The sequence below is a fragment of the Shouchella phoenicis genome (assembly GCF_047238345.1).
Lineage (GTDB): Bacteria > Bacillota > Bacilli > Bacillales > Bacillaceae_D > Shouchella.
Window position 1 is genome coordinate 3561971 of the sequence record NZ_JBDFMQ010000001.1, and the last position, 230686, is coordinate 3792656.

The 230686-nt window shown below is 39.8% G+C and carries 222 protein-coding genes and 3 pseudogenes (2 of these 225 cut by a window edge); 67 read left to right on the plus strand and 158 right to left on the minus strand.

The genetic code is table 11. The features are described from left to right. The 7 genes from pyrG to ABC361_RS19045 form a co-directional block, all read right to left on the minus strand. Positions 1 to 666 carry the beginning of a CTP synthase gene (gene pyrG / locus ABC361_RS19015; protein WP_413075405.1) on the minus strand. The gene continues 942 nt to the left of window position 1, outside the view, so only the first 666 of its 1608 coding nucleotides appear in the window; it begins with the start codon at positions 664 to 666; the stop codon falls past the left edge of the window. A 188-nt stretch (positions 667 to 854) separates the two neighbouring features. Continuing rightward, entirely contained in the window at positions 855 to 1379 is a 525-nt protein-coding gene (rpoE, locus tag ABC361_RS19020; protein ID WP_413075406.1) for a DNA-directed RNA polymerase subunit delta, read from the minus strand. A gap of 137 nt (positions 1380 to 1516) precedes the next feature. Further along, positions 1517 to 2152 (minus strand): TetR/AcrR family transcriptional regulator, encoded by a 636-nt coding sequence (locus tag ABC361_RS19025; RefSeq protein ID WP_413075407.1) that lies wholly within the window; start codon positions 2150 to 2152, stop codon positions 1517 to 1519. A 63-nt stretch (positions 2153 to 2215) separates the two neighbouring features. Further along, positions 2216 to 3358, minus strand: coding sequence for an acyl-CoA dehydrogenase (locus tag ABC361_RS19030; RefSeq protein ID WP_413075408.1), 1143 nt, complete (start codon positions 3356 to 3358; stop codon positions 2216 to 2218). Next, positions 3351 to 4184: a 3-hydroxybutyryl-CoA dehydrogenase gene (locus tag ABC361_RS19035; RefSeq protein ID WP_413075807.1), complete on the minus strand. Its 834-nt coding sequence runs from the start codon at positions 4182 to 4184 to the stop codon at positions 3351 to 3353. The genes ABC361_RS19030 and ABC361_RS19035 overlap by 8 nt, the downstream gene beginning before the upstream one ends. Positions 4185 to 4192: 8 nt before the next feature. Beyond that, positions 4193 to 5383 (minus strand): acetyl-CoA C-acetyltransferase, encoded by a 1191-nt coding sequence (locus tag ABC361_RS19040; RefSeq protein ID WP_413075409.1) that lies wholly within the window; start codon positions 5381 to 5383, stop codon positions 4193 to 4195. 76 nt (positions 5384 to 5459) lie between these two features. Next, entirely contained in the window at positions 5460 to 7550 is a 2091-nt protein-coding gene (locus ABC361_RS19045; protein WP_413075410.1) for a (Fe-S)-binding protein, read from the minus strand. A 142-nt stretch (positions 7551 to 7692) separates the two neighbouring features. Here ABC361_RS19045 and cls point away from each other — a divergent pair, with 142 nt between their 5' ends. Beyond that, the gene (cls, locus tag ABC361_RS19050; RefSeq protein ID WP_413075411.1) at positions 7693 to 8883 is read left to right on the plus strand and encodes a cardiolipin synthase; all 1191 of its coding nucleotides are present in this window, start codon (positions 7693 to 7695) and stop codon (positions 8881 to 8883) included. A gap of 74 nt (positions 8884 to 8957) precedes the next feature. On the opposite strand, the gene ABC361_RS19055 is transcribed toward cls, so the two are convergent. The 5 genes from ABC361_RS19055 to speE form a co-directional block, all read right to left on the minus strand. Then, entirely contained in the window at positions 8958 to 9440 is a 483-nt protein-coding gene (locus ABC361_RS19055) for a DUF456 domain-containing protein (protein WP_413075412.1), read from the minus strand. 2 nt (positions 9441 to 9442) lie between these two features. Further along, entirely contained in the window at positions 9443 to 11113 is a 1671-nt protein-coding gene (gene argS, locus ABC361_RS19060) for an arginine--tRNA ligase (protein WP_413075413.1), read from the minus strand. Positions 11114 to 11197: 84 nt separating this feature from the next. Continuing rightward, on the minus strand, positions 11198 to 11635 hold the full coding sequence (locus ABC361_RS19065) for a YwiB family protein (protein ID WP_413075414.1): 438 nt from the start codon (positions 11633 to 11635) through the stop codon (positions 11198 to 11200). 127 nt (positions 11636 to 11762) lie between these two features. Further along, positions 11763 to 12641 (minus strand): agmatinase, encoded by an 879-nt coding sequence (gene speB, locus ABC361_RS19070; protein WP_413075415.1) that lies wholly within the window; start codon positions 12639 to 12641, stop codon positions 11763 to 11765. A 12-nt stretch (positions 12642 to 12653) separates the two neighbouring features. Further along, positions 12654 to 13481 carry a spermidine synthase gene (gene speE, locus ABC361_RS19075; protein ID WP_099304563.1) on the minus strand — a complete coding sequence of 276 codons (828 nt, stop codon included), beginning with the start codon at positions 13479 to 13481 and terminating at the stop codon, positions 12654 to 12656. A gap of 150 nt (positions 13482 to 13631) precedes the next feature. On the opposite strand from speE, the gene ABC361_RS19080 reads away from it, so the two are divergent. Then, on the plus strand, positions 13632 to 15731 hold the full coding sequence (locus ABC361_RS19080; RefSeq protein WP_413075416.1) for a transglycosylase domain-containing protein: 2100 nt from the start codon (positions 13632 to 13634) through the stop codon (positions 15729 to 15731). A gap of 41 nt (positions 15732 to 15772) precedes the next feature. Here the strand turns inward: ABC361_RS19080 and ABC361_RS19085 are convergent, their stop codons facing one another. The 3 genes from ABC361_RS19085 to ABC361_RS19095 form a co-directional block, all read right to left on the minus strand. Then, positions 15773 to 16597, minus strand: coding sequence for a GNAT family N-acetyltransferase (locus ABC361_RS19085; protein ID WP_413075417.1), 825 nt, complete (start codon positions 16595 to 16597; stop codon positions 15773 to 15775). Positions 16598 to 16875: 278 nt separating this feature from the next. Beyond that, entirely contained in the window at positions 16876 to 17589 is a 714-nt protein-coding gene (locus ABC361_RS19090) for an ABC transporter permease (RefSeq protein WP_413075418.1), read from the minus strand. Continuing rightward, on the minus strand, positions 17586 to 18434 hold the full coding sequence (locus ABC361_RS19095; RefSeq protein ID WP_413075419.1) for an ABC transporter ATP-binding protein: 849 nt from the start codon (positions 18432 to 18434) through the stop codon (positions 17586 to 17588). Before ABC361_RS19095 ends, ABC361_RS19090 begins: the two co-directional genes overlap by 4 nt. 684 nt (positions 18435 to 19118) lie before the next feature. Here ABC361_RS19095 and pepF point away from each other — a divergent pair. Continuing rightward, positions 19119 to 20906 carry an oligoendopeptidase F gene (gene pepF / locus ABC361_RS19100; protein WP_413075420.1) on the plus strand — a complete coding sequence of 596 codons (1788 nt, stop codon included), beginning with the start codon at positions 19119 to 19121 and terminating at the stop codon, positions 20904 to 20906. Between the two features lie 113 nt (positions 20907 to 21019). On the opposite strand, the gene ABC361_RS19105 is transcribed toward pepF, so the two are convergent. Further along, positions 21020 to 21565, minus strand: a complete 546-nt coding sequence (locus ABC361_RS19105) for a YwhD family protein (protein WP_413075421.1) — start codon at positions 21563 to 21565, stop codon at positions 21020 to 21022. 242 nt (positions 21566 to 21807) lie between these two features. Here ABC361_RS19105 and ABC361_RS19110 point away from each other — a divergent pair, with 242 nt between their 5' ends. The 3 genes from ABC361_RS19110 to thmT are packed head-to-tail and all read left to right on the plus strand — an operon-like array spanning position 21808 to position 23827. Continuing rightward, positions 21808 to 22911, plus strand: coding sequence for a processed acidic surface protein (locus tag ABC361_RS19110; RefSeq protein ID WP_413075422.1), 1104 nt, complete (start codon positions 21808 to 21810; stop codon positions 22909 to 22911). 3 nt (positions 22912 to 22914) lie between these two features. Beyond that, positions 22915 to 23586: a class D sortase gene (locus ABC361_RS19115; RefSeq protein WP_413075808.1), complete on the plus strand. Its 672-nt coding sequence runs from the start codon at positions 22915 to 22917 to the stop codon at positions 23584 to 23586. A 55-nt stretch (positions 23587 to 23641) separates the two neighbouring features. Further along, positions 23642 to 23827 carry a 2-hydroxymuconate tautomerase gene (gene thmT / locus ABC361_RS19120; RefSeq protein ID WP_413075423.1) on the plus strand — a complete coding sequence of 62 codons (186 nt, stop codon included), beginning with the start codon at positions 23642 to 23644 and terminating at the stop codon, positions 23825 to 23827. A 311-nt stretch (positions 23828 to 24138) separates the two neighbouring features. Here thmT and ABC361_RS19125 read toward each other — a convergent pair whose 3' ends face one another. The 3 genes from ABC361_RS19125 to ABC361_RS19135 all read right to left on the minus strand — a co-directional run bounded on the left by ABC361_RS19125 (position 24139) and on the right by ABC361_RS19135 (position 27323). Continuing rightward, positions 24139 to 24642 (minus strand): YwgA family protein, encoded by a 504-nt coding sequence (locus ABC361_RS19125; RefSeq protein WP_413075424.1) that lies wholly within the window; start codon positions 24640 to 24642, stop codon positions 24139 to 24141. A gap of 11 nt (positions 24643 to 24653) precedes the next feature. Then, on the minus strand, positions 24654 to 25934 hold the full coding sequence (locus ABC361_RS19130) for an HD domain-containing protein (RefSeq protein ID WP_413075425.1): 1281 nt from the start codon (positions 25932 to 25934) through the stop codon (positions 24654 to 24656). Between the two features lie 147 nt (positions 25935 to 26081). Further along, positions 26082 to 27323: a dicarboxylate/amino acid:cation symporter gene (locus tag ABC361_RS19135; RefSeq protein ID WP_413075426.1), complete on the minus strand. Its 1242-nt coding sequence runs from the start codon at positions 27321 to 27323 to the stop codon at positions 26082 to 26084. Positions 27324 to 27524: 201 nt separating this feature from the next. Here ABC361_RS19135 and ABC361_RS19140 point away from each other — a divergent pair, with 201 nt between their 5' ends. Continuing rightward, positions 27525 to 28349: a lipoate--protein ligase family protein gene (locus tag ABC361_RS19140; protein ID WP_413075809.1), complete on the plus strand. Its 825-nt coding sequence runs from the start codon at positions 27525 to 27527 to the stop codon at positions 28347 to 28349. A 35-nt stretch (positions 28350 to 28384) separates the two neighbouring features. Here ABC361_RS19140 and pta read toward each other — a convergent pair whose 3' ends face one another. After that, on the minus strand, positions 28385 to 29380 hold the full coding sequence (gene pta / locus ABC361_RS19145; protein WP_099304583.1) for a phosphate acetyltransferase: 996 nt from the start codon (positions 29378 to 29380) through the stop codon (positions 28385 to 28387). Positions 29381 to 29567: 187 nt separating this feature from the next. On the opposite strand from pta, the gene ABC361_RS19150 reads away from it, so the two are divergent. Further along, positions 29568 to 30317, plus strand: a complete 750-nt coding sequence (locus ABC361_RS19150) for an enoyl-CoA hydratase/isomerase family protein (RefSeq protein ID WP_413075427.1) — start codon at positions 29568 to 29570, stop codon at positions 30315 to 30317. A gap of 72 nt (positions 30318 to 30389) precedes the next feature. After that, positions 30390 to 31139 (plus strand): hydrogen peroxide-dependent heme synthase, encoded by a 750-nt coding sequence (gene hemQ / locus ABC361_RS19155; protein WP_413075428.1) that lies wholly within the window; start codon positions 30390 to 30392, stop codon positions 31137 to 31139. Between the two features lie 38 nt (positions 31140 to 31177). Here the strand turns inward: hemQ and yidC are convergent, their stop codons facing one another. The 4 genes from yidC to ABC361_RS19175 form a co-directional block, all read right to left on the minus strand. Continuing rightward, a complete protein-coding gene (gene yidC, locus ABC361_RS19160; RefSeq protein ID WP_413075429.1) occupies positions 31178 to 31972 on the minus strand; it encodes a membrane protein insertase YidC in 795 nt (264 codons plus the stop codon). A gap of 42 nt (positions 31973 to 32014) precedes the next feature. Continuing rightward, a complete protein-coding gene (locus ABC361_RS19165; RefSeq protein ID WP_413075430.1) occupies positions 32015 to 32275 on the minus strand; it encodes a hypothetical protein in 261 nt (86 codons plus the stop codon). A gap of 84 nt (positions 32276 to 32359) precedes the next feature. After that, positions 32360 to 33610 carry an ABC transporter permease gene (locus ABC361_RS19170; RefSeq protein WP_413075431.1) on the minus strand — a complete coding sequence of 417 codons (1251 nt, stop codon included), beginning with the start codon at positions 33608 to 33610 and terminating at the stop codon, positions 32360 to 32362. After that, positions 33603 to 34505, minus strand: a complete 903-nt coding sequence (locus tag ABC361_RS19175) for an ABC transporter ATP-binding protein (protein WP_413075432.1) — start codon at positions 34503 to 34505, stop codon at positions 33603 to 33605. Before ABC361_RS19175 ends, ABC361_RS19170 begins: the two co-directional genes overlap by 8 nt. Positions 34506 to 34847: 342 nt before the next feature. Here ABC361_RS19175 and ABC361_RS19180 point away from each other — a divergent pair, with 342 nt between their 5' ends. Next, the gene (locus ABC361_RS19180) at positions 34848 to 35279 is read left to right on the plus strand and encodes a cell wall hydrolase (RefSeq protein ID WP_413075433.1); all 432 of its coding nucleotides are present in this window, start codon (positions 34848 to 34850) and stop codon (positions 35277 to 35279) included. Between the two features lie 21 nt (positions 35280 to 35300). Then, on the plus strand, positions 35301 to 35807 hold the full coding sequence (gene gerQ, locus ABC361_RS19185) for a spore coat protein GerQ (protein ID WP_413075434.1): 507 nt from the start codon (positions 35301 to 35303) through the stop codon (positions 35805 to 35807). A 96-nt stretch (positions 35808 to 35903) separates the two neighbouring features. On the opposite strand, the gene ABC361_RS19190 is transcribed toward gerQ, so the two are convergent. Further along, complete coding sequence (locus ABC361_RS19190) at positions 35904 to 36278, minus strand: DUF423 domain-containing protein (RefSeq protein ID WP_413075435.1); 375 nt, start codon at positions 36276 to 36278, stop codon at positions 35904 to 35906. 112 nt (positions 36279 to 36390) lie between these two features. Between ABC361_RS19190 and ABC361_RS19195 the strand changes: the two genes are divergently transcribed. Next, a complete protein-coding gene (locus ABC361_RS19195) occupies positions 36391 to 36993 on the plus strand; it encodes a GNAT family N-acetyltransferase (RefSeq protein WP_413075436.1) in 603 nt (200 codons plus the stop codon). A gap of 27 nt (positions 36994 to 37020) precedes the next feature. On the opposite strand, the gene ABC361_RS19200 is transcribed toward ABC361_RS19195, so the two are convergent. The 4 genes from ABC361_RS19200 to ABC361_RS19215 all read right to left on the minus strand — a co-directional run bounded on the left by ABC361_RS19200 (position 37021) and on the right by ABC361_RS19215 (position 40307). After that, on the minus strand, positions 37021 to 37350 hold the full coding sequence (locus tag ABC361_RS19200; RefSeq protein WP_413075437.1) for a DUF5327 family protein: 330 nt from the start codon (positions 37348 to 37350) through the stop codon (positions 37021 to 37023). A gap of 64 nt (positions 37351 to 37414) precedes the next feature. Beyond that, a complete protein-coding gene (locus tag ABC361_RS19205; protein ID WP_413075438.1) occupies positions 37415 to 38128 on the minus strand; it encodes an exonuclease domain-containing protein in 714 nt (237 codons plus the stop codon). After that, the gene (locus ABC361_RS19210) at positions 38125 to 39033 is read right to left on the minus strand and encodes a DUF294 nucleotidyltransferase-like domain-containing protein (RefSeq protein WP_413075439.1); all 909 of its coding nucleotides are present in this window, start codon (positions 39031 to 39033) and stop codon (positions 38125 to 38127) included. Before ABC361_RS19210 ends, ABC361_RS19205 begins: the two co-directional genes overlap by 4 nt. Beyond that, positions 39033 to 40307, minus strand: coding sequence for an ammonium transporter (locus tag ABC361_RS19215; protein ID WP_413075440.1), 1275 nt, complete (start codon positions 40305 to 40307; stop codon positions 39033 to 39035). Before ABC361_RS19215 ends, ABC361_RS19210 begins: the two co-directional genes overlap by 1 nt. 185 nt (positions 40308 to 40492) lie before the next feature. Between ABC361_RS19215 and ABC361_RS19220 the strand changes: the two genes are divergently transcribed. Next, entirely contained in the window at positions 40493 to 41131 is a 639-nt protein-coding gene (locus tag ABC361_RS19220) for a spore coat protein (RefSeq protein ID WP_413075441.1), read from the plus strand. A gap of 70 nt (positions 41132 to 41201) precedes the next feature. Here ABC361_RS19220 and ABC361_RS19225 read toward each other — a convergent pair whose 3' ends face one another. The 4 genes from ABC361_RS19225 to ABC361_RS19240 form a co-directional block, all read right to left on the minus strand. Further along, positions 41202 to 42239, minus strand: a complete 1038-nt coding sequence (locus tag ABC361_RS19225; protein ID WP_413075442.1) for an AbrB family transcriptional regulator — start codon at positions 42237 to 42239, stop codon at positions 41202 to 41204. After that, positions 42229 to 42930 (minus strand): uracil-DNA glycosylase, encoded by a 702-nt coding sequence (locus ABC361_RS19230; protein WP_413075443.1) that lies wholly within the window; start codon positions 42928 to 42930, stop codon positions 42229 to 42231. The genes ABC361_RS19225 and ABC361_RS19230 overlap by 11 nt, the downstream gene beginning before the upstream one ends. 101 nt (positions 42931 to 43031) lie before the next feature. Continuing rightward, positions 43032 to 44384: a YjiH family protein gene (locus tag ABC361_RS19235; protein WP_413075444.1), complete on the minus strand. Its 1353-nt coding sequence runs from the start codon at positions 44382 to 44384 to the stop codon at positions 43032 to 43034. A 60-nt stretch (positions 44385 to 44444) separates the two neighbouring features. Beyond that, a complete protein-coding gene (locus ABC361_RS19240) occupies positions 44445 to 45824 on the minus strand; it encodes a methyl-accepting chemotaxis protein (protein WP_413075445.1) in 1380 nt (459 codons plus the stop codon). A gap of 137 nt (positions 45825 to 45961) precedes the next feature. On the opposite strand from ABC361_RS19240, the gene pdxK reads away from it, so the two are divergent. Beyond that, positions 45962 to 46771 carry a pyridoxine/pyridoxal/pyridoxamine kinase gene (pdxK, locus tag ABC361_RS19245; RefSeq protein WP_413075446.1) on the plus strand — a complete coding sequence of 270 codons (810 nt, stop codon included), beginning with the start codon at positions 45962 to 45964 and terminating at the stop codon, positions 46769 to 46771. 37 nt (positions 46772 to 46808) lie between these two features. Here pdxK and hutH read toward each other — a convergent pair whose 3' ends face one another. Further along, positions 46809 to 48305, minus strand: coding sequence for a histidine ammonia-lyase (hutH, locus tag ABC361_RS19250; protein WP_413075447.1), 1497 nt, complete (start codon positions 48303 to 48305; stop codon positions 46809 to 46811). 214 nt (positions 48306 to 48519) lie between these two features. On the opposite strand from hutH, the gene ABC361_RS19255 reads away from it, so the two are divergent. Then, on the plus strand, positions 48520 to 49347 hold the full coding sequence (locus ABC361_RS19255) for a hypothetical protein (RefSeq protein ID WP_413075448.1): 828 nt from the start codon (positions 48520 to 48522) through the stop codon (positions 49345 to 49347). A 14-nt stretch (positions 49348 to 49361) separates the two neighbouring features. Here ABC361_RS19255 and ABC361_RS19260 read toward each other — a convergent pair whose 3' ends face one another. The 7 genes from ABC361_RS19260 to ABC361_RS19290 all read right to left on the minus strand — a co-directional run bounded on the left by ABC361_RS19260 (position 49362) and on the right by ABC361_RS19290 (position 55704). Further along, positions 49362 to 49673 (minus strand): hypothetical protein, encoded by a 312-nt coding sequence (locus ABC361_RS19260; RefSeq protein ID WP_413075449.1) that lies wholly within the window; start codon positions 49671 to 49673, stop codon positions 49362 to 49364. Positions 49674 to 49800: 127 nt separating this feature from the next. After that, the gene (glnA, locus tag ABC361_RS19265) at positions 49801 to 51159 is read right to left on the minus strand and encodes a type I glutamate--ammonia ligase (RefSeq protein ID WP_413075450.1); all 1359 of its coding nucleotides are present in this window, start codon (positions 51157 to 51159) and stop codon (positions 49801 to 49803) included. A gap of 190 nt (positions 51160 to 51349) precedes the next feature. After that, entirely contained in the window at positions 51350 to 51814 is a 465-nt protein-coding gene (locus ABC361_RS19270; protein WP_413075451.1) for a DUF4064 domain-containing protein, read from the minus strand. Between the two features lie 128 nt (positions 51815 to 51942). Beyond that, on the minus strand, positions 51943 to 53433 hold the full coding sequence (cshA, locus tag ABC361_RS19275) for a degradosome RNA helicase CshA (RefSeq protein WP_413075452.1): 1491 nt from the start codon (positions 53431 to 53433) through the stop codon (positions 51943 to 51945). 179 nt (positions 53434 to 53612) lie between these two features. Further along, the gene (locus ABC361_RS19280; RefSeq protein WP_413075453.1) at positions 53613 to 54473 is read right to left on the minus strand and encodes a DNA adenine methylase; all 861 of its coding nucleotides are present in this window, start codon (positions 54471 to 54473) and stop codon (positions 53613 to 53615) included. Positions 54474 to 54802: 329 nt separating this feature from the next. Then, the gene (locus ABC361_RS19285; protein WP_413075454.1) at positions 54803 to 55279 is read right to left on the minus strand and encodes a thioredoxin family protein; all 477 of its coding nucleotides are present in this window, start codon (positions 55277 to 55279) and stop codon (positions 54803 to 54805) included. After that, on the minus strand, positions 55276 to 55704 hold the full coding sequence (locus ABC361_RS19290; RefSeq protein WP_413075455.1) for a disulfide oxidoreductase: 429 nt from the start codon (positions 55702 to 55704) through the stop codon (positions 55276 to 55278). The genes ABC361_RS19285 and ABC361_RS19290 overlap by 4 nt, the downstream gene beginning before the upstream one ends. A gap of 183 nt (positions 55705 to 55887) precedes the next feature. On the opposite strand from ABC361_RS19290, the gene ABC361_RS19295 reads away from it, so the two are divergent. Continuing rightward, positions 55888 to 57405 (plus strand): FAD-dependent oxidoreductase, encoded by a 1518-nt coding sequence (locus ABC361_RS19295; RefSeq protein WP_413075456.1) that lies wholly within the window; start codon positions 55888 to 55890, stop codon positions 57403 to 57405. Positions 57406 to 57616: 211 nt separating this feature from the next. Continuing rightward, complete coding sequence (locus tag ABC361_RS19300) at positions 57617 to 57778, plus strand: hypothetical protein (RefSeq protein ID WP_255224235.1); 162 nt, start codon at positions 57617 to 57619, stop codon at positions 57776 to 57778. 622 nt (positions 57779 to 58400) lie between these two features. Here ABC361_RS19300 and ABC361_RS19305 read toward each other — a convergent pair. Continuing rightward, positions 58401 to 59501 carry a response regulator aspartate phosphatase gene (locus ABC361_RS19305; RefSeq protein ID WP_413075457.1) on the minus strand — a complete coding sequence of 367 codons (1101 nt, stop codon included), beginning with the start codon at positions 59499 to 59501 and terminating at the stop codon, positions 58401 to 58403. Positions 59502 to 59654: 153 nt separating this feature from the next. After that, positions 59655 to 60755, minus strand: a complete 1101-nt coding sequence (locus ABC361_RS19310; protein WP_413075458.1) for a response regulator aspartate phosphatase — start codon at positions 60753 to 60755, stop codon at positions 59655 to 59657. Between the two features lie 191 nt (positions 60756 to 60946). Between ABC361_RS19310 and ABC361_RS19315 the strand changes: the two genes are divergently transcribed. Beyond that, a complete protein-coding gene (locus ABC361_RS19315) occupies positions 60947 to 61471 on the plus strand; it encodes an NfeD family membrane protein (RefSeq protein WP_413075459.1) in 525 nt (174 codons plus the stop codon). 13 nt (positions 61472 to 61484) lie between these two features. Then, positions 61485 to 62939: a flotillin lipid rafts scaffold protein FloT gene (gene floT, locus ABC361_RS19320; RefSeq protein WP_303708977.1), complete on the plus strand. Its 1455-nt coding sequence runs from the start codon at positions 61485 to 61487 to the stop codon at positions 62937 to 62939. 50 nt (positions 62940 to 62989) lie between these two features. Here floT and ABC361_RS19325 read toward each other — a convergent pair whose 3' ends face one another. From ABC361_RS19325 to ABC361_RS19335, 3 genes are all read right to left on the minus strand, one after another. Further along, positions 62990 to 64327, minus strand: coding sequence for an alkaline phosphatase (locus tag ABC361_RS19325; RefSeq protein WP_413075460.1), 1338 nt, complete (start codon positions 64325 to 64327; stop codon positions 62990 to 62992). Positions 64328 to 64602: 275 nt separating this feature from the next. Next, a complete protein-coding gene (locus ABC361_RS19330) occupies positions 64603 to 66783 on the minus strand; it encodes a DNA topoisomerase III (RefSeq protein WP_413075461.1) in 2181 nt (726 codons plus the stop codon). Between the two features lie 4 nt (positions 66784 to 66787). Continuing rightward, on the minus strand, positions 66788 to 67984 hold the full coding sequence (locus ABC361_RS19335) for a class I SAM-dependent rRNA methyltransferase (protein WP_413075462.1): 1197 nt from the start codon (positions 67982 to 67984) through the stop codon (positions 66788 to 66790). Between the two features lie 140 nt (positions 67985 to 68124). Between ABC361_RS19335 and ABC361_RS19340 the strand changes: the two genes are divergently transcribed. The 4 genes from ABC361_RS19340 to ABC361_RS19355 all read left to right on the plus strand — a co-directional run bounded on the left by ABC361_RS19340 (position 68125) and on the right by ABC361_RS19355 (position 69942). Further along, positions 68125 to 68295, plus strand: a complete 171-nt coding sequence (locus tag ABC361_RS19340; RefSeq protein ID WP_413075463.1) for a hypothetical protein — start codon at positions 68125 to 68127, stop codon at positions 68293 to 68295. Between the two features lie 84 nt (positions 68296 to 68379). After that, positions 68380 to 68667: a DUF3817 domain-containing protein gene (locus ABC361_RS19345; RefSeq protein ID WP_413075464.1), complete on the plus strand. Its 288-nt coding sequence runs from the start codon at positions 68380 to 68382 to the stop codon at positions 68665 to 68667. Positions 68668 to 68964: 297 nt separating this feature from the next. Next, a complete protein-coding gene (locus tag ABC361_RS19350) occupies positions 68965 to 69309 on the plus strand; it encodes a YflT domain-containing protein (RefSeq protein WP_413075465.1) in 345 nt (114 codons plus the stop codon). A gap of 87 nt (positions 69310 to 69396) precedes the next feature. After that, complete coding sequence (locus ABC361_RS19355; protein ID WP_413075466.1) at positions 69397 to 69942, plus strand: YpiB family protein; 546 nt, start codon at positions 69397 to 69399, stop codon at positions 69940 to 69942. Positions 69943 to 69958: 16 nt separating this feature from the next. On the opposite strand, the gene ABC361_RS19360 is transcribed toward ABC361_RS19355, so the two are convergent. The 6 genes from ABC361_RS19360 to ABC361_RS19385 form a co-directional block, all read right to left on the minus strand. Beyond that, positions 69959 to 70846: a metal ABC transporter permease gene (locus ABC361_RS19360; protein ID WP_413075810.1), complete on the minus strand. Its 888-nt coding sequence runs from the start codon at positions 70844 to 70846 to the stop codon at positions 69959 to 69961. Continuing rightward, positions 70846 to 71769, minus strand: a complete 924-nt coding sequence (locus ABC361_RS19365; protein ID WP_413075467.1) for a metal ABC transporter permease — start codon at positions 71767 to 71769, stop codon at positions 70846 to 70848. Before ABC361_RS19365 ends, ABC361_RS19360 begins: the two co-directional genes overlap by 1 nt. After that, complete coding sequence (locus tag ABC361_RS19370; RefSeq protein WP_413075468.1) at positions 71747 to 72505, minus strand: metal ABC transporter ATP-binding protein; 759 nt, start codon at positions 72503 to 72505, stop codon at positions 71747 to 71749. Before ABC361_RS19370 ends, ABC361_RS19365 begins: the two co-directional genes overlap by 23 nt. A 41-nt stretch (positions 72506 to 72546) precedes the next feature. Continuing rightward, entirely contained in the window at positions 72547 to 73491 is a 945-nt protein-coding gene (locus tag ABC361_RS19375; protein WP_413075469.1) for a metal ABC transporter solute-binding protein, Zn/Mn family, read from the minus strand. A gap of 257 nt (positions 73492 to 73748) precedes the next feature. Further along, positions 73749 to 74543 (minus strand): Cof-type HAD-IIB family hydrolase, encoded by a 795-nt coding sequence (locus ABC361_RS19380; RefSeq protein ID WP_413075470.1) that lies wholly within the window; start codon positions 74541 to 74543, stop codon positions 73749 to 73751. Between the two features lie 160 nt (positions 74544 to 74703). Then, positions 74704 to 76080, minus strand: a complete 1377-nt coding sequence (locus ABC361_RS19385; protein ID WP_413075811.1) for a dipeptidase — start codon at positions 76078 to 76080, stop codon at positions 74704 to 74706. A 98-nt stretch (positions 76081 to 76178) separates the two neighbouring features. On the opposite strand from ABC361_RS19385, the gene ABC361_RS19390 reads away from it, so the two are divergent. Continuing rightward, on the plus strand, positions 76179 to 77333 hold the full coding sequence (locus ABC361_RS19390) for a GNAT family N-acetyltransferase (protein WP_413075471.1): 1155 nt from the start codon (positions 76179 to 76181) through the stop codon (positions 77331 to 77333). A gap of 67 nt (positions 77334 to 77400) precedes the next feature. Here the strand turns inward: ABC361_RS19390 and ABC361_RS19395 are convergent, their stop codons facing one another. After that, a complete protein-coding gene (locus tag ABC361_RS19395) occupies positions 77401 to 77685 on the minus strand; it encodes a hypothetical protein (RefSeq protein WP_413075472.1) in 285 nt (94 codons plus the stop codon). An 88-nt stretch (positions 77686 to 77773) separates the two neighbouring features. Further along, complete coding sequence (locus tag ABC361_RS19400; RefSeq protein ID WP_413075473.1) at positions 77774 to 79774, minus strand: methyl-accepting chemotaxis protein; 2001 nt, start codon at positions 79772 to 79774, stop codon at positions 77774 to 77776. A 135-nt stretch (positions 79775 to 79909) separates the two neighbouring features. On the opposite strand from ABC361_RS19400, the gene ABC361_RS19405 reads away from it, so the two are divergent. Next, positions 79910 to 81673 carry a S9 family peptidase gene (locus tag ABC361_RS19405; protein ID WP_413075474.1) on the plus strand — a complete coding sequence of 588 codons (1764 nt, stop codon included), beginning with the start codon at positions 79910 to 79912 and terminating at the stop codon, positions 81671 to 81673. A gap of 63 nt (positions 81674 to 81736) precedes the next feature. Here ABC361_RS19405 and ABC361_RS19410 read toward each other — a convergent pair whose 3' ends face one another. Both ABC361_RS19410 and ABC361_RS19415 read right to left on the minus strand, forming a co-directional pair. Beyond that, entirely contained in the window at positions 81737 to 83404 is a 1668-nt protein-coding gene (locus tag ABC361_RS19410; protein WP_413075475.1) for a nicotinate phosphoribosyltransferase, read from the minus strand. A 192-nt stretch (positions 83405 to 83596) separates the two neighbouring features. Further along, positions 83597 to 84802, minus strand: a complete 1206-nt coding sequence (locus ABC361_RS19415; RefSeq protein ID WP_413075476.1) for an ornithine--oxo-acid transaminase — start codon at positions 84800 to 84802, stop codon at positions 83597 to 83599. Positions 84803 to 84923: 121 nt separating this feature from the next. On the opposite strand from ABC361_RS19415, the gene ABC361_RS19420 reads away from it, so the two are divergent. After that, the gene (locus ABC361_RS19420) at positions 84924 to 86144 is read left to right on the plus strand and encodes an MFS transporter (RefSeq protein WP_413075477.1); all 1221 of its coding nucleotides are present in this window, start codon (positions 84924 to 84926) and stop codon (positions 86142 to 86144) included. A gap of 20 nt (positions 86145 to 86164) precedes the next feature. Here ABC361_RS19420 and ABC361_RS19425 read toward each other — a convergent pair whose 3' ends face one another. Further along, positions 86165 to 86329, minus strand: a complete 165-nt coding sequence (locus ABC361_RS19425; RefSeq protein WP_413075478.1) for a hypothetical protein — start codon at positions 86327 to 86329, stop codon at positions 86165 to 86167. 50 nt (positions 86330 to 86379) lie between these two features. Here ABC361_RS19425 and ABC361_RS19430 point away from each other — a divergent pair, with 50 nt between their 5' ends. The 3 genes from ABC361_RS19430 (at position 86380) to ABC361_RS19440 (ending at position 89095) form a co-directional block, all read left to right on the plus strand. Then, positions 86380 to 87240 (plus strand): SHOCT domain-containing protein, encoded by an 861-nt coding sequence (locus ABC361_RS19430; protein WP_413075479.1) that lies wholly within the window; start codon positions 86380 to 86382, stop codon positions 87238 to 87240. Positions 87241 to 87375: 135 nt separating this feature from the next. Next, entirely contained in the window at positions 87376 to 88227 is an 852-nt protein-coding gene (locus ABC361_RS19435; protein ID WP_413075480.1) for an SHOCT domain-containing protein, read from the plus strand. 25 nt (positions 88228 to 88252) lie between these two features. After that, on the plus strand, positions 88253 to 89095 hold the full coding sequence (locus tag ABC361_RS19440) for an SHOCT domain-containing protein (RefSeq protein WP_413075481.1): 843 nt from the start codon (positions 88253 to 88255) through the stop codon (positions 89093 to 89095). 42 nt (positions 89096 to 89137) lie between these two features. Here the strand turns inward: ABC361_RS19440 and ABC361_RS19445 are convergent, their stop codons facing one another. The 7 genes from ABC361_RS19445 to ABC361_RS19475 all read right to left on the minus strand — a co-directional run bounded on the left by ABC361_RS19445 (position 89138) and on the right by ABC361_RS19475 (position 96714). Next, complete coding sequence (locus ABC361_RS19445; RefSeq protein ID WP_255224248.1) at positions 89138 to 89530, minus strand: ArpU family phage packaging/lysis transcriptional regulator; 393 nt, start codon at positions 89528 to 89530, stop codon at positions 89138 to 89140. A gap of 77 nt (positions 89531 to 89607) precedes the next feature. Next, positions 89608 to 90378: an N-acetylmuramoyl-L-alanine amidase gene (locus ABC361_RS19450; protein ID WP_413075482.1), complete on the minus strand. Its 771-nt coding sequence runs from the start codon at positions 90376 to 90378 to the stop codon at positions 89608 to 89610. 203 nt (positions 90379 to 90581) lie between these two features. Beyond that, on the minus strand, positions 90582 to 92204 hold the full coding sequence (locus tag ABC361_RS19455; RefSeq protein WP_413075483.1) for a catalase: 1623 nt from the start codon (positions 92202 to 92204) through the stop codon (positions 90582 to 90584). A 108-nt stretch (positions 92205 to 92312) separates the two neighbouring features. Then, on the minus strand, positions 92313 to 94028 hold the full coding sequence (locus ABC361_RS19460; RefSeq protein ID WP_413075484.1) for an ABC transporter ATP-binding protein: 1716 nt from the start codon (positions 94026 to 94028) through the stop codon (positions 92313 to 92315). 75 nt (positions 94029 to 94103) lie between these two features. After that, positions 94104 to 94919, minus strand: coding sequence for an endonuclease VIII (gene nei, locus ABC361_RS19465; protein WP_413075485.1), 816 nt, complete (start codon positions 94917 to 94919; stop codon positions 94104 to 94106). Positions 94920 to 94951: 32 nt separating this feature from the next. Next, positions 94952 to 95887 carry a UDP-N-acetylmuramate dehydrogenase gene (gene murB, locus ABC361_RS19470; RefSeq protein ID WP_413075486.1) on the minus strand — a complete coding sequence of 312 codons (936 nt, stop codon included), beginning with the start codon at positions 95885 to 95887 and terminating at the stop codon, positions 94952 to 94954. Between the two features lie 206 nt (positions 95888 to 96093). Further along, positions 96094 to 96714, minus strand: a complete 621-nt coding sequence (locus tag ABC361_RS19475) for a flavin reductase family protein (RefSeq protein ID WP_413075812.1) — start codon at positions 96712 to 96714, stop codon at positions 96094 to 96096. 71 nt (positions 96715 to 96785) lie between these two features. Here ABC361_RS19475 and ABC361_RS19480 point away from each other — a divergent pair, with 71 nt between their 5' ends. Then, entirely contained in the window at positions 96786 to 97430 is a 645-nt protein-coding gene (locus tag ABC361_RS19480; protein WP_413075487.1) for a DUF421 domain-containing protein, read from the plus strand. Positions 97431 to 97478: 48 nt separating this feature from the next. Next, positions 97479 to 98378, plus strand: a complete 900-nt coding sequence (locus ABC361_RS19485; protein ID WP_413075488.1) for a diacylglycerol/lipid kinase family protein — start codon at positions 97479 to 97481, stop codon at positions 98376 to 98378. 168 nt (positions 98379 to 98546) lie between these two features. On the opposite strand, the gene ABC361_RS19490 is transcribed toward ABC361_RS19485, so the two are convergent. Continuing rightward, positions 98547 to 99230: a DsbA family oxidoreductase gene (locus tag ABC361_RS19490; RefSeq protein ID WP_413075489.1), complete on the minus strand. Its 684-nt coding sequence runs from the start codon at positions 99228 to 99230 to the stop codon at positions 98547 to 98549. 974 nt (positions 99231 to 100204) lie between these two features. Here ABC361_RS19490 and ABC361_RS19495 point away from each other — a divergent pair. Continuing rightward, positions 100205 to 101074 carry an oxidoreductase gene (locus tag ABC361_RS19495; protein ID WP_413075490.1) on the plus strand — a complete coding sequence of 290 codons (870 nt, stop codon included), beginning with the start codon at positions 100205 to 100207 and terminating at the stop codon, positions 101072 to 101074. 9 nt (positions 101075 to 101083) lie between these two features. After that, positions 101084 to 102196, plus strand: a complete 1113-nt coding sequence (gene ribD / locus ABC361_RS19500; RefSeq protein WP_413075491.1) for a bifunctional diaminohydroxyphosphoribosylaminopyrimidine deaminase/5-amino-6-(5-phosphoribosylamino)uracil reductase RibD — start codon at positions 101084 to 101086, stop codon at positions 102194 to 102196. Here the strand turns inward: ribD and ABC361_RS19505 are convergent. Next, complete coding sequence (locus tag ABC361_RS19505) at positions 102193 to 104370, minus strand: ABC transporter permease family protein (protein ID WP_413075492.1); 2178 nt, start codon at positions 104368 to 104370, stop codon at positions 102193 to 102195. The genes ribD and ABC361_RS19505 overlap by 4 nt on opposite strands. 13 nt (positions 104371 to 104383) lie before the next feature. Further along, positions 104384 to 105037 (minus strand): ATP-binding cassette domain-containing protein, encoded by a 654-nt coding sequence (locus tag ABC361_RS19510; RefSeq protein WP_413075493.1) that lies wholly within the window; start codon positions 105035 to 105037, stop codon positions 104384 to 104386. 67 nt (positions 105038 to 105104) lie between these two features. Between ABC361_RS19510 and ABC361_RS19515 the strand changes: the two genes are divergently transcribed. After that, entirely contained in the window at positions 105105 to 105740 is a 636-nt protein-coding gene (locus ABC361_RS19515) for an NUDIX hydrolase (RefSeq protein ID WP_413075494.1), read from the plus strand. Positions 105741 to 105774: 34 nt separating this feature from the next. On the opposite strand, the gene ABC361_RS19520 is transcribed toward ABC361_RS19515, so the two are convergent. The 4 genes from ABC361_RS19520 to brnQ all read right to left on the minus strand — a co-directional run bounded on the left by ABC361_RS19520 (position 105775) and on the right by brnQ (position 109058). Continuing rightward, a complete protein-coding gene (locus ABC361_RS19520; protein ID WP_413075495.1) occupies positions 105775 to 106317 on the minus strand; it encodes a GNAT family N-acetyltransferase in 543 nt (180 codons plus the stop codon). Between the two features lie 103 nt (positions 106318 to 106420). After that, on the minus strand, positions 106421 to 107353 hold the full coding sequence (locus ABC361_RS19525) for a nucleoside hydrolase (protein WP_413075813.1): 933 nt from the start codon (positions 107351 to 107353) through the stop codon (positions 106421 to 106423). 35 nt (positions 107354 to 107388) lie between these two features. After that, on the minus strand, positions 107389 to 107724 hold the full coding sequence (locus ABC361_RS19530; RefSeq protein ID WP_413075496.1) for a CHY zinc finger protein: 336 nt from the start codon (positions 107722 to 107724) through the stop codon (positions 107389 to 107391). Then, positions 107721 to 109058 carry a branched-chain amino acid transport system II carrier protein gene (brnQ, locus tag ABC361_RS19535; RefSeq protein WP_413075497.1) on the minus strand — a complete coding sequence of 446 codons (1338 nt, stop codon included), beginning with the start codon at positions 109056 to 109058 and terminating at the stop codon, positions 107721 to 107723. Before brnQ ends, ABC361_RS19530 begins: the two co-directional genes overlap by 4 nt. Positions 109059 to 109241: 183 nt before the next feature. On the opposite strand from brnQ, the gene ABC361_RS19540 reads away from it, so the two are divergent. Beyond that, entirely contained in the window at positions 109242 to 109514 is a 273-nt protein-coding gene (locus tag ABC361_RS19540) for a 4a-hydroxytetrahydrobiopterin dehydratase (protein ID WP_413075498.1), read from the plus strand. Between the two features lie 54 nt (positions 109515 to 109568). Here the strand turns inward: ABC361_RS19540 and ABC361_RS19545 are convergent, their stop codons facing one another. The 6 genes from ABC361_RS19545 to ABC361_RS19570 form a co-directional block, all read right to left on the minus strand. Next, complete coding sequence (locus ABC361_RS19545) at positions 109569 to 109958, minus strand: hypothetical protein (protein ID WP_413075499.1); 390 nt, start codon at positions 109956 to 109958, stop codon at positions 109569 to 109571. A 71-nt stretch (positions 109959 to 110029) separates the two neighbouring features. Beyond that, positions 110030 to 110419, minus strand: coding sequence for a hypothetical protein (locus ABC361_RS19550; RefSeq protein WP_413075500.1), 390 nt, complete (start codon positions 110417 to 110419; stop codon positions 110030 to 110032). Positions 110420 to 110435: 16 nt separating this feature from the next. Next, positions 110436 to 111827 (minus strand): sensor histidine kinase, encoded by a 1392-nt coding sequence (locus ABC361_RS19555; protein WP_413075501.1) that lies wholly within the window; start codon positions 111825 to 111827, stop codon positions 110436 to 110438. Further along, on the minus strand, positions 111824 to 112507 hold the full coding sequence (locus ABC361_RS19560; RefSeq protein ID WP_413075502.1) for a response regulator transcription factor: 684 nt from the start codon (positions 112505 to 112507) through the stop codon (positions 111824 to 111826). The genes ABC361_RS19555 and ABC361_RS19560 overlap by 4 nt, the downstream gene beginning before the upstream one ends. Continuing rightward, positions 112504 to 113475: a YncE family protein gene (locus tag ABC361_RS19565; RefSeq protein ID WP_413075503.1), complete on the minus strand. Its 972-nt coding sequence runs from the start codon at positions 113473 to 113475 to the stop codon at positions 112504 to 112506. The genes ABC361_RS19560 and ABC361_RS19565 overlap by 4 nt, the downstream gene beginning before the upstream one ends. An 81-nt stretch (positions 113476 to 113556) precedes the next feature. After that, a complete protein-coding gene (locus ABC361_RS19570; protein ID WP_413075504.1) occupies positions 113557 to 114720 on the minus strand; it encodes an MFS transporter in 1164 nt (387 codons plus the stop codon). A 289-nt stretch (positions 114721 to 115009) separates the two neighbouring features. On the opposite strand from ABC361_RS19570, the gene ABC361_RS19575 reads away from it, so the two are divergent. After that, positions 115010 to 116437, plus strand: a complete 1428-nt coding sequence (locus ABC361_RS19575; protein WP_413075505.1) for an aldehyde dehydrogenase family protein — start codon at positions 115010 to 115012, stop codon at positions 116435 to 116437. 43 nt (positions 116438 to 116480) lie between these two features. Here the strand turns inward: ABC361_RS19575 and ABC361_RS19580 are convergent, their stop codons facing one another. From ABC361_RS19580 to ABC361_RS19610, 7 genes are all read right to left on the minus strand, one after another. Then, on the minus strand, positions 116481 to 117029 hold the full coding sequence (locus ABC361_RS19580) for a glycerol-3-phosphate responsive antiterminator (protein WP_413075506.1): 549 nt from the start codon (positions 117027 to 117029) through the stop codon (positions 116481 to 116483). Further along, positions 117029 to 118681, minus strand: a complete 1653-nt coding sequence (locus tag ABC361_RS19585) for a glycerol-3-phosphate dehydrogenase/oxidase (protein WP_413075507.1) — start codon at positions 118679 to 118681, stop codon at positions 117029 to 117031. Before ABC361_RS19585 ends, ABC361_RS19580 begins: the two co-directional genes overlap by 1 nt. A 156-nt stretch (positions 118682 to 118837) precedes the next feature. Beyond that, positions 118838 to 120334: a glycerol kinase GlpK gene (glpK, locus tag ABC361_RS19590; RefSeq protein ID WP_413075508.1), complete on the minus strand. Its 1497-nt coding sequence runs from the start codon at positions 120332 to 120334 to the stop codon at positions 118838 to 118840. A gap of 23 nt (positions 120335 to 120357) precedes the next feature. Next, on the minus strand, positions 120358 to 121062 hold the full coding sequence (locus ABC361_RS19595; protein WP_099304701.1) for an MIP/aquaporin family protein: 705 nt from the start codon (positions 121060 to 121062) through the stop codon (positions 120358 to 120360). A 638-nt stretch (positions 121063 to 121700) separates the two neighbouring features. After that, complete coding sequence (locus ABC361_RS19600; protein ID WP_413075509.1) at positions 121701 to 123365, minus strand: SLC13 family permease; 1665 nt, start codon at positions 123363 to 123365, stop codon at positions 121701 to 121703. A gap of 72 nt (positions 123366 to 123437) precedes the next feature. Further along, a complete protein-coding gene (locus ABC361_RS19605; RefSeq protein ID WP_413075510.1) occupies positions 123438 to 124154 on the minus strand; it encodes a response regulator in 717 nt (238 codons plus the stop codon). After that, positions 124151 to 125758 carry an ATP-binding protein gene (locus ABC361_RS19610; RefSeq protein WP_413075511.1) on the minus strand — a complete coding sequence of 536 codons (1608 nt, stop codon included), beginning with the start codon at positions 125756 to 125758 and terminating at the stop codon, positions 124151 to 124153. Before ABC361_RS19610 ends, ABC361_RS19605 begins: the two co-directional genes overlap by 4 nt. Before the next feature lie 231 nt (positions 125759 to 125989). Between ABC361_RS19610 and ABC361_RS19615 the strand changes: the two genes are divergently transcribed. Genes ABC361_RS19615 through ABC361_RS19625 form a run of 3 tightly spaced genes read left to right on the plus strand, consistent with a single transcriptional unit; the run spans position 125990 to position 128073 of the window. Further along, positions 125990 to 126883, plus strand: coding sequence for a DMT family transporter (locus ABC361_RS19615; RefSeq protein ID WP_413075512.1), 894 nt, complete (start codon positions 125990 to 125992; stop codon positions 126881 to 126883). A gap of 15 nt (positions 126884 to 126898) precedes the next feature. Next, complete coding sequence (locus tag ABC361_RS19620) at positions 126899 to 127453, plus strand: cysteine dioxygenase (protein ID WP_413075513.1); 555 nt, start codon at positions 126899 to 126901, stop codon at positions 127451 to 127453. A gap of 11 nt (positions 127454 to 127464) precedes the next feature. Beyond that, positions 127465 to 128073 (plus strand): YdcF family protein, encoded by a 609-nt coding sequence (locus tag ABC361_RS19625; RefSeq protein ID WP_413075514.1) that lies wholly within the window; start codon positions 127465 to 127467, stop codon positions 128071 to 128073. A 68-nt stretch (positions 128074 to 128141) separates the two neighbouring features. Here ABC361_RS19625 and ABC361_RS19630 read toward each other — a convergent pair whose 3' ends face one another. Beyond that, entirely contained in the window at positions 128142 to 128987 is an 846-nt protein-coding gene (locus tag ABC361_RS19630) for a DegV family protein (protein ID WP_413075515.1), read from the minus strand. A 349-nt stretch (positions 128988 to 129336) separates the two neighbouring features. Here ABC361_RS19630 and ABC361_RS19635 point away from each other — a divergent pair, with 349 nt between their 5' ends. From ABC361_RS19635 to ABC361_RS19645, 3 genes are read left to right on the plus strand one after another with little or no spacing between them, the layout of a single operon-like run. Continuing rightward, positions 129337 to 130773: an oligosaccharide flippase family protein gene (locus ABC361_RS19635; RefSeq protein WP_413075516.1), complete on the plus strand. Its 1437-nt coding sequence runs from the start codon at positions 129337 to 129339 to the stop codon at positions 130771 to 130773. 15 nt (positions 130774 to 130788) lie between these two features. Then, positions 130789 to 131586, plus strand: a complete 798-nt coding sequence (locus ABC361_RS19640) for a glycosyltransferase family 2 protein (protein ID WP_413075517.1) — start codon at positions 130789 to 130791, stop codon at positions 131584 to 131586. Further along, complete coding sequence (locus ABC361_RS19645; protein ID WP_413075518.1) at positions 131587 to 132675, plus strand: glycosyltransferase; 1089 nt, start codon at positions 131587 to 131589, stop codon at positions 132673 to 132675. It begins immediately after the preceding gene. 36 nt (positions 132676 to 132711) lie between these two features. On the opposite strand, the gene ABC361_RS19650 is transcribed toward ABC361_RS19645, so the two are convergent. Further along, on the minus strand, positions 132712 to 133056 hold the full coding sequence (locus tag ABC361_RS19650) for a hypothetical protein (RefSeq protein WP_413075519.1): 345 nt from the start codon (positions 133054 to 133056) through the stop codon (positions 132712 to 132714). A 258-nt stretch (positions 133057 to 133314) separates the two neighbouring features. Between ABC361_RS19650 and ABC361_RS19655 the strand changes: the two genes are divergently transcribed. From ABC361_RS19655 to ABC361_RS19675, 5 genes are read left to right on the plus strand one after another with little or no spacing between them, the layout of a single operon-like run. Beyond that, positions 133315 to 134700 (plus strand): O-antigen ligase family protein, encoded by a 1386-nt coding sequence (locus tag ABC361_RS19655; protein ID WP_413075520.1) that lies wholly within the window; start codon positions 133315 to 133317, stop codon positions 134698 to 134700. After that, entirely contained in the window at positions 134697 to 136061 is a 1365-nt protein-coding gene (locus ABC361_RS19660; RefSeq protein WP_413075521.1) for a UDP-glucose dehydrogenase family protein, read from the plus strand. The genes ABC361_RS19655 and ABC361_RS19660 overlap by 4 nt, the downstream gene beginning before the upstream one ends. A 12-nt stretch (positions 136062 to 136073) precedes the next feature. Then, the gene (locus ABC361_RS19665) at positions 136074 to 136454 is read left to right on the plus strand and encodes a hypothetical protein (protein WP_413075522.1); all 381 of its coding nucleotides are present in this window, start codon (positions 136074 to 136076) and stop codon (positions 136452 to 136454) included. Beyond that, the gene (locus tag ABC361_RS19670; protein WP_413075523.1) at positions 136454 to 137203 is read left to right on the plus strand and encodes a glycosyltransferase family 2 protein; all 750 of its coding nucleotides are present in this window, start codon (positions 136454 to 136456) and stop codon (positions 137201 to 137203) included. The genes ABC361_RS19665 and ABC361_RS19670 overlap by 1 nt, the downstream gene beginning before the upstream one ends. 42 nt (positions 137204 to 137245) lie before the next feature. Beyond that, the gene (locus ABC361_RS19675; protein WP_413075524.1) at positions 137246 to 138346 is read left to right on the plus strand and encodes a glycosyltransferase family 4 protein; all 1101 of its coding nucleotides are present in this window, start codon (positions 137246 to 137248) and stop codon (positions 138344 to 138346) included. A gap of 71 nt (positions 138347 to 138417) precedes the next feature. On the opposite strand, the gene ABC361_RS19680 is transcribed toward ABC361_RS19675, so the two are convergent. The 5 genes from ABC361_RS19680 to ABC361_RS19700 all read right to left on the minus strand — a co-directional run bounded on the left by ABC361_RS19680 (position 138418) and on the right by ABC361_RS19700 (position 144206). After that, positions 138418 to 139272: a mechanosensitive ion channel family protein gene (locus tag ABC361_RS19680; protein WP_413075525.1), complete on the minus strand. Its 855-nt coding sequence runs from the start codon at positions 139270 to 139272 to the stop codon at positions 138418 to 138420. A gap of 27 nt (positions 139273 to 139299) precedes the next feature. Beyond that, positions 139300 to 140163 carry an STAS domain-containing protein gene (locus ABC361_RS19685; protein WP_413075526.1) on the minus strand — a complete coding sequence of 288 codons (864 nt, stop codon included), beginning with the start codon at positions 140161 to 140163 and terminating at the stop codon, positions 139300 to 139302. 165 nt (positions 140164 to 140328) lie between these two features. Further along, positions 140329 to 141042 carry a purine-nucleoside phosphorylase gene (gene deoD / locus ABC361_RS19690; RefSeq protein ID WP_413075527.1) on the minus strand — a complete coding sequence of 238 codons (714 nt, stop codon included), beginning with the start codon at positions 141040 to 141042 and terminating at the stop codon, positions 140329 to 140331. Between the two features lie 179 nt (positions 141043 to 141221). After that, the gene (locus tag ABC361_RS19695; protein WP_413075528.1) at positions 141222 to 142205 is read right to left on the minus strand and encodes a ring-cleaving dioxygenase; all 984 of its coding nucleotides are present in this window, start codon (positions 142203 to 142205) and stop codon (positions 141222 to 141224) included. 150 nt (positions 142206 to 142355) lie between these two features. Further along, on the minus strand, positions 142356 to 144206 hold the full coding sequence (locus ABC361_RS19700; protein ID WP_413075529.1) for a UbiD family decarboxylase: 1851 nt from the start codon (positions 144204 to 144206) through the stop codon (positions 142356 to 142358). A 190-nt stretch (positions 144207 to 144396) separates the two neighbouring features. On the opposite strand from ABC361_RS19700, the gene ABC361_RS19705 reads away from it, so the two are divergent. After that, positions 144397 to 144798 (plus strand): hypothetical protein, encoded by a 402-nt coding sequence (locus ABC361_RS19705; protein WP_413075530.1) that lies wholly within the window; start codon positions 144397 to 144399, stop codon positions 144796 to 144798. A 40-nt stretch (positions 144799 to 144838) separates the two neighbouring features. Here ABC361_RS19705 and ABC361_RS19710 read toward each other — a convergent pair whose 3' ends face one another. The 6 genes from ABC361_RS19710 to ABC361_RS19735 form a co-directional block, all read right to left on the minus strand. After that, entirely contained in the window at positions 144839 to 146767 is a 1929-nt protein-coding gene (locus ABC361_RS19710; protein WP_413075531.1) for an FtsX-like permease family protein, read from the minus strand. After that, on the minus strand, positions 146760 to 147518 hold the full coding sequence (locus ABC361_RS19715; protein ID WP_413075532.1) for an ABC transporter ATP-binding protein: 759 nt from the start codon (positions 147516 to 147518) through the stop codon (positions 146760 to 146762). The genes ABC361_RS19710 and ABC361_RS19715 overlap by 8 nt, the downstream gene beginning before the upstream one ends. Before the next feature lie 109 nt (positions 147519 to 147627). Next, the gene (locus tag ABC361_RS19720) at positions 147628 to 148632 is read right to left on the minus strand and encodes a sensor histidine kinase (protein WP_413075533.1); all 1005 of its coding nucleotides are present in this window, start codon (positions 148630 to 148632) and stop codon (positions 147628 to 147630) included. Further along, positions 148632 to 149321: a response regulator transcription factor gene (locus ABC361_RS19725; protein ID WP_413075534.1), complete on the minus strand. Its 690-nt coding sequence runs from the start codon at positions 149319 to 149321 to the stop codon at positions 148632 to 148634. Before ABC361_RS19725 ends, ABC361_RS19720 begins: the two co-directional genes overlap by 1 nt. A 156-nt stretch (positions 149322 to 149477) precedes the next feature. After that, positions 149478 to 150119 (minus strand): 3-oxoacid CoA-transferase subunit B, encoded by a 642-nt coding sequence (locus ABC361_RS19730; RefSeq protein ID WP_413075535.1) that lies wholly within the window; start codon positions 150117 to 150119, stop codon positions 149478 to 149480. Position 150120: 1 nt separating this feature from the next. Continuing rightward, entirely contained in the window at positions 150121 to 150825 is a 705-nt protein-coding gene (locus ABC361_RS19735) for a CoA transferase subunit A (RefSeq protein ID WP_375079636.1), read from the minus strand. A 184-nt stretch (positions 150826 to 151009) separates the two neighbouring features. Between ABC361_RS19735 and ABC361_RS19740 the strand changes: the two genes are divergently transcribed. Continuing rightward, a complete protein-coding gene (locus ABC361_RS19740) occupies positions 151010 to 151597 on the plus strand; it encodes a DUF6944 family repetitive protein (RefSeq protein WP_413075536.1) in 588 nt (195 codons plus the stop codon). Here ABC361_RS19740 and ABC361_RS19745 read toward each other — a convergent pair. After that, positions 151594 to 152562 (minus strand): sodium:calcium antiporter, encoded by a 969-nt coding sequence (locus ABC361_RS19745; RefSeq protein ID WP_375079638.1) that lies wholly within the window; start codon positions 152560 to 152562, stop codon positions 151594 to 151596. The genes ABC361_RS19740 and ABC361_RS19745 overlap by 4 nt on opposite strands. Before the next feature lie 120 nt (positions 152563 to 152682). On the opposite strand from ABC361_RS19745, the gene ABC361_RS19750 reads away from it, so the two are divergent. Further along, entirely contained in the window at positions 152683 to 154491 is a 1809-nt protein-coding gene (locus ABC361_RS19750) for a prenyltransferase/squalene oxidase repeat-containing protein (RefSeq protein WP_413075537.1), read from the plus strand. A gap of 83 nt (positions 154492 to 154574) precedes the next feature. Continuing rightward, positions 154575 to 154862, plus strand: coding sequence for a hypothetical protein (locus ABC361_RS19755; protein WP_413075538.1), 288 nt, complete (start codon positions 154575 to 154577; stop codon positions 154860 to 154862). Between the two features lie 50 nt (positions 154863 to 154912). On the opposite strand, the gene modB is transcribed toward ABC361_RS19755, so the two are convergent. The 8 genes from modB to ABC361_RS19795 all read right to left on the minus strand — a co-directional run bounded on the left by modB (position 154913) and on the right by ABC361_RS19795 (position 162349). After that, a complete protein-coding gene (modB, locus tag ABC361_RS19760; RefSeq protein ID WP_413075539.1) occupies positions 154913 to 155572 on the minus strand; it encodes a molybdate ABC transporter permease subunit in 660 nt (219 codons plus the stop codon). After that, positions 155573 to 156322, minus strand: coding sequence for a molybdate ABC transporter substrate-binding protein (gene modA, locus ABC361_RS19765; protein WP_413075540.1), 750 nt, complete (start codon positions 156320 to 156322; stop codon positions 155573 to 155575). A gap of 326 nt (positions 156323 to 156648) precedes the next feature. After that, a complete protein-coding gene (locus tag ABC361_RS19770; protein ID WP_413075541.1) occupies positions 156649 to 156813 on the minus strand; it encodes a hypothetical protein in 165 nt (54 codons plus the stop codon). Positions 156814 to 156930: 117 nt separating this feature from the next. Beyond that, positions 156931 to 157965, minus strand: a complete 1035-nt coding sequence (locus ABC361_RS19775; protein ID WP_413075542.1) for an aldose epimerase family protein — start codon at positions 157963 to 157965, stop codon at positions 156931 to 156933. 211 nt (positions 157966 to 158176) lie between these two features. Next, positions 158177 to 158815: a lysoplasmalogenase gene (locus ABC361_RS19780; RefSeq protein WP_413075543.1), complete on the minus strand. Its 639-nt coding sequence runs from the start codon at positions 158813 to 158815 to the stop codon at positions 158177 to 158179. Positions 158816 to 158845: 30 nt separating this feature from the next. Next, positions 158846 to 159010, minus strand: a complete 165-nt coding sequence (locus ABC361_RS19785; protein ID WP_413075544.1) for a hypothetical protein — start codon at positions 159008 to 159010, stop codon at positions 158846 to 158848. Between the two features lie 66 nt (positions 159011 to 159076). After that, positions 159077 to 159751, minus strand: coding sequence for an ABC transporter ATP-binding protein (locus ABC361_RS19790; protein ID WP_413075545.1), 675 nt, complete (start codon positions 159749 to 159751; stop codon positions 159077 to 159079). Between the two features lie 39 nt (positions 159752 to 159790). Then, positions 159791 to 162349 carry a hypothetical protein gene (locus ABC361_RS19795; protein ID WP_413075546.1) on the minus strand — a complete coding sequence of 853 codons (2559 nt, stop codon included), beginning with the start codon at positions 162347 to 162349 and terminating at the stop codon, positions 159791 to 159793. A 178-nt stretch (positions 162350 to 162527) separates the two neighbouring features. Here ABC361_RS19795 and ABC361_RS19800 point away from each other — a divergent pair, with 178 nt between their 5' ends. Both ABC361_RS19800 and ABC361_RS19805 read left to right on the plus strand, forming a co-directional pair. Further along, positions 162528 to 162833: an ArsR/SmtB family transcription factor gene (locus ABC361_RS19800; RefSeq protein WP_413075547.1), complete on the plus strand. Its 306-nt coding sequence runs from the start codon at positions 162528 to 162530 to the stop codon at positions 162831 to 162833. 70 nt (positions 162834 to 162903) lie between these two features. Then, the gene (locus ABC361_RS19805; RefSeq protein ID WP_413075548.1) at positions 162904 to 163791 is read left to right on the plus strand and encodes a cation diffusion facilitator family transporter; all 888 of its coding nucleotides are present in this window, start codon (positions 162904 to 162906) and stop codon (positions 163789 to 163791) included. 12 nt (positions 163792 to 163803) lie between these two features. On the opposite strand, the gene ABC361_RS19810 is transcribed toward ABC361_RS19805, so the two are convergent. The 10 genes from ABC361_RS19810 to ABC361_RS19855 form a co-directional block, all read right to left on the minus strand. After that, positions 163804 to 164409, minus strand: a complete 606-nt coding sequence (locus ABC361_RS19810; RefSeq protein WP_413075549.1) for a hypothetical protein — start codon at positions 164407 to 164409, stop codon at positions 163804 to 163806. 167 nt (positions 164410 to 164576) lie between these two features. Then, on the minus strand, positions 164577 to 166544 hold the full coding sequence (locus tag ABC361_RS19815) for an MMPL family transporter (RefSeq protein ID WP_413075550.1): 1968 nt from the start codon (positions 166542 to 166544) through the stop codon (positions 164577 to 164579). 5 nt (positions 166545 to 166549) lie between these two features. Then, on the minus strand, positions 166550 to 167860 hold the full coding sequence (locus tag ABC361_RS19820) for an MMPL family transporter (protein WP_413075551.1): 1311 nt from the start codon (positions 167858 to 167860) through the stop codon (positions 166550 to 166552). A gap of 151 nt (positions 167861 to 168011) precedes the next feature. Next, positions 168012 to 168962, minus strand: coding sequence for an ABC transporter substrate-binding protein (locus ABC361_RS19825; protein WP_413075552.1), 951 nt, complete (start codon positions 168960 to 168962; stop codon positions 168012 to 168014). Between the two features lie 300 nt (positions 168963 to 169262). Continuing rightward, entirely contained in the window at positions 169263 to 169751 is a 489-nt protein-coding gene (locus ABC361_RS19830) for a tetratricopeptide repeat protein (RefSeq protein ID WP_413075553.1), read from the minus strand. A 21-nt stretch (positions 169752 to 169772) separates the two neighbouring features. Further along, a complete protein-coding gene (locus ABC361_RS19835; protein WP_413075554.1) occupies positions 169773 to 170780 on the minus strand; it encodes a DUF2804 domain-containing protein in 1008 nt (335 codons plus the stop codon). Between the two features lie 135 nt (positions 170781 to 170915). Beyond that, positions 170916 to 173555 (minus strand): glycosyl hydrolase, encoded by a 2640-nt coding sequence (locus ABC361_RS19840; RefSeq protein ID WP_413075555.1) that lies wholly within the window; start codon positions 173553 to 173555, stop codon positions 170916 to 170918. A 380-nt stretch (positions 173556 to 173935) separates the two neighbouring features. Continuing rightward, on the minus strand, positions 173936 to 174286 hold the full coding sequence (locus tag ABC361_RS19845; protein ID WP_413075556.1) for a c-type cytochrome: 351 nt from the start codon (positions 174284 to 174286) through the stop codon (positions 173936 to 173938). A gap of 118 nt (positions 174287 to 174404) precedes the next feature. Next, the gene (fbpA, locus tag ABC361_RS19850; RefSeq protein WP_413075557.1) at positions 174405 to 174566 is read right to left on the minus strand and encodes a Fur-regulated basic protein FbpA; all 162 of its coding nucleotides are present in this window, start codon (positions 174564 to 174566) and stop codon (positions 174405 to 174407) included. A gap of 194 nt (positions 174567 to 174760) precedes the next feature. Then, entirely contained in the window at positions 174761 to 175336 is a 576-nt protein-coding gene (locus ABC361_RS19855; RefSeq protein WP_413075558.1) for a TetR/AcrR family transcriptional regulator, read from the minus strand. Between the two features lie 127 nt (positions 175337 to 175463). Between ABC361_RS19855 and ABC361_RS19860 the strand changes: the two genes are divergently transcribed. Both ABC361_RS19860 and ABC361_RS19865 read left to right on the plus strand, forming a co-directional pair. After that, on the plus strand, positions 175464 to 177560 hold the full coding sequence (locus ABC361_RS19860) for an efflux RND transporter permease subunit (RefSeq protein ID WP_413075559.1): 2097 nt from the start codon (positions 175464 to 175466) through the stop codon (positions 177558 to 177560). Next, a complete protein-coding gene (locus tag ABC361_RS19865) occupies positions 177557 to 179353 on the plus strand; it encodes a YhgE/Pip domain-containing protein (RefSeq protein ID WP_413075560.1) in 1797 nt (598 codons plus the stop codon). The genes ABC361_RS19860 and ABC361_RS19865 overlap by 4 nt, the downstream gene beginning before the upstream one ends. Positions 179354 to 179409: 56 nt before the next feature. Here the strand turns inward: ABC361_RS19865 and mqo are convergent, their stop codons facing one another. Next, a complete protein-coding gene (gene mqo / locus ABC361_RS19870; protein ID WP_413075561.1) occupies positions 179410 to 180927 on the minus strand; it encodes a malate dehydrogenase (quinone) in 1518 nt (505 codons plus the stop codon). A gap of 592 nt (positions 180928 to 181519) precedes the next feature. Here mqo and ABC361_RS19875 point away from each other — a divergent pair. Next, on the plus strand, positions 181520 to 182095 hold the full coding sequence (locus tag ABC361_RS19875; RefSeq protein WP_413075562.1) for a methyltransferase family protein: 576 nt from the start codon (positions 181520 to 181522) through the stop codon (positions 182093 to 182095). Positions 182096 to 182121: 26 nt separating this feature from the next. Beyond that, complete coding sequence (locus ABC361_RS19880; RefSeq protein WP_413075563.1) at positions 182122 to 183633, plus strand: phytoene desaturase family protein; 1512 nt, start codon at positions 182122 to 182124, stop codon at positions 183631 to 183633. Positions 183634 to 183774: 141 nt separating this feature from the next. Here the strand turns inward: ABC361_RS19880 and ABC361_RS19885 are convergent, their stop codons facing one another. The 3 genes from ABC361_RS19885 to ABC361_RS19895 all read right to left on the minus strand — a co-directional run bounded on the left by ABC361_RS19885 (position 183775) and on the right by ABC361_RS19895 (position 186338). Beyond that, positions 183775 to 185592 (minus strand): M3 family metallopeptidase, encoded by a 1818-nt coding sequence (locus ABC361_RS19885; protein WP_413075814.1) that lies wholly within the window; start codon positions 185590 to 185592, stop codon positions 183775 to 183777. Positions 185593 to 185707: 115 nt separating this feature from the next. Next, positions 185708 to 186010, minus strand: coding sequence for a pyrophosphatase (locus ABC361_RS19890; protein ID WP_413075564.1), 303 nt, complete (start codon positions 186008 to 186010; stop codon positions 185708 to 185710). A 22-nt stretch (positions 186011 to 186032) separates the two neighbouring features. After that, a complete protein-coding gene (locus ABC361_RS19895) occupies positions 186033 to 186338 on the minus strand; it encodes a DNA-binding protein (RefSeq protein ID WP_413075565.1) in 306 nt (101 codons plus the stop codon). Between the two features lie 186 nt (positions 186339 to 186524). Here ABC361_RS19895 and ABC361_RS19900 point away from each other — a divergent pair, with 186 nt between their 5' ends. From ABC361_RS19900 to ABC361_RS19915, 4 genes are all read left to right on the plus strand, one after another. After that, complete coding sequence (locus ABC361_RS19900) at positions 186525 to 187121, plus strand: hypothetical protein (protein WP_413075566.1); 597 nt, start codon at positions 186525 to 186527, stop codon at positions 187119 to 187121. 19 nt (positions 187122 to 187140) lie between these two features. Beyond that, entirely contained in the window at positions 187141 to 188850 is a 1710-nt protein-coding gene (locus tag ABC361_RS19905; RefSeq protein ID WP_413075567.1) for a sigma-54 interaction domain-containing protein, read from the plus strand. A gap of 159 nt (positions 188851 to 189009) precedes the next feature. Continuing rightward, positions 189010 to 190194 carry an iron-containing alcohol dehydrogenase gene (locus ABC361_RS19910; protein ID WP_413075568.1) on the plus strand — a complete coding sequence of 395 codons (1185 nt, stop codon included), beginning with the start codon at positions 189010 to 189012 and terminating at the stop codon, positions 190192 to 190194. Positions 190195 to 190209: 15 nt separating this feature from the next. Next, positions 190210 to 191538, plus strand: coding sequence for a GntP family permease (locus ABC361_RS19915; protein WP_413075569.1), 1329 nt, complete (start codon positions 190210 to 190212; stop codon positions 191536 to 191538). Between the two features lie 72 nt (positions 191539 to 191610). On the opposite strand, the gene ABC361_RS19920 is transcribed toward ABC361_RS19915, so the two are convergent. Beyond that, a complete protein-coding gene (locus tag ABC361_RS19920) occupies positions 191611 to 192210 on the minus strand; it encodes a CHRD domain-containing protein (protein ID WP_413075570.1) in 600 nt (199 codons plus the stop codon). Positions 192211 to 192841: 631 nt separating this feature from the next. Between ABC361_RS19920 and ABC361_RS19925 the strand changes: the two genes are divergently transcribed. Further along, entirely contained in the window at positions 192842 to 194155 is a 1314-nt protein-coding gene (locus ABC361_RS19925; protein ID WP_413075571.1) for an MFS transporter, read from the plus strand. A gap of 244 nt (positions 194156 to 194399) precedes the next feature. On the opposite strand, the gene ABC361_RS19930 is transcribed toward ABC361_RS19925, so the two are convergent. From ABC361_RS19930 to ABC361_RS20010, 16 genes and pseudogenes are all read right to left on the minus strand, one after another. Next, positions 194400 to 194561 carry a PD-(D/E)XK nuclease domain-containing protein gene (locus ABC361_RS19930; RefSeq protein ID WP_413075815.1) on the minus strand — a complete coding sequence of 54 codons (162 nt, stop codon included), beginning with the start codon at positions 194559 to 194561 and terminating at the stop codon, positions 194400 to 194402. After that, on the minus strand, positions 194515 to 194637 hold the full coding sequence (locus ABC361_RS19935; protein WP_413075816.1) for a PD-(D/E)XK nuclease domain-containing protein: 123 nt from the start codon (positions 194635 to 194637) through the stop codon (positions 194515 to 194517). Before ABC361_RS19935 ends, ABC361_RS19930 begins: the two co-directional genes overlap by 47 nt. A gap of 34 nt (positions 194638 to 194671) precedes the next feature. After that, complete coding sequence (locus ABC361_RS19940; RefSeq protein WP_413075572.1) at positions 194672 to 194989, minus strand: nucleotidyltransferase domain-containing protein; 318 nt, start codon at positions 194987 to 194989, stop codon at positions 194672 to 194674. Further along, positions 194955 to 196106, minus strand: a complete 1152-nt coding sequence (locus tag ABC361_RS19945) for an HNH endonuclease signature motif containing protein (protein WP_413075573.1) — start codon at positions 196104 to 196106, stop codon at positions 194955 to 194957. The genes ABC361_RS19940 and ABC361_RS19945 overlap by 35 nt, the downstream gene beginning before the upstream one ends. Positions 196107 to 196419: 313 nt before the next feature. Further along, positions 196420 to 197382 carry a hypothetical protein gene (locus ABC361_RS19950; protein ID WP_413075574.1) on the minus strand — a complete coding sequence of 321 codons (963 nt, stop codon included), beginning with the start codon at positions 197380 to 197382 and terminating at the stop codon, positions 196420 to 196422. Further along, the gene (locus ABC361_RS19955) at positions 197382 to 198371 is read right to left on the minus strand and encodes a DGQHR domain-containing protein (RefSeq protein ID WP_413075575.1); all 990 of its coding nucleotides are present in this window, start codon (positions 198369 to 198371) and stop codon (positions 197382 to 197384) included. The genes ABC361_RS19950 and ABC361_RS19955 overlap by 1 nt, the downstream gene beginning before the upstream one ends. A gap of 445 nt (positions 198372 to 198816) precedes the next feature. After that, complete coding sequence (locus ABC361_RS19960) at positions 198817 to 199113, minus strand: hypothetical protein (RefSeq protein WP_413075576.1); 297 nt, start codon at positions 199111 to 199113, stop codon at positions 198817 to 198819. A 425-nt stretch (positions 199114 to 199538) separates the two neighbouring features. Then, the gene (locus ABC361_RS19965; protein WP_413075577.1) at positions 199539 to 200723 is read right to left on the minus strand and encodes a spr1629 family repressor/antitoxin; all 1185 of its coding nucleotides are present in this window, start codon (positions 200721 to 200723) and stop codon (positions 199539 to 199541) included. 13 nt (positions 200724 to 200736) lie between these two features. Next, a complete protein-coding gene (locus ABC361_RS19970) occupies positions 200737 to 201453 on the minus strand; it encodes a spr1630 family ClpXP-sensitive toxin (protein WP_413075578.1) in 717 nt (238 codons plus the stop codon). Between the two features lie 130 nt (positions 201454 to 201583). After that, positions 201584 to 202288, minus strand: a pseudogene (locus tag ABC361_RS19975) (hypothetical protein). 431 nt (positions 202289 to 202719) lie between these two features. Next, positions 202720 to 203592, minus strand: coding sequence for a hypothetical protein (locus ABC361_RS19985; RefSeq protein WP_413075581.1), 873 nt, complete (start codon positions 203590 to 203592; stop codon positions 202720 to 202722). 75 nt (positions 203593 to 203667) lie between these two features. Beyond that, positions 203668 to 204315, minus strand: coding sequence for a helix-turn-helix transcriptional regulator (locus ABC361_RS19990; RefSeq protein WP_413075582.1), 648 nt, complete (start codon positions 204313 to 204315; stop codon positions 203668 to 203670). Positions 204316 to 204770: 455 nt separating this feature from the next. Next, positions 204771 to 204959, minus strand: a pseudogene (locus ABC361_RS19995) (flagellin); the annotation flags it as partial. 135 nt (positions 204960 to 205094) lie between these two features. Then, positions 205095 to 205910, minus strand: a complete 816-nt coding sequence (locus ABC361_RS20000; RefSeq protein ID WP_413075583.1) for a hypothetical protein — start codon at positions 205908 to 205910, stop codon at positions 205095 to 205097. A gap of 447 nt (positions 205911 to 206357) precedes the next feature. After that, positions 206358 to 207113: a hypothetical protein gene (locus tag ABC361_RS20005; RefSeq protein ID WP_413075584.1), complete on the minus strand. Its 756-nt coding sequence runs from the start codon at positions 207111 to 207113 to the stop codon at positions 206358 to 206360. 75 nt (positions 207114 to 207188) lie between these two features. After that, positions 207189 to 207515, minus strand: a complete 327-nt coding sequence (locus ABC361_RS20010) for a hypothetical protein (RefSeq protein WP_328239301.1) — start codon at positions 207513 to 207515, stop codon at positions 207189 to 207191. A 191-nt stretch (positions 207516 to 207706) separates the two neighbouring features. Between ABC361_RS20010 and ABC361_RS20015 the strand changes: the two genes are divergently transcribed. Beyond that, the gene (locus ABC361_RS20015; RefSeq protein ID WP_413075585.1) at positions 207707 to 208060 is read left to right on the plus strand and encodes a helix-turn-helix domain-containing protein; all 354 of its coding nucleotides are present in this window, start codon (positions 207707 to 207709) and stop codon (positions 208058 to 208060) included. A 217-nt stretch (positions 208061 to 208277) separates the two neighbouring features. On the opposite strand, the gene ABC361_RS20020 is transcribed toward ABC361_RS20015, so the two are convergent. From ABC361_RS20020 to ABC361_RS20035, 4 genes are all read right to left on the minus strand, one after another. After that, a complete protein-coding gene (locus ABC361_RS20020) occupies positions 208278 to 209954 on the minus strand; it encodes a recombinase family protein (RefSeq protein WP_413075586.1) in 1677 nt (558 codons plus the stop codon). 212 nt (positions 209955 to 210166) lie between these two features. Then, positions 210167 to 211057, minus strand: a complete 891-nt coding sequence (locus ABC361_RS20025) for a tyrosine-type recombinase/integrase (RefSeq protein ID WP_413075587.1) — start codon at positions 211055 to 211057, stop codon at positions 210167 to 210169. Continuing rightward, positions 211050 to 212810, minus strand: coding sequence for a DUF927 domain-containing protein (locus tag ABC361_RS20030; protein WP_413075588.1), 1761 nt, complete (start codon positions 212808 to 212810; stop codon positions 211050 to 211052). Before ABC361_RS20030 ends, ABC361_RS20025 begins: the two co-directional genes overlap by 8 nt. A 39-nt stretch (positions 212811 to 212849) precedes the next feature. Further along, positions 212850 to 213311: a hypothetical protein gene (locus ABC361_RS20035; protein WP_035393508.1), complete on the minus strand. Its 462-nt coding sequence runs from the start codon at positions 213309 to 213311 to the stop codon at positions 212850 to 212852. Positions 213312 to 213585: 274 nt separating this feature from the next. Between ABC361_RS20035 and ABC361_RS20040 the strand changes: the two genes are divergently transcribed. Then, entirely contained in the window at positions 213586 to 214080 is a 495-nt protein-coding gene (locus ABC361_RS20040) for a hypothetical protein (RefSeq protein WP_413075589.1), read from the plus strand. Between the two features lie 69 nt (positions 214081 to 214149). Here ABC361_RS20040 and ABC361_RS20045 read toward each other — a convergent pair whose 3' ends face one another. From ABC361_RS20045 to ABC361_RS20100, 12 genes are all read right to left on the minus strand, one after another. Then, positions 214150 to 214443 carry a hypothetical protein gene (locus tag ABC361_RS20045; RefSeq protein WP_413075590.1) on the minus strand — a complete coding sequence of 98 codons (294 nt, stop codon included), beginning with the start codon at positions 214441 to 214443 and terminating at the stop codon, positions 214150 to 214152. A gap of 6 nt (positions 214444 to 214449) precedes the next feature. After that, entirely contained in the window at positions 214450 to 214938 is a 489-nt protein-coding gene (locus ABC361_RS20050) for a JAB domain-containing protein (RefSeq protein WP_413075591.1), read from the minus strand. 608 nt (positions 214939 to 215546) lie between these two features. Next, positions 215547 to 216275 (minus strand): ABC transporter ATP-binding protein, encoded by a 729-nt coding sequence (locus ABC361_RS20055; protein ID WP_413075592.1) that lies wholly within the window; start codon positions 216273 to 216275, stop codon positions 215547 to 215549. Further along, positions 216276 to 217091, minus strand: a complete 816-nt coding sequence (locus ABC361_RS20060; RefSeq protein ID WP_413075593.1) for an ABC transporter permease — start codon at positions 217089 to 217091, stop codon at positions 216276 to 216278. Continuing rightward, positions 217092 to 217544, minus strand: coding sequence for a nitrous oxide reductase accessory protein NosL (locus ABC361_RS20065; protein ID WP_413075594.1), 453 nt, complete (start codon positions 217542 to 217544; stop codon positions 217092 to 217094). 8 nt (positions 217545 to 217552) lie between these two features. After that, complete coding sequence (locus ABC361_RS20070; protein ID WP_413075595.1) at positions 217553 to 218911, minus strand: right-handed parallel beta-helix repeat-containing protein; 1359 nt, start codon at positions 218909 to 218911, stop codon at positions 217553 to 217555. Then, a complete protein-coding gene (locus ABC361_RS20075; RefSeq protein ID WP_413075596.1) occupies positions 218889 to 219566 on the minus strand; it encodes a nitrous oxide reductase accessory protein NosL in 678 nt (225 codons plus the stop codon). Before ABC361_RS20075 ends, ABC361_RS20070 begins: the two co-directional genes overlap by 23 nt. Positions 219567 to 219597: 31 nt before the next feature. Further along, the gene (locus tag ABC361_RS20080; protein ID WP_413075597.1) at positions 219598 to 220077 is read right to left on the minus strand and encodes a FixH family protein; all 480 of its coding nucleotides are present in this window, start codon (positions 220075 to 220077) and stop codon (positions 219598 to 219600) included. Between the two features lie 28 nt (positions 220078 to 220105). Next, positions 220106 to 221083 (minus strand): YncE family protein, encoded by a 978-nt coding sequence (locus ABC361_RS20085; protein ID WP_413075598.1) that lies wholly within the window; start codon positions 221081 to 221083, stop codon positions 220106 to 220108. A 4-nt stretch (positions 221084 to 221087) separates the two neighbouring features. Continuing rightward, positions 221088 to 221429, minus strand: a complete 342-nt coding sequence (locus ABC361_RS20090; protein ID WP_413075599.1) for a c-type cytochrome — start codon at positions 221427 to 221429, stop codon at positions 221088 to 221090. 240 nt (positions 221430 to 221669) lie between these two features. Beyond that, entirely contained in the window at positions 221670 to 223346 is a 1677-nt protein-coding gene (locus ABC361_RS20095) for an SNIPE associated domain-containing protein (RefSeq protein WP_413075600.1), read from the minus strand. A gap of 18 nt (positions 223347 to 223364) precedes the next feature. Next, on the minus strand, positions 223365 to 224603 hold the full coding sequence (locus ABC361_RS20100; protein ID WP_413075601.1) for a hypothetical protein: 1239 nt from the start codon (positions 224601 to 224603) through the stop codon (positions 223365 to 223367). 600 nt (positions 224604 to 225203) lie between these two features. Between ABC361_RS20100 and ABC361_RS20105 the strand changes: the two genes are divergently transcribed. Beyond that, positions 225204 to 225677: a TSUP family transporter gene (locus ABC361_RS20105; protein ID WP_413075602.1), complete on the plus strand. Its 474-nt coding sequence runs from the start codon at positions 225204 to 225206 to the stop codon at positions 225675 to 225677. Between the two features lie 672 nt (positions 225678 to 226349). Here the strand turns inward: ABC361_RS20105 and ABC361_RS20110 are convergent. From ABC361_RS20110 to ABC361_RS20120, 3 genes are all read right to left on the minus strand, one after another. After that, complete coding sequence (locus ABC361_RS20110) at positions 226350 to 226571, minus strand: hypothetical protein (protein ID WP_413075603.1); 222 nt, start codon at positions 226569 to 226571, stop codon at positions 226350 to 226352. Positions 226572 to 226712: 141 nt separating this feature from the next. After that, positions 226713 to 227165: a hypothetical protein gene (locus ABC361_RS20115; RefSeq protein ID WP_413075604.1), complete on the minus strand. Its 453-nt coding sequence runs from the start codon at positions 227163 to 227165 to the stop codon at positions 226713 to 226715. Between the two features lie 97 nt (positions 227166 to 227262). Continuing rightward, positions 227263 to 228222: an arsenic resistance protein gene (locus tag ABC361_RS20120; protein ID WP_413075605.1), complete on the minus strand. Its 960-nt coding sequence runs from the start codon at positions 228220 to 228222 to the stop codon at positions 227263 to 227265. A 149-nt stretch (positions 228223 to 228371) separates the two neighbouring features. On the opposite strand from ABC361_RS20120, the pseudogene ABC361_RS20125 reads away from it, so the two are divergent. Beyond that, positions 228372 to 228536 (plus strand): annotated as a pseudogene (locus tag ABC361_RS20125) (Ada metal-binding domain-containing protein); the annotation flags it as partial. A 60-nt stretch (positions 228537 to 228596) separates the two neighbouring features. Continuing rightward, positions 228597 to 228899, plus strand: a complete 303-nt coding sequence (locus tag ABC361_RS20130) for a helix-turn-helix transcriptional regulator (protein ID WP_413075606.1) — start codon at positions 228597 to 228599, stop codon at positions 228897 to 228899. A gap of 1384 nt (positions 228900 to 230283) precedes the next feature. On the opposite strand, the gene qoxD is transcribed toward ABC361_RS20130, so the two are convergent. Both qoxD and qoxC read right to left on the minus strand, forming a co-directional pair. Then, complete coding sequence (gene qoxD / locus ABC361_RS20135) at positions 230284 to 230601, minus strand: cytochrome aa3 quinol oxidase subunit IV (protein WP_413075607.1); 318 nt, start codon at positions 230599 to 230601, stop codon at positions 230284 to 230286. After that, positions 230602 to 230686, minus strand: the 3' end of a protein-coding gene (qoxC, locus tag ABC361_RS20140; RefSeq protein WP_413075608.1) for a cytochrome aa3 quinol oxidase subunit III. Its footprint extends 518 nt past the window's final position; 85 of the gene's 603 nt are visible here — the last part of the coding sequence; its start codon lies beyond the right edge, outside the window — the gene reads right to left on this strand; the stop codon is at positions 230602 to 230604.

Below are 230686 nucleotides of genomic sequence, written 5' to 3' on the forward strand. Positions count from 1 at the left end.
CATATCTTGTGGAACCGGACGCTCTGTACGGACAACGATGACATTCGGTTGAATGCCTAAAGAACGTAACTCTTTTACAGAGTGCTGGGTTGGTTTTGATTTCATTTCCCCAGCCGCTTTCAAGTAAGGAATTAATGTACAGTGTAAATACAGGACATTTTCCATACCAATGTCGCTCTTTATTTGGCGAATTGCCTCTAAGAAAGGTAGGCTTTCGATATCACCTACTGTACCGCCAATCTCAGTAATAACGACGTCTGCTCCTGTTTCACGGCCAGCACGCAAAACCCGCTCTTTGATTTCGTTCGTCACATGCGGAATAACTTGAACCGTACCGCCAAGATAATCCCCGCGACGTTCTTTCTTTAATACAGTCGAATACACACGACCTGTCGTTACATTTGAATTTTGACTTAAGTTAATATCAATAAAACGTTCATAATGTCCTAAATCCAAGTCCGTTTCAGCGCCGTCATCCGTTACGAATACCTCACCGTGCTGATATGGACTCATTGTCCCTGGATCGACGTTAATATACGGATCAAATTTCTGAATCGTCACTTTCAATCCACGATTTTTAAGTAAACGACCTAATGAAGCAGCTGTAATCCCTTTACCTAGTGAAGAAACTACGCCACCTGTAACAAATATATATTTTGCTGCCATCCTACTTCCTCCTTTAGCTTTTAAGGGGATCTTGCTTCACACATGCATCTATCAAAAAAAAACAAAAGTGACACGTCGCCATAGGCATACTATGGGGCGCACTTTTGTTTATTATCTCCATTATATAAGCTCATGATAAGCCCAAAAATGATTTTACCTAGTTATTGAAGAGAAGTCAAGCAGACTTTTTAATCTTCCTCTTCCTCATTTGACCCTTCTTCTTCCTCATCAAATTCACCTAGGTCTTCGTCTTCCTCTTCCTTATCGGAGTAATCATCGTCTTCTCCGTCTTCTTCTTCATCATGATCTTCTTCGTCTGCAAGTTCATCTAGTTCATCCTCTAGATCTTCAAACTCGTCTTCTTCAAGCTCGTCAATCGCATCGAAGTCATCTTCATCATCATCTTTTTTACGACGTTTTGGTTTCACAGAATGAGTGATTTCCTCTTCTGACTGCTCATGAGGGTACCAAGCTTTCAATCCCCACTGGTTATCCCCAAGCGTTAGAAAGCGTCCATCAATATTTAAGTCTGTATATAAGAAAGAAATTCTTGATTCAGCCTCTGACTTAGAAAGACCTTTTAACTTTGCAACTTCCTCTAGTAAATCATAAAAATTAAACGCCTGTCTTTTATTCACCATAATTGCATATGCTGCTTCAACTAGGGACATCTCATCAAGTTCTTCTTGTTTCAAAGATTGCAAATCAACCATAATCGGGCACACCCTCCATTATCTTCATGAATCGAATCATCTATTAGTGTAAGCCATTTACTGCTAAAATCATACGTTCCATTATAAACAAGATTTATGTTTATTTCCAGCCATAATAAAAAACTCACAGTATTCGGTTACTGCGAGTCTGACAAAGCGTACGAAGCAAGCAACTGTTTGATTTGTAATTGACTATATTCATCAATAGTAAGTTCTTTTTGCATAGACCAACGACGAAACGTCCACATTTGACCGAGAACAAGAATATTATGCGCCAAGAGGTGCTGCTCTTTATCTGAGAGCTGGAGATCTCCATTTTCAACACAGGCGACAATAAACGACTCCATCAACGTCACCATCTCTAATTCTTTTTTCAGAACGTAAGGCAGTGTTTCTTTTGGCAATGATTTTGTTTCTTGATACATGACAAGCACTTCATCTTGCTTTTCGTCTACGACCTTTAAGTAAGAACGAATCGCGATCTTCAAACGATCAAGTGGTGTGCCGGTTTCATCAAGCAAGCGCCTAACACTCTCCATTACCTCATCATAAATCGAATCACATACAAGATAAAGAACATCTTCTTTTGTACCGATGTATTCATAAAGCGTACCGATACTAAATCCTGATTGCTTAGCAATCTCTCGCGTTGTTGTACGGTGGAACCCTTTTTCAATAAAAAGGCTAACGGCCCCTTTGATCATCTGTTCACGACGCTTCTTTATTAGTTTCTCATCTTTCACCATAGATGGGATTACTTTTTTCCCGGCCATTACACCCACTCCTGTCATCACGATTCTATCATTCTAACACGGAGGGAAAAAGCGTATCTCTTTTTAAGAGGAAAGCTGTCTTGAAATCACCATTTGCTGGATCTCACTCGTCCCTTCGTAAATCTCACATACTTTCGCGTCTCGGAAATACCGTTCGACTGGATATTCTTTCATATACCCATATCCACCATATACTTGGATGGCTTTCGTTGACACATCCATTGCAGTTCGTGACGCAAACAATTTCGCCATACTTGCTTCTTTTGCACAAGGTAAGTCTTTTTCTTTTAAGAATGCGGCGGCATACGTTAGTTGCTTCGCTGCTTCCGTATCTGTTGCCATATCTGCGAGTTTAAATGCCAACCCTTGATGCTGGCTTAGTTTCTTACCAAATTGCTTTCGTTCATTGGCATAATTTGTAGCAGCTTCTAGCGCAGCTTCTGCAATACCAAGTGATTGTGCAGCGATGCCAATCCGGCCCGAGTTCAGGTTGGCAAGAGCAATTTTCAAGCCTTCTCCTTCGTTTCCTAACAACTGATCTTTTGAAATGCGGCACTGATCAAAAATAATTTCTGTTGTGGAAGAACCATACAGTCCGAGTTTCTTTTCTTTCTTACCGACGATTAAGCCTTCCGTACCGTCTTCAACGATAAAGCAAGAAATTCCTTTTGAACCAGCATCAGGGTCCGTTACCGCAAAAACTAAATACGTCCCCGCTTCGCCACCGTTTGTAATAAACACTTTAGAGCCATTAAGAATGTACGTATCTCCGTCTTTCACTGCTCTTGTCTGCAAGGACTTCGCATCACTTCCGGCGTTCGGCTCCGTTAAACAAAAGGCTCCGATTATGTCTCCTGCTGCCAACCTCGGCACATACTTTTGCTTTTGTGCTTCCGTTCCATACAGCACAATTGGAATTGTTCCTACTGATGTATGCACGCTCATAATTAAGCCGAGGCTGGCGCTCACTTTTGATATTTCATGAACGGCTATAATGTACGAGACAAAATCCATCCCTGCACCACCATATTTTTCTGGAACCGGGACGCCCATTAAACCAAGTTCCCCCATTTGAGTCAAAATGCTTCGTGGAAACCAATCTTCTTCTTCCATTTTTTCAATATGCGGCGCAATTTGTTCACGTGCAAACTCCTGCACCATTTTCTTCATCATTATTTGTTCTTCATTGAAAAATACACTACTCATAGTGGAAGAACCCCCTGCCTGATTTTTTTCCAAGCCAGCCCGCCTGTACATATTTCTTTAATAATGGACATGGGCGGTACTTATCATCACCAAATCCATCGTGAAGAACATTCATAATCGATAAGCACGTATCAAGACCAATAAAGTCAGCAAGTGTTAGCGGACCCATCGGATGGTTCATGCCAAGTTTCATGACTGTATCAATATCTTCAGCAGATGCTACTCCTTCGTAAAGTGTGAATATGGCTTCATTTATCATTGGCATTAAGATTCGGTTCGAGACGAATCCTGGAAAATCTTCCGAACATACCGGTACCTTATCAAGCTGTTGAGTGAGAGTTTCAATTTCCTGAAAGACCTCATCTCTTGTTGCTAGACCTCGAATAATCTCAACAAGCCTCATCCGTGGGACAGGGTTCATAAAGTGCATGCCTATAACTTGTTCAGGTCGTGTTGTAACGCTCGCTAAGTCTGTAATCGGCAAGGAAGATGTATTGGTAGCTAGAATCGCATCTTTTTTCGCGAATTGATCTAACTCTTTAAAAATCGCTTTCTTTATTGCTACATTTTCCGTTGCAGCTTCAATCACAACGTCTGCTTCACTAACCCGTTTGATATCCGCTGTTGGGGTTAAGAAAGAAAGAGTTGAGGCAACCTCCTCTTGCTCTTTGTAGCCTTTTTCTACCAACCGCTGTAGACGTTTTTCAATCCCGTCTACACCCGCTTGCGCAAACGCCTCTTTTTGGTCATGCAGGAGAACGGGATGTTGTTTAGCAGCAAACACTTCTGCAATTCCCGCTCCCATTTGTCCAGCACCAATTACCATGATTGTTTTCAAGAAGCATCCTCCTCTACGTATAGAAGGACAGCGTCACCTTGACCTCCACCACTACAAATCGATGCGATTCCATATCCGCCGCCAATTCTCTTTAGCTCATAAGCGAGAGCAAGCACAATTCGCGCGCCACTCGCACCTATTGGGTGACCAAATGCAACTGCACCACCATTCACATTGACTTTGGTTTCATCTAGATCTGCTAACTGGTTGCTTGCTAACGCAACTGCAGCAAACGCCTCATTGATCTCAAAACGTTTTATATCGCTAAGGGACACAGACGTTTTTTCTAGTAATTGATTGATTACAAGACCTGGCGTTTTAGGAAAATGATTCGGCTCGACTGCAATGCGCTCATGAGCAACAATAGTCGCTAGCGGTTTCATTCCTTCTTGCTTTGCACGGTCTTCACTCATCACAAGCATGGCACATGCACCATCATTCACTCCTGGTGCGTTTCCAGCTGTAATCGTCCCACCCTTGCCAAAAACAGGTTTTAATTTTGCTAACGCCTCAGCCGTTGTTCCTTTTCTAGGCGCTTCATCTCGATCAACGACCGTTGTGTCTCCTTTACGTCCCTTTACTTCAACCGGAACAATCTCTTCATTCATGATACCGCTTTCAATTGCAGTAACTGCTCGTTCTTGACTACGTGCAGCCCAACGATCTTGATCGTCTCTTGAAAGCTGTAAGTCTTCTGCTGTTTCATTTCCATAGACGCCCATATGAACATTTGTAAATGAACACGTTAAGCCGTCATAAACCATGCCATCTACAAGCGTCGCATCTCCCATTCTAGCGCCAAATCGCGCTTTCGGCATATAGTAGGGTGCATTAGACATTGACTCCATCCCTCCTGCAAGGATGACCTCTGCTTCACCAGCACGAATGGCGACATCTGCCATAGTAATCGCACGCATGCCTGACGCGCATACTTTATTAATCGTTTCTGTCTTTACTTCCCACGGTATGCCAGCTGCATGCATCGCTTGTCGTGAAGGCAGCTGACCAACACCAGCTTGCAGGACATTCCCCATAATGACTTCATCTACTGCATCAGGCTGCAGCTTGCTACGTTTTAACGTTTCTTTTAACACAAGTCCACCTAGTTCAGGTGCTTTAAAATTCGATAAGACCCCACCCATTTTGCCAATCGGTGTACGGGCGCCATCAATAATAACGGATTTCATTTACGTGCTCTCCTTTTCGAGCGAACGCTCGGTCAATTTGGTACAAAGAGAAAGATTCGCATAAAGCGAATCTTTCTTAAGCAGGTTCTTCCAATGATCGTTCTAGAATTTCTGCGACATCCAATGTCTGTACGTCATCTTCTTTTTCCAAAGCTTTTGTGCCGTCACTCAACATGGTTAAACAATATGGACAAGCACTTCCAATGACAGAAGGTGCAACAGCTAGTGCCTGTTCCGCTCGGGCTACATTTACACGCTGTCCTTTGTCTTCTTCCATCCACATCATGCCACCACCAGCTCCACAGCACATGCCATTTTCACGATTACGTTCCATTTCAACGACATTTACACCTGGAATATGCTTTAGAATTTCCCTCGGTGGATCATACACATCGTTATAGCGACCTAAGTAACACGAATCGTGGAACACAATGGTTTCGTTTACTTCTTTCGTCGGCGATAGCTTTCCTTCCTGCAATAATTTTGCAAGAAGTTCCGTATGATGATAAACTTCGACATTTTCCAAGCCAAATTCAGGATACTCATTTTTAAATGTGTTATAAGCATGGGGATCGATCGTCACAATTTTCTTTACATCATGCTTTTGGAACAACTCAATGTTAGCGGTTGCAAGTTCTTGGAATAAAAATTCGTTTCCTAAACGGCGAGGTGTATCACCAGAATTCTTTTCTTTATTCCCAATTATCGCAAAAGATACGCCTGCAATATTTAGCAATTTCGCAAATGATTGAGCGACTTTTTGGCTACGGTTATCATATGCACCCATGGAACCTGCAAAGAACAGATATTCAAATTCTTCGTCTTTCTTGCTTAGTTCTTTTACCGTTGGTACATCAATATCGTCACGTCCATCGCGCCAGTTTTCGCGTTCTTTTCTACTAATCCCCCACGGATTCCCTTGACGTTCAATGTTTTGCATCGCACGCTGTGCATCCGGGTCCATTTTTCCTTCTGTTAAAACAAGGTAACGACGTAAATCAATAATTTTATCAACATGCTCATTCATTACTGGACATTGATCTTCACAGTTTCGGCACGTCGTACACGCCCAAATCTCGTCTTCAGTGATGACATCTCCAATTAAACTCACATCGTAACTAGCTGCCGCTTCTTCATGTCCTTTTGCAGCTAACGTATTTGCTGTCGTTCCTGAGAATGCATAGGCCGGCATCCACGGAGAACGGGAAGTAACCGCTGCTCCTTTTTCAGTTAAATGATCCCGCATTCTTAAAAGTAAATCCATAGGCGACAACATTTTTCCTGTTCCTGTTGCTGGACACATGTTTGTACAACGTCCACATTCCACACACGCATACAAATCAAGTAATTGCTTTTGATTGAAATCTTCAATTTTTCCGACACCAAAACTTTCAGCTTCTTCGTCTTCAAAATTAACCTTTGCCAGTCTTCCTACTTCATGCGTACGACCTAAAAATACGTTGGCTGGTCCTGCAAGTAAGTGTGCGTGCTTTGATTGCGGCACATAGACAAGAAAACTTAGTAAGAACAACAGATGCATCCACCAAAATACGAAGAATAATCCGCCTGCAACTGAAACTGGCACCCAGCTTGTCAAAAATGCAACCGATGAAGCAAGTGGTTCGAACCCAGTAAGCTCTTTTCCAAGCCAAATCATTTCCATTCCTTTAGCGAGGGTTTTGGAAACCATTAATCCACCGATAAAGATAAGAACAAGACCAGCTTTCCAGTTTCGCTTCAGTCGCACTAGTTTCTCAACATATCTTCGGTAGAAAGCCCATACAACGGCAATCAGAATCATGGCCACAACAAGCTCTTGGAATAAAACAAAGTATGGATAAACAGGTCCGAGCGGTAAGTGGCTTCCAGGATTTAAGCCTTTCCATATTAAATCAATTGCCCCTAGCTGAACCATTAGAAACCCGTAGAAAAACATAATATGAATGATTCCGCTCTTTTTGTCTTTCATTAATTTTTTATGGCCAAAGACGTTTTTCCAAATCGCTTGCATACGCTCTTGCATCGTATTATCGAATTCAGCTTTCTTGCCTAATTTTATAAACCGAACTCTCGTCCACACAAGGTTAGCAAAGAGATAAACCGCGTAACCGGTTACAAGAAGAAATAAAACCCAATTCACCGTGAGTAGAGCAGAACTTACTTCCATTTTATACCTCCTCAAGTATCGTTAAGCGTAGTATATCACAACTTTAATGAATGAGCATTCAGTCAACGAAAATTCTTTTATTTAATTTGGATGGGCATTCCCTTCTTCGGTAACGATAAAAAAGCAGAAAGGAGCATGTTACATGCTGTGGATATTTATAGTCGTTATGATTGTTCTACTTCTTTTATGGGCACGGTTTGATTATAGATTCGGTTTAAAACGACTGCGTGAACAAGAAAAAAGTGATTTGACGTCCTCTATGCCAAGCTCGGCGACTCTTATTTCTGATGGAGAAGAATTATTCACAACTTTATTTAAAGATCTCGCGAAAGCAAAACATCACATCCATATTCAATTTTATATTTTTCGTAGTGATGGCATTGGTGAACAGATGATTCAAGCGTTATGCGAAAAAGCATCGAACGGTGTGACAACAAGACTTTTAATTGATCGATTCGGCTGCAAACTTTCAAGATCGGATAAAAAGAAATTAAAACAAGCGGGTGTGGTTTATAGAAAGGCTTCACCTATTAAATGGCCCTATGTCTTCTTCTCCCTCAACCGCCGAAACCACCGAAAACTATCTTGCATTGATGGAAAAGTAGGCTACATCGGTGGATTTAACGTTGGTGATGAATACCTTGGTCGTAACCCTTTCTTTGGTTATTGGCGCGACTACCACGTTCGATTAACAGGAGAAGGTGTCGTAGCGATACAAACTCAGTTTATGCGTGACTTTGAAAAAGTAGACGAGTTGCCGAGCGATCCGTCGTTTTTTCCTCCGTTAGAAAAAGGCGACCAACATGTACAGTTTTTAAGCACACAGGGAGTCGGACTTGAACAAAAATACTTGTCCTTGATTCATTCTGCTACTGAATCGTTATTAGTAGGCACCCCTTATTTTATTCCAACCAAAGCGATTCAAAAAGCATTACTTGAGGCATGTGAACGAGGCGTGCAGATAACAATTCTCATTCCAGAAAAAGCGGATCACCCGTTTGTGAAGCACGGAGCGACTCCTTTTCTACTTGAGGTCATTCGTGCAGGAGCGATGGTTCATCATTATTACCGTGGTTTTTATCACGTGAAAGCATTTATTGTGGATCACTCTACATGTTTAATTGGAACTGCTAATTTTGACCGTAGAAGCTTACATTTGAATGATGAGATGAGCTGTATCACAAGCGATTTAACGTTTATATCTGAAGCGCAAAGCCTTTTTCACCACGACCTTGCGCGGTCAATCAACGTGACGGAAGAATCATTAAAACAAAGACCAATGCTTGATCGCCTCAAAGAAAACGTTACAAAACCACTCGTTAACCTTTTGTAAGTGGTTAGATATGCAGCGAGGTTTCACGCAGAAAAAGGCGAAACTCTTTTTAGGGCTTCGCCTTTACCACTTATTTATGCGATCCATACTTCAATAAAGAACCAAATAATCATCACCGTTTGCACAACGGCTTTTGCAAAAGATCCACTTAAAAAAGCGAGAAATGAGGCAAACGCAATTTTTATTGCTTCAGAAAACGTCTTTTGTTGAAGCAACTCTACGGCCAGTACAAGCACAAACGGTACAAGGATTAACCCAAAAGGAGGGTACACAAATGCACCAATAATGACACCGATTAGCGCCATCCGCTCTCCCCATTTTGAGCCACCTGTTCGCTTTACAAAGATCACATTCGCTAAAAAATCAACAATTAACAGAAAAATCGTCAAGACAGCCATGCCAATCCAAAACCACATGCTTAAGCTACCGGATAAGCCGAAAATATAGACAAGAAAGCCACCCCATAACACTAATACAGACGGAACAATCGGTACGATTAAGCCTACATAGCTCGCTATAAAGAAAACCGCAATGAGTACCCACCAAATAACTTCCATTCTTACATCTTCTCAGGTGCATGAACTCCAAGAAGAGCCAATGCATTCTTTATTGTTAATTGCGTTGCTTTCATTAGAGCTAAACGAGCATACGATAGTCCTTGCTTTTCACCATCAACCACTCGATTTGCATTATAAAAACTGTGCAACGTTTGCGCTAAATCATACGTATAGTTAGCGATACGCTGTGGATTTTGTTTTTTAGCTGCATCCGCTACAGCCGTTGGGAAGTCCCCAATTGCTTTTAATAGTTCATACTCTTTTTCACTTTCAAGGAATGATAAATCAGCTTGATCATAATCTTTCATCCCTACTTCTTCACCTTGACGTAAAATCGAAGAAATTCGAGCATGAGCATATTGAATATAATAAACCGGGTTTTCATTTGATTTTGAAACAGCTAAATCCATATCAAAATCTAAATGCGTATCTGCACTTCTCATCGCGAAGAAATAACGCGTCGCATCGATACCAACTTCTTCCATTAGGTCGCGGAGCGTCACGGCTTTTCCTGTCCGTTTACTCATCTTTACTTTTTCCCCACCTTGATAGAGACTTACCATTTGGATGATCTCAACATCAAAACGTGTCGCATTATAGCCTAATGCTTGAATCGCCGCTTTCATTCTTGGAATGTACCCGTGGTGATCCGCTCCGAGAATATCAATCAAACGGTCATGGCCACGATCATATTTATCTAAGTGGTACGAGATATCAGGGGTCAAATACGTGTAGCTGCCGTCATTTTTCACAAGGACACGGTCTTTATCGTCTCCGTATTCAGTGGAACGTAACCATGTCGCACCGTCTTGTTCGTACGTCTTTCCTTTTTCTTTAAGAACTTCAAGCCCTCTCTCCACCTGACCTGAATCATAAAGAGATGTTTCAGAAAACCAATGGTCAAACGCAACTCGGTACACACTAAGGTCTTTTTTAATTTTCTCTAGCTCTTTATTAAGTCCATAGTTACGTAGAATCTCTAGTCGTTCACGCTCTTCTAAATTTGCATATTCGTCGCCAACTTCAGCTTTTAATTGTGCGGCAATATCAATGATATCCGCACCTTGGTAGCCGTCTTCTGGCATAGGGAAATCATGGCCAAGTGCTTGCATATAGCGTGCTTGTAGCGATAACGCAAGGTTGTCAATTTGATTTCCTGCATCATTAATATAATATTCTCTTGAAACATCATATCCAGCTTTAGCCATAATATTAGAAAGTGAATCGCCTACAGCTGCGCCTCTGGCATGCCCCAAATGTAAATCACCAGTTGGATTGGCTGACACAAACTCAATTAACACTTTCTCTTGTTTGCCTGCATCACTTTCTCCGTATCGTTCGCCAGCAGCAAGAACCGTTGGCACGATGTCTCTTAAATAGCTGTTATCTAAGAAAAAGTTCACGAAGCCAGGACCAGCGATCTCCACTTTCTCAATCCCTGCTTTTTCTTTGTCCAAGTGCTCTGTAAAACTTTCAGCAATTTGTCGAGGTGCTTTTTTCGCTACACGAGCAAGCTGCATCGCCACATTTGTCGCATAGTCACCATGTGTTTTTTCTTTCGGCGTTTCTAGAAAAATCTCTGGTATTTCTTCTTCATTGGCAAGATTTGCTTTTAGAATTGCTTGTTTAATCTCCTCTTGCAACGTTTGTTTCATTTGATCCATTGTATTCATTCCGTACTTCCTTTCCGTCTACGTGTAGCGTTTTCTAATCAAAGAAAAGGCAAGGGAACGAACCCTCGTCTCCTCGCCTCGCGTTTATTCTTCTTTTCGCTCAATGCCAATGCGAATCTCATGCTCACCTGTTGATTGTCCCTGTAAAAAGAAATGGTAGCGCACATAGATTTTTCCCTTAGACTTGTTCGCTTTAGGAAGTTGAACAAACAGTGTTTCCGTTATCGCTTTTGTTTCCCACGAAGCCTCAGGCGTTACATAGCGACCGAGCGTTTCTTGCTTAGAAGCGAAACTTTGACGCATAATTATGGCGCCTTGACGGATGAGCATCAATTCCTCACCATCCCATTTCATTGTCGAATAGACATCTTGTCCATGGGTATGCGCTTCTTTAAAGCGTAAATAAGAGGCGTTGTTTTTTATATAAAAATCGCCTTCTGTTACAAAAGAGAAGGAGTCAGGTTGCTGACCTTCTAAATATGTCATGGTTTGAAAAGAGATCTGAACTTTCCTCTTCATCATTTGTTCATTCCATTCTATTATTCATACAATCATTACTTCCTTCTCCATTTTACTGCGTTTATATACGTCTTGCAATCGAATCGCGTTTCCAATTCATGAAAAAACAGATGTCCTGTACGTAGAAACTCTAGCGTTTATTTACCCAGCCTAATAGCATTTCACGAACAAATTTACTAGCAGCAATCGTCGTCTGCTCAGTTGGATCGTATGCTGGGGCTACTTCAACTAGGTCGGCACCAACAATGTTCAGGTCAGCGTTCGCTAAATGGATTTGGGCTTCTAGCAATTCTTTTGACGTAATGCCCCCTGCTTCAGCCGTTCCAGTTCCAGGAGCAAACGCAGGATCAAGCACATCAATATCAATTGTTACATATACATTTCGCCCTTTTAGCTTAGGCAACACACGCTTTAGGGGCTCGACCACATCAAACTTAAATAAGTTCATGCCTGATTCTTTCGCATATGCAAACTCTTCACGCATACCAGAACGAATGCCAAATGAATACACGTTTTCTGGACCAATAAGCCCACATGCTTTACGAATTGGGGTTGAATGAGACAACACTTCCCCCTCATACTCTTCACGCAAATCAGCATGAGCATCAATGTGAATAATCGCCAAGTCTGGATACTTCCGATACATCGCTTTAAAAATGGGCCATGACAACAAATGCTCGCCACCTAGACCAAGAGGGAATTTGCCATCGTTTAACAAACCTTCTACATAGTCTTCAACCATATCCAAGCTCTTCGCTGCATTCCCAAATGGAAGCGGCATATCCCCTGCATCAAAATACGACACTTCTTCTAAATGTTTGTCTGCATAGGGGCTATACTCTTCTAAACCAAGGGAAGATTCACGAATACGCGAAGGACCAAAGCGAGATCCTGGACGAAACGATACGGTCCAGTCCATCGGCATGCCATAAATCACTGCATCCGCTTCCTCATAGGTTGCACGACTCATAATAAACACTTTTCCAGAGTAAGACTCGTCAAAACGCATGTTGTTCTCTCCTTACTTTAATAAATCTTGAACGAATTTTGGTAGTACGAATGCAGCATTATGAATGTCTTTTGTATAATACTTTGTATCAAGTTCGTGAAAACGAGACGCTTCCACATTTAATGGATCATGTTTCTTTGATCCGATTGTAAACGTCCACATGCCACTTGGATAAGTTGGAATGTTACATGTATACAGTCGCGTAATTGGAAAGATTTCTTTTACGTCTTTATAAACATTGGTAATTAACTCTTGATGGAACCAAGGGTTATCCGTTTGCGCTACAAAAATCCCGTCTTCTTTTAACGCTTTTGAGATCCCTTCGTAAAAGCCACGTTCAAATAACTTTGCTGCTGGACCAACAGGTTCCGTAGAATCAACCATGATCACATCGTATTCATTTTCTGATTTCGCAATATGCATAAAGCCATCATCTACTTGAACATCAACACGCTCATCCTCTAATGCAGATGCAATCGTCGGCAAATATTTCTTCGAGTACTCAATCACTTTCCCATCAATATCAACAAGAGTTGCCTTCTCGACTGATGGATGCTTAATGACTTCACGAATCGCACCGCCATCTCCTCCACCTACAACAAGGACATGCTTAGGGTTAGGATGCGTAAATAAAGGCACATGCGTCACCATTTCATGATAAACGAACTCGTCTTTTTCAGTCGTCATAACCATGCCATCAAGTAAAAGCATGTTCCCGAACTCTTCTGTTTCTACCATATCAAGCTGCTGAAAAGGCGTTTTTTCCGTGTGCAGCGTACGCTTTATTTTCATTGTAATGCCAAAACGTTCTGTTTGTTTTTCTGTAAACCAAAATTCCACAATCGTCACCTCTTTAAATTAAACCATTCATACATAGTTTTATATGCTAAGAGCAAGTATAGCGGATAGGGACGGAATTGCAACTCTTGTTTAAAAATCTGCTTTTTTTTCCAAACTAGAAAAGAGATAAAAAACGAAAGGGTGAGCAACGTGATTCCAGCAACAAGAGGACGAAAAAAGCGCGTAAAGCAATTAAAATGGCTAGTAAAATTCACGTTTCTAGCTTCCATGTGCGTAATTATTAGCATCATTGCTCTCTTATCCTATACAAGAATGCAAGGTCCTCCACCAATGGAGCTCGCTTTCCCTACTCAGTACCTCGCAAACGATGGTTCCATGATTGACAGCGAGGAAGCAGGTCAGAACCGAACATCTGTCTCATTAGAGGAGATGTCTCCCTATCTTGTAGATGCCACAATCGCCATTGAAGACCGAAAATTCTTCTCTCATTATGGCTTTGACATAAAGCGAATCGGAGGAGCTGTCTTAGCGAACGTCCAATCTGGTTCAAAAGAACAAGGGGCTAGCACCATTACACAACAGTATGCGCGTAACCTCTATCTCTCTCATGAAAAAACGTATTTACGTAAATGGAATGAACTTCTTTATGCACTTCGTCTCGAGATGAACTTTTCAAAAGAAGAGATTTTAGAAGGCTATTTAAATACCATCTATTATGGACACGGAAATTATGGAATTGAAGCCGCTTCAATGCACTTTTTCGGAAAGCCTGCAAAGAATCTTTCCTTGGCAGAAGCTGCAATGGTTGCAGGTGTACCAAAAGGACCAAGCTACTATTCACCCCTTAACGACCTTGATCGAGCTACCTCTCGCCAGCACACCATTTTAACAAGCATGGTAGAGTCAGGTTCGATCACAGAACAAGAAGCCGACCAAGCAAAGCAAGAAAAACTACTTTTCGTTGACCAGCAAGCACCAGAAGCGCAAGAAGTAGCCCCTTATTTTCAAGACCATGTAAAAGCTTTAATGAAGAAACAAACATCCTTAACGGAAGAACAGATAAAGGCAGGCGGATTAAGCGTGCAAACGACGCTCGATCCGAAGCTTCAGCAACAAGCAGAAGAATTAATTGAACAACACATGCCAGAAAACGATTTACAAGTAGCTCTCGTTGCCATCGATCCTCGAACAAGTGAAGTAAAGGCACTTGTTGGTGGAAAAGACTACGAAGACAGTGCATACAATCGCGCAACCCAGTCGAAACGACATCCTGGTTCAACGATGAAGCCGTTTCTTTATTACGCCGCACTGGAAAATGGCTTTACACCTATGACCACTTTTTTAAGCGAACCGACTTCTTTTACATTTGATGAGGGTCGAGAAAAATATGAGCCAAGCAACTACAACGACATCTACGCAAATGATTTTATTACGATGCTTGAAGCGATTTCGTATTCAGATAATATTTTCGCCGTCAAAACGCATCTTTCCATTGGCGAAGAGCAACTCGTTCAAGTTGCAGAATCAGTCGGGTTAGGAAAATTAAAGCAACTGCCATCTCTTGCACTTGGCGCTCAACCTGTATCCATTCTAGATATGGCAAATGCCTATACTGCTCTAGCTAATGGTGGAAAGATTAAAGATCCAGTATTTATTAAAAACGTGGCGGACGGGGAAGGCACGCATGTCTTTGAACAAACCGAAGAACAGAAACAAGTCCTTCGTGCGGATACCACTTACATTTTGACGGATATGATGCGAGGGGTGTTTCAGCCTGAATTGAATAGCTATACATCCGTTACAGGAGGAAGTGTTTCGAAAAAGTTAACCCATCCAACCGCTGGTAAATCCGGCTCGACTCCGAGAGACAGCTGGATGATTGGCTACACCCCTCAACTTGTCACAGTTGTGTGGACAGGATACGATGAAAAAACAGACATCAACCAATTTACAGAGGGACAAGTGGCAAAACGTATTTGGGCAGATTTTATGCAGCAGGCGATGGATGACGAACTAACCCTTCCATTCACTCGCCCTTCAGGTGTTGTGATGAAAACGGTAGATCCTCATACTGGTTTGCTTTCAAACGAGGCTTGTCCGGGTGGAAGACTAACTGCCTTCTTAATGGGAACTGAACCACTAGAATCTTGCAGCGAACCTGAAGAAACAGAGCCAAATGAAAAGGAAACAGAGCCAGATGACGGCCTTTTTCGCCGCTTCTTCCGCTGGATTGGCGGAAATGAAGGAGAAAGTGAGCATTGGCAACCTCGCGAGACCGAGGAGCGGTAAAAAAGAAAAGAGTATGGAACCGATTGAGTCCATACTCTTTTTTATGCTTCATATTTATAGTAGGCTTGTGCACCTTCAACCGTGAAGCCACATTTTTTATATAAGGAGAGAGCCTGCTCGTTTTCCGTTACAACGTCGAGCCATACAATTTTTCCGTTGCTTACCTCTCGATGGACGACATCCGTTAATACTGCTCGTCCAAACCCTTTACCCCGTTCTTCTTTCTGTAGAACAAACCCATAGATCCAGCTTTCTTGATTTCGCTGTTCCAGTCGCAGCTTCCCAACGCTCTGTCCATTTACTTCAATCATGTACATACCGTTTGCAACCTCTGTTCTAGCAGGAAGATCTTCAGCTGTAAGCGTTAAACCAAACCCCTCTTTGTCTAAGTAAAAAATGGTTTCAAGATCCTTTGATACAGCAGGACGAATACGAACGCCTTCTTTCGTATAAGGCATAGGAATCTCTCGGCAGACCATTTGATGTTCGGTAAATTGATGTGTGGCGCCGATTGCCTGACAGAACCCTTTACCGCTAGTAGATTGATCCGGGCAGTTGATAAGAAAAGGCGTCGCCTGCTGGTGCCAATCGCTATACGCTTGATTAAGCAAATTCTTTGCGATCCCTCTAAGCCGAGATTCTGGCTCTACTAAACAAATGCTTTCAACTTTTTTTCCAAACCGATAGATCGCTAAATAACCGAGTAAATCACCTTTTTCATTATAATAAAAATAGTCCTCTGTTACCGCTTCTGAGCGATCTTTTTGCGCTAGCATCTCCCAATTCATCTTCAGCTTCACCTGTTCTTCTTGCTCAATGATTTGCTGCAACGTATGGATTGCTTTTCGTTGTTCTGGGACGAGCATCCTTTTCACCACCTTTTTCAACAGTATAGCATACAAAACAATATTTATTTTTGAAAAATTTTTAAAACTTAACTAGATGGATGAAATTTCATAAGCCCTTCATTGTCTCTTAAAAACGAACAATCATGTTATTTGGCGAACGCTTTTTCCACAGCACAAGCGAGACAGCCATTTGCGCTCATGGTGCCTTCTTTGCCCCGGGCACGGTCTCAGCCATTTCCGCGTAAAATCTCGCACAAAGGTTTTCAAACACAATGCTGACATTGATTCACACTCTATTAATCATACGCATTTTTTCGATACGCGATATACGTAATCACAAGAGTGGCAAGTAGCCAGATAAACAGGACAAGCCAATTCATGACGCTCGTTGCTGACCAACCTTCGTTCATCATGGAAATCATCAATTCAGAATAGACAACAGGCGCTATTCCCTGGGAAATGGTTTCAATAAAAGCAAAATCTAAACCAGCTGTTAAAAGTGGAAACATGCTTAATAAGAGAATAATTGGCAACCCGAGCCCTGAGGCAGATGAAACATTTTTACTAACTAAACCAACAAATGTTCCTAGAAGTAGAAAAATAATAAACATCGGAATAGACAGTACAATCACTTGCAACATATCTGACGGAGAAATCTCAAAGATAAGCAACGCAATAACCGTTGCAACAAACGTAAAGAGTGTGGCTACTCCAGCCTTTCCAATTAACACCTCATACGGTTTAGCTGGGGTAAGCATCAGCATTCGTAGCGTTTTTTTCTCCTTCTCTTCTGCAATCATCATTGATTGTGTCACACCTGCACTCATTCCAAAGACGATTAATAGGAGAGCTGGTGTAAAAAAAGCGAGGCTTTCTGCATCCATAATTGTTCGATAAAATACAGCAAGACCTAAAGGGATTATCGGCATGAGCCAAACATTTAAGTTGCGCATCCCATCTTTCGTATCTTTTAAGAAAATACCTGTCATTCGTTTTAACGCTAAACTCATGCGAGTCGACCTCCTGTAAGCTTAATAAAAATTTCGCCAAGCGTCGGTTCCTGCGAATGAATCGTATCGATCGATTGCTCCCGCATTAAGGATGCGAGAAACTCAGCGTCGGCTTCATTTTGACTAAGTGTGTGAACATCTCCACCTGCATGAACGAGGATCTTCTTCTCACTATGCGCTAATCGTAAATTTCTCGGGGTATCGATTGTTGCAATCTCTCCCTCATGCAAAAACGCCACCCGGTCACACAACGTTTCTGCTTCTTCCATATTGTGCGTTGTAATAAAAATAGTCGTTCCATTTTCGTTTAATTGCTTCAACGCTTTATGAACATGAGCCGTTGTTGCCGGATCAAGTGCTGAAGTTGGCTCATCTAAAAACAAGACTTCCGGCTCATGAAGCAAAGCTCGCGCCAGCATTACCCGTTGCTTCATTCCTTTAGATAGATTTTTCGCGATGGTTTTTTTCTCATTTTCTAACTGAACCGCTTGAAGCACGTTGTCAATCCGCTCCTCCTTCTTATCAATTGAAAAGAGGGAAGCAAATAAATTTAAATTATCGTAAACAGTTAAGCGTTCGTACAGTGCACTATTGTCGGTCATAATTCCAATGACAGACATCCAGTCACTTGATTCCACATTTACTTTTGCTCCGTAAGCATGAACCGTTCCTGCAGACGGTTTAATTTGTCCAGTTAACAATTTAAGCATGGTTGTTTTCCCTGATCCACTTGGGCCCAGCAGTCCAAAGATTTCTCCTTTTTGGATGGGCAGATCTACCTCATTTAACGCTTTTTTATCTCCATATACTTTTGACACATTCGTTAATTCTAGAATGGATGTCATCCAACCACCTACTCTCATTTTCTTACGTAAAGTGTACATAAACTGGTACGCTCTCGCAGTATTCTTTTGACGAAAAGCATCTTTTTGCCGTTATCTGGCGTTATAGTTCGCTGAATGGCACTTAAATTCCACTACGAACCGCTTTTTTTCGAAACGGCTGAAGAAAAAAGACATAGTGAGCCTCAGCCATGCTTAGTTATGTAATTCAATTAATTGAATTAATTTCATCATTTCGTTTTAAAGAGATGTAACGAACGATCGTTGATAAAGTCATAGTAAAAGTTCTTGATAATCACTTTTGATATTGGCGACGACTCCCACGGGAACAGCACGCGTTTGAAGACATTGGAGCGAGATTTTACGCGAAAATGGCTGAGACCGTGCCCGGGGAAAGCGTTCGCCAAATAAGGTGAATGTTCATTTTTATGACACAATGTAGGTGGTACGAAATTGATCAAATAATAGAAAAATATAAATATTCTTTTTATAATTGTTACTCGTACACACAACAGTCGTTTTACATGTCCATTCCTCTAGTCATTCAGCCCCGTCACCTCCTATCTTCATTAGTTTATCAGAACCACCCTAAAAAAAGGTTAACGAAAAAGCAAATTGAAACATAATTCTCTTTTCGCGTGCTACACTAGAACGAATACGCATTACTCCATTAGAAAGGGTGTAACCATGACAACCTACTCATCTCGTAAAGAAGTCCCTGATCACGAAAAATGGGATTTAACCGATTTATTTCAGAGCGAACAAGAATGGCAAACAAAGCTAAAAGAATGCGAATCCATTTGCGATGAGTTACAAACGTATAACGGTGCAATCAATAATGGTTCTGACCTATTAGCATACTTAAAAAAGCAAGAGGAGCTTTCACTTCATCTTAGAAAAGTGTTTGCGTACACGATGTTTTTAACCGATATTGACACACGTGATTCCCACGCTCAAAAATTAAGTGATCGTACGACAAAATTAGGCGTAAAAGTAAGCGAGTCAACGGCTTTCTTCATGCCATTTCTCTTAAGTTTAGATGAAGATACGCTTCAATCCTACTTAAAAGAAGAAAAGGAACTTGAATACTTTGAAGATGAATTATGGAAGTCATTCCGCTTTAAAGATCACGTTCTTTCCAAAGAAAAAGAAGAGCTTTTATCTCAATTAAGCGAATCGTTTCAAGCACCTGGAGCAACATTCAACATGCTAAATAATGCGGATATTCAGTTTGGCGAAGTGACAAACGAAGACGGCGAAAAGGTGCAGTTAACAAGAGGAATGTATGCGAAGCTGATTGAAGATGAAGATCGTGAAAAACGAAAAGAAGCGTATAAAGCATATTACAAACCTTATGTAGAGCTAAATAATACGATTGCGACAACACTTGGTGCGGAAATTAAAACAAATGCGTCGATGGCTAAAGTGCGTAACTATGAATCCGCTCTGCAAAAAGCCCTGTTTGCTGATGACATTGATCCAACCGTCTATGACCAATTAATTGAAGCTGCGCGAACTCATATTAAGCCACTCCATGAATACAGTCGATTACGAAAGGAAAAGCTTGGCGTTGATGAGCTTCGTCAATACGATTTAAATGCTTCAATCGTTCCTGGCGTAAAAGCTGAAATCCCTTATGAAGAGGCGTATGCTACAATGATTGATGCGCTCCAACCATTAGGTGACGATTACATCGAACGACTCAAAGAATTTAAAGATAAACGATATATCGATGTGCGCGAAACCCCAGCGAAACGCTCTGGTGCCTATAATATGGGCGTTTATGGCGTTCATCCATTTGTGCTTTTAAATCACCATGACGACCTGAATAGCTTATTTACCCTTGTCCATGAAATGGGGCACGCACTCCATAGTCATTATTCAAGCAAACACCAACCACAAATTACAGCGAGCTATCGGATTTTTGTGGCTGAAGTAGCTTCAACTGTTAATGAAGTGTTGTTGATTAATCACTTACTTAAGGAAACATCTGATGAAAAAATGCGTGCATATTTGCTCAATCATTTCATTGAACAATTCCGTGGGACATTTTTCACACAAGTGATGTTCGCTGACTTTGAAAAACAAACACATGAAAAAGCAGAAAAAGGCGAAGCCCTAAATGCAGAGAGTTTAAACGAGTTATATGAAGAATTATTTCGCCTTTATAATGGCCCAGACATCGTCTTTGATGACGAAGTAAAATATGGATGGTCCCGCATTCCCCATTTCTATCGTGCCTTTTATGTGTATCAATACGCAACTGGATTTGCATCTGCCATTCAGATTGCGACAAACATCTTAGACGGTGATCAAGAGGTCTTAGATTCGTATCTTGAATTCTTAAAGAGCGGTAGTTCTGCGGAACCACTTGACTTACTTAAAGCAACAGGCGTTGATTTAACAACACCAGAGCCAATTGAAGCGGCGATGAAAAAATTCGCCGAACTTGTTGACGAACTGAAAAAACTATAAAAAAACAGCCGAGGGGTATCGTACACCCTCGGCTGCTTTTTTGTCCTAGCCATCTTAGCGTAAAACAATCTGTTAAAAAGAACAATAGCTCAAATCTTAATGTCACAATTTGTTCAAACTTTTAACGCTTCATGAAGCGTTGTTGATTCATTCCAAATATCCTCACTATGCGCCTTCAAAAAATCAGCCAATACTTTACGTGATGGCTCATCCATCTTTTCCACAGATACTTTTCCTTTTAACGCTTTATCCATCTGATTTACATGCTCAGGCATACTCTTATACCCGCGCTTCGCACCTTTATTAACCGTCATATAGCAAGCGCCAATCCCACTATAATAAGGTTTTTTATCTTTTGTATCGATCGTTATCCAAATCAACCAGTAACGCTTCATTCCTTCTGTTGGAACATCTTCCAACGTTGGGATAAACTTCACACGCTTTTCCACAGCAGCACGTGCATGTAGCGCGCCCATATCAACAAACGCTTCCTGTTCGTCAATATTAATAAATAACGGAGTCATATGATCTAAATTTATCAAGCCAGCGCCGTAACCCCCGTGGCCGTCAGTAGAATCAGATTCGTTGCTAAGAATCGTAAAGTTCGAAGACTTTTTCGCCTTCTTTAAATTATTGTTATTGAGCAAATCCACAATCATCCGCCCTCTCTAAGATTCAACTTTGATCTTTTCATTGTATCACAAGTTGTTTTTAAGATCAGCTTTCGAAACCACCTCTACCAAATAAGAGGATTTCAAAGCATTTTGTCGTATTTTAGCGTATACAGAACCTAATTCTAAAGTTTTTCTAAAATCTTCGCTTTTTTGCAGACAAATGAACAGATTTAACTATATACTAAATCTTGCAAGAAAAAAATTACAATTGAATACAGGGGGAACACATGAAACGATTACTGTCCTTATCACTTATTTTCACTTTGATTTTTGCGCTTGTTGCACCAAATCTTAGTTTTGCCCATTCGTTAGATCAGGACGAGCTTAATGAATACTTAGAGTACATAGGGGTTTCTGAAGATTGGCTTGAGGACTACCTTTCACAATTTGAATTAGAATTATCTGAGTTTTACTCTATCGATGAGCTAGAGGACTTCTTAGGAGACCCTTTGACTGATGAAGGTTATTACGAGCTATTGGAATATTACGAGATTACTGAAGAAGAGTTTCTCGCTTTGTTAGATGAAACAGGTTACACAATGGAAGACTTTGTCTTTTATTATGATTTAGATGTATTCCTTTGGGAGTATTTTGGTGACGATTGGTATGAGGAATACCCAGATCTTTCAGGATTTTTAACTCAATTTAGCTTAAGTGAAGAAGAATTGTTCAATTTAATGTTCCATTATATGGATGTAAGAGATGCAAACCCACATTTATCTGAAGAACTAACCGCATTAAAAGATCGTGGATTTGCTTTCCGTGATGGTGCATTTGAGTCCATTACTGAATTAAATGCGCAAGAAATTGCCGAGCTTTTCGCAATCGGGGAAAAAGCAATTGATTTACTTAATTTACATCCACAATACTTTGTTGATAAAGCTGGACAAGATAAACAACCTGTTGATTTAGCCGTTCTAGCAAAATCAGGCATTGAGAAAGAATACAAATTGCTTGTTGAGTTATACAACGAGTCTGGGGATTTCTTAGCCGATTTCTACATCACGCCTGAAATGTTTAATTCTCATTTTATTAAGAACATCCTCGATGATGTCAATGAAATCGGGAAAGTTGTTGAAGAAACAGTAAACGAAACACCAGTAACAGTTGAACAGCCTTCAAAAGAAGCTCCTACATCTGATGGATCTGGTTCAAACGCGCCTACGTCTGGTACAACTAACACTTCAACTGAAAAATTAACAAAAACCGTTGATGGTGCAAAAATGCCTAAGACATCAAGCTACTACCCGCTTTATGCACTACTTGGTTTAGGGTTAATGGCTTCTGGCTTGTTTGTTTTCCGTCGTTTAATGAAAAAAGAGGCAGTATAAATGATGGCTCGCGCAAAAAAGCGAAACGTGAAAAAGATCGTGTTATCGGTCTTTGCTGTTGCGCTCATCGCTTTTGGTGCTTACCTTACCACGACTACAGGGTTTAAGATTTTACATGGCTATGCGCTCTATAAAATGATGCCAGAGGAAGAGAAATTGGTCGCTTACAACCTTTCAGGAAAAGGGGAAAACGATCAAATCCTTGCCTCAACCGTTAACCCTGAAGTGAGTGAGTGGCAGCCAGCTATAGGTGAGGTAATGGGCAAGTTAACGATTCCAGTCATGGATTCGAGTTGGCCCATTATCCACGGTACTGGTGACGATGAGCTCGACCGAGGTGTTGGCCATTTTGATGGGAGCGTCCTTCCCGGAGAAAATGACAATAGTGTCTTATCAGGTCACAACAATACGGTGTTTCACCATCTTGGTGATGTTGGTGAAGGAGACGAGATTATCGTTGAAACCAAGAGCGGTGTGTTCACATACAAAGTGCATACGGTTCGCATTGTCGATGAGGATGATCGCACAGTCATTGTCTCTACAGATGACGCGCAATTAACGGTAACGACTTGTTACCCATTCCATGTCGTTGGCTTTGCGCCTGAGCGTTATGTACTCGTTGCTGACTTAGTGGACTCACAGTTTAACCAATCTTTGGCTCTTTTTACTGACTAAAACAAAACTCCTTTCTGGTATACTGAAGGTATGCTACTTGAAAGGAGTTTTTCTTATGCCAATTGTTACTGTTCAAATGCTTGAAGGTCGTAGCGATGACCAAAAGCGAGCACTTGTTGAAAAAGTAACCGCAGCCGTTTCAGAAACAATCGATGCACCAAAAGAACGTATTTCTGTGGTTATTGATGAAATGAAACCAACAAACTTTGGAGTTGCTGGAATTAGACAAAGTGATAAATAAAAGCAAAAGGAGCGTTCTTTTTTTAAGAACACTCCTTTTTTTGATGCCCACCTTTATGGTGCTTACGGATATATTGTGCTATAAAAAACCAATTGAGCAGGATAGTGGCAACAACAACTACCCCCATCATCGGTGATGCTAAGAATAAGATTAGAATTAACGGTATGCCAACAGCGAACATAAGAAGCATTAATGTAAAGCTGAGCAAAATTGGCGCCACCTTTCTTCTCTTGTCGTGATGTTCTAATGCTCATAGTGTATACAATAAGGCGCGCCATAACTACAAAACTGCTGTAAAATAAAATGTAAGACTATGAACCTTCATAGGATACTTGTCGTTCCCGTAGCATCATTAAATGAGTTTCTGCATGGAGCCATTCTTGATTCGAGTAACGTGAATTAAGCTGAGGATCACGTACTCCCTCGCTCTCCATTTGTTTTTGAAAATAGAGTAGCGCCGCCATTTGTTCAAGTATCGATAAAGGTTGGCTATTCAAATCCTTGTAAACGTCTGTAAACTCGTCAAGCTCTTCTCTTACTAAAAGCTTATGTAGAAACGTTTCCCCTTGATTCGTTAGCATATAAACAATGTCTCGCTCATCCCGCTCTTCTTTTAAAAACTGGAGATTGCATAATTCTTCAAGACGCACAAATAAGTCTTCAGAATACGGCCCTAAGCGATGATATCGGTATTTCTCCGCAAATGGCGCCCCAAATGATTTTGCTATATAAATGATTTTTTGTAGCTTTTTATGTTCAATCGTTTTCTCGCATAATGAAAAAAGTTTTAGCACCTGCACATGATTGGAAAGCAAGCTACCCCTCCTTACATTTGTTTAAGAATAGATTCAATTTCCTGCCTCGGCTTTTCATCTAATGACGCGATGAGGTCTGCTGGATAATAAAGCTTGTGATCCGTTCGCTTTTTCCCAGAAATCGACTCAACTACGTCGGACTGACTGGATAACTCTTTTAATTGACCATCTTTTACTAACAATTGAATCGGCACTCGCTGTTCTTCGCCAGGCCTGTACACATCATAAGGTAAATCGGAAGAGGAATCCATCTCCAAATAATAGTCCGCTTCAATGCCTGCTTCCCAGAACAACTCTTGCAAGGCCATAATATCCGTTAAGCGCTCATTCGGATGGCATTCGACATAAGCAAACAAGCGACGATTTAAGAAACGTTGACATAAATCTTTCAAGATTGAGTCGTCTTCATCCTGCCAACACTGAAAATAAAACTGCATCACGGATTCATCTAATTTTAAATAATCTTGGATTGTCGTTGTTCCCGAGAAGATTGCTTTAAAATGATGAGGTGGCTGTTTAAACGCATAGCCGTTCTCATGCAATACTTTTACACGCTTTAAAATCTTGCTTAAGATGACTTCAGAACTTCGCGTCACTGGGTGGAAATACACTTGCCAATACATTTGATAGCGACTCATAATATAATCCTCTACCGCGTGCATCCCGCTGGCTTTGACAACCACTTGATCCTCCATCGGCCTCATCACTCGTAAAATTCGCTCCAAGTCAAACTGTCCGTAGCTCACGCCAGTGTAATACGCATCTCTTAGTAAGTAATCCATACGATCTGCGTCAATTTGACTTGATATCATGCTTGTTACGAGTTTATTGGCGGACGTTTTTTCAATGACTGCCGCTACTTCTTTCGGAAAACCGGGATCATACTGACGTAAGACAGCGTTCACTTCGGTATCACCAAGAATAATAAACCTTGTCCATTCTTCATGATCTGTATCAAAGACTTTTTCAAACGAGTGGGAGAATGGACCATGTCCAATATCGTGTAGCAATGCCGCACTGAGCGCGAGAAGACGATCCTCATTGTTCCACATTGGCTTATCAGTAAAATTCGTTATAAGCCTCCTCATGATCTCATACACACCTAATGAATGATTAAAGCGCGAATGCTCTGCACCGTGAAATGTTAACGACGTTGTACCTAACTGGCGCACCCGTCGTAATCGCTGAAATTCCGTTGTGCCAATTAAATCCCAAATTAATTGATCCTGTACGTGAATATAGCGATGAACAGGATCTTTAAACACCTTTTCTTCTTGCAACTTCCCAGACATGTTCTCCCCCCTTTTCTATCATTCATATTATACGACCTCTCTTCTCTGAAGAAAAGAGGCTCGGTCTAACGAACGAAAAAAGAACCTTCATAAGTGAACGTCCACTTATAAAGGTTCTAATCATTTTAAACCTTGCTTTCCTGTTGTTTAGGAATTAGCTGGAATGTCGCCACGCTTTTTCTCATTTCGATCAACAATAACCGCTAAGGCAGCGTCACCTGTAATATTAACTGCGGTTCTCATCATATCAAGAAGACGATCAATACCGATAATTAAACCGATTGCGTCTGGTGGTAACCCAACTGTTGTCAGAACCATGGCGAGCATGATCATACCTACTCCTGGTACACCCGCTGTGCCAATACTTGCTAATGTTGCCGTTAAGACGATCATAAGCATTTGCATAAGCGTCAAATCAACGCCGTACACTTGCGCAATAAAAACGGTTGCTACAGCTTGCATAATACCTGTACCGTCCATATTAATCGTCGCACCGAGAGGTTGAACAAAACCAGATACTTGTTTAGAAACACCTAAGTTCTCTTGTGCAGATTTCATAGAAAGTGGCAAGACTGCGTTTGAGCTTGATAAGCTGAATGCCATCGTCATAGCTGGCGCAAAGCCTTTAAAAAACTTAACTGGACTCATTTTTCCTAAGAAGTATACGATTAATCCATACACAACAAATAAGTGGAAGACAAGTACCCCAGCTACAGTTAAGAAGTAAGAAAGAAGGGATCCAACAGCTTCCCATCCTGCTTCACCAAGAGCAGAAGCAATTAACGCAAACGCACCAATTGGTGCAAATGCCATAACGAATGTAACGATTTTCATCATAATGTCATTTGCTTGTGTAAAGAAAATTTTAACCGTTTCCACTTTTTTGCCGAGCATCGCCATAGCAAGTCCGACAAACAAAGCAAATGTAATAATTTGTAGCATATTCATATCAGCCATAGAAGCAATTGGATTCTCAGGGAAAATGTTGATGAGTGTTTCCATAATTGGAACAGATTCCGCCGGCTGATAGTCTTCCGCAATTCCTTCACCTAGCAAACCTGGTGATCCAGGTTGAACGATCTGTGCTGCAACAATTCCAACTGTTAAGGATATAGCGGATGTCGCTAGAAAGAAAATAACCGTTTGTATTCCCATTCGACCAAGTTGTTTTGGACTTCCTAAATCGGAAATACCAACAACAAGTGAAAAGAACACAAGCGGAACAACAACCATCATAATTAAACGTAAAAAGATTGTACCTGCAGGGTCTAAAATGTATTGATTTAACACGTTAAAAACATCTTGTGACCATATCGGCAGAACAAGACCTAAAATAGCCCCTAATAATAAACCGAGTAATATGTTTCTTGTGAGCTTATTGTTGTTCATTTAGTTTCCCCCAAACCCAATTTGATAATTTCTTATAATTCTCTTATTTTTTTCTTCTTTACACTTCTTTTTTTAAAAATCGCTTACGTTTGTAAAACTTTTTTCAGTATAACGGCAGAAATCAAAATACGCAACTTCCTTTTTATAGGTTAGCCCTTTCCATGTTATACTAAGGTGTGTAAGAAAGGAATGATTTGATTGATTAAACCCTCACCATTTCAGGCTTTAAACGCCGAATTGAGACTGATCGATAACAGTAAAAATTACCTATCAGAGAGCGCCTTGAAATCGTTTGCTTTTGACGATACCCTTTGTCAATTAGCTGGAAAAACGAATCAATCGTCTCTACGTTTCTGGGTGCATGATCGCACCATTGTTTTAGGGACACAGGACACTCGTTTAGATCATATCCATGATGCGATTACTATATTAGAAAAGAATAATTACCGTGTCGTCGTTCGAAATTCAGGCGGACTAGCTGTATTATTAGATAACGGTGTTTTGAATCTTTCCCTTATCTTTCCTGGAGAAACCACCTCTTCCATTGACGGTGGCTACGAGCGTATGGTTGCCTTTGTACGTGCAATGTTTCCCGAAGCAAAAATTGATACAGGTGAAATTTTTGGCTCTTACTGTCCTGGTAGCTACGATTTAAGTATTGATGGGAAGAAATTCGCCGGCATCTCTCAACGACGAATTCGTGGCGGGATTGCGGTGCAAATATATTTGTGCATTACAGGCAGTGGTTCAGAACGAGCACAAGTTGTTCGAGACATGTACAGCCACGCCGTAAAAGAACCGAACCCAAAATTTAGTGCACCTCATGTAACACCAACGGTTATGGCGTCCTTAAATGAACTTCTGGATGAAACCTTTACTGTTGAACAAATCGTTGAAAAAGCAAAACAAACTGCTCAATCGTTTGATATTACTCTGAACGAGGAACCTTTTTCTGCTGAAGAAACGCTTTTATACGAAACACAACTAGAACGGGTAATTGAGCGGCATAATCGCTGTTTAAACTAAAAAAAGCTTTCGGTCATCAAACCGAAAGCTTTTCATTACGCTTTTTGTGTTTCTTTTTGAGTAATGGCTTGCATCGCTGTAATTAAGCTAAGCTTATAGACATCGTCCACATTACAACCACGAGATAAGTCATTTACTGGCTTATTTAAACCTTGTAAAATCGGTCCGATTGCATCATAGCCACCAAGTCGTTGCGCAATTTTATAACCAAGATTCCCTGATTCTAAGCTCGGGAAAATAAACACATTTGCTTCACCTTTAAGCGGCGATTCAGGCGCTTTTTTCTGAGCTACTGCAGGTACAAATGCAGCGTCAAATTGGAATTCACCGTCAATGACAAGATCTGGGCGACTTTCCTGTGCAAGTTTCGTTGCAGCAGAAACTTTTTGTGTTTCTTGCGAAGACGCAGAACCAAGAGTTGAGAACGAAAGCATCGCTACTTTTGGATCAATGCCAAATAATTTTGCGGTATCTGCTGTTGCTGTCGCAATCTCTGCCAACTCTTCTTCGTTTGGAGAAATATTAATCGCACAGTCACCAAAGACAAATTTCTTATCTTCTTTTACCATTACGAATACACCAGATGTACGCTTTATACCAGGCTCTGTTTTAATAATTTGTAATGCCGGGCGAACAGTATCGCCAGTTGAATGGGCAGCACCACTGACAAGACCGTCAGCTTTCTCCATATACACAAGCATCGTTCCAAAGTAATTAACGTCCATAAGAAGTTCACGCGCCTGTTCTTCAGTCGCTTTTCCTTTACGTCTTTCAACAAAGGACGCCACCATTTCATCTAGGTGCGCATACGTCTTTGGATCATAAATTGTTACATCATCAATCTTTACATTTATTTTATCTGCAAGAGACGTAATTTCGTCTGGATTTCCAATCACAATCGGGTCAACGACTTGATCTGTAGCAAGTTTTACCGCGGCTTCAAGCACACGCTCGTCGTTTCCTTCTGGTAATACGATACTTGGCTTATGAGACCCTACCTGCTGTTTAATATCAGCAAATAAATCACTCACTGTAAATAACCTCCTTCAGTTATCATTCTTACTCTATTTTAGGATACCCTGCTTTAGAAAAAAAGGAAACAGCCTCGCATAAAGCGTTAATTTTAAAAATTGACACATTGATTACGCTTACATTAAAATTAAAGGGTTTTCACCTATTTTTAGCGAAAGATGTAGAAAACCATTTTAGGAGGCTTTTATGAGTGACCAACTAGTAAGACTAGATATTAAGAACAACATTGCTACGATCACTTTAAACCGACCAACTGTAAAAAACGCATTAAACGATGCTGCCCACGAACAACTTTACGAGGCTTTTGAAGAAGCAGATGAACGTACCGATGTTCGAGTAATCGTCTTAACAGGAAGCGGAGATGCTTTTTGTTCCGGAGCGGACTTAAAATCAATTGATATAAACGATATGGAAAATTTCAATTATGGCCGCGCATTACGAGAAACATACAATAAATTAATTACGCTTATGACGAATATTGGCAAACCAATCATTGCCCATATAAATGGAATTGCTGTAGGAGCTGGTCTTAGTATCGCATTAGCTTGTGACTATCGTGTTGCGAACAAAGAAGCCCTTTTTGGATTAGGATTTTTGAAAATTGGCCTTGTTCCGGATGCAGGAATGTCTTACTTCTTGCCACGATTAGTCGGATATCCAAAAGCGCTTGAACTAGCTGTAAAAGAAAATTTTTCGGCTGATGAGGCGCTTGCGATGGGACTTATTAACAGTATTGATCATGTGGACGAGCTCATTCAAAAATGCTTGGCACTTCCACTAACTGCTTTTCGTTTAATGAAAAACAATTTTCGAGAGAGCTATGACCACCATTTAGCAGAGATTTTAGAAATGGAAGTTACAGCTCAACGTGAAGCAGGTGAATCAAAAGAACACCGGAAAGCTCTTGAATTTTTTGTGAATAAAGGCAAGCGATAGACGATCCACTTAAGTAAAGAGCCCTCCTTATGGTATAGTGGATTGAGAGAAAATTGAAGGAGGATTTGTACGATGAATGAGGCAGCAAAAACCTTAGACGGTTGGTATGTACTGCACGACTTCCGCAAAATTGACTGGAGCTCGTGGAAAAATGTCCCGGAGAACGAACGCGAAGGGATGATTGAAGAATTTACAGCATTACTAAATAAATGGAACGACACCGAAGCGAATGGACAAGGTAGTCACGCTCTTTATTCAATCGTTGGCCAAAAAGCAGATTTAATGATTATGTTGCTGCGCCCAACGATGGAAGAGTTAAATGACATTGAACTTGCGTTGGACAAATCAGGGTTGGCGGACTTCACACTTCCGACGTATTCCTATGTCTCTGTTGTGGAGTTAAGCAACTACTTGGCAAAAGAGTCTGATGAGGATCCCTATCAAAATCCTTATGTTCGCTCACGCCTTTATCCAGAACTTCCAAAATGGAAGCATGTTTGTTTTTATCCGATGGACAAGCGTCGCGAAGGCGATGATAATTGGTACATGCTGCCGATGGAAAATCGTAAAGAACTTATGCGCAGTCACGGCATGATTGGTCGTAGCTATGCAGGAAAAGTAAAGCAAATTATTTCTGGGTCTGTCGGTTTCGATGATTGGGAATGGGGCGTTACTCTGTTCTCAGACGACGTTCTGCAGTTTAAAAAGCTTGTGTACGAGATGCGCTTTGATGAAGTATCTGCTCGCTATGGCGAGTTTGGCTCCTTTTACGTCGGGAACATCCTTACGCAAGATTCGCTCTCCGCTTACTTTCAAGTATAAGAAAAAAGGTTCATCGCTACTCGCGATGAACCTTTTCTTTATGCACGATCTTTTTGAACGTCCTCTTTATTCATGTTTGGTCGTACAATAATAAAGTACGTCTGAACAATCATAAAGATGTTACCAATTACCCAATAAAGCGCTAGTGCTGAAGGTAATGTTAGACCTGCAATGATAATCATCACTGGTAAAATCCATAACATGATGTTCATTGGATTTGGCATTCCTTCTCCTAGCGGATTTGCTGGCATTTGGCTCATTGACATCTTAAATTGGATAAACGTCGTAATACCGGCAATGAACGGTAAAACCGGGTCCATTTGTCCTAAATTAAACCACAAGAAGTCACTTTCTGGACCTTGTCCAATGGCTTCTGTACGCATAATCGCAAAGTAAAGCGCCATAACTATCGGAATCTGAACAAGTGCAGGTAAACATCCAGCCGCGGGATTTACTCCGTGCTTTTGATATAACCCAATCATTTCAGTTTGCACTTCACGTTGTTTCTCAGGATTACCTTGTGCTTTTTTCATTCTCTCTTGAATTTCCTGCATTTCAGGACGTAATGCCTGCATCGCACGGGAACTCTTTTGTGATTTTAATGCTAGCGGCAAGATCAGCAAACGGATCAAGATCGTTACAATAATAATCCCCCAACCAAAATGCCCACCAGTCAAATCAGAGAAAAACTGAATTAAAAAAGACATCGGGTATACAAAAAATGAATTCCAAAAGCCTTCAGACTCAGCTGTAATAGGCTCGTCTATTCCACAGGCAGCCAGTACCACTGCCATAAAAAGCAAACTTGTTGTTAATAATATTTTTCTTTTCATATCTTTCTATATGTCCTCCTTTGTTGTCTCAATGCTGTTTCGTTAGACAACAAAGTTTAGGTCATCGTCATCTTGACAGCTCTTATCTCGGAAGTATGGTATCTTTGGACGTACGCGAGTGGTTGTCGGTGAAAAAGGAATGTTGATGATTCTTCCAGTGTTTAACGTTTTACGTTCTGGTCGCTTCATTTTTACATGCAAATGGTGCAATTTAATGTTCTCATAAGCTAAACAAGCAATCACCGGTAGGAACAACCCTACAGAGATCCAAATAAACGAGAGTTCCAGAAAAATATCAATCATCCTCAATCACCTCCTCCGATACCTTTTCACAATATTTCCATCTTACCACACTCACTAAGCAAGAACAAATCCGTTTTCCAATGATTATTTTTCTTTTTTCGACATCGCCAATGCTTGTTTAATGTTCTTTTTAAATGACAATTTGCCATACATAAGAACGCCACCTTTATAGATTCGTGCAGCAAGCACATTAATGATAATAGCACTGACTACCATAATTCCAATTAAAATTGCAATTTCAACTGGTGCAATGGATCCTGCCCCTACTCGTAAAATTAACAATTGAGGGGTGAAGAACGGAATATAAGAAGCCACATTTACAAATGTAGAATCTGGCGCATTTTGTCCAAATGAAACGATAAAGAAACCAATTAAAGCTAAGAAAATAAGTGGTTGAACCGACTGATTTACTTCTTCTGTCCGACTTACGAGTGCTCCTAGCATGGCAGCAACACCACCAAAAATGAAGTAGCCGAGCACGACGCACAGTAAGCCGTAACCGATCAAGGTTAAATCAATGAAATCTGACGATAAGAAATCCGTTACGTTATTGCCTGCAATTGTCATACCAATTAGAAAAGCAATTAGAAGTGTAGCTAAGTTCACAACACCAGAAAGAGCAATTCCAGTAAGCTTTCCAAACATTTGCACCACAGGATTCACGCTAGAAACGAGTAACTCCATCACCCGTGATGATTTTTCTGTTGCCACTTCCGTTGCGATCATCGTACTAAATAATATAACGATAAAAAAGATAATGTACGTGATTGCAAAGACTGTAAAGTATGATGCCGCGCTTTCTTCTTCACTTTCAACCGCTTCGCCTTCCTCTAGCGAAAGTTGCTCAAAGCTAATTGGTTGATAAACAGCCGCTAGTTGTTCTTCATTAATATCTAATTCACTCGTAAGCACGCCTTCTTTTAACCGTTGGATTTGCTGTTCCACTTCCATCGCTGTGTTGTTTGAATCGCCATAAAATGATGCTTGTAGATCTTCGGTTGAACCTGTTAGATGGACAACACCTTCGTATGTACCTTCCTCTGCTTCTTGAATGACGTCATCTAATGATTGACCGTCCATCAGTACAAAAGTTGTTCCTTCTTCAGTTTCATTTGGAGCTGTTAAACCTTGCGCAATGATGCCTGCGTCTTCACTTTCATCGACAACCGCAACTTCTGTTGGAGAATCGTCGTCCCCAGTAAATAAGTCAACAATCGTCGTGATATTTGTTAATCCAATAATGAGGATCATCATAAAAACAGTAGAGATAACAAAGGATTTCGTACGTATTTTTGAACTTAACGTATGAGATACAATCGTTCCAAAATTATTCATTTGCATCCCCTCCTACTTTATCAATAAAAATATCGTGCAGGCTTGGCTCTTCGACTTCAAATTTGCGAACAAACCCTTTTTGAGCGAGCACTTGAAAAATATCTTTCGCAGATTCTTCATTTTCTACTTGGATTTTTACTCCATTTATTGTCTCAGTGTACTGTGAAACATGTTCATGCTCCTGTAAAAAACTCAAATCATAATCAGCAGCAATCGAAACAGTCTTAATTCCGTAGCTCCGCTTAATTTCTGTTAAATTTCCTTGGAGTACAGCTTTGCCTCGTTTAAGCATAATAATGTCTTCACACATTTCTTCCACGTTATTCATTTGATGACTTGAGAAGACAATTGTCGTCCCTTGGTCCTGAATATGGCGAACCGCTGCTTTTAACATGTCAGAGTTCACCGGGTCCAACCCACTAAATGGCTCATCTAAAATAAGAAGTTCTGGTTTATGTAATACTGCAGCGATAAATTGAATCTTTTGCTGGTTTCCTTTTGAGAGCTCTTCTACCTTTTTGTTTTCATATTCTGTTACTTTAAAGCGCTCTAACCAAGATCGCATTTCTTCAATAATTGCATGTTTCTTCATCCCTTTAAGCTTCCCAAGATAAATTAACTGGTCTTTTACAGTTAACTTGGGATAAAGCCCGCGCTCTTCAGGTAAATAACCAATTAAATTCGTGTACTTATAAGAAAGCTTTTTCCCGTTCCACGTAACGGTTCCATTTGTTGGATCTAATAAACCAATAATCATTCGAAACGTTGTTGTTTTACCCGCTCCATTGGCCCCTAACATACCAAACATCTGCCCTTTTTCTACACGTAACGAGATGCCGTCTACTGCGGTGTGCTGGCCAAACTGTTTTTCTACATGATCAATAACTAATGTCATACGTTCTGCATCCTCCCTTATAAAAATGCCTCTTGCGAACAGCTCGATCGCAACGTTCTATTTTCCGCTTAACGCGTCCATTCTTTGTTACGGGCAACAACCCGTTTAGGTTTCAATGCCCGTTGGTTAGAAACCGACTCCTCTATTATGGGTGGCTTATGTGTGAAAGTAAAATGATTTACTCGTTTTTCTGAATGTTTATTTAGTTCTGTTTTTCATTCTTTATTTTTCACCAGAGCGACATATTTGTCTTTTTTGCTTCATATGATGGAACGAACCTATGTGGTTTGATAAAACTTCCCATAACAAACATAGTCAGACGATCTTTGGTGGAGGTGCTCAATGGCGGTTATTAAAGTAAATTCTGGTGATATCGATGTATTAGCACGCTTAATGCGAGCTGAAGCAGAGGGAGAGGGAGAGCTCGGGATGCTATTGGCTGGCAACGTGATGGTCAATCGAACGAGGGTACGTTGTATGGATTTTGGCAACGTGAATACGATACCTGATATGGCCTTTCAGTCACCAGGCGGATTCGAAGCTGTTCAAAAAAGCTATTTTTATCAAAAAGCTAGGGAACGAGACAGAAGACTTGCGCGGAGAGTTGTAAAAGGTGAACGATTTAACCCAGGAGAATTTGCACTTTGGTTTTTTCGACCGGATGGACCATGTCCCGATCAATGGTGGGGGCAATGGAATACTGGGCGTTACAAAGCGCACTGTTTTTATCAGCCGACAGCTGCGGAATGTGAAGAAGTCTTTAATACGTTTTAAAGTTAAAGAAGGAGTGATTGAATGTACCAGAATCAATGGCAAAACCAGTCAGGAAATCAAGGGTATGGACAGCAGGAGCCGATGCAAGGTCAGCCCATGATGCAGGGTCAACCCATGCAAGGACAACCGATGATGCAGCAATCACCACAGGGTCAGGGCTACTTTTCTTCTCAGAACTATCAGACGCCAGGCTTTGCTCAACAGCAAACGCCTACGTCTGTTCAAGGTAGTGACACGAGTATGCTGCCTATTGAACAATCGTTTATTGAAAATATTTTACGCTTAAATCGCGGAAAACTTGTGACTGTCCATCAAACCTTTGAAGGAAATAGCGAATGGAATGCTCGTGTATTTAGAGGACGTATTGAAGAAGCTGGTCGAGATCATATTATTATTGGGAATCCTGAAACAGGAGAGTATTACTTATTGTTAATGGTGAATTTAGACTTTATCACATTTGATGAGCCTATCGAATATACATACCAATACGGGTATGAACCGAGCTTATCTCAGTATTCACCACGATAAATTAGAATTCAAAAAACCTTCATGAGGATGTCCTCCATGAAGGTTTTTATAACGATTTAAGCCAATTTTATGAATAGTGCCGGCCTCTACTTCTGTTTATACATACCTCATTGCGGCAATTCCAAGCAAGACCCAGCCTATGATGAACGCAAGTCCACCAATTGGTGTAATCGCACCAAGTTTCGTAATTCCTGTGAGTGCCATCACGTACAAACTACCAGAGAAAAGAACAATTCCAACAAGGAAAGCCCAACCCGCTCCATTTACCATTTGATTAGCTGTCATTTTTAAAGAAAGAACCCCAACAAATAGTAAACCTACGCCGTGAATCATATGATATTGAACGCCTGTTTGATAATTTTTTAGCATCCGTTCACTAATACGTCCTTCTAAGCCATGTGCCCCAAATGCTCCGATTGCCACTGAGAGCGCCATCACAATTGCTCCTATTAAAATAAATAATCTACCCAACTTTATACACTCCTTTTTTAAACCAATCCATTTCTTATATAAATGGTGATTTTCGCATTTCACCAAAACCCATGCTATTATAGGGCTAAACAGGAATGGAGGATTCGTAATCATGCATGTTCGTCCCTATACTTTAGCCGATTTTGATGGTCTATTACAAGTCCAAAAAGAAGCATTTCCACCTCCTTATCCAGAAGCACAATTATGGAGTAAAGAGCAAATTGCTGCCCACGTAGAAACCTTTGCGGAAGGGGCACTCCTAGTCGAATACAATAATCGTATTGTTGGATCCGCTACTTCCTTGCTAACAAATGAAGCAAGCCACTCACACACATGGGAAGGCATTAGTGACAACGGATTGATCCGCCATACCCATGACCCAAGCGGCAAAACGTTATACGGCATTGACCTTTGCGTTCGTCCGAACTATCGAAAGCTAGGAATCGCTCGGGCGCTATACGAAGCGCGAAAAATGACCGTGCGCGACCTTGAATTAGAACGTTATGCTGCTGGCAGCCGTATTCCCGGCTATCACCGCTATGCAGATCAGCTCACTGTGGAAGCCTACGTAGAAGAAGTTCAAAATAGAAAGCTTAGTGACCCTGTTTTGACTTTCATGTTGAACCAAGGGCTTTCCGTTGTAAGAATTGAAAAAGACTATTTAGATGACGAGGAATCACATCATTTTGGCGTCATTGTTGAATGGCGACCATAAAAAAAACGAACCTTTTACGGATCGTTTTTAAAAATCAAGCAAGTTACGTTTTTCTTTTTGTTCTTCAGAAGTCGTCGGCACTTGATTCATAATCGGTTGTGGTTGCGGTGTCTGCAAAGGCACTTGAGACGGCCTTTGCTGTTGAACAGCTGGCATTTCTTGAATAGACGGAGATGAAGGTGTACTTGCAACCTCTGCCGCTTTTTCAGGATGATTCGCTTTAATCACATGACAATAACTTTCAATAATAGACGCCGCTTCCTTCGTGCCATTCCAATCCTCTTGATGTGCCGCTCGCTTCATATTCTCTATTTGTCGTTCCATTTGATCAATTAAGTTTTCAACTTTAATAAGCATAGTGTCCTCCTTTCGAACACAGTTCTATGATAGCATGCTTATTTAGTTAATTGCGAGTACCTCTCTACTTTTTCGCTGCAAGGGCTTTGTATAGATGGGATAAGGTCGTATATCCTGCATGATCGGCTACAACACTATGTTTCACCCAAAGTTGCGCAGCCATATGGGCATCTGCTAATGCATGATGCCGATTGCCGACAGCGATATTGTATGCATGACACCAGTCTTCTAGCTTATCAAAAGATTGGTGCGCAGCTGTAATTTGCGTTAGAAACGATGTATCAATTAAGCGATGAGTAAAGGTTCGTCCAAGCTCCTGCCAGGTTGCATGACGCATAAAGCGTCGTTCATGTGCTGCGTGATGGGCGATTAGCGTGGCGGAACCGACAAATTGATAAAACGCTAATAGAACATCTTTTAATGCTTCTGATTGTTCTAATTCATAAGCGGTTAATCCGGTAAGGTGCAGAATTTCTTCAGAAGGCGCTTTTTTCGGCTTAATCGTTTTATAAAAATGTTCATGTAAAATGGTAGATCCTTTAATCTTAACCGCACCAATAGACAAAATGGAATCCCCATAATCTGGCTGAAACCCACTTGTCTCTAAGTCAAACACAACCATTGGCAATTCCTGTAGCGGTTCATCAAGCACATCTCGTTGCGCCTCTTTTTGATATTGCCGAAACCGAGCCATCTGACTTGCTTGATCAGAGGAAGTCGCCGAAACATTTGTCGTAAAGCGGCTAGATATCTGTCTCATAAATTGGATCACATTCATTGTAGCTCACGCCCAACATCTTCTTGAATTCTTTTATAAAACGACCGTCCTTCCTTTACACAATTCTTAAGAAAGTCACGCTCTCTTTTTGAAAGTTTCTGTGGAAACACATGCGTAAATGTTCCGTGACGTTCTCCCCACATCACTCGGTAATTTTGGATCTCAACAAAAGACTCCATTTCACGCCTAAACGTATTCACAGAATGACTTTGTTCCATCCGTTCTACTGTCGATGCAGCCTGAATGCCTTCTTTTAATGCCAGTAATCTCATTCCATTCACGTAAGGAAATAAGACTTGTTCTTTCATATTAATCGTTCCTTGATGTTCCCCATACGTTTCTTCCAACAGTTGACCAAATCCATTTATTCCTTTTGGAATTCTTCCTGTATTCTCGGCAAAACGATCCATGGTTATCAGCCCTTCTTCTAACTTATCAAAGACTAATTGCTTTAAATTGACAAGCAAGTCTTCCTGTCCCCATACACATCTTGCATCAAAAAAAGTTAACAAATAGCGAACATGGTCAAATTTATTTTCTTTTATCCAAAAGAGGAGTTGCTCCTCCCAATCTGCAAATGGCTGACACCAACGATGATTTGATGCCATCACCCCACCTGGACAACGCTCATAGCCAACTTCTTCTAAAGCTTCGACGATCCTCTCACCTAACTGTAAAAAAAACGATTGGTGTTTCTGATCCCCGTCATAAACTATGCCGTGATCTTGATCCGTGTCGTAAAGTTGTTCCTGTCTTCCTGCGCTTCCCATAAAGAAAAATGCAAAGGGAGCAGGGATTTCTCCCAGCTCCTTTTTTGACCGTGTAATCACATCTTGAACGGTTTTCACACGTCGCTGTTCATGAATGTTGAGACGCGTTTGCAGTGCTTCTGATGGTCTCGCCATTACGAACCTGTTCGTGAAGCTTGCTCGTCTTGAACGTTTTCCGGGTATCCATATGCACCATGCTCACTCATGTCAAGACCGAGAATCTCTTCTTCTTCAGATACACGTAACGTGCCACCGACAAGCCCTTTTGTAAGTAATAGTAGAAGGTAAGATGCTACGAAAGCGAACAAACCGCACACAACAACACTGAGTGCCTGCACACCTAGTTGATCAAATCCGCCTCCGTAAAATAACCCCGCTTGACCACCGTTTAAAGCTGCTAGTTCTGGCGTTGCAAAAAATCCAGTTGAGAGTGTCCCCCATACGCCCGCCACACCGTGAACACTTAGTGCAAAAATAGGATCGTCGATTTTAAGCTTGTCGAACATCTTCATGCTAAGAACGACAATTAGCCCACCAATTGCACCAATGACAACAGCTGCCCATGGATCAACAAATGCACAAGATGCTGTAATTGCAACAAGCCCTGCTAGCGCACCATTTAATGTCGTTGGCACGTCGGCTTTTCCGCTCATTGCCCAGACAAGGAATAGGGCGGCAATCGTTCCTGCTCCAGCGGCAAGCTGCGTATTTAAGGCAACAAATCCAAAAAACGCGCCATCTAACCCACCTGTTGAGCCGGCATTAAAGCCAAACCAACCGACCCAAAGAATTAACACTCCAAGCGCCGTATAGACTTGGTTATGTCCGGATAAATTGTTGATTTGTCCATTTTTCCCGTACTTGCCTAGTCGCGGTTTTAGAATAATGGTCGCCGCAAGAGCTGCCATCGCTCCTGTTAAGTGAACAACGGTTGATCCTGCAAAATCTTGCTTTCCGAGATCTGCAAGCCAACCTTGATCGGACCAAATCCAGTGAGCAACCAAAGGATAAACAAATGCAGAAAATAAAACAGCAAAGATTGCATATGCCGCGAGTTTCCCTCGCTCTGCAAACCCACCAAATGCGATGGTTAACGCAATCGCTGCGAATGTTAATTGAAAAAAGAAATCAACAGAGCCAATGCCATCTGTTGCACTACCATAGAAAAAATTAGAAAGACCTATAATTGCATTTCCATCGCCATAAATAAAACCGTACCCTACAGCCCAAAACACTAACGATGCCACACCTACTGTAAAAATAGTCTTCCCAGCAATGTGGCCTGCATTTTTCATTCGGGTTGAACCTGCTTCAAGAAGAATAAATCCACCTTGCATTAATAATACTAATACAGCGGCAACGGTAAGCCATAAATTATCTACCAGTACCAATGCTTCATCTCCACTCATTGACAATCCCCCCTATTAATCATGTTTCGTCTATATTCGTAATTATAGGCTGAAGTCTAAATTGTTCCACAAGTCCGTCAGTTTATCTAACAACGTTTTTCCTTTTATTGACCAACATACGGTTTCACTTAGATTCACATACTAACAACGGCTTGAGATATAAAACTTTTATTGGGGGCGTTCAAATGATGAATCAACAAAACCAAAGTCAAGTAAACTCCACACAGGTTTCACCAAAAATCAATCACGGTGGACATGACCTGTTTGATAGTCATGAAATCATTGCCGGCATGATTAATGTTCTTGACCAATATATGATTTTCAGAACATTTATGAAGGATCAAGAGTTAATTTCATTACTGGATCGCCAATATACGTTTATTGAAAGCCAATATAACGTTCTTGCAGAAGCATTTTCGACAGGCCAACCACCAAGTCAGTCTACAGGTGTTTATAAAATGACGTTGTCTCATGATGTACAGTTTGGGCTTACGCCAAGTCAGCCTAAAAAACCGAATCGAAACATTTCTGAAGTCAAAGAAGCTGGTTTATCTGCTCATATGCTCGGCTTAATTAAAGGACAAGCCTCATTAATGGGAATGGCTGCCTCAGAAATAACGAATCCCATCGTCCGTCGAGTCGTGGCAGACACTGTACCAAACTTTATTGAGCTGGCTTATGAAATTTTCCTTTATCAGAACAAGCATCAGTACTACCAAGTCCCACAGTTAAAAGACAGTGACGCTCAAGCGATGACAAGTGCGTACCAATCGGTTAACGGGCAACCTGCGACGATGCCGCAGCCAAAAGCACCTCTTCAGTAAAAAAAGCGAAAACAAGCGTATTAGGTAGTAGCCTAATACGCTTGTTCCATGTTCATATTGTTCATTATGCTTACATCCTTGTGGTTGGTTTTTTTGCAAACCAGCGAACTAAAAAAGGTAGGGCCAAAAATAAGCCTAATACGCGAAGCATTTGCAATGTGGCAACAACCGTTGCATCAAGTTGTAACGTTGCAGCCGTAGATGCCATTTCCGCAGCTCCTGCTGGTACAATTGCCAGTAACGTCGTATAAAATGGCAGCGGACTTAATAAGAAAAAAATTAACGCCAAACCGACACTCATTAAAACATATAAAAATAACGTAACTGCACTTGCACCGCCAATTCGCTTTAACTCTTTTAACGTTTTCCGATCAAATCGCATACCAATCAATGAACCAATTAACACTTGTGCCATTCCCATGACAAGGCTCGGCATGGAATAACTCGGAACAACGAATTGGTGAATCGTAAATCCAAGAATGATCGCCACGAACATAGGCGCACCTGGAAAGGAAAGAAACCTGCTAACAAAAAACACAAGAAATGCAAGGAAAATCGCGAGTATGACAAGTCCTGTATCCGCCAAAAAGGATTGTTCAGCTTCTACTATTGCTGCATTTGATGCCTCTGAGCCAAGACCGACAATTAACGGTACAGTAAACACAAATAATGTAATTCGAGCCGTATGAAACGCTGCCACAATACGCTGATCGGCTTCGTACCGATCACTTAACGCAATGACTTCTGATGCGCCACCTGGTAAGCAACAGAAAAAAGCCGTATTTCCCTCAAGTTTCGTCCACTTTCCGAACAATTTCCCTAACGTAATTCCGCCGACTAGCGTCAAGAAAAGCGACAGCAGAAAAGCTGGTAACAGCGTTCGATAAGCCCATACTTCCTCTGGTACGACCATAAAGCCAATGACAACCCCTACTAGGGCAAGGGATAATGTAAATAGTTCACTACGAAAAATAAGTTTCTTAATATAAAATGACCAAAACATGCCTGTCATTAATGCACCAAGTAACCATCCAGCTGGCAACCCCGCTAATTGAAACAACCATCCAATAATAAATGAAGTGGCGAAAAAAAGGAGCTTACGACTCATCTTTAGAAGCCTTATCAACCGTTAGCGGCAACTGCCAATCGATTGGCGTCATTTCTTTTGACACGAGCCATTGATTAATTTTTGAGAAAGGTCGACTTCCTAAAAAACCACGATGTGCAGAAAAAGGACTAGGGTGTGGAGACTGGACAATTAAATGTTTGTTTTCGTCAATCAATGTCCTTTTTGCTTGAGCATGTTTCCCCCATAACACAAAAGCAATTGGTTCCTTTCGTTCATTTAGTTTTTTAATTACTTTCGTCGTAAAAGACTCCCATCCCTTTCCTTGATGAGAACCTGGTTGCTTTTGTCTTACGCTTAATACTGTGTTTAACAGCAGCACACCTTGCGTAGCCCACGATTCTAAACATCCATGATTTGGTGGTTGGCACCCCAGATCACTTTCTAATTCCTTATACATATTTTTAAGGGAAGGCGGTGTCTTTACTTGTGGTCTTACTGAAAAGCTCAATCCGTGAGCTTGATCTGGTCCATGATACGGGTCTTGACCTAATATAACCACTTTCACGTCTTTATACGGAGTGAGATGCAGCGCATTAAACAAATCGTCCATTGGCGGGTATACGACTTCTTGAGCATATTCCTTCTTTAAAAACTCTCTTAACTGTATGTAGTATTCTTTCGTAAATTCTTCAGCGACAACGTCATTCCAGTCATTGTGTAAAATACTCATTTTTTTCTCCTTTACTTGTCTGCTCTTTTCTCATCATACGCCTATCGTTAATTCATGACAAATTCAAAAAAGAACTGACGGCTTACGTCAGTTCTTAACGTTTATAACAATAAATGACCCATTAAGACGATGATTGGAAGCGTAATAATCGTACGAATGAGGAAAATGATTACAGCATCTAAAAAAGTAATTGGAATTTTAGAAGCGACTAACACACCACCGGTTTCTGACATATAAATAAGCTGAGAAACCGATAACGTTGCAATAATAAACAACGTTAATTCGCTTGTAATTCCAAACGATTCAGCTAAGATAGCAGGTAAAAGCATGTCAGCAAAACCAATTAGGAGGGTTTGACTCGCTGCAGCTGCTTCCGGTACGTTCATCCATTCCAGAATTGGAACAAATGGAACTGCAAGCCACTCGAACATAGGTGTAAAGTTCGCCACACCTGCCGCAATGGTTCCAATCGCCATTACTACAGGCAAGACCCCGAACCATAGATCAAAAACCGTTTTTAATCCTGTTTGGATATTCTTACCTTGCTTAAAGCTTTCTTCTGCACGCAAGGAAGCTTGCACGAACCCTTTTCGAAGAACATCTTTTTCTTTTGGTTCTACTTCGCCTTCGCTTCCATCAATATACGTATTCTTCTTACGTGATAGAGGCGGAATTCTAGGTGTAATAACAGCCGCAATAAAGCCGGCTACAAATAAGGTTAAAAAGAACTGCCAAAATAGATGAGAAATCTCTAAACGACCTAAAATGGAAATACTAAACGTAATTGATACAACGGAAAACGTAGATGCGACAATCGCTGCTTCCCTCGCTGTATACTTCCCTGTTTCATATTGGTTACTGGATAACATAATTCCAACCGTACCATCCCCGACCCACGAAGCCATAGAATCAATAGAAGCACGGCCTGGCAAACGAAATAATGGTCTCATCACGTTTTTCAGTAGTGACCCAACGAACTCCATTAAACCGAAGTTAAGAAGGAGTGGCAACAGTAATCCCGCAAACAAGAAAATGGAAAATAAGAATGGTAGCAAGTCCATTAACAAAACTTGCCCTGTATCTTCTGAAACGATAAACTCTGGCCCAACATTCATAAATACGAGCACACCAAGGATGGCACCGACGACTCGAACAACAATCCATACTGGCGTCGTCGCAAAAACACTAATCCAGAACGATTCTTTTTGTGTTTGTTTTTTCACGTTGGTTGCGATGATCGATACAATCGCCGTAACAACGAGTAAAATCATCACGATCACAGTTAAAGCTTCCATGGTGACCAGATCAATTAAGAAATCAGAGGCAAACATTACAGGCAATTGAACCGATGTACCATCCTCTGTTTCAATTGGAATTGGTGTCATAAAAAGGAAAATCCCAATAAGCGATGGAATGATAAACATTAATGCACTTTTAAGTGATACTTTATTCATTATAAGTCCCCCGAACGGATATTAATAAGCAATAATGAATCATTATACATCGTCTTGTCGTTAAGCGCTATGGGAAATAGTGAGATTTACGTTTTCTTTTTCTTCTGTGTTTGATTCTTCAACTAAATCTGCCACATTTGTGAGTTCTTGAACCGCTTTCTCAATGCTTTGAACCTTCTCAATGACTTCTCTCATAATTCGAACTTGCTCTTTTGCTAGCGTCACTCCCGTTTTCGTCTCTTTACCGCTTTCAACACTCGCTTCCTTTAATGCTGCAAGTTGATCCACTAATGAGATGGTGCTAAAGGCAATCGACTGTGTCGAAGAAGAAACCGAATAAATATCTTGATTTAAACGATCACAAGCTTGATTAATTTCTGCTAGCACTCGGTTCATTTCTGTATTCGCCGTTAAGCCTTGTTGAATCTCTCTATTCCCTATTTCCATCTCAGATAAGACACTTTTTGTATCATCTTGCACTGTTTCAATCACAGCGGTCATTTGTCGGGCAGCACCTTGTGATTCTGCCGCTAATTTCCTTACTTCTTCAGCAACTACTGCAAACCCTCTTCCTTGCTCTCCAGCATGGGCAGCTTCAATCTCTGCGTTTAACGCAAGTAAATTAGTTTGATTGGCAATCGCTTCGACCGTTTGTATCATATCGATTAACCGTTTAGAACGCTCATTTAATTGATTTACCACCGCTAACGTACTGTTATTGTTTTTTACAATCGCATCCATTGATGATTTTGATTCGTTTGCTTTACGATTCCCTTCCTGCACGAGATGATGGACCGTTTCTGTTGCATTTTCTGCTGCGGCAAGCGCCATTGTTATGTGCTCCACTTTTTCCGATAAGTCATCCGTTGACTGTACACTTTTTTGCGACGTTTCGACTTGGGCATGAACAGCGTCTAACATTCGTTGATTTCCTTCTTCTATAGAACCTGCTGACTGTAACGTTTTGGTTGATTGTGCTGTTAAATAAGATGTTGATGAGACGAGGGTGCTTGCTACGGTTGACGCTCGTTCTAACATTTGATTTAATTCTTCCGTCATCTCGTTAAACGCCTGCGTAAACTCAGCAAACTCATCCTCCCCGATAACCGGTAATGGCTTACGAGAGCGATCGCCTTCCGCAATATAGCGCGCACGACGTAGTAGTCTCCTTATCGGAATTAGCACCATCCTAGCTTGTTGTCGCGCAATGATCGCACCACATGTCAGCAAAACGATGACAACTCCCCATACACTCACCAGTTGCCATGTTAACGAATCTTGAAGACCCTGCACTTGTTGAAACGCTGTCCCTTCCAGCTCTTGCCCAAGCTGCACTAATGTTTGTTGGGTGGAGCTAAAAAAAGCGGTCATCAATCCTGCAAACCCTACGATTAACACTGCGATAACGACATATCCTCGAACAAGTTTTTTTTGAATCATTTTACCCCTCCTCATCCTTCTATCCTCTCTCTATTTATCGGAAAACGCTGCCATTCTTTCCACTAGTTGTACAGGCTTTCCCTTCAGAATTTTTTCTACTATAATAGACATACCAGAGATAAAAGGAGAGACGAATCATGAAGCGATATAAAGCATTAACGATTGCCGGTTCCGACACAAGCGGTGGCGCTGGGATTCAAGCGGACCTTAAAACTTTTCAAGAACTGAACGTATATGGGATGAACGCCCTTACGACGATTGTTGCTCAGAATCCATTTCAAGGCTGGGCTCATGAAGTCTTCCCACAAGACCCAGCTGTGGTTGATAAACAAATTGATACCGTTCTTAAAGGGATTGGTGTTGATGCAGTCAAAACCGGTATGCTCGGATCAATTGATATCATTAAGATTGTAGCTGAAAAAGTTGAACAATATGGCGTTGATCAACTCGTAGTAGACCCTGTTATGGTCTGCAAAGGGGCAGATGAAGCGTTAAATCCTGAAACCGATGCATGCTTACGTGATGTACTTGTGCCGAAAGCCTATGTTGTGACGCCAAACTTATTTGAAGCTACGCAACTTTCAGGTGTAAAAATCTCCACGATTGACGATATGAAGACAGCTGCGAAAGTCATTCACGAACTTGGGGCAAATCATGTTGTCATTAAAGGTGGAAGTAAATTAGATTCAGCCCAAGCCGTTGATGTGTGGTATGACGGATCAGAATTTCATCTTTTAGAATCCGATGAAATCGATACAACGTATACCCACGGTGCAGGCTGCACATTTGCTGCTGCTATCGCCGCTTCTTTAGCTAAAGGGGAAGACGTTAAAGATGCCATTTACACAGCAAAAGATTTTGTTACAGCCGCTATTAAGCACGGCAGTAAATTAAACGAGTACGTTGGCTCTGTTGCGCACGGCGCATACAATATTGAACAGAAATAATCGATTGGAAAACGCATAATATCTTTATTATGCGTTTTTACTTTGTTTTCACTGTTTGTTTTGACCGTAGCCACTCAGCCATTCCCTGTATATCTTTTGAAAACATACGATCATTCGTGATGGTTGGCACGATCTCCCGAGCTTCAGTAAGAAATTGTCGCGTACGTGGCGCCATTTTTTCAATACCACGGTATCTGGTCGCCTCCATCGCACAAATCGCTTCTATCGCGTAGACGTTTCGAACGTTTGAAACAATTTGTCGTGCGTGCCTAGCGCCAATTGTCCCCATGCTAACATGATCTTCTTGATTAGCTGATGACGGAATGGAATCAACACTTGCAGGGTGTGCTAAAGTTTTGTTTTCCGACACGAGTGCTGCGGCCACGTACTGCATAATCATTGCTCCAGACTGCAAACCAGGTTGTGGACTTAGAAAAGGCGGCAAATCATTTAATTGCGGATTCACCAAGCGTTCAATTCGCCGTTCCGAAATATTTCCTAATTCCGCCATTGCAATTCCTAAAAAATCCATGGCAAGCGCAATCGGTTGACCATGAAAATTCCCTCCAGAAATCACCTTCTTGCCTTCGTCAAAGATAAGTGGGTTATCTGTTGCTGCATTCATCTCAATGACAAGTTTGTCTTCTACATATTGAAGCGTTTGCCATGTTGCCCCATGCACTTGTGGAATGCAGCGTAACGAATAGGCATCTTGAACTCGTTTCTCCCCTTGCTTCGTCGTCAATTGGCTATCGGTTAGATAATCGCGAATTCGAGCCGCGCACGCAACTTGTTCAGGATAGCCTCGTGCTATATGGATGTCTTCATCAAAAGCATCAATAATCCCTTCTAACCCTTCAATCGTCACCGCAGCAATCATTTCAGCTTGATAAGCAAGCTTTTCCGCTTCCATATAAACCACCACACCAGTAGCCGTCATGGCCTGTGTGCCGTTAATGAGCGCTAACCCTTCTTTCGCCTGCAACATGATAGGAGCAAGTTGAAGGAGTTGTAAAGCTTCCAAAGCTGACATCTTCTTTCCTTGGTAACACACCTCTCCTTCTCCAATAAGTGGTAAAGCAAGATGAGCCAAAGGAGCTAAGTCCCCACTCGCTCCAAGAGACCCTTGTTGCGGCACACATGGATAAACGTCGGCATTTACGAAATCGAGTAGACGCTGGATAACATCAAGCCGGATACCTGAATAGCCTTTGACAAGCGCATTCGCACGCAATAACATCATTACTTTTGTGATGTCTTCAGAGAAAAGCGGTCCGACTCCACATGCGTGGGATAAGAGCAAATTCCGCTGAAGCTCCTCTACGTCATTCTGCTGAATACGTACGTCACTAAATTTGCCAAAACCTGTGTTTATCCCATAAACAATTCGTTGTTCAGAAACGATTCGTTCCACAGCAGCTCGACTTTTATGAATCGAGTCCAAACATGACGGATCAATTCCCACTTGTTCTTTTTCTTGAATGACTGCTTTTACATCCGCTAATGACAAAGCACTTCCTGTTAAATAAATCATAGCTTCACCCCTCTAGTTCATTAAAGCTATAAAAAAAGAGGCTGCCCGCTGAAATGTCATTCATTTCAAAACGGACAACCTCGTTCTCTCTATGCATTGTGAGTAGTTAAATGAAAAAATCATACTCTTCACTCCATTATGATCATTCTAATAACTATAGTGTATGGAACCGTGCTACAATTGTCAATGAGCGAAATGAAGAGGAGAACCGATCATGGCAGACCATACAAGACGAATCCAACAAAACCGCACACCTCCGTTAACAAAACAATTATTGTCCATTGATTCTGCCATACTTATTGCCTCTGCAACCATTCTTGGCTACCTTGTTGCGTATCGCTATCAAATGGGACAATTTGATCATTACGAGATCAATGAAGTTCTTTTTGGACAAATATATTTAAATCATATCATCATTGCGATGACGGCTGTTTTTATCTTTATCATCGTCATTTTACTTATTCAAATGGGGCTAAAATGGTTTTATGAACAACTTCCATATTTTTGGTCGAAATTAATAAGTAGTATCCTTCCATGGTTTATTTTCTATCTAGCACTTGGCATTCTTTACAATCAAATTATGTTTTATTACATACCTTTTTTCATTGCAGCCTATTACCTTGCTGTACCTTTCTTTTATGGAAGTCTTAAAAACTATAAACAAACCTTTGTCGAGAAAATGGTCAAGCCCTATGAAGATTGGAACTGGCGAGACTACGTTCCCACTTTAGTCAAAGAATATAAACTTGAAAGACATATTATCGCAATTATTTTCATTCTCATCTTACTACCCCAGCTTGCCTTTTTTATTGCCCAGTATCAAGCCGCAAATCAGACTGACTACTTATTGTTCCAGTACGACGATACGGTTCATATTGTGTTAGCAACGACAAACGACTCGCTGATCGTTGCCCCTTTTAATGAGGATGACCTAACATTTGGTCGTGAGTATATTATCGTACCTTATAATGGTGTGGCTGATTCGTTGTTTGCGTTTGAGCCTGTATCATTACACGCGGGTATACAACCCGAAAAAGAGTAGCCTTTATAACAGCATCATTCATTTACTTCGATGTCCTCAACGCCACTTTGGTTTGGGGGCAGCGTATCTTCTCTAAACGCTTTTGGGTCATAATAAACCGTTACAGTATCATGCAGATGGATGCCTTCATTTAATTCTTCTGTAAGAAAAAAAGAAATGGTATTGGTCACTCCACCAGAGTCTCCTTCAACGTGAATACGCGTTCCGTTCTCTTCTTCAATCACGTTTGTTACAACACCTGTGTGCCTTACTACATCATTGTTGTCTAAACAACCCGTTAGCATCAGTGGGGCGATAAAAACGAGAACCACCAACCCTTTAAACATATACAGTCCTCCTACTGTACAGATTCCGTGTTTGCATTGACATTCATATAGTTCATAACAATTATATCGAAATCTTGCACATAAAAAACCCGCGAGTGATTCCCACGGGTTGTTGACGACCATTCAATTAAAATTTGCTTTGGTATGCAGTAAGCTCCCAAGCATGAACACTTGTACGGAAATCGTCCCACTCGCCACGTTTTAAATCGATGTATTCACCGAATGCGTGTTCACCGAATGTCTTGCGTCCAATTTCACCAGCTTCAAAACGATTAACCGCCGCCTCTAAGCTTGTTGGTAGATTTTCAATACCACGCTCATTAATTTCAGCAGGTGTCATGTTGAAAATATCTGCATCAACAGAAGCCGGACATTCTGTTTCGTTATCTACTCCATCGAGACCCGCCGCTGCCACAACCGCAAACGCAAGGTATGGATTTGCAGAAGGATCTGGACAACGAATTTCCACACGAGTTCCAGCTCCTCTTGTTGCTGGTATACGCACGAGGGCTGAACGGTTTGAGGCAGACCAAGCGATATAGCACGGCGCTTCATAACCCGGAACAAGACGCTTATAAGAATTCACAAGCGGGTTCGTAACCGCAACGAAATCTTTGACGTTATCAAGTAATCCAGCAATAAAATGATACGCTGTTTTCGATAACGCAATCTTATCGTCTTCATCGTAAAAACTATTTTCTTGCTTCTCGATATCGAATAGAGACATGTTCACGTGCATGCCGTTTCCATTTTCCCCACCTAATGGCTTAGGCATGAACGTTGCATGTAGACCAAATTGCTTTGCCACAGTTTTAACAACCCATTTGTACGTTGTCGCAGCATCGGCAGAACCGAGAGCATCTGAATATTTAAAATTTATTTCATGCTGCCCAATTGCTACTTCGTGGTGTGAAGCTTCAATCGTAAAGCCCATCATCCGTAATGCTTTATAGATGGCTAGACGTACTTTTTCACCATCATCTTTTGGTGATGGCTCAAAATATCCACCAACATCTTGTGTGCGTAAAGTAGGTTGACCAAACTCATCTGTATCAAATAAGAAGAACTCTAGCTCAGGCCCGACACTGATTGAATATCCTTTGTCTGCTGCACGCTTTACCGTTTTCTTTAAAATGTTACGAGGATCTCCATCAAAGTCAGAGCCATCCGGCTTTTTTACGCTACATAAAAACCTCGCCTCTGAGTATCCTTCTTCTTCTGTCCAAGGTAAAACAGCGAATGTTGATAAGTCAGGATTTAAATATAAATCAGACTGGTTAATTGGCGTGAAGCCTGTAATCGATGATCCGTCAAACATCGTTTCACCATTCACAGCTTGGTCCAACTGTTCTGCTGTAATCGTTACATGCTTGAGCATACCTTCAATATCAACAAACTGCATATGAAGAAGCTCAACGTTTTTCTTTTCAATTGTCTCCCGAATTGTCTCTAACAAACTTTCTCTCGTCGGCGCTTGAGTTGCCATCTCGAAACACTCCCCTAGTTATTAGATGTTCGTCTCATCTTTTTTCTTACTACTACTCTATGACGGATAAGAGGAATGCGCAATCGATTTGTCAGATTATCTAACATACTATTCATTAAGAAAGTTTGTGCTAAATTGCGTTCAACTATTATAAAAAAGACACCTCCTGATGAGATGCCCCTTTTCCTTATTATAGCTGTTCTACAGGCTCTTTTGGCTTACGAACAAGCGCCATAATACCTGCGATGATATAAAGAATCATCGGAACGGCAGGGATTAAAAATGCCAATAATAAAAAGCTCGTTGCCCCGTAGAAAACGGCGGAGCCTAAAAATAGAATACTCGCGAATACAGGTTTGTTTTTCAATAGTATAACCGCCACAACACCAGCTATCGCAGGTAGAAGTGAACCAATTGTCAGCATCGTGAAGTTAATCATATCAAACGTTTCAATCACTTCATTTGCTTCCTCTTCAGTTAATGGGTCGGAGCCCGATTCGACAAGTTCACTACTTTCTTCAGTTAATTCCATAAACACTTCTTCGAAAAGACCCTGGTTGTCACCAATTGCTAAAATTCCCAAAAACAACGTCCCAAGAAAGAACATGACAAGACCAATGATCCCTAATACTCTTTCCCCTGTTCGTTTAATCATTTTTTCATCTCTCCTTTTTTCCGTCCCCTTGCTTACTTATGTAACACATTATGCTTTTATGATCGTATCATAATTAAGAACGGGTTTACAGAAAAAACCTGCGAGAATCTCGCAGGTTTCTAACTTTATTAAGACGAGCGTTTCGCCCATTGGCGCTTTTGTCCGCCTTTTTGCTGGTCGCTGCTCTTGCTACGCTTTTGGTTGAACGCACTACGACGATCTTTGCTACGGCCATCGCGACGACGGTTTCCACCGTTGCCACCATTTCCGCCGCGTCCATCGTGACGCTTTTTCGAACGTAATGGTGCTTCACTTGTAAGTGCTACAGGTGTTTCATCTGGCTCTTTTGTCAGTAGCTTAAGAGCAGCAGATAACGCTGTAACAGCATCTGTTTCTTGTAGAATTTCTTTCGCTTCCACACGATAGTGGTCCTGTTCCTCATCGGATGCAAGGTCACGAAGCTGGTTGAGTACAAGTTGTTTCTGTCCAGCTAACGCTTCTTCATACGTTGGTTTCGGACGTGCTGTCATGCGTTTTTTTGATACTTTTTCAATTAACTTCACGTGGTCACGTTCAGGTTTCGTTGAAAGCGTAATCGCAATCCCTGATTTCCCGGCACGTCCTGTACGTCCAATTCTGTGTACATAGCTCTCAGGATCTTGTGGCAAATCAAAGTTAAATACGTGTGTCACGCCACTAATATCAAGTCCACGTGCTGCAACATCTGTCGCAACTAAGATATCAATTAGCCCGCTCTTAAATTTACGTAAAACGCTATTACGTTTCGCTTGGTTTAAATCACCGTGTAAACCTTCCGCACGGTATCCGCGCTTAATAAGCGCTTCTGAAAGCTCATCAACACGGCGTTTTGTACGACCGAATACGATCGATAGTTCTGGCGTTTCTAAGTCAAGTAGACGACAGAACACATCAAACTTCTCACGCTCGTGTACTTCAACGTACTGCTGTGCAATGTTTTCCATTGTCACTTCTTTTGCTTTAACCGCAATACGTTTCGGGTTTTTCATAAATTTGCTCGCTAATGATTCCATACGCCGAGGCATTGTCGCTGAGAAAAGAAGCGTTTGTCTTGTCTCGCGTGGTGTTTCCGCTAAAATGGTTTCAATGTCTTCAATGAATCCCATATTTAGCATTTCGTCGGCTTCATCAAGCACAACCGTTTCAATTGTTTGCAAACGAACGGTTCCTCTACGCATGTGGTCCATTAAACGACCAGGTGTTGCAACAATGACATGCGGCTTCGCTTTTAAAGCACGAATTTGCTTACCAAAATCTTCTCCACCATATACAACGACTGTGCGTACACCTTTTTCGCGGCCGAACTGTCTTACCGACTGTTCAACCTGGTTCGCTAATTCACGAGTCGGTGCTAATACAAGCCCCTGTAAAACCGGCTGTGATGCGTCAATACGATCCACCATTGGAATACCAAATGCGCCAGTTTTCCCCGTTCCGGTTTGCGCTTGGCCGATGACATCCTCACCGTCTTTTACAAGTTCTATTGTTTGCTGTTGAATAGGTGTCGGCTCCGTAAAGCCCATGTTAGTGATGGCTTGAACAACGCGTGTGTCCAGACCAAATTGATCAAACTGTGTCAAGTTTTAAAAACTCCTCATTTTTTTAATTTAAGCGCCTTAAACGCATCGAAAAGGCTGTCTTGATGCAAAAAGCCAGGGACGTCGGCTCGCTTTGAACATCGAGACAGCCTTAAAGCTCTCTTGATCTCTAATTCTTCAACTATACATCATAGGCGCTCATCTGTACTCAAGCAAATATCTTAACATATTATTTTGCCTTCTGCAATGTTTGATTTTTGATCAAACTCATTCATAATGACTAATTCCACATTTCCTTTACGCGCGCTTGTATCGGAATTGACTAACCGCGTCACTTCAACGGTACATATTTTGTATTCGCTGTAGAGCGCGCGAATAACCGATGACTCCCCTAAACTTAGAATGACGTGACAACCTTTTTTATCCAATTTTGTGAACACTCGCTTTAAGCGAATGTGGTCATATAACGTAAACGTCTTTGCATACGCATTAAACGCAGTAGACCGTTCTGAAAAATACGGCGGATCAAGGTAGACAAAATCCCCTTTTTTTGCGGTAGCCAACGTATCTTCAAAATCTTGATGGACAAATGTCACTTCTGCACGCTGCAAATAATTACTTGCTTGTCGCACAACTTGTTCATTTGTAATATTCGCTTTTTTATAATGACCATACGGCATATTCACCTGTCCTTTTCGATTCACACGGTACATTCCCCCATAGCCAACACGGTTTAAAAATAAAAAGCGTGATGCTCGCTCAACAATAGACAGTTTTTGAAAACTGCTCGAACGATCTAAATCGCGAACCGCATAATAATATGCCTCCTGATTTTGATGAAAAGACAATTCTTGTAACAAAAGATCCGAGTGATCGCGAATCACATGATACGTATCCACAAGCTGATCATTAATATCACCAATCAGCGCTTTTTCAGGTGCTAAAGAGAAAAACAAAGCCGCTCCTCCCGCAAAAGGCTCAATATACGTTCCATAGGAAGTCGGAACCAATTGATGCAAAATAGGCAAAAGTTGCCTTTTTCCTCCTGTCCATTTTATCGGGGTTCGCAATTTCTTCTCCATAACCAATCTCCTCCAACTAGGTATGCTACCCACTATACCCGTTTTACGAAGTCTTTAGTCCTAAGTAGAGAAGCGCACAAAACAGAGGTTCGGACAAAAGCAAAACTTCTTATTAAAAAATGAACAATGATCATGCGTTATAAGAGAACCCTTCGCTTTCCACGAGCACGGCCTCAGCCTCTTTCGCGAATACTCGCTACAGTGTCTTCAGACACGTGCTTTCCCGCAGGAGTCTCGGGTTCTTATAACAACATAATCGTGAACAACGAAAAGACGTTCATACGTCTTTTCACTATGTTTATATTCTTTTATCTAAACCTCTTCTACGATCATTCAGCTTCAGGTGGCTCCTCGCCGTTTAGGAAAGCTCGAAACGTCTCTGCTTCCTGATTACCTGTTACACGACGAACTTCTTGTCCATCTTCAAATGCAATTAACGTTGGCGTTGATTGAATGCCATACGTTGCTGATTCATACTCTAACACGTTGTATTGATCAATATGAACGTCTTCATCGTCAGCAATGTCCATTAAGACTGGAGTGGCTTCCACACAAAAGCGGCAAGTAGGTGAAAAGAAGTACACAATCGCATCTTCACCGTTCTCCAATTTTTCCTCTAGTTCACCTGGCAAAATAACGTTTTGATAGTTCGGATCATCAAGCTGATCAATTGTTGCGGAATCTAAATCATCTGTATCGTACTGCGTATTGTTTTCAAGTTGCTGACTTTGCCCCATATTTTGAATGACAATTAAAATGACAAAAACAGCAACGACCGCTCCACCAATCCAAAGAAGCTTCTTCATGCCACTTCCTCCTTACGCTTTTTAATGATATACAAGCTCGTACTGAAAATAAGAATAAATGCGATTCCTGCTAAAAAAGGGATGGTGATAAAACCAAACCAGTTAATATACTCACCCGAGCAAGAAACAAGGCCACACCCTAAGATATCATCATCGTTGACTTGCAGTTTTTGAATCGAATAATGATAAATGGCAATAACCATCCCAATTCCAGATAGAATAGCTGAATAGATGGCAACGCCTGTATCTTTACGAATAATGCCAACACCAATCAAAATCACAAGCGGGTACATAAAGATTCGCTGGTACCAACAGAGCGCACACGGCTCAAACCCTTCAATCTCCGAAAAATAAAGGGACCCAAGTGTGGCGACTAGCGCTACAACCCATGTAAACAAAAGACTATTTTCGATTTTCTTACTCACAACATTCGCCTCCCACAAACCCACCTTTTTGTTCATTGTACTCCAATTCAGGAAACCGCGACATGGCAAAATCACGAACAATCCACCTTTATCTACTCGATACGAGGATTTTCAGTGGCTCTACGTCTAAAAATAGGAAAAATGGTCAATCGTAAAGAGAGAATAAACTTTGGAGGCTCAAGCATGAGTGATACAAAACAAACGTTAACGTCAATTTGGCAACTCTCTTCCCACGATAAACCTTATCCGCATTTAGATCAAGATATTGAAGTTGATGTCGCGGTTGTCGGAGGCGGCATTACAGGCTTAACATCCGCCTATTTACTCGCACAATCAGGAAAAAAAGTCGCCGTTCTCGATGCTGGCTCATTCGGACGCGGAACGACTGGACATAGTACAGCGAAATTAACGATTCAACACGATTTCATTTATGACGAACTTCTCTCTCATCTTGGAAAAGAAAAAGCACAGCAGTACTATCAATCCCAACAAGACGCTCTTACATTTGTACGTAACCTCGTCCAAAAAAATAACGTTGAATGTGGCTTTTCCGATGAGGACACATACCTGTATGCCACAACCCATCACGGGGAACATCGTTTAAAACGTGAAAAAAAAGCGTACGAACAGCTTTCAATTCCACATGAGTGGGTAACGGATCTACCAATTAACATGAAAATACGAGCAGCCTTAAAAGTGCCCAACCAAGCTCAATTCCACCCACTTGCCTATCTTTCATTTTTATGCGATGAGTTGGATAAAAAAGGTGCCCACCTTTTTGAAAACACAGTGTGTAAAAAAGTCTCGCACAAAAAAGGTTCCGTGCTTGTCCATGCCAATGACGGTCATACCGTAACAGCAAAACAAATCATTGCCGCAACACACTTTCCGTTTATTGATGGTGGAGGTCTATATATGTCACGGATGAAAGCTGATCGCTCTTACGTCGTTGCTGGTACATCGAGCGACAGTTGGGCTGGCGGCATGTATTTAAGTGCAGAACAACCAAAACGCTCTCTTCGTGGAGTATCCATGAATGGAAAACATTATATTTTAGTTGGCGGCGATCACCATAAAGCCGGACAAGGAATAGACGCTCGAAATCACTATGATGCCTTACGCACATTTGCCGATGAACAATTTAATGATTTCCAAGCAGAACAAGAATGGTCCGCTCAAGATTTAACGACTCTTGATAATATTCCATACATCGGCCCACTGTCCTCCCTGCAAGCCAATGTTTTTATTGCAACTGGTTATCGAAAATGGGGCATGACCGGCGGCGTTACCGCTGCACACGTTCTTGCAGACCTAATTGTTGATGGCAATAGCCTGTACGCCGATTTATATAAACCGATGCGATTCCATTCAGATCCAAGTATGAAACATTTCCTTACCGAAAACGCAGATGTTGCCAAGCATCTCATCCAAGGAAAACTTCAAAACGACTACGAAGATGTGAGAGAACTGGACAACGGCCAAGGGGCTGTCGTCAAGCACAACGGAAAACGTGCAGGCGCTTTTAAAGACGACGAAGGCGCACTCCATCTCGTTGATACGACCTGTACCCATATGGGCTGTGAATGCAACTGGAACCATGCAGACTTAACATGGGATTGCCCATGCCACGGTTCACGCTTCTCTTACAAAGGCGAAGTCATTGAAGGACCTGCAAAAGAGCCATTAAAGAAACTAGATTAAACTGTGATGCCACTGGCACACAGTTTTTTTGTTTTAAATCAATCAAACGACTGTTATAAACCGATCGCATCTTGAATTGTCATTTTATAGGGAGATTAATCGTATGTATCAATCAAGCTCATAAACGTTTCTTCTCTCATACTTTTAACTATAGGGATTGTAGGGTAAGAGGTACATATAAGATATGACAATAAAAGGAAGGTGTTGTTCAATGGGTATAGGCGCAATGTTCATTTCACTTTTGTATTGGATTTGGATCGTCGCTTTAGCGATTACGGTTATTGCTGTTGGTGTTTATGTGGGAATGCAGACACATTACCGTAAAGTGAAAAAGATTGAAGCACAGGAGAAGCGGGATGGTGAAGTAACCTAAGACAATCTATACAAAAAAGACTGATACTGGATACAGTATTCAGTCTTTTTGTCTGAGAATCACTGCAGTGAGAGCTTAATGTCTCTTTTTATATCTAGTGGCCACCAATAGGGTGTACGTATGATTGAATCTCACTATCAGCTGCTAACAGATTGATCTGATAAAGGAAACAAGGCAATCATCCCAATCATAGTAATTGCTATTAGATATTTTTTCAATCTGCCCACTCTAACGTAAGGGAATCTTGTTTAGCACGATAGCCTTTTCACACAAATCAGGGCTTAATTTATGTAAATCAATTTTAATAACCACCTGTGGGCAACTCATAAGTCCCAACGTCTTCACCCGCAATTAACTGATATTCAGTCGAAAAAGTAACTAACATTAATAAAGCAAGAATAGTCATAAACGATTTATTCAATCTTGACCAACTCCTAACGTTAACGTTTTTTGTTTGGCGCTGTAAGTGCGCTACAAATACATTGAGAGCTTTAAATCATTTTGTCTTAGTGGCCACCTACTGGCTGAGTATAAGTTTGAATTTCTCCATCTGATACGGCTTGAAATGCTGTTGGAGATAAAACAACTATTCCTACCATTGTCAAAGCTATTAACCATTTTTTCAATCTAACCCAACCCCTAACGTTAGTGATTTTTGTTTGGCCCTATAGGCACTTTTCATTAGATGAAGCGCTCTTTCCATGTCTTGCTGGTCTTGAAAAATAGTAGAAAGCTCAAGAGATAGTTCTTCACATGTATATAACATATTCTGCTCTTCTAATAAGGCCAAATCTTTTTGAATGCCATCATAATCTTTTTCTAAATATAATTTTTGCAAAATACTACATTTAATTAAAAACTCTTCGTTATTATGCTTTTTCAATTCGTGGACGGCCCTTGTAAGCTCTTCTTTCGCTTCTTCTTTAATTCCTAACATAAAGAGTACTCTTGCTAAACAATAACGAGCTTGTGCCGTCACAGAATAGCCTTGAAATTCTTCAGTTAGAGTGTTTTGTTCGAGATAAATTTTAGCATTGAAATAATCTTTTTCTCGATATGCATTAATTCCCATTGTAAAGATAACCAAATGCTTTGAATAGGGAAATCTTTTACTCGTCAAAAGGTTGTCTTCAAGAATTTCTTTAGCTTCTTTATGCATATCTGACATTGAATAAATACCTGCTAAGATATTTGTTGCAAATATAATTCGTTCTGTATACCCGAGACGCTTAAACATTACAATTGCTTCTTCTAAGTACGAGCATGCGTAGGCATTGTGATTTATTCTCATTAGTGCCATGCCCATATAATATTGAAATTCTGCCTCTTCAGCTTCATCTTTCACATATTCAAGCAACCGTTCAGCTTTTCGAAATAGGCGAATGGCAGAACGATAGCGGTGATGCATAAATTCGTGTTGACCGCTTACAAAATAATACATATACCTTAGCATGTTGTCTAGTGACTCACTTACAGTTGGAGAAATGCGTTCAATCATTTCGTCTCCTGCTTGTTCATCGGTCGTTTGATCCCTCATCATCGTATATCGGTATTCCACAAGTGAATAATAGGCAAGAATGCTGTCACTCGGCTCCATTTTCTTAAGCATCTGCTTAATTTCCTCATGTAGTAAAACAGCATCGTCCATTGATCGAGCAATAATGCAACTATACCATTCTACAATTTTTGCACCGACATCTTCTGATGGTATCGTTTTTCGCATCCTACCACCTCCTCCCTTAATATAGTTCCATTTTACTGGTAAAAAAGAATAAATGTAAGATTTATTTGATATTTCCCAATATACTTTTTGCTAAATTTTTATCTAATCTTCTACTCATGACAACTACGTTCCCTTTTATAACATTTAATAAGTTTAATCCTGTCCTACCCCGATAGACAGTACTTTGTGCTTCGCTTCGTAGGCCCGGTACATAAATGAAAAAGCCATGTCTTTCTTCCCTTTGTCGTTGAAATAATGAGATAGTTCTTCAGAAAGTGTTTCTACATCATGGTTTAAGTTTAATATTTCGAGGTGATCAATTTCAGAGCTTAATGTTTGATATTCTTTTTTTACAAATAGTTTCAACAGCAAATTGCATTTAATAATAAGCTCTTGATGTTTATAAAGATTAGCTTTGTTCAAAGCGTTTAAAAGATTTCTAATAGCTTCATTATTTTCTCCTAGTCTGAATAACGCTTTAGACAATCCATATTGTGCTCTTATAGTTACAGCATTCTCTTCAAAGAGATTCTCGTTTATAATTTTTCCGTAATAATCTCTAGCTCCGTCATAATCTTTTTGATGGTAGGCGTTATTTCCAAGGCTATAAGTAATTAGCACCCTTGATAAAGGGTAATTATTTGCATGAAATAGACTGTCGTTCAAGATCTCTCCTGCAAGATCATAATTACGTGTGACAGAATAAATCCCACCAAGTACATTAGCAGAGTTTAATACTCTTTCTGTGTAGCCTAAGCGTTTGAAAGTAAGCATCGATTCTTCTAAATATGAACATGCATAAGCGTAGTGACCTAAGTACATAAGGGAGATACCCATATAATATTGAAATTCTGCTTCTTCCGCATCATCATTCACATATTCAAGTAGTCGCTCTGCTTTACGAAGCAGGCGTATGGCTGAACGATATTTACCATGCATATATTCATGCTGACCGCTCACAAGGTAGTACAAGTACCGCAACATGTGATCGAGAGACTCATTCACTGTTGGAGTAACATCTTGAATCATTTCGTTTCCCTTTTCAGCATCTGTTGTTTGGTAGTACATCATGTTGAAACGGTATTCTACAAGTGAGTAATAGGCGAGTATCTTATCATCCGGTTCCATTATTTTTAATGATTGCTTTATTTCTTCTTTCATAAGGACAGCCTCGTCTACTGAGCGAGCAAGAATGCAGCTGTACCACTTTACAATTCTCGCGCCTACGTCTACTGCTGCTAGTGTTTTCGTCATCTCACTGTCTCCTTTTTTTCATCTCTTCTACTGCATACTTTTTTCGACATGGCTAAATTGTTCCCCTTCCTTATTTCCAAGATTACACATTTAGTTTACACGTATATATTTATAACTTTTTTCATTTTCTTGAAACTTCTGATCCTATTCCTTCCGTATATAAAGTAGACTTAGGTAGAGGAGGGAACATTATGGAGCTTACAACGATTTACTTCACAATCCTTCTAGTTAGTGGTGGGCTGACCGTTATTTATGTATTGTTGTCTGATGTTTTGGACGGCATCTTTGATCTTTTTGATGGTTGGCTCTCACCGACGTTAATCCTGTCCACTCTTGCGTTTTTTGGCGCTTCTGCTTATTTATTGGAGCGGTTCTCGCCGTTCGATAGCCTAGTTGCTGGTCTATTCGCTGTTGCAATCGCTTTAGGTTTAGCGACATTATTTAACTTATTTATTCTTACACCTTTGCAACATACAGAAGAGTCGGTTGCATACAGCGATGAGGATTTGGAAGGCAAACAAGGGGAAGTCATTTTGACGGTTCCAGCAGATGGGTTTGGCGAAGTTGTTGTGCGAAGCGACAGTGGCACAATCGCAAAAACGGCAGCTTGTCTTCATAACCAAGTGATCCCGTCAGGTACAGAAGTGGTCATTGTGAAGATGGAAAAAGGGATTGCCTACGTCGCAACATTAGCACGAGATGATCTTAATCTTTAAGGGGGAATTGTAGTTGGGAATTGAAATTTTAGTCATTATCGGGATTGTCGTCGTCATTCTTGCGGTCCTTGTTGGGGTCTTTGTAGCGAGATACCGCACAGCTGGTCCAGATGAAGCACTTATTGTGACCGGTAGTTATTTAGGTGGAAAAAATGTGAACATGGATGATGCAGGCAACCGTATTAAGATCGTTCGCGGTGGCGGTACGTTTGTGATGCCCGTGTTTCAACAAGCCAAGCCTTTATCCTTATTATCAAGCAAATTAGATGTTCAAACACCTGAAGTCTATACCGAACAAGGGGTTCCAGTGATTGCCGATGGTACAGCAATTATTAAAATTGGGGGGTCCATTGGTGAAATTGCAACTGCGGCGGAACAGTTTTTAGGAAAATCAAGAGAGGATCGAGAGCAAGAAGCCAAAGAAGTGCTTGAAGGGCACCTGCGTTCAATCCTTGGTTCCATGACAGTTGAAGAAATTTACAAGAACCGCGAGCGCTTTTCACAAGAAGTGCAGAAAGTCGCTTCACAAGATTTAGCGAAAATGGGCCTTGTCATTGTTTCCTTTACGATTAAAGATTTACGAGATACAAATGGATACTTAGAATCTCTTGGGAAGCCAAGAATTGCCCAGGTGAAGCGTGATGCAGACATTGCTACAGCGGAAGCGGAAAAAGAAACCCGTATTCGCCAAGCTGATGCGAACACGCAAGCGAAGCGTTCTGAAATTGAGCGAGCAACTGAGATTGCCGAATCAGAAAAGAATAACCAATTAAAAGTAGCAGCTTATCGCAGTGAGCAAGAGCAAGCGAAAGCCCAGGCTGACCAAGCGTACCACTTACAAGAAGCACGCTCGAAACAAGAAGTAACCGAGCAACAAATGCAAATTCAAATTATCGAACGTCAAAAACAAATTGAGCTAGAAGAAAAAGAAATCGCCCGTCGTGAGCGTCAATATGATGCGGAAGTGAAAAAGAAAGCCGATGCAGATCGTTACTCTGTTGAACAATCAGCAGAAGCGGAGAAAAGCAGGCACTTCGCCGAAGCGGATGCGGATAAATACCGCGTTGAAGCGATGGCAAAAGCGGAAGCAGAGAAAGTCCGCGTGGATGGTCTTGCTGAAGCTGAAGCCGTTCGTGCTCGCGGGGAATCAGAAGCAGATGTTATTCGATTGAAAGGTCTTGCTGAAGCCGAAGCAAAAGAAAAGATCGCCGAAGCCTTCGAGAAATACGGTGAAGCAGCGAAACTTAGCATGATTATTGAAATGTTACCTGAGTACGCAAGAGAAGTATCTTCTCCATTATCAAATATTGATAAAATCACAGTTGTTGATACAGGTTCAGGAGAAAATGGTGGCGCCAACCGTGTAACGGGGTACGCAACCGACTTAATGGCCGGTTTACAGGAATCATTAAAAGCGTCCAGCGGTATCGATATTAAAGAACTAGTAGAGAATATATCTAAAAAATAAGTGAAAAGCCTCGCCACTCCAAGATACTGGAATGGCGAGGCTTTTTTTGCTTACAATCCATTTAACCCAAGTGCTTCTAACATTTTCTTCGGAACATCGGTATTATCAATCGTACCTTCAAATGACTCCGCTCCTGCGCCAAACGCATAGAGGGGTACATCAATTCCTGTATGATCATAAGACGACCAGCCAAATCCTGTTTTTTCACTAATCGCACCGTTGATGGCAAGCTTTAAAGAGTCAGCTTCTTTTAAGTCGTCTATTTCTTCTTCCGTCCACTCAAATTCCGTTTTCTCTTTTAATACGTCTTCTAAATTCGAATAATTATGGGTGATCGAATCGGCAATATCAGCACCCAAGGCGTGTACTTGATTTAACATCGTCGGGTTGGCTTCGTCTGTTGCATGAACAGCCATACCACCTGTATCGTGGTCACCCACCATGACGACGAGCGTATCTTCGTGCTCTTCAGCATAGTCAACCGCTACTTTTACAGCTTCCTCAAACGCTTCCGTATCCGTCATCGCATAAAGCGGATCGTTGTCGTGGCCGGCCCAATCAATTTGACTCCCTTCCACCATTAAGAAAAACCCGTCTTCCTCTTGTGATAAGAAGTCGATTGCCGTGTCTGTCATCTCACCTAAGCTTGGCTCATCACTGCGCTGCGTCAACGAAGGTTCTAACGCTTCTTCTGCAAATAAACCGAGAAGTTTTTCGCTCTCTCCATCCCACTGCATCAGCTGTCTTCTTGTTTCTAAGTATGTATAAGCATGTTCTTCTGCATACGAGACGAGATTAAGTTCATCATCTCTTATGCCGCCTTCACTTTCTGGCAAGAATTCTGTTCTTCCTCCACCAAATAGTAAATCAATATTTTCATTTTCAATCATTTGTTTGGCAATTTCTGTATAGCTCCCACGTGACTCTACTTCTGCTGCAAAAGCGGCTGGTGTCGCGTGTGTAATCGTAGATGTTGCAACAAGTCCAGTGCGTTTCCCATTTTCTTTTGCCACATCAACAATCGACGGCAACGACTCCCCATTTGGACCAAGACCAATGACGCCATTGTTTGTTTTTTGCCCTGTAGCAAAAGCGGTTCCAGCAGCTGCTGAATCGGTAATCGCTGCATCATTGGACTCCGTTTTCACGTGAGCAGAGAGCATCTCTTTTTCATCCCAGATTGGCTCGCTCTCTTCCTTATACATTCGGTAGCTGTTCGCATAGCTTTGCGAAAACCCATCTGGTATTAGGAAAATCACATTTTTAGCTGGACCATTGCTTGGTTCGCTTACGCTTCCATCATCGCTTGCCGAAGCACCTGTCGTTGTACCGAATAACCCAACTGTCACCGCAGCAACTAAACCATAGGTTGTCCACTTCTTTTTCATCTGTAATCCTCTCCTCACCCACTAATTTTCCTACACCCTTACTTTATAAGAAGAATGTAAAGACCATGTTTGCGTGGAATGAAGGATTATAAACGTTTTGTAAAGACAAAGAAGCATGTCGCGTTACGACATGCTTCTTTTTGGTTTCACACTGGCTGGCAAGGGCGAGTATGAAGACAATGGAGCGTTTTTTTGAAATAGCTGAGGCCCGCGTTCGTCATTTAAAATGAACGTTCACCTTCTGAAACGTCTGAGACTCATTCAAATAAAGTATCTTATTTATCTTTATTTAACCCTAACTTTGCTAATTGATCCGCTAAAGCAGAGTTTGAGAAATCATCATCTTTGTTTTGCTTCTTCATATAATTATTCACTTCACGTTTGGAGACGTTCTTATTTTTACTTTGTTTGCGGCGTTCTTCAAACTGTGCTTTCTTTTCACGGTGTCCGCACACACAAGCGAATACTTGCCCTTCTCCTTGACCCCGAAGCTCAAGCTTTTTCTTACATTTTGGACAGCGAGCATTTGTTGTCATTGCGATGTTTTTACGATAGCCACACTCACGATCTTGGCAGACGCGCATTTTGCCTTTCTTTCCATTCACTTCAAGAAGAAACTTTCCACATTCAGGACATTTTTCACCTGTTTTATTATCATGGCGGAATGTGGTTGTGTCAGCTTTCACTTGTCCAACGACGGATTGTGCGTATTGTTTCATATCGGCAATAAACGCACTCTTTTGCTCTTTCCCTTGGACAATCTTTTCGAGTCGCTGCTCCCACTCTGCCGTTAACGCTGGTGATTTTAATTCTTCTGGAACAAGATCAAGCAGCTGTTTCCCTTTGGATGTTACAAAAAGATCTTTCCCTTTCTTTTCGATTAAAAAGCTTGAAAAGAGCTTTTCAATGATATCCGCTCGGGTCGCAACCGTACCAATTCCACCTGCTTCAGCAAGTGTCTTTGAAATCTGCGCGTCTTTTTCTTCCATAAATTGAGCAGGCTTTTCCATCGCGGTAAGCAACGTTGCTTCATTAAAACGAGCAGGTGGTGTCGTTTCGCCACGTTTTAACTCTACGCCATTAAGAGAAAGCTTCTCTCCCTCTGTAAACTTCGGAAGTTTGCTTTCTTTTGCCTGTTCCTCGTCTTCATTCTGACGCCAACCTAGAGAGATCATGCGCTCCCCTTTTGTTCGGAACGGTTCATTGGCAACTTCTGCTTCAACAACCGTTTGCTCGGATTCACTTGCCGGAAAAAAATTTGCCAAGAAGCGACGAACGATCAAATAATAAAGCTTGGTTTCTTTATCATTCATGGCGCTTATCGGCGGCGCTTGTTCTGTTGGAATTAACGCATGGTGATCTGATACTTTTGCATCGTTTACCATCTGTTTCTTGGCGTGGGTTATACCAAGTTTCGATGCCTCCAGCACTGTTTTTCGAAACGGCTGAACATCAATCGCTTTTAAGCGATCTTTAAGTGTGTCTACAAGATCAGAAGAAAGAAAACGAGAGTCTGTTCTTGGATACGTAACCGCTTTATGCTGTTCATATAATTTTTGCAAGGCGCCTAGGGTTTCTTTCGCTGAATACCCATAACGCTTATTGGCTTCACGTTGTAGTTCCGTTAAATCATACAAATTCGGCGCAGGCGTATGTTTTTTCTTAGCTTTTACGCTTGTAATCGTTAGCGCTTTTCCTTTTACCTTGTCTTTTAAGGCTTTTGCATCTTCTTCATTAAACATTCGCTCATCACCAGATTTGCGATGATACCAACGGAATGTTGTGCCTCCTTCAACATTTGCTTGCAGTGTATGATATGGCGTTGGCTTAAACGATTGAATCGTTTTTTCTCGTGTCGCTAAAATCGCAAGTGTTGGCGTCTGCACACGACCACACGAAAGCTGCGCATTGTGCTTTGTCGTTAACGCTCGAGTCCCATTAATCCCTACATACCAGTCTGCTTCTGCTCTTGCTTCAGCTGCGGCAAATAGGTTTTCATACTGACGTCCATCTTTAAGCTTCTTAAAGCCGTCTTTAATCGCTTTGTCTGTTACAGAAGAAATCCACAGCCGTTTAAGTGGCTTTTTCACGTGCGCTTTCGCTAGAATCCAGCGGGCCACAAGCTCCCCTTCACGTCCTGCATCCGTTGCAATGATAACTTCCCCGACATCTTGGCGATTTAACACTTTTTTTACCGTATGAAATTGTTTAGACGTCTGCTTAATAACGACAAGATCAAGACGCTTCGGCAGCATTGGCAGCTCTTCTAAACGCCAGTTTTTATACTGTTCTCCGTAATGTTCAGGGTCTGCGTGGGTAACAAGGTGTCCAAGCCCCCATGTCACAATGTATTCCTTTCCTTCAAAAAAACCGTTCCCTTTTTGATTGGCACCAAGTACACGGGCAATGTCACGCCCAACGGAAGGTTTTTCTGCTAAAATCGCTTTTTTCTTCATCAAATCATCCTTTTGTTTTTATAAATAATACTTTTAGATAGCTTCCTTTTGGATACGCACTCGTGGAGGCAAAATCAACAGGAACGCGATGTTCTTCGAGAATATCATACGACAAATTGTGCGCTTGGAACGCATCATGTATCATCCGCTTAAACTGCTTCGATGTGACGTTCGCGGCATTCGTTGATGCAACGAGCACGCCACCGCGGCTTAATAAAGGGATCGTTTCTTCCACTAGTTTCGAATAGTCTTTTGCGGCACGGAACGTTGTTTTCTTTGATCGTGCAAAACTAGGAGGATCAAGGACAACAAGATCATAGACAAGTTCTTTCTTCTTCGCATACTGAAAATAACGAAACGCATCCATCACAACAATTCGTTGTGATTCAGGATTAATGCCGTTCACTGAAAACTGTTCTTCGGTCTTCTCTCGACTACGATTGGCTAAATCGACGCTTGTGGTTTCACTAGCGCCTCCCATAGCCGCAGCGACAGAAAAGGCACCTGTATACGAAAAGAGATTTAAAACTCGCTTACCGACGGCATACTTGTCCATAATTTGCTTCCGAACAAGACGTTGGTCTAGAAAGATTCCAGTCATCGGACCATCATTTAGGTACGTGGCATACGTAATGCCGTTTTCTTTTACTAATAGCGGAAATTCACCACGTGTCCCTTCTACAAAGTCATCCTCGCCCGTATATGACCCGTCTTCAGCAAACCGCTTCTTTTCATAGATACCTGCAAACGAGAGTGTATCTCGAATTGCCTGCAAAACGAGGCTTCTAAAGGTGTAAATCCCTTGGCTATACCATGTCACCACAAGGTAACCGGCATAATAATCAAGTTGAAGCCCACCAATGCCATCGCCTTCACTATTAAACAAACGAAAGGCAGTTGTTTCTTCTGCTTGGAAAAAAGACGACCGTTTTTCAAACGCTTCTTTCAGCTTCTGTGTAAAAAAAGACTGATCAATCTGTTCCGTTTGATCCCGTGTTAACACCCAGCCACTGCCAACATTTTGTTTTCCAATATAAGCTTTTGCTAAAAAGCGATTGTTTTTCGTATTTATATTGATAAGGGTACCCTCTTCGTGCTGGTCGAGTTGAAACCAATCTTTTTCAAGAAGAGGATATCCTTGTTTGATTTGCTTTTCTATTTTTTCATTCACTGTTTGGTCAATTGTCGTACGTTTATGCATGGTCTCACCTCAACTGTAGTATAGCATATCTATTTTTCCTTCAATAACGACCACAACGTTAATTAAAAATGTCTTTTCACTCTTTCTTTTACATGATAAAAGGAGCATACTTAACTAAAAAACTCCATGGGAGTGATGACATGTACAAGCTTGTCTGTACCATTGACGGTATAACAAAAACCTTTAAACTTCAAGATAGCAATGAAGACTTGGTTTTCAATGATCTTTTTGAAGCCGAACTGTATGCAAAACAGCTAAATAAAGACGTCTCCTATGCCTATCAGTGGGTACCGGAACGAATGGATTCATAAACCTGTGAAAATCTTATGACACATTGACTCCTTACACATATTGTCCCAAAAGATTGCTATACTAAATAAGAAAGGTGGGATTTGATGTTTAAATGGGTAAGTTATATTGAAGGGATTTCATTGATTCTACTCGTATTTCTAGCTATGCCGCTTAAATACATATGGAACATCCCTGAATTTGTAAGCGTTGTTGGCATGGCGCATGGGGTTCTTTTTATTGCTTACATGCTCTTCGTTGTCAATTTCTTTTTTAGTAAACAATGGACTTTAAAAACTTCTGTTCTTGCAACACTTGCATCCATTGTGCCTTTTGGGCCGTTTATTTTAGAAAAACGGATTATAAAAAATGAAGAACGTCCTCCAGCCATCTAGGCGTTAAAAAGTTTTAAATACTGAGGTATAGGATAGAAAGACAAATGTTCTTAAGGTACGACGCTCCCTTCAAAGTGGACACTTAAAAAAGTGAATCCGTTGAAGGGTTTTTTATTATTGAACGTGATTTATGTGCGCAAGCAACCAGAGCCCTTCTGAAGCAAATCCTAATTGTTAAAATGCAAAGATTTGCTTTAGTCATTCTATGTCCCAATTTATTTTGATTCGAATGTCCTATCCTTTTTATGTTTCATTCATTTTTGCCCAGGGTACTTTATAGATCAGGAGGCGATATAAATGAAACCTATATACAAAGAATTCTATAACGATGAAGAAGTTGTTAATGTGGTTCAAGCATTAAAACAAAAGAATGTGATGGAAGATGATATTTATGTCATTACACACGACGACGATCGTACAGACCGTGTAGCAGATAATGCTGACGCAAACACGATTACAGCTTCTGAAACGGGACTTGGTACCTCGATTAAGAACACGTTCCGCAGCAAAGGGGACGAACTTCGAGCTAAGTTTGAAGAATTAGGTTTCTCCGAACATGAAGCCGAACAGCTTGAAGAAGAACTCGACCAAGGTAAGGTTATCGTTGCAGTTACAAATCAAGATGAGACCTTCACATTCTAATTATCGCACATACAACAGCCGCTCTCTTAACTAGAGATGCGGCTGTTTTCATGTTTTAATAGATAGAGGAGAGGAGAGATGTGACGCTTGAGTGATTTATTAAAGAGACAGTTTCTAAGGTGGTTTGTGGACCAGCATTATTTAAAACACCGTGGCGCACGTGCACTACTTGTACACATTCAATCGTCGCCCCATCTATTATCGAAACTCCGGTTAACGGAAACGATTCAACCTCAAAGACGCACACTTGTTATTGCAAGCACTCAATCAGATGAACCTGGTTTCCGCTACCTATATGATGGCCAAAAAACCGAGGATGTGTCTAAAGCGCTCGATGACATTACCACACATCCATCGAGTCCCATTTATTTAATTGTCCATTTTTACGGTCGTGACATCCATCATTCGTATCGACAATTGCTAGAAACACCTATCCACCGTTCTTACCGACAATATAAACAAAATCAACAAGACGAAAAAGAGGCCAATGCCTTTTTAGACTATGTGGATGTAGAAAATGAACGAACACGGTTACGGGCGGCCATTGACAAAGCGTTGGATGACCGAAATCATGATGAGTTCGCTCGCCTTTCCAAAGAGCTGCGACATCTACAAGAACAAGCGTTATTGTAATGAAAAAGCCCATGCTTTATGCATGAGCTTTTTTGCCGTTTTTCTTATCTGGACGAATCCATTTCGACACTAATCCATGTGATGGTGAAAAGACAAAGCTAATAATAAACACAGCACCTGTCATCATAGCCATGGAGCCAGATATAGAACTATCAATCCAGTAAGCAACATAATAGCCACTTATTGCCGATACTGCACCAAAGAAGGCACTAAGCACAATCATGATGGATAAGCGCTCTGTCCACAAGTATGCTGCAGCTGCTGGCGTGATTAACATTGCCACAACCATAATTGCGCCAACCGCATCAAATGAGGCAACCGTCGTGATAGAGACAAGCCCCATAAATAAATAGTGTAAGAACATAACTGGTAGACCTAAACTTAGCGCAAGCGCGGAATCAAATGCGAGCAACTTCCATTCTTTATATAAGATGAGAATAAACGCAAGCACAATTATGAGAACGATCACCAGCATTAAGGTAGCAACGGGAATTTCTAAACCAAACACATTGGTTGTGTTAAACGGGATAAACGCAATTTCACCCATTAGCGTGTGCTGCACATCTAGATGCACGTTTCCAACTGAGGTGGAAATTAGAATAACTCCAATCGCAAACAAAGATGTAAAGACGACACCAATGGAAGCGTCATGCTGTACTCCTTTTGAATGAAACCACTGTACCAAAAAGGTTGTTAATAACCCAGCTAATGCAGCACCAATTAACATGTGAATGCCTTCCATACTTTGCGTAATGAGAAACGCAAGCACAATGCCTAGAAGTACAGTATGGCTAATTGCATCGGCCATCATCGCCATCCGACGTAAAATTAAGTAGGCACCGACGATTCCACACGTAATTCCCACAAGCGCTCCGGTAATTAAAATCCAGCCTTCATAGGAAATCATTCGTTCCCACCTTCTTTCAATACACCAGGTGCTTCATTGTTTCCGAATGCTTGTTTTTGTTGCGCTTTAAACTCAATGCGTTCAGCGATTAAGCCTTTTTCTTTTCCAAAGAATAAGGAAAAAACGAAAAAGATGGATGCCGATAACACAATAAATGGTCCCGTAGGCCAACTAGGACCTTGCGCACTTAAAAATGTTCCAATCGCTCCAGATAAGCCACCAAATATACCTGATAATAAGAGCATCACCTTAAACGACTGTGTCCAGTAACGTGCGCTTACCGCAGGAATAATTAGCAAAGCTGCCATTAAAATAACCCCAACAGCTTGAATGCCAATGACAATTGTTGTCACGAGGCCAATCATGTAGACAATATCCATCCCACGTGATGATAAGCCAATTCCCCGTGCAAACTCTGGATCAAATAAGAACAACTTCCATTCTTTATAAGCGAGCGTAATGAGAAAAATGACAACAATGGCAAGGATCACCATCGTATAGACGTCCATTCGCACCATACTTGCTGCCTGACCGAAGATAAACGTATCTAGACCACTTTGATTTCCACCACCGGATCGATTCACAAGCGTTAATAGAACAATACCAGCTCCGAAGAAAACGGAAAGAATAATCCCCATTGCCGTATCTTCTTTAATTCTCGATGAGGAGCGTATAATGTGAATAAACCATGCACCGAGCAATGCGCTTAAGGCTGCACCTACTATCAGAATAAAGAAATTCTTTTCATTTATAATCATAAAGGCGATGACTACACCTGGAAGAGCTGCATGGGAAAGAGCATCACTCATTAAGCTTTGCCGTTTCCAATAAGCAAGCGTACCGAACATTCCAGCGGCAATTCCTAAGAACGTCGCACTTAGGAGCACCCATTGAAAATTAATTGACGCTAGAATGGCCATTAGGAAGTGCCTCCTCTTTAATAATGTGCACCGCTCCTCCGTAAGCCTTGGTAATATTCGACGTTGTAAATGTGTCATCCGTTTTTCCATGCGCAATCACGGTTTTGTTTAAAAACAACACATGGTCGAAGTAATCCGCTACGGTTTGTAAATCGTGGTGAACAACAAGAACTGTTTTTCCATCTTCTCGCAATTGCTTTAAGATATCCATAATCGCTCGCTCTGTTGCGGCATCTACTCCTGCAAAAGGTTCATCCATAAAGTAGAGATCAGCATTTTGTACAAGTGCTCGAGCGAGAAAAACACGCTGCTGTTGACCACCAGATAGTTGACTTATTTGTCGTTTTGCAAAGTCTTCCATCCCTACTTTTCGTAGTGCCTCCATCGCTTTTTCCTTATGTTTTTTCTTTGGCCATCTAAGCCAACCAATATGACGGTAGAGGCCCATTAACACCACGTCTAGCGCATTTGTTGGAAAATCCCAATCCACAGAACCTCTTTGTGGAACATAACCAACACGAGATTTCTGTCTCTTTAACGTTGAGTCGAAAAATCGAACTTGACCATGTAAAGGCGGATGCAGGTTCAGCAACGCCTTTATAAGCGTTGACTTTCCTGCGCCATTCGGTCCTACTATTCCAGTTAAAGAGCCTTTCTCAACCGTGAAGCTAACATTTTTTAACACTGTGTTCTTGCGATAGGCTGCACTGATGTTCTCTACATCTAGTACGCTCATGATCGTTCATCTCCTTAATCTGCTCAACACACTCATAGAAGTTATTCGGAGGCTGTCAAAGCTGAGTGGATGGTATCGACATTATGACGATACATGCCAATATACGTTCCTTCTTCTGTTCCTTCTTCTCCCATAGCATCTGAGAATAATTCACCGCCAAGTTCAATGGAATGCCCAGCTTGTTCAGCACCTTCTATAACAGCTTGAACAGTTGAATCATTTACACTGCTTTCTACGAATACTGCAGGGACTTCTTTTTCTACAATCGTATCAATCGTCGACTGAATATCAGAAATGCCAGCTTCCGATTCTGTACTTAACCCTTGTATACCCATGACCTCGATGTCATTCATTTCGCCAAAGTATTGAAATGCATCATGTGCCGTTACTAAGATACGCTGTTCTTCTGGAATTTGTGCGATTGTATCTGTTGCATACGTGTGTAAATCGGCTAATTCATCAAAATAGGCTTGTTTATTCTCTTCTAATTCATCTGCATGATCAGGTAACAGCTCTTTTAATTCTTCAACTGCTGAATCTAATGCTTGTTCCCATAATACTACGTCAAACCAGATGTGCGGGTCATCCATGCCTGCTTCTTCTTCATCTTCGAGTAAATTTCCTGTATCTACCGTTTCTCCAATCGCATACGCATTTGAATCCACGCTATTAAAAACATCCGTTAATTGGGCTTCTAAATGAAGACCGTTGTAGAAAATAATATCTGCTTCCTGAAATAAACGAATATCACTTTGAGACGCTTCATACACGTGGGGGTCTACGCCTGGTCCCATAAGTGTTTCCACGTTTGCTAAGTCTCCAGCAATGACAGATAGTGGTTCTCCGATTTGACCAATTGTGGCTACAACATCAATCGTACCTTCCGTCTCGTCCGTTGTCCCACCTGTGTCATCTCCTCCGTCATTACATGCAGCAAGAACCATCCCTACTGATAAAAAAGTAAAACCTAAAACATGTTTTTTCATTTTTGTTTCCTCCTTTTTCCCATCCGTTATATCTATTTCTATGCAAAAACCACTATTTATTTCCTGTCCACAATAAAGTTTCTCTAATGCAACTTTAATTCCCTTGTCCAATATTGTCAATATCTTTGCTCGAAATTCATTTTAAGAAAAAAATACCAATCTTATTAGCTTATTCCCTTATCTTTCCGTTCACCTTTACAATCTATGTACAAAAAAACGCCACCCTGATTTAAACAGAGTGACGTCTTATGAATGGTTTAGAAATCATTGCCATTATTATTGTCTTTATTCGCTTCCGTCTTCGGCAAAACCACCCACCTATGAATAGCAGCCGCTACGCCATCGTTTACATTCGTTGCCGTTATCCAATCCGCTTTTCGTTTAACAAGATCTTGCGCATTTCCCATCGCAACACCCAGTCCAGCTTCTTGAATCATGGCGATGTCATTCAAGCTATCCCCAACAGCCATCACGTCCTGCATATCAATTCCTAACTCATCACATACCAATTTAATGGCATTCGCTTTATTGATACCGATGGCATTCACCTCGATATTTGTTGGGCTCGAATTTGTAATTTCCGTTAGCCCTCTTTCTGTTAATTCCGCAACAATTTCTTTACGGACGCCATCATCGGTTGTATCAAATCCAAATTTCAACCATTGATAATTGTGGCGATCCTCAGGCAAGTCACCACGAAATAGTCCATTTGATGATGCTGCCCATACATGAGCTCCGTATCGCTCTCTTAATTCGTATACATGATTCACTGCATCTTCGTGCAAGTGTGTAGCATGGATTAAATCGCCATCTTTGTTATAGATTTCTCCGCCATTAGCTGTAACTAAGAATGTTTGCAGCCCTAACGATTGCGCATAACTTCCACACGTTGCCCGCGTTCTACCAGTAGCAATCATGACGGGAACGTTTAATTCCCTCGCTTCAATAATAGCCTCTCGATTGCCAGGAGAAATCTCATGATTATCGTTTAATAGTGTACCGTCCATATCTAGCGCGATTAATTTTATTTCTGGTCTTTCTTCCGTTGACATGCTACATGACCCCTTCCCACAATGCACTCATTCCACTCCTAGTGTACTACAAACTGAAATAGTCTGTCGTGTTCTGAACTCCAATACAAAACAGTCTTTATGTACAACCAGTTAAAGAGAGAAATGGTAAAAAGGATGAGCATTTACTCATCCTTTTGTCTTAACCTAACTTGTTATATTCTTCCCAAAACGCAAGAATTGTTTCCAACCCTTTATCAAAATTTTCAAGGTGAAAATGTTCGTTTGGTGCATGGAAGTTCTCACTAGGCAGTCCAAAGCCCATCAAAATAATCGGAACGTTTAATTGCGAATCAAAGGTTTCGACAACTGGAATAGAACCACCCATTCGAGTATAGGCTACTTCCGTTTGATACACGTTTTCATACGCTCTAGCAGCCGCAGCGAAAGCTGGGTCCGTCACCGGTGCAGCGAACGGTTTGCCTGTATCGTGACGTTGCGTCGTAATCGACATACCTGTTGGCGTATTTGCCGCAATATGCTCCTCAATTTTCGCTAAAATATCTTCTGGGTCTTGTCCAGGAACCAATCGACACGTAATCTTTGCTGTTGCTTCAGCGGGGATAACGGTTTTTACCCCTTCTCCTTGGAATCCTCCAAACACGCCATTAAATTCAAGCGTTGGGCGAATCCAAGTCCGTTCACGAGATGTGTAGCCTTTTTCACCAACAAGAGCTGAAACGCCTGTTTCGGCTTTCATGCTTTCATCTCCACTGCCTAGTGCAGCTAAACTTTCCTTTTCTTCATCCGCTAAAGCTTCAATACCTTCATAAAAACCTGGAACAGCAATATCGCCGTCCTTGTTTCTCATTGTGCCTAAAAGCTCTACTAATCCATGGAGTGCATTTGGGACTGCACCACCGTACAGGCCAGAATGTAAGTCGCCTTTTGCACCTTTAACCGTTAATTCGATTGCTGCAAGCCCTCTTAAACCTGTGCAAATTGCAGGTTTTCCACGTTCTAGCATCGGTGTATCTGAAATTACAAGTACATCTGAACGAAGTTTCTCTTTTTCTGCTTCAACAAATCCATCTAAATTGGGAGAACCGATCTCTTCTTCCCCTTCAATTAAAAATTTTACATTAAACGGAAGTTCCCCTTCTGATTTAAGCATCGCTTCGACTGCTTTAATATGCATGAAGGTTTGACCTTTATCATCACTTGCGCCTCGAGCATATAGTTTGTTGTCTCGAACAGTAGGCTGGAATGGCTCTGTTTCCCATAAATGCAAAGGATCAACTGGCTGCACATCATAGTGACCATAAATGAGAATCGTCTTCGCATCTTCACCAGCTTTCAACCATTCACCATAGACGATTGGATGTTTTTCTGTCGGAATCACTTCCACCTTTTCCATCCCTGCATGCAACAATTGACGCTCTAACCAGTTTGCAGCTTCCACTACGTCTGCTTTATGTTCTGACAAGGAGCTCACACTTTTTATTTTTAGAAACTCATTTAATTCATCTAACATCGCTTCTCGGTGTGCTTGTAAATAATTTACTGCTTTACTTGTCATCATGATCACTCCAAAATATTCTTCTTTTTTCGATTGTATCATAGTCTCCTATCCTTCACGACTCATGTTACACTAGAACGTATGAAGGAGGGAATTGAATGACAGTACAATCATTAACGACGGCTGATTTTGATGAAGCCTTTCAATTAAGTTGCTACGCGTTTCAAGCAAAACCTACGGAAGAGCAAACGGAATTTGCACGAAAGCAATGGTCAAATGAGAATGCTTCACAGTTTGGTATCAAGGACAATGACAGAATAATCTCAAAGTTAAAGTTATTATCTTTACATATTCACTTGTACAATACCAGCATTCCTATGGGCGGAATTGCTAGCGTGGCCTCCTACCCAGAGTCCCGAAGAAAAGGGAGCGTTCGTAAGCTCTTGCTCCATAGCCTCGAACAAATGAAGGAACAAGGTCAACTTATCTCTTATTTAGCTCCATTCTCCGTACCGTTTTATCGAAAATTCGGCTGGGAAATCTTATGTGATGAAGTCACGTATACCTTAAGGAAAGACCAACTTCCTCACCCTCTTCCCAACATTGAGGGCTCATTGATTCGAACTACCTATACAGACCCTCGTGTAAAAACGGTGTATGAACAGAGCATTTGTCATGGCATGCTACATCGCGATGAAGGCTGGTGGGAAAGAAAGCACGAGGGATTTAAAGAAAATGAAACGGTTCTTTATGAAGATGTCGATGGTCAACCAACGGGATACATTGTCTATAACATAAAGGATTCAAAGTGGAAAACAGAAGAGTTTGTCTACGTGAACCAAGCCGCTTTACATTCATTGCTTCACTTCATTGGTCAACATGACTCTATGCTTCAAGAAGCTACCCTCACTGTACCTGAATCAAAAGGGCTGCATTTTTTCTTACCGGACCCGCTAACTTCAGCGGAAACGAAGCCATACTTTATGGCGCGAATTGTGGACTTCTCTCAATTTGTAGCCAAGCTCCCATTTAAAGAAGAGGGGCAGTTTACGATTCGTATTCAAGATGAATGTGCTGCATGGAATGATAAGACGTTCTCTTTAACGATTCAAGAGAGCCACATTACGTGCGAACCAACAAATGTACCGCCAACTATTTTTATGACGATACAAGTTGCATCAAGCTTATTAATGGGCTACAGACGTCCGGAGTTTTTTAGAGATACAGGACTCATAACCGGCGAACGCAATGACGTTCAAGCTTTTTTACAGACGTTACCAACAGAACAACCTACTTTACATGATTTCTTTTAAGTAGCAGACGATACCTACTATAAAAAACGGCGCTCCCCACACATTAAGAGGTAGCGCCGTTTTCCTTTTATTTCACTCGCTGTTTCAATACTTGTACAACATTGTCTTTTTGCTCTGCTTTTAATGTAATATCTCTTACATAAGTATGAGGTTCTTCACCATCAATAGGCTCAAGCTTTAATGTAATATGCGGTTCATTTTTCTCCGTTGCCTCTACCTTGTATTCATCAAACTCGGCTGCAAGTGCCTCAAATGTTAAATTATTCTCCTCATCACTTGCTTCACCGCCAACCCATACTTCTTTTGGTTGGTTCAAATCTTCGTCTTTGTAAACTAATATGAGTTTATTCATGTTTCGTGCACCTCGTTTTCAACAGGGATGCTTTATTCATTCCTTTTTCCATCGATTCTTAAACGTTTGGGTTTGCCTCAAACATAAATTAGTCGTTCCACTCAAATTTTGCTATCATATCTTCTAATTCATCTGCTAGTTCTGCAAGGTTCGTCGTTGAGCTCAAAATTTCCTCCATTGAAGCGAGCTGTTCTTCTGTCGATGCCGATACATTTTGCATGCTTGCGGAAGTCGTTTCATTTGCAGTTGAAATTTGGTCATAGGACTGAATGAACTGCTCTGTCTGATTAGCCATTGTCTTCACTTCTTCTGTAACGAGGGAAATCTTTTCTGTTACTTGATTCATATGTGCTTTAATTGAAGAGAACGATTGACCAGCTTCTTCAATAATGGTCACACCTTTTTCGACTTCTCCTTCACCAGCCGTCATTTCTTGTACAACAACCTTTGTCTCGTCCTGCACGTTGTTGATGTGTCCCTGCACGGTTTTGGCCGCATTATTTGATTGTTCCGCTAGTTTTCGAACTTCATCAGCGACAACAGCAAAGCCTCGTCCGTTTTCACCTGCTCGTGCAGCCTCTATGGATGCATTTAGCGCAAGCAAATTCGTTTGTTCTGCAATATCAGAAATCATTTGACTAACTTGGCTAATCGTTCCCGCTTGTTTCTCTAGGCTTTCAACAGTCGTAGATATGGATCGTACTTTTTGTTGAATGGTATTCATTTGTTCGACACTGCTTTTTATGCCTTCTTGTCCAGTTTGAACAGCTTGTACAGCGTCTTTTATCGCTTCTGTTACAAGAGTCGTCGATTGTTGAATGTCTTGAATGCCACTTGAAATGGTTGTTGCAGCAGACTTTCCTTTATCCATACTCGCAGTTTGCTCTTCCACGCTGCCAGATACCTCTTGAATCGCCAACGTAATTTGCTCGGTTGCCTGCATATTCTGTTCTGTACTTGCCTGAAGTTCTTCGGATGAAGCTGCTAAATACGTCGATTTATCTCGAATCCCTGTAATCGTCGCAATCAGGGATTGCCTCATTTCGTCAAAAGACTCTGCAAGCACACCCACTTCATCTTTAAACGTTGAATTCACTTTATAGGTAGAACTTAAATTTCCTTTACTAATAACCGTCGCCACTTCTGATAATCCAGCAATCGGTCGCACAATCGCACGAACTACCCCAAAAATAATAATAGATCCTATAATAAGTGTCACAACGACAACAATAATCATCGTAATTAAAATAGGCTCGACTAACTGCCGAACTTCATTTGGCATCATTGCCCCAGCAAGAACCCACCCCGTAGGTGAAACGGTGTTATAGGTAATTTCTCGCGGATCTCCATCATCTAATTGAAACTGAAACTGCCCTTCCTCACCGTTCTCGACAAACAGAGAACTCAGTGTGGCCGGAATATATTCCCCTGACTCAAGCACCGGGTGATAAACGACTCTAGAAAGGTGATCGACTAAAAACAAATAGCCTGTACTCCCAATTGACGCATCTGCTACATAATTTAAAATCGGATTAAAATCAACACGCATCGCGACAACATGCTCACGATCGCTTGTTAACGAAGCAAAAATAATATCCGCATCTTCTTCAGTGGTAAAAAACGGTTCACTGACCGCAACATCGGTTTGTCTAGCAATCACATCTCGTAACCACGTAAATTCATGAATGCCATAATTGTCGGCTAAGTCTTCCGTATTCGCGACATCTGTCGTATTTCCATCCGGTTGAATCACAACCCCTTCTCCAGAGCTATTCACAACATAAAGCTCGCGAATACGTTCATTTTCTCTAAGCAAAACGTCTAGCTCTGATGCAAGTTCATCCGCTGACTGAGATCCATCTACCGTGCTCCCCATATAAAAAGCCAACTCAGTCTGTAACTCCATGTATTGCTGAACAGAAGAATGAACATTAGACGTCATTTGTTCCGCTTGTGTATGCATCGTTTCTTCAACATTATCCCGCGTTGTTAAATACGAAAACACCCCGATCACGAGACTCGGTATAAGTAACATTAATCCAAATGCAAGCATTAATTTCCACTTTAAACTTATGTTTTTCTGCTTCATATTTCCCCCACCTCTATCTTCTCATCTACTATTTCGGCTAGTGATTCTACTTTCTAAAGTCTCTATGCTGATATTTGAAGAATTGCGCGAAAAAAGTTATCATTAAATCAATTTAAATAAGAGAGGATGGTTTTCATGCAGCTTGCAGATTTTCTTACGATTGATACCGCATCAAATCCCGTTTTTCATCCGGCTCAATCTGATCGATTTCTTTACATAAATGATGCATCCGGTTTGCCTCAAGCCTACGAATACAACTTAGCCACCCAGTCATCCAGCCAGTTAATTGAAACATCTGAACGAGTAATGTTTGCCACATACATTGGTAATGACGTGTTAATCGGTATGGATCATGGTGTCAATGAAAAACAACAACTCTTTCTTGTTAAAAATAAGGAGGACCTGCTTCCATTAACAGACGATCCCGCTCATATCCATCAATATGGTGGGCTATCACCTGATAAACAAACGATTGCATGGAGCAGCAACCGTCGCCATCCCCAGTTTTTTGATGTGTACACTCAACGTATCGACACATTTGAAACACAATGTGTCTATGAAGAGGATGCTCGCCATGACCCAGTCTCGTTTCATCCAAATGGTAAACAGCTACTCATCCAAAAAACGTCGACAAACTTAGATAACGATCTAGGCCTCTTGCATTTAGAAACCAAAAAAATTGAATGGCTCACGCTACATGACGGCGAAGCTCATTTTTCAAACGCTTATTTTGATAAAGAAGGGACGTACATGTATTGCATTAGTAACGTTGGTAGAGAATATAGCGGCGTTGCGCGCATCCACGTTGAAACGAAAGCGCTGGAATGGCTATGTACAGCAGATTATGATTACGAAGAACTCTTGTTAAGTAAGGATGGGGAATATGTAGCGTATGCGCTAAACAAAGGCGGCGTTTCTGAAGCGTACCTTACCCATGTTCCATCATGGCAAGAAACAAAACTTTCGATTGAAAAAGGTGTTGTTTCAAGTTTTTCGTTATCTAAAGATACAAGCCACCTCATATTTTCATTAAACGGTGCCTTACATCCAACCGCTATTTGGTGCTATGAAATCGAGAAAAAACAATTGCAGCCTGTTGAAAACTGTACGAAGGCTCGTCACATCATCCCACACTTAACGCAATCAGAAGAAGTGATGTTTACAAGCTCAGATGGTGAAACGATTTCTTCTTTCTATTACAAACCTGATGTAAAAGGTCCGCACCCCGTCGTTATTTTTGTTCATGGTGGTCCCGAGAGTCAAATTCGCTCTGTTTACAACCCATTTTTGCAGTATTTTGTTTCACAAGGATTTGCTGTCTGCACTCCAAATGTACGTGGAAGCACTGGCTATGGAAAACGATTCCATCATCTAGATGATAAACGGAACAGGATGGATTCGGTTCGTGATTTAAATGAATTAGCAGAATGGTTAAAAGCGCAAGGGCTAGCCATCCCAGATAAAATTGCGGTGATGGGAAGAAGCTACGGCGGCTTTATGGTTTTAGCAGCCATCACCCACTTTCCAAAGCAATGGGCTGCGGCAATTGATATAGTCGGGATCTCAAGCTTTAAATCATTTTTAGAGAATACAAGTATATGGAGAAGGAAAGTGCGAGAAGCAGAGTATGGCTCTCTTGAAGATGATGTTGATTTCTTTGACGCCATCGACCCAATTCACAAAGTCGATCAAATCGAAGCACCTCTTCTTGTTCTGCACGGCCGAAATGATCCCCGTGTCCCAATTTCCGAAGCCGAGCAAATGGTCGCACAACTTCAAGAGCGCGAGCACCCGGTCGATTTCTTATATTTTGAGAACGAAGGTCATTTCTTTGTTCGCTATGAGAATAATCTAGCAGCATATGAGAGGTCATTTTCATTTTTACAGAAGTGGCTGTAAAAAAAGAACTCCATGAGTGAGATTCCCTCATGGAGCACTTTTTTATAAGAAGGAACACGAACGTTATCCTTCTCGTTTTTCATGTATAAGTTGATTTTTCATCTCTGTTAATTCATCAGATAAGGATACTGGGTACACTTCTGGTACTTCTAAGCGAAGGTACTCTTCCCAAAATGATTGTTTTTGAAAGGCATGATAGTCACGCACTTCACTAAGGGACGGAACATTATAAACAAGCTTTCCGCCTTCAAAGATTGGTTGTAATAATTCAACCGCTTGGAAGTCACGAATCCGCTTCGCCTTTAACGGGTTTCGTGGATGTTTTAGAAGAATTTCATCTTTTCCTTCTAACGATTCATGTTCTAAACACACGTAATCTCCTTTTGCCATACCATCGTCTCCGAATAGACGGTACACTTTTTTGCGACCAGGGTTTAAGATCTTCTCAATACTTTCAGAGATCTTGATTAACGCAACCCAATCATCTTTTGTATATTGATTTGATTCTAATTCCGAATGCAATGGACGTCTCGCAACAATTTTATGCACACCGCCAAGAGCTGGGTTGTCATACGCCGTAATAAACTTTGTCCCCACACCCCAGATATCCACTTTCGCCCCTTGCTGTTTTAAGGAAGCAATCGTGTACTCATCTAAATCGTTGGTTGCAGCAATCTTCACATGCTTGAGACCTTCTTCATCAAGACGCTTGCGGACTTTTTTAGATAAGTACGCTAAATCTCCACTATCCAACCGAACAGCCGTCATCTCATACCCTTTTTCTTCTAGTCGACGAGCTGTTTCAATCGCATGTGGCAGCCCACTTCCCAATGTGTCCGTCGTATCTAAAAGTGGAATGGTTTTCTCTGGGAACACTTCCGCATACGCAAGAAAAGCTTCCAATTCAGAAGGGTGAAACATAATAAACACATGCGCTTGTGTGCCTGTGATCGGCATCGAGAATTGTTTACCCGCTTTTACGTTACTCGTCGCGTCAAAACCAGCAATGTAGGCCATCTTCGCACCATTTACACTGGCATCTCTACCTTGCGCACGTCGTTTACCCATTTCTAATAAGCCATCATTACCAGCAATCGTCTTAATACGTGCGCCTTTTGTGAGCACTAATGACTCTGCATTAATAATGTTTAACAACATCGCTTCTATCCAAATACATTCCCAGACCGGTGCTTCAATTCGGATGAGTGGCGTGTTCGGGAACACAATGTTTCCCTCTTCAACAGCGTGTAAATCACCACTAAAACGGAGCTTTCGTAAATCATCGAGAAACGCTTCATCAAAACCTTCTGATTGCTCTCGTAAGTAATTTATATCACTTTCATTAAAGTATAAGTTTTCGATTGTATCAATTAAATGTCCAAGTCCGCCGAACGCGACATAGCCACCTAACTCTGTACTAAATTCACCAACGCCTCGAACAAAAGGGGCTTTCCGATAAAAGTCATCAAAAACAACTTGAGTTTGATGGAGCCCTTCTTTCCAAAGTGCATACATCATCGTAATCGCATAATAATCAACATCAAGTGCATAGTCTTCAGAGGGGTTATAATAAGGTGTGACATGATAAGAATTGGCACCACATCGGATGCACGGCTCCTCGCTAGAAGACTCATTTGAGAAACTTGGTTGGTCACATTCTTTACAAATATGTACATAGCGATAACGAGTTGGCTTAACAAAATCAAAGATTGTTTTCATATGTTCAGACATCTTTCTGCTCCTTTATGGGTTACGCTTTCACTGTATATAAGTCATCAAAAGTATACCCTTGTTTGACCTTGATTTCAAATCAGGCAACCTCATAAAACCTTACACAAACAAAAAAGCGCCCAGTATGGACGCTTTGGTTGAAGGTGACGATTTGCTGCGTGTTTCAGCAATTCGTACAGGGTCAAGCCTATCTTATTCTGGAGCTGACTCTGACAAAACGATTTTAATTTGTTCTAACGCGTGATCCAGTTCTTCTTTCGTAATAATCAATGGTGGCGCAAAGCGAATGACGTTTTCATGGGTTTCTTTGCACAACAGCCCTCTTTCTTTCAACTGCTCACAAAACGGGCGAGCCGATTCGGTCAACTCAATCCCAATGAATAAGCCTCTCCCACGTACTTCTTTAATAGAAGGGTGCGTTAACGCGTTCAATTCCTTCATAAAATAATCCCCAAGTTCCTGAGCATTTTCTAACAACGATTCCTCTTCCAAAATTTCCAGAGCCGCAATGGATACTGCACACGCAAGTGGATTACCGCCAAACGTTGACCCGTGTGAACCAGGCTCAAACACACCTAGAATGTCTTTATTCGCCACGACTGCAGATATTGGCAAAATCCCTCCTCCAAGCGCCTTTCCGAGGATGTACATATCTGGCTCGACGCCTTCATGATCACACGCAAACCATTTTCCAGTGCGGCCTAGACCTGCTTGAATTTCGTCTGCAATAAAGAGAATGTTGTTCTCTGTACAAATACGACGAACGTCTTTTAAGTAGCCGTCAGGTGGAATAAGTATGCCCGCTTCCCCTTGAATCGGTTCCACTAAAAATGCCACCGTATTTCCTGTAATCGCTTCTTCCAACGCTTTTGCATCGCCATAAGGAATGACTTTTACACCTGGTAACAACGGGCCAAACCCACGCTTATATTCTTCACTTGAAGAAAGTGAGACTGCCGCAAGCGTCCGTCCGTGAAAATTGTTCGCACACACGATAATCTCCGCTTTATTCGCCACCACTTTTTTCTCTTGGTAGCCCCAACGACGCGCTGCCTTCAAAGCCGTTTCAACCGCTTCTGCCCCTGTATTCATTGGCAATACCATGTTTTTCTTCGTTAACGTTGCCACTTTTTCATAAAAAGGGGCCAGTTGATCGTTATGAAATGCACGGGACGTAAGCGTAACCCGTTCTGCTTGGTCTTTTAGCGTTTGAATTAGTTTTGGATGACAATGCCCTTGGTTAAGCGCTGAGTAGGCACTTAGCATATCAAGATATCGATTGCCTTCTGCATCCCAAACCCAAACACCTTGAGCTTTAGAAATGACAATCGGTAAGGGATGATAATTATTGGCACCATATTCCTCTGTTTTTTTAATAATCTCCGTTGACTTAGACATAAACATCCTCCTTCATCACAATCCTTACATTCTATGTTTCTTCGCTTTTAAAAAATGATTTCCTGCTACAATCACTTGGAAAAAAGGTGTTAAGATGAAATGAGGTAAGGAGGATTCACCTATGGATACACAAATTAGACGCATACATCACATTATTTTTCTCGCATCTGTCTTTTGCTTTTGGCTTGCTACATATAGCTACGTTCCTGTTTTCAGCCTTTATTTAGAGTCCATTCCTTTTAGTTACGGCTTGATTGGCATTATTCTTGGAAGTTATGGCATCACACAAGTATTGCTTCGTTTTCCACTCGGAGTCTTACTCGACAAACTCGTGACGTTGAAAAAACACTTTTATGTTGGTGGGTTTGTCGTTGCGATCATTAGCGGCTTTATTCTTTTACTTTCTACGTCATTCGTATGGATATTGATCGGTCGGCTGCTCGCCGGTGTTACCGCTGCAATGTGGGTCATGGCCACCATCATGTATGCAGACTATTTCCGCGCAGATCAAACGGGAAAAGCAATGGGGACGCTGCAATTTGCCACGGTCATGCCACAGTTTATTAGCATGCTTACAGCGGGGTTGCTTGTAGAGTGGATGGGCTTTGCTATTCCGTTTTGGGTCGGAATTATGACAGCATTCATTGGACTCATTCTCGCTTTATCTGTAAAAGTTGTTCCAAACGAACGCCGTTCTAGTGTCAATGGATCATTTCGCTCTATTATTCGTTCGACATTATCAGTGAAAAAGCTGATTCCTATCACATTGATTTCTTTATTCACTCACGCACTTTTGTTTATTTCAATCTTTGGCTTCACCCCAGTCTACGCTGGAGCCCAGGGAATTTCAGAAGGAGCGATGGTTTGGGTCATGGTCGCGTTTTTTGTGCCACATGCAGGAGCATCCATCCTCGTTGCCGTAATGAATGTAGCTCCTCAGGTGGAACAAAGGCTCATTATTAGCAGCTTACTCTTTACAGCGATTACGTTCTTCTGTATGCCACTTGCGACAGAACTCTTTTCTATAAGCTTATTGCACGCGATTATCGGCTTAACAATTGGGATTGTCCTACCACTCTTATTATCTCAAATTGCCAGTCTTGCCCCAGCTTCCCTGAAGACATCCGTCATGGGGTTTTACCAATCCATCTATGCGATCGGCATTTTTATCGGACCATACCTAGCTGGTTTTGCTGCAGAACAATTTGGACTTCAGCATGTCTTTACTTTAGCAGCGATCATTAGCTTTCTTGCAGTGGGGATTGCAGTACTTACTAGATTAAGAGAAAGACAGCAACAATTGACCGATGCTTCAAAAACCAAAAAGCTGAATCACCATTGAGGCATGATTCAGCTTTTCCTTTATCCTGTTATTAACCACGGTGAGGCATAGAAATCTCTTCTAAAAAGCTCACCTGATTCTGGGAAGGACGTAGGCAGTTGCCCATAAGGAATATTGGTTGCTCGATAGCCGCCAAAGACCGTATCTTTAAGTGCTTCAACAACGATATACAGAATTCTTGCCACAAACCCATGTTAAACTCTTAAGTAAAGATATTTGGAAAGGTCGAGTCTTGATGTCACAAGTTTTTAAATTCCTTGAATCCTCATTAATTGTTGAAGAAGATTGCGTAATACTTCGACATGGAAGAATAAAATCTTTGAATGGAGGTGCAAAAAAAGAAGTAATTCTCCCATATTCTGAAATTGAAGATATTATTTTTCAAAAGCCTGGATTCTCAGCCGGTTATTGCTACTTTAAACGACCCGGTGCTTCAACAAATATGACTAAACATCAAGCCGTGCACGATGAACATTCTATTTTGTTACACTTTCGATACCACTACAAACGATTTTTGAAAGCGAAGAAAAGAATCGAAGCCCTTTCAGAAAATGTTGAGACAGTCTCAGAGTCAGAACTGGACCGTATTTATCACTCTCTGTTTTTGGATTCAAACCAATCAATCACTTATAAAGGCTATGATGGAAGTTTAGAAGTTACAAGAGATAGCGTTACGATTTTATACAACGGATTTCTTCATAGCGGAGGACGCGGTCAAAAAACCATTCAAATAAAAGAAATTAATAGTATTTCACTTTCTAAAAACACCTTTGTAAGTGGGAAAATTCAGCTTCATTACAATGGATTTCAAGATAGACGAAATGGCATACTTGCTTCTGCCGCAAATGAACTAAGTATTACAAACATCAACGAATACAATCGTTTCTTACAGGCAAAAGATCTTATTGAACGGATTAAACATTACCATGACTCAGATAATGAAACTGGTTATGACAATAGCTACAACCAATATGCCGAACCTGTGCATACTCCCCGCTCTACCGCAGACGAACTTCGAGAGTTTAAATCGCTTTTAGACGAAGGTATTATTACGGAAGAAGAATTTGAACAAAAGAAAGCGCAGTTACTTCGCTAATGAATTGAGCCCCTCGTATAGATACGAGGGGCTTTTTTACAACAATTGTCCAGATGTATTCAACCTCGTCTTTAAAGATTAGATTTATGTTAAACTACTTTAAACAATAACCTTATTGAGAAAGGACGACTCATCATGCCACACGTTTTTAAGGGAGCTCGATCGACCCTAACCATTGAGGATGACAGATTAGTTATTCGTCATAACAAAATAAAAACATTTGCTGGTGGTGCTCGAAAGGAAGTTATCATTCCCCTAAATGAACTTGAAGGAATGGTTTTTCAAAAACCTGGTCTTTTATCTGGTTTTTGCTATTTTCAATTACGGGGGGTTTCGCCATCTATAACAAGGTTTCAAGCAGCAAATGATGAACATTCTATCATGCTAAATTTTTTCTACCATTACAATCGTTTTCAAAAAGCGAAGCAGATTATTATGAATAAACTAGCAACTATTGAACCTTCTTTAGAAATGGAAATCGATCGAGCTTTGAATGACCTTTTTTCTATTCCTTCCCATACTGTTAAATTCGATGGTGTTGACGGCACCTTAGAATTAACTAAAGATACTGTAACGATCTATTACAAACGTTTTCTTCATTCAGGAGGCAGTGGAAAAAAATCCATTTACATTAAAGACATTAGTGCTATTACGCTCTCACCTCAAACATTGGTGAATGGGAAATTTGAAATTCATCATGGTAACTATTCTTCGAGGAACTTAAATCCACTTGCTTTAGGATCAAACGAAATTAGTATTGGTAACATCAACGAATATAATCGTTTCTTACAGGCAAAAGAACTTATTGAACGGATTAAACATTACCATGACTCACATAATGACTTTGAAAACAGCTATAACCAATATGCCGAACCTGCGCATACTCCCCGCTCTACCGCTGATGAACTTCGAGAGTTTAAAGCTCTTTTAGACGAAGGTATTATTTCAGAAGAGGAATTTGAAAAGAAAAAGATGGAACTACTGTAAGAAAATCTTTTAAGGAGGAGCTAACATGACTATGGCTACTTTTCAATCAATGGGCACGACCTTAATTGTTTCTGAAGATCGGATAACCTTAGAACATAACCGCAAAATTGGAAACTTAAGAAAAACAACAGAGATAGCCTTTACTGAATTAGAAAAAATTGAAGAGAAAAAACCTACACTTTTTTCCGGGTATGTTTATTTCAGACGACATCACGATCCTTCTATTGACGATAAAGAAGCTATGATTCATGAACAGGCAATCATTATACGATCAAAGAAAAAGTATAAAGAATATGAAAAAGTTAGCGAACAGATAAAACAAAAATTAGTAGAAAACGCTCAGGCCTCTGATACACCAACCGATCGAATCAAATCATTAGTTAAACAACTTACATCTAATCCAAATGAATCTTTACGTTATGAAGCCCATCAAGGCCATTTAATCATAAGCGCCTATACGGTTTGTATACATCATAAAACGCTGCATCGAGGTAAAAAAGGAGAAAGAGAATATTCCATTCCTTCTATCAATAGCATTCATTTATCTAAAAGCGGTTTAAAAGCTGGTCGTATTCGCTTTTTTACGGGGTCTACGAATAGCAATGAGAAATATAAAGCCTATTTAGCAGCTGAAAATGAACTGCTTATAACAGGGATTGATGACTACCATAATATGCACGAAGCTAAACTACTCATTGAACCCCTACGTGTTTATCACGCAGATAAACACGATCCGTCTGTTTTACCAACGTCAAATCCTTCTTCACGCTCCACCGCAGACGAACTGCGAGAGTTCAAATCTCTTTTGGACGAAGGCATTATTACAGAAGAAGAGTTTGAAAAGAAGAAAGCGACATTACTTCGCTAACAAAACAAGACCCTCATGTAAGATGGGGGTCTCTCTCACCTTCTACAAGCAGCCTGCTACTCCCAACAGATAGTGTAGTTTCTCTAGTGCCTTTGCTTTCAGTCTGTAATACTGCCTTTCACTCACCATCATTTCCATATAAACTTGATAGTCAAATCGATCTTCTTCAAGATAGCGTCGCACGATTAGTTCTCGTTCAGTCTCTGACAGTCGGTTAATGCAGTTCTGGATGGTTTCTAAAAAAGCTCTTCTCTCTTTCTCCTCATGGTTTTCAAATGTTTGTTCTTTTTGAACATAAAAAGCCGTACTTTCTCCAGTAGCGACGACCATAAACTGAGGAGTAACCTTAGGCATTTCATCAAACGTAAGCGTAAGTTTTGTTAAATTATATTTTGCTAACACTTGCTCTACTTTTTGCTTTTCTTCCTTTTGCAAAACGATCCCCCCTTTATTTAGTAAAGAGAGCTAATTCGTTAAAAATCAAAAAGACGAGGAAAATCCTCGTCTTTCTGTTACCCACTTACCACAGTGGCATCATAACCTCGCCCGCGCAGTTCACTCGCAAGTGCATCTGCATTCGCTCTAACTGAAAAGGCACCTGCCTGCACGAGGAACAAGGAACCACTTTGTACAATAATGGATTCATAGCCATCGGCTCTTAATCGTGCTTGCTGTTGGTCCGCATTGGCTCGAACGGAGAATGCACCGACTTGGACACGGTAGATGGTTCCACCACCGCCACCACCTCGCTGTAAATTAAACGCTTGTGCTAGTCCATTTACATGTCCTCTCGCTACACGATCTAAGAAAGCGGAACTTCTTAAAAGATTTGCGTCTGCTGCACGGTCTATAAAGAGATTTTCTGTTAAGATTGCTGGCATATTAGACGTTCGTAGTACAGCAAAGTTTGCTCGTTTTTGACCACGATTCGTCACATTCATCTGTTGCAAGATGGCTGGATGAATAATGCCTTGCAGTCGGGCCGTTTCTGCTCCTGCATTTGTATGAATAAACGATTCAAAGCCCGTACCACCACCTGCATTAATGTGAATGGACATAAAGTAGTTGGCATTCCATGCATTGGCTTGCTGCGTCCGTTCTGTTAACCCAATAAACACATCCGTTGTTCGGCTCATACGAACTTCAACACCTTGATATTCATTTAGTAGAATATCTCGAATACGTGTTGCAATTGCTAGTGTTAGCGTTTTTTCTTGTAACCCGTTTCCTACTGCACCTGGGTCACTTCCACCATGTCCTGGATCTAGAAAAATTCTTGTCATTCTTTTCTCCTCCTTTGACATTTAGGTGCTTGTCCGCATCCATTACCGACGCGAAAAAGCATGCAGCGCTTTACGCCACATGCTATTCATATGCAAAATCTATTAACGTGTCAGGGTATTTGCTAGAGTTTGAGTCAAAACAGGCTTAACTCTCGTTTTTCATCCAAAAAAAGCTGCCTCAATGGAGACAGCTTCTTCTTTTCTTAATACGGGTCAGACGGTTGACTGTCTTGCTTCGCTTCTTCAACCTTTTGCTCTTTCCGATCTTCCATACTTTCTCGTTCTTTCGTTATCGCTTCTTTCAGTCGCTTGCCGTAGTCTGCATCGGCTTCTGTTGTGTTTTTAATCATCTGTTCGCGGACTGCATCGTGAACATCGGATAATGCACCAGACAAATTGGAAATTAGCTCATCTTTTTCCCAATCTGCTAAGCGGCGGAACGTCTCACCAGCTTGACCAAAGTTATTTGGTCGATCGATCGCTTCACCTTTTACTTCGCCAGAGACATGAGGTGTATGATCTTTCCCCGTCTTCTCTGCTTCTTTTAACCCACCAATCACTGATGGTTCATAGTTAATATGAGGGTTATTGCTTGGTGGCGAATCAACTTGATACGCCATTTGACCATCGCGCTGGTTTGTCGCCACACGTTTTTTAGGTGCATTGATTGGCAGCTGCAAGTAGTTCGCGCCAACACGATAACGCTGCGTATCCGAGTAAGAGAACGTACGCCCTTGCAATAGTTTATCATCAGAGAAATCCAAGCCGTCCACAAGGACACCTGTTCCAAATGCAGCTTGTTCCACTTCAGCAAAGTAGTTCTCTGGGTTTTTATTTAAGACCATTTTACCGACTTTATGCCATGGAAATTGATCTTTGTACCAGAGTTTTGTTGGATCGAGTGGATCAAAATCAAGTTCAGGATGCTCGTGATCCTCAATAATCTGAACATATAGTTCCCACTCTGGGTAATTGCCTTCTTTAATGGCTTCATATAGATCTTGTGTCGCATGGTTAAAGTTTTGACTTTGAATCTCATCAGCTTCTTTTTGCGTTAAGTTTTTAATACCTTGTATCGGTTCCCAATGGTATTTAACAAGAACCGCTTTACCTTCCTCGTTTACCCAGCGATAGGCATGAACCCCAGAACCTTGCATATTCCGATAGTTCGCCGGAATGCCCCAAGGAGAGAAAAGGAACGTAATCATATGCGTGGCTTCTGGACTTGAGGAAACAAAGTCAAAGAAGCGCTCCATACTTTGACGGTTGGTTACCGGATCTGGTTTAAACGCATGAACCATATCAGGGAATTTAAGTGGATCACGAATAAAGAAAATCTTTAAGTTGTTTCCGACTAAATCCCAGTTCCCATCTTCCGTATAAAATTTAACCGCAAATCCTCGTGGATCACGTAACGTTTCTGGTGAATGTGTGCCGTGTATAACAGTTGAAAATCGAACAAAAACCGGTGTTTGCACTTCTGTATTTGTGAAAACTTTTGCCCTCGTATACTTGGAAATCTCTTCGTCTCCTACTTTTCCATACGATTGAAAATACCCATGTGCTCCTGCGCCACGACCATGTACCACACGCTCTGGTATTCGTTCTCTGTCAAAGTGGCTTACTTTTTCTAAGAAATCATAGTTTTCAAGTGTTGTTGGCCCACGGTTTCCTACTGTTCGAACATTTTGATTGTCCTTTACAGGGTGACCTTGACGGTTAGTCAGCGTTTCGTCTTTCTCATTCGATGCTTTGCGCTGATCGAGTGAATCGCCTGCACCTGTCACACCTGTTCCAAATGAAGGGGACTTATGCTTTTCATCCATTTTACATACAGCTCCTTTATCATTCTTTCACATCTATCTTTTCCAAATGAAGGCAGCTTATGCATAAAAAAAGCAAATCATCCAGTGATGATTTGCTTGTAGCGATCTTTATTGCTTAATTTGAATACTGTTTAGTGTGGCAAACACACCATTTTGTTGAATTAATTCTTCATACGTACCTTGTTCAACGATCCCGTCTTTTGTAACAACGACAATGTGGTCTGCATGACGAATTGTCGCTAGTCGGTGCGCGATGACAAGGGTCGTACGGTCTTCTGCTAACTCTTTTAATGACTGCTGGATAAGCGCTTCAGTCTCTGTATCGAGTGCAGATGTTGCCTCATCCAAAATTAATATTGGTGGATTCTTCAAGAATGTACGTGCAATCGCAATTCGTTGCTTCTGCCCACCAGAAAGCTTAAGTCCACGCTGGCCAATTTGCGTATCGTAGCCATTCGGAAGGGTTTCAACAAGTGCATCTAAGTTTGCTAACTTGGCAGCATGATAAATCTCTTCATCTGTTGCATCTAAGTTTCCATAACGAATATTTTCACGCAACGTCCCGCTAAATAAGAACACGTCTTGCTGAACAATGCCGATTTGTGAACGTAATGACTGTTTTGTCATGTCTGTTACGTCCATACCATTAATCAGGATGCTTCCACTATTAATATCATAGAATCGTGGAATTAATGAACTGATTGTTGTTTTCCCTGCTCCAGACGGTCCAACAAACGCGACGGTTTTTCCAGCCGGAATGTGCAAGTCGACATTTTCTAAAACAGGACGGTTTTCTTCATAACCGAATGTCACATCGTTAAATTCAATTGCTCCATCAAGTACTGGCGCGGTTTTTGCATGATCTTTATCAACAACGTCCACTTCTTCATCCATTAAGTCAGTAAAGCGTTTAAACCCTGCCATTCCTCTTGGATAAAGCTCAAGAATCGCACTAATTTTTTCAATTGGCTTAAATAGAATATTGATATAAAGAATAAAGAGAACGAATTCTCCTACATCAATCGTATCAACATACAGTAACCAAGAACCATAGATGAGCACCGAAAGAATCATCAAACGAGTCGCTAAGAAAATTCCTGAAGAGGTGTAGCCCATGACTTTATAGCCGCCTACTTTTGCGTTACGGTAGCGCTTGTTATTTTCACGGAACGTTTCCACTTCATGCGCTTCATTTGTAAACGATTGAACAACACGCATACCTGACACGCTGTCTTCTACCCGAGCATTTACATCGCCTATTTCTGTGTACATCTTTCTCCACGCTTTATTCATCTTAATATTCGTATATGTAATTAAGGCAATTAAAATTGGAACAAAGATTAAAGCCACAAGTGCTAAGCTTGGATTAACGTAGAACATGATGCTAAATGCACCGACAAACGTCATGACCGCAATAAATAAATCTTCCGGTCCGTGGTGAGCAAGTTCACCAATATCAAACAAATCGTTCGTAATTCGACTAATAATATGCCCAGTCTTTGTATTATCAAAGAAACGAAACGACTGTCTCTGCACACTTTCAAATAAATCCTGCCTCATATCGGTTTCAATGTTAATTCCCAGTTTATGACCAAGGAAATTTACATTGTACTGCAAGTATGCACTCACAAGATACGTTCCTAATAAGGCACCTGATACCCATACAACCGTTCCCCATTCTTGTTCTGGTAAGAGTGTATTAATAAACCACTGCACCACAAGCGGGAAAATTAAATCTAGAATTGCTACTACGATCGCGCTAAAGAAATCAATATAAAACAAGCGCTTATGCGGAACGTAGTAAGCAAAAAAGCGTTTTAACATAATTACCTCACTCTCTGCCTAATCAGCAGACCCCTCCCTAATTTATCGAATGGTAGCCAAAAATGCAAAGGTTATTTACTGACAATACGGACAATAATACAATCTTCGCCCGTTTTTCATTATTTTTATGATGGTTTCTCCACATGCATAGCATGGCTTGCCTTCACGGTTAAACACATAATGTCGATAATCACGCCGCTTCTTACCTGCACGTTTTAATTCATCTACTAGCAACGCTTCAACCGTAAGACCTTCCGTTTCATACGAACGTTCCGGCAACACAATGAGCGCTTCAGCCATTACTTCTTGCTCCGCTTCCGAACAGTCTATCGGCCTTGCATCTGGGGATAGACCTGCAACATATAATAGCTCACTTCGTAAATAATTGCCGTTCCCTGCTACAAAGCCTTGATCGAGCAGTAAGGCGGTCAACGCTCGGTTACGAAATGGTGTTGACCTCATGCGTTCAAGAAGAACCGTCGCCGTCACTTGATCCGACAAGACATCTGGTCCAGCCTTCATAATAAAAGGGTGTTGATCAAGCTCGTCCGTCTTCAAAACCTCTATATCGGAAGCGCTATAAAGCAGCGCCGCTTTCTTCTCTGTATAAAGCGCGAGTCGAAGTTGTCGGTTTGTTTTTGGATACGTATAAGACTTGCGAATCATCCATTTTCCATACAGTTGATTATGAGAATAAATGCTGTACCCATTTGAAAAATGGATCAGCATCGCTTTTCCTTTTGTACGTACAGCCTCTATTTTTGCAGATGACAGAACCTCTTCATATTCTTGTAGATGGGGAAACGCAAACGATACTTCTACAAGAGGTTGATTGGCAACAGCTTGCTCCACTTCAAATGCAGCTCGTCTTATTTCTGGGCCTTCAGGCATTCTCATCACCTCTCATAAGAAGACCCTGCTAATTAATCATTAACAGGGTCTTTAAGATCTTCTCCTATTGTAATGACCTCGGTTTCCAACATCACGCCAAACGTTTCGTTTACTTTTTCTTGTACGTGACGAACAAGATTCATATAGTCCGATGCTGTAGAGCCGTCAACATTCACAATAAAACCAGCATGTTTTTTTGATACTTCCGCACCACCAATACGCGTCCCTTGCAAACCACTTTCTTGAATCAGCTTTCCTGCAAACATCCCTGGTGGTCGCTTAAATACACTTCCACATGACGGATATTCAAGAGGTTGCTTCGTTTCCCGCGCGATTGTCAGTTCATCCATCTTCTGCTTAATTTGAACGACGTCCCCTTTTTCAAGAGTCATGGTTCCTTCCAAAGCAATGTATTGTTTTTTGGAAAACACACTTTTACGATAATCAAACTCAAATTCGTCTTTTCCGAGTGTTAGAAAATCTCCTTCTTCCGTCAGCACAAGCACACGTTCCAGTACGTCTGCAATTTGTCCACCGTACGCACCTGCGTTCATGTAAAAAGCGCCACCCACTGTGCCTGGAATGCCACAAGCAAACTCAAGCCCTGTTAGGGATTCAGCCAATGCTTCTCTTGAAGCACCGATAATGGTTGCACCTGTTTGCGCGACTACCTGTGTATCCGTTATTTCAATGTTATTTAAATGTTTTAAGCAAAGCGTGATGCCTCGAATGCCACCGTCTTTTACAATGACGTTCGACCCGTTTCCAAGTAATGTAACCGGAATGTTGTTCCTGTGTGCAAATTTCAACACACGCTGTGTATCATCATAGGTCGTTGGGGTAATAAATAGATCCGCTAATCCACCCATCTGCGTATAGGTATGTTTATAGATTGGTTCATTTTGACGTACGGCATCATGAGGTAACTCTTGAATTAAAGCTTCACAACGTTGTATATATTCGTTCATTATCATCGTCCTCTAATTTAAGGTCATCATCCACTTACTTTCAAAACATTCGCCTATAGTAGCTATATGCATCTTTAGTGTGAATGTGCCCGATTTGGCTTTCTTTATGCATGAAAAGCCCATTCTTCATCTCTACATTATGACGTAAAACGACTCAAAAAAACAGACCAAACATGTATTTTGGTCTGTGGTACCTATCTATTTTATTAGTCAGGACGTTTTAACGAGAACAACTCTCCTAAGCCAGCGTAGTTCGGACCAGATAAACGAGCGACAGGATTCAATTGATCAGCCAGAACATAATTTTTTTCGTAGTCGTACACACGTTCATCTAAATGCATCTCAATCACACGAACAATGAGTAAATCAAATGCTGTCACGCCATCGTCGTTTGCTATAGGAAGATGAGACTCTAGTGTACATTCAAATCGAATTAATGCCTCTTTAATGCCTGGAACGCCAACGCTCGTACTGTCAACAAGTTCTAAATCCGTTAAATCGATTTCACTTTCATCTGCTTTTAACGTCGCAGCCGTCTGATTCATCGCTTCCACTAAAGATTCATCGACAACATGAATAACAAGTTCATTATGGGCAACAGTGTTACGAGCTGTATCTTTCATTTCGCCTTGTTTTCGACCAACAGCAATAGAAAGCAAAGGCGGATCACCTGATAACATCGTAAAAAAGCTAAACGGAGCCGCATTAACCATATTCCCTTCTGTTGATTCCGTTGTGACAAATGCAATCGGCCGCGGAACCACAGCCCCACTCAACAGCTTATATCGTTCTCTTGCTGGTAAATCCTTTAGCGTAACACTATGCATCAAAATTCATCTCCTTTTTAGATAAATAAATTTTTCTCAATTCGCTCATACTTTAATGGAGGTGATGTACGTTGGACCAGTTACTCTCCATCCTAATCAGAACAGTTATTATGTTTGTTGCAGTATTAATATTTTTTCGGTTAACAGGAAAAAAAGAACTCGGTGAAGTGAGTGTCCTTGATGTCATTATTACATTAATGATTGCTGAATTAGCGGTTATCTTAATTGATGATCCTGATTTGCCCCTTTATCGTGGGCTAGCGCCTATTGTACTTTTAATTCTTTTACAACGAATTTTTGCTTATCTACAAGTGAAAAATCAAAAATTTAGAGATCTTGTTGACGGCGAACCTGTCATTATCATTAAGGATGGCCAATTTTTACAAAAGAATCTTGAAAAACAAAACTATAATATTGATGATATCATGTTACAGCTAAGAGATAAAAATGTTGCCGATGTCCAAGAAGTGGATTGGGCAATGCTTGAGGCATCAGGGACGTTGTCTATTTTCAAGAAAAACGACAACACTTCGTTTACCCTCCCTTTAATAATGGATGGCGTCATACAAAAGGATCACCTTCAAATTCTTAATCTTACGGAAGATTGGGTACGTCAACAGCTTAAAGCGAAGGGTATTGTTGCCGTTGAACACGTCTTTTACTGTAGTTATTTCAACAATACGTTTTCCGTTCAAAAAAAATCGGCTTCATCTTAAGTTATTTACACTTAGATCGGGTATACACGTTCATAGAGAGGTGAGGCAATGACTATGTACAATAAAGCGTTACTTATATACAATCAAGCAGCTGGACAGGGGGATGCATCTGAGTTACTTGAAAAGATTGTCCCCAGGTTAGCTCTTTCGATTAAAGAATTTACACTTCGTCAGACGGAACAACAAGGGGATGCAGAAGACTTGTGCTCTAGCTATGGTGGCGAAGTGGATTTGATTCTTATTATGGGTGGGGACGGTACAGTACACGAATGCGTAAACGGTCTTATGAAACAATCAGGAAGACCAACTGTTGCTGTTTTACCTACTGGTACATGTAATGATTTATCACGGGCCTTAAACGCGCCAACCCTTGATAATGCACTGGATGCCATTCTTGCTGGACATACGACTGAGCTAGATATTATTGGTCAAAACGACCGCTATTTCAGTAATTTCTCAGGAGTTGGACTCATTACAGAAGCGTCCAAAGAAATTGAGGAATCGACAAAAGACTCATTTGGAAAACTTGGCTATATTATAAGCGCCATTCGATCGCTAAAAGAACCTACAACGTTCACGTATGAAGTTGAAACGGATACTGGCGTAAAGAAAAGTGGAGAGGCCGTTATGATTTTGGCGATGAACGGACAATATATTGGCACAGTTGGTCTTTTTGAGGATGTTATTTCTCTTGATGATGGACAACTTCACCTTTTTATTATTAAAGAAGCAGGTTTAACTCTAGTAAAAAATATGTACAACCAAGCACGGACCGACGAAGGATGGCTTGATAACCCTGAACAATTAGAAATGTTAAATGTTCAATCATGTACAGTGAAGACGTCCCCGTCCCTTGATGTCGATAGTGATGGTGAAAAAACAGAACAAACGCCTGTGACGTATCAAATGCACAAACATGCGTTATCGTTTATTCATCATCAAGCATAGACACCTATTGAGACAAAGAGCATCTCGTCCATAAAGTATATTTATTTAAAGTTAACCGCTAAACAAGTGTGTCGCCCCCTTGAGTAGTGAACCCTGACGCTACAAAAACAGAAAGAATCTTTACGAATGAATTTACTCACTCATAAAGATTCTTTTTTAAAGCCTTTCTTAACAACTTCCGTCAGAGCACGTGTCCCCTTGATTGACAACTTGAATGGTTGAACCTTCTTCTTCTTTCACTTTCTGCAATACTTGCAGGAAGGCTTCCTTCGGCTGAGCGCCTGAAACTGCGTATTTTCGATTAAATACGAAGAAAGGAACCCCTTGAACCCCAATCTGCGCTCCTTCTGCCTGTTCTTGCTCTACAGTATCTTTATAACGATCGCTGTCTAACACCCCATTCACTTCTTCTTTAGAAAGACCAACAGATGCTGCAATCTCCACTAAGGTATCGCGATCACCGACATAACGGCCTTGAACAAAGTGAGCATCAAGTAGTTTTTCCATAATGTCACCCATTTTGCCTTGTTCTTTAGCAAGGTGGCTCAAACGATGAGCATCTAGTGTATTAACAACACGGACTTGATCGAGCTTGTAATGAAGACCGACTTCTTCAGCTTGAGCGGTTACTTGACTGTTCATCTCTTTTGCCTTTGCTTCAGGCATATTATATTTTTTAGCGAGAACCGACACCATTGATTCCTTTGATTCTTTTGGTGCATTCGGATCAAGCTGAAAACTTTTAAACGTTACGTCTACATCCTCATCAAATTCCTCTAAAGCTTGTTCAAATTTCCTCTTCCCAATATAACAAAACGGACATGCAATATCCGACCAAATCTCTACGTTCATCCTTTATTCGCCCCTTTCTTCTTATACGATATACCCATCCATAAACAAGTGCAATGATTGTGCTCTCCCATAGATTTCCTAACTTTTATAAAAAAACTTTAAAAAAAGTGATCCAAATGACATCCTCCTTCGTTATCTCTATAAGTAAGAAAAAACGAACGAAAAAAAGGAGGGAATCTCATGTTTACTGACATTCTTGTTCAAGCTTTTGAATCTGTTTCTAGCATCATCGGCACTCTTGGTTAATTCCTTTAATCTCTAACAACTTTTTTTCAGGAGGTGGCTTTCATGTTCACTGATATTCTTGTTCAAGCTTTTGAATCTGTTTCTAGCATCATCGGCACTCTTGGTTAATTCCTTTTATCTCTAACAACTTTTTTCAGGAGGTGGCTTTCATGTTCACTGACATTCTTGTTCAAGCTTTTGAATCTGTTTCTAGCATCATCGGCACTCTTGGTTAATTTCTTTTATCTCTAACAACTTTTTTCAGGAGGTGGCTTTCATGTTTACTGACATTCTTGTTCAAGCTTTTGAATCTGTTTCTAGCATCATCGGCACTCTTGGTTAATTTCTTTTATCTCTAACAACTTTTTTCAGGAGGTGGCTTTCATGTTCACTGACATTCTTGTTCAAGCTTTTGAATCTGTTTCTAGCATCATCGGCACTCTTGGTTAATTCCTTTTATCTCTAACAACTTTTTTCAGGAGGTGGATCAAATGCTCACAGATGTACTTACACAATTATTTGAATCAGTTTCTAGTATTGTGGGAACTCTTGGTTAATAGATATGGACGAGCAGTGATTCTCATCGCTGCTCGCTTTTTTTATTGTTCCGTTTGTTTCAGCCGATATACATATGCAAAAAAACAACCATAACCTAGCCCCGCTTTCCACCCACAACATTTAACCTTTGGCAGATTCCCATAAGACTAGTATAGTATGAAGACAATGATGGCTTAGAAGGAGCTAACTACATGAATCAGACGGTGGTTATAACAGGTGCAACGAGTGGAATAGGTTTTGAAACAGCTAAAATGTTACTGAACCTTCAATTTAAAGTCATTATCGCAAGCCGCAATCAGAAAAAGGGTCAGGCTGTCGTGCAGCAACTTCAACCTTACGGCGATGTGTCGTTTTATTATGTAGATCTTGCTGACCTGTCATCAATTCGAGCTTTTGCAGAAACGCTTCAAGAGCATGTTCAATCATTAGATTTGTTAATTAATAATGCTGGTGTTATGATACCCCCTTACCAAAAGACTGCAGACGGCTTTGAAATGCAGTTTGGGATCAACCACATCGGTCATTTTGCGCTAACAGGTCTCCTGCTCCCTCTTTTAAACGCGTCAGAGAAAGCACGAATTGTTACAGTAACGAGTATAGCCGCTATAAAAGGATCAATTGATTTTCAAAACTATAACGGAGAGCTTCGCTATCGACCGATGAATTTCTATCGACAAAGCAAATATGCGAACTTTTTATTTTCTTGCGAATTAAATCGCAGGCTAGCACAAACAAAAGCCTCCACGATAAGCATTGCTTGTCATCCAGGTCTTTCTTATTCAAATTTGCTTTCAAGAGGTTCTGGTGAGGAGGCACACTGGCTCATTCGCGCCTTTCTGCCACACGTCATTCAATCCGCTGAACATGGTGCAGCATCAACGATTTATGCTGCAACGAACAACGATCTTCAGGGTGGAGAATGGATCGGGCCAGACGGCTTTCGAGAATGGTCTGGTGCACCTCGCGTTCATCAAACAGGCAAAAAACTTGATCGAACATCTGAAGCAAAAAGACTATGGACGCTTTCGGAATCATTATCAGGGATTCAGTTTTTATCTTAAGGAGTGTATGTGATGTCTGACAACATTTATATGAAGCTCGCACTTGAAAATGCAAAAGCCATGATTGGTCAAACAGGAGCAAATCCGGTTGTTGGCTGCGTAATCGTTCGTGATGGAAGGGTTGTTGGAATTGGCTCTCATTTAAAAGAAGGCGAGCCTCACGCGGAAATTCACGCATTGCGAATGGCAGGTACCCTCGCTAAAAACGCTACAGCCTATGTCACATTAGAGCCTTGTTCACATACGGGCAAAACAGGTCCATGTGCAAATGCACTCGTTGAAGCGGGCGTTCGAAAAGTAATCATTGCCTCGCTTGATCCTAACCCAAAGGTTGCAGGGAACGGCGTCAAGCGATTGAAGGATGCTGGAATAGAAATTGAAACAGGTCTCTATGGCGAAGAAGCATTTAAACTAAATGAAGTGTTTAACTATGCGATTGTGAACCGGCGCCCATTCGTTACGTTAAAAGCTGCCATGTCTTTAGATGGTAAAATTGCCACCAAAACCACCCATAGCAAATGGATCACATCTTCTGCCGCACGTAAAGACGTACATCAGCTGCGAAGCGAACATCAAGGAATTGTAGTCGGGATTGAAACGGTCCTGAAAGATAACCCTTCACTCACTGCACGTATTCCAAATGGACGAAACCCAGTAAGAGTGATTGTCGACTCCCAGCTACGTATTCCCCTAGATTGTAAAGTCGTCACTGACAATGCAGCACCAACGTATCTCTTCACATCAGCCGCCCCAGAACATAAAGAAAAAGAAGACCAGTTAAAAGACCTGGGAATTGACGTTATTTATACGTCTGGTCAGCAGCATGTTAATCTAGACGACATGATGTCATCCCTGTTTTCACGAGGAATACATTCCCTGTTATTAGAAGCTGGTGGTACACTCAACGCCGCTTTTATCGAGCAACAACTTGTACAGAAATACTTAATTTATGTGGCACCGAAGCTAATTGGCGGAAAGAGTGCACGAAGTTTCTTTGAAGGCGAAGGAATAGAAACGATGGATTCTGCCATTGCGCTCACGTTCGCGGAAAGTAGCGTGATCGGACCCGATCTAAAGATCACCGCCTATCCCGATTACAAGACAAGAAACCCGCGTGATTAAATGGTCACACGGGTTCTCTTATTATGATAAATGTAAGCTATTATACCGACGAGAAAAACAGCAACCGTCACCACTGCACTAAACGGTGTTGGCAGAACTTGATCAGTAAAGATTAATAACCCTAGCCAACTTAGTAAAAAACTTCCAACCGTGACAAGAAGCAGCACCTTTTTTTCTGCTCCTCGTTTTGAAAACACTGTTAAAAAAGACAACCACAGGCTTACGCACCACGTCATGAAGATAGGCAAAATTACGATCACACTAAATTGTTGTTCCGCTTGCTCTGTTGCAATTGTCCACGTGCCATGAGGAATTCCTGATACATACCATAATGTGGGGTACGCTTGAGCATATTGAGAATGAAGAATATGTTCAAACTCAGCAATACGAAGGTCTACAGGTAAAAAATAGCTCCATCCTCCTGAATTAGATTGAACGAACCCGTCCCCGTAGCTTGCTGGGATGACAATCGTATCCCAATCAAACCCAAACTCCGTATTCGCACTATAAACATGCAAGGTACGTTCCTCTTCACTCGATTCTCCAGACTCTACCTCTTGATCAACATCATCCCATTGATTCGTGAACGAGACTTCAACTTCATTCCCTTCTAAATGTACCGTCTCCCACTCATGGTTTCTTGTGGCATTAAGGTGTATAGCAGGATACTCGTGCCGTTGTACCTCTTGCCACTCTGATTCACTCCAGCCAATTTGATCTAAGAACTCTGGCCAATCTGTATCTTCAACGACGATCACTTGAGATTGATACAACGTTCCTTGATCACGCTCCACAAAAGAGATTTCCCAACCAGTAAACCCTTTTAGATAGAGAAATGCCGATTCATCATGTAGGTCAGTGGCTAAATCGTCTATCGTATGCGCATCACGCTCACTAGTTGAGATGATTGTTAACGCTTGATCACTATTCATCGAATACAAATTTGTTTCAATGCCTGACTCATTTTCATTATGAAACGATGGAAAATCTACTTGGTTGTACAAAACCGTTGGGAGAAACAAAAGAAAGAGTATGCTAACAATTCCCGTAACCCAACGCATATTCCTTTTTTTCGCTTCTGTACTTACGTACAGCATCATGGCAACAAACACGGCTAAAGCAATTCCACTTAAAAGCATAAATGTATAGTCAATGGGAACAGATATCTGATTCTCAATATGCCGAGCGCGATTGTAAAGTGAAGTCCCAAACAAATGACTCCATTGATTTCCGAATGCTTGAAAACTTATGTACGAAACAAATACGCTTATACTTAAAATGATAATTGAAAAAGTAGTAAAGAGAATGCTAAAATACGCCCGAATTCGCCTAGGCGACATGCCTAAATAACGCAAAGTCTTCAAGTATCGGTCATATCGACACATTGCAACCAACTTCATACATAAATACCCTAAAGCAATGAACTGCAAGACAATGAGCAGACCATAAAAAGGAACCATTGCTTGGCTATCAGCCAATTGTTGCAATGTAGATGTTTGATAGATTTGGTTTCTATGCAGGGCATATCCAAATTGCTCCCGCATCTCTGTAGATACCTCGGCGATATGCTCACTATTTGTTACACCCATAATAAACCCGTTTTCAACGCTTCCTAACGTTAATGCTGTCGGTGCGTGAGGTGCATTAAGATATAAATCTCTGTAATAGCCGGTAATCTTGACTTCCTCTTGGTGACCGTCATCGGTTTGAACAATGACCTTTTCACCAACTTGAACATTTTCTCCAAAACTAGCTGCATAGATTTGATCTAGTACCCATTCTCCTTCTTTTTTCGGCCATTCTCCTACAACTAATTCCGCGCCAGTTTCAGAAAAATAAGGGTCGCTTAACGTTTGTAAGTCGAACTCCATTTCTTCCATAGTGTGCGTTTCTAGCTCACTTCTTGAAAACGAATGCTGCACGAATTCATGATCTTCGAAGAAAGCTTTTGCATCATCGTTAACCACTGATGAGGTATGCAGCGTATAGAGACCAGCACTTGTCCCATCACTCGATAGCTCGTTTACTTTGATGGTCTGTGTACCAACTTGAATCGTAAACAGAATACATGATACAGCAAAGAGGATAAGCCCTAAGTATGTCATTATTTTTAAGACAGTTTGTTTATCTAAGAACGAGGTGTGCCCATACTTTATAAATCGAAAAAAGCCCATTTACATCCTCCAATTACCCTTCATGTAACTGTCCATCTTTCAGGTGTAATACACCGTGTGCCAACTTTGCCTGTGCCCAATCTTCTGTTGTATAGAGAAATGTTAGTTGACGTCCCCACGCATAATGAATAAGTTTTTGTAATCCTTCAATATTTCCAGGTATTTCCATCATTAGAATTGATGGTTTCACGAGCAACGCCCGTATGATTCGCACCGTTTCTTGTTCAGCGCTTGTTAAGTTCTGGACTTTTTCTTTAAGCATGTTTTCAACATTAAAAGAGTGAAAGAGTGGCATTAGCTCTTCTTGAACACCCTTCTGTTTTTTTGAAATCAGATTGTTGATGTTTAGATTACGCTCAACAGAATACTCTTGTATTAATGGTACACGTGACGAAATTATCCCGATTTCGTTTCTCCGAACATAAGCAGCCTCTTCATCATTTAGGCTTGTCATCGTATGTTTTCCAATCGTGATCTCTCCAGATACCGGCTTTTTCATTCCTATTAAACAATCAATGAGCGCTTCTTGCTCTGCTTTTTTATTTCTCCCAAAAATACTTACGTTTTCACCATGTCGCACTGTGAACGTTAAATCTTGTAAGAGCTTCTCTTTTTTAAATCGATTACGTTGTCCTACTGTTAATTCGTTTACTTGTATGTGTTTCAACGGTTCCATCCTCCTTGCTCCACTCACTATGCTATACTTAATTGTGTAATTATCAGGAGGTATTGCTATGAATGAAGAGAGATTACATGTGTATAATAGTGCTCGAGAACCTATTAACATTACCGATCGTAAAACCGCTCACGAAAAAGGACTCTGGCACCAGACTTTTCACCTGTGGATCATTGATGTTTCAGAACAAGAACCACAACTATACTTACAGCTTCGTAGTCAGATAAAAAAGGATTTTCCGAATTTATTTGATATTACAGCAGCCGGTCATCTACTTGCTGAAGAAACGCCCCTTGATGGGTTGCGAGAAGTAGAGGAAGAGCTTGGACTATCTCTAACGGAAGAAGACATCTCTTTTATTGGCCAATTTTTAGATGTCATCCATACAGATACGTTTTTAGATCAAGAGTTTGCTTTATCCTACGTTTATTTTCAATCTCTTTCAGAAAAAGGGTTTCAGCTTCAAAAAGAAGAAGTAGCAGGAATTGTAAGTGTTCCCTTTCATCAATTTAAACAATTATGCTTTAACGAAACGTCATTCATGAATGCTACTGGCTTTTATGAAGATGGAGGGCAACGTTTTACGATAGAAAAAAAGCTCACGAGAGACGACCTCGTTCCCCACTCTCTATCCTATTTGCAACAAACTGCTATAGCATTAGAAAACCAAATGAACGAGCAATGTTCAAAATAGAAGAAGAGATCATGATCTCTTCTTCTTTACTATTCTATGAAACGCTCTCTCGCAAGCATCCCATAATTAACTGATCAAAATATGTGCCGTTTACGTATTCTGCTCTTCGTAGGCGTCCTTCAATCTTAAATCCACATCGCTCATAGACGCGAATTGCATGTTCATTTCCGCTCCATGTGTCTAATTGGACACGCTGCAAATTAAGATCCTGAAACAAGAATTGGACGAGTAGCTGTAAAGCTTCAGTACCGTATCCTTTACCTCGTTCCTCTGAATTTCCAACTGTAAGTCCAACGACTGCACTTCTAGCAATCGGGTTCACATCGCGGTAATCGCAGTTTCCGATATGCGTATTTGTTTCCGCTATATAGATTGCAAACACATTCTCTTGTTTCCGATCTCGAATGACTCGCTTATCGTAGAGCGCTTCTACCTCTTCAACTGTGACATGACTATATAATGCGGCATAGGAGCCTGCAGCTAGTCGGGCGGTTTCTTCCTGGTTTCGCCACTCAACTTGCCTAACAAAGTCATTCTTTGAAGCTGGTCTTAATTCAATCTTGTCTCCTCTGATCAATAAACATTCTCCTTTTTATTCTAGTTTTGTTCTGATTATACGCATGCAACATGTTCATAGTCATCACCCTTCCGTTTAATTATAAAAATATTATAACAATAACTTATTCATCTGCATAGCCGGTGAACATTGCTCGTTCGTATTCGTGCAATAATCGATCTGCATTCACTGTCCAGGCAATTTTGTGGCGCCCCTCCTCGCTCATTGTTCGCAAATCGATCATGGTCATCCCCTTTGCCTTTCCGTTTGTGATGACATCAACATCACGATACACGTAAGTAGATAGAGACGGTTGAACCATGACTAGTAGCGGAACAATGTCATGAATTGGCGGTCCAGGAAGGTGAGGCTGGTTTTCTTTATAATAAGCGGTGTAAACCGAGAGAAGCGCTTGGATCGTTTTGCCGAATTTGGGGTGACTTGCTAAGCGTTGCATAAGGGCAGGTGTAAACATCGCTTGGGATGTAATATTCAAAGGGGTAATAATCGTATTTAAATAGTTGAAAATAAATTTTGCGCTAACTGAATCGCCATATATATTTGCTTCAGCAATAGGAGTGCGGTTTCCAGGCATGAAAAACGCTCCACCCATTACAATGACATTCTTTATATATCGAAATTCGTTTTCAAATAAATTAAAAGCTTTTGCTAAAGCTGTCATTCTTCCTAATTCTATAATGGTTAAATTTTGCTTGTACGTTAAGAGAATCGACCGTATTGTATCAAACCCTACTCTATTTCCAGGGAAATGATTCGGCGGAATAATTGAGCCTAGTCCCGCTGAACCGTGTATTTCTGGATAAGCCTCTTCATCAAACTCTGAAAAAGAACGAAAAGCAGCAGGGATGACTGGTACATCCGTGATCCCTGCTACTTTCAATATATAGTCTGCGTTTATAATTGACTGTTCCTTTGTGACATTCCCATAGCTCGTGACAATACCCACTAACTCAATCTGTGGATGCATAATCGCAAGCATCATTGCCATGGCATCATCAATACCAGGATCACAAAATAATAAGACATAATGTTTCATCACTTGCGTCCCTCCTTCATACGATCTTTCTAATCCTATGAATCGGAATCGCTTGTAATACCTTCAAAATAAAGATGATGGTGTAATGTACAATTTGTATTAAATTGTGCCTGACATGAAGGACAACGACTCGCCTGCACATATTCATGAATGGTTATATGTCCGTGACAAGCACCACACAAAATAGCTCTTTGCGTAAATTCAGTTTGTTTCCATTGTTTTCTCTCGTGATCAACCGCTTCATCATGACATTTATAACAAGGATAGAAGTCACCACAACATGCAAATTTAATGGCAACAATATCAAATTGCGTTTGATAATGTACGCATCGCGTCTGTTGATCAACGACTTTTCCTTTTATTCTCGTCAAGCTCTCGGCTCACTTCCTTTAAAGATCGGCGTTAACAATAAACCAATAACAAAACCAATTAAAGCTGGTAATGCCCAAGCAAATCCAATGTCTGCAAAAGGCAATGGAACGGCACTTAAGAAACCAGGGAGCCCAGCAGCAACCAATCCTTCGTGTACTGAAACGATCGCCGTAAATAAAATTGTCACCTGATAAACAATTCGTCTTCTTTTAAATAACGGCTCAAGAAACGCAAGGATGATTAAGACAATGGCAATTGGATAAATAAACGATAATACTGGGACGGAAAATTCGATAATGGTACTCAAACCAAAGTTTGATACCCCTAAGCTAAATAATGTAAAGATTACTACTAACACTTTGTACGATAGACTCGGAAATAATTTATTAAAATAAATCGAGCAAGAAGAAATTAATCCTGTTGCCGTCGGAATACACGCGCCTAAAATAATTAAACCTAATAAGACATTTCCACCAAGTCCAAAATACTCAAACGAAACACTTGCTAAGATGCCAGCCCCACTGTCAGCGGATAGTTCTGACGCGCTTACAGCACCTAGATAACCAAGTCCAGCATAAACCGTTCCTAGACAGATTGCAGCAATCAAGCCTGCTTTCCATGCCGTCCGTTTAATCAAACGCTGGTCGGTGACACCTAGATCTTTAATCGCTTTTACAACAATGATTCCAAAGACAATGGCTGCAATAGTATCCATTGTCAGATAACCTTCCGTAATCCCCCGGAAAAATGGGAAATTCGCATACGAGCTATCAGCAGGTTCTAAATAGGTTCCTAACGGATTAAATAATACGGTTATGAGTAAAATCGCTATGACAACTAATAAAAATGGCGTAATTAATTTACCTATTCGATCAACAAACTTTCCTGGACTTAACGCAAGATAGAATACAATCGCAAAAAACACGATGGAAAATAAGAATAGCCAGATTCGATTTGACGCATCAAGTTGACTCATTTCTATGAATGGTAATACTGCGATCTCATAAGACACAGTCCCAGTCCTAGGTACGGCAAAGAATGGACCAATCGTTAAAAATGTCAATGCTGTAAAACCAATCGCAAAGTAAGGATGTACGCGACGTCCTAACCCTTCTGCATCGTCACTACCTACATAGGTAATCGCCATTACACCAAGGATAGGCAAACCTACACCTGAAATAAGAAAACCAATAATGGCTGGCCATGCATTTGTTCCTGCATCTTGACCAAGCTCTGGCGGGAAAATTAAATTACCAGCACCAAAGAAAAGTGAAAAGAGCATCAACCCAATATAAAGTGTTTGCTTGTTTGAAATTCCACCTAATTGGTTCATATGTCACCTCACTGTTTAAATTATCTGACTAATTATGTCATTTGAGAATTGTATCACATTTTGTCAAAAAATGTCCAACTAATTATTATGTGAAAATTTACTAAACGCTTTCATACGAGATAGGTTTGTTTGAACCTAAAAACAGGTATATGAAAAAGAACCTATTTTTTAGGAGGAGTCGCTTTGAGTCAAATAAAAAAAGAGGCTGAGAAGTTATCAGGCTGGACAGTAGAAAATGAAACGCTTACAAGAAGTTTCTCATTCAGTAATTTTTTAGAAGGTATTGATTTTGTTCAAAATCTAGCTGCGTATTCAGAAGGAGCACAACACCATCCTTTCATCACAATTGATCACACGACGATTACCGTTAAATGGACGACGGTTGATCAAGGCAAATTAACACAAAAAGACCTTGATGCTGCTAAAGCATGCAATCAATTTTATTCAAATGAATAAAACAATGGACTGCCCTTGTGTCATTATACTTTGAGGGCAGTCCATTTATTCTTCTTATTCTTCTTTAGAACTAGATAGAAACGCCAAAATCACAAATAACAAGAAACTAATAACAACGGTCATGCCGCCGCCAATATACAATCCAAGCTGTAACGCATTTGGAATATCAAACGGTTGATTTGAGTAAAGCCACATGCCAACGGTTAGAAGCAAAGCGCCAACAATGCCTGTCCATGCTTGCAAACCAGCTAATAGCCTTTGTTTTGGTTTATATACTTTATGAAATACGCTCCATGCAAATAATGTTAACCATCCTAGCACAAGGACGTGAGCATGAATGGCAGATAATGCATAAGAACCACCGCCAGCCATGTGCGCGCCCATCAGGACACCCCATAGACCAAATAAAGAAGAAACGATTAATAAGAGCTTCGAATAATTCATTCTACCTTGCCTCCTTTTCTCTGTCATTTAAATGTACAATGATTATATGAACGGAGTATGAATCAAGTACGCTATTCCTCTAGAAGAACAAGAGTCACCTGCTCACTAACCGTCTCTCCACCACTTGTAATCATTACCTCAATCACATATTCTCCCGCATCATCAAGCTGAATTGAACTACGAAATATACCATCCTGTACGTAGCGCGCTTCTTTCGTCCTAACAGTATCCGTCTGGTCGCTTTCAAATACTTCAAATCTAACTTGACCTACATCTTCCACATAAGCTTGTCCTTCTAACAATTGAACTTGCAATGGCACTTCCTCACCAACTTTTTGCTCTTCTTGCACTTGAATATGCACATCAAGATCATTTACAGCAGGAGGCATTTCAGACCGCTCATTTAGACAAGCTGAAAAAACGAAAAGCGTGGAGAACGTGAAAATGACCTTCCACCACATTGTCATCACCTTTTTCTTAATCGTATTCTTTTAAAACAATGATTGCTTCGGTTCCTTTGTCTTCCTCAGAATGTAGGTGGAAAATTCCTTCATGCTTTGCAATGATTTCTTGTACAATCGACAGCCCTAAACCTGTTCCTCCATCGATTCGACTACGACCTCTTTTCACTCTAAAGAAACGCTCTGTCACCCGTGGAATATCTTTTTCAGGGATGCCATAACCATAATCCTTTATCGCTACTTCCGCTTTTCCATCTGCGGATTGCAATGTAACATGAATCGGGTTACCAGGATCACTATAGGCCACTGCGTTGGTTAGCAAGTTAATAAGCACTTGTTTCATCCGATCACGATCGGCGACAATAATACTTTCTTCATTCAAATCTAGCTCGATCGCCATTTGTTTTTGATTCGCGATTACCTGAACGGTCTCACTTGCTTCACGAATTAATTCTGCATAGACAACCGGCTGCTTATCAAATGAATCTTTATCTCCCTCAAGTTGAGCGAGGTCCAACAAATCGTTTACGAGTCGATTTAGCCGCTGGGCTTCTTGAGTAAGAATGATCATTCCCTTTTTCGTTTCAATAACCTCTTCTTCAATTCCTTCCATATACCCAATCATATAGCTAAGGGGAGTTCGGAGTTCATGTGCGACATTCGCGAGGAAAATACGGCGATTTGATTCTACTTGCTCTAATGAATCTGCCAATTGATTAATCGAATCCGCCAATTGCATGAATTCATCTTCAGAGCGCTTTAAGGTAATTCGTTCCGAAAAATCACCCGACTCCATCTTTTCTGCCACTAGCTTCATTTTCAACAACGGACCAACGAGCTGTTTCGTTAATCGACTGCCCATGAATAAAATAACCCCACCAACTAACGCAACAATTAAGATCACCCACCACAAGACATTCGAAAACAATTCATAGAGATCCGTTAATGGTTGAGAAATAAAGACAATTCCTTCAAGGCGATTCCCTTCTCCTGTAAAAGGGATCGCCACGCCAATCATTTCTTGCTGAAAACGTGGATGATCTCTTCTGACGTAAACAGACTCCCCTTGCAAAAGGATTTGTCGCTCTTCAAACGAAATCATTTCTTCACTGTATTCATCTTCAAACGGAGCGCCACCAGCAAGCTCCATCGGGTCTTCAGTGACAACATAGACTGCATCTGACGTTTGCTGTGACCACTCTAAAAACGAATAAAATTCGTCTGATAACCCTTCTTGATCATATAATGCTGCCAATGCTTGTCCTTCTCGTTCAAACTGTTCAATTTGTTGGTCTACATAAAGCCGCTCATACAAAAAAAAGATCAACATGCTCGATAAGAGAATAACAGCTAATACTGTTACTCCTATCCCCATCCAGACCTTCTTTTTAATCGATAGCGCGTTCATTCTTTTTCTCCAAACTTATAACCAACACCCCACACAGTTTGGATTTTTTTCCCTGCTTCAGCAAGTTTTAAACGTAATGTTTTTACGTGTGTATCAACCGTCCGTAAAGAACTGTTGCTTAAGTCACTCCATATTTGTGTAAACAATTGTTCCCTTGTAAAAGAACGATTTTTATTTTCTGCCAAATGCAGAAGTAAATCAAATTCCCTTCTCGTTAACGAAATCTCTGCATCATCTACAAAGACTTCGCGGCCACCACGATGAATATGGAGATTTCCAAAAGAAAGATAATCAACGCTCTCCTCTTTTGGATACGCACGTCGCAACATTGCTTCTACCCGAGCCATTAGTTCTCGCGGGCTAAACGGCTTAACCATATAGTCGTCTGCCCCTATTTTTAATGCTTTAATTTTATCTTCTTCATGGCTGCGAGCAGTAAGCATAATAACAGGTAGTGCATACGTTTCTTGAATGATTTTGCACACGTCAAATCCATCCATGCCTTCCATCATCACATCAAGAATGACGAGATTAACCGTGTCTCTTTCCAATATATGCAACGCTTCTTGTCCACTTTGCGCCTCCAACGTCTTATAGCGTTCATTTTGTAAATAGGTGACAACAAGCTTAACTAAATCTGGTTCGTCGTCAACCACTAAGATCGTTCTCGATTGATTCATTTCATCTCTCCTGACACGATAACATGAGGGCCTGCGCCTACATCAATTTCTGCAATTCTTTCAAGAGAATCGCTTGAGAAGACAGATAGAGAATGACTATCAAAATTACTGACAATCACGTAATCTTCGTCTACGTGAAGATAATTAGGATTGTGTCCTACTTCAACTTCTTTCAGGATTTCTTGAGACGACGTATCAATCTTATATAGATGATCGTTGCCATGGGATATGACAAACATGCTATCTTCCAACTGATTTCCGCCAAGAGCAATAGGCATTAAGCCGATTGGGATTCTCTCTTCTTCTTGTTCAGTAGCTAGAGAATAGCTCACAACAGATTGATTTAACTCGCCAGTCGGTCCATGCCCGCCGACCCAAAGCAACTCTCCATCAAAGAACATTCCTGATGCTCTTTCAACAACAGAAATCGTATGCTCGATCTCTAATGAAACAAGGGAAATAACGTCTACGCTTGCTTCGTCTGCATTCAATACAAATAAACGATCGTTGTCTACATACAAATCATTTGCCCCGTTCTTTATTGTGACCGTTTCCATGACTTCCCCTTCTAGCGAGATCCACGCAAGTTTGTTTGTGTTCTCATACGAGACAATAAGGTTTGTCCCATGAGCGTCATAAACGATGTCCGAAACCATATCATCAAACTCGGTTAGAGGCGTCACATCTCCAGTATGAAGGTCAAAATGCGATAACGTGCGTGTTTGATCAGATAGAATGATAAATTCAGTTTCATTAATTTTTATAATTTGCTCCCAAACAGTCGGCAATGACGCAAGGGAGGTGACTGTCATACTGTTTTCATCAATAAAACCAATTGAAGCTTCTTTTAAATGAGAAACAAGGAAATAAGCACCTTGTTCACTAGGCGTCTGAACGTGTTCTTGTGCACATGAAGAAAGAAAAGTAAGGAAGAATGTTGCAACGATGGCATATAACGAACGTTTCATCTTTTCTCCCTCCTTTTTTCGATCAGTATAGCACGTAAATGTGAAATCCATACGAAGTCAATCTGCTTTCTTCAAAGATGATTAACCTAGCTTCCCTTTTACTTTTTGCGCATTCGCTTTCTTTCCTAAAAGGTACTGGACTGTGCCCATGATTAAGATAACGAAGAGGAGCACATATAAAGCAGGTTTAAAGGTACCAAATAAATCATAAAGAGTGCCAACCGCCAATGGCCCGAGAGCCGCAAAAACATAGCCTCCCCCTTGGTTCAATGCAGATAAAGCACTCGCTTTGTCGGCACTATCAGTTTCGATAATGGGAATCATTAAGGCTAAAGGAAACAGTCCACCTGCACCAAGCCCGATCAGACCTAACGCAAGCAAGGGGTGAAAGCCAATTAATAGAAAAACAACTCCTACTAATTCTAAAAGACTACATCCAATTAGCGCAGTCGTCATGTAGCCATATTTAGAGACAATACTCGGTAAAACGAGGGAAACAGGGATTTGAATCAATTGAAATAAAGTGACTCCTGCGGCCGCCATTGCTGTGGAATAACCAAAGCTCATAACAATCGGTGCTGCCCAAGCGGTAATCGTGTAGAAAACCGTTGCCATCAAACCAAAAAATAACGTAATAAGTAATGCCCGCTTGTTTTTGAACGGAAGAGCCGCATCTGTTGTTTTTAATGCGGTTGGTCGTTTGCGAATTAAACCAATCCAAAAAAATAGCGCTAGTAACCCGAGGGTACCCCAAACAGCCAAAGCAAGCTGCCAATTTCCATTAAATCCATCATAAACAGGGACAGCGAATCCAGTTGCAATGCCTGCGCCGATTACTAAAGAAACGGAATAAACACTGACAAAGCCCGGCTTTGTGGGGAAATGTTGTTTAATGAAGCCTGAGAGTAGTGGTCCTGCAAGCCCTATCCCTATTCCCGCAAGAAATGCCGTTATGACGAGTAAGAGTACGGATCCAACAACCCCTCTCATCAATGTTGCTAATGTAATGAAAATCAACGAAACGAAAATCGCTCTTTCTAAACCAATTTTTTTACTAATGATTGCTGCAAAAGGCGCAAATACGCCCATACATAAAACAGGTAATGTTGTTAGCAAGCTTGCTGTTGCCCCACTCATTCCTAATTCAGCCTGAATCGATTCTAACAGTGGGGAAATCGATGTAATGGCTGGTCGTAAATTTAAAGCTGCTAACGTTAACGCAAATAAGTAATAGAACGTTCGCATAACCTCTCTCCTACCCATTTTTCTTTTTATCTTTATTTGCAAAGAATACGTAAAAAAATAGCCATCCGTCAAGTTCGTTTAGCTTTTCTACTTCATTTACCTTATGCCATCGTTCAATATCGAACCCAAAAATAATTCTAACTTTTTAAACATTTAAGTTTCACTTTTTTTAAACGTCCGTTACAATAGTGTTAGGTTTAAATGTTTTAATGATTTTTTATTAGGGTAGACCATCAGTAGCGCTTTATTTTCCAAATCTCAGTAGCTTATATTAAAAGGAGCGATTGTTATGCGTAATCAAACTCAACATTTTATTAATGGAGAATGGGTCGATTCAACAGGTTCCGAAACCATTGAAGTCATTAACCCAGCAACAGAAGACGTAATTGGCAAAATTAGTGCAGGTACAAAAGAGGACGTTGACAAAGCAGTCTCCGCTGCACGAAAAGCATTTCCGGAGTTTTCGAAATCAACGAAAGAAGATCGAATCAAATGGCTCAATGCCATTGCTGATGGCTACAAGAAACGAAGCAAAGAACTTATAGATGTGATGACAGAAGAGTTAGGCGCTCCTTTATCGATCTCAGAAAACGTACATTTCAAAATGGGTTTAGCTCACTTTAAACAAGCGGCTAGAGCATTAGATTCCTTCTCTTTTTCAGAAGAGAAAGATGGACATACACTTGTTAAAGAAAGTATTGGTGTAAGCGGTTTAATTACACCTTGGAACTTTCCTACTAATCAAACGTCAACAAAGATAGCTGGTGCCATTGCAGCAGGTAGTCCAGTAGTTTTAAAGCCAGCAGAAAAAACACCTTATGCTGCTATGATGCTTGCTGAAATCATTCATGAAGCTGGTGTGCCAAAAGGGGCATTTAACTTAGTTAACGGAACAGGTGACGAAGTAGGGGACGCAATTAGCTCTCATCCAGACATTGATTTTGTTTCCTTCACTGGTTCTGGCGGTGTAGGAGAGAAAATCATGCAAAACGCAGCGAAAACGATTAAAAAAGTTGCGCTTGAGCTTGGTGGCAAATCACCACTCGTGATTCTTGAAGATGCAAACATGAAGAAAGCGGCTAAAACAGCAGCCTCGAATATGTTCTTTAATTCTGGTCAAGTTTGTACGGCAGCGACGCGTATCCTTGTACCAAAAACGAAAAAAGACGAATTTGAGGAAGCAATGAAAGAAGCCGTTTCGTCCTACTCTATGGGAAATCCACGAGAAGAAGGCCATACTGCTGGCCCACTTGTCTCCTCAGGACAATGGGACACGGTTCAGTCCTACATTCAAAAAGGTATTGACGAAGGCGCAACTGTTTTAGTTGGTGGAACAGGCAAGCCAGACGGTCTTGATAAAGGGTATTTTGCAAAACCAACTGTATTCACAGATGTGACCAACGATATGATCATTGCCCAAGAAGAAATATTCGGGCCTGTCATTTCACTCATTTATTACGATGATCTCGATCACGCAATCGAGATTGCGAACGATACCATTTATGGTTTAGCTGGTTACGTATTTGGTCAAGATCCAGAGAAACTTCGTTATGTTGCCTCGAATATTCGTGCAGGTCAAATTACGGTCAACAATGCGAAAACCGATTTCAATGCACCATTTGGTGGCTATAAACAGTCTGGTATAGGTCGAGAGTGGGGCGAATTTGGGATTGAAGAATATTTAGAAGTAAAAGCTGTTCTCGGTATGCCTTCATAAACCGAAAGAAAAAGCAGGTGTTTCACATGAAACACCTGCTTTTTTAATGCTGCCATAAATCCGTTCTTGAGGTTGTAACTGCTTGTGCACCTGCGTCCAGTGCAGTTTGGATGTCTTCAACTGTCGTTATTAATCCTCCTGCAATTACCTCAATTCCCGTCTCTTCTCGAACTTTTTTTATATAATCCGGTATGACTCCTGGAAGTACTTCTAGAATATTGGGCTTTACTTCTTCCACCTGTTGATAACTTGTTTTTAATGCCATCGTATCAAGCAGAAAAATCCGTTGAATCGCTAAAATATTGTTTTTCTTCGCTGTCTTTAACATATTCGCCCTTGTTGAAATGACACCTGCTGGACGAATGGTCTGACAAATAAATTCAGCAGCGTAACGGTCGCTCTTTAATCCTTGAACAAGGTCAGCATGTAACAGCATTTTTTTGCCTGCTTCCTTTGAGAGCTTTTTCATTTTAGCTAAAAGAGAGAGGTGAACATCGAGCACAACAAAATAATGACCTTCTGCTTCTTTCATGACGCGCTCAAAATCCTTCATATTATTTACTGCTGGCAAAATGCGCTGACCATTAAACATTAATTTAAGCTCCTCAACGTTACTAGGTTTAATTGTTGTTCTAATTCCTCGTTGTAGCGAGTTGTTTCTTCTTCAGACCATTGTAGCAGATCAGCCATCGCGGTCATAATTTGATCTTTATACGCTTTTACTTGATCAATATCAAATAAAAGATACGAGACACGTCGCATAAAGAAATCGACAGGTGTTGCAGTCATTTCGTGCTCTATGCCGTAACGGAGCATGGCATATAAAGATCCAGGTAGACCATACCCATTCTCATCTTTTATATACCCATGAACTGCAGAGGCATTTGAACCGTAACGTTCTGCTATTTCTTTTGCATCTTCATGATTTAACCCTTTATTTTTTCCATCTGCAATCGCTTTTTCTTTGAACGCTTCGTATTTTGCTGATCCACCGACATCTCCGCCAGACAAAGCAAGCTCTTTAGTCTTACAGCTTGGATAGCTTTTTCCAGTTTCTTTTGCAATTTCATCAGCTGCAATGGATACGATGGTATCTGCCATTTTGCGGTAACCTGTTAACTTACCACCAGCTATCGTCATTAGCCCACTTTTCGAATGAAAAATTTCATCTTTTCTTGAAATCTCCGATGGATCTTTTCCATCTTCGTGGATAAGTGGACGAATTCCTGACCAGCTTGATTCTACATCTGTTTTCGTTAAATGATAGCCAGGGAATAAGTGATTTGTTGCTTTTAGAATATAGTTCACATCGTCAATCGTGACACCAGGTTCTGTTACATCAGCTTTGAAGTTCGTATCTGTCGTTCCGATATAAACTTTCTTACCACGAGGAATCGCAAACATCATGCGTCCATCATTAAATGGCGTATCAAAATAAATCGCACGCGTGAGGGGCAGTCGCTCTTTAGAGACTACTAAGTGGACACCTTTTGTATGGTGAATGGACTTTCCTTCTCTAGAACGATCCTGTTCACGTAAGGTATCGACCCATGGGCCCGTAGCGTTAATAATTTTTTTGGCATAAATCTTTAAGCTCTCACCCGTTAAGCGATCAGTAGCCTGCACACCAATTAATTTTCCGTCTTCATAAAGAAACGAATTCGCTTGAACATAATTGATAAGCTTTGCTCCGCGTTCGGCTGCACTCTTCGCTACTTCCATCGTTAAGCGCGCATCGTCTGTACGATATTCCACATACATACCTGCACCTTTTAACCCTTCACTAGCCAGTATTCCTTCCTTTTTTAAAGCTTCTTTCGCATTCATCATGTTCCGTCGCTCGTCTTTTTTCACTCCAGCTAAACGATCATAGACAGATAAGCCAACCGATGTTGTAAAGGAGTTAAATGTTCCACCTTTATAAAAAGGCAGCATCATTCTTACCGGCTCCGTTACGTGAGGCGCATTTTCATAAACGATTGCTCGCTCTTTCCCCACTTCTGCAACGAGCTTAATTTCAAATTGTTTTAAATAACGTAAGCCACCATGGATGAGTTTTGTAGAACGACTTGAGGTCCCAGCAGCAAAATCTTGCATATCTATTAAACCTGTCGTTAACCCTCTTGTTTGCGCATCAAGCGCAATTCCTGATCCCGTAATTCCTCCACCAATGACTAAAAGATCCAACTGTTTTTCTTGCATCCCTTTAAGCGTTTGTTTACGAGCAAATGTTGAAAAATCCATCTATATCCCTCCTAAGGAAATAAAAAAAGAGGGGACTACAACATTCTCAAGCAGGCGCTAAACCTACTTAAGTGCTGTAATCCCCTCATCGTCTCAAAGATTCATTTATTAACTTGTTACGTACAGTGTACGACTTTTTCTTCTATTCGTAAAGCATTAAGGTTTGAATGTCATTGTAGCATCAACTGCTTTTTTCCAGCCACTATACAATTCATTTCGTTCTTTCTCTGCCATATCAGGGTTGAAAGAGCGGTCCATGTTCCACTGCTTTGCAATATCTTCCTTACTTTCCCAAACTCCCACAGCTAACCCTGCAAGATAGGCAGCACCTAATGCAGTCGTTTCTGTGATTGATGGAACCTCAACCGGTGCATCAAGTAAATCACTTTGGAACTGCATTAAGAAGTCATTCGCAACAACACCGCCATCAACTCGAAGTTTCTTTGACTCAATGCCTGAATCACTTTCCATAGCAGTCATGACGTCTTTCGTTTGATAGGCGAGTGATTCCAGTGTTGCACGAACAATGTGCGAACGCTCTGTTCCACGAGTTAACCCAAACATGGCGCCACGTGCTTCGCTATCCCAATACGGTGTACCAAGCCCAACAAAAGCTGGTACGACATACACACCATCTGAAGATGTAATGCGAGTTGCTAACTTCTCACTTTCAGGAGAACTCTCAATTAATTGGACGCCATCACGAAGCCATTGAATTGCTGACCCTGCAACAAAAATACTTCCTTCCAGAGCGTACTCAACTTTTCCATCAATTCCCCAAGCAAGAGTCGTTAATAAACCGTTTTTGGATTCGACTGCTTTTTCACCTGTATTCATTAAAATAAAGCAACCCGTTCCGTACGTATTCTTCACCATTCCTTCTTCAAAGCAAGCTTGCCCAAACAACGCCGCATGCTGGTCTCCAGCTACACCTGCAATTGGTACATTCTCTCCGAAGAAGTGATAATCAATTGTTTCCGCATAGATTTCGGAAGAAGAGCGAACTTCTGGTAACATTGCTTTTGGCACACCTAGAATCTCTAATAATTCGTCATCCCATTTTAATTCGTGAATGTTGTACATGAGCGTACGGGCCGCGTTTGTATAGTCGGTTACGTGTGCTTTCCCACCGCTTAATTTCCAAATTAACCAAGTATCAATTGTACCAAAAAGCAGTTCTCCATTTTCTGCACGCTCTTTGACACCATCAACATTGTCAAAAATCCATTTCACTTTTGTGCCTGAAAAATACGGGTCAAGTAACAGCCCGGTTTTCTTTCTAAACGTATCGTTATAACCTGCCTCGCGTAAATCTTTGCAAATATCGGCCGTTTGACGAGATTGCCACACTAATGCGTTATAGACTGGTTTCCCCGTTTTCTTATCCCACACGACTGTTGTTTCTCGCTGGTTTGTAATACCAATTCCTGAAATATCTCCTGGACTAATATCTGATTCTGAGAAGACTTCGGCAATAACAGCTAACACCGATGTCCAAATTTCATTTGCGTTATGCTCAACCCAGCCTGGCTTAGGGAAATACTGTTTAAATTCACGCTGAGCTGTGTGCAAGATGGCTCCCTTCTCATCAAACAGGATTGCCCTCGAGCTTGTTGTTCCTTGATCAATTGCTAAAATATACTTTTTCTTCATGACAGATTCCTCCTCGTCTCATTTTAAAATATCATTGTAAAGAAGATAGCACCAATGACACCACCTGCAATTGGACCTAAAATTGGAATCCATGCATATCCCCAGTCAGAAGGACCTTTTTTATCGATTGGTAGAATCGCATGAGCAATTCGTGGACCGAGGTCACGCGCAGGATTAATTGCATACCCAGTTGGACCACCGAGAGAAAGACCAATTGCAATGATGAGTACCCCAACAACAAGAGGATTTAACCCTTCACTAAACTGATTTGCACCGATAGCGAGTAAACCAAAAACAAGAACTGCCGTACCAATTAGTTCAGCACCAAAATTTGATGGTGTGTGCTTAATCGCAGGAGAAGTTGCGAAGACGCTAAATTTAGCATCTGGGTCGTCTGTTTTCTTCCAATGCGGATAGTAATGAAGAAAGATAATAACCGCACCTGTTATCGCACCTAGAATTTGACCAATGATATAACCAGGGACCTGACTCCAAGGAAATTCACCTACTGCTGCAAAACCTATCGTTACTGCTGGATTTAAATGGGCATCACTTACTGTTCCAGACACATATACACCTAAAGCAACGGCAAAGCCCCAACCTACGGCAATCGCCATCCAGCCTGCACCTTCTGCTTTCGAATCTTTTAAGTTAACGGCTGCAATGACACCAGCACCAAATATAATGAGAATCATCGTTCCTACAAACTCTGCAATAATTTCTGCCATTATTGTTCCCCCTCTACTTTCTTGAGAAGCTTATGTACAAAAAAGAGCACCTTTTTTCACAGGTCGCCCTAAGGCTCCGTAAAAAAAGCTGCTCTCATAAACTCATCAGCTACTCTATTAACATGATGCTATTATAGTACGAGAAACATCTTTTGTAAACGGATTCAATTTTCTAATTCCCAATTTAATCTTACTGTAAACAAAAAATTTTCACTCTATGATTTATTCATCAAAAAAGGTAGTGACAAAAAAGCTAGTCAAGTCCACATCTCTGTGTAAAATCAGAATACACTGCTTTTATAACTTAATTAGGTCTGTCTAAAGACTGTCATCCTTTATCAAAAATGGGAAGGTCCATTCAAATGATAGTCATCACTTATCGCGCGGATGGACGCTTTCACCACAGGCACAAGCGCGACATCCGTTTGCGCTACGTTATTACTTGCGCTCACGGTGTCTTCTTTGCCGCGGGCAACGCCTCAGCCTCTTTCGCAAGAAGCGCGCTACAGCTGTCCCGCAGGAGTCTCGGATTCTTCTAACACCATGACAGATAACGAAGAAAAGACGATTAATCCACTGAATTAGTCGTCTCTTCAACATGTTTCTATTCTTTTGTCCCAATTTCTTTTCTTTAACGTTTAATCAAGGAGTGACGTTGGGAATGTCGAAAGATCAATACCCATTGTAAGTGGGACTAAGAAGTATACCGCTAACACAATGAGAATGGTTGCAAATACGTTGAGCCAAAAGCCTGCTTTAACCATTTCAATGATCTTTAGCTTACCTGTACCGAAAATAATGGCGTTCGGTGGTGTCCCTACTGGTAACATAAAGGCACAGTTGGCCGCCATTGCACAAGGAATCATAAGCGCAAATGGGTGAATATCAATGGCTACAGCAAGTGCACCTACAACAGGTAAAATCATTGTTGCTGTTGCCGTATTGGATGTAATTTCCGTTAACATCATAATTAGGAGCGTTGCTCCACCAATAATAAGAAGCATATGCAAACCATCTAAGATTGTCAGCTGATCCCCAATCCATGTTGAAAGTCCGCTTGATTGGAATCCTGCTGCAATTGCAAGACCGCCACCGAATAGAAGTAGAACGCCCCACGGAATTTCTTTTGAATCAGACCAATCAAGGATTCTCGTAGCAGCTTTTGCCGGAATTAAGAATAAGAGCATCGTCGCAATGATGGCAATCATTCCGTCTGAAATTCCAGGTAGCTGTACAATGAGCGGATCATCTCCAGCCCAGAAGAACTCTCTCGTAATCCACATAAATGCGGCAAATAAGAAAACCGCACCGACGACTTTTTCCTCAAACGATGTTTTCCCAAGCTTTTGTCGTTCACTTGCAATTAACTCTTTTCCACCAGGTAACGTTTTAATACTTGTTTTAAAATTAATTCTTCCTAAGTAGAACCATGTAAAGAATAATAGAATAAGAACAACGGGAACAGCGAACAACATCCACGTTCCAAATCCAATTGTTATGCCAAAGATTGTATCGAGCTGTGCGACAAGAATAATATTTGGTGGTGTTCCAATTAATGTACCTAGACCACCAATTGTTCCTGCATAGCCGACACCAAATAATAGTGATTTCTCGAATTTCGGTAAGTCACGCTTGTGTTCCTCATCCTTTAATGCAGCCGCTACTTGAGCGGTTATCGCTAATGCCATAGGAATCATCATCATAACAGCCGCTGTGTTTGACACCCACATTGAAAGGAACCCTGTTGCAAGCATAAACCCTAGCAGAATTCTTTGTGTACTCGTTCCAATAACGGAGATAATAAAAAGGGCAATTCGTTTATGAAGATCCCATTTCTCCATGGCCGTTGCGATAAAGAATCCACCTAAAAATAAGAAGATGATGTCATTTCCGTAAGACGATGCAACATCGGAACCTTCCATTGCTCCTGTAATGGGTAGCAAAATTAACGGCATTAGCGATGTCGCTGGAATTGGAATTGCTTCTGTCATCCACCAAGTCGCTATCCATAATGTGACGGCTAAGACTCTCTGACCGTCTGCCGAAAGCCCCGCAGGTTCAAAAAATAAGATTGTTAAAAGAAATAATAATGGGCCAAGAATTAACCCAACAAGCTGTGCTCGTGAATAGGGTTTCTTTTGCTGATCTCCATTAGGAATTGGTTGTTTCGTTTGCTTCTTTTCTTTATGTTGAGCTGCTTCTTTTTTCAATGCAGCTGAACCTTTATTTGCATATGAGAAGATATTCAAGAGATCTTTTGTTCGTTCGGATTGTTGCCATAATCTGTCCCAGACGAGCTTCATCGTCATTCCCCCATCCATTGAAAGCGTTTACTTATTTTTTCATGGACTTGTCGAATAATCTAGTTTTTTTAATTAAACGAAATCATTTTTATCTAAAAACTCTCTCCCTTGCTCTGACAATCGGTAACGATTAAAAGGTCGACCATGTGTTAAATAAACAAGATCTTTTTGAATAAACGATTGCTCGTCAAAAAAACGCAGATACTTTCGCAGTGACACATGAGATATCGTGGTCGCCTCTTCAAGTTCTGCTGCAGTTTTCCAGACTTCTCCAGCTTCAGCCAGCGCATGTAAAATGCGCATCGCTGTCACTTCGGTAATTCCTTTTGGAAACGAACGTTTTTCTACTGCGGAAGCTTTTTCGGTTCGCTGAATGAATTGATCAATCTCTTTTTGAACGAAAGAACCTTGCTGTGTTTCTTGTCTCATCGCTTGGTACCGCTGAAGCGCTTCTTTAAATCGTGCAAATGTAAACGGCTTTACTAAATAATCTATAACACCAAATCGATAGCCTGTTTGAACAGTGTAGGTATCGTTCGCTGATGTGATTAAAATAACATCTATATTCCGCTCTTCTAACCGAACTTGCTTCAAAATGTCTAGTCCGTTTTGATCTCCAATGTAGACATCAAGTAACAGTAAATCAGGCTTAAATGTTTTTAGTTGTTGTATCCCTTCTTCAAACGTAAGGGCTTTTGATACAAGCTCAAACCCGTCTACTTTTTTTAAAAACAGGGAATGAAAATGTGCGATTTCTTTTTCGTCTTCAATCATCGTAACGCGAATCATTTCTCTTTACCCCCTTCTAAACCAAGTGGAATATGCACAGTAATGATCGTTCCTTTTCCCTCTCTTGATAGAAGGTCAATTGTACCACCATAGTGATTGATCTCATTTCTGACATTCTCTAATCCGTAACCGTGATCACCTTGTTTGGTGGATGGCCAGTCCCCTTCTTCTTGCTGCGGAGAAAACCCTCTTCCGTTATCTTCAATCACATAACGTAGAACGCCGCCAACTTGTTTGATGGTCATAATGATGGATGCATGCGCTTGATTTAAGCTCGCTTCTGCTGCATTATCCACTGTATTCCCAATAATCGTTATCCACGCATCGATTAATTCCGCTGATAGCTTCGGCCAAGGCGTTCCTGATTGAAAAATGACGTTTATCCCTTGCTCTTCTAAAATGCTTGTTTTTCGAGACAGAAATTGTGCCAAGCTCTTATCCGAAACTAATTTACCGATCTCATCAGGTAATTGACTATTTTTCTTTTGTTGATAGCGCATTGAGAGATTTTCAATATACTCTTGCAACTCACTATAAGACTCTGTTTCAACCATTGCACTTATAATATGAAGTTTATTCATAAATTCATGGGTTTCACTTCTTAAGCTTTTCGCATACGTCTCTACGCCACTTAATCGCTTCATAATATCATCTAGTTGATTTTTTTCACGAAACGTTGCTAATGCACCGATGCACCGTTCTTGATAAAAAATAGGAACTTTTGTTACCACGGCTTCAAGTTCACCACGATGATACACGTCGTCATAGTTGCCTTTACGTTCCTTTATCACTTGCTCTAATTCTAATTCTGGCCACACTTGATTGGCGTCTTTTCCTTCTACACCATGGTTATGACCAGCTGCTCGAAGAAAAGTCGTAGCTGCTCCATTCACTGCAATGATTTTACCATGTTCATTAATCGCAATGATGCCTTCCCCTGCTGCTTCTAAAATGGCTTCCCGCTCATTTACTAATCGAGCAATTTGTTGGGGTTCGAGACCATGCAATTGTTTTTTTATTCGATTAGATAAGAAATACGCACCAATTAAACCGACAAGTAAACTTCCACTTGCACCAAAAATCGATGTGAGGACAGCTTGGTTTTCCGCTTCAACAATGGCATCAGTTGGAATCCCCACTGAGACAGCACCAATTACTTGATTTTCTTGACCGTACACAGGTTCAAATGCACGAACGGAGGGTCCGAGCGAACCGACTGCTTCTGATATATACGATTCTCCATCAAATACTCGATCTGCATCACCACCAACAAACGTTTGACCAATTCGTTCTGCGACCGGATGCGTGTATCGATTTTGCTCCGTGTCCATAACGACGATATAAAGAAAATCATTTTCTTCCCGAATTGCTTCAACCAAATAAAGCAATTCTGCCGACGGTTCTCCTTGTTGTAACGTAGCAACAACTTGAGGATGTTCTTTCAAGTGGCTGGCACTAATTCGTACTTTATCAGCAAGGTGGTCTCGAGTTAGCGTAGCCTGTTGGAAGGCACTAAATAAACCAAACAACAATAATGCCACTAACACGACGCCTCCACTTAATAGCATCGTTTGTGTTCTAAGCGTAACTGGTTCTCTTTTCATCAGCTGACCGCCTTTTGCTTTTATTCTAATGTTTTGTCATTCCTTCACATTTTAATTTTTTTCACAAAGAATGTATAGACTTGATTGAAGTGGTAAGAATGAGTAGCGTATTCCCCTATCCCCCTTAGCCTCCAACAAATGTTGGGGGCTTTTTTTATTGCTTGGACATTTCTCTCTTATAGCAGCATACAATGCAAAAAGGGCTTTACTCTTCATGAAGGAGATTTGTTCATGTTCCATTCTCGTACAAACCTTATTCCCGCTAGCTTTGCGTTTTTAGCAGTCACTTTCTGGGGTATTTCGTTTGTTTCTACTAAAGCACTGCTTACTGAACTTGACCCCAGTACACTTCTCATTAGTCGCTTTTCTATTGGCACACTTTTTTTATTCGTACTATTAGTATGCTTCCGGCTTCCGCTTAAACTATCAATACGCTATATCCCGCATTTATTTATTCTTGGTACACTCGGAGTCTTTATTCATCAGTGGCTTCAATCGACTGCACTGCTGACGATCCATGCATCTGATGCAGGCTGGATGATTTCACTTGTGCCTATTTTTACTTTCATACTGGCAATCATTTTTTTAGGAGAACGTTGGAATTTTTTAAAAAGCATGGGTTTGCTTTTAGCTGTTATAGGTGTTTTGCTGATTAGTTCGCCAACGTTAACAACATTTCAGCCAGGTCACTTTTTTATGCTTGTAAGTACATTAAATTGGGCGGTTTATTCCTTACTTGTAAAAGCTCTTCGCATTCCTTTGCCCCCAGTGTCAATTACCTTTTACTTATGTCTCATTGGGACAGGCCTAACGTTCCCTCTCGTTGATCTAGAAAAAAGTGTCTATCAGTTAGCTGCGCTGTCTTTAAATGGATGGTCTCATCTGCTCTTTCTAGGAATTTTCGTCTCAGCAGTTGCCTATTTTCTCTGGGCTTCCGCATTAAAACAGTGGCATGCATCGACCGTGTCGAGCTTTCTCTATTTTGAACCGTTTATTACATTTCTGGCAGCTGTCTTTTTTTTAAAAGAGGATATTTTACTTCTAAGTCTTATTGGTGGCATCATACTTATATGGGGGGTCTTGCTTTCAAACCATAGTTTAACCTTTCGGAAAAGCAGGAAATAAGGAGGGGAGGCTTTTATGTTTGAACAACGACTAACGGAGGTTTTAAACAGTCTACACAAGCCGACTATCGAGACATTGCGTCAAGCACTAAATCAAATCCATGCTACATACGAGGACGTAGCTCCTTACATTCAATCAAGTAGGGACAAACCCTATTACCGTAAAATTTTGTTTCAATCTGATCATGTAGAACTTCTGCTCATGAACTGGTCTGGGCTTGATTGTGCTCCTCACGATCATGGTCATTCGTTTGGTTGGATTCAAGTCATGAACGGAAGCGTGCGCAACCAGCTGTTCAGCGTACAACCAGGCAAACTCCCAGAACCTTTTTTCGAAAAACAACATTCCGAAGGCACTGTCTTTTTCGCTCCACAAAAAAGCGTTCATCGGATGGAAGGGCAAAAGAATCTTCTAACGCTACATCTCTATGCCCCGCCTATATCGGGAATGAAAGTGTACGATCTAGAAAAATGTGCCGCATGTGTCGTTTCTGATGATTGTGGCGCTTGGTGGCCGGATGAACAAAGACAGCAATTAAAAATCATTCAATTACAAAACACAATGAAATAAGGAGGAATGGTATGCGTCTCTCACAAATAATGCCCAATCAATTAACAGACGAGCAAATTACAAAGCTCCTCTATCACTCCACAACAGACGACGGAAAAGCGGGAGACTGCATCTTTGTTCCTGGAAGCAGTAAAGCTGTTGAATACAAAGTACCCAAAGCGCTTCAGCTTTACCGTGAAGGACGAGCAAATAAACTTCTTTTCTCCGGCGGCGTCTCTTGGGATGCTTCCCAAAAACCGGAGGCAGTCATGATGCGAGAACGCGCGCTGCAACTCGGAATTCCTGCTAAGGACATTTTAACAGAAGAACAATCTCTCCATACAAAAGAAAACGTTCTTGCCTCCTTGCTCATTCTCGATCGCGCTTTTGACCTTCATCACCTTCACCATCTCATCATTGTTACATCAAGCATTCATTCATTACGAGTATGGTTAACAATGCGCACCTATATGCCACCTTGGATTACGTATTCACTCGCCCCTGTAGACGACCGTAGTACAAAAGAGGAGAATTGGTTCGTTTCTCCTCATAGTCGAAAACGCGTCGAAGCAGAAGTACATAAACTAGTTCATTACGCCCAGATAGGGGCTATTCTTGATGAAGAGCAATCCCTCGAGTAGAAAAAAACCCTTTTCCATAAACGGAAAAGGGTTTTTGCTTTTATTTTTGTGAAATGCTTCGCCCACTATTATTTCGTGTAGTACATCAACGCAATTGCACCTGGTCCAGTATGAGTACTAATAATAGGTGACGTTTCTAAAATAGACGAAGAAAAGTGCTGGCGAACCTTTTTTAGACGATCCATCACTTGTTCACTAAATGATTCTGCTTCAATATGGGCGATTCCTACGTGTTCCACGTCTTTTGATTCAGTTTCTTTTTCAAATGTTTCCGATAAGAAGTCAAGCACTTGCTTCTGGGAACGCTTTGTTGTAACAGGTGTATATGAACCATCTTGTAAGGAAGCGATAGGTTTAATTTTTAATAACGACCCAAGCAACGCTTTTCCCTTACCAATTCGGCCACCTTTAGCTAAATACTCAAGTGTATCTACAACAATATAAAGGGACGTTTTTGAACGAATATCCGCTAGTTCGGTTAAAATATTATCTAAAGAAGCCCCTTTATTTGCCAGTTCTGCAGCTCGTTTCACTTGAAATGAGAGCGCAATGGAAATAAAACAAGAATCTACTACTGTAACTCGTCCATTTAATTCGTCCGCAGCCATTTGTGCAGAAGCTACAGTTCCGCTCATCGCACTTGTCATATGGATAGACAGGATATGCGTATCAGGCTCATCAAGTAATTCTTCGTAAATTCGTACAAACTCACCAACAGGGGGTTGCGAGCTCTTTGGCAATTCTTCATTCGTTACAAGAAGATGGGCAAATTCTTTTTTCGATATATCTACCCCGTCTAAATAACTTTTTCCATTTATGTTAATTGATAACGGGACTACAGTAACCCCTAATTCTTGTAAAATTGATGACTCTATGTCGCAAGTAGAATCTGTCACAATTTTGATCTTTGTCATTGAAATCTCCCTTTAACAAGGCTTATTAAGAAAGCATAACATACGTTGATTGTAGTATGACATACGTACCCCTCAGTGTAAACGCTATCTTAAAAAGCGCAATTATACGACTATAAAAAAAAGTTCGAACGTAATCGATTACATACTTGATAAATGTTCGGAGCTTGCTCAAATAAAGAACAGATTATGACATACATCTGCACTCAAACGAACACAAATGCCTAATTATTAAGGTTTTGTTAATGTTGTTAAATCTTTATGTCATTTGTAAATCGGCGCTTTTTTTCAAATTCTTTTTACTCTGCTACAATCATATCTTGAAATGCACGAAACGAGAGGACTGTAGAGTTTGCTTACTAAACACGCTTTTGCTTATCTATTATCTCATGGCATCCCAGCAATAGTTGGATTTTTAGGAATCGCCATCTATTCACGCATACTCTCTCCAGAGCAATATGGGCAATTCGCTCTTATTTTCGCAAATGCAGCCATCGTTAATGCCGTTGTATTTGAATGGCTAAAAGTAAGTGTTTTGCGTATGCAGAAACAGCGTGACGTTGGGGAAACGACTTACTATATGACGATAAAAGTTGCGTTTATTGCGCTTATCGTTATTAGTTTCCTTATCGGAATAGCATTAATGCTATTCTCAAACTTTCTTTCGCCATCGTTCCTTTTGCTCGTTTTACTTTTATCTTGGTGTCAGTCTTGGTATCAGCTCAATCTCTCATTATTACGAGCAGAGTTAAACCCAATGGGCTATGGAAAAATGGCTTTTATTCGTGCGATTACAGGGCTATTATTTGCAACGCTCCTTATTACACTCGACTATGGCGCTTTCGGCTTAGTTGTTGGGCTCATCATTGGCTTGCTTCTAGCAGTCGTACCAATGAATTTTAAGCGATGGGGAGTCTTCGTGAAACCGGCACAAGTAAACAGTACGCTCTTAAAACAATTCGCTGGATATGGACTGCCTTTAACGATTACGCTGCTTCTTGGCATCATTATTCACCATTCTGATCGTCTTATCATTCATGCGATGGTTGGCGTAGAAGCCACAGGGCAATACGCAATTGCCTATGACTTGACGGAACAATCTATTTTCACTCTTATGCTCATTATTAACTTAGCCGCTTTTCCGATAGCCGTTCGAGCTTTAGAAAACCGTGGGGAACAAGCTGCTAAGGCTCAAGTAAGAAAAAATACTCGTTTGCTTTTAGGCGTCGGCATACCTGCAACCATCGGCTTTATTTTATTAAAAGACGTTATGGCAACAGTCTTTTTAGGCGCTGCGTTTCAAGAAACGGCCATTGTACTCATACCCTATATTGCAATCGGCGCTTTGTTGAAAGGAATGAAACTTTATGCGGTTGATATCGTTTTTCATCTCACAAAACAGACGAAACTTCAAGTCATTCCTGTGTTGGTGGCTGCCACAGTCAATGTCGCACTAACCATCATACTTATTCCATCTTACGGGCTTGAAGGTGCTGCAATGGCAACGGTTGTCGCCTATGCTTTCGCAATCATCTCTAGCTGGTTGCTTCTTATGAAACAACAAACGACAATACCTTTTCCAGTTAAAGACTTTGTAAAGATTTTGTTTGCAAGTGCGATTATGGCATTGTCGGCGCTTCCCTTTGCTGGTGATGAACGATTAGTCATCTCTCTTTTACAAGTCTTCGTCGCGGGACTGACTTACTGCTTCGTTTGTGGATGCCTCTATTTTAAAGATTTAAAGAACATGTTTTTAAAAAAGAAAGCGAATAAAAACCAGCATACATAAAAGGAGCGAACGAGCATGTTATCGATCATTATTCCCACTTTAGGTCAACGAGAGCAAGCTTTTATCCGTCTTCTCGATAGCCTCCAAGCACAAACAAAGATTGAAATGGAACTAGTCGTCGTCTCCCAAGCGAATCATGATAAGGTCAGTCGTTGGTTAGCCAACACGCCCCTTGCTTATACACACATTCAAATGGAAGAACGCGGCCTGTCAAAAGCGCGTAACCGTGCTCTCTCACACATTACTGGCGACATTGTCACGTTTTCCGATGACGATTGCTGGTATCCAGCACATGCTGTTGCCACAGTTTATGAACGTATGGAGAATGGCGTAGATGCATGTTGTTTTCAAATTTATGACCCTGTTCGTAACGAGCCGTATAAACACTATCATTCTAAATCAGTAGCATCTGTGAAAGGGCGACGGATTTTTCGAACGTCGTCGATTGAATTATTTTTCCGAAAAGATTCCATTCAGACACTACGGTTCCATGAATCATTTGGACTAGGTAGTCGCTATCCAAGCGGTGAAGAGAATCTTTTTCTTAAGCAATTTATTAAAAACGGTAAGCAACTCACCTATTACTCAGAAGTCATCGTCTATCACGAGAAGCCTACACCCCAATCCCGACTCTCGGAAAGCCAGCTTATAAGCAAGGGGCCGTTATTTAAAGCGATGTACAATGCACCTGTTGGCTTTCTTTTTTTAACAGCTTTATTTGTTAAGAAAGCAAGATTTATTGATGGATTTGCATCAAATTATGCGAAGGCAGTTAAAGAGCTAATTATTTTTGCAAATCGCGAGGTGAAGTAGATGAAGAAACTTGCCTTTATTCTTTACTCTTTTGATGCAGGTGGCGTTGAACGCATGACGCTTCATCTAGCCGACTATTTTATCAAGCATGGGTATCGTGTTGACCTTGTTGTGATGAATCCAAAAGGCGAATACGCCGCCCATATTCCAGCTGGTGTCCGTGTAATCTCCTTGTCAAAAAAACAAGCAAAAGCCGCTGTTCCAGGAATGATTTCTTATTTTCGCAAGCAAAAACCCGACATTATTTTTTCAGCGAAAGATTATTTAAACGTGCTGGTGATCTTTGCAAAAAAAATTAGCAGATCAAACGCAACGTTACTCGTCTCAAGCCGCGTTCACTTAAGTGAACAAGCAAAACTAAACCCTTCTTCCGAACAGATGAAAAAATGGGTGAAACGTACTTATCGCTACGCCGATCACGTCGTTGGTGTTTCAAAAGGCGTCGCTGATGATATTCAAATGATAGCTGACTTACCGATTGTGCACACGATCTACAATCCTGTTGTAACAACTGAATTCAAAACGAAAATGAACCAGCGTGTGGACCATCCCTTTTTTTCTACTGATGAGAAGAACGTGTTTCTAACTGTTGGTAGACTTCATGAGCAAAAAGATTACCAAACCTTAATTGATGCATTTGCTATCGTTCATGAGCGCCGACCAGATACGTGTTTACTTTTTGTTGGTGATGGTTGTGAAAAAGAAGCTTTACGAAAGAAAGTAGTCGATAAAGAGCTAAACGATTGCGTTAGCTTTGTTGGGTATCAAAGCAACCCCTATTCCTTTATGAAGCGAGCCGATGTCTTTGTGCTTTCTTCTTTATACGAAGGGTTTGGCAACGTCATTGTAGAAGCGATGGCTGCCGGAACACAAGTTGTCTCAACGAACTGCCCAAGCGGCCCTAAAGAAATCCTTGCGAACGGGACTTATGGACACCTCGTTCCTGTTGGCGACGCACATGAACTCGCTATGGCAATGGAGTGTGCCCTACTTCAACCTATTTCTCCAGCAAAGTTAATGGACCGCGCACATCAGTTTACGGTAGAGGCTTGTGCCGAACAGTACGCCCAACTTTGGTTAAATCCATAAAAAAGAAGTCTTCATCACAACGATGAAGACTTCTTTTTATGGAAACGTCAATGAATCTAATTTATGAAGGTTCTCTTCTTCTACCCAATCCGCTACGTACAATAGCTCATCTTCCACTGTATAGCGATAGATTCGGTTATCAACTAGAAGGTAGCGCGTTTGGTCATGGGTGTCTAACTGTGTCTTGAATTCTTCATATGAGTGGCGATTTAGCTTTTGCTCCTCGCTGGCAAACGTTAAAAACTGCTCTTCCGATAAATGCTCAATATTATTACGTAAATAGCTATCTCCTTCTAAAGCTGATCGTACATCTAGCGTTTGATTGCCACATCCGATTAAAAAGATAAGCGAGAGAAGAACGATAATTTTTTTCACTTCCATTCACCCTCCATATAAATTCTCTCCTCACTATATCTTGATTTTCTCTGGGATGATAGACCTCTCATTTTTGATTGTAAAGGCAGAAACAGCGCGTTTCGAAAAGGTAACCCTATTAAACTAAGCTCTATGTCCATTTTCATTAAAAACGTAAAGATCACTCCACTAAAATCTTAATCTTATCTTTAATAAGCCTTTATAAACGCCCTTATTTATCGTGTTACGATGACGGCAGTTCAATGTGAAAGGATTAATCGATCTATGCAGTCACTCATCTATCCAGTAGCTCGTAGACGTACCATTCCTGTCTATGTAGCGATGTCTTTTTATGCAGGTTGTGCACCCATTGCCGTCATTGGAACGTTCCAGCACCTATTGCCAATCCCTACCTCTGTTTTGCTAACGTTCTTAACTTGTCTACTGTTTATCCTTGTTTTGATGGCAGAGCGGGAAGTCTTACCGCTCAAAGAAATGAACCGAATTGGTTTACTCATGATCGGAGCCGTTACATTTCCAGCTCTTCTTTCGCTTCTTGGGGTTGTCTCTGCTCTCAGTTCGATTCAATCCGTCGAGTACCTTGCTTATATGGAGCAGTCATTACTGAATCGGCTGATCAACTTAACGATGTATTCACTTTTAAGCATCTGTCTTTTAACGTTTCTTTATAAAAATGCCCATCAAACCACAACATCGCTTATGTATGGCTATACGATTGGTATTATTATTCTCACCGCTGGGGGCATATGGCAGTTTTTACACTTTACGATTGGTTACCCTATGCCAGGGTTTGAAACCCGTGCGTACGTACATAGCGTGAATAACGATGTGTTGTTTAACTTTCGATTAACGTCTTTCACAGACGAACCCAGTTTTCTCGTGCCTTTTCTAATAGACGGATTAATTATTGGGGCCTTGTTCCTTACTAGAAAAACATATCTCGTCTTCGCCTCTTTTGCAGTACTTGTATTGGTTTTATCGTTTTCCGTGAGTGGCTATATCAACTTAGCGATTGTCGGTTTTACAACCTTTCTTTTACTCGTATTGAGAAAAAATGTACCTAAAAAAATCTTCTTGTATGGCGCACTAAGTGCGATCGGGATCGCACTCGCAGCATTTACAGTTTTTCCGCAACTGATCACGGCACTCTTTATGCCAATTCTCGGTAGACTTGACGGACTCTTCGATGTCATGCACCATAGTCGACTTTATATGTTAGTTTTTCCTTTCATTTGGCTGTTCGATTACTCGCCTTTTAATACCTTACTTGGATTTGGTCCTGGTAGTTATGACTTTTTAGCTCGGACAAAGTTTCTCAGTCATCAAGGCGCTGTAAGTGGCACTTCGAACAATGTGTTTGTTGATCTGCTATTTGAACACGGATTAATAGGTGGGCTTCTATTTGCAGTAGCGTTTTTGGTTATTGCCACGTACTTGTGGAAGGCACGTAACGCTCATCTGTATTACAGCGTCGCGTTCGTGCTCTGGATTCATCTAGGTATTACAAGCCTTTATCGTGCTGACTTTGCTTCTCCTCGATTCTGGCTAATTATCGTTATCGTCGCCGGTCTCACTGAATTAGCACGTCAAAAAATCTCGATCGCAAGCCAGAAATCTACATTATTGAAAGCGAAGGTGACTACGTCATGAATGTATGTGTAATTGGAACAGGATATGTAGGACTTGTAACAGGGGTTTGCTTTAGTTCACTTGGTCATCACGTCATTTGTGTAGACCAAGATCACCATAAAGTACAAAGCTTACAGGATGGGGTTGTGCCGATTTATGAGCCTGGCTTGAAAGAGCGTCTGGATCAGAATAGAAACGAGCAACGCCTTTCTTTTACAACAGATATGAAACGTGGGATGGCACAGGCAGAAGTAATCATTATCGCTGTTGGGACACCTGCAAACAAAGATGGCTCGGCAGACTTATCATTTATTAAACGTGTTTCGTTAGATATTGGTCATTATTTAACTCCAGGCGTAACAGTCGTCACGAAAAGTACGGTACCAATCGGGACAAATAGAAAGATTAAACAATGGATTGCATTTAGCTGTGGTCATCAGCAATTTTCGGTTGCATCGTGCCCTGAATTTTTACGAGAGGGCAACGCCATAAAGGATACATTAGAAATGGAAAGAGCTGTGTTCGGCGTTGAAGATGCTGTTGCGGAAACCGTATTACGACAGCTACATGAACCTATTCCAACAACCATTGTTGTGACAAGTATTGAAACAGCTGAAGCCTCAAAGTATGCAGCAAATGCGTTTCTAGCAACCAAAATTAGCTTCATAAATGAAGTAGCAAACGTATGTGAAAACGTCGGTGCTGATATCGAGGCACTTGCTACCATTATGGGCCTTGATCACCGTATTGGTCCTTCTTATCTACAAGCAGGAGTTGGTTACGGAGGATCTTGCTTTCCAAAAGACACTCAAGCTTTCATCCGCGTTGCCCAGCAAGCGGGCTACGACTTACAAATTGTACCAGCAGTTGAAAAAGTCAATAAAGAGCAGCGCCAACGGCTCTTTAATAAATTAAAAAGCGTTTATCCTCCCTCTCTTGCAGGAAAGCGAGTCGCTGTCTTAGGTCTAGCATTTAAGCCGAATACTGACGATATGAGGGCTGCACCGTCGATTGATCTTGTAGAAGCGCTCCATCATGCTGGCGCTACAACCGTCGGGTATGACCCAGTTGCTCAAAGCCAAGCGGAGCGTGTACTACCAAATTTAGTACGAACATCATCATGGCAAGAAGCGGTCAAGTCTGCAGATGCTGTCTTTCTTTTAACTGATTGGCCGGAGTTTAAAGCCATTAATTTAAATGAACTAAAATCGCTTATGAATGAACCCATCGTGATTGATGGTCGTAACCTTTTCAAACCTGAAGAAATGTTGAAATATGGTTTTTATTACGACTCTATTGGTCGCACAAAAGTAGATGGACGATCTCTATCTGGAGCGAATGTGTTTTCAAAAGCCTTATATACACAAACAGGAACCAAGTAAGGAGGCCTTTCCTTGTTACGGAATATCGCCATTGGCACAATCGTCATCCTATTTTTAACAGGTTTCTTTTTCATCGATCGTAATAACGCCAATCCATACCGAGAAATTGCTGAAACTGTTGACGCCCAAACGATTGGAGAAATTAAACGGCATCACCTTGCAGCAACATTCGTAGCTGCAAATGGTGAACGTAACAAGCTGTCTCAGCATTTTTCAGAGGATTTAACAGACGAAGAGCTGCAACAGTTCCTTACCATTCAAACGACTGAAGATCCAATCGTTATCACAGAGAACGATCAAGGTGTCACGTTAGCCTGGTCGAACACACTCGTCGAATATGAAAAGGTTGAGAACCTATGGACAATTATAACCATTACGGAGGTCGATGATTAATGGCAGCTCCCCTTGTCTCCATTGTTACACCTGTATATAATTGCGAGACTTTTTTGACAGAAACCATTGAATCGATTCTCAATCAAACATACGAAAATTGGGAATTATTACTTATCAATGATGCATCTAGCGATCAAAGCAAAGCCATTGCAGATTTGTTTCAGCAGCAAGACCCACGCATTCACCTTTATCATTTACCACAAAATCGTGGAGCTGCTGTGGCACGAAATATTGGATTACATCACGCCAAAGGAAAGTACGTTGCATTTTTGGACGGTGACGACTTATGGCGACCCGAAAAACTTGCTCGACAAGTCCAGTTCATGGAGGAAAATGATTATGTCTTCACGTTTACAAGCTACCGCATCATACGCGAAGACGGGAGCGAACGGTCTAAGATTATACCAGCGCCTGAAAAGATCTCCTATGACCAACTCCTTGCCAATACCATTATTGGCTGTTTAACGGTCATGCTCAATCGAGAAGCATTAGGCAAGCTCGAAATGCCAACCATTCGAACAAGGCAAGACTTCATGCTATGGCTGAACATTTTAAGAACAGGAACGATTGCATATGGCATGAATGAAGAGCTTGCCGCATACCGCAAAGTAGGAAACTCCATATCGAGCAATAAATGGAAAGCCGCTAAACAGAATTGGGAGATTTATCGGAAACACGAAGCACTACCCTTTGCAAAAGCATGCCTTGTTTTTTGTAGCTATGCTTGGAATGGGGTCAAAAAACTTTAACCACCCATCACAATTTAGACGAAGCAAAGTGAGGAGCACATCATGGACTCTCTAATTCTTGCATGCCTTATCAGCTTTATAAGTACGCTCATTCTTACCCCTTTTATGATTCGTTTCGCGCACCGGTTTGGCTTTGTCGACAAACCAAATGAGCGCAAAGTTCATCAAAAAGCGATGCCACGAATTGGTGGCCTTGCGTTTATTCTTGGCACGCTTGCTGGTCTCATATTTGTGACAGATCGCTTGCAGGCCGACATGAGAACAACACTATTTATTATTCTCGGTGCCTTGCCATTAATCATAATTGGTTTAATTGATGACCGGTTTATTCTTAAAGCTAAATATAAACTGCTTGCTCAACTCGTTTCAGCAGGTATTGTCGTAAGTTCCGGCTTAACCATCGAATTTATCTCCATTCCGTTTGGAGACAGAGTAGACTTTGGTTTTCTTAGCACAATCATTACAATCTTTTGGCTTATTGCGATTATGAACTCCATCAATTTAATTGATGGGCTAGATGGACTAGCCGCGGGAGTCAGCGTGATCGCATTAACCACTATGCTTGTACTCGCTTCAGGAAATCCAGCTGCCTACGGGCTTGTGTTTGCGTTTGGCATCCCGCTTATCGGGAGTGTTGGTGGTTTCTTGTTTTATAATTTTCACCCTGCAAAACTCTTTATGGGAGATACCGGCTCGCTCTTTCTCGGCTATATGATTGCGGTTCTATCCATTGTTGGGTTATTTAAAAGCGTGACCATGGTTAGTTTAATTGTCCCAATCCTCATCTTAGGTGTACCTATTATGGATACGTTCTTTGCGATTATCAGACGGAAACTTAACAGGCAGAGCATTGGTTCGGCAGACAAAGGACACCTGCATCACTGTCTCTTAAAAAAAGGATATGGCCATAAGCAAGTCGTTTTAACCATTTACGGGGTGAGTATTTTATTTGCTAGTGCAGCCCTTTTAATGACCATGTCCAACCTTTGGCTCTCGCTTCTGCTACTCTTTGTTGTCACGGTACTCATTCAGCTCTTTGCTGAGCTTATTGGTCTAATTGGTGAAAAACGACAGCCGTTATTAAACTTAATAAGACGTAGAGTCTTTAGAAAGACAACAAAAATGGCAATGAGAAGTAAATAAAAGCAAGAAATCGTATTTCATTGTCAAAACCCCCTTGCAGCGCCGTTCTGCAAGGGGGTTCTTCTGTCTACTTATGCTTCTTTTTGGTGAACCGTTACTTGTTGGTATGGCACGTCGATTCCTTTCTCATTAAAAGAATCAAGAATTGCTCGACGTATTTCTCGCTCTACGCCCCACTGCATAACAGGCTTACACAGGGCAATGACACGAATAACAGCACCAGACTCACTAATATCTGTAACGCCCATCATATCTGGCTTTTCAATCATGTTTTCGTCTTTCTCATAAACAACAAGACTCGCGTCCATAATGAGTTGTTGTAATTCCTCCAAATCGTGCCCGTACGAGACGCGCATGTCTACAACTGCGTAGGAGTTTTCTTTGGAGTAGTTTTTCAAGTCTTCAATATGACCATTCGGAATGATATTGACTTCGCCTGTCCAATCTTGAATCTTGGTTACGCGTAACCCAAAATCAATAACTGTTCCTGTGTACTGTCCGGTTGTAATATAATCGCCAACCGAGAACTGATCTTCATACAAAATAAAGAATCCTGTAATCACATCTCGAACGACGTTTTGAGCACCAAAACCAATGGCGAGCCCTAGTACACCTGCACCTACAAGAACAGATGCTAGATTAAACCCAAGTTCATCCAATACAAGCAAGATTGCGATGAAATACACCACATTTGCTACAACACTATGTAAAAGGGAAGTGAGCGTCTTACTTCGTTGTTCTGAGACATTTACATACTTTCCATCACGCTTCTGCAAAACTCTTGAAATGACCCGCTTTAACACGCCTAAAACAATACGAGCAAGAATTAAAATAACAATAACTTTTACAAGCGTACTTAAAACGGTTATCCAGAACTCTGTATCTGATAGTAATGCATACGTAGAGTTCCATAAATCATCAAACATAGAAACCTCCTGCAATCATAAGATCTTTTATTCATTATCCTTTTTTACATCTTTTAAAACATACCCGATATTCATTAACGCCGCTTCAATCGTTTTCACAAATGCCACGTCTAATCCGACAAGTTGATCTCGAATATGATGTTCATGGGCAAGCTGAACAGGAACACCTGACAACATGACTTTTACACCCATCAATCTTAATGCCGATACAAGCGAATGAAGCAACTCTGCAAAACTCGATGCGCTATACTTCACTTCCGATAGGTCAATAATAAAATGATTAACACGATGATCAAGGGCATAATTCATCGTATCTTCTAAAATCTTCTTTCCTCGCTTTTTATTAATGTTTCCTTGGATCGCTAAAATAGCTAAACCTCTTCGTATCGGAATGATTGGAACGCTCAAAAGCTCAATGTCAGCAAATGTTTCATCAAGCTCGATAATATAAGAGAGCACGCTCGCAATGGTCTTAAGAAATTCAATATCATCATCACTAAATCGTTTTTCTTCATGATCCATGATGCAAAGGGTACCAAATGTGTCCCCTGCCATACTCTTTAACTTTACGCCCATAAAGCCACGTACGTTCCACTCTCTAGCTGCAAGCTGGTCTTGCGTGTGCGGGTTTGTCATAAGATTCTCGAATCTAGCATAGTCTTTATCATTCTCAAACACTTGCTTACAGCTAGATTGAACATAATCAAGTTCTAAGCCTTTAGAGAGAATCGTTTCTTCATCATTATAGGCATTTACGATTTTTATCGTTTGGTTTTCTTTTCTTGCAATATAAGCGGTGTTCACACCTAATTTATTGGAAATAAGTTTAAATAGTTTGTTGGATACTTCAATAACGGATTCGTAATTCGATTCAAATTTCATTTCTTCCATATAATCTGCTCCTTTAAACCTAAAGCGGGATGTCTGATTTTCTTAGCTCCTTTCCCATACCCACATCTCATTTTTTAAAACTTCTTTTTTAATGATGCCCAATCAACGCTGGTGTTAAGCATATAAAAAAGGTTTGGCGCTTATGCCAAACCTTTTTAAAATCCATTATTCACCTAGCTCTAACGCAATCTCCATCATTTTTGTGAATGATGTTTGGCGCTCTTCCGCTGTTGTTTCTTCTTGCTTATAAATGTGATCGCTGACCGTTAAGATACATAGTGCATTCACGCCTGCTTCAGCTGCATTCATATAAAGAGCTGCTGCTTCCATCTCAATGCCGAGGATCCCCATTTTACGCCATTTGTCATTTGCCTCTTTATCAGCGCTATAGAACGTATCGCTTGAAAGGATGTTTCCAACGTGGACTGGATATCCTTTTTCATCTGCAATCTGCTTTGATTTCTCAAGTAAAGAATATGAAGCGACAGGTGCATAGTGACCAGGAATATGGTATTGACTCACATAGCTTGAGTTTGAAGAAGCACCCATTCCAATAATGATATCGTATAAATTTAAGTTATCTTGTAACGCACCACAAGAACCAATACGAATTAAGTTTTTAACGCCATAAATGTTGATAAGTTCCCATGAGTAAATTCCCATTGAAGGCATACCCATTCCCGTACCCATAACGGAGATCTTCTTTCCATTATACGTACCTGTGTACCCTAACATATTACGCACACTATTGAACTGCTCAACATTTTCTAAGAACGTATCTGCAATAAATTTTGCGCGTAGCGGGTCACCAGGAAGAAGGACCGTTTCCGCAATCTCTCCTGTAGGATTAATATGAGCTGTTTGTTTCATGTCTGACATGTCATTGCACTCCTTTTATTCATTTCCAGTCATTAGTATTGGCTAAAAAATCGTTTCCATTACTACATTAACAAATCCTTACACCATAATCATAGCCAAACCCTACACAATTCGCAAAGATTTCAATGTTCATATGAAAAAACCTACCCTAAAGCACTGACTTAGGGTAGGTTTGGGCACTATTCGTATTCTTTTTCAATCGTTTTCGTGCTTCTAACCGTATCGATTGGTCGAACGGCACTTTCAATTTGCTCTCGTTGCGCCTCAAGAAACGGTGGGAGCGATAGTTTTTCACCAAGCGTTTCGTACGGCTCATCTCCCATAAATCCAGGACCATCTGTAGCAAATTCAAACAACACTTGCGGAGAAACGCGCGCATACAGCGATTCAAAGAAATGACGATTTACATAACCAGATGTTTGGAAGCCAAGAGATTCAAGATGCTTCGTCCACTCATCAAGTACAGCACGGTCTTCTACTCGGAATGCAGCGTGGTGAACAGTGCCATAGCCTTGTTGCGCACGCGGCAGAATGGAATTATGCTCCACAACAATTTGTGCACCGTTTCCGCCTTCTCCAACTTCATATAAGAATCGTGAACCTTCATGAGCTATTTCTTTGAAGAAAAGCGCATTTTCAAGAACTTGTTTAAAGAAATCTACATTCGCAACTCGGACAAAAATGGGACCGAGTCCAGTAATTGCATATTCCAATGGAACTGGACCATCTTGCCAAGGTACACCTGCAGCGACACCTTTGTTGTTTTCATCAGAAATCAATTGATACTGCTGATCGTCAAAATCTACAAACGAAAGAGTTTTCTTCCCAAACTCTTCTTTCACACCAGTGTGCTTGACGCTTAAACGATCAAAACGCTTTTCCCAGTAATCCATTGCTTCGTCCGTCGGTACTCGGAATGAGGTTTTAAAGATTTCGTCTGTTCCGTGTGACCCTTTAGGAATACCAGGGAAATCAAAGAATGTCATATCTGTTCCTGCGTTTCCTTTATCATCCGCAAAAAACAAATGGTACGTTTGAATATCATCTTGGTTGACTGTCTTCTTCACTAGCCTCATGCCAAGTGTATAAGTGAAAAACTCATAGTTCTTTTCTGCACTACTTGTAATGGCTGTTACGTGGTGAACACCTTTTAAATGATTCATATGAGTACCTCCTCAAAAAGTAAAATATCTCTAATTAAATTATAACTAATTCGAGATAAATGTCAATACATCGTTTTACGTTCGCTTCTGTTACTATGTCCAACTTATTAAAAAGAACTCTGACTACCTATGATAGCCAGAGCCTCTCCTTTATTCTTGTTCTTCATCCTCTTCTTCCTGAGCAGCAAGTACGCCGCCTTCTTCAAAGAAACGATCCACACGTGTTTCTACATCTTGATCCTCTACTAACGGCGGTGCGTGGTGCGGTTTTAACCGCGCATCAATGATGACGGCATCACAACCCCAATGTTTATGTTCGATGAACGCATTAACACCGTGAATATCATGAGACGGGTTACTCCTTGTGAATGTTGCCCATAAGAAATTCTCCAATGATTCACTAAGAAATTCACTATCGTCACACACCACAATGAGTGGACTCCGCTCTACATTTACTTCACTCAATCCATTTGCTAATTGCTTCATTTCTTCTTCAACCGACTCATAATCTTCAAAATCAGTCGTAAGCTCTACTGCAACAACTCCTGGCATGACGAGGTTTGCATCTTGAATACCTTTAACCTGCTTCATTCCATTTGGCACTTGTTTACAAAGGTCCCGTTTCACATCACCATAAGCGGCAAAGGTCACTTTACTACCTCGATTTAAGCCTGTTCCGCTGTAATCGAGCGTATCGATGGTAGAGTTCGTTTGGAAGTGAAGGTCTCGCTTTAAATCAATACGCTCTAAAATGTATTGAATAAACGCTGCTTCATCATGTGTATGAATCGGCTCTTCGTCTTCTGCAGTTAGAAACAAATACTTCGCTAAGCTTAACTGGCCAAAACCTAAAATACGGTTTGCAATGGTTAGTAACTCGGTAGGCTCTTTCACCTTTTCATACGGGGTATAACGCTCACTCCCAATAGCAAATAAAAGCGGGTGAACCCCAGCTGCATCAATTGCATGTACTTCCTTCACACCTGGTAACTCTTGCGTTACCGCATCCCCTGTTATTTCATGAATTAACGCACCAAAGCTCGTATCTTCTTGCGGCGGACGGCCGACTACCGTAAATGGATAAATCGCGCCTTTTCTACCGTAGACTTTATGAACTTTCATTACTGGAAACTCATGCGTCAAGCTATAATAACCTAAATGATCGCCGAATGGCCCTTCTGGCTTCGTATCATCTGGATAAATTTCACCTGTAATTACAAAGTCGGCATCATGACTAATACAGTAGCCATCAACGTAACCATAGCGAAAGCGTCGATTTGCTAGCAAACCAGCAAACAACATTTCACTAAGCCCTTCTGGTAACGGCATAACCGCTGATAGTGTATGAGCTGGTGGACCACCAATGAAGATACTTACTTTAAGCGGCTCCCCACGCTTTACCGCTTTCGTTTGGTGAACACCTATGCCTCGTTGAATTTGATAATGCAATCCAACTTCTTTTCCGACCTCATACTCATTGCCATCAAGCTGAACGCGATACATGCCTAAATTGGCAGACATCATCCCCGGCTTGTCCGGATCTTCTGAATACACTTGCGGCAAGGTAATAAACGAACCCCCATCATCTGGCCACGATTGAATGAAGGGGATATCGGTTAATTCAATTTCTTCTAGTTTTGACCCATTTAAGCCTGGCTTTCTCATTGGCAACGCTGCTAGTGCTGAAAATCCATTGCCAATATGTTTAAACGGACTTTTCACAGCTTGCATCGGATCATCCCGAAGCGCAATAATGTTCTGCACCGAATCCCAGTTTTTTCGAAACATAAACTTACTTCGTTCAATGGAGCCAAAAAGATTTGCGACCGCAGGATACTTTGAGCCTTTTACATTCTCAAATAAGATTGCTGGTCCGCCCTCTTTGTATGCTCTACGCTGAATAGATGCCATCTCTAGGTAAGGATCAGCCTCTTCTTTTATGCGCACAAGGTGACCATGTTGCTCTAGATCGAGCACGCATTCCTCTAAACTTTGATACATTACGCTACCTCCCAAAGAGCTTGTTCTTGCATCTATTATGCTTGCATTCACAAAAGCGAGTCAAACTTCAACCAATTTTCTTATTAGGAGAAAGACTTCACTTATAAAATATATCCTTTAATAATAATTTTTTATTGATAATCGATAAATATAGTCATACAATAAGAGAAAACAGAAAAGAGGAACCCTTTTGAGAAAAATGATCTTGCCTCTACTTATTCTGCCTCTACTAGCTAGTGGCTGTATAAATCAACCGATTTCAGAGGAAAAATCGTTCATGTCCGTTACGATTGTCAATGAATCAGACATTCCGGTTCAAGGTTTTGAGATTGATTATGAATCTGGTAAGGGTGGAACCTACAATGCAGATGGATCCATTACAAAAAAAGGGGAAGAAATGACGTTTGAATTTACAGAGGAAAATGAGTGGATATCTAGTGACGAACATGACTTCTCCTTCTTTCTTGTTGTCGACGAGGAATCGTACGATCTACAGCAAGTTTTTTCACTCGAAATCGTTGAGAATCGAGACCATCGCTTTCGGTTAGTAGGGGAAACACTCGAGGAAGCTCGGCTACAGCTAACGGATTAAATGCTAAAAAAGACAAGGGCGTCACCCTTGTCTTCTCGGCTTACAATGATTGATCAATGATTTTCTTTGAATGTGCAACAGAAAGAATGGCAAACACAGAATAGAGCGCAGTGTACACAATCATAACGATGAGCATCGGAATGTGCATTTCGTTTCCAAACATAAACCATCCCGAACGTACGGCAAAATAACTATGCAATAAACCGATTAATAACGGAATGCCGAAGTTGTAAAGTTGGCGCACTTTTAGCCCTTTGAGCAAATCTTTTTTCGTGAATCCAATTTTTCGTAAAATGGTATAGTCTGGTTGATCCGCTTCACTTTCATCCATTTGTTTAATATAAAGGATACAGCCTGACGTAAATAAAAACGCAAAACCAAGAAACCCTACGATAAACATGGTTAGCCCCATTTGTTGTTTTTGAGATTGCTCGCTTTCTAGCTGAGATATAGCCAATTCGTTAAATGAATGGGTGTTGTCCATAAACCAATTGTTTGCTTCTTCCAATTCAGATAGATCCGCAATATTTACGGCGTATTCAGTTCGTGGCGCTTCTTCCGAGTCCACATGTTGATACACCTCATCTGCCACAATTAGTGCAGGTAACCCACCGACTGTTAAGATATAGTTGACTACTGGCTCTTCGCCTTCCCCAATAAACGTCAAATCAATTTGATCTTCAGGCGTATGAATGGAGACCGTGCCGCTATCATTAAGCTCCATGACAACTTCTAAGACCGGCGCCATCGGTGTAAAAAAAACATCCCCAGCTTGTACAGAGACTCCTTCTACGTCCTTGTCACTTATCATAGGGAGGAGCATCGCTTCCGTATCAACAAAAAAAGAATCATTCTCTTGAACAAAAAGATCGTCTACATCGGCATAAATTTCTTTTACTTCGGTTTCTTTTAACTCATACGCGATTTGTTCTCCATCTAGAAAATGGATAAGGTCCGTTCGATCTTGCTCATCTATAAAACCAAAATGATTTGGCGCATTAAATTGAGCATTCTCGCTTGCGGAATAGTAGGAAATATAGCTCAACGATAGTAAACCAATTGCTAGTGCAGAAACTGTTGTAATAATCGTTAACAACATCGCACTTGATTTCATCCGAAACATAATTGACGAGAGAGACAAGACTTTTGTGACAGACATATACCCTGCTTGTTTTTTACGGGCAAGTTTTGCCAAGAAGGAAACGGAACCTCGATAAGATAGATACGTTCCTAAAATAACGGCACCTAGCGTGTAGCCCATGCCTAAAAATAATGTTCCTGCAGTACTTGCAATGGTCTCACTAAAAAGAATCGTTGAAACGTAATAACCACTTCCAATAAGAAGAATGCCTAAGATGCCAATAATCACTTCCCAGACACTTAACTTCTTTACTACAATTTCAGTACGCTTTCGAAAATGAAACAGCTGCAGTATGGTACGACGTTTAAGGAATAAGGCATTCGTCAGCATTACAAACAAGTAGATTCCTATAAACACCAGCAACGTCTGGAGAAAAGCTGTACCAGAAAAATGAAGCGAAACCACTTCTTCTACACCGATGATGTTTAATAAAATCATCGTCACTAACTTTGACAACAAAAACCCAGCTGTAATGCCGACGACAAGAGCAATAAGGTAAAGGTACAGAATCTCTAGCTGTACGAGACGGAAAATACGCTGCTTTGTCATCCCAATTAATTGCAAAAGCCCTAACTCCTGACTTCGGCGCTTCATCATCAGGTTATTTGCATAAAGAAGGAAAAAAGCAATGATGAAAAATAACAGTACAGAAGCTATGCCAATACCAGCTGTACCACGCATCGTATCTTCAACGGTTTCCATTGCCGGCGCATACCGCAATGTGACAAACGCAAAATAAAGCGCCACACTAAAACTAATGGAAAAGAAGTACATCGCGTAAGTGCCTGCGTGTTTTTTTAAATTCTTAAGGGCTAGTGCATTACTCATCATGAACCCCGCCTAACACTGCTTGCGTTTGCATAATATCTTTAAAAAATGCCTTTTTTGATTGCCCACCTTTTGTTAATCTCGTAAAAATTTCACCGTCTTTGATAAACACGACACTTGATCCATAACTTGCTGCAGCCGGATCATGGGTGACCATCATAATGGTTGCCTTGCGCTCTTCATTGAGCTGACTTAACTTTTCCAACAAGCTAGAGGCTGCTTTTGAATCAAGTGCGCCAGTCGGTTCATCGGCAAAGATTATGCTCGGTTCATGGATAAAAGCTCTCGCTGCAGATGTTCGCTGTTTTTGTCCACCTGATAATTCATTTGGATATTTATTTGCCAGCTCTTCAATTCCAAGCTGTTTTGCAATTGTCTCAAATCGGCTTGAGGCTTCCTTCTTACTCACCTTCTGAACCGTTAAAGGTAAAATAATATTTTCCTTTACGGTTAAAGAATCGAGCAAGTTGTATTCTTGAAAAATAAAGCCTAATTCTTTTTTTCGGAACTCAGCTAGATGTTTTTCCTTCATCCCTGTAAGTTCCATTCCGTTGGCTAAAATCGATCCGCCACTTGCCCGATCGATTGTCGACAATACGTTGAGCAACGTCGTCTTTCCAGAACCTGATGCACCCATAATGCTGACAAATTCACCTTCGTAAATGCGTAGGTCGATCTTCTTTAGTACTTCTTGTTTATTCCACTTATTCCCGTAGCTTTTAGATAACTTATTTGCATGTAGAATTTCCACGTTAACACTCCTCTTTTATCCCTGTCTTTCTGTAACTTCAGTATAGGAGGATCTGCAAATAGAGTCCTTCGAAAGAGCGAACAATATGCGAAAGCATGTGACACTCTTGTCACATGCTTGTGAGCGACGTGAATTGATTTTTTCGGGGGAACAACATTGTTACCGTCGTTCCTTTTCCAAGTGTTGATTGAACCGTCAATTGAATCGCAAGTCCATCTGCCACTTTCTTTGCAAGATAAAGGCCCATCCCACTTGCAGCCTGCTCATGGTGGAACGTTGTCGAGGTAAATCCTTTTTCAAAAATACGTGATAGATCCTGCTCCGCAATTCCCTTGCCTTCATCTTTTACCACTAGCTCAATTTGTCCGTTGTGGGATTGAGATGAAATGGAAATGTCTCCAGAATAACTATACTTCACCGCATTGGAAAGGATTTGCCTAATGAGAAAAGCCAGCCATTTCGCATCGCTGTATACAAAAGGTTCTTTAAGCTCAAGCTCAATTCCAATCCCTTTTTGCATGCACCACTGCTGAAACGTACGAATTTCTTGATGAAACACCGACTCGAGCTCTACTTTGTCCAAATAAAGATCATTTTCAATAAAATCCATACGCTTTTGATAAAGTTGTTGATCCAATAAGAGGTGAATGCGTAGCCATTCAAGATGAAGAGCTGTATTCGCCTCTTTTTCTTCAAGCCGATCAATGATCAGCCCCATTGTTGTTAATGGTGTCTTGACTTCATGAATCCACGCCATCATTTCATCTTTATCGTTGTCTACTTGTTGACGGTGAGTCATGTATTTTTGAAAAAGATGGTTTCGTTGTTCTTCAAAGGCGGTTTCTACCATCGTTTCAAAGGGGGATTGACCATCTGGTAAATCGGAGAGTTGTTCATGTTGATCGTACTGTTCTAACTGCTGGTAAAATCGTGATTCTTTATAATAACGAAACACAATAAAGATGATGAATAAAATAGATGAAAGCAATAATGGATAGCCAATTTTCTCAACATCTAAACTTTGATCGATAGCTGCAATAAACAAAATAAATCCATGCAGAAAGAAGATGAAGGCAATCCACGCCCCCCTTTCTTTCATAAACCGTCTTTTCATCACGCTTCTCCTTCGGTCGCTACGTATCCTTGTCCAACTTTCGTTTCAATGTAGCTCCCTAAACCTAATGCTCCTAGCTGTTTACGTAGTCGGTTAACGTTTACAGTTAATGTATTGTCGCTAACAAAACGCTTATCGTCCCAAAGTTCACGGATGAGATCGTCTCGCGAAACGATTTGGTTTTTCTTTGAAACTAAATGCTTAAGAATAAACATTTCATTCTTCGTTAACTCAATCTTGCTTTCTTCAGTAGAAACCGTGTTATTTTCAACATTTATCGTTGCTCCATGCCACATAAGAAAGGCATGTTTTTGTTCGCTATTATAATTATAGACGCGCCGTAATGTTGCTTGAATTTTGGCAATTAAAACATCGAAATGAAATGGTTTTTGTATATAATCATCTGCCCCAAGCTGCATTGACATCACTTGATCCATTGGATGTTCTCTTGAAGATAGGAATAAGATTGGGATTGTTGAATGGGTCCGAATCATACGACACCAGTGAAACCCATCATATTTCGGGAGTTGAATATCAATTAAAACGAGGTCAGGTTCCACCTTCGTATATGTCTCCATTACTTGATTCCAATCATCAATCCCATAGACACGATAATCCCACTGCTTTAATTGTTGTTTTATTTCAGCAAAAAGTGCTTGATCATCTTCAATTAATAAGATTGCGGTCATCCATTTTCACCCTTTTCGTCACCAGTTTATCTGTGCTTAAGCTTAATTGGATTTACAAGGAATTGCAAACAGACAAAGATTGAACGACCTCATTGCAAGGAAAAAACTGCCTTAAATCGTTGTAGCAACGATCTTTAAGACAGTTCATGTATGGTATTAAACGCCGATCCCCACTTGAAACGATGCTTCTGTTGCATTCTTCACCTCATCAAGCGTCACGCCCTCTTGCAATTCCAACAAGGTCATCTTGCCGTTGTTAAATTCAAAGATCGCTAAATCTGTAATTAATAAATCCACAACGCTCTTCCCGGTTAGTGGCAGTTCACACGTTTTCTTTACTTTTGACTCACCGTATTTATTCGTATGATCCATAATCACAACCGTCTTCTTCGCGCCTTGAACAAGGTCCATCGCCCCGCCCATCCCTTTCACCATTTTTCCAGGGATCATCCAGTTCGCGAGATCGCCTGTTTCAGAGACTTCCATGCCTCCTAAAATCGCTAAATCAATGTGGCCACCACGAATCATCGCAAACGATTCAGCGCTATCAAAATAAGACGCACCTTTTTTCGCTGTCACGGTTTCTTTTCCAGCATTAATTAAGTCCGGATCTACTTCCTCCTCGTTCGGATAACGTCCAATTCCAAGCAAACCATTTTCAGACTGAAGCATCACATTGACGTCTTCTGGAATTAAATTCGCGATTAATGTCGGCATCCCAATTCCAAGATTCACACACATACCATCTTGAACTTCTTTTACAGCTCGCTCTAAAATACGTTTTCTTGTATCCTTCATTTTATGCCCCCTCCTCAGTTCGTACTGTACGTCGCTCAATTCGTTTTTCGTAGGTATCACCAACGAACACATGCTGCACGTAAACACCTGGGAGATGAATGTCATCTGGATCCAGTTCCCCTATACCGACAAGTTCTTCGACTTCAACAATCGTCACTTTTCCCGCTGTTGCAACTAATGGGTTAAAATTACGTGATGTTTTTCTAAAAACGAGGTTACCAAACGGATCTGCTTTCCATGCCTTGACCAATGCCACATCTCCCACAATGCCCCGTTCCATCATGTATCGTTTCCCATCGAACGTTTTTTCTTCTTTGCCTTCTGCAACCGGCGTATCAACTCCTGTTGCCGTGTAGAATGCTGGAATACCTGCACCACCTGCACGCAACCGCTCAGCCAGCGTCCCTTGAGGCACAAGTTCAACTTCAAGCTCTTCCTTTAAAAATTGTTGTTCAAATTGTTTATTTTCCCCTACATAAGACGAAACCATTTTCTTAATCTGCTTATCTTCAAGCAATAATCCTAATCCAAAATCGTCTACCCCACAATTGTTGCTGACGACCGTTAACTCTTTAACCCCTTTGCTTTTTACTGCAGCAATTAAATGTTCAGGAATGCCACACAAACCAAATCCACCTACAACCAGTGTTTGCCCATCTTGAATCTGGTTCATAACAGCTTCTAAAGAATCAATGACTTTATTCATGTACGAGACCTCCTTAATCGTAAGAAAAAATAAAAGCGCTTTCATTTTAGTCTAACAGGATTTCGCTATCTTTTCTATTGGAACGCTGCTTTATTTCTCAATTTTCGTTACATACAAATCTAGGCGTACACCTCCCATATTTATGAATACGTTAGTTATAAGCCTAGATGACGGGAGTGAGACCATGTCAGATATTGAAAAGGAATTATTTGGGTCATGGACTCAAGCGATCGGTACCATTGTAGCAGCGGTTGCCGATACCCCATCAGCACGGTTAACTCCAGAACAAGTGAATCATCTTGGTTTGTATGGAAACGCCCTACAAGCAACAGGAAATGGCTTAATGGCGGATACAAGTGAAACCGGCTCAATGAATCAGGTCGGCAACGCGGTTCAAGCCGCAGGGAATACAATCATTGTAGGGGCACTTACACTTCCATTAGATGAAACTGTCGAGCAAAACCTCATTATAAAAGGGAACCTCTTTCAAGCCACTGGTGGAGCCGTTACGTTTAATGAAGACCTAAAGGAAGATGTTAGTACGGCTGCACTTTATGCAGTCATTGGTGACTTTTTGCAAATTGTTGGCAACGCCACCCAAGCTTACGCAGCCCTCTCGGATTTTATCGTTGATGACCATGAAGAACTTGTGAATTCTGTCGGCAGTTGGATACAAGCGGTTGGCGCTGTCTTATCTGCATTAAGCATAACAAAAGCTCTACCATCTTCAGACAAAGCGCCTAAAGAGGAAGAGCTTGTGAACTATGCTTAACCGTACATGTAAAGTGTAATCATTGAGATGAAGTAACCAATGACAATAATAATTGACGGTAGCCAAAACAAACGACCTAACTTCTCATTTCTCCAAATACCAAGCAATACAACTGTTGTTAGCACCAGTAAACCAATTAACGTAATCCAATTACTCGTACTTGCGCTCAATAACAAAGCATCTTGACGATAAAAAACGTCTGCTAGAGCAAGTAGATTTAAATTAAACATATTGCTTCCAATAATGACACCTACAGCGGCGCTAAATTGATCACGTTTTAATGCTAAATAAATGACAGATACTTCTGGTAAAGACGTTGCTCCTGCAAGAAGTAATGACCCAACAAATGACTGACCTAGCCCACTCTCAATCGCAATTTGATCCCCGATAATGGTTAAATAAGAACCTGCAGCTAAAATAATGAGGGCTGCAATCACAAAACGAGTAATCGCTCCTTTTAGTGACATGGATACATCCTTAGCAGCTGGTGGTTCATCTGGAAGCATATTCCGACGATTTAAATAGTACAAGCCACCAAAATAAACGGCAACCACAAGCATCAAATCAAGACCAACACTAAATAGAGAGACAGAGAACTGCGTTAGTAGAGAAACCGCAACAATTAGGGTCAAAATTAAGCTAAGCGTTCCTGGCATGACATTTTTTTGTGATACATGCGTGTACATTCGTTTTTTTCGAAACCATAAATCCCCTAATGCAAGTACCAGTAAATTAAATAGATTGCTTCCAATGACGTTTCCTACAGCTAAATCAGGGCTTCCTATTACTCCAGCTGTAATGTTTGTTGTCACTTCTGGCAATGAAGTCGCACCTGCAATCAAGACGGCACCTGTAAAGAAGCCCGTCATCCCTGTTCGTAACTGAATTGTATCTGCATATGTAGATAGCTTTACTGCAGCAAAGACTGTTACTGCTGCAAGAAGGATAAAAATAAGATATAACATGGTAAACTCCTTTTTTTGCTCTACTTGGGTAGAGCACCTTTCCGACTTTTGTCATCTTACATAGGATGTGCAAGAAGCTTTTTTTTACGCTTCAATTTGTTAATGTTTGGAGGTACTCCTATGAACCTGATGACGCGGTTGACTCAAAAGCAATCAGAAATAATCGACCAGCTATTGAGCCATCAACAACAGGATGGATCGTACTTGCTATGCTTTGAATCAGGAACTATGACTGACGCATATATGCTTTTGCTTTTAGCCCACTTTGATTGTGATCAGAGTTTACAACATAAATTAGCACATCGGCTTCACCGAACTCAGGCGAAAGAAGGTTATTGGAAGCTTTACGAAGACGATGCTGGCCATCTCTCTTCTACGATTGAGGCATATGTTGCTCTTTACGTATCAGGATTTGCAAAAAAAAGCGATCTCAACATGAAAGCAGCTGAGGCCTTTATTTTACAACATGGTGGAGTTGAACGTGCACATATCGCTACGAAGACCATGCTCGCGCTACATCATTTATACCCGTGGCCGACGTTTTTTCCACTGCCCCTATTTTTACTCGGCTTACCAAGATGGTTTCCTTTTAGCTTTTATCGTTATAGTTCTTATGTTAAGACCCATTTCGCGTCTCTTCTTATATTAGGTCACACACGCTTTCATGTAAAAAGAAAGCATAATCGACTTATACAACATTTATACAAAACGACCAAGCATTTGCAGCTACGTAAACAGCGTCGACGCGCCCTCTCAAAGCAAACCATGCGGGCCTTTCAGAAGGCTGAAGCCTATCTATTAAAGCATATTGAACACGATGGCACGCTTCATAGCTACTCGAGTGCAACGTTTTTAATGATCTATGCCTTACTCGCATTAGGCTATAAAAAACACTCACCTATCTTGACCCAAGCATTAGCTGGCTTACAGACCCACGCTTACTTGCATGAAAACAACAAAGAAGGACATATTCAAAATTCACCATCTGCTATTTGGGATACTGCTTTAATTGCCGCAGCTATTCACCAAGCCGATTCTATATCATATACCGAACAAACCAATACTTCTACTCAGTATGTTTTAACAACTCAACATGCCTCTGGAGGCTGGGGGTTTTCTGCCAGTAATTCATCAAACCCTGACGTTGATGATACCCAAGCCAGCTTACGATTCCTGTCTGCATCCTTAGACGATATTCATACGAATAGCGCATGGCGTTCCGGCTTTTCATGGTTATTAGATCGACAAAACCGAGACGGAGGCTGGGCAGCTTTTGAGAAGAATAGTGGCGCTACGATGTTAGTACCTCTCCAAAATGCGACGGATACAATTAATGATCCATCTGCTCCTGATGTAACAGGAAGAACCCTTGAGTGTCTTGGGAATTATGGTCACCTTACAGTCAGGCATCCTGCTATAAAGCGGGCTGCTGCGTGGTTAGAAAACAACCAACAAAAAGACGGAAGTTGGCAAGGAAGATGGGGGGTTTCATATATTTATGGAACCTGGGCTGCTGTTACAGGGTTGCGTGCTGTAGGAACGCCAATAGACACAAATAGCTTACAACGAGCTCGGCGCTGGCTAGAAAACATTCAGCTTCTAGACGGTGGTTGGGGAGAGTCTTGTAAAAGTGATGTGGCACAACGGTTTATTCCCTTACAATTTTCAACAGTCGTCCATACAGCTTGGGTATTAGATGCATTAGTCTCGCTTTATGAACGACCAACTAAACAAATGGAAGATGCACTTGATAAATTATTAGATTGGGTTTGTACAACGAACATCCGCACAACGTATCCAACTGGTGGCGGTCTACCTGGTCAATTTTATATTCATTACCATAGCTACCCACTTTTATGGCCGCTTGTCACCATCAATCGCTATAAACAAAAATACATGAAAACTAAGGCGATAGAATCAAGAAACTAGCCCTGTCCAACTCACCTTTTCAAACATAAGGTATAGGAACACAACCGTGTTAAACCGACTAATTTGTTTTGAAAGGAGATCCGATGAGTACAATTGATCCGCAATTAATGAATACGTTTCGTTCTAAGATGAAAAACCCAAGACACTTTCACAATGTCTGTAAAATTCTTTGTAGCAAGCGCTGCCAAGATTTAAATCACTACGGCAAATGTTGCTCCATAATTGATGAGCTTTCCCAATGTTTAGGTGTTCCTGTGTCACCACAGCAAAGAGATCGCCATGCACAGTGGTTGATGAACTGTCGTGTCGACCCTCAGAATCGCAATCATCGTCGTGATATGTGGGGAATGGTTACAGGTAGAAAACGATAGAATGACAAGAGGCGCAATCTGCTATGGATTGCGCCTAATGATATATCGCCTTACCGTTTCAATCGTTGTACGGTTGCAAGAAGAACAAAAGAAAATAGTACAATCGAAAGAACCCAATACGTTGCCATTACGGTATTTCCTGTCTCAACAGCTAGATAAATACTGATAGGAATGGTTTGTGTGACGCCTACTATACTGCCTGCAAACATGAGCGTTGCACCAAATTCTCCTAAGGCACGTGCGAAGCCAAGGGTGAAACCGGAGACGAGGGAACGCCACGCTAACGGCATGCTAACGTAGCGAAACACAGCCCACTCACTTGCTCCCATCTGACGTGCAGCATCTTCAAGATCGTCTTCTACCGCTTCAAATCCGTTCATCAACATTTGATAAATTAAAGGAAAAGCAACAACTGTTGCAGCTATAATAGCAGCCACCAAAGTAAATACAATCGGCTGATTAAATAATTGCTCATACCATTGTCCAATTACGCTACGCCTACCGAACACAACTAATAAACCAAAACCAATGACCGTAGGTGGTAACACAAGTGGCAAAATTAAAAGGGTTTCCACAACGACTTTCCCTTTGAAAGTTCGTTTTTTTAAAAACCAAGCAGCACATAAAGCGAGCAGAAAAGCTAGTACACTTGCGACACTTACGACCTGTAAGGAAACAAAAATCGGCGTCCAAAAGCTTGAATCAATCACTTAATGACCTGCTTGAAATCCGTAAGATTCAAAAACTGTCCGTGCCGAATCTTCTTGAAGCCAATGATAAAATGCGCTCGCAGCATCATTCTCACTCAGCTGTCCGATCGGATAGTAAATCGGATCATGACTATTTGTAGGAGCCTCGGCTACAATTTCAATTGCATCCCCTGCAATCAGCGCATCTGTCTGATAGACAATCCCGACATCCGCATTCCCCGTCTCCACATATGTAAGTACTTGTCGAACATCTTTTCCGTAAATAAGCTTGTCCTCTATCTTGCTAAAAAAGTCTAGTGAATCAAGCGTTTGTTTTGCATAGCGACCAGCCGGGACTGTGTCTGTTTCACCGATTGCCAACCCTTGATAATCTGAAGAAAGAAGATCATCCCAATTGGTAACTTCCCCAGATACCTCAGGAGTCGTGATCAAAACAAGCTTGTTTTCTAACAAAGTCGTTGATGCTTCCAACCCCTCTTGCTCTTCTACTTCATCCATATCACTTACGGAAGCAGATAAAAACAAATCTGCTGGTGCACCTTGAACGATTTGCTGCCTCAACTGACCGGAGGACCCATAGTTCACCGTTATAGCCACATCATGTTCTTGTTCATACGTTTCTATTAATTCATCCATCGCATCACTAAGGCTGGCTGCAGCCATCACCATGACTTCCTCACTTTGTTCTGAGCCTTGCGAACAACCAACAAGACCTAATCCTGCTAGTAAAAGCAGCACTCCTTTTTTCATCCAGTAGCCTCTTTTCTATGCGTTTTCATGTGTTCATGTAGTATAAGTTATATCTAATTATATGTAAATTTTAGTTATAATTAAAACAATGTTATAGTGCTTGGCAAGCGTGATTGTTTCGACTGATGACAGCAGATCGTCTTTACATTCGCCATTTTACATACGACTTTTCCGAACCAATTTCGAACGATTGAATTCATACAACCTGTTGTTCCTTAGAATGCTGTTAATAGTACGTTTAAAATGAACTCATTCGCTTAGGCGGCTACAATGTGGAAAGCACTGGAGAAATGACTTATCAAAGAGCGTGAAAGTGAGCCCTGCGCTCACTTTGTTTTTTTATTAAAAAATAGTGCGCCAGTGCCTATCAAACTCGCTCCTGCAAGTAGAAGTAGCCAAGGAATAATAAAACTTAATAGGAGAAGCGCCATATTGTTTAGCGCCATGCCGCTAAAATGTAAGCCCATCCCCACACCCGGTGTGCTTACCAATATGGACAACCCTATTTTGATTATCAAATTGGATTGAATCAAACGAAAGACGAGAAAAATGAAAAAAACAATGGGCAAACTACATAAAAGTATGCTAATAACCACTTCAATCACCCTTTATACAGTTGTAAATTGATAACAGGTTTGATGGTTATAGCGATCGTCTGGCTTTAACCAGATTGAGGGTAAGCCTTTGACATGAAGCGCAGCAGGATGACCTTGTGTTTCCAAGCAAAATCCTGCATGTCTGGTTGAAGTTTTTCGATTGTTTAGAGCTAAGCGCCCATCCAACCCATTGCCTGTGTAAAAGACAACGCCAGGCTGAGTCGTTTTCATTTTCATAACTCGTCCCGAACGCTGATCCCACACGCATACAGCCTCACTTGTATGTTCATTTAGTAAAAAGAAATGATCATAGCCTCCTGCAATCTTTAGCTGCCCATGAAAAGTAGCCAGCCCCTCTCCAATTTGCTTCCCCATTCGAAAATCAAAAGCAGGCTGCTCTTCCACAGAACAAATATGTCCTGTAGGGATTAGCGCGCGATCTAACTCAAGATAACAGTCGCTCTGCATCTTTACCATATGTGTGTGGATGGAGTCATTGCTACTACCAGCTAAATTAAAATACGTATGGTTCGTCATCGCAAGAGGCGTCATTTCGCTTACCGTTGCATGATAGTCAATCATCCACTCATTCTCGTTTGTTACGATATAAGTAATGACAGGCGAGACATCCCCAGGAAATTGGCTCGTATGTTTCGACTCTAATGATAGCTGCGCACCTACCCGGTCTTCATGTTCAAAAAGTGACACATTAAACAACTGCTTGTGGAAACCTTCTGATCCACTGTGCAAAAAATGCTCGCCATCATTTGCCTGTAAATGATACACATCCCTTCCTTTTTGAAACGTTGCCTCTTTCACTCTTCCAGCAACAGGGCCGATTAGCGCTCCAAAGAATGCTTCATTTTCCTTATACTTTTCCACATCCTCTAAACCCAGAACAACGTTTTCTCGTTTCCCCTCTTTATCTGGTACGACGATTTCTGTGACAATTCCCCCAAAGTTTAAAAAACGTAAACACATTCCCTGATCATTTTCTAATTCATATTCAATCCAGCCATTACTCAACTTGCGCATCACTGCATGCATTCCATTTCCCCCTTAGCTTACGGTTGAATTTCATCTTGACTGAGATAAAGCTGCTCCTTCAAAAAATGCTTAAAAACGGTTGTACAATTTGTGAATAGTAATTATTTGATACCACTGCTCAACGCATGAGAATGGCCAGTTAAAATTCAACTTCCTTTATTCATCACTTTCTTTGAATAGGTGTGCGTTAGCGATAGATTTGGCACCTTGATCACCTCTCATTTTCCAATGGTAAACGCTTCATGCTCAAGGCTATGAAGAGCTGTGCACTATAATACGTTGTCATAATCCAGACAGTAGAATGAGGAACAGCACTTACAAAAAGATTCCATGCCAAAATCGAATCAGAACCGATAAACAATACGCTTCCAAACAAGACAAAACGATTCCTTGTCCACCAAGCAACAACACCCATACTCGTAATAACAAGAATGTAAAAAAGAACAGGTACAACCAGAGCTCCTTCACTAGCCTGAAGCATTGAATGAATAAGTATGGAACCCACTAAAAGTCCATATAAAGCATATGGAAGAACAATTCCTTTTTTTCGATTCTTTTTTAACGTTTCTTTATAAAAACCTAGAATGTATAAAAGATGCCCTACTAGGAAAATCACTAAACCAGCTAAAAATGAAAACGCAATGGCAGCATCTGCAACCGTACAAACAATGAGACCAGCAAGGACCCATATGTTCGCTTTATGGGTACGAGCAATACTTATAGCTAGATAGATGATAAGGAGCATCGGCACAAGTTTAAAGATAACGCTTACAATTAAGCTCGGATGATCATTCATTAGCAAGATATAAATCATACTCATTAACATAATTAGTCCAATTCTTGCTTGCATCAGCGCCCCCTCGCAATTTATCAGCTTCTGCTATCTTCCTTTTTTACGATTCCAATCAACAAGTAAACCTAATAGTAAACCTGCTCCCACATACAACACAATAGAACCTGTAAATAAGCCAAACGACAGCCCTAATGCAAGGCCAATAAACGTCGCACTTCCTACCCTTCGTCCGTATCTCTTTTTTTCAGTCATCGTTCTGCCCTTCTCCCTTAATACACGATTTCTTTAGTCTATCATGGCAAAGAAGGACAGAAAAGATTATCCTAACTGGACGGTCTGATCAATGACTCCGTCCTTGAGGAGAATGGTTCTATTACTTCTGTTGGCAACAACGTCATCGTGAGTAGCAACAACAATCGTCTGACCAGTTTGGTGAAGGTCAACGAGTAACGATAAAATTTGATCTCGATTGGCAGTATCTAAATTACCTGTTGGTTCGTCGCAAAGTAACAGAGCAGGTTCTGCCATGAGCGCTCTTGCAAAGGAAGTACGCTGCTGCTCACCACCTGATAATTGATGCGGGAAATGAGTCAACCGGTGACTAAGCCCCACGTTTTCAATCATTTGTCTCGCTTTGTCTTCAATCATTTTTTTCTTTTGATAAGGCACTAATGGCAACATCACATTTTCAAGAACCGTGAATTGTGGCAAAAGGCGAAACTGCTGATAGACTGTAGAGGTGAATTGACGAAAACGTTTGTGTCGTTCTTCTTGGTTCAACTCAACCACATTTAGATCATTCAGAAACAAAGATCCAGATGTCGGTTTTAACAAGCCCGCTAACATTTTTATCAAGGTTGTTTTGCCCGATCCAGACGGCCCCATGATTGATAGCCATTGACCTTTCGGGATCGTTAGTGATACATCTGTTAGCACCTCAACTGTTTCTCTTTCATTTTCATATTTATATGAGAGCTCTTTTATTTCGATCATTTTTACGATTCCACCTTTCGATTTTACAATTAATACGTATTACGAATACGAACGAAGATGCGAGTGAATAATGATGTGAGCTGAAGCCAATACACTTACTAGTAGAAAAGCACAAACTGTTAACGCCCCTAGAAACATCCAGCTTGAAAACCCGTACATATTCACTATAAAAAACACACTTACCAAAACTCCTAAGAGAACGGATGTTACAGTCCAAACGGAAGACTCTTTCATACATAATTGATACACATCTTGGCGCTTCCATCCAATGTCTCGCAATGTCTTCCATTCGTCTTTACGAATAATCAAAAACGCAGATGTCGTTTCAATAACTGTTATCACCGCTAAAATAAACGCTGCTGCAACCATAATCACGAGCGACATGAAGAGATGATCATTAATAAACGAACCTAAATTCGTTATAGAAGTTGCAGCCATTGTTGCAGATAACGAACCAGCAACAAATAGCGTTACGGTTGTCACAAACACAAGCTGCAACACCGCGACACCAATTAAGCCTTTATAATAATAAAGATTACGGAACCACATTTTATTGCCTTTAAAACTAGATAACTTGTTTCTTTTTCGATTCATCCAGACGGTTTGTAAAAACATAAGTCCCACCGTCACAGCTAACATTACAACTAGGTAAACGTACGCATTCCCGTCAACTAGCTGTGTTTGAAAAAGAATGAATATAGCTCCCGCAGCAATCAACACCGATATAAAAGCAAGTAGAACGTTTTCTAGAAAATAAAACCGACGAAGATGCGAGGATGTCCACCCCAAATCTTTTAAAAGTTGCTTCTCGTCTTCTCGCGTTCGTTGACGAAAGATAAACCGATTGATCATATAACCAATGCTGGATAAAAAGAATAAGCTCGTAATGATAAGCTGTGCCATACTCCACTCTTCTGAGATTGATACTGCCGCTCCAAGTCCTGTCCAAGCTTGGGTCACTTCGCCAATCCCTTCCACGTCCATCGTCATTAGATGTGGAGATGAGCCGGCAATCATATCAATTTGGAAAGCACCTAATTCGTGAATTTGAACGGCGGCTTGTTCAATATCTATTCTCGCTTCCTCTGTATAGCCTTCCACTCCGGCTATCCGAACACGTATGGCATCAATAGGTGCTTCACCTTTAAAATATTCAGCTTCATCTAGCGTGATCAAACCATGAGCAGGTGAAGCCACAAAGCTACCTGGTTTTGTTGTTTCTGTTACAATCGTTCCGTCAGTTGTTGTTACAGGTGACTGCATGTAGATTCCTAACGGACTAGATGCAAGCGTATCTTCATGGGGATCAACTGAATAAGAGCCTACTGGGATAAATAAAAATTCTCCACGCTCCGCTTGAAACAAATTAACTTCTTCCCCATGCTCTTCAAGCTCGCGATACGTTGGAATTCCTTCAATTGTGTCAACCACGTCAATTTCCAACCGTTCATCTGCAACCTTGTATGCAACCGGCTTTGTCGTATAATACTTTCCAGAAGCATCAATATTTTCGTATCCTCCTATTTGTTGATCCTCCTCACCCTCTTCATTCAATACGGGCTGCATCTGTTTAAATGGCAGCGTGTATTTACTTAGATCTATTTCGATCGTTTCTGAATCTGTCCTATATTGTTGTAATTCCTCAAATAATTCCTTCAACACTTCCTCATTTTCAGCAAAATAGAACGGTTCATCTTTCGGTAAACCAATGCGATCTTTTAAAGCAACCGTATCTTCACTGGACCAATCTTCTAGTGTATCAATGGTGAGATGAAACGTAAGAGGTGCACCACCAGAATCAAGGTGGACAATTGGAATAAAGCGATCAACTGACTCCGCATATTCACCCTCAACCATGATTTCTCCTGTATGAGGAAACGTTAACGATTCCTCAAGCGGGTTATCAAACGCTGATAAATCTAACCCAGTGAGCTTCTCTTCTTCTTCGCGATCGATAGCAAAAAGAGAATAATAGGCGGTAGGAATTTGATAGCTAGCTCTAGAACCAGGAAAAGGGCCATTAAGGGAATCTAAAACGTCTTCAGGTTCAATTTCCATTTCTATTCCGTCTATCTCACTACTTTGAACGGAACTTAAATCAAAAGAATCTTGTTCTAACAAAAACATTCCCTCATGAAACTGATTTTGATCTTCAGCTAAAGGATAGTCATGTACACCATCTGTCGTTGTGATTAATCCTTCTACATACATGCTCGATAAAGAAGGCGCAAACTCAATTGAATTATTTTGACCCGTAAAGTATCCAATAGAAGCAACCGGAGCTGCCACTTCTACAGTTTCTAAATTTCGAATTGTCTCCCATTCAGCTAATGAGATTCCTCCTTCGTTAAAACTTAAGTAATTTTCTTCTACAAGATTTAACTGTTGTTCTACATTCGTCTGACTTCCCTCTGGTCTTATAAGTAAATCAAATGTTCCCCTTGCATGCTCCTCAATATTTTGTTCAATAGAAGCACTCATCTGTTGAATCGTTGATAGACTTAATGGCACGGCAATAAATATGGCACTTAACGCAAGAATGAATAGACTAGAAGCCCGTCTGTTCTTTCTAATGGAGCGAAAGCTATAGCGAAGCATAAATGTTCCCCCTTTACCTTATAAAGTTGCATACCCCTAACTTCTTTTTTCAACATTGTTCTTTCACTATACTTTATTTCGAATCTTATGAATATATTATTTTTATTCAGAATACGATTGAAAAATCCTATTTATAATGCTAATATGAACATATACTCATATAAGGAAGGAATAGACCATGTCTGAAACGCAATATGACTTAGATCAAGAAACACTTTTTATTGTTTCACAAAGTTTTAAAGCATTAAGTGATCCTACCCGGATCCGAATTCTTCATTTATTAGCGAATAAAGAATGCTCTGTTGGCGAAATTGTTGAACACTTAGAACTTGGCCAATCAACCGTATCTCATCAATTAAGATTTCTTAAAAACCTTCGTCTGGTCAAATCAAGACGAGCCGGAACAACGATTTACTATTCGCCACAGGACGAGCATGTCTTAGATATTTTAGAAAAAACGATTGAACACGCTACACACGACTAAAACCTGTGTGACGTCGTTCAGTTATTATATGAATAATTGATCATATAAGGAATTAAGGAGGGACAAAACAATGGGACACCACCATGGTCATAGTCATCACCATTCAACTGGGCAAGCAAACAAAAAGAATTTAGTTTTCGCAATGATTATTATTGGGAGCTGGATGTTCATTCAATTTATCGGAGGATTATGGACCGGTAGTTTAGCGCTTTTAGCCGATGCCGTTCACATGTTTAATGACTTCGCTAATCTGTTTATTAGTTTTCTTGCCATCACCCTCGCTGCACGTGCTGCAACAAAATCACGAACATTTGGAAATCATCGTTATGAAGTGCTCTCTTCCTTATTAAATAGCGTCATGCTTTTAGTGATTGCCTTCTTTATAGTTCGTGAAGCGATTGGACGTTTTGTTGAACCACAGGAGGTCATGGGCGGGGGGATGATTGTCCTTGCTTTTATTGGCTTACTTGCCAATCTCGGTGCAATGTTTGTGCTTATGCGTGGGGATGTGAAAGACAACTTAAACATGCGCGGCGCTTATTTACACGTACTAGGCGATACACTGGGTTCCGTCGCAGCCGTTCTTGCAGGCGTAATTATCCTTCTAACTGGCTGGTACACAGCCGATCCTCTTTTAAGCATTCTTATTGCCGTTATGATTTCGATCTCTGCTGTTCGGCTTCTAAAAGATACGCTTCACGTCTTAATGGAAGGAACGCCACAACGCATCGATATCGATGACGTAAAAGCAAATTTAACCGCCATACCTGGTGTAAAAGATGTTCATAGCCTTCATATTTGGACGATCACATCTGGAATGGACTGTTTAACAGCACATGTCCTTATCGAGCCAAATAGCAAAGCAACCACTCAAGAGATTCTTCGAGATGCCAATGAATACGTACATCATACATTGCACATTGAGCGTGCGACCATTCAAATTGAACAGGACCAATGAAAACAGGAACAGCTATCCGCTGTTCCTCTCTTGGTATGAATGAACGTTTAATAACGGGTTTGGCTCATACTTTGACGCCAATGTATCAATAAAGATTCGAATCTCTCTAAAAAGTTTCGCTTCAATTTGTTCTCGCTTCATTTTCGCTTCATCTTCTGGAAGGAAATAGTGCGTATTTGCAGCTTGACACCATAAAGGGAGTAAACGAAAAACATCTGATGCTTGATGGTAAAAATCTGCATCATAATGGTTAAACGGAACATCGAAATGTTTCTCGTCTTGATCCACATAGGACCAGTTTCCATTTGAGTAAGTAAGTTGTTCATCGTCCTGTACGAACGTAATGACAATACTTTTTTGCTCTAGGCTAAGATTTGTTTTTGTTCCCATTAAATTATAGTGTCGCTTTATTTCATCTACAGCATCGTCTGCGCGACGTAATTCTTTTTCAATTGCTTTACACGTTGCAATGAGTAAATCCTTATACTCATCGTTTTCTACTAGCTTTTTTTCAATTCGTTTTAAGCGTCGTGCCTTCATAACACGAGGATGAATTGCTGCATTGTAAATAAGCAACAGCAACAAGACGATCCCAATTATCCAAATAAGCTCCGTCACATTACAACAGCTCCTGCGTGGAAAGGTTTGATCCCTCCATTATAAGCGGTCAGTCTAACATTGGAAAGAGATCGCGCTGACAAATAGGAGGGAATTGTTTACATAAAAGAACCCTCCAACGTTTTCACTTTTTACGTGTCTACTTTGGAAGGCCTTCCTTCTACCTACTATTGCTCTTCTCGCTGTTGATTTTCTACTTTATTTTTAAATGGCCACCAATTTTTACTGCCAATCGCTGAACCAATCGCTGGAACAAATAAAGGTAATAGGATAACACAATAAAACAATAGACCAATGACAACGAGCGTACTCACTTGCATGAGTGTCAACACACCTGATGCAAGCATTGATGCAAACGTTCCACCTAAAATAAGCGCTGCTGATAAAACGGTTCCACCAATTTTCTTCATCCCTTCATGCATGGCAATTTTAAATCCATGCCCTTCCTTTAATTCCTCATCAAAACGGGTTAAAAGAAAAATTGAATAATCGACACCGAGTGCCATTAACAGTACGAAACCAAAGAACGGTACAGGCCACATTAGTCCTTGATAATCCAATATGCCCGTAAAAATAAATTCCGTTATCGCTGCTGCACTAAAGTAGGTAGCAACAAGTGAAAACAACACATAAAGAGGCATAATGAGCGAGCGGAATAAAACAACTAGCGCAATAAAAATCCCCACAAGCATAATGGAAGCCGTTATAAGAAAATCTTGATTCGTAATATCTTGTAGGTCTCGGTTTTGTGCTGAGATCCCACTTACCAGTACAGTAGCATCCTCAAACGGTGTGTCTTTTAATGAAAACTTCGCAACGTTTTCAATCTCATTTACTGCATCAATCGCTTCTTGCTGGTACGGATCAACATGCAGCGTCACTTCAATCAGTGAAACCACTTTATTATCTGGCGTTGCATAATGCTCCCACAGTTGATCAAACTCTTCCTCTTCCAGCATGTCTTCTGAAATAAAAATCCCTTCGAGCGGATGTGCAGGTTGATTTGCAATTTGATCGGTAAACGATTCTAAATCGGTTAGACCATTCCGAACGTCATCTACACCATCCTGCGCTTCACGAATGCCTGAGGAAAATTCATTCAGTGCATCTTCAAAGCTGTCCATGCCTGCCGCCAAATCACTCAATCCAACCTGAACTTCACCTAATCCAGAACCAATTTCACTGGCACCTTCTCCTAACGTACTGATTGCCGTCACAGCTTCTTCTAACCCTGCTGCAAGCTCATTTGTCTGTGTTTGAATTGCACCAAGTTCTTCGTTAATTTCATTCGCAATTCCATCAGGAGAAGGAACGTCAATTTGATTAAGAGGTGTATCAAATGTGAGCAATTGCCGTAATTCGTTCAGTTCTGCAACCGCGCTTGCCAATTCACCTTCAATGGCAGCCCGCGTCTCTTCTACGTTGGTTATAAAAGTAATTGCTTCTTGCAGTTGCCCTTGGCCAGTTTGTAAACTTTCTTCCAACTGCTGCAGCAAGCCTGGAATCTCCGTATCTCCAGCTTCTGCCTCTGCTTGATCCCGTAACTCATTTACGGTTTGCTCCCATGAATCTAGCTGCCCTCTCAACCCAACGTCAAAGACATTTGGATCAAACGCCAATCCGGCAACAATCGTTTGGAGTTCTGCCAATTGCTGTTGCCGCTCATCAATGGATTGCAAAAGGGATGTTCTTAGCTCTTCGGCTTCTTTTAAAGCTGTCTCAATCTCTTGCATATCCGGAAATTCATTTGCTAATCCTTGCACTTGCTCCTGATAAGTCGTTATCTCATTTGAAACAGTTAATACGGCAGTTTGAGCCTCTGATAGTTCTGTTCCTAATTCAGCTAATCCAGATTGGAGAGCCGCTGCACCATCTTGTGCATCACCAACACCTCTCTGCAAGTCTGCAATTCCTTGTCCAACTTGATCGAGTTCACGATCCGCTTTTTCAACGCCTTGTATTAAATCGTCGTGACCTTCCATCACTTCATCTAACCCATTAATCGCTTCACGAATCATGTCCGCTAACTGATCGGCTTGTTCAGGAACTGTGAATAGGTCGGTTCGTTCCCCTTCCGGTCTCGTCACTGTTCGAACCTGATCAACCTCTTCAATTTTTTCTAAATTTAAAGCCATCAACTCTAAATAGGGAGGGAATTTGGGCTCGCCCACGTCTCTTCAGGTGTTTCAACAGCAAGTGTCGTAAAAAAGATTTCACCCTCACCAAATTTATTTGCAATTAAATCATACGCATAAATCGAATCGTAACTTTCATCAATCTCTTCTACGTTGTTAAACGAAACATCATTATCATAGTAGAGCATGAGCGGCGTCACGATAAGTAAGACAAGCAAAAGAGCATAGCCAGGCCGATAGATAGAGAAGCGCCCCATCTTCCGCCAGAGCCAGTTGTTTTCCCCATCATCTTTTGGCTTACTTGGCCAGAACATTTTTTGACCTAGCCCAGCCATGATACATGGCAATAGTGCCCATATCCCTAATACAAGAACCAGAATTCCAACCGAGACCCCTACCGCCGATTGGAAAATATTAAACTCCGCAAATATAATAGTCGCAAAGCCAATAAACCCTGTAATGGCACCATATAACACCGTTTTTGACGACGCTTTAAACGTAACAAGCATGGCTTCTTTTGAATCATGTTGAGAAATGAGTTCTTCTTGAAATCGCCTCATTAATAAAATACAATAGTCCGTCCCGACACCGAATACGACCGCCATAATAAAAATTTGCGTATATGATGAAATCGGAAAATCAAACCAATCGACGAGTATCGATACCGCCGATATGGAAAACACATAGGCAGTTCCTAGTAATAATAACGGAAAAATTGGTGCTAGAGGGGAACGAAACACAATAAGTAAGACGACAAAGACAAGTGCAATCGTAATCCATTGGGAGACAGCTAACCCATCTTGAATGCTCTGGTCCATATCCTCATTGATGACAGGTGCTCCTGTTTGGTAATGAGTGAGCCCATCAATTTGCATTTTATCGTCAATCGCTGCTCGATACTCGCTATATTCTTCATCTTCTATGTCAAGCTCGAGTAACACTAATACTAGCTCTTCATCGTCACTTAAAAGCTGATTTTCTTGCTGCTCCCCATCAAATGGAGATAATAGATTATGTAAAGGAATGTCTCCTGCATCCTCTTCTAAATTATGAACGACTTCTTCGATTTGATTGTATTGGTCATCTGTTAATCCATCTTCTTCATAATAAGCAACAATTACTTGCTGTCCTTGAAAGCCTCCATCCTCTCGAATTAACGCTTCATAACGCTCCGTCGGATAATGATCTGGGATTTCAATCTGTCCCTTTTCACTAACTAATCGATCTAAATCAGGTGAAAACAGCAACAACAAAACAGTTGCCGCAACCCATAAGATTGGTGCAGCGATCAATACCGGTTTACTCGACCATCTCACCTCTGTCGCCTCCCTCTCAAAAAATTCTTTTACCCCATGATAAAGCACTCCTTACTATACCCGAATCTCTCTCTTATCAACAGATTATCGACATTTTTTATCTTTAAATTGCAAAACAAAAAAGAGTAGGCACATCACCTACTCTCACTTTCTACTCGCCTTCAATAATGGCGTCATATACAGAATTAATGGTTTGCATATTTGCTTGATAACCGTTGTAGAGCCAGCTACTGCTGCCCTCACGGTTATAAAGGTTCCCTTGCTCTACCGCAGGAATCGTTGACCACACTGACTCCGATTCTAATTTTTCGATCGTTTCTGGGTCACTATCAATTAAAAACAGATACTCTGCATCCAGCTCTGCAATCGCTTCTAGCGAAACAGGATTCCAATGGGCACCCACGTCTTCTGGCAACTCATCAATCAAATTGGCAGGCGTCAATTCGAGATCTTCAAATAACACCGCACCGCTTGCCACATCAGGTGCAACAACGTAATACTTACCGCCAATCACCCAGAGTGCCGCTACTTTACTATCTCCAATCTCTTCTTGGAGCTGGGCTTTTACATCTTCAACATGTGCATCGTACTCATCAATCGCACGATTTGCCTCGTCTTCTTTTTGAAGAACGTCTCCCATGAGCGATAACGTTGCGCGCCAATCATCTTTTGTTTCCCCATCTATGACGTATGTAGGAGCAATTTTATTGTACTGATCATAGCTTCCACCAGCCAAAGACTCTTCACCTGATGCAAAAATAAAGTCAGGCTCCGCCTCCATAATGGCTTCCAGTGGCAACGTAGAATCAATCGGTTCCACGCCTTCTAAATAATCTTCTAAGTAAACTTGCGTACTAGACCTACTTGCGACTGACCATTGACGTGTTGGGGTTACGCCAAGCGTAACGAGCGGATCCTCTAGATAAGAGGCAATAATACGTTGTGGATTTGCGGGAACCGTTACTTCATTTCCAACTTTATCCGTTACTGTTATTGGCTCTTGTTCCGCTTCCGTTTCATTGTCAACAGCCTCATCCGAACCATTTGAACATGCAGACAACATCGCTAAACCAACTGTAGAAAGCAAAATCAATCGTTTCATATCGTTGTTCTCCTTCAAAGTATGTACTATCGTTATAATATTGATAATGATTATCATTGTCAATATTATTTTTAGATTATTTTATTATCAACGCAAAAACACCCGTATTTTTCAACAACGAGTGTTATTCAAGTTTGCTTAAAGTTGGGCGTGATTCTGGATACCCGTATGCATCCCTAAAAATTTTCCTCTATCTTGTAAAATTCCACCAAAAGCTTGCTTCTCCTCTTTTGAAAGATCGAATTGTATAGGCATAAATCTCCTTTCTAACTATTAAAAATCGCTCATAACGAAGTCGTTCTAATCCCACACTTCATTCAATCGCCCTGAATAAAACGAAATCGCTTTTTGGTATGCTAAAATCTCTTCATCCTTTGTTGTTTCCGTTAAACACGTTAATAGCAACGCCATCGCTTGCTCATATTCCTTAAGATTATAAAGCGTCATTGCATAAAACACTTTTAACGCATAATGTGTTGGAAATTTAGCCAAACCTGCTTCAAACGTCGCTTTTGACTCTTCATACATGCCCAACGTCCGGTATGTACTACCAAGACCTAAATAAGCTCCTTTTAAATCTTCATTACCTAACCCAAGTTTTATCGCTTTTTCATAGTAAGGGTATGCTTCTTTTTCTTTGCCCTGTGGATCGCATGTCGATGCAAGAGAATAGTTGAGATCGGCATCGTCGGGATTATCTTTTAACCAACTATGAAGGTTTTCATAAGCGCAATTATATTCGGCATTCGCTAACCAATGTTCAACTTGTTCTTTCTGTTGTTTATTCACCTTTGTCCATCCCCCTCACTGTCACCACTTTGCCACGTGGTCTTCTGCCCAACCAAATAAACGCTCTAACCGCATGATTTCACCCGTTCCAAGTAAAATTTCTCCTGAATAATAGCCAAACAGCTGATGAACAGAAGATTGAATGATAAACGCATTGGTTTCTGCCTTTCGTTCAAAAATGGGCTCAAACGTGAGATCAACGTGCGCAGCTTTGATCTCCCATTTCTTCAGATAATCAGTCCTATCATAGAACCACTCAACATCATCCTCGATTTTATATAACCTTCCATCAACGATGACACCATTTTCATTCTGACCTGTACCGTCCGTCCATTGCCCACCTAAATTAATGCCAACTTGCTTTTTATTTACCATTCCTGATGCGGAACCCCAATTCCATTTCGAACGATATTTCCAAACCCCTCTTCCAAAATCTAGACACGCAAACCCATCGCCTTGAGCCAATGTATACCGTTGCTCTCCCCATAGAATGTCACCTGTTGCCTGCAGAGCAGGTTGCTTTGATGTAAATTGAAAGTGCCGACTACTCCATGGAATCACTACGTTTAATGATTCCATATCTAGATCACGTTCAATCACGATGGTAGCTTTTAAAGAACCTTTTGCACCAAATGACGGACAGGTTACCTCAATCCTCGTCTTCTCCGTAGATTCAATAAAGGCAAGCGTCATGTTACGACTTGAATACGTAATCGTTTCCTTTACACGTTGTGGCATGTGAACACCTTTGCCAAAGGGGATTAGTAGCGTCTCCTCATGAAAATCATGTGTGTGACGGTCAAAGATATAGACGAAAAGAACCGCTGCATAATCGATATGAGAAATGGTTGCTGAAAATAGTAGTTCGCTACTCGTTACGCACCAGTAGTTCCACATTTTCTTTCTGAGAAAACGACCACTAATGTTGCTAATAAGATCATCTTTAGCAGACCAACCAATACTCCATTCATTTAAATGCCCATTTTCATTTACTAGCGTGTTTGTAAATAACTTGTTTATATTGCTCATCTGACCACCCTTTTTTGATCCTTCTCTCTATATTAATGTAAAAATTCAAACAACTCAAATGTGTAATGAAAATGTTTCACGAGAAACAAATAGAAAAAAGCTTCTACTAGAACGTAGAAGCTTTTCTCCAACACATCACGGATAACTAAACCATTCCGTTTCGTATTGTGGTCCATTTTTCTCATACGTGAAGCGGAAGGAAAGAGACTTATTTTCCACGTCTGGGATCATTAAGAACCACCTGCCCTCTTCTTGTTGCATTCGCACATTTTCTTGACTTCCATCATCTAAGCGATAATGTAGATCTACATATCGCGCAGGCGTATTTGGTGTAAACGTAAGGACCCGATCCGCCTCGTTTTCATCAACCGTTACGGTAAAATCATCTCGCTCGATTACTTTCCCGTCATCACCAGGTTGCTCCGGTTCTTCTGGAGGGGTTGTCGGTGGCGGTCCGTTCCCACCTTGACTAACGTAATAACTATTTCCCTCCACAGTCGCTTCATGTCCATCTGAAAACGTAATTGAGCGAGGGTCACTGTCATAATTGTAGGCAACGTAGACGCTCTCCCCGTTTTGATTAAAAACAGCATATGTTGGAATATTTGCCGTAATATCAGGATTCACTTGTCCAAGCGATGCTAGACTTGTAATCCATTGATACGTCTGGGCTTTCGTACTTCCACGTTCAATAATGGTTTCGTCTCCTGGGTCGAACTCAGTATAATCATCAATCCTTCGCTCCATTTGCGTCTGGGCATCGACTGGATCGGTTAATGCACGGTAGCTCCAGACCATATTGGACCACCAGTTCCAATCCTCTGATCCGTTTGTTCCTTTCAGTGCTTGGTAGGCATTCTCCACATAATCAGGATGATGCCCTAGATAAAGTGCCCCTCCGTGTATCGGGAGCCAGTTGATCGCATACTTCTCCACCGCTCCTGAATTCCACCAGGTCGCATGATCCATCTTTCCACCCCAGTTAATCGTCACAATTTCGGGTTCGTATTCTGGAGGATGAATCTCATCGTGTACATCAAAAAAATACTCGTTTATGGCGCTCATCTCTGTTGTATATAAATAAATCGCTCGATCTAACAGTTCTTGATCATCGGTCGCTTCTGCCCACAAAATTAAATTTGTCCACGCATGCATGGCTTCGGAAGAGGACTCTTGATTGTTCCCTGAATCAAATGTGGCTAATCCATCTGCCCATGAATGCCCCGAGTAGGGATCAAACATTCGTAAATATGGATACATTGGATCATCTCGACCCGCAGCGAAGTCTCGAATGAGCTCATTAACCATTCCACCCCATTCATCACTCTGCGCCCAGTTTGGATTTACCCTTGCTACCTCTGCAGCTGCTTTGACAAAATACCCATAGTGAAAATGATGGTCATTGATTCTGACAGCTGACCCATGCGCTGCATGATAGCCAAGTAAGGTGCCCCAGTTTTGATTATAGTAAAAAAGATTTTCTCCTTTTATTGCATTGCTTTCGTCAGTAGCCTGTAACCAATCTTCAAGATGTTGTTGCAATTCCCCTCTAAAGTCATCACCCAATGCCTGTTCACCTAACTGATCGGCAATCGGCGCTAAATTCGAGAGTTTGCCTAAGTATTTTCCAAGTTCATACGTATCTTGCCCTGTTGGATAGTCATCTTGCGCTTCATGTAAGTATCCGCTTAAACGTTCTGCATCAACCCCTGCATTAGGTAAGCTAGGGAGCACACCTGTATAGGTAAGGTTCGTTTCAAACTGCTCACCTTGCACAAGCTTCATATCGCCTCGAATCGTAAAAAGATCCATTCCTTCAATGACGTTCCCAGCTGATAAATGACGATATTGGTGCGGGTATAAGGCAAACAGGGTACCATTCCCTGACTCACCACTGATCTCTTCTGTTTCCGCTGAATATGTTGTTATAACATCATTGGTTTCGTGGTTCACGTCAAAATTTGCTCGCGTTTCACGCACGACTGAATACGCATGTTCACCGAAAAGTGCTAACGTCTCCGCACGTGTATCTGGCAATTTGGCTACACTTATAAACTCTGATGGATTTTCCCATGTTTGCCCGTTTAACGACCAATTTGACCCTTCAGGAGCAAACGCAGCGTAATGCTTGTTATCATGTGTGGAAAAACCAATCACATGCCCTTCTTCTGCCCACACTTGAGGGTTCTGAGGAAAATCAATGACAGCATGTCCACCTGTATATTCTGCATAGATATATGGAATACCGACACCGTATGTGAGCGCTAAGGACGATGAATCGTTTTCCGCCAACGAGCGCACATGCCAGTCACCGTAATCATCGACTTTCGCGTCATTAAAGTTATTTTCATTGGAATGGCCGATTGTAAAATCGGTTGAAATCGCACCAACGATATGCCATGTACCAGCCTCACTGTTTTCGTGAACGACAACATTATGAGGGGCATCATAAAATACGTTTAGCCCTTTTTCATTTTGCCTCACACTAAAAGGATGCGCATAGTGATTGTTGGCGTATGGATCAACAGCTAATGAACTCCACCACCTATTGGTGGGCATTGGCCCATCTACATTAGAGGTTCGGTAAATCGTTTCCGGTGGCTCCTTTTGTTGATCTGCATAACCAGGATCGCCAATTGAATCAAAATCTATCGGTGGATATTGTAAAGAATAACTCCCTTTCCCCACATCTTTTACCCCTTGATTTGCAAAACTTGATTGAAACGGAAAAAATACAATAAGTGCTAAAACGAATAAAAACCATCTTTTTTTCATTCAAATGCCTCCTCATGAATTTTTGTTTCATATCTTCTCTTGCACATGCATACATTTAACTTGACCCCTTGAATCACTTCTCCTACTTTACTTAGGTTTTTGTACTGAATCCATCGAAAGACGTCGATAAGCAATTGGGAAACGAATAATTTTTTTTGAGACAGATTTAGCGACACAATCAGCTTAATTTATTCAACTTTTTCTCTCAGATCTCTAACTCCGACAACCATCTCCAGTATTGATTTACAAAACAACCGTCAATTCTCTTTTTTAGCTTGGGAAAAAAAGCAATGCGAAAAAAATCGGTCTTCAAAATTTGTCAAAAACCCTTTAAACATTAAAAAAACTACCCAAAATGTTTGAGTAGTTTCCTTCATATCTTATTGATCTGCCAACCACATAGACAAATTATCTACTTCATCTTCTTCTAAATGGGATTGTGCAGGCATCGAACCTTGTCCATTTAAAATAATTTCTTTAATTTCATCCGGAGCCAAGTTATTATTCGCGAGAGCAGGACCAGATCCACCCTCGTCTAACCCAGCATGACATTGGATACAACTCTGCTGATACGTTTGTTCTGCTTGGGCCACATCATAATCACCCATTTCCGAACTTTCCTCGCCACCGTTTCCATTATCAGTTTCCGGTGCCTCTGCATCATCTCCATCGCCACCACCACAAGCCGTTAAAAATAACGTTAATCCGGCCAAAACCATCCACTTTTTCATAGGTAATCTCCTTAATGAAACGAATTTTCTTTTCGTACTACCGCTAAAAATCAGCTAGTATCTTTATTGTTAACCGTTTCAAGAGAAAATTAACCCACTTTTTTATGGATTCCTTGATTTATTTTTCTTTTTCTTCCATTAAACGCAAGAAAGCATCTTCCACTTCTCCATACGACAATTCATATAAATGAGTGTTTTTATATTTATAAACGCCAGCTTTTAACAGCTTTTCAATCATTTTTTCTTGTCTTTTCCTAATTAGCTCCTCTTCCCTTACCATTTCATCACCTGTTCTACCCTTGTTGTGGTTTCATCATACCATAACATCGAGTAAATTAAATAATTTTTACCGGATTAGTAGGGATTGATTATTTGCTATAATTGGAAGTGAATTTTATTATTGATAGATATTCTATGAGCAAAAGTGATAGCACATTAATGCGTTTCTTCTTTATTTAAACACTCCATTTAGATTCAATCACCCTTTCGAAAGCCTGATAATCCATAGTTAATAAACTGATGGATGAGTAAGGCCATTTCTTGAGGGGATTCTTTCTTTCCATTCGCCAGCCAGCTTTCAATGGCATCTACGCCTCCACTTACAACCAGCAACGGAATGTACTCAGATAATTCATCCCCTAGCTGATGTTCTTCCATCCACTTATTCATAATGAAGTTTTGTATAATGTTTGTGACACGCTTTCGAAATGATGTGTCCCCATTTTTACTTAAAAGAATTTGGCACAGCTCACTTCTCTCAGCAACATACTCGAGAATTTTCGTAGACATTTGCAGGACTTCATCTTGCTTTTGAAAGTTATATTGATTGAGCGTTTCATACATATCGTCAAACACTTCTTTTCCAATCTTATCTAACAAATCATAAGGATCAACATAATGACTATAAAAAGTTGACCGATTAATGTTAGCTCTTTCACATAGTTCTTTAACGGTTACAGAAGAAATTGGTTTTCCTTTTAACAAATCCATTAACGCTTCTTTTAGCACCATTCGTGTGAATTGTTTTCGGCGATCAAGCTTCTCAGACAAAGTGTTCACAACCTTTTCATAATTTTATCCGACATAAATATTGAATGTGTTGTTCAGCTAACAGATCTTCTCCAACTGTCTGTTGTATGGACAACACCGTGTAGATATAATGTTAAAAGAAATGAAGATGAAGTCAATAGGGTGGGGAATGGAATTGCTAGTCGATCGAATTATTAAACATAAAAAGGCCGTTGTCATTATTTTTGCTGCATTAACAATGATCTCAGTTGTTGCGCAGTTTTTTGTTTCAACGAATTATAATATGACCGATTATTTGCCAGATGAGGCCCCTTCTACTGAGGGATTAGATGTGATGGAAAGTGAATTTACTGCCTCAATTCCAAATACGAATGTCATGGTACAGGATGTAACGATTCAAGAGGCATTGTCCTATAAAGAAGCATTTGAAGAGATTGACGGTGTAGAGGATGTCCTCTGGCTAGATGACATGATGGATCTACAAGTGCCGTTAGAGATGGTCGATGACAGTATGCTTGAATCCTACTACAAAGATGGGGATGCTTTATTCTCGCTAACGATTACGACAGGTGAAGAAGTCGAAGCGACAGACGCACTTTACGAAGTTATTGGCGATGAAAATGCGATCTCGGGTGAAGCAGTCAACAACGCAACATCACAAAACATGGCTGTAACAGAAACGATCTATGCAGCCGCATTACTCGTACCTGTCATCATCATTATTTTGGTACTTTCCACAAATTCATGGGCAGAACCTTTATTTTTTCTCACCGCAATTGGTGTTTCTGTGTTAATTAACCTTGGTTCAAACATTTTCTTAGGGGAAATTTCGTTTGTCACCCAATCCGTTGCTCCTATCTTGCAATTGGCCGTCTCTCTGGATTATGCCATCTTCTTGCTACATAGTTTTAACGACGAACTAGCCAAGGGGAAAAAACCAGAACAGGCGATGGCTGCAGCGATGAGAAATTCATTCCCTGTTATTTTTGTTAGCGCCGTTACAACGTTCTTCGGTTTCATGGCTCTTATGTTTATGGACTTTGAAATTGGTGCTGACTTAGGCCTTAACTTAGTGAAGGGGATTGTATTTAGCTTTATATCCGTCGTTGTCTTTTTACCTGCACTAACGCTCTTACTCTATAAATGGATTGAAAAAACACGCCATAAGTCGATTGTACCTAGCTTTAAAGGAATTGGGGCGAAGATCTTAAAATTACGCTACCCTGCGCTTATTCTTGTATCCTTGTTGATCGTGCCAAGTTTTATTGCTCAAGGAAGTACGTCCTTTATCTATGGGTTAGGGGACTTACCTGATACAACCCGAGCTGGCGCAGATGCTGCACTTATTGAAGAAACGTTTGGTGAGTCCACTCCAATTGTTGTACTTGTTCCGAATGATGATATTGCAAAAGAAGAAGAACTCGTCAATCAATTAGAAGAACTCGATTACGTTGATTCAGTAATGGCTTATGCCAATGTCGTTGGAACAGGTATTCCAGCTGAATTCCTCGATGATTCGGTTATAAGCGAATTTCAATCCGAAAACTATAGTCGCATTATGGTCTCAACCGATGCTGGTGTAGAAGGAGATGTTCCGTTTGGTTTAGTGGAAGATGTGCGTCAATTAAGTGAGTCTTATTATGGTGCTGATGCTTATACACTAGGGGAAAGTGTCACGCTTTATGATATGAAGGAAACCGTTACAGTCGATAATCAAGTTGTCAATACGATTACGATCGTCACCATTGCGATTGTCCTGATGATTACGTTTCGATCGATTTCGATCCCCATTATCTTGCTTGTGACCATTCAATCGGCTGTTTGGATAAATTTAGCCATTCCATACATCACCAATGACCCACTTGTGTTTGTCGGCTACTTGGTGGTAAGTACCGTTCAGCTTGCGGCAACCATTGATTACGGCATTCTCTTGATGGAAACGTATAAACACCATCGTCAGCGCATGCCGGCGTTTCCAGCGATGAAGCAAGCATTAGATGAGAAATTTTTTTCCATCATTATTTCCGCGGCGATTCTATCAAGTGTTGGGTTAATTCTATGGATTACGTCGTCCAATCCAACAGTTTCATCCATTGGACTTTTACTCGGACGAGGAGCATTGCTCGCTTTTGTTCTCGTCGTCGTATTCTTGCCAGCACTGTTACTAGTTGGAGATAAACTTGTTAAAAAAACAACATACAAACCAAATTTTCATGAAGAGAACAAGGAGGAGACCGATCGATGAAGAAACGATGGACCATTGGCGCTGCTGTATGTGTACTTATGCTGACACCTCTTTCTTACGCAGCCGCTGAAACAGAAGGAACAATTGAAAGCAAAGATGAAGTCATTTATGCGAACTTATTTGCACAAGGGGACATTGAAGAGCTTTATATCGTCAATGCCTTGACGGTTTCAGAAGACGGAGCCATCTCTGATTTTGGTCACTATGACAGCATCACAAACTTAACCGATCTTTCAACGATCGAACAAGAGGATGACCAAGTAAAACTAGAAGCATCTACAGGCACGTTCCACTATCAAGGAAACATTCACGATCAACCTGAACTGCCTTGGAACTTTGAGATTCGCTACATTCTAGACGGAGACGTCGTCGAACCAAAAGACATCATTGGTCAAGATGGCTCATTTGAACTTGAGATTGATGTTACACAGAACGAAGACGGAAATGAGCGTTTTTTTGAAAATTATCTTCTTCAAGTATCTATTCCTTTAAACAGTGAATCGTTTAAAGAGGTTGATGCTCCTGATGCAACAGTTGCAAATGCAGGAAAAAATAAACAGTTGGCTTTCACGGTCATGCCTGAAGAGGAAGCAGAATTACGTATTTCTGCAGAAGCATCAGACATTGAACTTGATGGCATAGAGATTTCGGCATTACCGTCGTCCTTTGCCGTGGAGATGCCTGATACAGATGAACTTACCGGGGAATTCGATTCCTTAACAGGAGCAATTGGTGACCTAGCAAATGGAGTAGGTGAATTAAAAACAGGCATTGACGGCTTGTCTGGGGGGTTAAATGAATTAGGGACTGGTTCCGCTCAATTTCAAACAGGCTTAGGTGAGCTGTCTGCAAATGGAGATGAGCTCGTGACAGCCTCCAGTCAAATACAAGCTGGACTCAATGAATTAAACAATGCCTTGAGTCAGTCTGATTTAAATACAGGTATGGATTTATCCGTTGGTTCTGACTTAACAGATGGCATTGATCAACTTGTCACTGGATTAGATGAGCTGTCAGGAGGCTTGACTGAGTTAGGCACGCATCATGAACAAGGCTATCTCGCACTAGAAGAAGCGGTCAACGCAATTCCTGAGGCAACCTTATCAGAAGAAGACATCGGCAAGCTATATGAAACGACTGAAGATACGGAGACGCTCGATGCATTAGTTTCATCTTATACAGCCGCCCAAACGGTGAAAGGTACATTTAATGGTGTGAAGGAAGTATTTTCCTCTGTAAAACCTGCACTAAATGAAATGAGTACATCGACTTCAGAAATGGGAAATGGCTTGAGCGAACTATCCAATTCCTTATCCTCTCTTGAAGATTCGTTTGACTTTGATAGTGGTTTAGACGAATTAACGACTGGTATTGCTGAACTTGCAAATCGATATGGGCAATTCCATGAAGGATTAGATTCCTATACATCAGGTGTTTCCACAGTAGCTTCTGAGTATAATCAAATTCAAAACGGCATTGAAGAGTCAGCAGCCGGTTCCTCTGAACTTGCCAATGGCGGTGCAACACTTCATTCGGGTATCAATGAACTTCATGATGCAACAGCAGAAATACCAGAACAAATGCAACAGGAGATTGATGATATGATCTCGCAATATGACAAATCGGATTTCGAACCCGTTTCCTTTGTTCACGAAAACAACAATGACCTTGTTGAGAATGTACAGTTTGTGATCCAGACTGAACCGTTAACGAAAGATGAACCCACGCAAGAAGTAGAAGAGGAAGAAGAGCTTAGCATTTGGCAACGCTTCTTAAATCTATTCCGGTCATAAAAAAACGCCCTCTCCGTAACCACTCTTAAAGAGTTTACGTTGGAGGGCGTTTTCTTTTACGCTAAATGCTCTTCTGTCTGTACATACGTCTCTTCAAGCTGAAGCGCTCTAGCTGTTGATGTTTGAATTTCTTTTAAAAGCGCTGGATGGCTCATTAATAGCTTTCCATAAGACGGCACCATCTCTTTAATTTTTGGCTCCCACCCATCAATTTCGTTCGGGAAGCATTTTCCTAAGATTTCTAACATGACGTGAACGGCAGTGGATGCACCCGGAGAAGCGCCTAGTAATGCGGCTACAGATCCATCTTCCGCTGTGACCACTTCTGTGCCGAACTGCAACGTTCCTCTTCCGCCTGCCTCTGTATCTTTAATGACCTGAACCCGTTGGCCAGCTACAACCATTTCCCAGTCTTCACTTTTCGCATTTGGAATAAATTCTTTTAAATCATCCATCCGCTTTTCGTTCGATAACATCACTTGCTGAATTAGATAGCGCGTCAAGCCCATTTCCTTAAAACCTGCGCCAAGCATCGTAAATAAATTATTCGGCTTTACAGAGCCAATTAAATCAAAATAAGAACCCGTTTTAAGAAACTTTGGTGAAAATCCCGCAAACGGACCAAATAGTAATGATTTCTTATTATTAATGTATCGTGTATCTAAATGTGGAACAGACATTGGCGGTGCGCCAACTTTTGCTTTGCCATAAACTTTCGCATGATGTTGCTCCACCACTTCTGGGTTATTACAAACAAGAAACAGTCCACTTACCGGGAAGCCGCCAATTCTGCGTGATTCTGGGATGCCTGTTTTCTGTAAAAGCGGTAGACTCCCTCCGCCAGCACCGATAAACACAAATTTAGCCGAGTGATTCTCCGTTTCACCCGTCTGTACATTTTGGACTTTTAATTTCCAGGACCCGTCAGAGGCTTTCTTAATGTCTCTTACAGCGTGTTCATAACGTACATCGACATTTTCTTGTTCCAGGTGATCGAACAAGATGCGTGTGAGGGACCCAAAGTTAACGTCTGTTCCAGTATCAATCTTTGTAGCCGCAACTGGTTCATCGCCTGCTTTGCGCCCTTCCATCACAAGCGGCATCCACTCTTTTAACACATCTGGATCATCACTAAACTCCATTCCTTCAAATAGAGGGTTGTCTGATAACGCTTCCATACGCTTTTTTAAAAAGATGCCATTCTTTTCTCCTTGAACCATACTGATGTGAGGAATTGGCATGATAAAATCTCTCGGGTTTTCAATTAGCTTTTTTCTTACAAGATAGGACCAAAATTGACGTGACAGTTGAAAGTGTTCATTTACTTTAACAGCTTTACTGATATCGAGTGTTCCGTCCGGTTTTTCCGACGTATAGTTTAATTCACACAGTGCTGCATGACCTGTACCTGCGTTATTCCATTCATTTGAGCTTTCTTCTCCTGCACTTTTCAACTTTTCGAAAACGGTTACTTTCCAGTCTGGTGCTAACTCTTTTAATAACGTGCCTAGCGTCGCGCTCATCACTCCAGCGCCAATTAAAATAACGTCTGACTTAGTTTCTCTATAGCTCATTTCGCTCATCCTTATGTCCATTAGTCTTTAGAAAAACCTCTATTATCTAATAATAAACCATTTGAGCCAGATAAAAAAGGTGTGAAGGAAGCAAATTGCGTATTTTTCTTAATAAAACCCGAAATAACGGCTTTTTGCTTGATTTTTTTAGTATTCCACAACTTATTTGATTATACACATCATAGTGCTTTTCACTTCCATTTGGCAAGCAAAAACTTAAGATGCCCTTATTTCTGTAAAACACCTATTGCCACTTCTCCCCTATACTGTATGCGTTTTAGCGTGTCCTTATTAAGTTGATTTTGTTTTGGGGTATATACTAGACTGAAGATCTTTCGATTTACTAAAGCTAGTAAAAAAAAATTGGCGAACGCTTTCCGCAGGAGTCGTCAACTATTTTATCATTAAGAGTTAAAAATAACTAAAAGATATAAATAATAGTAGAACCGTCCCTCTCATTAATTTAAAGAACACCCACGCACTCATAAGTGAATAAACTCACCACCAACTTGTACGTACGTAGTACAAGTTTTTTTTATTATCGGTTTTATTTTAACTGCTTGGGACATACGTATAACTGTAGTAAGGGGAGGTGAAACATTCATTGCCGTGGGTCGACGTTCTGTTTATTAGTCTGACCGTTTTATGGGTAAGTGAGTTCTTCCTTTTTAAAGGAAAACGAGCAAGCGATGGTAAGAACGAGCAACAGGAGAATAAAAGCTTTTATCTCATTTTATCATGCGTTGTTGCCTGTATCAGCGTTTGCATTCTACTTCAGCAATTAGAATGGACACGCATGACCGTTGCTTCTATACCGTTTATAGGTGTTGTGATTTATAGCGGAGGAATTAGCTTGCGATACTGGTCCATGTATCTTCTACGTAAACAATTCTCTCGCCATGTCCAAACCTCTTCTTCTATGGATTTAGTTAGTAGTGGTCCTTACCGTATCATGCGTCATCCACTGTATACGGGCTTATTTCTGTGTGTGCTAGGTGTTGCGTTTTATACCGGAACGGTTGTAGGTATTCTTTTAACCACAGTCGTTATGCTCACTGTACTTATGAAACGTATCCAATTAGAAGAACAAATGCTAACAGCAACACTACCCAAACACTACGATAAATGGAAGCAAACGCGCTGGGTTTTGTTTCCTTGGGTGTATTAATAGACAACGATAAAGGTGTGTGAGTTATGGAGAAAAAACAAGCAGTTATCATTGGAGGCGGTCTAGGTGGTCTATCTGCCGCTGTTAGCCTAGCAGCTCAAGGTCACGACGTAACCGTGCTTGAAAAAAATGAGCGTATTGGTGGAAAATGCAACATTCGTAGTGGTGAAGGCTATCACTTTGATACAGGTCCTTCCATCTTAACAATGCCTTGGGTTCTTGAAGCTTTGTTTAAACGAGCTGGTCGAGACGTAAATGATTACATGAAAATTGAACGAGTCGAACCTCAATGGCGAACCTTTTTTGAAGATGGTGTAACTATTGATTTAAAAGGTGATTTGCCAGATATGCTTGAAGAGATTAAAAAAATATCGCCAGAAGATGCTGCACCATTTATGAATTATTTAAATTATAGTGCGCAAATGTATGAGCTTTGTATGAAAAGCTTTTACAACAGAAGTATTTCTGGCTTAAGTGAACTACGCAAACTACACACATTGCGTGAATTAATGGCTTTTGACCCGATGAAGACATTAAATGAGGGAACAGAACGATACGTGAAAGATCCTCATATTCAGCAGTTCATTAATTTCCTAGTTATGTATGTAGGATCGTCCCCATATCAAGCACCAGCTGTTCTTTCTCAGCTTGCGTATGTACAGTTTGGGCTTGGCAACTTCTATGTAAAAGGCGGTATGTACAATATCGTTCGTGGAATGGAGAAACTACTTGCGGAGCTAAACGTGACCATTCGGACCGAAACCCAAGTCAAGAGCATTATTCAAATTGATTCGGTTGCAAAAGGTGTGCGGCTAGCAAATGGAGAGGAAGTCCTTGCAGACATCGTTGTTTCCAACTTAGAAGCCATCCCTGCCTATCGTCATTTGCTACAAGAGCATCCGCAGCATAAAGCACAAGAGAAGAAACTAGAGAAATTTGAACCAAGTGTTTCTGGACTCGTTCTACTACTTGGTCTGAAACGTATATACCCACAGCTCGCTCATCATAACTTCTTTTTTTCAAAAGATCCTGAATTAGAGTTCAAACAAATATTTGAAGAAAAACGACCAGCTGATGATCCTACTGTCTACATCGGCATTTCTTCCAAATCTGATCCTAGCCAAGCACCAGAAGGGAAAGAAAATCACTTTATCCTCACTCATGTTCCGCCATTAAAAGAAGGCGAATCTTGGGAAAAATATAAAACAAGCTACCGAGAAACGGTGTTAAGTAAATTAGAGCGAAATGGTCTTACCACAATTCGAGAGGATATAGAATTTGAACTGTCGTTTACACCTGATGATTTGCAATCCTTGTATGGCGCAAACGGTGGTTCAATCTATGGTGTTGTTGCGGACAAAAAGAAAAATGGCGGTTTTAAAATTCCAAGCCGAAGCGAGCTTATTTCCAACTTATACTTTGTTGGTGGCTCCACTCACCCAGGTGGTGGTGTCCCAATGGTCACATTATCAGGACAACTAACAGCTGACTTAATTGCAGAAGATCTTAAGAGCAAACAACAAGCAGTTGCTCGTTGACCACTTGATTTAGTCCTACATGAAAATAGCCCTGAAAACGGGCACGTTCACCACCGGCACAAGTGCAACATCAGCCCATGCTGCGTTGCACTTACCATGCCTGTGCCCGAAAAGGCTAATTCCCCAATCAAACGATCCCCATTAGAAGCTGTTTTCTAATTCATCAACAATGCTGCCGATATGGCGAATGGCTTCTTTGATCACATCCATGTTGCCCATATCAATACCTGCCTGTTTGTATAGCTCTAATCCACTTAATGTTCCGCCCATTTTTAATACCTGTGTGAAGGATTCACCTACTACCTCTCTCTCCGTTTCTATACGTTCCGCAATCACTGTAGACGCAGATGTACCAATTGAATATGTGAACGGATAAAGCCCCATATAGTAGTGTGGCTGTCGCATCCACGTTAATTTAGCGTATTCGTCTATTTCCACCGTATCGCCCCAAAAAGATGCTAATATATCCCCTTTTGTTTCGCTTATTACGTGTGTCGATAAAGGAATACCCTCATCAGCCAATTTATACAAACGTCTTAATAACTCTGCTTCTAAAATATGCGTAACGCAATTATGATGATAACTCATCATGAGGTACATATTCAGCCAACGGTGAAGACGCGCATCGCGACGATTCTTTTTCAAATAAGACACAATTAAATGCTCCACTAAGGTTGAGGGAGCTTCCACAAATAATAAAGACTGCCCATTGTTTATCATTTTTTGCTGATCCGCTGATAAGTTCGCATGTACTGCATGTCCAAGTTCATGGCCAAGCAACACGAGGTCGAATAAGTTTCCTCCCCACGGATAAAAGGAATACCCGTGCACACCGTGAACACCGCCGCCAAATGCAATCATTCTTCTACCTACATTGTTGCCTCTATACACCCAACGATCGGTAAATGCTTTCCTCATCAAGTCCTGATATTCCCTACCTAACGGTTCCACTGCAGCAACAATAATGTCACCTGCTTCTTCAAACGTAATCGAGGGATCAAAATTAGGATCAAGCGGTGCTTTTACATCGGAAAATTTCAGTGATTCCAAGCCAAGCTGTTCCTTTCTCAAACGAGCATAGCGCTGCATATGAGGAGCCAGATACTGTTGAAAGGTATCCAATACATTTTCAAAATAGGACGCAGATACGCCATCTCCTTCATAAAACTGATTATTCGCTGGGGGTGCATACTGAAGCAAGTACGTTAATGTTGACGGGAATTGTCTTAGATTTGCCATTGCGACATTCTTTTGTATTTCATTTGTTAAGGATTGAGCCAGTCCATGTTGATACTTTTTTAATCCTTCTGAAAGTGACTCATACGCATTCCTTCTAAGAACGGTGTCCGGTGATGTTTCAATTTGCGTCATATATGTAAATAATGAAACAGACACATCGCGCCCATCCTTATCTTTTACATCTTCAAATGCCATGTCAGACGAAGTAATTGACATATAGATCGTATTCCCTACATTTAACGGTTGCTTAACTGCAGAGAGGGCTTTTTCAACATTGGGTTCTAATGTATGAGGGCGGGAAAGATTTAACTTTTCAATAAAACGATGATACTGCGTAAGTCCCTTCTCTTCTTTTAGAAAAGTCGCCATTCTCTCTTCAGAAAGCTCAAGCAGTTTGTTTACAAGACGTGAGCTAAAGGAAGACACTTTCTTTCCAAGAAGTTGAGAACGCCCCATTCGACTTTGATTGTATTGATCCGTACTGTCTTCCGAGTATTTATAGAGCGCATAGCTACCTAGACGGCTGTAATGTTCCATCATTTGATTATATTCATGTAATGTAGATAGTAAATCGGTCGCACTATTAATCGCTGGTTGCGTCTTCAACAATTGACTTAGTGCCTCTTCCTGTTGAAGATACGCATCTTCCCACGCTTGATCAGAATCATAGATAGGGGTTAAATCCCATGTCTCTTCAACTGGTATATCTTTACGCAACATCGTCCTCAATTCGACCACTCCCATTAAATGAATTTACTATTTTGACAATAACACAACGATATCGCCACTGCCACGTTTGAACCGTCTTCCTAGCGTGGTTGCTAGGAAGAGAACGTTATGACCACGTTCTCTTCCGATTGATTTCCATTTTTTCTGAGAAAGCTTCTGTTAAATTAATCTCATAGCGATTGGCAATTTCTACTGCGTTCCAAATCACATCAAAAATTTCGTGGCTAAGAGCTTGTTTAATTTCCGCTTTTTTCTCTAAACTCTCTGTGTAACGATAGTTCAACATCTCCTGCGCCATCTCTCCTACCTCGCTCATAAAAAACAAATAGCGCTCTTCATCAGAAACCTCATCGAATCCCTTTTCTTCACAAAAATCTTCAACGTATTGTTGAAACTTCTTCCACTCCATTATGTCATACCTCCTCTATGATCTAAGCGTCTCGATACAATTCATCTGAATTCAACCACTCTTGAAATTTCACCAGATGGTAATACGTCTTCCCATTTAAAACAATTTTCGGTGCTCCGTCCTTTTTTCTTAGTAGATCTTCCATGTCTTTCTCACTGATATTAACGTACAAATATAACTGATTTTCTTCAATTAATTGATAATAGGCATGATATTCTTGTGCATCTGATTTACTTTGAAACTTTTTTAAACCATTTCCAATGAAATAACCGAGCAATGCGAGCCCTACCGCAACCCAAAAAAAGCTAAGACCTACTTCAATATTCATTCCTACCCCTCCTAAGTATCCTATCCTCCACTATAAACGTAAAACGAAAGAAGGAGAAGGACCAGGCGAGAAGACTTGCACAATTTTCTACTAAGCTACGTCTATATTTAAGAAAATATTTTTACAATGTGCAAATACATTTGTTACGCTTATTAGGATTTTTAACTTTGTTAGAGGAGGGTTCACATGACAAAACGTAACACCGCACTTATTCTTTTAGCCATCATTCTTACAAATAGTCTCTTCTTTGCTTTAGACGCTGTTCATTTCTGGCGAATTACGTTAGACATTCCCATGGTTCTTGCACTTATGTTCGTAAATGGTCTTTTGTTTATTGGAATCGGTCTCGTCAAAGCAAATCCTAAAGCCATTCGAACAGTATCTGGGGTGTTTGCTATGGGCTTACTCTTCTTTTCTTCTACAATGATTTTTCTTGTCGATATGTTTACTGAATCAAGCCAAGTGGCTCTTCAATCAAACAATGGAGACATGGAGATCATTGCCTATTATGAAGATCATTCGTTTCTCGATATTTCGCTAACCATGAATGTGTACGAAAAAAATGGATTTTTCCCGCGACAAATTAATGAGGAAGACATCCATTTTTATATTCCCATGCGTGAAAAACAAAATCGTGAGCATACATATTTTCTTGGATTGGAAGACGTACAGTGGACATCAGAAAATGAAATTATCTTATCCACTTGGAGGGAAGAGACTATTTTAAATGTGAGCAAAGGAAGTTCGATTGAAAATGGCGAAAGGTTACACATACAATCCTAATGATTAACAGGTGATTTTCATGAATGAACGTCTTTTATTTGATTCAACATCTACTTCTTGTATGGACATCGTTCAACCGATCACGTTAGTAGCCAATCAATTGCGATCCTATTCTCGATGGGCGCTCCTTGTCGCTCAGTCTAAACATTCAGTGGTTGTGCTTGACGATAATGGCCAAGCACTCGGAGCTCTCCTACCTAATTTCAATCAACATAAACAGTCGAATAATTCGTTAGAAATGTACGTAAAAGACGAATGGCTTACACCGATTACGTACGTTACACCTACTTGTTTAGTAAAGCAATTACCCAATTCTCCTACTACACTGATCGTTGTACGGGACGACAATCGTTTACTTGGCACCATCTGTTGGAGTCAACTTCAAAGCAATTCCGCTGAAAATAAGAAACAGAGTTTAATTTTAGAAACGATCTTTGAAACTGCGTATGAGGGAATTGTCCTTGTCGATCAGCAAGGACGTATTGTTCAAATGAATCAAGCATACCGTAATTTTATTGGCGGCATCTCAGAAGAAGCCGTTGTCGGCAGACCTGTTCAAGATGTCATTGAAAATACGCAGTTGCACCACGTCGTGAAATCAGGCTTACCTGAACGGGGAAAGGTTCAACTAATTCAAGGACAAAAAATGGTCGTCCATCGCATCCCCCTTTGGCAAAATGAACAGGTCGTTGGCGCAATTGGCATGCTAATTTTTGAAGGGGTGTCTGAACTCTATCAAATTATGAAGCAAATGAGTGGCAAGACGGAAGAGATTAAAGTGGACACGCTCTCACCAAGCGTCAAGACGTGCACATTTGAGAAAATGGTTGGGAAAAGCGCATCCTTACAAGCAGCTAAGAGCTTTGCGCGCAAAGCAGCACGAACCACAGCATCGGTCTTAATTACTGGCGAAACAGGAACGGGTAAAGAATTGTTTGCTCGTTCCATTCACCAGTTAAGTGCACGAAAAGAACGTCCCTTTATAGCAGTTAATTGTGCGGCGATGCCGGAAACACTCCTAGAAACCGAACTTTTCGGCTATGAAGAAGGCTCCTTTACTGGTGCGAAACGAGGTGGGGCAATCGGTAAGTTTGAACAAGCTACAGGCGGAACCCTTTTTTTAGATGAAATTGCGGATATGTCACAAGCGATGCAAGCCAAACTCCTTCGTGCACTTGAAACACGAGAGATTACCAAAGTAGGTGGAAGTCAAACTCATCAAGTAGATATTCGTTTGATTGCTGCAACGAATCATGACCTTGAACAAAAAGTTGAACAAGAGACATTCCGAAAAGACCTGTATTACAGAATTCACGTCATTCATTTAAAATTACCGTCATTAAAAGAACGAAAAGAAGACATTCCTAGTTTACTTCGACACTATATTGATTTTTTTGCTCATGATTACCAAGTTGAACAAAAAGAATTTCAGGAAGAGGCCATCCAAACCTTGCTCGCCTATGATTGGCCTGGTAATATTCGCGAACTTGTAAACGTTGTCGATTACGTCATGACCATTTGTGACCATCGGAAGGTGTATCGTGAAAACCTTCCAGAATCAATTCGTCTGGCTCATGAACCGCAATTTGCACACATCGCGCTTAATCAAGAACAAATGCGTATCAGAGAGGCACTGATTCAAGCGAACGGAAGTAAAACGAAAGCAGCTCAATTGTTAGGGATTCACCGCGCCACACTCTACCGGAAAATAAAAGAACACACGATATAATCGGAAGTCGTTTTTCTTACTAAAGAGGAAAGCGACTTTTTGTGCGACACCCCGTTTCAAACGTTGCATATTTGCGACACATAAAAATGTAAGCGCTTTATTTTAAAGCATTTTACTATGGCATAGATTTTGCAAGTTGGTAAGTAGGAGGGATAAAACATGAACATGAGAGTCAATCATTTACCATCAACCATCGTTTACGGTGAAGATAGTTTCAAACAATTAGGCGCTGAAGCTGCGAAAGTCGGAGCCCATGCGCTAATTATTAGTGATCCGATTATGGAACAATTAGGGAATATCGAGAAAGCAATACAGCTTCTTCTGGAACACGGAATTCATGCATCGGTTTATACAGGCGTGAACGCTGAGCCAGAAGATACATACGTTTATGAGGCTTTAGAGCAATTATTTCATCATAATTGTGACCACATCATTGCCATTGGAGGCGGAAGTTGCATTGATACAGCAAAAGCGGTTGCCGTTGTTTCAACAAATGGTGGTGATATCAGTGACTACATGAATAACCAATCGATTGCACGAAAAAAAGCACTCCCTTTACTTGTTGTTCCTACAACAGGTGGCACAGGTTCAGAAGTAACAGATGCGACAGTCATTACGAATACGACGACAGCAGTGAAGATGATGATTAAGCAAGAAGCCTTTATGCCTCAAGTAGCCATTGTGGATCCAGTACTAACCATATCCTCACCGCCTAGTATTACGGCAGCAACTGGTGTCGATGCCTTAACCCATGCGTTAGAAGCTTACCTCAGCAAAAAAGCACACCCATTTACAGATACACTTGCGTTGTCTGCAATTGAAAAACTGTACCACCATGTTCTCATTGCTTATAAAGATGGCACGAACCTCCAAGCGCGGCACGAAATGATCTACGGTTCCATGCTCGCAGGAATGGCCTTTTCTAATTCTTCTGTTTGTCTCGTACATGGGATGTCTCGGCCAATTGGCGCACTTTTTCATGTCCCTCACGGGGTTTCAAATGCCATGCTGTTGCCTGTCGTTCTGACGTATACACAAAATCATTGTACGAAACGGTTAGCAGAGATTGGACGTGTCTTGTTCCCTGAAAAGAAAACCGCACAAGAGGAACAGCTTGCGGAAATCGTTGTGGATCGAATTGTATCATTATGTCAGCAGCTCGATATCCCTACCCTATCTGAATGGGGGGTTGATCAAGAAGCCTTTTACGACGCGATCGACAAAATGGCAAATGATGCATTAATGAGCGGCAGCCCTCAAAACAATCCAAAAGTACCTTCTAAGGAAGACATCATGACGTTATATAAAGAGTTAATAAATCGAAAATCGACTGTTTCCCACTAAGGAGGCAAGGCATATATGTTAAGTATGATTGGATTGATTGTCTCTCTCGCCATGCTCATTTTTATGACACTGCGCGGAATTAACATCATTATAGCCGCAATTGCTTCGTCTGTTGTGCTCGCTCTTACAGGCGGACTGAATCTTAATACAGCGATGAGTGGCTATTATATGGATGGATTCACAAACTATTTTGCTTCTTGGTTTCTCATTTTTTTACTAGGAGCGATTTTCGGAAAAGTGATGCAAGATACGAAGGCAGCTGAGTCAATTGCAGACTGGGTGAGACGTAGACTCGGTGCAAAATGGGCACTGTTCGCTGTTATTGCAGCCTGTGCGATTATGACATATGGCGGCGTCAGTTTATTTGTGGTCGGTTTTACCGTCTATCCAATTGCAGTGTCTTTATTTCGTCTTGCTGATTACCCGCATCGATTTATACCAGTAGCCATTGTGTTTGGAGCGATCTCGTTCACCATGACTTCTCCCGGCTCACCTGAAATTCAGAACATTATCCCAACTGAATTTTTCGGAACGACACCATTAGCTGGTGGCTGGGTTGGTGCTGCAATGGGACTATTTATTATGGTCGTCGGTGGTTTGTGGATTCGATTCATGCTACAACGTGCTGTAAAAAATGGTGAACGCTTTGACATGCCAAAGGAAAGTCCCATGTTTCAAGCAGGTAAAGAACCACTAGAAGAATTAGCAGCAACAAAAGAAACGAATCTACCAAAACCTATTTTTGCTCTACTTCCACTCGTACTCGTCATTGTCTCTCTTAACATTTTAGCGCTGTATATTGACGCCAAAACAGCGGTGTTAGTGGCGCTTGTTTTAGGTGTGTTTTCAACATGGTTACTCAATCTACCATTTGTGAAGCAAGTTTGGGGTTCTCTCGGAATTGGTGCACAGAATTCCATTGTTGCCATTGCTAACACATGTGCCGTTGTGGGCTTTGGAACAGTCGCTGCACAGGTACCTGCATTTGATGTCTTTTTAACTGCCCTTTCGGAAATGCCAGGACCGCCTCTGCTTAGCTTAGCGATTTTCGTAACCGTTATCTGTGGCATTACAGGCTCTGCATCAGGAGGACTTGGGATTGCACTTCCACTGATTGCTCCAGATTATATGGAGCGAGGCGTTGACCCAGGAGCAATGCACCGTGTTTCCGCTTTGGCGTCTGGTGGGTTAGACTCCCTTCCCCATAACGGCTTTGTCGTCACGACTGTTCGCGCCATCTGTGGGGAAACACACAAGCGCGCATATGGCCCAATTTTTCTTGTTTGTACCATCGTTCCAACGGTCGCTTTAGGGATTGCTGTGCTGCTTTATACCGTGCTGTAGTATCTTTACAAACATTAAAAAGACTTTTTGAGTGATGACGATCACTCAAAAAGTCTTTATTTCGATTACATCTTATTTAAAGAGAAACCCTGTAACGCTCGCCCATAATGATGTAAACCAGTTGCCTGATTCTGCACCACCCATACCAGTTTGAGGCATATCAGTTGGCATGTTTGCTTCTTCCATTGCAGCATCCTGTGCATATTTATCAAGCTGTCCACGAATCTCCCCATCTGGATATTCTTCCGTATGAAGGTTTGCATAGACATCACCAGCTACAAGAGCCATTGAAAACTCTTCCCAAGATAAATCCCCAACAAGATCATCCGCAGTTAACGTTCCTGATGCCACATCGCCATCATAATCCATTGGCTCATCATTATGGAATAAGAACAATTCTACCGGTCCATCTTCTCCTGCAGGACCACTATGCAAGTGACCTGCTGTTGCATTCTCTAGATGTTCAGCATGAATCCAATACTCAAGTGTATCTCCATCTTCACTTACTTCAAAGTGCGCTTTTCCCATTGCATCGCTTTCAACATCCATGACTTCATTATCTGGACTAAGCTCAACTAAAAACTCACGACCCTCGTGATCGGCAGATGCCGTACCTGCAAAAGTCGTTGCAGCCAATACTGCTGCTAATGGAAACATCATTGCTTTTTTCATAGAAAAATCGCTCCCTTATGATTAATGAAATCACACTTAGCTGTTTTCACGCCTCCTCCATACTAAAATGTCAACGCTTATACCTAGCTAATATGTAACCTCTTACAAAGAGAACGAATGCTTTGTCAAAATGGATCACTTTTTTGTGGGAAAAATGTGATTTTTTAAGTAAAAAGTGATATAAGATGAAAAATAGAAGACAGAATTGGCAGATGATCATAATAGGAATCAATTACAGCATTAATAAACACTCGTTCACACGGTAGCACTGCAAATAAATCGTTTACGATCTTGCTCACACAACTGTATACATAGTCTTGATATAAATCATTGCGTTTTGTTTGCCCGATATCATGATAACGAATGGTACCCTGTTTTGTTACTTTCTCGATCCTAGCTGGTATAATGGAGTCTATTGAATGAATAAATTCACTACATTCTACTGTATGCGTATCATATACGTATAAGCTATATGTGGATGAAGAGTATGTTTGGAGATGAAGTGAGAAATAACCTGGACCAATTTATAAATCAAGAAAAAAGAGGTGTTTAATATTCTGATTAAATTTAATTTTTAAATTTTTATTTAGCAATTCCTCAAAAAAGAAAAATCAAGATTCAAACAAGCTTCATGAATGATTTAAAAAGAGGATATCTTAGTAAAAGGGAAATAATGGGGGCGTTATCATTGACTTTATATCTCAGTTTGAAAAAGGCATTGAAATCAAAAGGCGCAAGACCTTTTTTGATTTCTGGTTTTTTAACTAGTTTAGGAGATTGGATTTATTTTGTAGCGATGTCGGCTTTTTTATTTAATCAATTCGGGCCGATCGCCATAGGTTTATTGTCAGTCATTCGACAGACATCAGGGATGTTTTTTGCACCTGTTGCAGGGTTTCTAGCTGATAAATATTCAAAGAAGAAACTGGTGTTACTATCAAATCTCTCAAGTGCCTTTTTAATGGCCGTCCTTTTAATATTGACCTCTGCGGAAAACCAATCTTTGCTTACATATTTAATAATAGGTACCTTATTAGTTTTATCAGCAACTTTAGATAGGATTTGTAAACTTTCATTAGTACCTAATTTAGTTGATAAAGAAGATCGATTAGCTTTAAACTCTTTATTAAATACAATTGGGACTTTTTCTTTGATGGTAGCACCTATTTTTGGTGGCTTTTTAGTAGGCACAGGCGTGTTAGCTTGGAATTTCTTATTTAATACTATCGCTTATATTTTAAGCTTTTGTCTTTTATCTTTTTTACCTAAGAACATTGGGAGTAACACCCTTATAAAACATAATGAATCTATAACAATTAAATCCACTTATAAAGAGTGGGTCGTTGGTGTGAAAGCCATCTTTACAGAGAGGGATATGAGAAGTTTAACAATCTTAATGTTTTTGAATCATGTGATTGTTGGTTCTACGTTTGTTTTTATCCCAATGTTATCGCAATTAATTGGTTTAGGTGATCAAGGAATAGGATATTTATTAACGGCAATTGGTTTTGGCTCAATCATTGGAGCACTCATAGGAGCTATAATTGGAAGTAAGTCTTTAAACGTTGCAATAAGTATAGGTGTTATTGGTTTGCCTCTAACTCTAGCACTCTCAGGTTTTCACGAATATATTATTATTTCTTTTTTATCTGTTTCACTCTTAGGGATTTTTGCAAATATTGGCGACGGCCCAATGTGGTCCTATTTACAACGGATAACGCCAAGTGAACAGAGTGGTCGCGTCTTTTCGACAGTAGATGTTATTACAGTAGGTGGTATGTCTCTTGGATCGTTAATAACTGGCTTTTTAATCAGCTATATTTCATTGAGATTATCTCTCATTATTTTTGCTAGTGTCATTATTATTGTTAGTGCTTGTTCATTGCTTGAGCTGATTACGAAGAATAAAGGAAAAAACCTACAAAATAAGGAGAATACGCAATGAAGTATTTCTTTATGAAAATTTATTTGAATTTACTGCCCGAAACAGACGACATTTTTATTAAATTCCTGAAGCAAGTTGTTCATCCTCTTGTTCGTCATTACTACCGGGTAAATGAATATGAAGAAATATCGTTAAGGGGAGAAGTTTTAATTCTCCCCTTTAACATGGCCTTATGTACTACAATATTTAAAAACCTCACTCACTTATGGTACGGTTCTCCGTGGTGGATGTAAGTGAGGTTATTTTATCCTCTGGTTTTGTTATTTCGGAAAACATAGACGCAAACATTCAATTTATCAGGTTCATCGGTATTTAAGTCATTCTCAATAGCTATGGAATTACCAATACGTCCTTCTGGATCATAAACAAAACAGACCAAAGTTTTTAAAATGAGGATGTGTCTCATATGCTGAAATGTCCACAATAAGCTGTTCACCAACTTCTTTATCAGACAAGTTTTCCCTAGTCCTTTTAACCTCAATTAATAATCATTTATTATATTTATATAAAGATTTGTCATTTTAGTTTTAAGTAATTTGAGTTTAATCTAATTAAAAAACTTGACTCATCTTCCTCATGTTCACTTATTACAGTTAAATCAAAGGAGAATTCATATAATTGATCAAAAATAGTGCTTATCTTATCCAAATCAATTAAAAGTCTACTAGAAAAATCTTTGTATATTAGCAATAAATCTATATCATTTGGAGTTCTTTTCTCATTGATTATTGATCCAAACAAATACACATTTTCAAATGACTCAAACAATTCTATATGATATAGGATTTTCTGAATGACACTATCTTTTTTGTTTAAAGCTATTAATGTATTCATAAAATTCATCCATTGTTAGTAACGTAACTTTCATTTCTTTTGCTAGTTCGTATGCTTCTGCTGAAATACAACTCGCACCATTCCAATTATGTAAGTTTAAAACCACACATTTTTCCTCTGGAGATAGTTGTAGTAATTTAACTTTACTTAAGCAATACTCATAAATAAAAACTACCTTTACACCATTTACTGTAATTTCTTTTAGATTGGTTATATCTAAAAAATTAAAATTTAACCTTCTTGACTTTATAGCCTTTAGAGCATAATTTAAGCTTTCAAATCGAACATTCACTTTCCTAAAACAATTGTGATCATAATACAGTTGTCTTAACCTAGGGGTATCGTTAAGAAAAATTTTTTCAGAGTTACTGTCTTTTTTAACCTGTATAAATGGATTATCGACTCCTAAAACAATAAATTCAAATTCTCCCTTATTCTGAAATACCGCTATTAAACTCTCAATAGACTCTACAGATGGTATAATGTCTTCATTTAAAGGTTCTATTCCAAACAAGGAGTTAATCTCAGCCGGAAATAACACATGTCTTATTTTTTCTTTACTTAATCGAGTAGCTTCGAACTCATCAATATGAAGAATGAATTTTTGCACTATTGCTAAATTCGAATAACTTTCATTACGATGATTTTGAATTAGCTTAGTATTATGTTTTAAAATACTTTTTAGTATTCTATTGTTTGATAAAATCTTCCCTTCAGAAATATCCCATAATTCCCTTTCAGTCTCTAAATAATAGTTTTCAAAAATTGCTTGATTATGTAATAACAATGGAACTACTTCACTTTTTAAATCCTCAAATGTATCATACTCTTTACTAAAAAAACGCTCAAACTCATCCTTACGTATTTGTTTCCATTTTTTAACACAATCTACACTGAATGCACCGTTTTTATCAAAGTTTGTATGACAATTTGGACATAAAATAATTAAATTTTCATACGAGTTGTCTTTAGTATCACAATACGGGGTTATATGCGCCTTTTCAATTATGTCGCCACTTTCTTTTAACAATTCTACTTTACATTCTGGATTCATACATCTTCCCATAGATTCAGCATATATCCTTCTTTCAACGTTAGTATTTATGTTTCTGCCCATCCCTTTCATCTCCTTCAATCACTTTAGTCCCTTTTACTATGACTGTATTAAAGAGTTACGTTACTCTAACTAAATAAGCGTTCTATACTTAATAATTTTGTAAGCTTTAAAAATTTCACTAATATACTTTAGGATTTGCTTATCTACTATTATAAACACATGTAATAAAACCTCATTTACTAATGTTAATAAATTCTATAAGCATAAATATTAAAACATGAATCAAAACCTTAAGTGTTTTTCCTCTTTTAAATGCTATAAGAGAAATACTACTTAAACAAAATCTAAATTGGACATACTAGTAATAAAAATATTATATTGCATCCGGAAAAACGGGAAATTTAAAGCCATATTTTTTTATAAAATGACTTTTTATCTTTTGAGCCTCTTTAGATGGATTCCCTCTTATAATGTACTCATTTAGAAGTTTAGTAGAGTAGATAAAAAAGAAATTCCCTATTAAAGCTGACATTTTTATTTTATAATTTTCATCATCTTTCGAAGTATATTTCAGTAAATTCTTAACTATTTCTTCCATATTTAAATCTGGAATATAATTATTAATTTCTTTCTTTATACTTTTATAACCATATTGAGGTTTATAGTTAATATCATTTCTTAAAGACGAGGGGAAGTTTATATTATAATCATCAGAAATTTGTTTTATATTTCTTAAAAACGTGTATTCATCATCTTTAGTCTTATTGTTTAACATTTCATCTAACAACTTTCCTAAAATAGCCCATGTTTGTTCATGCGTACCTTTCTTTGTTTGTTTTAATAATAACGACAGGTCTGATGAATCATCATATTCAACAATGCTGAATGAATAATTTCCAGAAGGCACTTGTATAAGATCAGTGCTAAACGCCGTTATAATCCTTGATAATTCGTTTGCATCATTAGAATTTAAATAAGTGCAACCTCTATGACTCATTCTTAATAATGTATTAATTGTAAAAAAACTAAAATAATAATGAGTTACTACTCCCCAACAAGAAGATATTGTGTTTTTTGACTCTATGATATTAAAATATTGTACAAGTGCTCTTGTATAAAAATAATCAATTTCTCCAAGCAAAGCTTTTAGCAAATCATCTTTATTAAAGATAATTTCATATTCTCTATGGTCAGTAGATTTGACACCTTTTATTTTATTTTTTAATAAATACTTTAGATTATTATATTCAAGCTTGTCCACATCAACTTTATAATTCAATAAAGGGAAGATATAATTATCCCTTATTAAATTATACCTGTCCCCAAAAATTAACATTAAAACATATCCTCACTAAGACTTTCTCTGTATTTATTTAATTCGTATCTCATGTCACTAATTATTCTGTTTAATGTAGCTTTATTTGACCCCGTATAGTTGTCATATTCTAATACAGCCAAGGGCTCTAGTATTTCTTTTAGAGAGTCTATTTTTACGTCACCTTTTTCCTGTAAACTCCTATTTAAAACTTCATTAAAGATCTCAAATACCGCTTTAAAAATTGTTGCTTTTGTCAATTTTGCGCCTTCAGCTTTACTTATCTTAAATACATGTTCTATAGCAGTTAAATAATTGTTAACACCTTTAAAAACAATGTTAATATCCCTATGTTCAGAAAGTGGACCTGCTTTAAAAATAACTTCTGTAGCTTCATTAAAAGCAGCTCTTGAAATTTTTCCAGAGGCACTCTTTGAAGCTGATAATAAGCCAGTCATTGGAGAGCGTTTTTGGTTAAGCATATCAAATAGTTCTCTTTGCATTTCTTCAATTTTTGTTTCCCTACCTGCAAGCTGTTTAATATCTAGCAATAATGCAGAGGGAACACCTTTTTGAGTTGTGTTAATATCAATAAAAAGACTAACCTCCTCGGATGACTTTAAATTATTAAAAATAATTACCGGAATTTTATAATTTTTACTCGACTCGAATAAACCGAAAAGACGATGTTGTCCATCAATTACCAAGAAACTGTCTTTCACTCTAGGAAAGATGAGTTCAGAATCATCATCATCAAAGGTAATCCTAACATTATTTTGTGCACTTAGTATTATTGAAGAAGGTATTGTACCCTTTTTTTCATCCAAATATCTGGCAATATCTTTTGCCCTACTTTTATTTAACAACCTCTGAAAACCCTTGTCATTATCCTCGTTTCTCCGAGTAATAAAGCATACCTCTTTTAAGTCATCACTTGTCATTATAGTGGTGTAGAAAGTATTGTTATTTTGTTTACACTCTATAGCTGGTACAACAATATTTTTTGCCATGGTAACCTCCATAAAAAACTCCTTTATCTATAATAGTCATAAAATACGTATTTTAGAATACTTAAATAAAAAATATACAGTTCAAATTTAGAAAAATTACACACTAAAAAGTGGAGGTCGTTTTGCACACTGTTAGTTCAAAATACTTTTATCCATTACAACACCATCTGTAGATCTTACTTATTGAAGCTTCTATGGCAATCCATTTAACACTAACGCAAAACACAGCACGCTTAACAAATCATCTATTAGCGAAAGTAAAATTAATGTTCAATTATAAAAAGTGAAGGAAAAAACAGCCCAAGTTCCTTCACAATTATTATCGTATTATAAATCAAAAATGTTTATTTATTTTTGAAGACTATTCTTCACTAAAATACTTTGTACCTAACTTAGTTAAGTACAAAAACCTTGTTACCGCCCTACCAGTTATTATTTTCCTTTTTTAAGCATCAATGTACTCGTTTGAGTTATAAAGGTTTTTTACTTTTTGCTCAATATAAGCTTGAGGGTTTTGAAGATTGCTTATGTAATCAATATTATTGACTACTCCAATGGCCACAACTTCAAAGCTTGATAGCATTGTTTGACCTTTGAATCTCTGTACGTCAGAGTAATACTTTTTAATCGAATTTTCTCCTAATGATTCGTTCAGCAATTTAAAAGTTTTATTAAAAACTTCCTCTTCTTTAGCGATATTAACCTCGTCAGATAAACAATAGCGCCTCAGTTCTCTTGTCAAAACATCATGGATATCCTCATTAGAACCAAGTTGTTTTTTTGTTATGTGACGATAAGTACATCCATTTTGTAATTCAACAATGAAAAACTAATATTAGCATATTAGAAAAGAAAACGATCTTTTAAATAAAAAAACTAGCCTATTTATGATATTGCTCTTGATACGCTTCCCTATAGGTACGGAAAATAAATAGTAGGCTGCTTATGGGGAAGTGTTTTTATGTCCAAACTAAATAAATATTCACTAGCTAATCGTACTTTAGGTCAATCGAGTGTCTTGAATACAAGTCAATATTCTTAGCTTTAATGGCTTATCCATGCTATCCACCTCCATTGAAAACATAAATATATACATTACCACATTAAGTTTGTAGCTGAAATAAAAAAATGATGAAAACAAGTTTATAAAACTCATGTCTCCATCATTTATTTTTTAGCAATTAATTTAACACTTGCTATTTTTTTAGTTTCAAACGTGTCTGTATTTTTTATATACGACATTAAAAAGTCTGTTTCGAATCCAAAAACTCTTGTTAGGAAACCCAACTCTATATTTAAGTCTCGTAAAAAATCATTTAGTGATAATTCATGGCTAAAGACCATATCAAATAGGCTCTTCACCCTTGCTGGCCTAACTAATGCAATTTTATCATCCAGCGGCTCCTGTTTTTTGTAACCTTTACGATTAATAGCTATATTGAATCGTCTATACTTATCGTACTCAAGTAAACCCAATTTGTTTGCACGATAAGCAATAGCTTGAATTGATACTTGCCACTTTTCCTTCAAACTTAAATAAGAGTCTGGATTAGTGACGCTTTTCAATTCCAGAAAATCGTACGTAAATTCTTGTTCTGGTAATAGAAAATATCCTGCAAATAAGTTTGCTTCTTGCTCTAGTTTGTTTTCCCTTTTTTTATCATGCGTTCTTACGTCCTTCATGTAATGTAACAGTAAATGACCCAACTCATGTGCTAAATCAAAATTACGCCTTACATTAACTCTTTTCTGATTACCTAACATTATTATTGGTCTTTCCTCATTTATCCAAGTACTATAAGCGTCGGCTCCTTCACCTACACTTTTTTCCAGAATTATAATACCACTGTTTTCCAAAAGGTATAATAATTGATTATTATTACCTTTGTTCAAACCCAGAAATTTTCTGCTATGTTCCGCTATCTCTTTGATTAACTCATCTATAGTAATTTTGTCGTATTTCTGGTTAGTCAAATTGATCACATAGTCACGTAACGATACTATAGTACTCTGTGGCATAATTACATATGATTCAATAGGTTGTAGCAAAGCATCAATAAAAGCAAGATGCTTTGCTTCTTCGACCACATGAAATCTATCACCTATTGTCTCAGACCTATACGCAATTAAGTTTGCTTCGACTTCAGTTTTCAAGAAATCTTCTTTAATAAAATACTTTCTTCTTACCTCAAATAAATCACTAAATCTTGATAACTCTTCAAACGTCGGAACAACATAGTTGCATTCAAGTTGCCAAATTCTATGACTACTTACCATAACATGGTCTGCCAGTTCATTAATTGAAAAACCGAATAACATACGTATGTTGGTCAAATTATTACCAACAAACATGTTTGTTCACCCCTTACTCATTTCCTGCACCCTTTTCACTAATCAACTTAAAGCCAAAACTATGACCAGAAAGCTCTTCTGGAACATCATTTTCTACTGCAGATAGATCCGCACTGTCAATCTTTACTGTACTTTTATCAATATAACTAGTTAAATCATTAATTAAAAAGCTTCTATCCGTTTCAGGTATTGGCATACCTAGAGTAATTTCTTTTATCATTTTAGCATCATCCAAGGAATAAGACACAATATAAAAACGATCATATTGTGACCGTAATACTTCAACTTCCTCATTCGATAATGATAGACCAGCATTTTCATCAATTATCGTTAAGTCCTCTTGAAATAAACTGGCTTGCTCACTTTCTCCTGGAAAGTTAATATGGGAGTTAATTTTAGATAGCTTAACTAAATAATTATCCTGATCCAAGGTTTTTATATACTTGGTTTTACGGTTCCCACTTTTTATAATAAATATGCTTTTTTCATCAACAAATTGCAAATATCCCCAAGTGTACCCTGCCTTTTCTTTCTTAAAAGTTACACCTTCACTTTTACAAGCTTCCGCAGTGTTATGGTCAATATGATTTCCTTTAACCCAAGCATATGCTGAACTAACATGCATAATCTCATTTTTTTCTTTTCGTTCTTTCAAATAGTCTTTATAACCTTTCAAAATTCCATCTACAATTTTCTGATTTAATTTTTCATTGAATTTATATTCTTTCATGTCATACCATTCTCCTTTATCTAAATATTTTACTTAACATAATAGTAACACAATTATTCCGGTATTTAACATATACCCAGTGAAAATGGTTCTAGTTTTTACATGGGAATGCTAATAGCTAAGAATCAATCTATTCTTTTAGCGCACGTGAATACTCCCAAACAACGTAGTCCAACAAACGGGGAGTCATTTCCTGATACTCTTCTTTTAATAGGACTGACGCTTCCACAAGCAACAACTGTGCCTCTTGCAAGTTAACTGGTCTTGATACTATTTTTTCAAGAAAACGAATAATCATTCGATCCGGCTTAATCCAATTATCTTCTCCAGCAAGCATATAGAAATAGACGAGTGAAATCCCACTCTTTTGACCTGGAATTTTCTGAATCTCCGCATCAAAATCCTTGTTCCCAAAGATCTTTGAAACATCTTGAAAATAATGAATGCCATATGCTTCTAAGATTTTTAAGAATCGATAAACAGCCTCAGATTTTAATATACCATTGACTGGTGAAGTTCGTTGGCGATTATTAAAAATTTGCTCTGCATAAATGAAGGAACCATTTTCTTCAAAAGTCCGTATAAAAGTTTTTATGGATTGTTGATCATCTATGCTTGGATGATCAGAACCCCCCCTATGGGAATCCAATTGGAAATAAGATCAATATCTTTTAACTGTATTACGAACGCCTTCATACCTAACACCAATTGAAAAAACTGAATCAATAACACACAGGGTTAAATGGGAGTAATAGTATTCATCAGGTAATTGAGCTTGCTTTAAGTCCAATTCTTGTCTGCAATAATTTGCTATTTTCAACGCTTCGTTAGTCATGCATATCACCCTCGTATAATTAATAACTTCATTACTTGATATCGACAGTCAAAACTGCTGCTTTGAATTAAATTAACTTCTTATCTAAGAAATAGTTCCAACAGTTTTTATATCTGGATCTTATTTCTAGAAATGCAACATTACTTTTTGGCACTCGATCAAACATACTCACATCTCTATAAATATAAACCGTGTGCCAAAGGTCTCGTTTGTTAAGTATCCCGATTTGCTCTCCCTTATGTTAATCCATGAATTTCTTTACGATTTCCCGATAAGTGAAAAGCTCATTTTGATCCACATAAACAATTAGTGAGGCTCGTATTTCCTCTAATAGACGGTACGCTTTTTCATTATTAGTCACAGAGTCACCATTTTCTCAATATTTAATTTATTTAATCTAGGATCTGCTAGATCCTTTTCCCACGTTCTTATTAAACTAGCCAGTGAGTAATTTTATTTGGCAAAAAGCTTCTATACGTTGTTATAAAGTCAATGAGTTCTTTTCGTGTTAGGCATTTCACGTTATTCACTTCACTTTTTCTGTAATTTTCATCCTCTCCAAATAAGTACACCCAATCATATGGAAGGTCTGCGTAATCACCTACGCTAAGCAATACGTTTCCTTTCTTAACTTGAACTGCCGCTGTCTCGATTTTCCCTTTAGATCCTTCTCTTATAAGAGTATATTCAATCTTCTTTGTTGTTGGTTTACACGAGCTAGGAATCACCTTGTAATCGTGTCGATACTGCAAATATAAGCCAACTAAATCTTCTAGATCATCAGGACTTAAATATTTAAGAAGATTTTCTGCCCTTACTTTCGTAGTCTTTCCGAAATAAGTTGAAACGGTATATTGTTGTAGTATTGAATCATTAACCTTTTGAATCGCAGAACCCCGTATAAAACGTGTTTGAATTCCACCTGGCACAACATCTAATCCACCTATTTCTTTAATTCTGCAACTCCTCGTGTTATAAAGGTCTAAATCTTTTCGTTTTGGGTCATAGAAAGCGTCTCCCGTTAACTCTGAAATATAATACACTCCACCATACTCGAGCCAAACTAAGTCACCTAGCTTCATATGATGAATGAAAGCGTTCATTGCTCTTTTCCAACCCGTGTTGTCCTTATAAACCTTTGAGGCAATCAAAAGGTATTCTTCACTTAGCATAGGGCCAACATTTTCTTCAATACCCCAACCAATACCAATAATTCCGTTCTCAACACAGTAACTCCAAGCGTCATTTCTTGTAAGCCCTGCTTTTGTGTCAGGCTTTATGTGCATACGCCAAACATTCTTCATTGGATTATCCTCCTTTAATCTAGCTATATTTAAAGTATACAGGGGGGCATGGACAATAATTGTCCGTAACTAGATTTATTCATACATTTTTTTCATCTCGTTAATAGAACTTCTCATACTCTTTCTCAATGATTCAGGACGAATGACCTCAATTGCTGCTCCTTGACTTAATAACCACATTTGAACCCCTTTCCCGAACACTTTCACCTGTATAGTCACAAACTCCTCATTTTCATTTAAAATTTCAGCGTTAGGTAATTTGTCATAAACAACTTCCTTTAGCCATTTTTTTAACCTCAAACGGACTTGCATTAATTCACCTGACTGCATAAAAGCAATTTGTTGTCGATAGATACCATCTTGAAAGCGATCGCTGTCACTTCTCTTTATTTCTTTTGGTTTTCTTCCCAACATTTGAACATCTTCGATTCGGTCGACTCGAAATATGGTTGGATACTCGTATCCCTTCCCCTCAATATGAGCAGCGAGATAAAAATAGTATTCTGAGAAAAGTACACCAACTGGCTCAACAGTTCGTGTACTTTTTAATCCATCAGCTCTTTGATAATTGAAAGAAATGTAACATCTTGATTTCAAGGTGGCATTTAATTCCCAAACTAGATCTAAATTTTTTCCATGAATCAGTCGTTTATAGTTACTTCTCTCATTTGCAATCAATCTTTTGAGATTTTTCTTATCTGATTCATACCCGAGTTCAAACAATTGGTCCAGTATGACGTTTAACTCATTTCACAAATGCTCTGCTTTCAAGTAAAATTAATGCGATGGCCAAGATTTTTTCTTTTTCACTGTTGTCCTCATAGCCATATCTGCTCAAACTTTGTTTAGCACCCAAAATTTTTTATTCTCCTTTATATTGAGTTATTCGTTCATCACACTAGAAAAAGATAACTCTAGTAGGCTATCTTCCTTATTTTAAAAATGTTCCCCGTATTATTAATTGATCTGAGTAGAAATTCATGTCGAATTCTTCTTCGTTATAATAATTAGCTGTTAGTAAATTAAAGATGTTTAAGCTTCATTAATACAATAACACTTCGTCTCCATGGCGAAAGCCCTTTTTTCGTATTCCTCGTAGATTACTGCGGTATTAAAGACTTGTCTACATGGAAAAAAGGGGACAAACATTAATGTTTGCCCCCAAATTTCACTATAGATTAACCAAGAAGTTGAAGTACCTGTTGCGGTGCTTGGTTAGCTTGAGCAAGCATAGATTGAGAAGCCTGCGACAAAATGTTTTGTTTTGTGAACTTCACTATCTCCTTCGCCATATCCACGTCACGAATACGAGATTCGGCAGCTTGATGATTTTCAGACGAGTTGTCTAAGTTAGAAATTGTGGGTTCAAATATCTAACGCCGCTGTCGTTGTTGTTTCTGTAGAACCATTTGTAACGTTATTCACACCCGTAAAGCTTGCTCCGTGTTTTGCTGTTTTATCCTCATCTGTACTTGAAATAATTAATCCATCTTAATCTCTAATTAATCTAACAAGTTAAATTCCATTTTATTAATTATTTCACTTAAAGATATGTTTGCACTTTCACAGTATTCTTTTATATCAGGCCATATGTGCCAATCTTCAATTGGTTCCAAATCACTTACATAACCGTAAACACCATCGTAAGTATATGGTTCACCAATTAGACCAACCTTCTTTAGAATACTGAAAGAAGACATAAACTGTTCTTGATTAGAACTCAAGATATTTTGCAACTCTTCAATAAGAAACATTTTTCTATCAAGTTTACCGCCTGCCCTATTCAACATATGAAAAAAAACCGACCTTGTAGCAGGCGATAGTTGCTTTAGTTTATTAAACGCATTTTCAGCTAATTCAACAAGTTCTCTCTTTTCATCTTGATTGCTATTCCAACCCATCACAGAGTTAAATGTGTTTAATGTAGTAGCTTTTACACCCGCGTTACCATCTGTTATATCTTCGTAAAGTTGAGAGGCGAGGTCGTTGATTAGGTTTTTGAATTTATCTTCGTGTTCTTTTTTTATTTGTTTTAAAACACTAACAGGGTATTTTTCAACATCATTAGTCTCTTTATGATGTTCATAACACATTATTAGTAAATTATTAGATTCTCTTCTTTGTTCGTTTGTCATATTTGAATTGAATCTAGGTCCATCTGGTAAGGCCGCCTCAATATGACAAATATTACCTATATAAACTCCGTCGTCACTAACAATTTTATTAAAGCAACCCTTAAAAGCACATTGGTTGCCTGATTTTGCAAATAAAATTCTGGCTGTCGATGCTTTTGGGTCAAGTCTTTTAACCTCTTCCATTTGCTTCTTACCCCCCTTTTATAATTACGATTAATTATATAGCAAGTTGTGTTTATTAATTTATAGTTTATGCGTATACAGTTCTTATACATAGGATTGAATAAACTGCTCATAAAGCAAGCTATTTTTATTGGCGTGAAAAATTGTCCTTTTTCAGCTTTAGATACTTCAGCTTTATTTAGATTATTAACGAGCATAGTGTTAACATCTACTTTATTCATTAATTCATTTACCATCTTTATTAACCTCCAACCTACTTCTATATTTTATAAGAATAATCTTCAAAACAAAAGCGGACATTAATTGTATTTAATACTTCATTATAGAGAATATTATACGTTTATTATCTTTGCATAAAAAAAGATAGCCACAGTAAAGGCTATCTCACCATTCAAGAAACGTTGTATAGAATTAGTTATTCCTCTTAAATTGCCTTAACTATAGAATCTAACCCAATTCTTCATAAAATATAACCCAGTTGACATGGTCCATATATTCAACCACCATGTATGAACCTTTTTCAAGAGAATAGTTTACAGATATCTCCACTTCTATAGTTTGGGATTGACCTGTAGGAATAGTAATCACATCAGCATACTCTTCGTCAGTATTATATAATTCAGTAAAAAATATCAACCTGTTCCCATCATTTCCCGTGTCCCCACTGATATTACTTGCATAAAAGCTTACATCATAGCCTTCATCATTATAAAATTCCGCTTTTAACAAATAGTGGTAATAATCATTATCCACTTCTTCAAGACTTAAGATCTTCATAGATGTTTCATTATCATCGTTTAATAATACTTCGTCACCAATACGGAAACCATATTCTTTTTTGTCTTGAATTTCCTTAGCTCTTGATTCAGCGGCTTTCCCCTCCCCACTTTTTTTTCTTTCCTCATACTCTTCGAAAAACTTTTTTACTTTCTCTTGGCTGTTATCTTCACCAAAAATATCTGTTTCAATGTGATCAAACATATTAAAATTGTCTTCGGATACGGCAATTGCATCATACCATCCATCCCAATAAGCTGATTCTAGTGCTAGTTCCCACTCTTCGTCCGTATAACTCGAATATATACTCTCAGGGTCTACAGTATTATCACTCTCTAGCTCGTTATCATTCGAATTAGCTCCACAACCAACTAATAAAGTTGTAATAAATATAACTAAAGAATAAATTGCGTTTTTATTTTTCATCTATACCTCACCTCTCGAATTAATGTTTACATAAGCAAGTAAGCCCTTTGAAAAGATCAAAGGACTTGCCACTAACTAAATTCCTTCTTGTAATTCTTTTTGAGCTTTTGAAGCATCCATTAGAATCAATACTGCTGCAACAATATGTAAAGCCATACCCAGACCAGGAATAAAGCCTAAAATACTTGCTCCTATTCCAACAACGTTTCCAATAGGTAAAGGGTGTTTACTTTTAACTGCAAAGAAAACGATAAGAGCATGAAATGCCAACATGATAAATAAAGGTAACCATACAAGTGCAATGATAAAGCTACCACCCAATATTGGAATCCCCAAAAAGGCTTCAGCCCCACCTGAAATCCACTTCATTGTTGTTAAATTTTTCTTATTAATCTTATTCAATTTTATATCCTCCCACTGAAAAAATTATTTTTGATAGAGTACAAAGATAAAGTATTAGTTCAATCTTACTACTCATAATACTAATTATAATCAAAAATACAGTCAATAGACAGTATTTTTATTTTAATTACCGCCTATAGATCTCTCCAATTTTCTTACTCGCTTTTCTAAGCTTATTAAGAGGTGGTAAAATGTCGGACTTACGAGTATTGATTGGAAAACGTATTCGAACAATAAGAAAAGAACAGGGTCTTACACAACATGCTCTAGCTGAATTGGCTAATCTTGATGATGCATACCTTGGGGGAATTGAACGAGGAGAAAGAAACTTTACAATAGATACCATTGAAAAAATTGTCATAGGTTTAAAGATTGCACCTAGTGAATTATTTAGTACAATGCCAGATTCGAACGCTTCACATGTTAGAACGGATGCTATTAATCAAATAATTGGTATAACATCCCTACTGAAAGATGAACAAATTCAAGCGCTAATTCGTATTAATAAGGAAATCGCTATTGCTCTTGAACCCAATAACATTTAGTTTGTAGGACTGGACAGAGCCGTTTCAAATAATTTTTTAATCATTACCATTGCAACTCCCAAAACTGTCCCTAAAATAAAATACAACATTTCTATTCCCTCCCTTCTTCTTGCATTGTAAGAACACTCATAAAAATGGTTACACCGAATACAACACCTGCTTTGAACCATTCAATTGGCATCAAGCAAATCACCCCCTTTCACGATTAACGCTGTCATTAAAGATTTAGCGTTATAACAATAAAAGAAGGGGAGCCATCATCATTGGATGGCTCCCCTTCTTTGTTTACAGTTGATACGAGATCACGGTTAAACTGTACTTGTATGGTGTCAATTTTCCTACTTGGTGCGATTGTTATCTTTTTTACCATTAGCTGCATGGCATACTTTCGCTGTTCTGCGGTTCCAGACTGCTTATAAAAGGAAAGGAACTGTCGAAGAGTATGAGTGACCTTTTCAGGTGATATCATTTGGCTGTTTTCATTATTTAAAATTTGGTTCTTTATAGGTTTGATTTGAGCTTCGTTCTGATCTATAGCCTCATTTAGCTTGTTGTATTCCCATTGAAAGTCAACTTTACTTAAAATCCCTTCCTTGTAGAGTTCAAGTATTTGTTGCTTCTCATGATTCAGTTGTTCACCTTTACGTTCCAATTGCTCATTCTCCTTGATCAATGGATCTAAAATGGTGTAATGCCGAGCGTTAATTCTCTCAACAATGTCCTTTACGAGTTGCTTATTCTCTGCAAGACAGGTAAGCTTTTCCAAGACAACAGGATCAGCATAATCAACTCTTACACCATTAGAACGACAAACAGTGCTCCCCTTACTTTTCCAAGCTCCACACACGTAGTATTCTAAGGCATAACGTGTGCCATCTTTACGTTTATTTGTCGTTCTCCCTAGAACCATGCTTGCTCCACACTCTGGGCATTTCATGATACCTGTCAGTACATACTCACCACTATGGACACGGTTTGGCTTTTTACTACGCTGCTTTAATCGCTCCTGAGTCTTCATCCAAACTTCTTCTGAAATAATTGGATCATGCTGTCCTTTACCAATGTATGGTGTGGCATTGGTTCCTTTTCTTCGCTTTTTAGACCAGTTTGTCTGCTTGTTGTAGCGAATTAGACCAACGTAGATTGGATTTTCAAGGATTGTTTTAACACTATTAAAGGAGAATGAGTTTCCAGTCTTCGTTTTGAATCCCTCCTTGTTAAGCTGATTCGCAATGGACTTGTAGCCGTGCCCATCTAAATACAAATGAAAGATTTTTCGCACCGTACGTGCTTCTTCTTCATTAACAACGAGTTTCGTTTGCTTACGCTTTTTTGTTGGGATAAATTCGCTACGAGAATCGTAGCCTAAAACTCTGCCACCATTCCATGCCCCTTCTTTTGCACGTGCTGACATACCCATTTTTACGTTCTCTGCGATATTATCACGCTCAAATTCAGATATAGCTGCCAACATATGAAATTGAAGCTTACCAGCTGGTGTCTCTGTTTCTAGATTCTCTTTGAATGAACGAAAGTCGACTTGATTATCCTCAAGTAATTTTACCATTTGAAGGATATCCAATATATTCCTTGCTAAGCGATTCATTTTCCATACGATGACCATATCGAAGTGATTTGCTTCTTTAAGCATACGTAAAAGTGCTGGCCGGTTCATAGATTTTCCGCTAATTCCTCGATCGGTAAACTCATCATAGACCGTATAGGATTGACTTTCACACCATTGTCTTAAAACACTGAGTTGTTCATCAATACTGTACCCTTCTTCTGCTTGCTCACTTGTTGAAACGCGAGCATAAATAGCTACCTTCTTAATAGATAGATCATTTTCTTGCTGATTGCTTCCATGCTTAGGTAAAAGATTACTTATCATCATTCGGTTACTCCTTTATATCCATAGCATCTTTATTTGTATAGGTATAAATCATCTCTGCCAGTATTGTAACCAATTGTTCATACTCATAATTGTCATTGTTGTCCACGTTAGTTCCCCCACACTTTATTTATAATATCTGTTTATAATTCATTTTAATTCCCAACCTGTTTAACCACAGGTCGGGATCGATTGTCGTGTAATACGACTACTGTTTAAATCGACAAATGTCCATTTGTTTCTAAAAGTTCCACCGCTTCTTCAGCAGATTGTTGAGTAATATGTGTATAGCCACTAGTTGTTTGTAAATTTGCATGACCTAAGAGTTTTTGGATTGTTACAATATGGACCCCTTTATTAACTAAATTGGATGCAAATGAGTGTCTAAATGTGTGGCATGTAACATTTTTATTCCAATGAAGTTTGTTGGTAGCCTGCTTCAAGCACTTATTAACGTATCTATCTGTCAATCCACCTGAGCGAGTAAAAAACACTTTATTTTGTATGTGGTTCCTTTTAGTATAAGTCTCTAAAATGTCTTTTAAATGACCATTGATAGGTATAGTCCTACTTTTTCCGCCCTTACTATCGATGACTCTGGCTTTTTGAGATTCAAAATCAATATCAGTCATCGTAAGGTTTAAACATTCTGAGATTCTCATGCCTGTATAATAAAGAACAAGAACAACTCCCCTAACTACCGTTGAATCAATTGAATTCAAGAGCTCGTTAATTTCATCTTCTGTCAAGAAAGGCCGTTCTGACTTCACAACTCTTTCTTTCATATGCTCTAACTGAATCGCTATATTTTCGTCTACAATTCCTACCTTGAATAAAAATTTCCAAACGGACCGCAACGTATTTTTTCGGCGATTTCTTGTGCTTACCATGCACTTCTTCTCAATAATAAGGAAACTTAAATATTCTTGTAAGTGATCAATCGTAATAGCGTTTATATCTGTTACGTGTGGGTATTTTATCCCTAAGTAGTCCTTGAACTGTTCTATATCCTTCTTGTACTCGTGAACGGTTTTTGGCCTAAGTTTCTCCTCCGCACTTGCGAAGTAAACATTAAAAGCCTCTGAAATTAGTGTGTGCTCACCCATTCAAAAGTACCTCCAAACTCCCACCATCTCTTTTCGATTCAACGAAAGGTCGTTTTTTAGGTTTACGGGGGTAAACACTATTAACTTTTTCACTATCAAGGCTTTCAACCAATTTATAATCCGATATATATTCATTCAAAAAATTATAATCATACCGCAGACAGATGGTATAAACATCATTACCATCTATACGTGTTCGCTTCTTATTTTTGTTTTGATCGTGTATTAGAAACCCTTTTTCTTTCAAATCATTTAATAGAACGTCTACATTGGTAATACGTAATTCTTCCGCAAATTTTCTGTATGCGGACTCTAAGAGGAATATGCTCGTTTGAGAGCCTTTAATTGTTATTTTCCCAAAAACACTTTTGTTAGTTGTAGGCTTTTCGTTATTAATTTTAAAGTGCCCTACATACTCAATAATTTTTGCTTTTAAGTTTTGATGGAAAGATTCTGCCAGCTCTCTTTTGATTAACGAAGCTTGTTCTTGTTCCACTAGCAATCTTAATATTTCGCTAGTAGATAGTGAGAGTTGTAGCGAATCGTTAGCCAGTTTAGAAGCTAACAAAACAAAAGCAAATTTCCCAGCAATTCTCTCTCGATAATTTGAGGCGGGTAAGGCATCTACTAACTCTTTTTTACATTCATGTAGCATTTTATCTATCTTTGCTAAACCTAACCTCATGATAGACTCTACAAATATTTTCCCTGCATGACCATAATTTTTTTGGATACCGGCATTTAATGCTTCTGCATGTTCCGCAGATTGGGTCCATGCAATATTGTTTAACTCAAATAGCCTTACACGCAGTCCAACATTCGCTTTAGTTTCCCTCAAGATTGAACTCTCACCCGTCAAGATAATGGTAGTTGCCCACATCAACACATCCTTCATCTCTGCCTCTTTATTTAATCGATTCTTCCCCTGATTATCGGCAATTTGGTACACGAACGTTGAAAGTTGATTAGTGGTCAATGTATGCATTGACGTTTCGTCTAGAACAATCGGTACACCATAGTTGTTAGCTACATGCTGTTCTAAAGCATTAGCAGTACCGTTAAAATTCTTAACAAGTCCTTTATTTGTTGGCCTCCCAAATGGCGAAACTGCTAATGCTGCAGCAGATGATTTCCCCATGGAACTGTTCCCGATGATATGGAACATCAACGAATGATATGCACCGTCCATTTTCATGTCATAGAGGCCAATTAGCGGAGCAGACATTCCAATAGCAAGACTTAACTCCAATGGAGAATGCCCTTGAACATGAGACCTCACAGTATCTAACCATCCAATTAAAGACCCATGTTCCTTTATATCCATCCTACCTTCGTAATTGGATTGAAAGTTTACTAAAGAAACCATCTCATTTAGCCTATACATTAAGTATTCCTCCAGCTCTACCCACCCAATATTACTATGTGAATGCGAAATCTTTGCATATTGTGCCGATTCCAAAAGACAGTTAAATACATCATCTTGTGTGGTATTGCTAATATCTAGCCCTTTACTCATAAAGAATTCTAAATGACTTTTATGAAGTTTGCCTTGACTTATTTGAAGCGACTTCCAATCTCCATAATTTTTATATCTCACTACGAATAAGATCGTATCCTTTTCAATGTTCGCAATAACCTTCTCTACATATGCTGGATTTGCTATTCTCTTTCGGTACGTTCCGCTCTTATTTTGCTTAATTTTATAAATTCCAGTATCTTCAATGTCAAAATTCAACAAGCTCATCTTATTCATTACTACACTCCTTTAATACATTATAATAAAACAGAATATTCAATCAAACATAAGGGGAGAGGGGGGGTTTTTATAGTGCTGTTCAATTATATTGCTCATTTCTTCTAATTCAGGCTCTACTACTTTTTTTGTGAGTTCTTTGATAAATTCTTCATTCATAATAAGATAGGATTCATAGTTTTGGTACTTTACATCATCCAAGGTTAATCCCTCTAGATTTCCAAGATTAGTGTAATCATTTAATTGGCTTAATACGAATTCTTGTTCAACCAATACCGGTTCAGTCATCTCTCTTATGCTATAGCTAACATCATAGATTCTATTTAAGAAAATAATCAAATGACTTAATTTCATTGCTGAACTATGAATACGTTCAGTAGATTTAATTTCATTTGAAATAACACCTTGAATATCTTTTATACAAGATTGACATGCAGCCTCCAGATCTTCTTTAATAATCAAAGGATATTTAACAGTGTCTATTGGGCCATAATTCCTCATTTTTCATTTCTCCTCTTTAGCTGAATTTTGGTTACATGATTCATAGTACACCATAAAAAACCTAATGCAAGGCGCTTTAAACACACCTATTAATATCAGTATTAATATGATATTAGTATATGGTGTTTCTTTGTGATAAAATCAGTTTGACGCTGGTATTCCAGTTTAATAAGGTTATTAGAGCTATGTTCGACAGGAATTCCTTCCGCGAAGTATTTTTAAGGCCATGTATAAAGCAATTTGTGTAAAAATATAAAAAGACGGTGGTAAAATTATGAGAAAAAGTGAAGAAGAAATAAAATTAAGACATGAGAAGATTGAAGAGATAATGTTTAAAAATGATGGAGCAATGACTCAAAATAAATTAATAGCTAGTTTACTGGAAGACAACATATCTATATCTCAACCAACAATTGCAAATGATTTAAAAGAATTAGGGTACGTTTATGATAACTCTAACTCAGTTTACAAACGCTCTGAGAATAACTCTCCTTTTGCTTTATCAGAAATCTTTAAACAAGAGTTGAATCATTTAAACATTTCTTTCGACCTTAATTTCAATAAAATAGATCCAATTTTCATTAGAACTACAGATAATGATTATATTGAGTATCTTGAAAAGCGTATAAAAACATTTATATACCTTTCTATTAATGCTAAAGATACAGAGGATTACCATACGGTAAAAGGGTCCGGCTTATTAATCATCTATGTTTTTAATAAAGAAGTTCATTCAAAGATAAAAAAAATATTAGGAAGTTTAATTTAGGTAAGTATCTAATGTTTTTAATTTTAATTGGGCTTGTCTTTTAAAAGACAAGCCCAATTAAAAGGATTTCTATATGCTTAGTTTTTTAACAACGGATAGGTTTCCATTCTTTGTGGCTATTAATAACAGCGGTATACTTTCCACCATCTCATGAACTACACCTATTATCCATTCTTGGCCTTCTACAGTAACATTGCAGTAATCAACCCGCACCTCATCAGGAAAGTCATATGTCCATGCCTCTTCAATAGAGAGTTCTTCTTTTAGTAAATAGGTTGTTTCTTCTCCAACTTCTTCCTCCCTTACGTCTATACAGAACTCACCTTTCATGAAAATACAGAAATTCTCTGGACCAAAATACATTCCCACTCACCTCATATACCCTTTATCATTTAACGACAAAAAAGAATCATCTCCAATAATGAGATGATCCAAAAAGCGTATTCCAAAAATGTCTGCTGCTTGTTTTAGCCTTTTCGTTACTGCAAGATCTTCTTTACTTGGGTCGGTGTCTCCTGACGGATGATTGTGAGCAACTATAAACGAGACTCCGTTACTTAAAATGACTGGTTTTAGGATTTCCCTAATGTGAATAACACTTGAATTAACCGTACCGACATGACATAAATTAATACTATTGACATTGTTCTTAGAATCAAGAGACATGACAATAAGTTTTTCTCTGTCTGCTCCTTCGTAAATGCCTTTTAAAGCTTTATAAACGTCTTTTGGTGACCCTAATACCTTTGGACGATTAATTGCTAACGTTTCTTCTTTAACCAGTTTAATTGACACAAAGTTTAATGATAACTCCTCTTTATACATTTGCTCCCCTTTCTTGTAAGAGCCTAATTTCAAAGACTATCGCTCTTCCCATTTATTATATATGTTTCAATTATTGATCAAGACGGATAATTGTAGATTCTCCTAATTACCCTCTATTTTTTCAAAGAGAGCTATTGTCTTAAAGATAGTTGGTACTGAATTAAACTGTTTTCTGAACTATTAATATAGATTGTAAAATGTTTCTAGACCCTCTAGTATTTATAAATCAAATCTGTTTAAATGATTTTTAAAAGTTATTTTATAAATCACCCATTCAGGATGATTTAGTCATTGCGCGGTGGGTAAGATTTCGTCGCTTCCATTTTAAAACGGACAATGATGAAAGTGTCTTAATGACTCCCCCTTTTTCTAGTATAATGAATCGACTAGACAGGTAGCGACCTGCTTTTAAGTCATGTGTATTAAACACCATTGTAATTAATTTCTAAAAAGTAGAAATTGTTAGCCGAGTATTTGTAAAAAAATAAGTGCATTACTTCTCTTTTTTTCTATAACTTTGTAAGATTATTGTAGCTTATCAACAGATAACTTACCCTTTTTTCATCCTAATCTTTAAACAACTTGTAACTATATATAAGAACAAGCCACAACTAATACGATGGCTTGTTTATTAAATATGGTTACTTTTTACAACCTAACTCCTTTTCTGCGATCGTTTCATAGACAAACTGTTCTAAAGACCTTCCCTTCATTTCAGATTGTAAATCATTTAAACTTGACTGAATTAGCAGGGATCCTTTCTGTAAAAAAAGAATCGAATCAGCTAGGTCTTCAACAAAGGAGAGCGTATGAGTTGATAAGATAATCGTTTTGCCTTGCTCTTTAAGCTCTTCTACCATTTCCTTCATTCTTACGACCCAATAAGGGTCCAACCCATTGGTCGGTTCATCCATGAAGATTAAGGAAGATTGGCGTAAAAGACATTGGGCAAGGTTTAAGCGTTGCTGCATTCCTTTTGAATAGTGCTTAATCGGCGTTTTTAATTCGTTCTCCAATCCTACTTTCTCTAGCATCTCTTCTATTTCTCCTGATGGGTTTGCTGAAAGTTTTCCAAGAAAAGACAACATTTCACGAGCAGTAAGTGTATCTGGAAATGCAAGATGATCAGGCATATAAGAAATACTCTTTTGAAAAAGAGCTAGTGACCCTTTCACTTCTTTTCCGTTAAACAAAAGTGTTCCTGCGCTAGGTGAAATCATCCCCGTTAGTAAGCTTAATAGAGACGTTTTGCCTGCACCATTACCACCACAAATAGCATTCACTGTCCCGCGCTTAAATGAGACATTAATTGGATGTAAGCGATTCTTTAATGCAAGTGAGTTTGCTTGTAATACAAGTTGTTCATTCATTTATGTTCTCCTCCGTAAGCGAAATAAACCAATTAGCACTGGGAGACTTATCCAAACAACCGCACATCCAATAATAAGAATAATTCCTGACACAGATTGGACAAAAGCTGTAAACTGATAAAGCGAGGGTCCAAATACAACGCCTCCATCCATTATCATAATAACTAGAACCCGTACGAGCTGGATTGGATTTAAAGCGACGACTAAGGTTAAACCCCATTCAAATACATGAGGAGGGATGGAGCGTATTAGAAATAAAATCAAAAAATCGTAAAGCAAAACAAGGAACGCCCAACTCGCAAGCGCTATCGAAATGGCTTGAAAACGCGTTTTTGATAAAATACCAATACATGTAGCGAGCGGTGTAAGCAAGACAATTAAAGAAACTGAAAGCCCATAAAGAATAAGAAAATCTTTGATAGGTAACGTAGCTGCAAATAAAGCTGCAATCAGAGAGGCTAGTCCATAACCAAGGCTCAATACCGCAATAAGTACAAGGCTTAATGAAGAAACCCTAGCCAACAAAAGCACGAGCGGTGAGATCGGATAGGTTAGTACAAGAGACATCCACCCGCTTTCCTTTTCATTGGCATTATGAATCGAGCCTAGCAATAACACAAGTAAGGGGAGCAAGTACAGATTGACATTTAATAAATGAATCACTGCTCGATTAAACCCATCATAGTATCCTTGAAAATCTGTACCTGTTATGAGATAGCTGCTGGCGATAAGACCAATTAACAAACTAAACCCAATGAGCCATCGATTTCTAGCATACTGAATTAAATCGAAACGAATAAAATGAGTCCACTTCATTTAGAAACTGTTCCAATCATGTGCTTCCAATTCATCGTAAAGTATGATTTCACCTGGTTCATACATCTCCACATATGACTCGGCTGCTTCTACTGTTGAGAAACTGATAACTCCATTACCCATGGGCGTAACAATATCTTTATGATAAACAAATGCCCCTTCTGTCATATCAAACCACTCCTGTGTGTCGTAACCATTTGCATAGGCTGTATGAAAAGTAGGAGCTAAGTCAGGATTTTCAATCATAAATTGAACAAGACAACCTATATCATCGAATTTTTCTGCGGTTCCATCTTCCATCACGATTTGAGTAGCTGCTTGAACATTATGAATGCCCATGTTGCAGATGATGCATGTATCAACATCGTGAATATCATGAGCATCCGTTGAAACGTGATTGCACGCTGATAAAGCAAGCCCTAATAAAACGGTGGCGATCATTCTTTTTTTCATTTCTTTCCCTACTTTCGGACAAGAATTAGTAATAGTGAAGGAATGGAGAGTAGAAACATAGCGGAAATGAGGTAAAAAAGTGGTTCCGTTTCTCTCTCATCCTTTGTTCCTATGACAGCATTACCGGCCTCACTAAGTGGAAATCGATCGAGAATGGTTCCTCGTTCTGCTGGCAACCATTTTTCTGCAGCGGTCCATAGTGAAACACCTGGGCTTTCAAACAGAAATTGATTTTCCCTATTTCCTTCTAACAAACGGTCATAGAAGGATCTTGCTTCAAATGGAACGCTGCTTATCTTGTTGTCATTCGTTGGCCTAAACAACTGCTCGTCCCAATAATTTCCTACCACTCCATCGTCAAGTGAGATAGAAGCAGACTGATTCCCATAGGTTGATAGAATATTGCTAATGACGCGATTCTCGGAGAAAGTGAAGCCTTTATTTTCTTTCGACCACGTTAAAGCCATCTGATTACCCGTAATCAGATTTTTTTTAATCGATGTGTCAATCGTGTCTTCAATGTAAACGCCAACATTGTTACGGGAAATCTCATTTTTTTCAATTGTAATGCCTTTGGAATTGTAGATCATTACACCAAAGCCATTCCAATCATACTGATGATTAAATACATTTTCTTCAAAATGAGCGTTTTCCGCGTCCATAATCATCAAACCATTTACATTCTGCTCGAATTGGTTTCTTGTCCCATATACATTTGAACTAAACATCAGATGTGTCGCATAACGGGAATTTGTAACAACATTGTCTTCAATAACTGCACCAGACAACGAATCTAAATAGAACCCATCTACGGCATTTGTGACGTGATTATCAGCTAAGAAGACATCATCTGAAGCATATAGTTCAACTGCGCCAAGACCATGAGCTCGTTGTTCCAAACCTTGCCCGTTGAACTCGTTACCTGTGATCGTCATTGACGGACTGTTGTTTCCACGGATACCAGACCCAATGAAGCGAAGGTGGTTGTCAACAAAAGTGAAATCAGCCGCGTCTTCAATTTGAACGACTGGCTCAGGCTCATTCGAGCGCATGTGACTGTTTGTTTCATGTTGTTGCTCAAATTGGAATCCAGATACACTTACCTCATCCCCAGTAATTCGAAGTAGACTCTCATCTTGGTTTCCTTGAATGAGCGTCCCCTCTTCAGCAATAAGCGTTAACGGTTTATTCACCTCTATTGGCTCATTGTAAACTCCAGCTTCAATGTAAATCGTTTCATAAGGATTCGCAATTTCTATTTTTTCATTAATGTCTGTAGCACCATAGACATTTGGGGATTTTACGAGAAAAACAAGTACTAGAGGAAACACAATAAAGATGCTTCTAATGACTATGGCTTTCCTCATCCTCATGGTCGTCTCCTTCGTCGCCGTGCCCTTCACCATGACCATGATCGCCTTCTTCATCCTCCCCGTGATCCATCATTCCACCGTGACCACCACTTGCCCGGGCTTCGGCATCTTCTTTTATCTGATCCCAGCTACTTAATTCTCCATCGCTGTCATCTACATATGAAGTCGCTTCGTCTTCGGACTGAAAAAAGGCATAATGGTAGCTCATTTGCGTTTCTAAATTCTCATCATAAACAACGGTTGATTCGCTTTTTTGAATCCACTCATTTGTTGTAAAGTCTTTCACCCAAGCTTCTGCAAACGGCTCAGATGCTTCCGCTTCGGCGTTCTCTAGGCAACCTGAATCGTCAAAGAACAACCGTTCCCCTTCGGCAGTAATAGCTTGTGCGGTAAACAATGCTTTTGGATCGTCTCCGTGGGGAATACCCATTTCACAATAGATACAAATGTCTTTAGTCGTTGGTTCTGCTGGAACCGCTGCTTCAAAATTGTCCTGCTGTTCCTCATCTTGCTCGTGGTTTTCCGACTGTTGTTCTTCCTCTGGCACTTGATTAGAGGACGTGTCGTTCGGTTCTGATGATTGGCAGGCCTGCAAAAGCGAGGCAGAGATAAATAAAGTCGAATAAAGTGCTAGATACGTTTTTTTCATTTGTTGTCCCTCCATATGTACGGTTCGTTTATTAGTTGTGATGCTGGCTTTCTTCTACATCATTTGACGATCCATCTGAATTTAAGAACGCTTGAATTTCTTCTTCAGCTACTTTGCCTGAAACAACCATTTTTTTCGGCATGACGTGCATATCTCGTGCGCTTATATGAGTTTGAACAAGATAGATTGCATCTTCTTCAAAAGTATAGACGACATCATAAACGCCTTCTGCCTCGTGTTCAGAGTCAAGCAAGACACCGTCATTGCGCTCTCCGTCTTTCCAAATCTCAAATACGACTTCGAAAGCGTCCTCAACGGTTTCACTTCCTTGCGTTAGTAAAACACTTAATTCTGTTTCTTCACCAACCTCGACCGTTTCCGGTGCTTGAATATCAGCTTGTACAATTTCAAGCAAATTGCCAGCGGGTTGCTCCTCGCCTGGCTCATTCCCACATCCAACTAACAGAGCAAGAGCACTACAGATCGCTATCAGCGGTGCGAATTGTTTCACTATCAATACCTCCTGTTTTCACCTTCACTTAAAATTGAGACATAATGGCATACGGACCTTTGGACACATCAATTTCTTTTTCTAACTTCATAGTAGAAGCATCCACAACCGAAACAGAGTCACTATCGAGGTTCGTAATAAAAAGTTTGTCATCCTGCATCATCATATAATTTGGGTTTTGTCCAACCTCAATCGTTGAGATCACTTCTCCGCGATCAAGACTGTACTTCTTTAATGTATGGTCTCCATGAGAAAGGAAAAAAAGATGCTCATTTTTTTCATCTGCTTCAATCGCAACTGGCATAAGACCAGCTTTTACTTGCTTGATTTGCTTACCCGATTCAGGATCATACACACTGACCTCTCGATTCAGTTCACCTACCTTGCCATGACCACCAATCCATAAATGCTGCCCATCAAATAGTAATCCTGCGGCATTTTCTTCAACAGGAAAACGGGAAAGGATTGTTAAATTAATAAGATCAATAATCGCTACTTCATTCGATTGGGTACTGAGTACAAACACTTGTTGCCCTTCTTCATCAATCACTAAATCAGACGGATAGGCACCAATTGAAATGGACTTAGTAATTGTCCCTGTCTTACCATCAACAACTTGAACGGCATTTTGTTGTGTATCGGATACAAACACGCGCTTTTGCTGCTCACTCACAACGATTTTTGTCAAGCCTTGACCAATTTCAGAAAATGGTCGAATTGCGTGCGCTTCTAAATCAAAAAGGTACAACTCTTCTTCCAGTTGGTTCGTTGCAAGAATAGTGCTCTCATCGAGCTTGGCCATATAGGTAAACGATTGATTCAATTTTTCGCTACCAATGACCTCATAGGTTTCTAAATCAATATAAGAGAGGACAGGTTCTTTCGCGTGACTAACGACAGCAAAGGGATTCCCTGTCGCTGGTACGGCTACCTCTGTGTACCCACAACCTGAAGGGACACCTAAAACAATAAAAATGACTAGGAGAGCTTTCTTTGATTTAGCCATCTTGTTATTGATCTGCTAACCAATTTGATAGATTATTCATTTCATTATCAGAAAGGTATGTTTGAGCAGGCATGAAACCTTGACCACTCTGCAAAATTTCTTTAATTGATTCAGGGGATAACCCATTGTCGACTAAAGCAGGTCCACTTAATCCCTGTAGTTGGCCTCCGTGACAGCTAATACAACTTGCTTGATATGAATCTTCTGCTGCATTTTCGTTGTATTCACCGATGACCAAATTCTCATTTTCATTCTCCGTTTCGAGCGGCTCTCGCTCTTCCAATTCCTTTGCAGAACAAGCTCCTACCATCAGAACCAATAAACTCAAAAAAAATAATCTTTTCATTATATCTCCTTTCTACCTTTTATCTTGTTCATCATCGATTGTAACTGTGAAATGTTAAATACTAATGAAGTTTATGATTGATATACCTTCTTTTTTCCATATTCATTTCTTAATAACCATAATAAAAATTTGTGAATTTAAGGTGTAGTATACGAAGGAATTGAATAGTTTTTTATATTTATCTAAAATACAACAATAAAGACACCCCTTAATTAATAAATTAAGGGGCTTAAAAATATCTTAAACAGCAATAGTTTCTTGATTTTCCAACTTACCTTCATTAATTTTTTGAGACTTCCGATAATCCTCCGCTTCCGCAATCATCGTAAATTCAACGGTACTATCGTGTTTTTGTTTTACTTCTTCCACAATTTGCTCTAATGTGACGTTAAAGAATTCTTTTCTCGGATTGACTCGGTTAACTTGATAATTATCAAATGATCTATGTAATGTCCTTTCTAAATTAGGTGCATCATCTGAGAAAATCATTGCGTGAACATCAAAATTAAAAGGTACAGATGCACTTCCTAATTCGTTAATACGTTCTAATGGTTCTAATCTTCTGGTCATACCTATTTTATAAACGTTTGAACCAAACGAACCAATGTTAGAAATAATGTATACGTAACCAGCTCTTGCATTTTGTTCTCTGTAATCCACAATTTCTTTTTCCTTTTTTATTTTTTCTATCTGAAGTTTAATCTCTGCCATTTTAATTTCAATCTCAACTTGCATAGATTCGTTGGCATCAGTTAATTGCTTCTCATAATTATTTAAGGCATTGTTGAAATGTTGTTCATCTTTCTTTAGTTTCTTCTTTTCTCTTTCTATTTCATCTTGAACTTTTTTCTCCTCGCGCATTCTCTCTTTGATTTGTCTTTGTTCTTCCTTCTCTTCTTCTTTTTTTACTTGATGTTCATAAAAAAGCGTCAATTCATCTATCTTTAATTCAAGATACTCAACTCTGATTTGGACACCTTTTTTTTCCGATATTTTATTCAACTGGTCAAAAGCTTTAAATAACTGCTTTTTAACTATCTCAAAATTATTGTATTTTACACGAAGAATTGCCGTATCGCACTCTTGATTAAATGCTCTGATTACAAGTTTCACATTACCTTTTCTTAAGGATTCACCATCGCGTTTATTTCCATTGACTGTCCAGGATTGTGATTCCGTTGCATCATCATCTTTAACCATCTTCTTCTGTTTCTCTTTTATTTGTTCTAGTTTAACTTTGTATAAGTCAGAAGATCCAAAAATATATTTGAAATTATGAAAACCAAAAGACTGCATCATCTCTTCTTCTTCATATGTTACAAGATTATCCTTGATAATATTTAATTTATTTTTATACTCTGTTATGGTCACTTCTAAGAATTTCTTTTTCTTCTCAATTTCAGTTACCTGGTCTTCTTTTTCTTGTATATTTTTGTTAAATAGTGCTTTTTTATGTTCCATATTCGAAATTAGAGTATGTTTTTCATACATTGATCTTTTTTCATTTAATTCTTGGTCAACTAAAATTAAAATGTTAGCATATTTAATACCTTTAATTTCTTCATCTAATGTGCTTAATTTAAATTCTAAATGAATTCTTCGTTTTTGAATTCTCGTTTTTCTTGACCCCTGATTAATTTTCTCTATTATTTTACTCAATTTTTTCTTTAAATTTGCTCTCTTTTTCTTGTTTTGATCTTCTATTTTTTTCTTTTTTTCTAATAATTTCTGTTTTTCTTTATTAAGGTTATTTATATCTATCTCCAATTTTGTTTTATCATCTAGTATTGAATCGTTAAAAATCTTCTTAAGAAACAGGTGTTGCTTAATCAGAAGCACTATTCCTAAAATAACAGGAACAATGAGTATAAAACATAGGCATATAAACCAAGTTTGTAGATACCACTTCAACTTCATTAGGTCCCCTCCTTAATTTTATTCTGTTTTTACTTTACCTTTTCTTTTCTTTTTAACATAGAAGCCTCCACCAGCAGCCACTCCAAGAATACTAATTCCAGCAGTAACTAAAATGAGTTGATTACGATCTTCTTTAACCTTGACTCCTTGACCTTCAAAGAAAAGTTCATCATACAGCGCTATAGAGTCAGCAGTTATTTTAAACTCATCAGGTATATAGTAATCTTTATTTGTATACCCATGATCGTACGCTGATACCTTAATCTCTTCTGCAATTGTATTTGAAAAAAACCCTTCTTCATACCAATCTAACAATTCCAATTGAGTAACATCCTTTGGTTGCTCGTAATCCATTGTTTGAAATGCCAATAAGTAACCTTTATCAACTGTCTCGGCTCTAATCTTTTCAAAACCTTCTTGATACCCGTCAAGGTATGAGCTTTCAAATCGTTTATCGAATTCGGTCGAATTTTCCCCTACCAATTTATACCCATTGTCGACACCTAACTCATAGTGTATGTCCATTTCTTCCTGAGTCCGTTTCTCAAACCCCTCATTATAATGATCTTTGTATATTTTAATTAATTCATCATTGTTTTCAATTGATTCCGGAAAAGTTAATTCGTCTAAAGCATAACCCAATGAGTGGCCCTTTTCTTCTACATTAACAACCGTTGTTTCTTTGTCATATGAAATTTTAAACGATTCTTCATAACTTTTATTCCAATCAGATGATTTAGATGAGTCATTCTCCATGGCCTTTAAATTGTTTGATCGGGCAGCCTTCTTGCCTTCACTCTCTCCTTGTTTATGCCCATCCTTTTGGTCTTCCTCTCTTACGGTATTTTGGCCTTCTTCATAGCCAGCTCCGTAGCCCTCTTCATAACCAATACGATAACCTTCGTTTGGATGATCGGTTGATGAACTTTTATCTTTTCTTTCGTAACCATGTTCATAACCTTTCTCTCTACCCGCTTTACTCCCTTCATCTATATCCGCTTGCGTATAACTGGGTTTTGGTGCAGGCGAGCTTTCAGGTGTAGAAGGTGATTTGTTTACACTATTAGAACTTGAAGAATTAGAGCTACCTCCATTGTGATAATGATATTCATCATAATTAAGTCCCCATTTTTCACAGTTCGTTCGGCAGTAGTGGCCCCCGTTTCCATCTGTTCTTCCTGGATGTGCATGAGAAATAGAGCTCCAGGTAAAAATTAAGATAAACGTAACTATGATTGCAGAAGAAATGCTTTTCATTTAGAATTTTTCCTCTCATATAAAATAATTAAAATTATTAATTACTACTCATTCATTATCTTCTTTTATCATAAAATAGTAAATATATCTAAAAGAGATAATTAGTAAACTTTAGAAAAAAATCATGATAATTAGTTTGTCACCTAATCTAAATATATTACAGATAATTAAGATTAACTATTATGTTAATGGGGGTAAACTAGGTGGATCTTCTTTCTAAAAGGTATAGTTGACTTGTAAACGATAAACAATTATTAAGAAAAAAGAACCTCATATTTAGATAGTGATTGTTTAATGGGTAAAGGAATAACCTACAATAAGAACTGATAATTCAATAAAAAAGAGGATATTAATAAAATTTATTCATTATCGAGTAAAGAAATGTTTTGTAAGCTTCAAGAACTTTTTAAAGAAAGCCCTTTTAATTATTTTGAAGTAACAGAAAAAATCTTAGAGTACACTAAAATACCTTAGGGGAAAAATACAAATCCTCTAACGGAAAAACCTAAGCTACTAGTTAGGTTTTTCTAAAAGAAATACTAAGTTAAAATTAACTTAGTATTTTTTCATTTATTTGTATCTAAATATTCTAGAAAAGAGATGATAATAATTCTATTTATATTAGTATTTCTAACGGTTTTAATAGGTGCTATTATGCAAGGTATTAGTGGAATTGGAACTGGAATTATTGTCGTAGCTATACTCCCTAACTTTTTTTCTGTAAAAGAAACGACACTTTTAGTCTTAGTATTACTCATATTTGGAGGTTGTACTACCGTAGCTAAATACCATCATTATATTGATTGGATAAGGATTATTCATTTTCTAATATACGTTTTGTTTGGTCGACTCATTGCTTTTTTTGTTCTTTCTAGTTACGGAGAACTAGATGCATTAAGGTTATGGCTCGGTGTTTTTTTAATGTTAATCTTAATTTATCAGGTTTTCTTACCAAAGTTTATAGGTATGAATGATCCCACAAAAAATATAGGCTATTATCTTACTTTAATATTAGGTTTGAGTGCGGGAATTCTAGGGGGGGTTATTTGGATTGGGAGGCATTCTTTTCGCTAATTATTTCCTTTTAGTTTTCCCCGATGAAAAGTATAAGTACATTGTAAGTATACAGATTACAGCCATTATTTCTAGTATATTCTCGATTAGTATGCATGGAATAAATGGTGATTTTCATCAGGCTTTAATTTTTTATATAATTGTAGGTATTGTAGCAGTTATTTTAGGAACATTAATTGGTTTGCGCTTTACAGATCGATTCAATATTAGTGTTATAAAGAAAGTGTTATACTTAATCATCTTTTTAGCTGCATTAAATTTAATATTTTTCTGAATAGGCTATTTGAATATGTGAGCAAGAAAATTCTTATAGCAAAGAAGAACCAAAACTACCCTTCTTCCTTTACGGTTAATTATTGAGTTATTTACTTCCTTAATTTCATTAACTAATACCAATATCACGTTAATTCTAGCTCAGGTAACTTAATATTAGGCCAAATAATTAAAGCTAATGCTATTAAAACTAATTAGGAAAGGCAACTAAAACAATCGTTTGAGCAAGTAATATTGGAATAGATGCATCCAATTCCAAAATCTCGTTGTAGATCGGAAACTATCTACTTTGATTCCGTTTGCAGATTGAACCTTTATAGTGGAGGTTCTTATGAATGTATAATCTTATTCAGGATAACTTCTTAAACTTTAATATTACCTGTTAATCTTCACTAATAATTAATCCAATAAATTAAATCTCATATTATTAATTATTTCACTTAACGGTATGTTGGCTCTTTGACAATAGTCTTTTATATCGGGCCATACGTGCCATTCTTCAATTGGTTCCAAATCACTTACATACCCGTAAACACCATCATAAGTATATGGTTCACTAATTAGACCATCCTTCACTAGAATACCGAATGACGACTCGAACTGTTCTTTATTAGAACTCAAGATACTTTTTATCTCTTCTATAAAGAACATCTGTCTATCTAATCTACCACCTGCCCTTTCCACCATATGGAATAATACCGACCTTGTTGCAGGCGACAGTTGTTTTAGCTTATTACACGCATTTTCAGCTAATACAACAAGTTAACTCAATTCTTGTTGATTACTATTCCAATTCATCACAGAGTTGAATAAAATTAATGTAGTAGCTTGTACACCTGTGTTACTATCTGTTATATCTTCGTACAGTTGAGAAGCAAGGTCATTAATTAGATTTTTGAATTTATCTTCGTGTTCTTGTTTAATTTGTTTTAAAACACTAACAGGATATTTTTCAACATCATCAGTCTCTTTGTGATGTTCATAACACATTATTAGTAAATTATTAGGTTCTCTTCTTTGTTCGTTTGTCATATTCAAATTAAACCTAGGCCCATCTGGTAAGGCTGCCTCAATATGACAAATGTTACCTATGTAGACACCACTGTCACTAACTAAACTATTAAAGCATCCTCTAAAGGCACATTGATTGCCTGATTTTGCAAATAAAATTCTGGCTGTCGATGCTTTTGGATCAAGCCTTTTAGCCTCTTCCATTTACTTCTTACCTCCATTAAAAAACAAGATTTGAAACGTCCCTAAAAAACCAACTATTTATAGTATAGCCATTTTTGAATTATGAAGATATATCTAATTAATTAGATATATCTCGTGCTTTCATTTTCAATAATAATTTCGCTAAGACAGCCAATACGGGTAACTCTAGTAAAGGTCCGATTATAAGAGCTAAGGCGATCAATGGTTGGTCAGGAAAAGCCGCAAGAACAATCGCCAATGCAACAGGCGAGTTTCGCGCAACAACTGTCATGTTCAAGCTAACTGTATCTTCATAAGTAAATTTTAAAAATTTACCTGCTGTCTGAGCCATAAGAAAATTAATTAGGAAATATAAAAACATTGGGATTAACATCAGCCAAATGACTTCAAGGTTATTTAATAAATAAGAACCTTGCGATGCAAACATAGCTACAATTGCTAGACATAAAAAGATGATTTGGCTAGATGCAAAAAAAGGAATCACCTTTTTTTCAAGCATAACTTGTTTTTTCTTCATAAAATACCGCGTTAAAGAAGCTAATATAAAAGGAACAAATAAAATTAAAACAACACTCTCTAGGATTGTACCCATAGAAACAGTTTCCATTGTTCCAGCAAATATTAGAAGATAGACTGGTAACAATAATACTTGTAGTATTAAGTTAACAGGTAAAACAGAAGTAGCAAGGGTTACGTTCCCTCTTGCAATTGACGTAAAGATTAAGTACCAGTCCGTACAGGGTGTGACTAATAACAATATAAAACCTAACCAAATTGCTGGATGATCTACTAAGAAAACGGCTCCAATGCCCCATGCTAAAACAGGCGTCCAAACAAAATTGAGAATGACATTTGTACTTAAAAATTTAGTATTCTTAAATGCATTTTTTAAACCACTCAAAGGAATGGTTAAAAAAAGTCCATACAACATAACTAATAGAAACGGTATAATAAAAGCTTCTGCATGTTGTTTAAATAGAGACAGTTGCCCTAATAATAAGCCTAGACCAACAGCAATTAGAATAATGAATGTCTGATATTTTTCTAAAAAGTTCATATTAATTCCCCTCATGATAATTTAGGGGTAAGTGTGCACAACAAACCACTACACTTAGTATATAACGCAACTTCTATTACGGCATTTTCATTATTGACTTTCAATTTAGAAAGGAGGTTTTACCAATAAAGAATTCTGAATGGGAAGCTATAAAAAATAACGATAAAAATTTTGACGGTGCTTTTTACTATGCACTTTCAACAACAAAGACATTTTGTCGACCTTCATGTACTTCAAGAACACCTAACCCTAAACATATTACAATTTTTAAAAATACCAATGGCGCTGAACAAGCTGGCTTTAGACCGTGTATTAGGTGCAAACCCACTTCAAAAGAATGGAAAGGATTTAAAGAACATCTAGCAAAAGAAAGCTTGATTTACATTAAAAAGAACTACACACAACCGTTTAGCTTAAAAGAACTTTCTGATGCTATCGGAAAAAATGCTTATTATATTCTTCGTATCTTTAAAGAAATTAATGGGGTAACACCTTTACAATATTTGCATCTACTACGAATTAGTAAAGCACAAAAGCTATTGATTGAAACAAATATGTCTGTTACTAATATTGCTTTTGATGTTGGCTACAATGATAGCACGCAATTTTCAATAAACTTTAAAAAGTACACGGGGTTAACCCCTTCTGAGTTTAGGGTTAATTTAACGGACAGTTAGACTGATTACAACCAAGTATCTTTTTATTGTATTTAATCTAACCTTTAACAGACCTCTTAGGTACATATTCTATATCCTATCTATTTTTACTCGTCTCCACCCATACTTTATGCGATAGATTGTACCCTATGATACTTAAGCTCAGTAATTCGATGAATATTCATTACAGATACAACCCGTTCAAGCATCTTTATTCTTTCATCATAAATATAATTTTGCTGTGCAATTGCGTTCGTATTGAATTTAATTTTGCGCCTCTGTTATTTCCATTGCGTTTTGCAATTTCAATTCCTTCTCTCTAAGCAGATCGAATGCAATTAAATTCTTCTTCTGCTTTCTAGGTAAGAAGAATCAAAAGAATATCAGAATTTAACTTCCCAACACCAATATTGTATCTCCCAACCCTTTTACGGCAACATTCAAAATAACCTAACCACTTATAGTTAATCAAGAAAGATACTATTAATGTTTATTATTGAGAATTTTGTGCTATTATTTAATAGAAATCCTTTTTTTGATCTTTACATAAGGCATAGGGGCAACCATATACTTCTTCCTTAAAGGACTGATGTAAATGGATATTAATTTTATTCAGCTTTTTATTATCTTATGTAGTTTATTATTGGAGCTCGTAAAATACTATAATCCACTTTTGGATGAGAGTGTGACACGAATGGAAATAATATCACTTCTATCACTTGTAGTTGCAACCTTAAGTTTTAAAAAAGGAAAAAAATCATCTTAAACAGATGATTCTTTCCCTAAAAGGAGATATAATCCCGGTTGCTCCTATAACTTAGTAAACAAAACTAGATTTCACTAGTCAGACGCGGCAACGTCTGGCTTTTCTTGTTTACCATATAATGTTTTTGTTCAATATAAAAAGGTTTACAGTTTTCAACTTACATTACATAGTATAATTTTATTCAATAACAAAAGCAATATATAATGATATATAATGTTATAAAATGATATATTATGCTATTTGAAATGATTTGTCTTAACAATTTCTTTTATTAGATTTTCTAGTTTAGGTGCTCTTCCTATATTGCCGCTCCTTCACCGACTTATGGCTCATGCGTAAGGATTATTATTGAGAAGACAAAGGATAAGGTATTAAATTAATTATGCTCATTAGAAAAAGTAATTATAGCTCCTTCTAACAATACATGTTAAAAGGTTTTTTATGCTTTAGCCACTATTTAATACAGTCGTAATATTCTAGCCACCAGTTCAATGTTATATTATAAGTAACCTGTTCCCCCCTTGGAATGGACCTAATAAAAGTTGTTTTACCCATTCTGCCTTTTTTTCTAAATAGAATGGGTTCTTTACTTTTGACTATATACAAAAGCAAGCCACCGCTAATGCGGTGGCTTGCTTATTAAAGGTGGCCACTCATTATAACCCAATAGGATCCAATTGTTATAATAACGGCTATTACAATCGCAAACAGAGTGTGACCAATTTGCCATTTCCCATCTTTTCCTTCTCCAATATGCATAAACAAAAACAACTGTACACCCATTTGTATAAAAGCAAAAGCAAAAAGAATGGTCACCTTTAATCCTACTTGTATCGTATCTAAGAAAGCAATCCAAACAGCGAGTATGGTTAACACAATGGAGAAAAGAAAACCAATGACATGCTTCCATGGAAAATCGACTTGATGATTGTGTTGCTTATTGCTTTGACTAGCCAATTACCTCACCATCCCTAATAGATATACACCAGTAAAAATTAAAACCCAGATCACGTCTAGAAAGTGCCAATATAAGCTGGCAATA

Excerpts from the sequence above, each read along its gene's own strand:
- ABC361_RS19640 (WP_413075517.1), top strand. The coding sequence starts at position 130,789 with ATGTTATCGATCATTATTCCCACTTTAGGTCAACGAGAGCAAGCTTTT.
- pdxK (WP_413075446.1), top strand. The coding sequence starts at position 45,962 with ATGAAGCGATATAAAGCATTAACGATTGCCGGTTCCGACACAAGCGGT.
- ABC361_RS19460 (WP_413075484.1), bottom strand. The coding sequence starts at position 94,028 with ATGTTAAAACGCTTTTTTGCTTACTACGTTCCGCATAAGCGCTTGTTT.
- ABC361_RS19225 (WP_413075442.1), bottom strand. The coding sequence starts at position 42,239 with ATGAGTCGTAAGCTCCTTTTTTTCGCCACTTCATTTATTATTGGATGG.
- yidC (WP_413075429.1), bottom strand. The coding sequence starts at position 31,972 with ATGAAAAGAAAAATATTATTAACAACAAGTTTGCTTTTTATGGCAGTG.
- ABC361_RS19805 (WP_413075548.1), top strand. The coding sequence starts at position 162,904 with ATGGGACACCACCATGGTCATAGTCATCACCATTCAACTGGGCAAGCA.
- ABC361_RS19940 (WP_413075572.1), bottom strand. The coding sequence starts at position 194,989 with ATGAATACATTAATAGCTTTAAACAAAAAAGATAGTGTCATTCAGAAA.
- murB (WP_413075486.1), bottom strand. The coding sequence starts at position 95,887 with ATGAACGAATATATACAACGTTGTGAAGCTTTAATTCAAGAGTTACCT.
- ABC361_RS19610 (WP_413075511.1), bottom strand. The coding sequence starts at position 125,758 with ATGAAAAGAGAACCAGTTACGCTTAGAACACAAACGATGCTATTAAGT.
- ABC361_RS19745 (WP_375079638.1), bottom strand. The coding sequence starts at position 152,562 with ATGTTATATCTTATTTTTATCCTTCTTGCAGCAGTAACAGTCTTTGCT.
- ABC361_RS19430 (WP_413075479.1), top strand. The coding sequence starts at position 86,380 with ATGTCACAAGTTTTTAAATTCCTTGAATCCTCATTAATTGTTGAAGAA.
- ABC361_RS19575 (WP_413075505.1), top strand. The coding sequence starts at position 115,010 with ATGCGTAATCAAACTCAACATTTTATTAATGGAGAATGGGTCGATTCA.
- ABC361_RS19490 (WP_413075489.1), bottom strand. The coding sequence starts at position 99,230 with ATGAACGTAGAGATTTGGTCGGATATTGCATGTCCGTTTTGTTATATT.
- ABC361_RS19570 (WP_413075504.1), bottom strand. The coding sequence starts at position 114,720 with ATGCGAACGTTCTATTACTTATTTGCGTTAACGTTAGCAGCTTTAAAT.
- ABC361_RS19345 (WP_413075464.1), top strand. The coding sequence starts at position 68,380 with ATGTTTAAATGGGTAAGTTATATTGAAGGGATTTCATTGATTCTACTC.
- ABC361_RS19675 (WP_413075524.1), top strand. The coding sequence starts at position 137,246 with ATGGACTCTCTAATTCTTGCATGCCTTATCAGCTTTATAAGTACGCTC.
- ABC361_RS19555 (WP_413075501.1), bottom strand. The coding sequence starts at position 111,827 with ATGAACGCGCTATCGATTAAAAAGAAGGTCTGGATGGGGATAGGAGTA.
- ABC361_RS19135 (WP_413075426.1), bottom strand. The coding sequence starts at position 27,323 with ATGAACAACAATAAGCTCACAAGAAACATATTACTCGGTTTATTATTA.
- ABC361_RS19280 (WP_413075453.1), bottom strand. The coding sequence starts at position 54,473 with ATGGAGAAGAAATTGCGAACCCCGATAAAATGGACAGGAGGAAAAAGG.
- ABC361_RS19710 (WP_413075531.1), bottom strand. The coding sequence starts at position 146,767 with ATGAGTAATGCACTAGCCCTTAAGAATTTAAAAAAACACGCAGGCACT.
- ABC361_RS19205 (WP_413075438.1), bottom strand. The coding sequence starts at position 38,128 with ATGAATGTGATCCAATTTATGAGACAGATATCTAGCCGCTTTACGACA.
- ABC361_RS19175 (WP_413075432.1), bottom strand. The coding sequence starts at position 34,505 with ATGACATTAGTTATTGATCATGTAGAAAAACAGTTTGGCCAGCACACC.
- ABC361_RS19880 (WP_413075563.1), top strand. The coding sequence starts at position 182,122 with ATGGAGAAAAAACAAGCAGTTATCATTGGAGGCGGTCTAGGTGGTCTA.
- ABC361_RS20015 (WP_413075585.1), top strand. The coding sequence starts at position 207,707 with ATGTCGGACTTACGAGTATTGATTGGAAAACGTATTCGAACAATAAGA.
- ABC361_RS19400 (WP_413075473.1), bottom strand. The coding sequence starts at position 79,774 with ATGAAGCAGAAAAACATAAGTTTAAAGTGGAAATTAATGCTTGCATTT.
- ABC361_RS19385 (WP_413075811.1), bottom strand. The coding sequence starts at position 76,080 with ATGACAAGTAAAGCAGTAAATTATTTACAAGCACACCGAGAAGCGATG.
- ABC361_RS20040 (WP_413075589.1), top strand. The coding sequence starts at position 213,586 with ATGAGAAAAAGTGAAGAAGAAATAAAATTAAGACATGAGAAGATTGAA.
- speB (WP_413075415.1), bottom strand. The coding sequence starts at position 12,641 with ATGCGTTTTGACGAGTCTTACTCTGGAAAAGTGTTTATTATGAGTCGT.
- ABC361_RS19165 (WP_413075430.1), bottom strand. The coding sequence starts at position 32,275 with ATGATTGATATTTTTCTGGAACTCTCGTTTATTTGGATCTCTGTAGGG.
- ABC361_RS19220 (WP_413075441.1), top strand. The coding sequence starts at position 40,493 with ATGATGAATCAACAAAACCAAAGTCAAGTAAACTCCACACAGGTTTCA.
- ABC361_RS20060 (WP_413075593.1), bottom strand. The coding sequence starts at position 217,091 with ATGAAGTGGACTCATTTTATTCGTTTCGATTTAATTCAGTATGCTAGA.
- nei (WP_413075485.1), bottom strand. The coding sequence starts at position 94,919 with ATGCCTGAAGGCCCAGAAATAAGACGAGCTGCATTTGAAGTGGAGCAA.
- ABC361_RS19105 (WP_413075421.1), bottom strand. The coding sequence starts at position 21,565 with ATGATTGTGGATTTGCTCAATAACAATAATTTAAAGAAGGCGAAAAAG.
- ABC361_RS19270 (WP_413075451.1), bottom strand. The coding sequence starts at position 51,814 with ATGATTAAACGAACAGGGGAAAGAGTATTAGGGATCATTGGTCTTGTC.
- ABC361_RS20115 (WP_413075604.1), bottom strand. The coding sequence starts at position 227,165 with ATGGAAGAGGCTAAAAGGCTTGATCCAAAAGCATCGACAGCCAGAATT.
- ABC361_RS19035 (WP_413075807.1), bottom strand. The coding sequence starts at position 4,184 with ATGGTAATTGGTGCTGGACAAATGGGAGCGGGAATTGCAGAAGTGTTT.
- ABC361_RS20090 (WP_413075599.1), bottom strand. The coding sequence starts at position 221,429 with ATGAAAAGATTATTTTTTTTGAGTTTATTGGTTCTGATGGTAGGAGCT.
- hutH (WP_413075447.1), bottom strand. The coding sequence starts at position 48,305 with ATGATTTATTTAACAGGAAGTGCTTTGTCATTAGCGGATGTAAAAGCA.
- ABC361_RS20055 (WP_413075592.1), bottom strand. The coding sequence starts at position 216,275 with ATGAATGAACAACTTGTATTACAAGCAAACTCACTTGCATTAAAGAAT.
- ABC361_RS19890 (WP_413075564.1), bottom strand. The coding sequence starts at position 186,010 with ATGGAGTGGAAGAAGTTTCAACAATACGTTGAAGATTTTTGTGAAGAA.
- ABC361_RS19605 (WP_413075510.1), bottom strand. The coding sequence starts at position 124,154 with ATGATTCGCGTTACGATGATTGAAGACGAAAAAGAAATCGCACATTTT.
- deoD (WP_413075527.1), bottom strand. The coding sequence starts at position 141,042 with ATGTCAGACATGAAACAAACAGCTCATATTAATCCTACAGGAGAGATT.
- ABC361_RS19130 (WP_413075425.1), bottom strand. The coding sequence starts at position 25,934 with ATGTCTGGGAAGTTGCAAGAAGAAAAGGTGTTTAAAGATCCTGTTCAT.
- ABC361_RS19305 (WP_413075457.1), bottom strand. The coding sequence starts at position 59,501 with ATGCGAAAAACGATACCATCAGAAGATGTCGGTGCAAAAATTGTAGAA.
- ABC361_RS19680 (WP_413075525.1), bottom strand. The coding sequence starts at position 139,272 with ATGTTTGATGATTTATGGAACTCTACGTATGCATTACTATCAGATACA.
- brnQ (WP_413075497.1), bottom strand. The coding sequence starts at position 109,058 with ATGAACCAATTAGGTGGAATTTCAAACAAGCAAACACTTTATATTGGG.
- ABC361_RS19455 (WP_413075483.1), bottom strand. The coding sequence starts at position 92,204 with ATGGATGAAAAGCATAAGTCCCCTTCATTTGGAACAGGTGTGACAGGT.
- ABC361_RS19645 (WP_413075518.1), top strand. The coding sequence starts at position 131,587 with ATGAAGAAACTTGCCTTTATTCTTTACTCTTTTGATGCAGGTGGCGTT.
- ABC361_RS19725 (WP_413075534.1), bottom strand. The coding sequence starts at position 149,321 with ATGACCGCAATCTTATTAATTGAAGATGATCAAGCACTTTTTGCTGAA.
- ABC361_RS20000 (WP_413075583.1), bottom strand. The coding sequence starts at position 205,910 with ATGGAAGAGGTTAAAAGACTTGACCCAAAAGCATCGACAGCCAGAATT.
- ABC361_RS19860 (WP_413075559.1), top strand. The coding sequence starts at position 175,464 with ATGAAGTCAATAGGGTGGGGAATGGAATTGCTAGTCGATCGAATTATT.
- ABC361_RS19630 (WP_413075515.1), bottom strand. The coding sequence starts at position 128,987 with ATGACAAAGATCAAAATTGTGACAGATTCTACTTGCGACATAGAGTCA.
- ABC361_RS19925 (WP_413075571.1), top strand. The coding sequence starts at position 192,842 with ATGAATGATTTAAAAAGAGGATATCTTAGTAAAAGGGAAATAATGGGG.
- ABC361_RS20065 (WP_413075594.1), bottom strand. The coding sequence starts at position 217,544 with ATGAAAAAAAGAATGATCGCCACCGTTTTATTAGGGCTTGCTTTATCA.
- ABC361_RS19780 (WP_413075543.1), bottom strand. The coding sequence starts at position 158,815 with ATGCAAGCAAGAATTGGACTAATTATGTTAATGAGTATGATTTATATC.
- ABC361_RS19450 (WP_413075482.1), bottom strand. The coding sequence starts at position 90,378 with ATGACAAGAATTTTTCTAGATCCAGGACATGGTGGAAGTGACCCAGGT.
- ABC361_RS19110 (WP_413075422.1), top strand. The coding sequence starts at position 21,808 with ATGAAACGATTACTGTCCTTATCACTTATTTTCACTTTGATTTTTGCG.
- ABC361_RS19300 (WP_255224235.1), top strand. The coding sequence starts at position 57,617 with ATGGGTATAGGCGCAATGTTCATTTCACTTTTGTATTGGATTTGGATC.
- ABC361_RS20005 (WP_413075584.1), bottom strand. The coding sequence starts at position 207,113 with ATGAAAAATAAAAACGCAATTTATTCTTTAGTTATATTTATTACAACT.
- ABC361_RS19950 (WP_413075574.1), bottom strand. The coding sequence starts at position 197,382 with ATGTTAATTTTTGGGGACAGGTATAATTTAATAAGGGATAATTATATC.
- ABC361_RS19295 (WP_413075456.1), top strand. The coding sequence starts at position 55,888 with ATGAGTGATACAAAACAAACGTTAACGTCAATTTGGCAACTCTCTTCC.
- ABC361_RS19330 (WP_413075461.1), bottom strand. The coding sequence starts at position 66,783 with ATGAAGAAAAAAGCGATTTTAGCAGAAAAACCTTCCGTTGGGCGTGAC.
- ABC361_RS19025 (WP_413075407.1), bottom strand. The coding sequence starts at position 2,152 with ATGGCCGGGAAAAAAGTAATCCCATCTATGGTGAAAGATGAGAAACTA.
- ABC361_RS20025 (WP_413075587.1), bottom strand. The coding sequence starts at position 211,057 with ATGGGTGAGCACACACTAATTTCAGAGGCTTTTAATGTTTACTTCGCA.
- ABC361_RS19525 (WP_413075813.1), bottom strand. The coding sequence starts at position 107,353 with ATGAAACATTATGTCTTATTATTTTGTGATCCTGGTATTGATGATGCC.
- ABC361_RS19835 (WP_413075554.1), bottom strand. The coding sequence starts at position 170,780 with ATGAGCAATATAAACAAGTTATTTACAAACACGCTAGTAAATGAAAAT.
- ABC361_RS19915 (WP_413075569.1), top strand. The coding sequence starts at position 190,210 with ATGTTAAGTATGATTGGATTGATTGTCTCTCTCGCCATGCTCATTTTT.
- ABC361_RS19755 (WP_413075538.1), top strand. The coding sequence starts at position 154,575 with ATGAGTACAATTGATCCGCAATTAATGAATACGTTTCGTTCTAAGATG.
- ABC361_RS19965 (WP_413075577.1), bottom strand. The coding sequence starts at position 200,723 with ATGTTTGTTGGTAATAATTTGACCAACATACGTATGTTATTCGGTTTT.
- ABC361_RS19800 (WP_413075547.1), top strand. The coding sequence starts at position 162,528 with ATGTCTGAAACGCAATATGACTTAGATCAAGAAACACTTTTTATTGTT.
- ABC361_RS20045 (WP_413075590.1), bottom strand. The coding sequence starts at position 214,443 with ATGTATTTTGGTCCAGAGAATTTCTGTATTTTCATGAAAGGTGAGTTC.
- ABC361_RS19415 (WP_413075476.1), bottom strand. The coding sequence starts at position 84,802 with ATGTCTAAGTCAACGGAGATTATTAAAAAAACAGAGGAATATGGTGCC.
- ABC361_RS19790 (WP_413075545.1), bottom strand. The coding sequence starts at position 159,751 with ATGATCGAAATAAAAGAGCTCTCATATAAATATGAAAATGAAAGAGAA.
- ABC361_RS19040 (WP_413075409.1), bottom strand. The coding sequence starts at position 5,383 with ATGAAATCCGTTATTATTGATGGCGCCCGTACACCGATTGGCAAAATG.
- ABC361_RS19215 (WP_413075440.1), bottom strand. The coding sequence starts at position 40,307 with ATGAGTGGAGATGAAGCATTGGTACTGGTAGATAATTTATGGCTTACC.
- ABC361_RS19985 (WP_413075581.1), bottom strand. The coding sequence starts at position 203,592 with ATGAAGAATGTTTGGCGTATGCACATAAAGCCTGACACAAAAGCAGGG.
- ABC361_RS20075 (WP_413075596.1), bottom strand. The coding sequence starts at position 219,566 with ATGAAAAAAACGTATCTAGCACTTTATTCGACTTTATTTATCTCTGCC.
- ABC361_RS19815 (WP_413075550.1), bottom strand. The coding sequence starts at position 166,544 with ATGGCTTTAAATTTAGAAAAAATTGAAGAGGTTGATCAGGTTCGAACA.
- ABC361_RS19885 (WP_413075814.1), bottom strand. The coding sequence starts at position 185,592 with ATGTTGCGTAAAGATATACCAGTTGAAGAGACATGGGATTTAACCCCT.
- ABC361_RS19580 (WP_413075506.1), bottom strand. The coding sequence starts at position 117,029 with ATGTTTAATGGTCAGCGCATTTTGCCAGCAGTAAATAATATGAAGGAT.
- ABC361_RS19595 (WP_099304701.1), bottom strand. The coding sequence starts at position 121,062 with ATGGCAGAAATTATTGCAGAGTTTGTAGGAACGATGATTCTCATTATA.
- ABC361_RS19045 (WP_413075410.1), bottom strand. The coding sequence starts at position 7,550 with ATGGAAGTAAGTTCTGCTCTACTCACGGTGAATTGGGTTTTATTTCTT.
- ABC361_RS19340 (WP_413075463.1), top strand. The coding sequence starts at position 68,125 with ATGTACAAGCTTGTCTGTACCATTGACGGTATAACAAAAACCTTTAAA.
- ABC361_RS19625 (WP_413075514.1), top strand. The coding sequence starts at position 127,465 with ATGCGTCTCTCACAAATAATGCCCAATCAATTAACAGACGAGCAAATT.
- ABC361_RS20120 (WP_413075605.1), bottom strand. The coding sequence starts at position 228,222 with ATGAACTTTTTAGAAAAATATCAGACATTCATTATTCTAATTGCTGTT.
- ABC361_RS19615 (WP_413075512.1), top strand. The coding sequence starts at position 125,990 with ATGTTCCATTCTCGTACAAACCTTATTCCCGCTAGCTTTGCGTTTTTA.
- ABC361_RS19405 (WP_413075474.1), top strand. The coding sequence starts at position 79,910 with ATGCAGCTTGCAGATTTTCTTACGATTGATACCGCATCAAATCCCGTT.
- pepF (WP_413075420.1), top strand. The coding sequence starts at position 19,119 with ATGACAACCTACTCATCTCGTAAAGAAGTCCCTGATCACGAAAAATGG.
- ABC361_RS19740 (WP_413075536.1), top strand. The coding sequence starts at position 151,010 with ATGTCAGATATTGAAAAGGAATTATTTGGGTCATGGACTCAAGCGATC.
- ABC361_RS19785 (WP_413075544.1), bottom strand. The coding sequence starts at position 159,010 with ATGACTGAAAAAAAGAGATACGGACGAAGGGTAGGAAGTGCGACGTTT.
- ABC361_RS19255 (WP_413075448.1), top strand. The coding sequence starts at position 48,520 with ATGGCAGACCATACAAGACGAATCCAACAAAACCGCACACCTCCGTTA.
- ABC361_RS19655 (WP_413075520.1), top strand. The coding sequence starts at position 133,315 with ATGCAGTCACTCATCTATCCAGTAGCTCGTAGACGTACCATTCCTGTC.
- ABC361_RS19095 (WP_413075419.1), bottom strand. The coding sequence starts at position 18,434 with ATGACATCCATTCTAGAATTAACGAATGTGTCAAAAGTATATGGAGAT.
- ABC361_RS19085 (WP_413075417.1), bottom strand. The coding sequence starts at position 16,597 with ATGCTCGTCCCAGAACAACGAAAAGCAATCCATACGTTGCAGCAAATC.
- ABC361_RS19900 (WP_413075566.1), top strand. The coding sequence starts at position 186,525 with ATGACAAAACGTAACACCGCACTTATTCTTTTAGCCATCATTCTTACA.
- ABC361_RS19840 (WP_413075555.1), bottom strand. The coding sequence starts at position 173,555 with ATGAAAAAAAGATGGTTTTTATTCGTTTTAGCACTTATTGTATTTTTT.
- ABC361_RS19650 (WP_413075519.1), bottom strand. The coding sequence starts at position 133,056 with ATGGAAGTGAAAAAAATTATCGTTCTTCTCTCGCTTATCTTTTTAATC.
- ABC361_RS19565 (WP_413075503.1), bottom strand. The coding sequence starts at position 113,475 with ATGAAACGTTCGTTATATGCCATCGTTGCAACATTCTTCCTTACTTTT.
- ABC361_RS19240 (WP_413075445.1), bottom strand. The coding sequence starts at position 45,824 with ATGATTCAAAAAAAACTTGTTCGAGGATATGTCGTTATCGCAGTGTTA.
- ABC361_RS19260 (WP_413075449.1), bottom strand. The coding sequence starts at position 49,673 with ATGTTTAAAGGGTTGGTGGTTCTCGTTTTTATCGCCCCACTGATGCTA.
- ABC361_RS19195 (WP_413075436.1), top strand. The coding sequence starts at position 36,391 with ATGCATGTTCGTCCCTATACTTTAGCCGATTTTGATGGTCTATTACAA.
- ABC361_RS19660 (WP_413075521.1), top strand. The coding sequence starts at position 134,697 with ATGAATGTATGTGTAATTGGAACAGGATATGTAGGACTTGTAACAGGG.
- ABC361_RS19375 (WP_413075469.1), bottom strand. The coding sequence starts at position 73,491 with ATGAAAAAACATGTTTTAGGTTTTACTTTTTTATCAGTAGGGATGGTT.
- glpK (WP_413075508.1), bottom strand. The coding sequence starts at position 120,334 with ATGAAGAAAAAGTATATTTTAGCAATTGATCAAGGAACAACAAGCTCG.
- ABC361_RS19730 (WP_413075535.1), bottom strand. The coding sequence starts at position 150,119 with ATGAAGGATACAAGAAAACGTATTTTAGAGCGAGCTGTAAAAGAAGTT.
- argS (WP_413075413.1), bottom strand. The coding sequence starts at position 11,113 with ATGAATACAATGGATCAAATGAAACAAACGTTGCAAGAGGAGATTAAA.
- ABC361_RS19545 (WP_413075499.1), bottom strand. The coding sequence starts at position 109,958 with ATGAATTATTCGAAGCTCTTATTAATCGTTTCTTCTTTATTTGGTCTA.
- ABC361_RS19230 (WP_413075443.1), bottom strand. The coding sequence starts at position 42,930 with ATGAGTATTTTACACAATGACTGGAATGACGTTGTCGCTGAAGAATTT.
- ABC361_RS19485 (WP_413075488.1), top strand. The coding sequence starts at position 97,479 with ATGACTATGTACAATAAAGCGTTACTTATATACAATCAAGCAGCTGGA.
- ABC361_RS19920 (WP_413075570.1), bottom strand. The coding sequence starts at position 192,210 with ATGAAAAAAGCAATGATGTTTCCATTAGCAGCAGTATTGGCTGCAACG.
- ABC361_RS19495 (WP_413075490.1), top strand. The coding sequence starts at position 100,205 with ATGAATCAGACGGTGGTTATAACAGGTGCAACGAGTGGAATAGGTTTT.
- ABC361_RS19410 (WP_413075475.1), bottom strand. The coding sequence starts at position 83,404 with ATGTCTGAACATATGAAAACAATCTTTGATTTTGTTAAGCCAACTCGT.
- ABC361_RS19620 (WP_413075513.1), top strand. The coding sequence starts at position 126,899 with ATGTTTGAACAACGACTAACGGAGGTTTTAAACAGTCTACACAAGCCG.
- gerQ (WP_413075434.1), top strand. The coding sequence starts at position 35,301 with ATGTACCAGAATCAATGGCAAAACCAGTCAGGAAATCAAGGGTATGGA.
- ABC361_RS19910 (WP_413075568.1), top strand. The coding sequence starts at position 189,010 with ATGAACATGAGAGTCAATCATTTACCATCAACCATCGTTTACGGTGAA.
- ABC361_RS19735 (WP_375079636.1), bottom strand. The coding sequence starts at position 150,825 with ATGAATAAAGTCATTGATTCTTTAGAAGCTGTTATGAACCAGATTCAA.
- ABC361_RS19420 (WP_413075477.1), top strand. The coding sequence starts at position 84,924 with ATGGATACACAAATTAGACGCATACATCACATTATTTTTCTCGCATCT.
- ABC361_RS19970 (WP_413075578.1), bottom strand. The coding sequence starts at position 201,453 with ATGAAAGAATATAAATTCAATGAAAAATTAAATCAGAAAATTGTAGAT.
- glnA (WP_413075450.1), bottom strand. The coding sequence starts at position 51,159 with ATGGCAACTCAAGCGCCGACGAGAGAAAGTTTGTTAGAGACAATTCGG.
- ABC361_RS19370 (WP_413075468.1), bottom strand. The coding sequence starts at position 72,505 with ATGAGCGTACTAGATGTAGAGAACATCAGTGCAGCCTATCGCAAGAAC.
- ABC361_RS19505 (WP_413075492.1), bottom strand. The coding sequence starts at position 104,370 with ATGGGCTTTTTTCGATTTATAAAGTATGGGCACACCTCGTTCTTAGAT.
- ABC361_RS19600 (WP_413075509.1), bottom strand. The coding sequence starts at position 123,365 with ATGAAGCTCGTCTGGGACAGATTATGGCAACAATCCGAACGAACAAAA.
- ABC361_RS19390 (WP_413075471.1), top strand. The coding sequence starts at position 76,179 with ATGACAGTACAATCATTAACGACGGCTGATTTTGATGAAGCCTTTCAA.
- ABC361_RS19895 (WP_413075565.1), bottom strand. The coding sequence starts at position 186,338 with ATGAATATTGAAGTAGGTCTTAGCTTTTTTTGGGTTGCGGTAGGGCTC.
- ABC361_RS19865 (WP_413075560.1), top strand. The coding sequence starts at position 177,557 with ATGAAGAAACGATGGACCATTGGCGCTGCTGTATGTGTACTTATGCTG.
- ABC361_RS19065 (WP_413075414.1), bottom strand. The coding sequence starts at position 11,635 with ATGATGAAGAGGAAAGTTCAGATCTCTTTTCAAACCATGACATATTTA.
- ABC361_RS19310 (WP_413075458.1), bottom strand. The coding sequence starts at position 60,755 with ATGACGAAAACACTAGCAGCAGTAGACGTAGGCGCGAGAATTGTAAAG.
- ABC361_RS19825 (WP_413075552.1), bottom strand. The coding sequence starts at position 168,962 with ATGAAACGATTGATTTTGCTTTCTACAGTTGGTTTAGCGATGTTGTCT.
- ABC361_RS20100 (WP_413075601.1), bottom strand. The coding sequence starts at position 224,603 with ATGAAAAGCATTTCTTCTGCAATCATAGTTACGTTTATCTTAATTTTT.
- ABC361_RS19315 (WP_413075459.1), top strand. The coding sequence starts at position 60,947 with ATGGAGCTTACAACGATTTACTTCACAATCCTTCTAGTTAGTGGTGGG.
- ABC361_RS19550 (WP_413075500.1), bottom strand. The coding sequence starts at position 110,419 with ATGTGGTGGAAGGTCATTTTCACGTTCTCCACGCTTTTCGTTTTTTCA.
- ABC361_RS19945 (WP_413075573.1), bottom strand. The coding sequence starts at position 196,106 with ATGGGCAGAAACATAAATACTAACGTTGAAAGAAGGATATATGCTGAA.
- ABC361_RS19685 (WP_413075526.1), bottom strand. The coding sequence starts at position 140,163 with ATGGAAGAAATGAAATTTGAATCGAATTACGAATCCGTTATTGAAGTA.
- ABC361_RS19170 (WP_413075431.1), bottom strand. The coding sequence starts at position 33,610 with ATGAATAATTTTGGAACGATTGTATCTCATACGTTAAGTTCAAAAATA.
- ABC361_RS19150 (WP_413075427.1), top strand. The coding sequence starts at position 29,568 with ATGAGTGACCAACTAGTAAGACTAGATATTAAGAACAACATTGCTACG.
- ABC361_RS19380 (WP_413075470.1), bottom strand. The coding sequence starts at position 74,543 with ATGTCAACGGAAGAAAGACCAGAAATAAAATTAATCGCGCTAGATATG.
- thmT (WP_413075423.1), top strand. The coding sequence starts at position 23,642 with ATGCCAATTGTTACTGTTCAAATGCTTGAAGGTCGTAGCGATGACCAA.
- ABC361_RS19795 (WP_413075546.1), bottom strand. The coding sequence starts at position 162,349 with ATGCTTCGCTATAGCTTTCGCTCCATTAGAAAGAACAGACGGGCTTCT.
- ABC361_RS19115 (WP_413075808.1), top strand. The coding sequence starts at position 22,915 with ATGGCTCGCGCAAAAAAGCGAAACGTGAAAAAGATCGTGTTATCGGTC.
- ABC361_RS19845 (WP_413075556.1), bottom strand. The coding sequence starts at position 174,286 with ATGAAAAAGTGGATGGTTTTGGCCGGATTAACGTTATTTTTAACGGCT.
- ABC361_RS20095 (WP_413075600.1), bottom strand. The coding sequence starts at position 223,346 with ATGAAGTTGAAGTGGTATCTACAAACTTGGTTTATATGCCTATGTTTT.
- ABC361_RS19775 (WP_413075542.1), bottom strand. The coding sequence starts at position 157,965 with ATGCATGCAGTGATGCGCAAGTTGAGTAATGGCTGGATTGAATATGAA.
- cls (WP_413075411.1), top strand. The coding sequence starts at position 7,693 with ATGCTGTGGATATTTATAGTCGTTATGATTGTTCTACTTCTTTTATGG.
- modA (WP_413075540.1), bottom strand. The coding sequence starts at position 156,322 with ATGAAAAAAGGAGTGCTGCTTTTACTAGCAGGATTAGGTCTTGTTGGT.
- ABC361_RS19905 (WP_413075567.1), top strand. The coding sequence starts at position 187,141 with ATGAATGAACGTCTTTTATTTGATTCAACATCTACTTCTTGTATGGAC.
- ABC361_RS19210 (WP_413075439.1), bottom strand. The coding sequence starts at position 39,033 with ATGGCGAGACCATCAGAAGCACTGCAAACGCGTCTCAACATTCATGAA.
- fbpA (WP_413075557.1), bottom strand. The coding sequence starts at position 174,566 with ATGGTAAGGGAAGAGGAGCTAATTAGGAAAAGACAAGAAAAAATGATT.
- ABC361_RS19030 (WP_413075408.1), bottom strand. The coding sequence starts at position 3,358 with ATGAGTAGTGTATTTTTCAATGAAGAACAAATAATGATGAAGAAAATG.
- ABC361_RS19670 (WP_413075523.1), top strand. The coding sequence starts at position 136,454 with ATGGCAGCTCCCCTTGTCTCCATTGTTACACCTGTATATAATTGCGAG.
- ABC361_RS20085 (WP_413075598.1), bottom strand. The coding sequence starts at position 221,083 with ATGGCTAAATCAAAGAAAGCTCTCCTAGTCATTTTTATTGTTTTAGGT.
- mqo (WP_413075561.1), bottom strand. The coding sequence starts at position 180,927 with ATGAGCTATAGAGAAACTAAGTCAGACGTTATTTTAATTGGCGCTGGA.
- ABC361_RS19180 (WP_413075433.1), top strand. The coding sequence starts at position 34,848 with ATGGCGGTTATTAAAGTAAATTCTGGTGATATCGATGTATTAGCACGC.
- ABC361_RS19200 (WP_413075437.1), bottom strand. The coding sequence starts at position 37,350 with ATGCTTATTAAAGTTGAAAACTTAATTGATCAAATGGAACGACAAATA.
- ABC361_RS20030 (WP_413075588.1), bottom strand. The coding sequence starts at position 212,810 with ATGAATAAGATGAGCTTGTTGAATTTTGACATTGAAGATACTGGAATT.
- ABC361_RS19365 (WP_413075467.1), bottom strand. The coding sequence starts at position 71,769 with ATGGCCATTCTAGCGTCAATTAATTTTCAATGGGTGCTCCTAAGTGCG.
- ABC361_RS20105 (WP_413075602.1), top strand. The coding sequence starts at position 225,204 with ATGATAATAATTCTATTTATATTAGTATTTCTAACGGTTTTAATAGGT.
- ABC361_RS19515 (WP_413075494.1), top strand. The coding sequence starts at position 105,105 with ATGAATGAAGAGAGATTACATGTGTATAATAGTGCTCGAGAACCTATT.
- ABC361_RS19285 (WP_413075454.1), bottom strand. The coding sequence starts at position 55,279 with ATGAAGAAGCTTCTTTGGATTGGTGGAGCGGTCGTTGCTGTTTTTGTC.
- ABC361_RS19440 (WP_413075481.1), top strand. The coding sequence starts at position 88,253 with ATGACTATGGCTACTTTTCAATCAATGGGCACGACCTTAATTGTTTCT.
- ABC361_RS19585 (WP_413075507.1), bottom strand. The coding sequence starts at position 118,681 with ATGGATTTTTCAACATTTGCTCGTAAACAAACGCTTAAAGGGATGCAA.
- ABC361_RS19325 (WP_413075460.1), bottom strand. The coding sequence starts at position 64,327 with ATGAAAAAGAAGTGGACAACCTATGGTTTAGTTGCTGCGGTGACAGTT.
- ABC361_RS20035 (WP_035393508.1), bottom strand. The coding sequence starts at position 213,311 with ATGAGGAATTATGGCCCAATAGACACTGTTAAATATCCTTTGATTATT.
- hemQ (WP_413075428.1), top strand. The coding sequence starts at position 30,390 with ATGAATGAGGCAGCAAAAACCTTAGACGGTTGGTATGTACTGCACGAC.
- ABC361_RS19090 (WP_413075418.1), bottom strand. The coding sequence starts at position 17,589 with ATGAGTTTAGCGTTAAAACGAATGACAGGTATTTTCTTAAAAGATACG.
- rpoE (WP_413075406.1), bottom strand. The coding sequence starts at position 1,379 with ATGGTTGATTTGCAATCTTTGAAACAAGAAGAACTTGATGAGATGTCC.
- ABC361_RS19335 (WP_413075462.1), bottom strand. The coding sequence starts at position 67,984 with ATGCATAAACGTACGACAATTGACCAAACAGTGAATGAAAAAATAGAA.
- ABC361_RS19930 (WP_413075815.1), bottom strand. The coding sequence starts at position 194,561 with ATGAGACACATCCTCATTTTAAAAACTTTGGTCTGTTTTGTTTATGAT.
- ABC361_RS19720 (WP_413075533.1), bottom strand. The coding sequence starts at position 148,632 with ATGAAAAGACGGTTTATGAAAGAAAGGGGGGCGTGGATTGCCTTCATC.
- ABC361_RS19435 (WP_413075480.1), top strand. The coding sequence starts at position 87,376 with ATGCCACACGTTTTTAAGGGAGCTCGATCGACCCTAACCATTGAGGAT.
- ABC361_RS19955 (WP_413075575.1), bottom strand. The coding sequence starts at position 198,371 with ATGGCAAAAAATATTGTTGTACCAGCTATAGAGTGTAAACAAAATAAC.
- ABC361_RS19475 (WP_413075812.1), bottom strand. The coding sequence starts at position 96,714 with ATGCATAGTGTTACGCTAAAGGATTTACCAGCAAGAGAACGATATAAG.
- ABC361_RS19235 (WP_413075444.1), bottom strand. The coding sequence starts at position 44,384 with ATGAATAAAGTATCACTTAAAAGTGCATTAATGTTTATCATTCCATCG.
- ABC361_RS19560 (WP_413075502.1), bottom strand. The coding sequence starts at position 112,507 with ATGAATCAATCGAGAACGATCTTAGTGGTTGACGACGAACCAGATTTA.
- ABC361_RS19700 (WP_413075529.1), bottom strand. The coding sequence starts at position 144,206 with ATGTATCAAAGTTTAGAGGAATGCGTGCTCGATCTAGAGCAACATGGT.
- ABC361_RS19395 (WP_413075472.1), bottom strand. The coding sequence starts at position 77,685 with ATGAATAAACTCATATTAGTTTACAAAGACGAAGATTTGAACCAACCA.
- ABC361_RS19350 (WP_413075465.1), top strand. The coding sequence starts at position 68,965 with ATGAAACCTATATACAAAGAATTCTATAACGATGAAGAAGTTGTTAAT.
- ABC361_RS20020 (WP_413075586.1), bottom strand. The coding sequence starts at position 209,954 with ATGATGATAAGTAATCTTTTACCTAAGCATGGAAGCAATCAGCAAGAA.
- ABC361_RS19695 (WP_413075528.1), bottom strand. The coding sequence starts at position 142,205 with ATGAATCATTTAAAAGGTGTTCACCACGTAACAGCCATTACAAGTAGT.
- ABC361_RS19055 (WP_413075412.1), bottom strand. The coding sequence starts at position 9,440 with ATGGAAGTTATTTGGTGGGTACTCATTGCGGTTTTCTTTATAGCGAGC.
- ABC361_RS19750 (WP_413075537.1), top strand. The coding sequence starts at position 152,683 with ATGAACCTGATGACGCGGTTGACTCAAAAGCAATCAGAAATAATCGAC.
- ABC361_RS20070 (WP_413075595.1), bottom strand. The coding sequence starts at position 218,911 with ATGAGGAAAGCCATAGTCATTAGAAGCATCTTTATTGTGTTTCCTCTA.